This is a genomic window from Pseudomonas sp. R1-7 (assembly GCF_051132105.1).
Taxonomy (GTDB): domain Bacteria; phylum Pseudomonadota; class Gammaproteobacteria; order Pseudomonadales; family Pseudomonadaceae; genus Aquipseudomonas.
Window position 1 is genome coordinate 4,473,758 of record NZ_CP071661.1, and the last position, 226,869, is coordinate 4,700,626.

Sequence of the window (226,869 nt, forward strand, 5' to 3'; positions counted from 1 at the left end):
CCGAAGGCTTCGGCGAAGACACTTACCTGGTGTCGCGCATTGCCGGGGTGATGGTCAAGGCGTTCCAGGGCACCGGTGCCAACGCGGCCGACAGCATCATGGCCAGCGTCAAGCATTTCGCCCTGTACGGCGCCGTGGAAGGCGGCCGGGACTACAACACCGTGGACATGAGTCCGGTGAAAATGTACCAGGACTACCTGCCGCCCTATCGCGCCGCCATCGATGCCGGCGCGGGCGGGGTGATGGTCGCGCTCAACTCCATCAACGGCGTGCCGGCCACCGCCAACACTTGGCTGATGCACGACCTGTTGCGCAAGGAATGGGACTTCAAGGGCCTGGCCGTCAGCGACCATGGCGCGATTTTCGAACTGATCAAGCACGGCGTCGCCCGGGATGGCCGCGAAGCAGCCAAACTGGCGATCAAGGCCGGCATCGACATGAGCATGAACGACTCGCTCTATGGCAAGGAACTGCCGGGGCTGCTCAAGGCTGGCGAAATCGAGCAGAGCGACATCGACAATGCGGTGCGTGAAGTGCTGGCCGCCAAGTACGACATGGGCCTGTTCAAGGATCCGTACCTGCGAATCGGCAAGGCCGAGGATGACCCGGCCGACGTCTACGCCGACAGCCGCATGCACCGCGCCGATGCCCGCGACGTAGCGCGCCGCAGCCTGGTCCTGCTGGAGAACCGCAACCAGACTCTGCCGCTGAAGAAAACCGCGAAGATCGCCCTGGTCGGCCCGCTGGCCAAGGCGCCGATCGACATGATGGGCAGTTGGGCCGCCGCCGGGCGTCCGGCGCTGTCGGTCACCGTGTACGACGGCATGGCCCGCGCACTGGGCGACGAGTCGAAGCTGATCTACGCCCGCGGGGCCAATATCACCGGCGACAAGAAGGTCCTCGACTACTTGAACTTCCTTAACTTCGACGCCCCTGAAGTCGTGGACGACCCGCGTCCTGCCCAGGTATTGATCGATGAAGCGGTGAAAGCCGCCAAGGAAGCGGACGTGGTCGTGGCCGCCGTGGGCGAGTCCCGTGGCATGTCCCATGAATCGTCCAGCCGCACAGAGCTGAACATTCCCGCCAGCCAGCGCGAGCTGATCAAAGCCCTGAAGGCCACTGGCAAGCCGTTGGTGCTGGTATTGATGAACGGCCGTCCACTGTCGCTGCTGGAAGAAAAACAGCAGGCCGATGCGATCCTGGAAACCTGGTTCAGCGGCACCGAAGGCGGCAACGCCATCGCGGACGTGCTGTTCGGCGACTACAACCCGTCGGGCAAGCTGCCGATCACCTTCCCACGCTCGGTTGGCCAGATTCCTACCTACTACAACCACCTGAGCATCGGTCGGCCGTTCACGCCGGGCAAACCAGGCAACTACACCTCGCAGTACTTCGACGACATCACAGGCCCGTTGTACCCGTTCGGCTATGGCCTGAGCTACACGACGTTCAGCCTGTCGGACATGGCCCTGTCGTCCACCACGCTGAACAAGACCGGCAAACTCGACGCCAGCATCACGCTGGAAAACACCGGCGAGCGCGACGGCGAAACCGTGGTGCAGCTGTACATCCAAGACGTCACCGGCTCAATCATCCGTCCGGTGAAGGAGTTGAAAAACTTCCGCAAGGTGATGCTCAAGGCTGGCGAGAAGAAGGTCATCCACTTCGACATTACCGAAGACGACTTGAAGTTCTTCAACGCCCAGCTCAAGTACGCTGCGGAACCGGGCAAGTTCAACGTGCAGATCGGCCTGGATTCCCAGGAAGTGAAGCAGCAGAGTTTTGAGTTGCTCTGACTCCCAGGCAACACAAACCCATGTGGGAGCGAGCTTGCTCGCGATGCGTCAGATCAGTCACATTGATATCGACTGACACTCCGCCATCGCGAGCAAGCTCGCTCCCACAGTTGTAAATGGGTGTTCGAGCTAACCCCGCCGATCCAGCAAGTTCACCACCACCCGATCCACCAAGCCCCACAACCGCTGCTTGAACCGCTTCCACAGCGGCCGACGCTGCCAGGCGTCGAGGCTCACTTGCAGGCTCTGTTCAAAATCGCGCTCGAAACTGGCGGCCACGGCGCTGCTGAGCCTGGAATCGAGGGCTTCGAGGTTGGCTTCGAGGTTAAAGCGCAGGTTCCAGTGATCGAAATTGCACGAGCCGATACTGACCCAATCGTCCACCAGCACCATTTTCAGATGCAGGAAGCAGGGCTGGTATTCATAGATCTTCACCCCGGCCTTGAGCAGGCGCGGGTAGTAGCGATGGCCTGCGTATCGCACCGACGGATGATCGGTGCGCGGGCCCGTCAGCAGCAGCCGCACATCGATGCCCCGCGCCGCGGCCTTGCGCAGCGAGCGGCGCACGTTCCAGGTCGGCAGGAAATAGGGCGTGGCCATCCAGATGCGTTTCTGGCCGCTGTTCAACGCCCGTGACAGCGATTGCAGGATGTCGCGATGCTGGCGGGCGTCGGCATACGCCACCCGGCCCATGCCCTCGCCCACCGGCGGAACGCGGGGCAGGCGCGGCAAGCCGAAATTGGACGCCGGCTTCCAGGCGCGCCGGTGGCGATTGGCAAGCCACTGGCGATCGAACAGCAACTGCCAATCGAGTACCAGCGGGCCGACGATTTCCACCATCACTTCATGCCAGTCGCTGCGGTCGTCCAAAGGGTTCCAGAACTCGTCGGTGACTCCGGTGCCGCCCACCACCGCCAGGCGTTGGTCGACCAGCAGCAGCTTGCGGTGATCACGGTAGAGATTGCGTACCCAGCGGCGCCAACTCAGGCGGTTATAAAAGCGCAGCTCCACGCCTGCCTGTACCAGGCGATTGCGCAGGCCCAGGGTAAACGCCAGGCTGCCATAGTCATCGAACAGGCAGCGCACGCGAACACCGCGCTCAGCGGCCTGGACAAGGGCCTGGACCATCGCCTCGGCGCAGGCACCCGCTTCCACCAGGTACAACTCCAGCTCGACCTGTTCCTGGGCGCGGGCGATCTCCACCAGCATGCGCGGGAAAAACTGCGGGCCGTCGATCAACAGTTCGAAGCGATTGCCTTCGCGCCAGGGAAAGACCGGGCCGCTCATGTCAGCGCGCCGTGAAAATCAGCACCGCATTCACCGGTACCGACAAGCTGATGGTCGACAATCCGGCCAGGTTGCGCAGCTTTTCCAGGCCCGGCGCCAGATCGAAATCCGCCGCGTTGAGCACCACCGGCTCCAGGGTGACCACTTGGAAACGGCGCTCATCCAGGCGCGTCGCCAGCAGTTGCACGTTGTATTCGTGCTGCTTGCCGTGCAGGTCCACTGTCACCGGCAGGCGCAACTCCAGTTGCGCGCCGTTGGCCAGGTCCTGGATGGGTATCAAGTCGAGCTGCGCAGTGATGGTGGCTTCGGCAAACCGCTTGATCTCGAACAGCTCGGCGCGCATGCGCTCGTCCCGCAGGGGAATGCCGCTGTTGATGGATTCGAGCTCGACCTCCAGCCGTGCCAGGCCCTTGGGCTGGACTTGGCCGTGAAGCACCAGGAAACGCTGGACCTCGGAGACATTGCCGTTTTTGCTGCTGATGAAGGATAGCCGCGAGGATTCACCGTCCAGATACCAGTCGGCCTGGGCCGGCAGCGCGGCGCAAGCCAGGAGCAAGGTGGTGACGACGTGGGAGAAAGACCGCTTGAACATACAGACTCGGGGGTAGATAAACCTGTGGCGAACCTTAACCGGGCCGAGGGCGCTTGCAAACTGTCTGTTGCAACAACGATCAGGACACACAGGTTCTTGTGGCGAGGGGACTTATCCCCTCGCCACAAGGTTCGCGCCGTTTTCGGATTACTCCAACCGACACCCCTGCCGCTCTCCCATCCACCGCGCACTGTGGCTGCGCCCCAAGCCGTTGACGGTGATGCGTTTTGCTTCGACGGTCTCGAGCAAATCGCTGATCGGCACCGACTGCTTCACATAGCCGCGGCAATAGTCGACCGGTTGCAGCATGACATAGCGACACGAACAATATTCCTTCGCGGTATAGGCGCTGATGATGTCGGGAAACGCGCGCAACGCCACCCGTTCCAGCCAGACCCAACCGAACAGGCCGATGAGCGACAACGACATCAAGGCCAGCAACATTTTGCGCGTCATGGCTGCACCGTCCCGGCGAAGGCCGCCATGGCACGCTTGAGCAGCTCGTTGTGGCGGTAGCTGCCGTCGCGGTCATCGCCGTAGCGCACGATCACCAGCCTGGCGCTGGGGATGACATACAGCGCCTGGCCCCAATGGCCCAGGGCGGCGAACGTATCCGGCGGCGCGTCGGGCCACGGGCGGATCGTCGGATCGGCGCCGCGATTGAGCCACCAGTGCCCGCCAGGCACGGCTTCGTCCTGGCCGGCCTGGAACCGGGGGAAAGGCTCGCGGTTGAACGTCACCCAATCCTTGGGAACCAATTGCCGATCGCCCCAACGGCCATCGCGTTGCATCAACAGGCCGACACGTGCCAGGTCCCGCGCCCTCAGGTAAGCGTAGGATGATCCCACGAACGTGCCGCTGGCGTCGGTTTCCCAAGTGGCATTGCGGATCCCCAGGGGTTCGAACAGGGCCGTCCAGGGGTAATCGGGATAACGCGCCGCACCGACGATGTTTTTCAAGGTCGCCGCCAACAGAGTGCTGTCGCCGCTGGAATAACGGAACACCTGCCCAGGCGGGCTGAAGCTGTCGTGCCCGGCGGTGAATGCCGCCATGTCGTGGCGTCCGCGGGTGTAGAGCATCGCCACGACCGAGGAATTGAGCGGCGCGTATTCGTAGCCTTCTTGCCAGTCCAGGCCAGACGCCCAATGAAACAGATCAGCCAGGGTCATGTCCGGGTGTCGCTTCAACGGCGGATAGTACCGGGCTGCCGGATCATCCAGGGCAAAGCGTTTTTCACCGTAGGCCACGCCGAACACCGTCGCCAGCAGGCTTTTGCTGATGGACCAGGTCAGGTGCAGGGTCTGCGCGTCAGTCGGTCCGGCGTAGCGCTCGTAGACCAATCGACCGTCCTGGATAACCAGCAACGCGTCGGTGCGAATGCCTTGGCGGGTGACATCATCCCTGGGCGCAAAAGCGTATTGCTCCAACGCTTCGATGGACGGCCCGCTCGGAGCCTGGTCGGTCGGCCATTGTTCTCCTGGCCAGTCTTCGGCGCGGGCCGTCAGGGTCACCAGCAACAGCGGGAGCAATAACCAGCCTTTGGACATGCGCGGGGCTCGCAGGGATTAACCTGCAGAGCCTAGCCAGACTTGATGACAGTTTGAGTTTTTGGATGTTGCCCGGTGGGTCCGACGCCCGACGGGCTATCCCAACGCCTTGGCCAACCGCTTGGCCCGTGCCCCTGCGGCGATGTCCATCACCGCTTTGTCACGCGTCCACATCTCGCGCCATGGTGCAGGTCCATTGGCCAGGGCGTCGTTCAGTTCAGCATCGAGCCCTTGGAACTGGGCGAACAGGCCACCCAGCAGCACATGGGTGGCAGTGTTCGAAGGATTATGGCGGCTCGTCTCCGCGCACCCGGCGAGCAATGCCAGCAAGCGAAGTTGCAGCGCCTGGGGCCAGTCGCACTCTTGCCCGACGCCATACAACCAGGCGGTCATGGCACTGAGCACATGAAGGTCCTCCAAGGTACGGAACGGTTTGACGTAGGCATCCCAGCCGTCACCCGCCAGCAACTCGCACAACGCGCCATCCAGCAATACCCGGCCATGGCTGATATCCGGCATGAACGGCAGGGCCGGGAGCTTTTCCAGTGTCACCCCCGGCTCGCCTGCATACACCACCGCCAGGCTCAGCCGCGGCGGCTCATCGGGCGCCTCGCATCGGGCCGCGACCAGCAACCACTCGGCAGCATCGCCCGCGGTGACGAAGTCCTTGCGCCCGCTCAGCCGCAAATCGGCGAGTCGGGTCTGCATGTCCGCCGGGCGCAAACTGCGCTGCTCGGTGGCACACAACGCACCGAGGCTTTGCGGCGCACTTGGCCAAAGCGCTCGCAACGCCGCTTGATAGCCCACCAGAAACGCCAGCCCCGGCGTGGCCATCGACCGCGCCCCGACCACGGCCAACTCGAATGGCGTGACCGACCCCAGGCGCTGCATCAACGCAGCATGACCTTCCGCCAGATCCGCACAGGCAGGCAGCCGCTCGCTGCGTTCGATCAGGGTTTGCCAAGGCATCGGGGCCTCCTTCGTGGGCTGTCATATAAGCATCACCAAAGCTTCATGGCGATGACACCGGGGCTACATAGCCTGACTTTGCACAACATGGCTGCATAAAGAAAGTCGATTGGCTCAACCCAAGACGGGAGCACATCCCGCACGGAGATTCGCTATGACTCAGATCGCCCGCATCAGCGACACCGGCAATGAACGCCGCCTGCAAGCCGAACGCCTGATCGGCGCCCAGGCCTTGCAAGAAGCACAGGCCCTGCGCTTCAACGTCTTCAGCGGCGAGTTCAACGCCAAGCTCAAGGGCGCGGAGATGGGTCTGGACATGGATGACTATGATGTTCACTGCGCCCACATCGGCGTACGTGACTTGAACACCGGCCGCCTCGTGGCAACCACTCGCCTGCTCGATCACCAGGCCGCCAGCAGCCTGGGCCGGTTCTACAGCGAAGAAGAATTCAGCCTCCATGGCCTGGTCCATCTCCAGGGCCCGATCCTGGAAATCGGCCGTACCTGCGTCGACCCGGCCTACCGCAACGGCGGCACCATCGCGGTGCTCTGGGGCGAGCTGGCCGAAGTTCTCAACGAAGGCGGCTACAGCTACTTGATGGGTTGCGCGAGCATTCCGATGCAGGACGGTGGCATCCAGGCCCAGGCCATCATGCAGCGCCTGCGCGAGCGCTACCTGTGCACCGAACACCTGCAAGCCGTGCCGAAAAAGCCATTGCCGACCCTGGACGTACCGTCCAACGTCATCGCCGAAATGCCCCCGCTGCTCAAGGCCTACATGCGCCTGGGCGCGAAGATCTGCGGCGAGCCGTGCTGGGACGAAGATTTCCAGGTGGCCGACGTGTTCATCCTGCTCAAGCGCGACGAACTCTGCCCGCGCTACGCCCGTCACTTCAAGGCGGCGGTCTGATGAGCCGGTTGCGGGTGTACGCGCGAATCGCGCGAGTGCTGCTGGTCGTTACCCTGGGCCTGGCCATGGCCAGTGTGTTCGGGTTGCTTGAGCGCCTGGGACTCGCTCATTCGATGGTGCGCCGCCAGCGCTGGTCGCGGTTTTTCATGGCGCGGCTGACCAACGCCCTGCCCTTTCGCGTCACCGTCCACGGACAACTGCCGAAACAGCCGATGCTGTGGGTCAGCAATCACGTGTCCTGGACTGATATCCCGCTGCTGGGCATGCTCACGCCGCTGTCGTTCCTGTCCAAGGCCGAAGTGCGCACCTGGCCGGTGGCCGGATGGTTGGCGGCCAAGGCCGGCAGCCTGTTCATCCGTCGTGGCTCGGGCGACAGCCAGTTGATCCGCAAGCAAATGAGTCGTCATCTGGAGCAGGCCCATCCGCTGCTCATGTTCCCCGAAGGCACCACCACCGACGGCCGCACGCTGCGCACCTTCCACGGTCGCCTGTTGTCGGCGGCCATCGATGCCGATGTCGCATTGCAGCCGGTGGCAATCCGTTATCTGCGCAACGGCGAGCCCGATTCCCTGGCGCCGTTCATTGGCGATGACGATCTGCTGTCGCACCTGATGCGACTGTTCGCCAATGATCTTGGCGATGTGGAAATCCATTTGCTAAAACCCATCGCCTGCAACGGACAGGAGCGTGCGGCCCTGGCTTTCCAGGCACAGCAGGCCGTGCACAGAGCGCTGTTCGGCGAGATGCCCGAGAAGCAGCCAGTGCCGGTGCGTCCGGCGGCGATTGCGGCTTGATCCGTATCCGCATGGGTTTATGGTGTGGCTTGGTTCTGAGCAAAATCCTGGAGCTGAGGATAAAACAACCGAAAGTCTTCACTCAACGGTTCATAGAGCCTGACCAGCTCCTCCTCCGCCCCGGCCAGTTCCTCTGGCCGGGACAGGCGCCGCGAGATGCCGCGCAATACTTGCCCGATCACTTCGAACTCTCGATAAGACCCCAGCCAGTCATCAGCCGCCATGTAAGGTGCGATCTGCGCCAGGCGCCCGGGCAACTGCGGTTCGGCGGCCAGTGCCTGGTAGACGCGGGAGGTGAAATCCATCAGCGGTCCTTCGCCGTACAACGTCCAGTCCCGCGCCAGGCAATGGTCGAAAAACACGTCCAGGACGATTCCGGCATAACGCCGCCTGACCGTGGTAAAGCGCGACAAGGCGATGTCCACCAGCGGATGGCGATCGGTGTACATGTCGATGCGTCGATGCAGCGCAATCGCCGCTTCGATCTGCGGATTGAATTGCCCTTGCAGCGGCCCTTTGACGAAATCGCCATAAAGACTGCCGAGCAGTTGTTCCCGGCCAGGGCCGCCGAGGTGCAGGTGCGCGAGATAGTTCATGACAGGCAGCTTAGCACTGCCGCGTCCATATCGTTATAACCCGATATAGCGATTTGTGCGGTCGTCAGATCAAATACATATTGGTATATCGTGAAGCAACGATTTAAGGTTCGCCTCATCGCGATATAGCGTTATTCATGAGAGCTGCCCCCATGCCCCTCGACCTCGACGAAATAATAAAAGCCCTGGCACACCCAGTACGGCGAGACATCCTCAACTGGCTGAAGGACCCCAAGGTCCAGTTTCCCGAACAGTTGCACAACCACGAATTCGGTATCTGCGCCGGCCAGATCGACCAACGCTGCGGCCTGTCGCAGTCCACGGTTTCCGCGCACCTGGCGGTGTTGCAACGGGCCGGGTTGATCACCAGCCAGAAGGTCGGTCAATGGCACTTCTTCAAACGCAACGAGGAAGTGATCCAGCAGTTCCTCCAGCAAATGAGCCAAGAGCTCTGACTGACAAGGACTCGAAATGCCCCTTTCACTCTTGATCCTGGCGCTGAGCGCCTTTGCCATCGGCACGACAGAGTTCGTCATCATGGGCCTGCTGCCCGACGTGGCGGCGGACCTCGGCGTATCGATTCCTGGCGCTGGCTGGTTGGTGACCGGCTACGCCCTGGGCGTGGCGATCGGTGCGCCGTTCATGGCCCTGGCGACCGCGCGACTGCCGCGCAAGGCTGCGTTGGTAGCGTTGATGGGGATCTTCATCGTCGGCAACCTGCTCTGCGCCGTTGCCAGTGACTACAACGTGCTGATGTTTGCCCGAGTCGTCACCGCCCTCTGCCACGGTGCGTTCTTCGGCATCGGTTCGGTGGTGGCCGCCGGCCTGGTGGCGCCCAACAAGCGCGCCTCGGCCGTGGCCCTGATGTTCACCGGCCTGACCCTGGCCAACGTGCTTGGCGTACCGCTGGGCACCGCATTGGGCCAGCAAGCTGGCTGGCGTTCCACCTTCTGGGCCGTGACGATCATCGGCGTGATTGCCTTGATCGGCCTGATCCGCTTCCTGCCGGCCAAGCGCGACGAGGAAAAACTCGACATGCGTTCCGAGTTGGTGGCGCTCAAGGGCGCTGGCTTGTGGTTGTCGCTGAGCATGACCGCGCTGTTCTCCGCCTCCGTATTCACCTTGTTCACCTACGTCGCCCCGCTGCTGGGCGAAGTCACCGGAGTATCGCCCCGCGGCGTGACCTGGACCCTGGTGCTGATCGGCCTCGGCTTGACCCTGGGCAACATCATCGGCGGCAAGCTGGCTGACAAGAGCCTGGCGAACACGCTGATGGGCGTCTTCCTGACCATGGCCGTGGTGTCCACCGTACTGAGCTGGACCAGCGTCGCGCTGATCCCGACGGAAATTACCTTGTTCCTCTGGGCCACAGCCTGCTTCGCCGCCGTGCCGGCCTTGCAAGTCAACGTGGTGACCTTCGGCAAAGACGCGCCCAACCTGGTGTCCACCCTGAACATCGGTGCCTTCAACATTGGCAATGCCTTGGGCGCCTGGGTCGGCGGCACTGTCATCGACCATGGCCTGGGCCTGACCACCGTGCCCCTCGCCGCCGGCGCGCTGGCCGTTCTGGCACTGCTGGTGACCCTGATCACTTTCCGCCAGGGCGGCCATGCCGACCTGGCACCTGCCACTCTCTGACTTTTAATCCTTCACTTGCGAGGTTGTATTTCATGGCAACAATTTTCGACCCCATCAAACTCGGCGACATCGAGCTGAAGAACCGCATCATCATGGCCCCGCTCACCCGTTGCCGCGCCGACGCCGGACGCGTGCCCAACGCGTTGATGGCCGAGTACTACGTGCAACGCGCCTCCGCCGGCCTGATCCTCAGCGAAGCCACCTCCGTCACGCCGATGGGCGTGGGTTACCCGGACACTCCAGGCATCTGGTCCAACGACCAGGTACGCGGCTGGGCCAACGTGACCAAAGCGATCCACGGCGCCGGCGGCAAGATCTTCCTGCAACTCTGGCACGTGGGCCGGATCTCCCACCCGTCCTACCTGAACGGTGAGCTGCCGGTGGCACCGAGCGCTATCCAGCCCAAGGGCCACGTGAGCCTGGTTCGCCCATTGGCCGACTACCCGACGCCGCGCGCGCTGGAAACCGCTGAGATCGCCGATATCGTCGACGCCTACCGCGTCGGTGCCGAAAACGCAAAGGCGGCCGGTTTCGACGGCGTGGAAATCCACGGCGCCAACGGCTACCTGCTTGACCAGTTCCTGCAAAGCAGCACCAACCAGCGTACCGATCAATATGGCGGCTCCCTGGAGAACCGCGCCCGCCTGCTGCTGGAAGTGACCGACGCGGCCATCGAAGTCTGGGGCGCCGGCCGGGTTGGTGTGCATCTGGCACCCCGCGCCGACTCCCATGACATGGGCGACGAAAACCGCCTGGAAACCTTCAGCTACGTGGCTAGCGAGCTGGGTAAACGTGGCATCGCCTTTATCTGCTCCCGCGAGAAAGAAGGCGACGACAGCATCGGCCCACAACTCAAGCAAGCCTTCGGCGGCCCGTACATTGCCAACGAACGCTTTACCAAAGAGAGCGCCAATGCCTGGCTTGCCGAAGGCAAGGCTGACGCCGTGGCATTCGGCGTGCCGTTCATTGCCAACCCGGATTTGCCGGCACGCTTGAAAGCCGACGCGCCATTGAACGAGCCGCATCCGGAAACGTTCTATGGAAAAGGCCCGGTGGGTTATATCGATTACCCAGTACTTTAATAACCCGTTAAAACAACAAAGCCCTGACACTTTGGTCAGGGCTTTTTTATTTAGTTAAATATCCAGTCAAGCATTCGAGCTTTCCAGAATCCTTTGAATCTTCCATATTGATGCGGCACACACATCAACCGACCGAGTGTGCCCAACATTAATCATTTTATATTGAGACGGAACTCGACATGAATCCCGCTACGGAAAGCGCCCCTCAGGCAGACACAAGTCCTTTTGAGGAATTGCTGAAGAATTTCAATTACGCGCCTCTTGAGGTCCTGCGCGAATATGCAGCCTCTCTCGGCACGGACGATCACATGGAGTTGCTCAGGGCCCTGGCCATGCAGGCGCAAATGAAAGACGAAGTGGACAACAAGGTAGAGGTCTGGGAGAGAGAAAGCCTTCGCCGAAACAGAACCCGCCTTATTATAAGAATCAACAATTACACCCATCACGCCTTTGCAGCGCGCTCAGACAACCTCGACTTAAGTCTCGACGATCGAAACTTCATTGATCTTCGCCCCTGGGACTGCATGACCTTTAAAGTCGACTACACGTACGTTAGGGAATTGGGCAGCCACAGCAAAGATATTTATAAAAGCTTCATTAACTTCGGCGACAACGCACTGGGTTTCCGCTTCGACTTTGGCTTACGCGTCAATACGTCCTTTGGCTTCTTTTCGCCGACACTGACGCCCGTGCGAACAGCGAGGGCGATGGCCACTGGCACGACCCCGGTCAACTGTTCGACGCGCATCACTCATGCGCCGAATGAAGAGCCTTACCGTTTTACAGTGGAGCTCACTCTGACCTGAAGAAAACAGCCCCGCCAGCAGGCTTGGCGGGGCGCCGACCAGCCCGTTCGGGGCTGACAAGTCGACTTCGTTTCCTGAAGGAAACAAATTTCCTACAAAATTCGCCGTCGATTGCCTGTTAACCACGGCAGCGTCGGTTTATAACAGCACCCTTGCGCTCGGTATTGACACATACCGACGTAATTACGCATTTTGTTTCATTTGCGCAGGCTGGGGCTCAGGTGCAGCATGTCCAGCCCGATCTCCACCCACCGCGCGGCGTCATCCGCCAGGGCGAAGCTGTCGGGGGCCAGCAGCCACTGGTACAAAATGCCATCGATGTAGGCATGCATGGCAACTGCCGCCCGTTCGGGGTCCAGATCATCCGGCAACTGGCCGCGTTTCATCGCATTGCGCAACGACAGGGCAATGCGCACATTGCAGTCGAGGCTGACTTCGCGTCGCTGCTGGCGCAAGTCGCACATTTCATCGGTGAATTCGCACTTATGGAACAGGATCTCATTAATGCGGCGGGTTTTCGGGTCCAGGGCCACTTGCTGGAACAACCGGACCAACAGCTTGCGAATGCAGCCCAGCGGGTCAAGCTCCTCCTCACTTTCACTGGCACGAGCCAGCTCATCGAGCGGTTCGTGGAGGGTATCGAGCATCGCCTGGAGCAGGTCCGCCTTGTTGCTGAAATGCCAATAGATGGCCCCACGCGTTACACCGGCCAACGTCGCGATGTCGGCCAGGGTCGTACGCGCCACGCCACGCTCGAAAAAAGCCTTTTCGGCCGCTTCGAGGATCTGGCTGCGAGTCTCCTGGGCTTCCTCTTTGGTACGACGAACCATGGCAGTAAACACCTCAAATCAGGATGCGTAAGCAATGCGTAAGAGTCGGCAAGACAATCTGTAAGACAGCGTCTGTCAAAATGCATCCCCGATCCGCACCGGCCTTTGTCAGGCTTTTGTAAATTCGGATGGTACGCAATTTTGCTGTTTACAAACAACCGTGTACGTAAGTATATTTCTTAGCATCCTACTAATTGCTTATCTCGCTCTTTTTTCACCTTCCACTTTCGAGCGCGCCTGTTACGCGCCTGGACCCGAGGATTTCCATGCAATTCAAGCCAGCTGTTACCGCTCTGGTCACTGCCATCGCCCTGGCATCGCTGCTCAGCGGATGCAAAAAGGAAGAGGCTGCGCCTGCTGCTCCCCCTCCTCAGGTCGGCGTCGTAACCCTCAAGACCCAACCCTTTACCCTGACCTCCGAACTGCCGGGCCGCACCAGTGCGTTCCGCGTCGCCGAAGTGCGCCCGCAAGTCAACGGCATCATCCTCAAGCGCTTGTTCAAGGAAGGCGCCGACGTCAAGGCCGGCCAGCAGCTGTATCAGATCGACCCCGCCGTCTATGAGGCCAACCTCAAGAGCGCCGAGGCCAACCTGCGGTCCACCAAGTCGATTGCCGATCGCTACAAGCAACTGGTTGACGAACAGGCTGTGAGCCGCCAGGAGTACGACACCGCCGTGGCCAATCGCCTGGAGTCGGAAGCCAACCTGCAGACTGCACAGATCAACGTGCGCTACACCAAGGTCTATGCGCCGATCTCGGGTCGCATCGGCCGTTCTTCGGTGACCGAAGGCGCGCTCGTGAGCAACGGCCAGACCGATGCCATGGCGACCATCCAGCAACTGGACCCGATCTACGTCGACGTGACGCAGAGCTCCGTCGAGCTGCTGAACCTGCGTCGCGAACTGGAAAGCGGCCGCTTGCAGAAGGCCGGCGACAACGCCGCCACGGTCAAGCTGACCCTCGAAGACGGCAGTCAATATGCCCATGAGGGCACGCTGGAGTTTTCCGAAGTTTCGGTCGACCAGACCACCGGTTCCGTGACCCTGCGCGCCGTGTTCCCCAACCCTGACCACACCCTGCTGCCGGGCATGTTCGTCCACGCGCAATTGCAGGCTGGTGTGAACAGCGCGGCGATCCTGGCACCGCAACAAGGCGTGACCCGCGACCTCAAGGGCTCGCCGACCGCCATGGTCGTGGGCGCCGACAACAAAGTCGAACTGCGCCAGCTCAAGGCCAGCCGCACCGTCGGCAGCCAGTGGCTGATCGAAGACGGGCTCAAGGCCGGCGATCGCCTGATCACCGAAGGGTTGCAGTACGTACGGCCAGGGGTGGAAGTCAAAGCCACCGAAGCCACCAACGTTGGCGCAAAGAACCCGGCCCCCGCTCAGGCAGCTGACAAAGCCGCCGGCGGCAAAGGGGAGTAAACCATGTCGAAATTTTTTATCGACCGTCCGATTTTCGCCTGGGTGATCGCCCTGGTGATCATGCTGGTCGGCGCTCTATCGATCCTCAAATTGCCGATCAACCAGTACCCGAGCATCGCGCCGCCGGCCATTGCGATCCAGGTGACCTACCCGGGCGCGTCCGCGCAAACCGTGCAGGACACCGTGGTGCAGGTGATCGAGCAGCAGCTCAACGGCATCGACAACCTGCGTTATGTCTCCTCGGAAAGTAACTCCGACGGCAGCATGACCATCACCGCGACGTTCGAGCAAGGCACCAACTCCGATACCGCGCAGGTCCAGGTGCAGAACAAGCTGAACCTGGCCACACCGCTGTTGCCGCAGGAAGTGCAGCAACAGGGCATCCGCGTGACCAAGTCGGTGAGAAACTTCCTGATGGTGATCGGCGTGGTTTCGCGCGATGGCAGCATGACCCGCGAAGACCTGTCCAACTACATTGTGTCCAACATGCAGGACCCGATCTCGCGCACCAAGGGCGTCGGTGACTTCCAGGTCTTCGGTGCCCAATACGCAATGCGGATCTGGCTCGACCCGGCCAAGTTGAACAAATTCAACCTGACCCCGGTGGACGTGAGCACCGCCATTTCGGCGCAGAACGTCCAGGTCGCGTCCGGCCAGCTCGGCGGCCTGCCCGCCCTGCCCGGCCAGCAATTGAACGCCACCATCATCGGCAAGACCCGCCTGCAGACCGCCGAGCAGTTCAAGGCGATCCTGCTCAAGGTCAACCCGGACGGCTCGCAAGTGCGCGTCGGCGACGTCGCCGATGTGGCCCTGGGCGGTGAAAACTACAGCATCAACGCCCAGTTCAACGGCGCCCCGGCTTCCGGCCTGGCGGTGCGACTGGCGACCGGTGCCAACGCACTCGACACGGCCAAGGCCCTGCGCCAGACCGTCGACGATCTCAAGCCGTTCTTCCCGCAAGGCCTGGAAGTGGTTTTCCCGTACGACACCACGCCGGTGGTGAGCGAGTCGATCAAGGGCGTGATTGAAACCTTGATCGAAGCTGTCGCGCTGGTGTTCCTGGTGATGTTCCTGTTCCTGCAGAACTTCCGCGCCACCATCATCACCACGATGACGGTGCCGGTGGTCCTGCTGGGTACTTTCGGGATCCTGGCCGCGTTCGGCTTCAGCATCAACACCTTGACCATGTTCGGCATGGTGCTCGCCATCGGCTTGCTGGTGGACGACGCCATCGTCGTGGTGGAAAACGTCGAACGGGTCATGAGCGAGGAAGGCCTGTCGCCCAAGGAAGCCACCAAGAAATCCATGGGACAGATCCAGGGAGCCCTGGTGGGTATCGCCCTGGTGCTCTCTGCGGTGCTGCTGCCGATGGCGTTCTTCGGCGGCTCCACTGGTGTGATCTATAAACAGTTCTCCATCACCATCGTCTCGGCCATGGCCCTCTCGGTGCTGGTCGCGCTGATCTTCACCCCGGCCCTCTGCGCCACCATGCTCAAGGCGATTCCAAAAGGTGAGCACGGCACGCCAAAACGCGGTTTCTTCGGCTGGTTCAACCGCAACTTCGACCGTGGCGTGCGCAGCTACGAGCGTGGCGTGGGCAACATCCTCAAGCACAAGGCCCCGTACCTGCTGGCCTACTTGATCATTGTCGTGGGCATGGTCTGGCTGTTCACCCGCATCCCGACCGCGTTCCTGCCGGAAGAAGACCAGGGCGTGTTGTTTGCCCAGGTTCAGACACCGGCCGGCTCGAGTGCCGAGCGCACCCAGGTGGTCGTGGACAATATGCGTGAGTTTTTGCTGCGCCCGGGCAAGGACGGCGGTGAAGGTGACGGCGTGGCCTCGGTGTTCACCGTGACCGGCTTCAACTTCGCCGGTCGTGGCCAAAGCTCCGGCATGGCGTTCATCATGCTCAAGCCGTGGGACGAGCGAAACGCCGACAACACAGTGTTCAAGATTGCCGCCCGCGCCCAGCAGCACTTCTTCACCTTCCGCGACGCGATGGTGTTTGCCTTCGCTCCGCCAGCGGTGATGGAGCTGGGTAACGCCACCGGTTTCGACGTGTTCCTGCAGGACCGCGCCGGTATCGGTCACGACAAGCTGATGGAAGCGCGCAACCAGTTCCTGGGTATGGCTTCGCAAAGCAAAGTCCTCGCCCAGGTGCGTCCGAACGGCCTGAACGACGAACCACAGTATCAGTTGGACATCGATGACGAGAAGGCCAGCGCCCTGGGCATTACCCTTTCGGACATCAACAACACCCTGTCGATTGCCCTGGGCAGTAACTATGTGAACGACTTCATCGACCGGGGTCGGGTGAAACGCGTCTACGTTCAAGGCCAGCCGGATTCGCGGATGAGTCCCGAGGACTTGAACAAGTGGTACGTGCGCAACAGCGCCGGGACCATGGTGCCGTTCAGCGCCTTTGCCAAAGGCGAATGGACCTACGGTTCGCCGAAACTGGCCCGCTACAACGGCGTGGAGGCGATGGAAGTCCTGGGTGCCCCGGCGCCGGGTTATTCCACCGGTGAAGCCATGGCCGAAGTCGAGGCCATCGCCCAGAAGTTGCCGGCCGGTGTCGGCATCTCCTGGACAGGCCTGTCGTATGAGGAACGCCTGTCGGGTTCCCAGGCCCCTGCCCTGTACGCGCTCTCGCTGCTGATGGTATTCCTCTGCCTGGCGGCGCTGTATGAAAGCTGGTCGATCCCGATCGCGGTCATGCTCGTAGTGCCCCTAGGGATCATCGGGGCCCTGCTGGCGACCAGCCTGCGTGGTCTGTCCAACGACGTGTACTTCCAGGTGGGCTTGTTGACAACCATCGGCCTGGCGGCGAAAAACGCCATCCTGATCGTCGAGTTCGCCAAGGAACTCCATGAACAAGGCCGGACCCTGGCGGAAGCCGCCATCGAAGCCTGTAGGATGCGTCTGCGGCCGATCATCATGACGTCCCTGGCGTTCGTCCTCGGCGTCGTCCCGCTGGCGATTTCCACCGGCGCCGGCTCGGGCAGCCAGCACGCCATCGGTACCGGCGTGATTGGCGGTATGCTCACCGCAACCATCCTGGCAATCTTCTGGGTGCCCTTGTTCTTCGTGACCGTGTCGTCGTTGGGTCGTCGCAAAAATATCGACCAGGACGATACTCCTGAAACTTCCAAAGAGGCTGGCCAATGAGCAAGTCGCTACTCTCCCTGACCATCGCCGCCGTCGTGCTCAGCGGTTGCTCGCTGATCCCCGACTACCAGCGGCCCGAAGCGCCGGTCGCGGCGCAATATCCGCAAGGCCCGGCCTACGAGTCGGCCAATGCGCCCGGCCAGGCCGCCGCCGAGCAGGGCTGGAAGCAGTTTTTCCATGACCCTGCGCTGCAACAGCTGATCCAGGTCGCCCTGGAGAACAACCGCGACTTGCGCGTAGCCGCGTTGAACATCGACGCCTACGCCGCGCAATACCGCATCCAGCGCGCGGACCTGTTCCCGGCGGTCTCGGCCACCGGTTCCGGCAGCCGCCAGCGGGTGCCGGCACGGGCTTCGCAAACCGGTGAAGCGGCGATCAGCAGCTCCTACTCGGCAACACTGGGGATCAGCGCGTACGAGCTGGACCTGTTCGGTCGCGTCCGCAGCCTGAGCGAGCAAGCGTTGCAAAGCTACTTCGCCACCGAAGAAGCCCGCCGCAGCACCCAGATCAGCCTGGTGGCCAACGTCGCCAACGCTTACCTGACCTGGCAGGCCGACAAGGAACTGCTCAAGTTGACCCAGGAAACCCTGGGCACCTACGAGCAGAGCCTGAAGCTGACCTCCCGCAGCGCCGAAGTCGGCGTGGCCTCGGCCCTGGACCTGAGCCAGGCGCGTACGGCAGTAGAAAACGCCCGCGTGCAACTGGCCCGCTACACCCGCCAGGTGGCCCAGGATGAAAACAGCCTGACCCTGCTGCTGGGCACCGGCCTGCCGGCCAACCTGAGCACCCAACCGCTGAGCGATGACCTGCTTAGCGAAGTGCCGGCCGGCCTGCCGTCGGACCTGCTGCAACGTCGTCCGGACATCCTCCAGGCCGAACGCAACCTGCTCGCCGCCAACGCCAACATCGGCGCCGCGCGGGCCGCGTTCTTCCCGAGCATCAGCCTGACGGCCAACGCCGGCACCCTGAGCCCGGACCTGTCCGGCCTGTTCAAGGGCGGTTCGGGCACCTGGACCTTCGCGCCGCAAATCAACCTGCCGATCTTCAATGCCGGCAGCCTGCGGGCGAGCCTGGATTACGCCAAGATCCAGAAAGACATCAATGTCGCGCAGTACGAGAAATCGATTCAGACGGCGTTCCAGGAAGTCTCCGACGGCCTGGCCGCGCGCCAGACCTACAACGAACAGTTGCAGGCCCAGACCGACTTCGTCGCCGCCAACCAGGACTACTACCGCCTGGCCGAGCGTCGCTACCGCATCGGCGTCGACAGCAACCTGACCTTCCTCGATGCCCAGCGCCAGTTGTTCAGCGCGCAACAATCGCTGATCACCGACCGTCTTGCGCAACTGACCAGTGAGGTCAATCTGTACAAGGCACTGGGCGGTGGTTGGAATGCTGAGACGGGCAAGAACGAGCCGGTGGCGGAGAAAGCGCCGGAGACGAAGTTGTTCTGATTTGATGCGCTGAAAACACGAAGCCCACCGAAAGGTGGGCTTTTTGTTTGTGTGTGTTTAACAGCGACTGGGTTAACGCGGGTCGATGAGATCCAGCGCTCGATTGGCCAACAACTCACTCAAGTCAATCATTTGCGCCACGCCGAGCGCGACATGCCGCCGCGAGCCTTCCAGATCGAACGCCAGGTCGTTGACCATGGCACTGGCGGAGGCCAGGGTTTCGCTGAGGTTCGCCAGTAGACATTCGGTGTCGAGGGTATCGATGACAGTGAAAACTTGAGTTGAGGTTTTTGGCTTGGGATTAGGGTGGGTACATATCCATTTCTGCGGTAACGGCCGCTGGCGGTTCCGCCCTTACGGCGGCTCACTTTTTTTCAGACGCCAAAAAAAGTAAGCAAAAAAGGCTTCGCCCCACCACTCGGTGCCTCGCCTAGGCTCGGCATCCCCGCACTCCGGCCTTGCTCCGTGGGCCGCCGCGAAGGGCCATCCATGGCCCAGCGCGGCTACCTCGGCATCCATGCCGAGGTACCCACTGCACAAGACCTGCGTGCGGCCATCGTGGTTAACGGGGCGCCCCAGATCAAGATCAAGGTCAAGGTCAAGGTCAAGGTCAAAAGCCAAAGCCAAAGCCAAAGCCAGGCGGTCTGGGAGCCTGCCTGGTTTTGGTGAGGACCGCATTTCTCCTGTGGGAGCGAGCCTGCTCGCGAAGGCGGTGGCTCAGCCACATAGATCTGCAAGTGCCCTCTTGCTCTTGCTCTTGCTCTTGCTCTTGCTCTGCTTTTGATCTCGACGCCCCGTTAACCACGATGGCCGAACGCAGGCATTGTGGAGTGGGCATCCCGGCATGGATGCCGGGATAGCCGCGCTGGGCCATGGATGGCCCTTCGCGGCGGGCCCACGGAGCAATGCCGGAGTGAGGGAACACCTCGCCTAGGCGAGGTGCCGAGTGGTGGGGCAAGCCTTTTTTGCTTACTTTTTTTGGCGTCTGAAAAAAAGTGAGCCGCCGTAAGGGCGGAACCGCCAGCGGCCGTTACCGCAGAAATGGATATGTACCCAGCCAATAAAAGCAGGGCCGACCGTCAGGCCGCCTTCGCGAGCAGGCTCGCTCCCACAGGACCCTCATCCAGCCAACTAGTGCTTTTGCCGTTCGATAATCGCCCAAAACCCGCAAATCGCAATTGAATCAATCCCAGCCAGCCCGTCACCATCGCCCACACAAAACCAATAACAACAGGTTCGACGCCATGTTCATGCGCCCCGCTTCCGGCTGATACCCGGCCAACTTCCATAACCCGAACGCACCGTACCGCCACAGTCCAAGACTGCGGCAACGACCCGCTTCGTCCACAAAAAAAACAAGAGACAACGCCCATGAAGCCCACACAGCACCTGTTCCCCAGCCTCATCGCCGTCGCCCTGACCAGCACCGCCCTGCCCGTCCTGGCTGCGGAATCGGGATTCGTCGAGGACGCAAAGGCCACCCTGAACCTGCGTAACTTCTACATCAACCGCAACTTCACCAACCCGGACAATGCCCAAGGCAAAGCCGAAGAGTGGACCCAGAGTTTCATCCTCGACGCCAAGTCCGGCTTTACCCAAGGCACCGTCGGTTTCGGCCTGGACGTGCTGGGCATGTATGCGGTCAAGCTCGACGGCGGCCGTGGCACTGCGAACACTTCCTTGCTGCCGGTCCACGACGGTGGTCACCCGGCCGATGACTTCGGTCGCCTGGGCGTGGCCCTGAAGGCCAAGGTCTCCAAGACTGAACTGAAAGTCGGCGAGTGGATGCCGGTGCTGCCGATCCTGCGTTCCGACGACGGTCGTTCCCTGCCCCAGACCTTCCGTGGCGGCCAGGTGACCTCCACCGAGATCAACGGCCTGAGCCTCTACGGCGGCCAGTTCCGTGGCAACAGCCCGCGCAACGACGCGAGCATGGAAGACATGTCGATGAACGGCCGTGGTGCCTTCACCTCCGACCGTTTCAACTTCGGCGGCGGCGAATACGCCTTCAACGAAAAACGCACCCAGGTCGGCGTCTGGTACGCGGAACTGTCCGACATCTACCAGCAACAATACTTCAACCTGACCCACAGCCAACCCATGGGCGACTGGACCCTGGGCGCCAACCTTGGCTACTTCGTCGGCAAGGAAAACGGCAGCGCGTTGGCCGGCGACCTGGACAACAAAACCGCCTTCGCCATGCTCTCCGCCAAATACGGCGGCAACACCTTCTACGTCGGCCTGCAGAAAGTCGGCGGCGATGATGCCTGGATGCGCGTCAACGGCACCAGCGGCGGCACCCTGGCGAACGACAGCTACAACTCCAGCTACGACAACGCCAAGGAAAAATCCTGGCAAGTGCGCCACGACTTCAACTTCGCCGCCGTCGGCGTACCGGGCCTGACCCTGATGAACCGCTACATCAGCGGTGACAACGTGCATACCGCCACCGTCGATGACGGCAAGGAATGGGGTCGTGAGAGTGAGCTGGCCTACACCGTGCAGAGCGGTGTGCTGAAGAGCCTGAATGTGAAGTGGCGTAACTCGACGATGCGTCGGGACTTCAGCACCAATGAGTTCGATGAGAACCGGTTGATCGTCAGCTATCCGATCAGTTTGTTGTAAAGCTAAGGCGGTGGGCCAGTCGGCATTGATGCTGGCTCATCTATCGCTATCGCGAGCAAGCTCGCTCCCACAGGGGATTTGAGGTGTATACGATTCTGCGAACGACTCAAAAACCTGTGGGAGCGAGCTTGCTCGCGATGGCGTCATCACATTCAACATAACTGCAAGCTGACCCGCCGCTTTCGCAAGCAGGCTCGCTCCCACAAGGATTGGCGGTGGATCTCAAGCCCGCGACTCGACGCCCAGTTCATCCCAAACGGATTCGGCCAGATGGAAAGTGGCATTGGCCGCCGGAATGCCGCAGTAGATGGCGCTCTGCATGATCACTTCCTTGATCTCGCTGCGACTCACACCATTGTTGGCCGCAGCACGCAGGTGCAGCTTGAGTTCTTCATTGCGGTTCATGCCGATCAACATGGCAATAGTAATCAGACTGCGGGTGTGGCGCGGCAAGCCCGGACGCGTCCAGATATCGCCCCACGCGTGGCGGGTGATCATCTCCTGGAATTCACTGTTGAATTCGGTCAGGGCGTTGAGGCTGCGATCGACATGGGCATCGCCCAGCACGGCGCGACGCACTTGCATGCCTTCGTCGTAACGTTGTTTCTCGTCCACAAAAAAACTCCTCAGGCCCGGCCAGAATCAAGCAGGAAATCCAGCACCCGCGCGCTGAAAGCAGCGCCAGCCTGGACGTTGGACAGGTGCGCGGCATGGAACTCGGCGTACTCGGCGCCACTGACGCGCTCTTGGATAAAGTGCCCGCCCGACGGCGGCGTCACGGCATCTTCGGTGCCGGCGATCACCAGCAGCGGCACGCGAATCGATGACAACTGCTCGCGGAAATCGGCATCGCGCACGGCGGCACAGTTGGACGCGTAACCCTGAGGCGACGTCGCGGCGAGCATGTCGGTGATTTTCTTGGCCTTGTCCGGATGGGCCTCGGCAAAATCAGGCGTGAACCAACGGGCAATCGACGCATCACGCAAGGCCACCATCGCGGCCTTGCCATCGCGCAATACAGTTTCGATGCGCGGGTTCCACACCGATGGGTCGCCGATTTTGGCGGCGGTGTTGCACACCACCAATTTGTGCAGGCGCTCGCTGGCATTGATCCCCAGCCACTGGCCGATCAACCCGCCCATGGACAAGCCACAGAAATGCACCTTGTCGATATTCAACTGATCAAGCATCGCCAGCACATCGCGACCCAGTTGTTCGATGCTGTAGGGCCCCTCGGTCACCAGCGATTGACCGTGGCCGCGAGTGTCGAAACGCAGCACGCGAAAGTGTTCGCTGAAGGCCTCAACCTGCTCGTCCCACATGTGCAGATCGGTGCCCAGGGAGTTGGAGAGCACCAGCACTGGTGCATCTTCCGGCCCGTCCAATCGGTAGTTCAGATCGCCCTCGGCGAGTTTGACGAATCCCACAACAATCTCCTTTCAGGCGTTCAAGGCAAGGTGTTCGGCCACGGCCCGGGCGACCCAGGCCTGGGCTTGCCCGAGGTAATGGGCCGGGTCGAGCAGGCGGTCCAGCTCGGTCGCGGATAACTGTGCGGTGACTTGGGGTTCATCGCCGAGCACAGCGCGCAGATGTCGCTGTTCGGCCACGGCGCGCTTGCAGCATTGTTCGAGCAGATGATGCGCGGTGTCGCGCCCCACACGCTGCGCCAGGACGATGCTGACCGCTTCCGCCAGCACCAGCCCTTGGGTCAACTCCAGGTTGCGGGCCATGCGCGCGACATCCACTTCCAGCCCGTCGGCCAGCAGCCGCGCCTGTTGCAGCGCGCCCGATACCAGGCAGCAGATCTCCGGCAGGGTTTCCCATTCGGCGTGCCACAGGCCCAGGCTGCGTTCGTGTTCCTGAGGCATGGCGCTGAAGAGCGTGGACAACAAGCCAGGCACACGCGTCGCCGCGCCGATCAGCACGGCAGCGCCCACCGGGTTGCGCTTGTGGGGCATGGTGGACGAACCGCCCTTGCCCGGCGCGGCGGGTTCGAACGCTTCGCCCGTCTCGGTCTGCATCAACAGGCTGATGTCGCGCCCCAGCTTGCCCAGGCTGCCGGCGATCAGGCCCAGCACCGCGCCGAACTCCACCAGGCGATCGCGGTGGGTGTGCCACGGCTGTTCCGGCAGGTCCAACTGCAGCTCGGCGGCGAGCGCCTCGGCGACCGGCAACGCGTGTTCGCCCAAGGCCGCGAGCGTCCCGGAGGCGCCGCCGAACTGCAGCACCAGCAAGCGCGGCTTGAGTTCGCGCAAGCGCTGACGACTGCGAGTAACCGCCCCCAGCCAACCGGCGATCTTCATGCCCAGGGTCACCGGCGTGGCGTGTTGCAGCCAGGTGCGTCCGGCCAATGGCGTCGCGGCATAACGTTCGGCTTGTCGGGCCAGGGTGATAGCCAGTTGCGCCAGCTCATATTCGATCAAGCCCAACGCCTGGCGCAGTTGCAGGACCAGCCCGCTGTCCATCACATCCTGGCTGGTGGCGCCCAGGTGTACGTAACGCTCAGCCTCGGCGCTGTCGATGGCGATGCGCTTGCCCAACGCCTTGACCAGCGGGATCGCAGAATTACCGGCACTGGCAATCGCTTCGCTCAACGCTGAAAAATCGTACAACTGCGCACGGCAGGCGCGCTCGATCGGCGCCACGGCGTCCTGGGGAATCAACCCCACTCGCGCTTGGGCCCGGGCCAATGCGGACTCGACGTCCAGCATGGCCTGGACCCGTCCCGCATCGCAGAACACCTCGCGCATGTCGCGGGCGGTGAAGTAGGCATCGAACAGCTGATTGCCCGGTCGTTCGCTCATAAACAGTCCTTGGGAAAATGGATGCCTCAAAGATCATGGTGCAAATACGCTGGCTGCTTGGGCAGGCGCAGGCTGAACAGGAACGCCACCACCATCATCACCGTGACATACCAGTAAAAGGCGTTCTCCATGCCTTGGGCCTTCAGGCTCAAGGCAACGTATTCGGCCGAACCACCAAAAATCGCATTCGCGACCGCGTACGCCAACCCTACTCCCAGCGCGCGCACTTCAGGTGGAAACATTTCGGCTTTCACCAAGCCGCTGATGGAGGTGTAGAAACTGACGATCGCCAGTGCCAGCGTGATCAGGACAAATGCCAGGAACGGGCTGCTGATGCTTTTGAGCGTCAGCAGGATCGGCACCGTGCACAGCGCGCCCAGGCCACCGAACCAGAGCATGGAGTTACGCCGGCCGATCTTGTCCGCCAGCATGCCGAACAGCGGCTGCATGCACATATAGAGGAACAGCGCGCCGGTCATGATGTAACTGGCGGTCTTGGCGTGCAGGCCGGCGGTGTTCACCAGGTATTTCTGCATATAAGTGGTGAAGGTGTAGAAAATCAGCGAACCGCCGGCGGTGTAGCCGAGTACGGTGATGAACGCCGCCTTGTGGTCGCGAAACAGCGCCGCGATGCTGCCGGCGTCCTTGTTTTCGCGCATTTCCTTGCTGCTGGTTTCTTTCAGCGAGCGGCGCAGGAACAGGGAAATCAACGCCGCCACGGCGCCGACCACGAACGGAATCCGCCAGCCGTAGGCACGCAATTCGTCTTCGTTGAGAAACTGTTGCAGGACTACCACCAGCGACACCGCCAGCAATTGTCCGCCGATCAGCGTCACGTACTGGAACGAGGCGAAGAAACCGCGCTGGCCCTTGAGAGCGACTTCGCTCATGTAGGTGGCGGTAGTGCCGTACTCGCCGCCCACCGACAAACCTTGCAGCAAACGAGCGAGCAACAGCAGCACCGGCGCCCAGACGCCGATGTCGTTGTAGGTGGGCAGGCAGGCGATGAGCAACGAGCCGAAGCACATCATCAGCACCGATATCATCATCGAATTCTTGCGCCCGTGACGGTCCGCCACCCGGCCAAAAATCCAGCCGCCAATGGGCCGCATCAGGAACCCGGCGGCGAACACACCCGCGGTGTTGACCAGTTGCACGGTGGGGTTGTCCGACGGGAAGAACGCCGGCGCGAAATAGATTGCGCAGAACGCATAGACATAGAAGTCGAACCATTCGACCAGGTTGCCGGATGAGGCACCGACGATGGCGAAGATGCGTTTGCTGCGTTCCTCACCGGTGTAGTGGCTGATTGGGATGGTCATGGGTTATTCACTCGTTGGGGACTGACGACGTCTAGACACACTTCGTAACAGTCCCGTTCCACAAACAGTCTTTCAAGCAGTAGCGCCTGTACCGTCGCCATCGCGAGCAAGCTCGCTCCCACAGGGGTTACGTCATGCAAGCCCGGGCTGACCACCCGGTGTATCAGGCCGGTCGTGGTACCTGGGTTTGCGACTGCTTCGCAGCCGACCGGGAGCAAGCTCCCTCGCCACGGTTGGCTCACTTAGTAATCGAAGAACACCGTCTCGGCATCCGTGCCCTGCAGGATCACGTTCCACTGATACACGCCCGACGCATCCGGCTTGGCGATGATGGTGCCGCGGCGTTCCTCGGGCACGCAGGCCAGCAGCGGGTCAGCTTCGTTGGCCTGTTCACCGTCAAAGTAGATCCGCGTCAGCAAGTGCTTGACCAACCCGCGAGCGAACACCAGCACCACAAGGTGCGGCGCCTGAGTCGTACCGCCCAACCCCGGCACGGTGCCCGGCTTGATGGTGGTGAAGCGGAAGCGCCCTTCGGCATCCACCGGCACCCGGCCGAAGCCTTCGAAGTGAGGGTCCAGCGGTTTGTCCTGGTCATCCTCTGGATGGGCGTACTTGCCAGCGGCGTTGGCCTGCCAGACTTCCAGCATCGCGTCGTTGACGAACTGGCCATTGCCATCGACCACCTGCCCGGTGATCGCAACGCGCTGGCCGAGGGTCTGGGCGTTGGTCAGGTCTTCGCGGTTCAGCCAGGTCAGGCCGATGTGATAGTAAGGGCCGACGGTATGGGATGTAGTGGCGTTGAGCGTCATCTTATTTCTCCATCGGCGTGGCATCGCGGCCGCGCAAGACGATGTCCCAGCGATAACCGAGGGCGTAGTGAGGGACGGTTTTTTCCAGGTCGAAACGGGCGATCAGGCGTTCCTTGGCGCGAGTGTCCGGCACGCAGTTGTAGATCGGGTCGTATTCCAGCAACGGGTCGCCCGGGAAATACATTTGCGTCACCAGGCGCGTCAGAATACTCGGCCCGAACAGTGAGAAATGGATATGGGCCGGGCGCCAGGCGTTGTGGTGGTTGCCCCACGGATAGGCGCCGGGCTTGATGGTCTGGAACTGATACCAGCCATCGGCGTCGGTGACGGTGCGACCAGTGCCGGTGAAGTTCGGGTCCAGCGGCGCGTCATGGTTGTCGCGGTCATGGTTATAGCGACCGGCGGCGTTGGCCTGCCAGATTTCCACGAGAATGCCCGGCACCGGCTCTCCGTGCTCATCCAGCACGCGTCCGTGAATGATGATCCGCTCGCCGAGCGGCTCACCGGCATGCTGGGCGGTCAGGTCGTGGTCCTTTTCCTCTAGGCGATCAGCACCTACAGTCGGGCCGGTAATTTCCGACAGCGAATGGGGCAAATACACCAGCGGCTTCGACGGCGAGCGCAGGTTGGTGGACTGGTACGACGGATGCAGGTATTCCGGCTGGGTGCCCGCTTGCGGGCGACGGTAACCAGGCTTGTCAGTCATGAAGCATTCCTCGGTTTCTTATTAGTAGAACGACCGTCAGACGCGTTCGATCGCCAGCGCCAGACCTTGGCCGACGCCGACGCACATGGTCGCCAGGCCTTTCTTGCCGCCTGTTTTTTCCAGTTGATGCAGCGCCGTCATCACCAACCGCGCCCCGCTCATGCCCAGGGGATGGCCGAGGGCAATGGCGCCGCCGTTCGGGTTGACTTGCGGTGCATCGTCCGCCAGTCCCAGGTCCCGCAGCACCGCGAGGCCCTGGCTGGCAAACGCTTCATTAAGTTCGATCACATCAAAATCCGCCACCGCCAGGCCCAGACGTTCAGTGAGCTTGCGCACCGCCGGCACCGGGCCGATGCCCATCACCCGTGGCGCGACGCCGGCGCTGGCCATGCCCAGCACTTTGCCGCGCGGCGTCAGGCCATGTTTTTTCACCGCTTCGGCCGATGCCAGGATCAGTGCCGCCGCGCCATCGTTGACTCCCGAAGCGTTGCCGGCGGTGACAGTCTTGTCAGGGCCGTTGACCGGTTTGAGTTTGCTCAAGGTTTCCAGGCTGGTGTCGGCGCGAGGATGCTCGTCCTGCTCGACCACGGTTTCGCCTTTTTTAAGGGCGATGCGCACCGGCACGATTTCCTCGGCGAAGAAACCGCATGCCTGGGCCGCTGCCGCCCGTTGCTGGCTGCGCACGGCGAAAGCGTCCTGATCGGCACGGGAGACTGCGTAATCGTCGGCCACGTTATCCGCTGTCTGCGGCATCGCATCCACACCGTACTGGGCTTTCATCAAGGGGTTGATGAAACGCCAGCCGATGGTGGTGTCCTCCAGTTTCATGTTGCGGGAAAACGCCGCGTCGGCCTTGCCCATCACGAACGGCGCGCGGGACATCGATTCAACACCGCCGGCGATGGCCAGCTCCATCTCGCCGCTGGCGATGGCGCGAAACGCGGTGCCGATGGCGTCCATGCCCGAGGCGCAGAGGCGATTGACGGTCACGCCGGGAATGCTCTCCGGCAGGCCCGCCAACAGCAGCGCCATGCGCGCAACGTTGCGGTTGTCCTCGCCGGCCTGGTTGGCACAGCCGAGAAACACCTCGTCCACTGAGTTCCAATCTACTGATGGGTTGCGCTCCATCAGTGCCTTGATCGGCACCGCCGCCAAGTCATCGGCGCGCACGGCGGCCAAACCGCCACCAAACCGGCCGATGGGGGTTCGAATCGCATCACAGATATAAACGTCGCGCATCAGGCCTCTCCCGGTGTCTGGCCATGGGCCGCCGCGGTACGGGCTTCGAGGTCGCGCAATGCGCGCAGCTCCACCTCGGTCGGCTCGGCGGTGGTTTGCACCTGATCGGCGAAACGGATCGCCCACCCGGTGGCCGCAATGACTTGCTCGCGAGTGACGCCGGGATGCAGGGAGGTGACCACAAATTCATGGCTGCCGGCCTCCGGCTCCATGATGCACAAGTCAGTAATGATGCCGACCGGGCCGGCGCCCGGCAGGCCCAGACGCTTGCGCGAATCGCCGCCTTCGCCATGACCGACCGAGGTAATGAAATCCAGCTTGTCGACAAACGAACGCGCCGACTGCTTGAGGATGATCAGCACGCTCTTGGCGGATCCGGCAATCTCCGGCGCGCCACCGGCACCCGGCAAGCGCACTTTCGGCTGATGGTAATCGCCTACCACCGTGGTGTTGATGTTACCGAAACGGTCGACCTGGGCCGCGCCGAGGAAACCGACATCGATACGCCCGCCCTGCAACCAGTAGCGAAAAATCTCACCGGTCGGGACGACGGTATCGGCGGTTTCAGCCAGTTCACCGTCGCCGATGGACAGCGGCAGTAAGCTGGGCTTGGCACCGATCGGGCCGGACTCGTAGATGAGGACTACATCGGGTGACGAAGTCAGCCGCGCCAGGTTGGCCGCTTTCGACGGCAGACCGATGCCGACGAAGCACACGGCATTGTTCTTCAAGCGCCGCGCCGCGGCGACGGTCATCATTTCGTTGGTGGAGTAGCTCATGGTTTCACCTGCGAAGCGGCTGCCAATCGGGCCTGGAACTCACTGAAGTCCCGGGTACCGTGGATGTATTCGTTGATCCATGCGGTAAATGTCTCACGGTCCCGGGCGATAGGATCCCAGGCCTGGTAGAAACGGTTGTCACGTTCGGTGTAGCCGTGGGCGTAGGACGGATGAGCACCGCCGGGGACGTGGCACACGGCACTCAATGCCCAGGTCGGCAACACGCAGGCGTTCATCGGCGCGTTCAGGTCGTCGACGATTTCTTCCACGGTGACGATGCAACGCTTGGCAGCCAGGGCGGCTTCTTTCTGCACGCCGAGGATGCCCCACAACAGCACGTTGCCCTTGCGGTCGGCTTTCTGGGCGTGAATCACCGTAACGTCCGGACGCACCGAAGGCACGGCGGCCAATACTTCACCGGTGAAGGGACAGGTCACGCTCTTGATCAGCGGGTTGACCTTCGGCAGGTCGGAACCGGCGTAGGCTCGCAACACTGCGAACGGTAGGCCGGAGGCGCCGGCGACGTAGGCATTGGCCAGGTCGGCGTGGCTGTGCTCCTCGATTTCCAGCGGGTGCGGCCATTGTTTTTCCACTGCGTCACGCAACCGGTGCAACGAGCCCACACCCGGGTTGCCCCCCCAGGAAAAAATCAACTTGCGAGCACAACCGGCGCCAATCAATTGGTCATAGATCAGGTCGGGCGTCATGCGCACCAGGGTCAGGTCTTTCTTGCCCTGACGAATGATTTCATGACCCGCCGCTGTCGGGATCAGGTGGGTGAAGCCTTCGAGCGCGACGGTATCGCCGTCGTTGACGAATTGCTTCACCGCGTCGTGCAGCGAAAGGATTTCAGCCATGGGGCAGGCTCCCGTTTTCCAGTAGACCGACATGAAGAAGCAGCGCGAGATCAAGCGCCGGAGTGGCTGAAGATTAAGCTTCGGGAAGACGGCAAAACAATCCGATAATCGACACAGTGTGCGTTAATCGAACAGATTGTTGTTTGGCTATCTATTTACCCTGCCATCGAAAACACACGGGACCTGTGGCGAGGGAGCTTGCTCCCGCTGGGCTGCGTAGCAGCCCCAAAAAATCAGGGCCGCTTCGCGCCCCAGCGGGAGCAAGCTCCCTCGCCACGGGTGAAGACTCAGGCTCAGAAAAACTCAGGTCGCATCCGCATGGCTGACCATGCCCTTGATCACCACCGCCGCGGTCAGGTCGCAACGCGGTCAGGACCTGTTCGAAGTTCCACCCCAGCCCCAACAGCGTGGCACCCATCCAGGCGCCGAGGATGGCGCCGAAGCGGCCGATGCCCAGCATCCACGAAACACCCGTGGCCCGGCCCTGGGTCGGGTAGAAACGCGCCGCCAGGGACGGCATCGCCGACTGGGCGCCGTTGACACACATCCCCGCACCAGCACCAAGGTCGCTAGCAGGGTGATATTGCCCAGGCTCTGCCCTACCGCGTAGGCAAACACCCCGGCCATCAGGTAGAAAATGCCGATGACCTTGTGCGGATTGAACCGGTCCATCGCCCAGCCCACGCCAACGGCGCTAAGCACCCCACCGAACTGGAACAGCGCGCCAATGAACGCCGCCTGCTCCATGCTCGCGCCACTGTCGCGCATCAGGGTCGGCAACCAGCTGGTCAGAAGATAAACAATTACCAGGCCCATGAAATAGGTAAGCCACAGCAACAAAGTCCCCGCGCTGTAGGTGCCCGAGAAAATTACCGCCAACACATTGCGCGCCTTCACGGTTTTCTGTTCCGGCACGCTGAAGCTGGACGCTTGGGCGATGGTCGGCGGGTCAATCGGCGCCAAGGTCTTGCGGACTTTGTCGGTGCCACGGTTACGCACCACCAGGTAACGCGCCGATTCCGGCAACCAGAACAACAGCACGACTGCGAGCATCAACGGCAGGACGCCGCCAATCAGCAGCAAGCTGTGCCAGCCAAATGCCGGGATCAACTTGGCTGAGATGAAACCACCACCAGCCATGCCAAGGTTGAAGCCGCAGAACATGCTGGTCACCAGCAGGGATTTCTTGCGCTCGGGGGTGTATTCCGACAGTAACGTAGTGGCGTTCGGCATGCCGGCGCCCAACCCGAGGCCCGTCAGGAAACGCAGCACCAGCAGTTGGTCGACATTGGTGCTGTAGGCCGAGGCCAGGCTGAATGCGCCGAACAGGACGACGGCCCCGACCAGCACGACTTTGCGCCCAAAGCGATCGGCCAACGGGCCGGAACCCAATGCACCGAAGACCATGCCGATCAACGCGGCACTCATCACCGGCCCTAGGCTGGCCCGGTCGATACCCCAATCCTGGGACAGGGCCGGCGCGATGAAGCCCATGGCCGCGGTATCGAGACCGTCGAGGAAAACAATCAGGAAACAAAGAATGACCACGCGCCATTGATAGCGCGAGATCGGTTGAGCATTGATAAAGGACTGCACATCGAGGCAAGTGCCTACGGAAGTCTGGGGCTGGTTCATTTTATTTTTATTCCACGCAAGAAACGCCAGATGACGCTGCGCGACATTAATGAGGCCGGGCAAATACCGTCAATTCACCCCAGCCAAGTGTGTGCGTTTATCGAACAGGTTAAGAGAACAGTTGCGCGCTCAAATCGCGGCTCGCCCCCAGCAGGCCTGGCAGGAAGCGCTGTTCCAGCTCGTTGCGGCTGACCCGCCCGGCATGGGTGCTGACATTCAGCGCCGCGACCACTTGGCCCGACGCGTCATAGACCGGCACCGCGATCGAGCGCAGGCCCTGTTCCAATTCCTGATCGACGATGCACCAGCCTTGTTGACGAACCTGCTGCAAGCATTCAAGGAGCGCCTCGGGTGTATGCAGGGTCCGGCTGGTCTTGGCTTGCAGATCGGCATGGTCGAGGTAATCGCGCAGCGAAGCGTCATCCAGGGCCGCCAACAGGATCCTGCCCATGGACGTGCAGTAGGCCGGCAGCCGGCCGCCGACGGACAAGTCCACGGAAATCAATCGCTGGGTCGTCGCCGACCGGGCGATGTAGAGAATATCGTCGCCTTCGAGCGTGGCCATGTTGCAGGCTTCGTGCAACTGCTCGCTCATGCGATCCAGATAGGGCTGGGCAGACACGGCCAACGGTGTCGACGACAGATAGGCATGGCCCAGGGTCAGGACTTTGGGCAGCAATGAATAGGTACGTCCATCCGTGGTCGCATAACCGAGCTTGATCAATGTGTGCAGGCAACGGCGGACAGCGGCGCGGGGAATTTCCGTGCGATGGCTGATTTGAGCGATGGTCAGGTGCCGCTTGCGCTCCTGGAAAGCCTGGACCACGGCCAGCCCACGGGCGAGCGAGGTCATGAAATCCGGATCGCCCGTCATGGCCTGGATCCGCTTGGCCGGCGAGGCGACAATCGGCGGCGCGACTGACGTAAAGGCGTTGCGCAATTGGTCGTTCATGTCCGGTCCTCGGCAGATTGACGGCTATTACAAGCGGCTGCCCGGCCCACAGGCAAGGACTTGGCCACCAAGACCGTTCGATTATCGAACCGGCGACCGATAATCGCAATCCGCGCGAACGACCTGCGCCTTTCGATACCGTGCAAAACGCTCGCTCAGGTGAGAATAAAACAGCCTGGCGATTGAATTGGCAAACGTACGCCCAATATTGAACTTGTGGCACGTCTCGGAACTCTGTTGACACAACTAGTACATACAAACATTGGTTCACACAAGGCGACTGTTGTTTTAACTTTACCGATAGTGTTATTCAGGTGGACCGCTATAATGCGTTCAGTGACGGTGCGGCTAATCGGCCTGTCCTGTCCGCAGGCACTGCAGTTCTTTACTGTCGTGCCAGCAGCCGGTGCGTGAAGCACCCATGACCGCTTCCCCTGTATCGGCAATATCCCGAAGCCCTGATGCTACGTCAGCTGTCAGCTCTGGTGCCGTGGCCGTCTGCATGACCGCATGCAGTGCGTATCACCAGATTAATTTCAATTCATTAGGTAATACTGTGACGAAAGACGAACTGCGCGCGGAACTTGAGCGCCAGGAACAACGTTACAAGGAAGTCTACGGCGGGGAGATCACCACCTACGCCGCGCAACCCGAACCGGAACGCAAACCCTGGCGTAAACGCGCCACCGTCCAGGACCAGGCTTTCAGCCAGGAACTTCAAAAGATGGAAAAGGAACTCAAGGCCGAAGAAGGATGACCTCGCGCACTTGATGTTCTTGCCGACGGTATCCGGTCGCCACCCAGGCCGGATCCGCAAGCCAATGCCCGCCAAAAGCGGGTCGCCTTTATTGGCCAGCCATCGGTCGGGGAACTGGAAAGATCGCTCCTCCCTTCAGATTTTTTCCTATGCTGGCCCCGACTCGGGGCGAACCCGGCAACAGGGCTTTTAGCCTTGTAAACAAAGGCTTGCGGCTCCCAAACGGGACCCGGTCGGGACTGCCCCGGCCCGGGTCGCTTAGCAGAAGATTGTTACCGATTAGCAGGCAATGCATCGATTAGCGAGGTTTTCTGGCATAATCGCGCCCCCTTATGACCGGGTCAGAAAACCTTCATGATCGATTTATTCAGCGGACTGGATGCTTGGGTGCTCGTGAGCCTCTTGCTCGCCCTGGCTTTTGTCCTCGCCTTCGAGTTCATCAACGGCTTTCATGACACCGCTAACGCGGTTGCCACTGTTATCTACACCAAAGCCATGCCGCCTCACCTGGCGGTGTTCTTTTCCGGTGTGTTCAATTTCCTCGGTGTGTTGCTGGGTGGCGTAGGGGTGGCGTATGCCATCGTTCACTTGCTGCCCGTGGAACTGCTGATCAACGTGAACACCGGACACGGATTGGCCATGGTGTTCTCGCTGCTCGCGGCGGCTATCACCTGGAACCTGGGCACCTGGTACTTCGGTATCCCGGCGTCCAGCTCCCATACCCTGATCGGCTCGATCCTCGGCGTCGGCCTGGCCAACGCACTGATCAACGACATTCCGTTGCGCGATGGGGTGAATTGGCAGAAAGCGATCGATATCGGGGCGTCCCTGGTGTTCTCGCCCATGGCCGGCTTTCTGATCGCCGCCCTGGTGTTGATCAGCCTGAAATGGTGGCGCCCGCTGTCGAAGATGCACAAGACGCCGGAACAGCGTCGCAAGATCGACGACAAGAAACATCCGCCATTCTGGAATCGCCTGGTACTGGTGATTTCCGCCATGGCCGTCAGCTTCGTCCATGGCTCCAACGACGGCCAGAAAGGTATCGGCCTGATCATGCTGGTGTTGATCGGTATCGTGCCCGCACAGTTCGTTCTCGACCTGAACAGCACCACCTACCAGATCGAGCGGACGCGCGACGCGACCCTGCACTTGAGCCAGTTCTACAAGCGCAACAGCGAGTCCCTTGGCGAATTCCTGGCCTTGGGCAAGAGCGTCGAAGGCGACCTGCCGGAGAAATTCCGCTGCAACCCGCAACAGACCGAACCGACCATCAACGCGCTGCTCGACACGCTCAAAGGCGTTGCGGACTATCATTCGCTGCCGTCGGAAAGCCGTATCGAGGTGCGCCGCTACTTGCTCTGCCTGGATGACACGGCGAAGAAGGTCGGCAAGCTGCCGGGCTTGGCGGCTCGTGAAAAAGACGACCTGAACAAGCTGCGCAAGGACCTGACGGCGACTACCGAATACGCGCCGTTCTGGGTAATCCTGGCGGTCGCGTTGGCACTGGGCCTTGGCACAATGGTCGGTTGGAAACGCGTGGTCCTGACCATCGGCGAGAAGATCGGCAAGCAAGGCATGACCTACGCCCAAGGCATGTCGGCCCAGATCACCACCGCCTGCATGATTGGCGCGGCGAACATCTTCAGCCTGCCGGTTTCCACCACTCACGTACTGTCTTCCGGCGTGGCGGGCACCATGGTCGCGAACAAGAGCGGCCTGCAAGGCGGCACGGTCAAGACCATCCTCCTGGCCTGGGTGCTGACCTTGCCGGCGACGGTGGCGCTGTCGGCGGCGCTGTTCTGGCTGGCGTCCAAGGCCATCAGCGGCTGAGTCCTCGGCAGTAACTGAAAAAGGTGCGTTCCTTGCGGTTCGCACCTTTTTTATGCCCGGACACCAGACTAGTGCGGGAGCGAGCTTGCTCGCGATGGCGGTGGGTCAGTCAACATATCTATCTACAGACATACCGCTATCGCGAGCAAGCTCGCTCCCACAAATGGCTTTTGTGTGAAACAGGAAAATTTGCCCAAAAAAAAGGGCGACCGAAGTCGCCCAAAATGCCTTGCGTGCTCGTTGTCGCTGGAAAGACCTACGGCTTCTTGCGCTTGTGTGCATCTTTCCAGATGAATAATCCAAAACCTGCGAAGAACACGAACATGAGGCCGACCGTCAACACACCGGCAAACACCACATTATCGAAAAACATGACTGGCCTCCTGGTCTTGCCCCTGTTTCGTTGGAGCCAAGTTAACCAATCGGGCCTGGATGAAAATTGACCGGAGTCAATAACGCTCGCGACGGAGCGAAAAGGAGGGGGAATAACTGATCTGCATCAATGAATCGAGGGGGGCTCAGCGCTTTTTCGGTTTGTTCTTCGGTTTTTTCTTTGGCTTGCCCAGCGGCATGGCCTGCTCGAAAGCCTGGCGAACTTCATTGAGGCGTTTTTCATTAAGGTCGTGAACGCGCTTGGCGCGCTCGGCGCCGAGGTCAATCAGCTTGTCTTCTTGGCTCATGGTGTGTCGGCATCGTACGGTGAATTGCGAATGCGCCCATGATGCGGGCTGTAGCCGGCCTTGACCAGCCCGACCGTCTCGGCAGGCCTGGATCAGATCTGGATATCGACCCACAGGCCTTGGCGCGTCTCTCCTTCCACCAACGGTACGACCGGCACGGTGTTATCGGCGTTCAGCTCGGTGCCCGGCACCGCCAGGTGCTCCTCGGGATCTTCATCGGCTTCACGGCGGCGCCTTTCCCGATCCTGCCGGCGACGCTGTTCCTCGCGCAGCAACAATGCGGTTTCTTCAGGATCACGCTTCTGCAGGTCGATGGTGCTTTCGTTGGAGCTTTGCTGGACAGGGACCACGGGCGGAATATCCGGTCGCGGACGGATCGGATCCTGCTGCGCGGTAACGGGTACGGCGCTCAAAGGAAGCATGGGTGGCAACATAAAGGTCTCCTGTCTTCAGGTTGTCGGCTGTGGCGGGGACAGCTTGAACCGCTGGTCCGAAAGTTGTGACCCGGTTGGCATTCCGCCCTGACGGCCCACAAGCTTGTTTGATCGCGCACCCCGTTTAAGTTCCCTTGGCCAGGCTGACCGGGCCAGCCCGCATGAGGCCGGGATATGTGCGTAAATCCTTTGGTCTGGCGGCTCATTCCGTTAAGATAGCCGGCTTTTTCACGGCGGGAGTCAGGCAGCATGGCGCAGCAGTATCAACCGGGGCAACGCTGGATCAGTGACAGCGAAGCCGAGCTGGGTTTAGGCACCGTTCTGGCACAGGACGGCCGCTTGTTGACCGTGCTCTACCCGGCCACTGGCGACACGCGCCAGTACGCGCTACGGAATGCGCCCCTGACCCGCGTTCGGTTTTCGCCGGGCGACGTGATCACTCATTTCGAAGGCTGGAAAATGACCGTGCGCGAAGTCGACGACGTCGACGGATTGCTGGTCTACCACGGTCTCAATGGGCAGAACGAAGTCGTCACGCTACCGGAAACCCAGCTGTCGAACTTTATCCAGTTCCGCCTGGCCAGCGACCGCCTGTTTGCCGGCCAGATCGATCCACTGGCGTGGTTCTCCCTGCGGTACCACACGCTGGAACATACCAGCCGCCAGTTGCAGTCCCCGCTTTGGGGCCTGGGCGGCGTCCGCGCCCAGCCGATTGCACACCAACTGCACATCGCCCGAGAAGTCGCCGACCGCATCGCGCCACGCGTATTGCTAGCGGACGAAGTGGGCCTGGGCAAGACCATCGAAGCCGGCCTGATCATCCACCGCCAACTGCTTTCCGGGCGCGCCAGCCGCATCCTGATCCTGGTCCCGGAAAACCTCCAGCATCAATGGCTGGTGGAAATGCGCCGACGCTTCAACCTGCAGGTTGCGCTGTTCGACGAAGAACGTTTCATCGAAAGCGATGCCAGCAACCCGTTCGAAGACACCCAACTGGCGCTGGTGGCGCTGGAGTGGCTGGTGGACGACGAGAAGGCCCAGGACGCGCTGTTCGCCGCCGGCTGGGATTTGATGGTGGTCGACGAAGCCCATCACCTGGTCTGGCATGAAGACCATGTCAGCCCGCAATACGCCCTGGTCGAGCAACTTGCCGAAACCATTCCCGGCGTGCTGCTGCTGACCGCAACGCCGGAGCAATTGGGCCAGGACAGCCATTTCGCCCGCCTGCGCCTGCTGGACCCGAACCGCTTCCATGACCTGCAAGCCTTCCGCGCCGAAAGCGAGAACTATCGCCCGGTGGCCGAAGCCGTCCAGGAGCTGCTGGACAAAGGTCGCCTGTCGCCCGAAGCCCACCAGACCATCCATGGCTTCCTGGGCAACGAAGGCGAAGCGCTGCTGACCGCCGTCAATGATGGCGACATCGAAGCCAGCGCCCGCCTGGTTCGCGAATTGCTCGACCGCCATGGCACCGGCCGGGTGCTGTTCCGCAATACCCGCGCCGCCGTACAGGGCTTCCCGGAGCGCAAGCTGCACGCCTATCCGCTGCCGTGCCCGGACGAATACCTCGAACTGCCGCTGGGCGATCACGCCGAGCTGTACCCGGAAGTCAGCTTCCAGGCCCAGCCGGAGGCCAGCGAAGAAGAGCGCTGGTGGAAATTCGACCCGCGCGTCGAATGGCTGATCGACCAGCTGAAAATGCTCAAGCGCACCAAGGTCCTGGTGATCTGCGCCCACGCCGAAACCGCCATGGACCTGGAAGATGCCCTGCGCGTACGCTCCGGCATCCCGGCCACGGTGTTCCATGAAGGCATGAACATTCTGGAACGCGACCGCGCCGCCGCTTACTTCGCCGATGAAGAGTTCGGCGCGCAAGTATTGATCTGTTCGGAAATCGGCAGCGAAGGTCGCAACTTCCAGTTCGCTCATCACTTGGTCCTGTTCGATCTGCCGTCGCACCCGGACCTGCTGGAACAGCGGATCGGCCGCCTGGACCGTATCGGCCAGAAACACACAATCGAGCTGCACGTGCCCTACCTGGAAACCAGCCCGCAAGCGCGGCTGTTCCAGTGGTATCACGAAGCGCTGAATGCCTTCCTCAACACCTGCCCGACCGGCAATGCCTTGCAGCACCAGTTCGGCCCGCGCCTGCTGCCGTTGCTGGAAGAAGCCGACGATGGCGATTGGCAAGCGCTGATCGACGAGGCCCGCGCCGAACGCGAGCGCCTGGAAGCCGAACTGCACACCGGCCGTGACCGCCTGCTGGAGCTCAACTCCGGCGGCGCGGGTGAAGGCGATGCGCTGGTGGAAGCCATTCTCGAACAGGACGACCAGTTTGCCCTGCCGATCTACATGGAGACCTTGTTCGACGCCTTCGGCATCGACAGCGAGGACCACTCCGACAACGCGCTGATCCTCAAGCCGAGCGAGAAAATGCTCGACGCCAGTTTCCCACTGGGCGACGACGAAGGCGTGACGATCACCTACGACCGCAACCAGGCCTTGTCTCGCGAAGACATGCAGTTCATCACCTGGGAGCACCCGATGGTGCAAGGCGGCATGGACCTGGTGCTGTCCGGTTCCATGGGCAACACCGCCGTGGCACTGATCAAGAACAAGGCGCTCAAGCCCGGCACCGTGCTGCTGGAACTGCTCTATGTCAGCGAAGTGGTCGCCCCGCGCTCGCTCCAACTAGGCCGCTACTTGCCACCGGCCGCCCTGCGCTGCCTGCTGGACACCAACGGCAACGACCTGGCGGCCCGTGTCTCGTTCGAGACCCTGAACGACCAGCTCGAAAGCGTGCCCCGCGCCAGCGCCAACAAGTTCATCCAGGCCCAGCGTGACCAGCTCGCGCCGCGGATCAATGCCGGCGAAGAGAAGATCACCCCGCGCCATGCCGAGCGCGTAGCCGAGGCTCAACGTCGTCTTGCAGCTGATACCGAAGAAGAATTGGCGCGTTTGACCGCCCTGCAAGCGGTCAACCCTACCGTTCGGGATAGCGAGCTGGAGGCCTTGCGCCAGCAGCGTGAGCAAGGATTGGCGATGCTGGAGAAAGCGGCGTTGCGGTTGGAGGCGATTCGGGTATTGGTGGCGGGCTGATTTCAGCTGGTTTTTGGTTTCCCCTGTGAGAGCGAGCCTGCTCGCTCTCACAGAGGATTTTCAACAGCCACAAACCTTATATACACCGCGGCCCCTGTGGGAGAGGACTTCCCACGAAGGCTTGCCTTGGAAGCTCAAGGACTGTAATACCCCACCGCCACCAACAACCGCCCCGCCTTCTTCAAATACGCATGCTTGTTCTCAACCCTTCCCGTCACCGGATTCTTCCAGCGGTATTCGTACTCCCCCGTCTCCTGCTTGCCCATCATTCCCAGGATCGGCTCGCCCACCGGTTTCCCATCCGGGTCCTTGACCTTGGTGAAATCAGTATTGATCAGACGCAGGTTGGTGCCGTGCCCCACATAACGGCGAGTATCGAGATCGACGACAAAGACATACAGATCATCCTGAAGATAGCCGCCCTTGAGGGAATTGATCGCCGTCAGCGTGGCTTTCTCGTTCTTCGATAGGTCATCTGCGGCCTTGTCCAGCAGCGCCCTGGCCTGGTCGGCCGAAGCCCTGGGCAGATAGTAGCCGACCGCCAGGATCCGCTCGCCCACTCGTTGGAAATACACGTGCTTGCGCTCGACCTTGCCATCCGCCCAGTTGTGCCAGCGGTACTCCGCCTGCTGGATACCGCTGCCTTCAGGGATCTTCAGGGCGTCCTTGAAAGCCTTGCGCAAATCAGGCCCCAACACCTCGGAAACGTCTCGACCGATCAACGCGGACGATGGCCCGCCGCTGGCAAGCATCACCCCCTCGGTATCGACCACAAACACGTAGCGGTCCTCATCGACGAATTCGCCTTGGCGGCTGAACGCAGCAAACGCCTTGTCGCCATTGTCGTGGTAATAAGCCAGGGCCTTTTCGAGCAGCGTCCGGGCCGCCTGGCCGTCATCCGGCGTAGCAGCCTGGGCCGATGCTTGCATCAGCACCAGCATTGCGGCCAGCCAGGCCATCCTTCGAATAAACCCCATGGGCACGCCCTCGTTCTTGTTGGTGTTCCAAGAGCGTAGACGGCGCAGGGTAATGTTCGAGTATTCAGCGGACTGTTGCAGGACGCTGCGGTATCTGTGGGAGCGAGCGGGCTCGCACCCACAGGGTTCGTTACTGGGATCGGTTGCTCAGTTGCTGTTGCAGGTACTGGATCTGCGATTGCAGGGTGTTGATGTTGCGGGTGACCTGGCCACGGAAGGCATCGAACTCGGCGGTGTTGCCGGAACGGTTTTCCTGTTGGCTCTTGAGCACGACCATGTCTTGCTCCAGGCGGTCGATGGCCGAGTTGGAGGTGGCGCGTTTCAAGGCCGTGATGTCGGCACCGATGCTCTTGAGCTGGGCATCCAGGGCACCGCCCTCGCCTTGGTTCTTCAAGGCCGACACTTCAGCCGCCAACGCCTTGACCTGAGCCTGGAGTTCCTTGTTGGACGCTTGCAGCTGGGTGTTGGTGTTTTCCTGTTGCGAAGCCTGGGCAATCATCTTGGCCAGTTGCGTGTCCAGATCGGCGGACGGGCCGAACGCGCCTTGCAGCGCCTTATATTGCTCTTGCAGCTTGCCCTCGAATTGCCGGCTTTGCTCCTGCACCTTGTTTTCCAACTGTTTGATCTGCAGTTTCAAGGCTTCGCTGTCGCTCATGACGTTGGATTGTCCGGCGACCACCTTGCCGGAAATGTCCTGCAGGCGACCAGCCGCGTCCTCACTGATCCGGGCGAAGCTTTCCTGGGTGGCCACCAATTGTTGTTCCATCATGGAAATTTGCTGGAAACTCCACCATGCCAGGAAAGCCAGTGCGCAGAGCAAGGCGCCGACCAATGCCCACAGCGGCCCGGTGGTCGGCGCCTTGACCTTGGCCGCGGCGACGGGCGCCGGACGTGCCTGCACGTGGGGCTGGCGGTTGGTCATGAAGTCATCGTCATCGGGGATGTCCGCCCGCATCCGCAGGCTCGGTACATCGTCGAAGTCGTCGTTGGCATCGTTACGCGTGGGCATGGGTTCAACCTTTGGAAAATCGGTGGTGACTCGATGCGGCGAGTATAACCCCCTCGCCCGCCGCACCCATTGACCCCGAACCGGGCACTCGGTTCATGACGGGGCGATCAGCGGCCATTGTGGTTGCGCCACCAGGCGCAGAATTCATCGAGCGCCGCCCACAGGCTGACCTTCGGATCATAATCGAGATAATGCCGTGCACGACTGATATCCAGGGTGAAATGGGTGCTCATGACCTGCATGCCCAGGCGCGACAGCGTCGGTTCAGGCCGTCCGGGCCAGATCGCGCAAACCCCTTCGTTAAGGGCCGCGACGCTGTAGGCCAGTCCATAGGAGCGGTAACGCCTGACTTGCGGGAATTCCATCTGCCGCATCACATAGTTGACCACATCCCACAGCGGAACGGGCGCGCCGTTGCTGATGTTGTAGGCCTTGCCCAAGGCCGAATCGGTGGCAAGCAGGCTGCTGAGCAGTGCTTCGTTGAGGTTCTGTACGCTGGTGAAATCCACCTTGTTCAAGCCGTTGCCGACAATGGCCAGCCGCCCCTTGCGCTGCATTTCAAGCAGGCGCGGGAAGATGCTCATGTCGCCGGCGCCGGTGACGAATCGCGGGCGCAAGGCCAGTACTTCCAGCCCGAACTCCTGGGCGCCGAAGACTTTCTGCTCGGCCAGGTACTTGGTGGCGGCGTAGGGATGCTTGAAGCGTTTGGGTACCTGTTCTTCGGTCAGTCCAAAGTGGTCACGACCATCGAAATAGATGGAGGGCGATGACAGGTGCACCAGTCGCCGGACCTTCTGCTTGAGACAAGCCTCGACGATGTTTTCGGTGAGTTGGACATTGCCCTGGTGAAAGTCCTGGTAGCGTCCCCAGAGCCCCACCGAACCGGCGCAATGCACCACGGCGTCGATATCGCGGCACAGGTCGCGGGCGAGCATCGGGTCGCCCAGGTCGCCCTCGATGAACTCGGCGCCACGCGTCACCAGATGCCCGACGTTCTCGGCTCTGCGGCCATTGACCCGAACACTCAGGCCTTGCTCCAGGGCGAAACGCGCGAAGCGTCCGCCAATGAAGCCGCTTGCGCCGGTGACCAGAATTTTCATGAAGCGCTCCTAAACCAATTTCGAGCCGCAAGCCAAGAGCGGCAAGCCAGTTGCGATCAGCTCAACACTTGCAGCTTGCTGCTTGCCGCTGCGATCAGTTGTTCGGTCAACAAACCAAGCAACTGACCGCCATTGCGCCAATGATGCCAGTACAGCGGCACATCAATTGGCTTATCTGCCAGCAGTTCCACCAAATCGCCGCGTGCCAGTGCCTCGCGCACCTGCAGCTCGGGCACCAGGCCCCAGCCAAGCCCTGCCTCGATGAGGCGAATGAAACCTTCGGACGAAGGACATAAATGATGTTCGAAACCGCCTTCGACCCCGAGGGCAGCGAGGTATCGGTGCTGCAGAAAGTCATCCGGACCGAACACCAGGGCCGACGTGCGGGCCAGCAGATCGGCACGCACCCCCTCGGGGAAATGCCGAGCGATAAAGGCAGGGCTGGCAAGCGCCCGGTAGCGCATGGCCCCCAATAACACGCTGCGGGCACCGGCCACGGGGCGCTCGCTCGCGCAGAGGCAAGCGGCGACTTCTCCGGCGCGCATGCGCTTGAGGCCTACGGTCTGATCTTCCACCACCAAATCGAGCAACACATGCTGCTCGGCACAGAACTCCCCCACCGCACTGGCCCACCAGGTGGCCAGGCTGTCGGCGTTGAGTGCAATGCGCAGGCGCTCCGGAAGCCCTTCTTCGTCCAGGGCCGGCACCTGGCTCTGCAGGTCGCGTTCCAGCAACCGCACCTGCTGCACATGGTTGAGCAGGCGACGACCGATTTCGGTCGGCACCGGGGGCGTGGCACGCACGAGCACGGGCTGGCCGATTCGCGCTTCCAGCAACTTTATCCGCTGGGAGATGGCCGATTGCGACAATCCCAGTACCTGTGCGGCTCGCTCGAAGCCTGCTTGCTCGACGACGGCCGCGAGGGCAGAAAGCAGTTTGTAATCGAACATCAGTTTTCCTTATGGCCGATCAGCAAGATTGGTTTTTCTTATACATCCGCGCACCGGACAATGGCCAGCAATTGTGAACCATTGGAGTAACGACGCTATGTGGCAAAGCTATGTGAACGGCCTGCTGGTGGCCCTTGGATTGATCATGGCGATCGGCGCGCAGAACGCGTTCGTGGTCGCCCAGAGCCTGCGCCGCGAGCATCACTTGCCGGTGGCTGCGCTGTGCATCGCCTGCGATGCGCTGCTGGTCGCTGCCGGAGTATTCGGCCTGGCGACGCTGCTGGCCCAAAGCCCGTTGCTGCTTTCGATCGCTCGTTGGGGCGGCGCTGCGTTCCTGCTCTGGTACGGCAGCAAGGCGCTGCGTCGGGCCTGTTCGAGACAGAGCCTGCAGCGGGATGACAAGCAGGTCGCGCGGTCCTTGGGAACCGTGCTGCTGAGCGCGCTGGCGGTCACGCTGCTCAACCCGCACGTGTACCTCGACACGGTGCTGCTGATCGGCTCACTCGGCGCCCAGCAGAGCGTGCCTGGCGCCTATGTCGTGGGCGCGGCCAGTGCTTCGCTGTTGTGGTTTTCCACATTGGCCCTGGGTGCCGCGTGGCTCGCCCCCTGGCTGGCCCGACCCACGACCTGGCGTGTCCTGGACCTGCTGGTGGCGGTGATGATGTTCACGGTGGCGGCGCAACTGATCGTGTCGGGCTGATATTCCAAACCGCTCTGGAACCTCTATTCCACACAGTTGTTGCGTGGTTATGCCGCACCCCCGGTGCTATGATCCGACTCCTGCGCCGCAAAGAGTACAAACTCCCCGGCGCTAGTCTGGCCGCCCGTGATCGGCCTTGCGCTCACCGCAACTGACCTGATTAGGAGAATCACCATGGCTTTCGAATTGCCGCCGCTGCCGTACCCACACGACGCACTGGCGCCACACATCTCCAAAGAAACGCTGGAATACCACCACGACAAGCACCACAACACCTATGTCGTGAACCTGAACAACCTGGTGCCCGGCACCGAGTTCGAAGGCAAGACCCTGGAAGAAATCGTCAAGACTTCCTCGGGCGGTATCTTCAACAACGCCGCTCAGGTCTGGAACCACACCTTCTACTGGAACTGCCTGACGCCTAACGGCGGCGGCGCACCTACCGGCGCGCTGGCTGAGGCCATCAACGCAGCCTTCGGTTCGTTCGACAAGTTCAAGGAAGAATTCAGCAAAACCTCCATCGGCACCTTCGGTTCCGGCTGGGGCTGGCTGGTCAAGAAAGCTGACGGCTCCCTGGCCCTGGCGAGCACCATCGGCGCCGGCAACCCGCTGACCAGCGGCGACACCCCGCTGCTGACCTGCGACGTCTGGGAACATGCCTACTACATCGACTACCGCAACGTGCGTCCGAAATACGTCGAGGCGTTCTGGAACCTGGTCAACTGGAAGTTCGTAGCTGAGCAGTTCGAAGGCAAGACCTTCACTGCGTAAGTTGCGATGCCAATGAAAACGGCGCTTTTCCGTCATGGAAATGCGCCGTTTTTTTTGGCGGGTTTATTGCGCCCTTAAGGGCTTTGCCGTCGGCAAATGACCTCGCGTCTGAAAACCAACAAAAAAACTCGCCAAGCCTCAAGTTGCAGGCCTTTCCAACCGAAACAATGGTCGTAGAGTAATCACTCTGCAAACACCGTATAACGGCCAGGTTTCAGGCGAAATCCCTTGTGTTTGATTGTCCCTTTGACTGATATCACAGGATTGCCAATACTCATGGCAACTTGACGCTACCCGCACGGAACAAGGAATCCCTCTTTGAAGCTGGAACTCAAAAACAGCTTGTCGGTGAAGTTGCTCCGGGTCGTGCTCCTCTCGGCGTTGATCGTTGGCATGGTTTTGAGCTGCGCCCAGATCGTCTTCGACGCCTACAAAACCAATCGGGCCGTCGCCGAAGATGCCCAGCGCATCCTCGATATGTTCCGCGATCCGTCTACCCAGGCGGTCTACAGCCTCGACCGCGAGATGGGCATGCAGGTGATCGAAGGCCTGTTCCAGGACGAAGCCGTACGCATGGCGTCCATCGGGCACCCCCGCGAAACCATGCTCGCCGAAAAAACCCGGCCGCTGCAGCAGTCCGAAAGCCGCTGGCTCACCGATCTGATCCTGGGCCAGGAACGAACCTTCACCACACAATTGGTGGGCCGCGGGCCCTACAGCGAATATTACGGCGACCTGAGCATCACGCTGGACACCGCCACCTACGGCCAGGGTTTTATCGTCAGTTCGTTCATCATTTTCATTTCCGGAATGTTGCGAGCCCTGGCCATGGGCCTGGTGCTGTACCTGGTCTACCACTGGCTGCTGACCAAGCCGCTGTCGCGAATCATCCAGCACCTGACCGAAATAAACCCCGACCGCCCTAGCGCCCACAAGATTCCACAACTACGAGGTCACGAGCACAACGAACTGGGTCTGTGGATCAACACTGCCAACCAGTTGCTGGCCTCCATCGAGCGCAATACCCACCTGCGTCATGAAGCGGAAAACAGCCTGTTGCGCATGGCCCAGTACGACTTCCTGACCGGCCTGCCCAATCGCCAGCAACTGCAACAGCAACTGGACAAGATTCTGGTGGACGCCGGACGCCTGCAACGTCGCGTCGCGGTACTGTGCGTGGGGCTGGATGACTTCAAGAGCATCAACGAGCAGTTCAGCTACCAGACCGGTGACCAATTGCTGCTGGCCCTGGCCGATCGGCTGCGCGCCCACAGCGGACGCCTCGGCGCACTGGCGCGACTGGGGGGTGACCAGTTTGCGCTGGTCCAGGCCGATATCGAACAACCCTATGAGGCCGCAGAACTGGCCCAGAACATCCTCGATGACCTGGAAGCGCCGTTCGCGCTGGATGATCAGGAAATCCGCCTGCGGGCGACCATCGGTATCACTCTGTTTCCCGAAGATGGCGACAGCACTGAAAAGCTGCTGCAAAAAGCCGAGCAGACCATGACCCTGGCCAAGACCCGGTCGCGCAATCGCTACCAGTTCTACATCGCCAGCGTCGACAGCGAGATGCGCCGTCGTCGCGAGTTGGAAAAGGACCTGCGCGAAGCCCTGGCACGCGAGCAGTTCACCTTGGTGTACCAACCGCAAATCAGCTATCGCGACTTGCGCGTGGTGGGCACCGAGGCGTTGATTCGCTGGCACCATCCTGAGCATGGTTTGGTGCCGCCAGACCTGTTCATTCCCCTGGCCGAACAGAACGGCACCATCATCGCCATCGGCGAATGGGTACTGGACCAGGCCTGCAAACAGTTGCGCGACTGGCATGACCAGGGCTTCGTCGACCTGCGCATGGCGGTGAACCTGTCCACCGTGCAGTTGCACCACGCCGAACTGCCACGGGTGGTGAACAACTTCCTGCAGATGTACCGCTTGCCGCCGCGCAGCCTGGAACTGGAAGTTACCGAAACGGGCCTCATGGAAGATATAACCACCGCCGCCCAGCACTTGCTGAGCCTGCGCCGTTCGGGTGCGCTGATTGCCATCGATGACTTCGGCACCGGCTACTCGTCGCTGAGTTACCTCAAGAGCCTGCCGCTGGACAAGATCAAGATCGACAAGAGCTTCGTCCAGGACCTGCTCGATGATGAAGACGATGCAACCATCGTCCGCGCGATCATCCAGCTGGGCAAGAGCCTGGGAATGCAGGTTATTGCCGAAGGCGTCGAGACGATCGAGCAAGAGGCTTACATCATTTCCGAGGGTTGCCATGAAGGCCAGGGCTACTACTACAGCAAACCCCTGCCGGCGCGGGAGCTGGGCCTTTATCTGAAGCAGGCGGAGCGCATCAAGGCCTCCATCGTCTGATCCTATTGCAAACGCAACCCGACATTGCCTACCGATGCCGCCGAAAGGCGGCTACCTGCGTCATTAAATAAGAAATATTTACACCCACAACCCTTTACACATAATGCAAATCTTTCGCATTATGTCGCAGTTTTGCGCGACCTCGCGCCTGTCCCATTCATCACCGAAGCAGGATGTACGCCATGATTCGTATGCCTCTGGCTACCGCCAGTCTGTTGGCCATCGCTATTTCCCTCGCCGGTTGCGGCGAAGGCAAAGACAAGGCCGCCGCGCCGCAAGCGCCAACGCCGGCCGCCAGCACCGCTGCACCGGCGGCCCCCGCTGCCGCTGGCAAGATCGACGAAGCCGCCGCCAAGGCAGTTGTCGCGCATTACGCCGACATCGTCTATGCCGTCTACAGCGATGCCGAATCCACCGCGAAAACCCTGCAAACCGCCGTCGATGCCTTCCTGGCCAAACCGAACGCCGATACCCTGAAAGCCGCCAAGGCTGCCTGGGTCGCCGCGCGCGTACCTTACCTGCAGAGCGAAGTGTTCCGCTTCGGCAACACCATCATCGATGACTGGGAAGGTCAACTGAACGCATGGCCCCTGGACGAAGGCCTGATCGACTACGTCGATAAATCCTACGAGCACGCCTTGGGTAACCCGGGTGCCACCGCCAACATCATCGCCAATACCGAAGTCCAGGTCGGCGAAGACAAGGTCGACGTCAAGGACATCACCCCGGAAAAACTCGCCAGCCTGAACGAGCTGGGTGGTTCCGAGGCAAACGTTGCCACCGGCTATCACGCCATCGAATTCCTGCTGTGGGGCCAGGACCTCAACGGCACCGGCCCTGGCGCTGGCAATCGTCCGGCCTCCGACTACCTGGAAGGCGCAGGCGCCACTGGCGGCCACAACGACCGTCGTCGTGCCTACCTGAAGTCCGTCACCCAACTGCTGGTCAACGATCTGCAGGAAATGGTCGGCAACTGGAAGCCGAACGTGGCCGACAACTACCGCGCTACCCTGGAAGCCGAACCTGCCGAAAGCGGCCTGCGCAAGATGCTGTTCGGCATGGGCAGCCTGTCCCTGGGCGAACTGGCGGGCGAGCGCATGAAAGTCTCCCTGGAAGCCAACTCCCCGGAAGACGAACAGGATTGCTTCAGCGACAACACCCACAATTCGCACTTCTACGATGCCAAGGGTGTGCGTAACGTTTACCTGGGCGAATACACCCGCGTAGACGGCACCAAGCTGACCGGCGCCAGCCTGTCCTCCTTGGTGGCGAAAGCCGACCCGGCCGCCGACACCGCGCTCAAGGCCGACCTGGCCGATACCGAAGCCAAGATCCAGGTCATGGTCGATCACGCCAACAAGGGTGAGCACTACGACCAACTGATCGCCGCCGGCAACACCGCGGGCAACCAGATCGTACGCGACGCCATCGCCGCCCTGGTCAAGCAGACCGGTTCGATCGAACAGGCCGCCGGCAAGCTGGGTATCAGCGACCTGAACCCGGACAGTGCTGATCACGAGTTCTGATCAACGCCGGATCCGTCACCGTTAAACCTGTGGGAGCGAGCTTGCTCGCGATGGGGTCATCAGCCGACTGCAATGTTGCCTGACCTGACGCCATCGCGAGCAAGCTCGCTCCCACATTGGTTTTCGGTGGTCACTGCAACCCCGCAAGCCGCCCTTCGATAAACCGCCGTTCCGGCAACTGCTGCGTCAGTTCAAGCGCGCGTCGATACGCCGCCCTCGCCTCCTCCACCCGCCCCAATTGTCGACAAAACTCCGCCCGCGCCGAATGAGCCAGGTGGTAGTCGTCCAGATCGCCCCTGCCGAGTATCCCATCGACCAGGCTCAACCCAGCCTGCGGCCCGTCGCGCTTGGCGAGGGCGGCCGCGCGGTTGAGTTCGATGACCGGCGAAGGCAGCGCACGCAGCAGTACGTCGTAGAGGCCGACGATCTGCGGCCAGTCGGTTTCCTGCGCTGTCGGCGCTTCGGCGTGCACCGCGGCGATCGCCGCTTGCAGGCAATAAGGTCCGAACCGCCGGGTATTGAGCGCGGCCTCGACCATGGCGCAACCCTCGGCGATCATTGCCTGATCCCACAGCGAGCGGTCCTGCTCATCCAATAAAACCAGCTCACCGGCCATCGACGTTCGCGCTGGTCGCCGCGATTCGTGCAACAGCATCAATGCCAGCAACCCCATGACTTCGGCTTCCGGCAACAGCTCCATCAAGAGGCGCGCCAGGCGTATGGCTTCGCGGGTCAGGTCTTCGCGAATCAACTCGGTGCCCATCGACGCCGAGTACCCCTCGTTGAACACCAGGTAAATCACGCGCAGGACACTGTCGAGTCGCTCAGGCAATTCCGTGCGGGACGGCACCTGGTAGGGGATCTTCGCATCGCGGATCTTCGCCTTGGCCCGCACGATACGCTGGGCAATGGCCGCCGGCGCGGCAAGAAAGGCGTGGGCGATCTCCTCGGTGGTCAGGTCGCACACTTCACGCAGCGTCAGCGGCACCTGCGCGTCAGCCGCCAGGGCCGGGTGGCAACAGGTGAAAATCAGCCGCAGGCGGTCGTCCTCCACGTCTTCATCACTCCACTGGGCCTGCTCTAATTCCTCGAGCTGTGCAATCAACATCGGCTGCGACGCCGCGAAGCGCGCCCGCCGGCGCAGGCTGTCAATCGCCTTGAAGCGCCCGGCCGATACCAGCCAGGCCCGCGGGTTGTCCGGTACTCCGTCGCGCTGCCAGCGCTCGACCGCGATGAAGAAGGCCTCGTGCAGGGCTTCTTCAGCGAGGTCGAAATCCCCCAGCAGGCGAATCAAGGTTGCCAGGATTCGCCGCGAGTCCTGCCGGTAGACCTGCTCGACCCGTGCCTTGACCGCTTCGGCCGACATCAATCGGGCTGGCCTTGGCTTGACGGACCGTTGAATCGTGTGGAGGAAGCTGGCTCAAGATTCATGGAGGCAATCCCGTTGATGATCGTTGTTCAGACATTCAGTTGGCGTACCGGCCGGACCTCGACGCAGCCAACCCGGGCCGCCGGTATGTTGCCGGCGACCTGGATGGCTTCGTTCAGATCCTTGGCGTCGATCAGGTAGAAGCCCGCCAGTTGCTCCTTGGTTTCGGCGAACGGGCCGTCGGTAATCGACAGTTTGCCGCCACGCATGCGCACCGTGGTGGCGGTCTGCACCGACTCCAGGGCCTCGGCCGCGACCATCCGGCCGCTGCCCTGGATCGATTCGGCGTAGGCCATGCATTCGGCGTCCTCGGGACTGTCCGGCGAGTTATGCAGGACCTCTTCGTTGCTGTACACCAGGCATAAATACTTCATGGAAGACTCCGTGATCGGACTGATCGACAAGGATGGCAGAAGCGAACCGCAGCCGCTCAGGGCTGCAGGTCGAAAATCGCTGTCCCGGCCATCGGATCGAACGGCGCCGACCAATGCTCATGGACGATTTTCCACTGCCCGGCCGAACGCTTGTAGCAGGCCGTCACGCGCATCCAGCAGGCCTGTTCCTCGCCTTTTTCGTTGGTACCACCGCAATAGGCCAACCAATGAGCGAACGCAATGTCGTCAGCCGCGCTGATCTGCACTTGGTGAAAATCGAACTTGTGCGGGCCCGGGCACATTTCCATGCAGGCCTCCCAGTGAGCCTGGTAGGCGACCTTGCCCTTGAATTGCAGGGCTTGGATGGCGTCGAACGAGACAATGTCGTCGGCATACAGCGCCATGACCTTCTTCACGTCCTTGGCCATGACGGCTTGGCGATAAGTGTCGATCAGCGTCTGGATTTCGGTTTCCGCAGCTTGGGTATTCATGGTGATTCTCCGCATGTTTTTGTTAGAGACACCCTTTGTCGATTGGAGAAACGGCAAATCGACAGCTAAACAAAAATAATCCAAAGAAAAAATTTCGCTAGAATCCAAGGTCCATTCTGTCAGCAAACAACGGACGTTTTCGTGACCGCTCAGCTCGTACCTTATGAAGACCTGACCCCACTGCAACAGCAACAGGTCGAATCCATCGAAATCCACCCCGAACAAATCAAATTCTCCGGCGACATCCACGGTGCGCTACACACGTTGCTGTCCAAGCCCGGCCCAGGGGTCAAGGGTTTCGCGCTGTTGGCCGGCGAAGTGCCGGTCGCCTTCCTGCTGCTCAAGCGTCCGCCCGTGCTGCCGGCCTGGGCCGACGAACACAGCGCGACCCTGCACGCCTTGCAAGTCGACCATCGCGCCCAGGGCAAAGGCTACGGCAAGGCCTGCCTGCAAGCGCTACCCGCCGCGGCTCGCGCGGCGTGGCCGGAAATCAAGGGACTGGAGCTCTCGGTCGATGCGGACAACGACTCGGCCATCGGTCTTTATACCCGGCTGGGCTGGGTCGATAGCGGAGAGGCGTACAAGGGCCGCATCGGTTATGAACGGCGGATGGGCTTGGTGTTCCAGCCAGACGAATCTGCCGCCGGGGAGGCCTGAACCATGTTGACATCGATTGAACAACTGGAAGCCATCTACGGCCAGCCCCATGAACGGGCAGTACGCAAACAGATCCCTTTTCTCAACGAGGATTACCAGGCGATGGTCCGGGCCTCGCCAATGGTGGTCATCGGCTCGGCAGGGCCGGATGGCCTGGACAGTTCGCCCCGTGGCGACGCACCGGGTTTCGTGCAGATCCTCGACGAACACACCTTGGCGCTGCCCGACCGCCCGGGCAATAACCGCATCGACACCCTACGCAACGTTCTTCATGACCCGCGGGTGTCGCTGCTGTTCATCATCCCCGGGATCGGCGAGACGTTGCGAGTCAACGGCTGCGCGCGCATCAGCGCCGAACCCGAGCTGCTCGAGCGCTTCGCAGTCAATGGGAAGCTGCCTCGCACGGTATTGCTGGTCACGGTCGAAGCGGCATTTTTTCATTGCTCCAAGGCCATCGTGCGCTCGGAGCTGTGGAACCCGGAGCGCCACCTCGATCGCTCGGCAGTTCCTAGCGCCGGAGCGATCCACAAGCGTCTGAATGAGGGGTTCGATGCCGAGGCTTACGACCGCGAGACGCCTGCGCGGGTGCAGGCCAGTCTGTATTGAACAATCCTTTTCGCGCTTTAGAACGAATGGGTCAGGTCACTTTGGCTTGAGGGGTATCCAGATTTCCAGGCTGCCTTCGCGGGTCCGGGGGTTGAAATCTTCACTGTAGCGCTCGAACTCCGGTTCATCCGCCGCCTGATGGCCGGAGTTCGGCAGCCATTCTTTCCAAATGTATTGGAAGGTGTCCGGCAGTTCTTTCAAGTCTCCCTTGTGCTCGAACACCGCGTACGGCCCGGGCTGGATCTCGATCCAGCGGAATCGCTCCGGCAAGTCGTCGAGCCGGCTGATTTCCACGCCGGCGATGTATTCGAAACCACCCTTGCCGTCCGGGTTGCAACACACCCCGTAGGTCACTTCGTCTTTCTGTCCCGGCACCTTGCCGAGCCAAGGCAGGAACCTTTCCCAGAGCTGCGGGATGTCCTCGGCGGTGTCCTGGGTAAAACGCGCGCCGAAACCGGCGATGAGCTGAAAGCGTCCCTGCTCGAAGCGAGGCTCGGCTGCGTTGACGCGTTTTTGCGTTTCCATTACTTCAACACTCCGGAAAATTTGAAGTCGGGCTTGGCAGTATAGAAGCCAAACCGTATTTGCCAGGCCGTTTCGCTTGTCAAAGCACCGGCATGCCGGCGGCGTTTACTTTTCCGACAAACTCGTTGTAGCCAGAAACAATCACGTAGACCGCGAAATAACAGAAGATCGCTGCCGATGCCCGATAGGAGTAGCGCAGCAATTTATCGCCCAGCAATTTTCCACCCTGGGTCGCCGCCAGGCACAGCCCCGCGCTCCACAGCAGACCGGCGCTGAGGAATCCACCCAAGAACAACGCCGAACTGAGCACCGTGCCACCACCGGAGCGGGCAATCAGCGTCCCGCCCACCGCAGCAAACCAGAGGATGGCGCTGGGCGATGACATGGCGAGGAAAATCCCGCGGAAAAACTCCTGGCGCGGCGAGTTGCCTCGAGTTTCACCCGCCTCAGCCAGTACCGCGCTGTGATAGATCGCCGAATGAATCATCTTCGCGGCGAAATACAGGAGCAGCACCGAGCCACCGATCCACAACACCCAACGCACCGCTTCGTATTGCAACAAAACGGTCATTCCGGCCAACGCCAGGACTGCGTAGACCAAGTCTCCCACGCAGGTGCCAAGGCCCAAGGCGAAGCCCTGGAAATAGCCGCGTTGCATCGCCAGGGTGATCATCGCGATGTTGGCCACGCCAATGTCCAGGCACAGCGAAAGACTCAGCAGGAAACCGCTGGAAAATTCCATTATTCGTTCCATCAGGATTAGATATGCGTATTCAGCCGCCCGCAGGGTCCTTCGGTGGCCCTGCAGCCGGGGCGACAGTGTCGTCGAAAAATGTTCGGCGCGGCTACTGGACAATTTGACATCAGGCCGATTATCTTGCGCCGCAGGCCACCGCAGTGGCCAACGTCGCTCGGACGGTTCCGGGCGCTCACGTATCTCGAGGCAACAATGGCCGAACAAGGTTCGCCGCGCCGCTTTGCGCGCATCGATCGACTCCCCCCGTACGTATTCAATATCACTGCCGAGCTGAAGATGGCTGCGCGTCGGCGCGGCGAAGACATCATCGACTTGAGCATGGGTAACCCCGACGGCGCCACGCCCCCACACATCGTGGAGAAACTGGTCACCGTCGCCCAGCGTGAAGACACCCACGGCTACTCCACGTCCAAAGGCATCCCGCGCCTGCGCCGCGCCATTTCGCGCTGGTACAAGGACCGCTATGAAGTGGACATCGATCCGGAAAGCGAAGCCATCGTCACCATCGGTTCCAAGGAAGGCCTGGCGCACCTGATGCTGGCCACCCTGGACCAGGGCGACACGGTGCTGGTGCCCAACCCCAGCTATCCGATCCACATCTACGGCGCGGTGATTGCCGGCGCCCAGGTGCGTTCGGTGCCGCTGGTGCCTGGCGTGGATTTCTTCGACGAACTGGAGCGGGCCATTCGCGGCTCGATTCCCAAGCCGAAGATGATGATCCTGGGCTTTCCGTCCAACCCCACCGCCCAGTGCGTGGAGCTGGACTTCTTCGAACGGGTCATCGCCCTGGCCAAGCAGTACGACGTGCTGGTGATCCACGACCTGGCCTACGCCGACATCGTCTATGACGGCTGGAAAGCCCCGTCGATCATGCAAGTGCCGGGGGCAAAAGACATCGCGGTGGAGTTCTTCACCCTGTCCAAGAGCTACAACATGGCCGGCTGGCGCATCGGCTTCATGGTGGGCAACCCGGAATTGGTCAGCGCCCTGGCGCGGATCAAGAGCTACCACGACTACGGCACCTTCACCCCGTTGCAAGTGGCCGCCATCGCCGCCCTCGAAGGCGACCAGCAATGCGTGCGCGACATCGCCGAGCAGTACCGCCAACGCCGCAATGTGCTGGTCAAGGGCCTGCATGAGCTGGGCTGGATGGTGGAAAACCCAAAGGCGTCGATGTATGTCTGGGCGAAGATTCCCGAAGCCTATGCACACTTGGGTTCATTGGAATTTGCCAAGATGCTGCTGGCCGAGGCCAAGGTCTGCGTCTCGCCGGGGGTGGGGTTCGGGGAATATGGGGATGATCATGTGCGCTTTGCGCTGATCGAGAACCAGGACCGGATTCGTCAGGCGGTGCGGGGGATCCGTGGGATGTTTCGGGCGGATGGATTGGTAAGCAAACCTAACGCCTGACACGAAGGTGGGAGTTGGCTCCCACCTGGCTCTGCTGATCACCAAAAACCAATGTGGGAGCGAGCTTGCTCGCGATAGCGGCATAACAGTCAGCATCTCTGTCGACTATTACACCGCCATCGCGAGCAAGCTCGCTCCCACAGGTTTTAGATCACCAGCGACAACAGCAGGATGAAGATCAGCCCCACCACGGACAGGATGGTTTCCATCGCCGTCCAGGTTTTGAAGGTTTCGGCCACGGTCATGTTGAAGTACTGCTTGACCAGCCAGAAGCCTGCATCGTTTACGTGGGACAGGATCAACGAACCGGCACCGGTGGCCAGTACCAGCAGCTCACGGTTCACGCCCGGCATCATCCCGACGACAGGCACCACGATCCCGGCACCGGTAATGGTCGCCACGGTCGCCGAGCCTGTGGCAATGCGGATCACCGCAGCCACCAGCCATGCCAACAGGATCGGCGAAATCTGCGCGCTCACTGCCATATGGCCGATCACATCGCCCACGCCGCTGGTCACCAGCATCTGTTTGAAGCCACCGCCAGCGCCGATGATCAGAATGATCGCGGCGGTCGGTGCAAGGCTCGCGTCCAGCCATTTGAGCATTTGGTTGGAACCGATGCCCTGCTTGTAGCCAAAGGTGTACAGCGACAGCAGCAATGCCAGCAACAGTGCCGAGATCGGGTGCCCGATCATGTCCATCCAGACGCGGAACAGGTTGCCGTCCGGCAGCGCCACGTCAGCGAACGTCTTGAGCAGCATCAGGAACACTGGCGACAGCACGGTGATCAAGGTGATGCTGAAGCTTGGCAGCTCGGCGGAGTTCGTCTCGCGAGCCAGTTGGTCCACCAGTTCCTGGTTCGGATGGCCGGGGATGTGCTTGGCAATGAACGTACCGAAGATCGGGCCGGCGATGATGGCAGTCGGCAGCGCGACGATCAGGCCATAGAGAATGGTCTTGCCGATGTCGGCGCCGAAGATGCCGATCGCCAGCAGCGGACCCGGGTGCGGCGGCACCAGGCCATGGACTGCGGAAAGACCAGCCAGCAACGGGATACCGATCTTGATGATCGAAACGCCGGTGCGGCGCGCCACGATGAACACCAGCGGGATCAGCAGCACGAAGCCGATTTCGAAGAACAGCGGGATGCCCACCAGGAACGCGGCGAACATCATCGCCCACTGCACTTTTTCCTTGCCGAAGGCGCGGATCAGGGTCTGGGCGATCTGGTCGGCCCCGCCCGATTCGGCCATCATTTTGCCGAGCATCGTGCCCAGCGCCAGGATGATGCCGACAAAGCCCAGCACGCCACCGAAGCCGTCCTGGAACGCCTTGATGATGGTGCCGGTCGGCATGCCCGACGTCAGGCCGAGGAACGCGGCGGCGATGGTCAGTGCAATGAACGGGTGGAATTTGAACTTGGTAATGAGGACGATGAGTCCGATCACCGTGACCACTGCATCAAGCAGTAGGAACGTCTCGTGGGACATGCCGAACATGGGAGGTGTCTCCTGATTTGTTGTTGTTATTGAAGCAGTTATTAATGGGCCGTCGGGACAGCGCTATCTTTCTGACGCAAATTTTTTGAAACTCAGCTGGCGAGCTTCAAACCGTGGGCCAACCACCAGACGTAAGCCTGGCGGGCCAGTTCGTCGATACTGTGGCTGGACGCGTCCAGAGCCAGGGTCAGGGGCTCGCCGACAGGGGATTCAAGGGTGGCAAACTGGCTGTCGATCAGGGTCGACGGCATGAAATGGCCGGGACGGTGGGAAACGCGGTCGGCGGCCACTTCGGGGGTCAATTCAAGGAATACGAAACCCAGGCCCGGCAAGGCACTGCGCAGACGCTCGCGATAGCTGTGCTTGAGGGCCGAGCAGGTCAGCACCGGGCGTGCGCCCGTCGCGTCGACACGGCGCAACTCGTCGCTCAGGCTGTCGAGCCAGCCGGCACGGTCATCGTCGTTCAGGGGAATACCGGCGCTCATCTTCTGGATGTTGGCCGCAGGGTGGAACGTGTCGCCTTCAATGGCGGTGGCGCCGCTCAATTGGCACAGGGCCTGGCTGACGCAGGTTTTGCCGCAACCGGCGACGCCCATGATGACCAGGGCGGTGATTGGATTATTCATGTAACACCTCAGCGCGCAGACAGCGCTACCTTTGCCAGTTATGACACCGTAGCAAAAGCAGAAGTTGCCGACGCCTTCTTGTCATTTTTGTGGTTGCAGCATGTTCGTCCACGACACCAACGGTTGGAGGATCAGGCAACCCCCGTTCATGCATTTGCAGGCGCGTCGAGACAGCGCTACCTTAGTGCCTTGATTTTTGTTTGGCAAGCCGCCCTGATGACCGCCCCTAAAAACGATAAGAATACACGCACCACCGGTCGCCCCACGCTCAATGAAGTCGCACGCCTGGCCGGTGTCAGCCCCATCACCGCCTCCCGGGCCCTGCGCGGCGTCAGCACCGTGGCCATCGAACTGGTGGAGAAAGTCCGCTTGGCCGCCGTGGAGCTTAACTACGTCGTCAACCCCGCCGCCCGCGCCCTCGCCTCGGCCCAGAGCCATTCGGTGGTGGTGCTGGTGCCGTCGTTGTCCAACCTGCTGTTCATCGACACCCTGGAAGCCATCCATCGGGTCCTGCGGCCCAAGGGCTTCGAAGTGGTGATCGGCAACTACCACTACTCCCGGGACGAAGAAGAAAATCTGCTGCGCAACTATATGGCGTACCAGCCCCGCGGCTTGTTGCTGACCGGATTCGACCGTACCGAAAGCGCCCGGCGCATGATCGAGGCCAGCAACATTCCATGCGTGTACATGATGGAACTGGACCCTGGCGCCGGCCTCAACTGCGTGGGATTTTCCCAGCTCAAGGCCGGCGAGACCGCCGCCGAGCATTTGGTTTCCCGGGGTCGCAAGCGCCTGGCCTACATCGGCGCGCAACTGGACCAACGTACGTTGCTGCGCGGCGAAGGTTTTCGTCGAGCGCTGCAGAAGGCCGGGCTTTACGATCCTGATCTGGAAGTACTCACTCCTCGCCCGTCATCGGTGGGCCTGGGCGGCGAGTTGTTCCTGCAACTGCTGGCCAGCCATCCGGACGTCGACGCCATCTTCTTCGGCAACGACGACCTGGCCCACGGCGCCCTGCTCGAAGCGTTGCGCTGTGGCATCAAGATCCCCGAGCAGGTTTCGATCCTGGGCTTCAACGACTTGCCCGCCTCGGCTCATATGGTCCCGCGCTTGAGCAGCATCAGCACCCCGCGGGAAGCCATCGGCCGCCGCGCCGCCGAGCAAATGCTCACGCTGATGGCTGGCAATCGCATTGCCCAGCCAGTCGTGGACCTGGGTTTCGAACTCAAGGTTCGCGAAAGTACCTGAGGCTTGGCACGATGCGGTCGATCCCTGCCGACGAACGGCAAGGATTGGCCGCCTCCGCTGAAAGCAACTATGCCGCAGCCCTTGAAATACAGGGCGTTGCGGCGATGGCATGGGAAATGCTCTTGCCCATCGCTCAGCCATCACCTACAGGTACACATCATGTTGGTCAGTGCCAAACAGCAAGCGATGATCATGCCGCTCAGACGGTCGGACAGGGACCCTACCGCCGAAGCCGCCAGCGGCCTTCAGAGCGCCGCGCTACAGGCGCTGCGCGATAACCTCAATGGCGCCCAGGTCCAGGAGTCCGCGACGCAACAAGCCACACAACAGGTCAACGCAGCTACCGCCATCAGCGACAACGTAGACGAAGCCTTCGCCAAGACCCGTGTGCAGTTGCAGACGGTTGGCTCTTCAGCCCCTGAAGACATCAGCTCTGCCATGGCGCAGTTCAAGGACTACATGAGCAAGACGCCAGAAGAACGCCTGCGTGACAGCATTCTCGAAGAGATGGGCATCACCGAAGAGGAATACGAGGCGATGCCGCCCGAGAAGCAGCTGGCGGTCGGCGAGGAAATAGCCCAGCGCATGCAGGACAAGGCGGCGATGGCACAGGCTGAAAAAGCCCAGGAAAGCCGGTCGGATGAGAAAAACCCGGCCACGGATATGTTCCTCGCCTCGCTGTGAACCCGTCAGACAAGCGCCGGGAATTTCCCGGCGCATTGTGTGCTCCCCTATAATCCCCCGCTTTCATTCCTCACCGCATTTGCGCCATGTCCGAATTCCATTGCACACGTCTCGACGAGCCCCTGTGGCCATTGATGAACAAGTTCTACCGCGCCCATCAATCCTCGATGAAAGCCGTGCGCGACGCACAGCTGTGGGTGGCGCGGCGCGAGGAAATCGTCGCAGCACTGTGCCTGCGACCGGTTTCGGGTGGGCATTGGCTGACGGGGCTGTTTGTCGACCCGGCGTACCGCACGCAGGGTATCGCGGGGCGGTTGATCGCCGAAGCGGTGAAAGACCTGGACGCGCCGGTGTGGTTGTTTTGCCACCCCGATCTACGCGGTTTTTATGAGCGACACGGGTTCGTTTTCAATCCCGAACTGCCTTATGCGATGGCTGAACGCTTGAGTCGATATGCACGCAGCAAGCCGATGATCGCAATGGGATCGGTGCCCACACAGCTCTAAAGTGCTGTGCATCGATGTGGGAGCGGGCTGGTCAGGATCAGTTGTTAGCTATTCGTCAGCCCCAGGATCCAGATCCGGAAACATCACCTCGGTGAATCCGAACTTGCTGAAGTCGGTGATGCGCGACGGATACAAGCGGCCGATCAGGTGGTCGCATTCATGCTGGACCACCCGCGCATGAAAGCCCGAAGCGATGCGCACGATCGGCTCGCCCTTGGGGTCGAAACCTTCGTAGCGGATCTGCTGGTAGCGATCCACCGCGCCGCGCAAGCCTGGCACCGACAGGCAGCCTTCAAAGCCTTCCTCCATCAACGGACTCAGCGGCGTGATCAACGGGTTGATCAGGATTGTCTGCGGCACCGCCTCGGCATCGGGATAACGCTCGCTGTGCTCGAAGCCGAAGATCACCAGTTGCAGGTCTACACCGATCTGCGGCGCCGCCAGGCCGACGCCGCCGACGCTTTCCATGGTCTGGAACATGTCGTCGATCAACTGCCACAACTCGGGACTGTCGAACATTTCCGGCGGCACCGGCGGGGCGATGCGCAGCAGGCGTTCGTCGCCCATCTTAAGGATTTCGCGAATCATGGTCGGGCTTCGTCAGTGTGGGTGTGGTGGATGGAATGGTCGCGCCCAAGGCCCGACACATGCTGTTTTTCGTGCTCGCCGGGGTTCTTTTCGCCAGGATCCTTGCCTTCGGCGGACATGTGCTCGATCACTGCATTCATTTCCGCGCCGAGCAACAGCACGGCCGCCGAGATATAAAAGTACAGCAACAGCACGATGATTGCCCCGATACTGCCATACATGGCGTTGTAGTCGGCGAACGTCTTCACATAGAACGCGAAGCCCAGCGACGCGATGATCCACACCACAACGGCCAATACCGAGCCCGGCGTGATGAAGCGAAACTCCTGTTTGACGTCCGGCATCACGTAATAGATCAGCGCCACCGCCACCATCAGCAAAAACACGATGACCGGCCAGCGCGCAATCGTCCAGACGGTGACGATGAATTCCTCCAGCCCGATCTGCGCGGCAATCCAACCCATCACCTGCGGGCCCAGTACCATCAAGGCCGCGGCGGCCAGCAGCATGCCGGCAATGCCGACGGTGTAGAGAATCGACAGCGGAAAGCGCTTCCAGGCCGGGCGCCCCTCCACCACGTCGTAGGCAGCGTTCATCGCGCTCATCATCAATCGCACGCCGGCCGACGCGGTCCACAGCGCAATCACGATACCCACCGAGAGCAAGCCGCCCTTGGATTGCTGGAGCTGGTCGATCACCGGGTTGACTTGCTCCAGCGCCTGGGGCGGCAGCACCAGTTCCGATTGCAGGCGCAGCCAGGAGAAGAAATCCGGCAGGTGCAGGAAGCCGATCAGCGCAATCAGGAAAAGAATGAAGGGAAACAGCGAAAACAACATCTGGTAAGCCAGCGCGGAGGCATAGGTCGACATCTCGTCGTCGAGAAATTCGGTCACCGTGCGCATCATCACGCGATGCAGGGGCAAGCCTTTCATGGCCGGGAACATCATAAGCGTCTCCTTTCGCCGCAAGAAAGAGGAGTCCGTGGCGACTCAAGGGCCGTTTTCTACATCAAAGTAGCCGGTTTGGCGACTTTGGAACACTGTCAGCGTTTTTCAGCCGACGCAGAATTGACCGGCGATTCACGAGGCAAGTTTCATCGTTCGCACAGGCGGGGCTTTATGTTTGCCCGGCAACCGTCGAGAATGCCTCTCTATTCCGGCCTGGCCCGAAGCTCCATTCCCGTAGGAACGTTATGAAACTCGACAAAAAGCAGGCCATCGCCCGCAGGAACCAGCAACTGGGCGGCGCCGTCCTGGGTGTCAACAACTGCCACTTCAGCGAACTGAACCGCAACCGCAACATCTTCTGGTTCGACATTCCGGTGGCCCGCCTGGCCATCGGGCAGTACGAATGGATTCATCTGCTGTTGCACACACCGGCCACTGACGAGTTGTTGCACCTGAAGGTGCCAACCGTATTCCTGCGAGAAAAAATGGAAGGCCTGGAAGTGCGCAACCAGGGCAAACGCAAAGCCGCCCTGAGCCTGGAACTCAGTGCCGACAAGGATTCCTACCTGCAGGACATGCGGCCGGGTGGCACCAACCTGGATTTTGCGCAGTTTCGGTTGTAGCGCTACCACAATAAAAAGCCCCGCATCGCGGGGCTTTTTATTGGCAGCTGTCTCGTCCTGAATAAGGTTTACACCTTCTGACCTATCCTCAGGAGGAACCAATGGATTCAGGAAAAAAGCGCAGTCAGCGTGATTACACGCTGAGCTTTAAATTGGCGGTCGTCGATCAGGTTGAAAAGGGCGAACTGAGTTATAAAGAGGCTCAACGGCGTTATGGGATCCAGGGCCGGTCGACTGTGTTGGTGTGGTTACGCAAGCATGGACGGCAGGACTGGAGCCAAGGCGCCTCCATTCGTGCCCAGAGGAACCGACCGATGGCCGAGCCAAATTTGCCGCTGACACCAGAGCAGCGAATCAAGGAGCTGGAAGAAAAGCTGGCCCTTGCCAACCAGAAAGCCCAATTTTTTGAAGCTGTCGTTGACGTGCTGAAGAACGATTACGGTGTTTCTGTCGTAAAAAAGCGATCCGGCAAGTCCTCAGCCAAGGGCAAATAGAAGACCTGAGTGTTACCAGGGCTTGCCAGTTTCTGGGCATCTCACGGCAGGCGTATTACAAGCGCAATCGAGCTTACGACGCGCGAGCTAGCCACGCGCAAAAGGTGCTGGGGTTTGTGCTGGAGACACGCCTTGAAATGCCCCGGTTGGGCACCCGCAAGCTGCATGGCCTTATGAAATCCGAACCTGAACTGACGCAAACGGTAGGCCGAGATCGGTTGTTCGATATTTTGCGGGATCATCGACAACTGGTCCCACGCAAACGCGCTTATCACAAGACGACCGACAGTCATCATCGCTTCCATCGACATCCAAATCGGCTCAAGCCCGGCCCTGACCAGGTCACTGCCACCGGCCCGGAACAGGTCTGGGTGGCGGATATAACCTATTTACCGACCGAGCAAAGCGTCGCTTACGTAAGTCTGATCACTGATGCGTTCTCGCGCAAAATAGTCGGCCATCATGTGCATGAAAGCCTGCATACCGAGTCAGTCATCCTGGCGATGAGAAAAGCTCTTCGACACCGAAGAACCAATCAGCCGCTGGTACATCACTCCGATCGGGGCTCGCAATACTGCTCTGATCTCTATCAAAAGCTGCACGCCAAGCATGGCGTCATGTGTTCGATGACTGATGGCTACGACTGCTACCAAAATGCTCTAGCGGAACGAGTGAATGGGATTCTGAAAACAGAATTTCTTTTACACCGTCCCAAAGACCTTGCCCAAGCCAAGCGCATGGTTGAGGAATCGATAGAAATCTATAACCGTAAGCGACCTCATCTGGCCCTGAAATACAAAACGCCCGATGCGGTGCATCGGGCGTTTTGAGACTGAAACAGGTGTAAACCTATTTCAGGACTAGACAAGCTGTCTTACTTCTTCAGCCCCAACTTCCTCAGTTCTTCATCACGCAACTCGCGCCGCAGGATCTTGCCAACGTTGGTGGTCGGCAGTGCATCGCGGAACTCCACGGACTTGGGCACTTTGTAGCCGGTGACATTGGCGCGCATGTGTTCCATCACCTGCTCCTTGGTCAGCGTGACACCCGGACGCGCGACGATGAATATCTTGATCGCCTCGCCGGACTTCTCGTCCGGTACGCCGATGGCCGCGCATTGCAGCACGCCCGGCAGGGCCGCCAGCACGTCTTCCAACTCGTTGGGGTAAACGTTGAAGCCGGAGATCAGGATCATGTCTTTCTTGCGATCGACGATGCGCATGTAGCCATCCGGTTGGATCAGCGCGATGTCACCGGTCTTGAGCCAGCCTTCGCTGTCGAGGATCTCGTCGGTAGCATCCTGGCGCTGCCAGTAGCCCTTCATGACCTGAGGGCCTTTCACGCACAATTCGCCGATTTCACCCAAAGGCAGTTCTTCGCCCGCGTCGTTGATGACCTTGCACAAGGTCGACGGAACCGGGATGCCAATGGTGCCAATCTGAATGTTCTGGATCGGGTTGACGGTGGCCACCGGGCTGGTTTCGGTCATGCCGTAGCCCTCGCAGATCGGGCAACCGGTGACCGCTTTCCAACGCTCCGCCGCTGCCAGTTGCAGAGCCATGCCGCCAGACAGGGTGACCTTCAGCGCCGAGAAATCCAGCTTGCGGAAGGCTTCGTTGTTGCACAGCGCCACGAACAAGGTATTGAGGCCGACGAAGCCGCTGAATTTCCACTTCGACAGTTCCTTGACCATCGCCGACAAATCGCGCGGGTTGCTGATCAGGATGTTGTGGTTGCCGATCAACATCATCGCCATGCAATGAAAGGTGAAGGCATAGATGTGGTACAGCGGCAGCGGCGTGATCAGTACTTCGCAGCCTTCATTGAGATTGGACCCCATCAGGGCCTTGCACTGCAGCATGTTCGCCACCAGGTTGCGGTGGGTCAGCATCGCGCCCTTGGCTACGCCGGTGGTGCCGCCGGTGTATTGCAACACCGCCACGTCATCACTGGTCGGGCTGGCTTCGTTCACGGGCTGGCCGTGGCCTTTGCTCAGCACGTCGTTGAACTTGATGGCCTTGGGCAAATGATAAGCCGGGACCATCTTCTTGACGTACTTGATCACGCTGTTGATCAACAAGCGCTTGAGCGGCGGCAGCAAGTCGGCCACTTCGGTGACGATGACGTGCTTGACGCCAGTCTTGGGCACCACGCTTTCGGCCAGGTGCGCCATGTTTGCCAGGCACACCAGAGCCTTGGCGCCGGAGTCGTTGAATTGGTGCTCCATTTCCCGCGCGGTGTAGAGCGGGTTGGTATTGACCACGATCAGGCCGGCGCGGATGGCACCAAACACAGCCACTGGGTACTGGAGGACGTTGGGCAGCTGCACGGCGATTCGATCGCCCGGCTGCAAATCGGTATGCTGTTGCAGGTACGCCGCGAAGGCACCGGACAACTCGTAGAGTTCACCGTAGGTGATGGTCTTGCCGAGGTTGCTGAATGCCGGCTTGTCGGCGAAGCGTTGGCAGGATTGCTTCAGCACCGCCTGAATATTCGGATACTCATCTGGATTGATGTCGGCAGCAATCCCAGCTGGGTATTTATCCTTCCAAAAGTTTTCAATCATGGAAGCCCCACTCCTCAGCAACGCGAATTCTCACCGCATTTGATGCGATTATTATTGGTGTGTGTCTATTGGTGAATCTGGCTTGAATCAAGGCCGAGAAGTCACAAAAGCGCGCCGAGAGTAGCAGCTTTGCCAAGGGTCGCCTAGAGCCAAAAATGGCCCCTACAGTCATAAACTTGACTCAAGAACATTCAATGGTCATTTTTAGAGTAAAAATTCTAAGCCTTACCTAATTGACCCGAACACATAAAACATCTGTGGGAGCGAGCTTGCTCGCGATGGCGGTGAATCAGCCAACATTTCTGTTACTGACAGACCGCTATCGCGAGCAGGTTCGCTCCCACAGGGTTCCACTTCAACGCTCGAGCGTCAGGCGATATCGCGCAGTTCCCGGCGCAAGATCTTGCCCACTGGGGTCATCGGCAGTGATTCCCGCAGCACGATGTGCTTGGGAACCTTGTAGCCGGCGAAGTTCTCCTTGCAGTACGCCTTGAGTTCTTCAAGGCTGACCCCCGACTCACGGGCCACGACGAACAGTTTCACCGCCTCCCCCGAACGTTCGTCCGGCACGCCGATCACCGCGCAACTGGCGACTTTCGGATGGGCCATCACTACATCCTCGATTTCGTTCGGGTACACGTTGAAACCCGAGACGATGATCATGTCCTTCTTGCGGTCGACAATGCGCACGAACCCATCGGGATCGATCACCGCGACATCACCGGACTTGAACCAGCCTTCGCTGTCGAGCACTTCGGCGGTCGCTTCGGGCTTGTTCCAGTAGCCCTTCATGATCTGCGGCCCCTTGATGCACAGCTCGCCGCGCTCGCCCAACGGCAGCTCGACACCGTCGTCGCTGATGACTTTCATCAGCGTACCCGGTACCGGCAGCCCCACCGTGCCCAGGCGCGACTTGCCACCGTAAGGATTGGCGCTGGCCACGGGCGAGGTTTCGGTCAACCCGTAGCCCTCGGTAATACCGCAACCGGTCATCTGCTTCCAACGCTCCGCGGTGGCCTTGACCAGTGCGGTGCCGCCTGAGTTGGTGACCTTGAGGTTGGAGAAATCCAGCGTCTTGAAATCCGGATGGTCCATCAGCGCGACGAACAGCGTGTTCAGCCCCAGCAGCAGCGAAAACCGCCAATTCTTCAGTTCCTTGATAAAACCGCCGATGTCCCTGGGATTGGTGATCAGCACGTTGTGGTTGCCCGTGACCATCATGCACATGCAGTTCGCCGTGAAGGCATAGATGTGATACAGCGGCAGCGGTGCGATCATCACTTCCTGGCCCTCGCGTAACAACGGCTGGCCGTCGTCGCCGATCTGACCCAGGCAGGCGCGGGCCTGCTGCATGTTGGCCACCAGGTTGCGATGGGTCAGCATGGCACCTTTGGCCAAGCCGGTGGTGCCACCGGTGTATTGCAGCACGGCAATGTCGTCGAGGCCGACGCTCAGCGGCTTGATGCCCTGGCCTCGTCCCAGGCGCAAGGCACTCTTGAAGGAAATGGCCTGGGGCAGTGAATAGTCCGGGACCATCTTCTTGACCTTGCTCACCACCGTATTGACCAGCCAGCCCTTGGCGGTGGGCATCAGGTCGCCCATCTTCGCTTCGATCAGGTATTGCAGGTCGGTGTCGGGCAGCACTTCCTGGACTTTCTGCCCGAACAGGTTCATGTACACGAGCGCCCGGGCACCGGAGTCCTTGAACTGATGACGCATTTCCCGCGGGGTATAAAGCGGGTTGGTATTGACCACCACCAGCCCGGCGCGCAGGGCACCGAAGACCGCGATCGGGTATTGCAGGACGTTGGGCATCTGCACGGCGATACGATCGCCCGGCGCCAGGTCGGTATGGGCTTGCAGATAACCGGCAAAGGCCGCGCTGTAGCGCTCCAGCTCGGCATAGGTGAGCGTCACGCCCATGTTGCTGTAGGCCGGACGGTCGGCGAATTTCTTGCAGGAACGCTCGAACACCTCGACAACCGACTTGTAGGCACTCAGGTCAATGTCCGAGGGCACGCCGGCCGGGCGTTTGTCATTCCAGAAATCAGGCTGCATTGTTTTTGTCCTCTTTACCTGAACGTATCCGGGGACCGCTTGCGTATCGCTTGCACAGGCGGAGCTCATGGGACACTAGCAGCTATGGCCAATCAGGCAAATATGGCAACTTGCGTCATAGATTGTGTGAATCTTCCTGAATTGCCTTGGCCTGTTCAGGCGAGACGCAACGGATGCGCTATACAATGCAGCGACGCTGCGTCTGACTTTGTGCAAAGGAACCGCCATGATCCACCAAACGTTCTGGCTGACCGCGACCGATCACAGCCGCTTGTTCGTCAATCAGTGGCTACCCGAAACCGCCCCGCGGGCGGTGATCATGCTGGCCCACGGCATGGCCGAACACAGCGGCCGCTATGGGCGCCTGGCCCAGGCACTGTGCGATGAAGGCTACGGCGTCTACGCGCCGGATCTGCGCGGGCATGGCAAGACCGGCGAAGAAGCGATCCTCGGTCACTTTGCCGACCAGGACGGTTGGGCCAAGGTTGTCGGCGACCTGGCGAGCCTGAATCACCACATCGGCCAGCAACACCCAGAAACCCCCATCCTGCTGCTGGGCCACAGCATGGGCAGTTATATCGCCCAGGGATATTTGTTGCACCACAGCGCCAGCCTGCACGGGGCCATCCTCAGCGGTTCGAATTTCCAGCCCGTGGCGCTTTACCGCGCGGCGCGGCTGATCGCCCGTTTCGAACGACGGCGCCAGGGAGCCACAGGGCGCAGCGCGCTGATCGAGTGGCTGTCCTTCGGCAGCTTCAACAAAAGATTCAAACCCGTGCGAACGCCCTTTGACTGGCTCAGTCGCGACCCCGCGGAAGTGGACAAATACGTCCAGGACCCGCTGTGCGGCTTTCGTTGCACCAATCAACTGTGGGTCGACCTGCTCGGCGGGTTGCAGCAGATCAGCAAAGCGTCCACTCTCGCGCAGATCGATCCAGGCCTGCCGTTGCTGGTGATCGGCGGCGAATGTGATCCGGTGAACGAAGGCAAGCGTCTGAAAGATCTGGCCGATGCCCTGCGCGACGGCGGCAACCAGCATTTGCAGTTGACGATCTATCCGCAGGCCCGGCACGAGCTGTTCAACGAAACCAACCGCGATGAAGTCACCGCCGACGTGCTGGCCTGGATTGCCCAGGCCCTGAGCCTTCAGCGGCCGCCACGCAGCGAGTAGGTTTGCAGCGTTTTTTCTCTACACGTCACAGGATCCAGACATGACCCAGGTTACCAACATCCCTTACGAAGCCCTCGAAGTCGGCCAGACCGCCAACTACAGCAAGACCGTCGAAGAGCGCGACATCCAGCTGTTCGCCGCCATGTCCGGCGATCACAACCCGGTGCACCTGGACGCCGAGTTCGCCGCCGCCAGCATGTTCAAGGAGCGCATTGCCCACGGGATGTTCAGTGGCGCGCTGATCAGCGCGGCAGTGGCGTGCGAGTTGCCTGGGCCGGGCACTATCTACATCGGCCAGCAGATGAGCTTCCAGAAACCCGTGAAAATTGGCGATACCCTGACCGTACGCCTGGAGATCCTGGAGAAACTGCCGAAATTCCGCGTACGCATTGCGACCCGCGTATTCAATCAGCGCGATGAACTGGTGGTGGACGGCGAAGCGGAAATCCTCGCTCCGCGCAAGCAGCAGACCGTGACCTTGCCCGAGTTGCCGGCAATCACTGTCGGCTGATTGACGCGATCCAAAGTGGGTAGGATGTGGCAGTTATTGCTGCCCCTCTTGCACCTGCACACTCGCCGTCATGCCGGCACTCAGGCTCACGCCTTCCGGCACCTTGTCCAGCTTGATCCGCACCGGGATCCGCTGGGCCAGGCGCACCCAGTTGAAGGTCGGCTCGACCTCCGCCAGCAGTTGCGCATCGGGATTGGTGTTGCGGTCGGTGATGCCTCGGCTGATGCTTTCCACATGGCCTTCCAGCGCATGGCCGGCGCTCATCAGCCAGACCTTGACTGGATCGCCGACGCGAATCCTCGGCAGTTTGGTTTCTTCGAAGTAAGCCTGCACGTAGAACGTTGAATCATCGATCAACGCCATGACCGGTTGACCGGCGTTCACGTAGTTGCCTTCGGCCAGGCGCAGGTTGGTAATGTGACCACTACGTGGGGCCAGGACCTGGCTGCGGGCCAGGTTCAGCTCCGCAACCTTGGCCTCGGCCTGGGCCTCGCGCAGCTCGCCTCGGGCAATGCCCGCATTGATCTGGGCGTTTTCACGCAATTCCGCACTGATGGCCTGGGGCCCCAGGGCCGCCCGGCGGCTGGCTTCGTGTTCGCGCAGGCTCAATTGCTGCTGGCGCGTCTGGACCACTGCCCGAGCTTTCTCCACCGCGGCCTCGAAACGCTCGCGATCGATACTCAGCAAGAGATCCCCCGCCTTGACTGGCTGGTTGTCCACGGCCTTGAGTTCGCGCACCCAACCAGAAACGTCAGGGGCGATGACCACCACGTCGGCGCGGATGCGTGCATCCCGGGTCCAGGGTGTGAGCATGTAGTACTGCCACAAATGCAAGCCGGCGAAAATCGCCACGGCCACTACGCTCAGCGTGACGGCGACACGTACTGAAGTACGCATGTTCAACTCCTTATAACGGTCCGAGGACTCGGGTAATGACAGTCAGGACGCAGACATACAGGGCGCAGTCGAACAACGCTTCATGCCAGATCCAGCGCCCGGCCGGCACCAGGCTGAGCAACAGGCGCAGGCCCCCGGTCACCAACAAGGCCAGCACGACATAAATCAGGAACGGACTGAGCAGCACTCCGCCGATCGACCACTCACGCAAGCCCATGGCTATGTTTCCCTTCTGAAGATTCGTGCTGGCGGCACCAGGCGCGCCAGCTGTTCTGTAATTGCACCACGGCGCCTTGGGCCAGCTTCAGTGCGTCGCTTGGCGGCTGTTGCGAAAGTACCCGTAAGTACTCGTCGCTCGCCTGGGCCAATGCGTCGCCCTGGTCGCCGACGGGGCCGCGCTCCAGCACCCGCTCCAGCGTTTCGAAATAATGGCGCTGGGCTGGATTTTCCGGGACTTGGGCAACCGCCAGGCTCAAGCGCAGATGGAGCAATTCGTCGCCGATGTCCAGGCCCAGCAAACCATCGTCCCAACGACTGCGCGACGGCACCGGCAGCTCGGGATAGTGACGCGCCAGTTGCAGCAGACGATCGGCCATGCGCCCGCCGAACCAGCTCTCGGCACCTCGCAAACTGCGACGGGTCAAGCGCACCAAGTCATCCAGCGTTGCCGCCAGCAACCGACGGCTGTGCCAGGCCGGGTTGCGCAAAATCAACAGATTGAATGCCAACACCGCTGCGCCAACCCCGATCATCATGGCCTGGGCGTTATTGAAAAAAGTCGCAACGTCGTACTTCATGGCGTTGAGCGGCGAGACCAGCACCACGAAATGCAGACAGAACGAGGTGGCGGTCGCGTAGAGCGGCGGCTTGGCCATGCACAGCGCCCCTAGGAACAAAGGCACGCCCATGGCCATCCCGAGCATTGCGAAACTGCTCCATTGCGGCAGCAGGATTTCACCGATCACAAACGCAGTCGGAACCGCCAGAAGAATCCCTCGCAAGAAGCTCATGCCGATCTGCGCACCGTTTTCACGGCTGGCGAACAGGCTGCAGACCACGCACGTAAGCAGCAAAGCACCCGAAGCAGCCGGCCAGGCAGTCGCCAGCCAGAAACATGCTACCGCCAGGAACGCCAAGGCGCTGCGGGCGCCGAACACCATCGCCAGGGACAGGTCCCGATGGGGCGCCAGGGTGCGTGGAGGATCGGCCGCCGCCCTGCCCTCTTGCACCGCCGACAGCGCATCGCAAGCCGCCAGGGCGGTGTCGAGCAACAAGGCGAAACGTGCCAGGCAATAACTTTGCGCCGAGCTTAACCGGGGTTCGTGAGAGGCGTCCCAGACCCGCGGTCGCAGCGCCTGCAGTGTCGCGCTGTCAGCGTCGAGGGCTTGCTGTACCTCGTCCATCCACGGCTGCAGCGCTTCGGCCTCCTGGGGCTCAAGCTGTTTCCATTGCCGGCGTACGGAGCGGGAAAGGCGCAGCAGCATCAACAGCTTCTGGCTCAAGCCGCTGATGGCCCGGGCGCGCTGGCGCCCCAATCGGCCTTCGAACCAGGCATGTTCGCGCTGGGCGTCAACCGCGACGATCTTGCCGAGAATTTCGAGCAAGCCTTTGCGTGCCTGGGCATCGCCTGCCAAGGTGGCGCGGGCCGCCTGCATGCCGCTCTGCCAGGCGGCGCGGGCCTGATCCGCCAGTTGCCGTTCAACCCGCAACGGCCAGAGCAAGGCGCTGGTCAAGGTGGCGCAAGTAATGCCCAGGCTGATCTCGGTACAGCGCGCCACGGCCTGATCGAACACCCCAAGCGGATGGGAAATGGCCGGCAGGGCAATGATCGCCACGGTGTAGCCAGCCAGTACGAACGAATACGACCAGGCGCTGCGCAACAACGTCGAACACGCCGTGCATACGCCCAGCCACAACGCCAGCGCCAGCAAGAACAACCAGGGCGCCTGGGCGAACAAGCCCATGAACACCACCGACATGATCGTTCCCACCGCCGTCCCGACCAAGCGTGCCAAACCTTTCTGTACCACCATGCCGGACAACGGCTGGGCCACGATAAACGCCGTCATCAGCGCCCACGACGGCTGCTCCAATCCCCAGCGCAACGCCAGCCACAACGCCAGGCCACCACCGAGCACGGTCTTGATGGCGAACTGCACAGCGAGGCGATCAGGGGCGAACAGAGCCTGAAAGGTGATGGGCACGCGCAAAACTCTTCTTGGGATGACGTAACGATAGATCGTGGAGAAAGCGATGCAATTATTAGGTAGCTATCTATTGACGTCCAGCGTTGATTGTTGAGAGATCTGACAAACTCTCTTGCGGATTTGTGCTGATAGAAAGCGTTCCTCGCCTCGGATGACCCATAAAAAAACGCCAGGCAAGCTGGCGTTTTTTTCGTCATACGCAAATGTTAGCTGGCGCGCGCCTGGTTGCGCAGGGCCTTGACCTGGTCATGGTTGCGTTGCACACCGTGGAACTGGCGCTCCACCAGGTCGCGAATGCCCACCAGATTGTGTTTGTTGATCTTCTCGATGGCTTCCCGATAAGCCTTCAGCGCATGGTCTTCGCCGCGCTCGGCCTCGTTCAGCACCGCTTCTTCGTCCTTGCCAGTAAACATGGATTTCACATCGACCCAACGACGGTGCAGGTCACCGGCAACGCTGGTAGAGGTTTCCGGATCGCCCCCCAGGGAACGTACGGCGGCTTGCAGCTCGGCCGCAGCAGTAGCGCAGTCGGCGGCACGCTTGACGAACAGGGCCTTGAGTTCAGGGTGCTTGATGTCTTCAGCGCAGGTCTTGAATCCTTCCTGGCCATCCTTGCTGGTCTCGATCAGGTCATTCAAGACAGAGATGGATTCTTTGTTGATGTCAGTCATTTTTCAGTTCCTTTGCTTGGTGAATAAAAACCTGCAAGGAATATTGCATCGGCCATGCCAGCCCTCGACCCAACATAAAACACATACAAATCAATCAGTTATAAAATACCTCGATTTCTGTATCCGCGTTATTTGCATGATCTGTCATTTGGCCTGCATGCAGAATGCCTGTATTTTGCCGATGGTTTTCAACAAGATATTCACCCTATGAATCCGGAAAAGCTGGAACTGCTGGTCACCCGCCAGATGCCCTTCGGCAAGTACAAGGGCCGTATCCTTGCCGACCTGCCGGGCCAGTATCTGAATTGGTTCGCGCGGGAAGGTTTTCCCCACGGCGAATTGGGCGGCTTGCTGGCGTTGATGCAGGAAATCGACCACAACGGCCTGTCGGACCTGCTGGACCCGCTGCGAGCCAAACATGGCTTGCCCAAACCTCGCTACTGACGCTGCCTTTGACTGATTGAGCCCCGCCATGCCCGAAAATACGCTGCGCGCCCACGATGAAACCTTCTGGGAAACCTTTGTCGGTCGCTACGATGTCGACGCCGATGGGCCGCTCAATCTCGAAAACGGTTACTTCGGCCGGATGTCGCGTACGGTGGTGGAGGAATATCAACGCAATATCGAGCTGGTGAACCGCGGCAATTCGTTTTATGTGCGTCAACAATTCGACCAGGAGCATGGCGAAGCGATTCGCCGAGAGGTGGCGCAACTGATCCACGCCCCAGCGTCCACCGTGACACTGGCCAACAATGCGGTTGGCGCCCTGCAGACGCTGATTCGCAACTACAACAAGCTCAAGCCTGGCGACCAGGTATTGATCAGCGATGTGGAATACGAGTCGGTCAAGAGCGCGATGCGCTGGCTGGCCCGCCAGCGCGGCGCCGAGGTTGTCGAGCTGGTCCATCCGCACCCTGCCAGTTTCGACGCACTGGTGGGCACTTACCGAGAAGCCTTCATTCGTTATCCGCGCCTGAAGCTGATGGCGCTGACTTATGTGAACCATCTGACCGGCCTGGTGATGCCGGTCCAGGCGATAGCCGAGACGGCCCAGGAGTTCGGGGTCGATATTATTCTCGACGGTGCCCACGCCTTGGGCCAGATCGATTTCAATCTCCAGAAGCTCGGCATTGAGTTTGCCGGGTTCAACCTGCAGAAATGGCTGGGCGGCCCATTGGCCCTGGGCTTTCTCTATATCGCCCCACACCGGCTTGCCGACATCGACCCGGACATGGACGAGAGCCACTACCCGTCCACCGACATCCGCTCGCGCACGCCTCACAGTACGCCCAATATCCCGGCGTTGCTGACGCTGCCGCTGGTCTTCGAAGAGCACCGGGCACTGGGCGGAGCACCAGCCAAGGGCGCACGGCTCTGTTATCTGCGGGACTTGTGGGTAAGCGCGGTGCGAGACGTGCCGGGCATCGAGGTGATGACCCCGGACGACCGACGCCTCTATTGCGGCATCACGTCAATGCGTTTCACCAAGCAGGCCGACCAGCAAGCGATGGCTGATCGGCTGCTCGAAGAGCATGGGATTTTTACCGTGGTGCGCAAGACCAGCGTCGGCCTTTGCATTCGCATTACGCCGGGGTTGATTACCTTGGGCCGTGATATCGAGCGGTTGACTCAGGCGCTGATCCATCTGAGCCGTACCTAGGACCCTTGTGGCGAGGGAGCTTGCTCCCGCTGGGCTGCGCAGCAGCCCCCCTGAACCATCGCCTCGGTGTGTCAGGCCAATCTCGCTCGGGCTGATTGGGGCTGTTTCACAGCCCAGCGGGAGCAAGCTCCCTCGCCACGGGGATCTGCAGCGAAATAATAGGCAAAAAAAAACGGTGCGCCGACCAAGCGCACCGAAAAGCCGTAGAACACACAACGAAGTTCGGTCAGACGATCAGTCCAGCAGCGCCAGCGCCTCGGCGGTGCATTCCTGGATACGGGCCCAGTCGCCGTTCTTGATCCACTCCGGATCGAGCATCCAGCTGCCGCCCACGCACATCACGTTTTTCAACGCCATGTAACTCTTGATATTGGCCGGGCTCACGCCGCCGGTCGGGCAGAATTTCACTTCACCGAAGGGTCCGCCCAACGCCTTGATGGCCGCGACGCCACCGCTGACTTCCGCCGGGAACAACTTGAAGCGGCGATAGCCCAGGCCATAGCCTTCCATGATGCCCGAGGCATTGCTGATCCCCGGCAACAACGGGATCGGGCTCTGGACGCTGGCCTCCAGCAGGTCCCGGGTGATACCCGGCGTCACGATGAACTGCGAACCGGCAGCCTCGGCGGCGGCCAGCATGTGACGATCGAGGACCGTGCCAGCACCGGTCACCAGTTCCGGGCGCTGCTCGCGCAGGACCTGAATGGCCTTGAGGCCGTATTGCGAGCGCAAGGTCACTTCCAGTGCCGTCAGGCCACCAGCGGCCAAGGCATCGGCCAGCGGCAGGATGTCTTGTTCACGCGCAATGGTAATCACCGGCAGAATCCGCGCCTTGGCGCAGAGGCTGTCGATCAGCGTCACTTTGTCCGCCATGGAAACGGTCGAGGATGGGTTTTTCATAGCGGCTGATCCTTGGTTCATGGGCACCAGTAAATCTCTAACGTAGGTTGCAGAAACGCGCGGATCGGCATCTCGGCGACGTTGTCACCGGCCGTTGCAGCGTTCAGGGTGGTCAATTTCGATTGACCGGAAATCGACAGGACCTTGTGCGTGGCCGAAGCCAGCAAGGCACGGCTCATCGTCAGGCGTTGATGCGGCACCGTCGGCGCGAGCATCGGCCAGCAACGGCGGACGCCTTCTTTATCCAGGGCCTCAGCCAGGTTCGGGCTGTCGGGAAACAGCGAGGCGGTATGGCCGTCATCGCCCATGCCCAGTATCAACACGTCAATCGGCGGCAGCTCGGCGAGCAGGCGATCTGCCTGCTCGGCAGCGGCTTCCAGGTTGGCGCTGGCGCTGTAGAGGCTCAGGAACTGTGCCTTGGCCGCGGCCCCCTGGAGTAGATAACGCTTGAGCAGGCCGGCGTTGCTGTCGGCATGTTCAACCGGCACCCAACGCTCGTCGGCCAGGCTCACCACCACCTTCGACCAGTCCAGAGCTTCCTTCGCCAAATGCTGGAAAAACGCCACCGGGCTGCGACCGCCGGAGACCACCAGGGTCGCCGCGCCTTTGGCCTCGATCGCGGCGCGCAGTTGCTGCGCCACGCTCAGGGCCAGGCTTTGCGCCAACAGCACCGGATTCTTGAATTCCAGGGCGGTGACGCCCTGGGGCAGCTTCAATTCAGATATCGCCATACCATGACCTCCCATCCCGCGTGATCAGTGCAATGGAGCTCATCGGCCCCCATGACCCAGCGGCATACGGCTTGGGCGCATCACCGGACTTCTTCCAGCCGGCGATCAACTGGTCACACCACGTCCACGCGGCTTCGATTTCATCTTTACGAACAAACAGGTTCTGATTGCCGTTCATGACTTCCAGCAACAACCGCTCGTAGGCATCGGGAATCCGTGCGCTACGGTAGGTGTCGGAGAAGTTGAGTTGCAGCGGACCGCTGCGCAATTGCATGCCCTTGTCCAGGCCTTGCTCCTTGGTCATCACCCGCAAGGAAATCCCTTCGTCCGGTTGCAGGCGGATGATCAGCTTGTTGCTGATCTGCAGGCGCTGCTCGGGGGCGAAGATGTAGTGGGACGGTTCCTTGAAGTGGATCACGATCTGCGACAGCTTCTGCGGCATGCGCTTGCCGGTGCGCAGGTAGAACGGAACGCCGGCCCAGCGCCAGTTGCGGATATCGGCGCGCAAGGCAACGAACGTCTCGGTGTCGCTTTGGGTATTGGAATTCGGTTCTTCCAGGTAACCCGGCACGGCCTTGCCTTCGCTGTGGCCGGCGATGTACTGCCCGCGCACCACCTGGGTGGTCAGGCCTTCCGGACTGATCGGCGCCAAGGCCTTGAGCACCTTGACCTTCTCGTCACGGATGCTGTCGGCGGACAGGTCGGCCGGCGGGTCCATGGCGATCAGGCACAACAGCTGCAGCAGGTGATTCTGGATCATGTCGCGCAGTTGGCCAGCCTTGTCGAAATAGCCCCAACGGCCTTCGATCCCGACCTTTTCAGCCACGGTGATTTCCACGTGGGAGATGTAGTTCTGGTTCCACTGGGTTTCGAACAGGCTGTTGGCGAACCGCAGCGCGATGAGGTTCTGTACCGTTTCCTTGCCCAGGTAATGGTCGATGCGGTAAGTGCGGTTCTCGGGAAAGAACTGCGCCACGGCGTCGTTGACCTTGCGCGACGACTCGAGGTCCGAGCCGATGGGTTTTTCCAGCACGACACGAGTGTTTTCGCTGAGACCGACTTTCGCCAGGTTCTCGCAGATCGCGCCATAGACCGCCGCCGGAGTGGCGAAGTAGGCGATGACTTGTTGCTGGGTCAAGTCGACCTGCTCGGCAAGCGCGACGTAATCGTCCGCCTTGAGGAAATCCACGTGCAGGTAAGTCAACCGCGCCAGGAAGCGTTCGATCACGGTTTCGTCGAGGTCTTTATCGCCAACATAACGCCGCAGCTCGGTGCCGATGAACGCCAAATGCTGCTGTTCGCTGCCCGGTTCGCGGGCCAGCGCCAGGATTCGCGTGTCTTCGTGCAACAGGCCGGCGCCATCGAGCTGATAAAGGGCAGGAAACAGCTTGCGAAGCGCCAGGTCGCCCAGCGCGCCGAACAAGGCAAAAGTGCACGGTTCAACCGTAATCGAATGCATGATGTTTGTTCTTTTATCAAGTTAAGCTACAAATACCTTTTTTCAAGGTATCACTCAAGGAAAAATGTAGTAATAACCACAACATTTTTCGAAAATACCGATTCCGAGTGGTGGTCCGTCGGAGCCATCAGTAGGATAGGCCACCGCAAAGGGTCGTATCAAAGACCCGTCATCTCTAGGAATCTTGTATGGACCGCGTGCGAAATCTACTGGAGCAGATCCAGAGTCGCCTGGAAGACCTGAACAAGGCCGAACGCAAGGTGGCCGAGGTGATCCTGCTCAACCCCCAGCAGGCTACCCGCTTCAGCATTGCCGCCCTCGCCCAGGCGGCCTCGGTCAGTGAACCGACCGTCAATCGCTTTTGCCGCTCGTTCGGTGTCAGCGGTTACCCGGAACTCAAGTTGCAACTGGCCCAAAGCCTGGCCAGCGGCGCGGCTTATGTCAGCCGCGCTGTGGAAGCCGACGACAACCCCGAAGCCTATACCCAGAAAATCTTTGGCAGCGCCATTGCCTCATTGGACAGCGCCTGCCAGGCCCTTGATCCAAATTTGATCAGCCGCGCGGTGGATCTGCTGATCCAGGCCCGGCAGATCCACTTCTTCGGCCTCGGCGCCTCGGCGCCGGTAGCGTTGGATGCGCAGCACAAGTTTTTCCGCTTCAACCTGGCAGTGACCGCCCACGCCGACGTGCTGATGCAACGCATGATCGCTTCGGTGGCCCACACCGGCGAATTGTTCGTAATCATTTCCTACACCGGGCGCACCCGCGAACTCGTAGAGGTTGCGCGCATCGCCCGGGAGAACGGCGCATCGGTACTCGGCCTGACCGCCGAAGGTTCGCCACTGGCCAAGGCCAGTACCTTGAGCCTGAACATTCCGTTGCCAGAAGACACCGATATCTACATGCCGATGACTTCGCGGATCATCCAGCTCACCGTACTGGACGTGCTCGCCACCGGCATGACCCTGCGCCGCGGCGTGGACTTCCAGCCGCATCTGCGCAAGATCAAGGAAAGCCTGAATGCCAGCCGGTACCCGGTTGGGGATGAGTTCAACTGACCCCGTCCTGATCGTTCCCACGCTCTGTGCGGGAACGATCATCCAGAGCTAGGCCCCCGCCCGCGCCTGCAAACTCAAATGCGCTCGCTCCCCGGGCGCCAGGCATAGGCTTGCAGTACCGCCACTGGCCGCTTCGACGCAGACGAACTCGCTGACCTCATCCCAACTTACCCCCAACAGGGGCCGCGCACCGGGATGCCAAACCACCGTATCGGCGCTTTCTCCGGTGTCGATGCGCAGTTCGCGCTGCCAGGCGTGATCCTTGAGCTGCAATTCGCCGTCATGCTGGAACACCCTCTGACAGCCGCCCTCAACCCGCAACTCGCCCTCCTGCTGGCATGCCGCACGGCTCAACTGGTCGTAACCCTGAGCCCCTTCGAGCCCAGACAGCGCTACCTCACCAACGTCACCAATACGCCAATACGCATGCAAGGCCTGGCTCAACTGGCAAGGCAGGCTGTCCTGATGCTCGGTGCTCAAGCGCAACTCCATGCGCTCGCCCAGGTCGGCATGCAGATCCACTTGCCAGTCGCACAGCTGCAATTGCCAATGCAGGTGCACTCCCTCCTCGTCGCTGGCGCTGTCGAGCAATTTCCAATCGATCAGACGGGCCCAGCCATGGGACGGCCAGGCGTTTTCGCTCGGATGACGGCCATACCAAGGCCAGCACACCGGTACGCCGCCGCGTATCGCGCCGACCTGCGGCCACTTGGCCGCACACCACAACCAGGGTTTCTGGCCTCGCGGCTGGAAGTGCAGCAATTGCGCACCCTGGCGACTGAAAACCGCCTGGCACAGCGGATGGTCGATGACCAAGACGTCACGCTGCTGATAGCGCTCCCACGCAAACACCGGACGCTCGCGCAAGGATCTGAAGAAGCGTTGTAACGGATGCTCATGCATGGGCCGCAGTCCTGGAAATCATTCGATACTCAACTCTGTACGACATGTATTTTTAGGCGAGGGAGCTTGCTCCTTCGCCACAGGCTCTGCGCGCAACCAAACGCGCTTCCCAAAAAAAAGCGGACAGCCTTGGCCGTCCGCAAATATGCGCACATAGAGGAGAGCTTATCGCAACAGCGTTAGAACACCGACTGAATTTTCAGGCCGGCCACCAGCGCGTCATCCACTTCATCAACACCACCCGGGTGAGTGACGTATTGCAGGTTTGGACGCACGGTCAGCCAGTTGGTGACATGGAAGCCGTAGTTGATTTCGTAGTTGTACTCGGTGCTGCGCAGTGGCGAGAACAGCGGATCGTCGTAATCGGTCACGCCATTGGCAACGTTGGTCAGCTCGGCGTTTTTCTTCACGTCGTCGTTGACATGGATGCGCGAGAAGCCGATGCCGACATCGTCTTTTGGACGTGCATCGAACGGCCCCTTGTACACGAACATCAGCGACTGGTAGTTGTCGACGACGTTGGTTTCCTTGTCATGGAAGGTGGCGTTGGCTGCGATGTTCAGGCCACGCGAAGCGTCACCGTTATGCGTGGTGAGCTGCTGTTGCATGACGAACCAGTAGCCGTCCTTGCTGCTGTGGCTGCGATACGGGTCACCGGTGGTTGCAGCGTCGCCGCCGTTGTCGTCCTCACGGACGTCATCCGCCTTGGCCGTGCTCTTGTAGTAACCGACGCGGTATTCGCCTGGCAGGTTATTGAGTTTGGGCGACCAGACCAGCTCGACCGGAATCAGCGTACCCTCGGTCCCGCTGCCGCTGAGCTTGTAGCGGTTGTTGTTTTCCAGTTGGGAAGGGTTCTGGTTGTACGCACCGATCTGTGCATAGAGCTCAGGGGTGATGTTGTACTTGAACCGGATCGCCGCCTGCATGATTGGCCAGTTGTACCAGATGCCGGTGGCCCAGTTACCCGCTTGGGAACCGCAGAAGGCCAGGTTCTGGAAGTCGCAAGGGAAGGTGTTGAAGTCCTCGCCCACGCCGTAGTAACCGGCCTTCACGTCCAGCTTGCTGTCGAAGTACTTCTGCTTGATCCACAACTGGGTCAGGCGCGTGGTCTGGCCACGGCCCCAGACTTCCTGGGACGAACTGAGCGTGCCGGCACGTGGGTCACCGATACGGTCGTTGGAAATGTTGCGACCATCGCGGCGAGTGAACTGGATCTTGGCTTCGGTATCGTTCCAGCCAGCCAGTTTTTCCAGGTCGAGCGCTACACCCAGGCCAAACTGCTGGGACCAGCGCGCGGTCTTGTCATCGTTGTAGCCGCCATCGAGATTGGCACCCATCTCGCCGACGAAGTCAGCCTTGATGTCGATACCTTGCTCGATCAGCTTGGTCCGCTCACCGCCCCAGTCGCCCGTCATCCACTGCGAATCGGCGCTGAACGCCTCGGCAGCGTGTGCGCTACCGGCCAGCATCATCGCCGCAACGGCTGACAACTGGCAGATAAGCTGGGCATTGTTGTTCTTCTTCATCCCTACATCCTCGTCTTTATTGTTATTAACTGTTTTTATCTAACGCGGTTTACAACGATTGCGACGGGTGGTCCCCCACCCGCCGCATACCCCCTTTGGCGGGAACAAACTCACGCCCACCTGTGTTCATTAACGGCCTTTGAACTGCGCCACATTGGCAGGTCGGTCTTCAGCCTGCGGCTGCGCAGCTACACCCAAGCGCTCGCCGGACTTGGCGTCGAACAGCAGCACTTTCGCGGGATCGAATTGCAACGTCAGGGTTTCCCCCGGCTGCGGCGCCACGTCCGGCGCCAGGCGGCAGCAGACCTTGGTGTCGTTGAGGTTGACGAACACCAGGGTGTCCGGACCGGTGGGTTCGGTGACCTCGACTTCGGCGCGAATGGTCGGCATACCGTTAGGCTCATTGCCGGCCAGCACGATCTGCTCCGGGCGCAAACCAAGGATCACTTCGCGGTCCTCAAGACCAGCGTCCTGCATGCCCAACGGCAACTCGCAACGGGCCTGGCCGCTGTCGAGCAAGGCCAGCAGGCGACCGTCCTTGCGTTGCAGGCGCAACGGGATGAAGTTCATCGGCGGCGAACCGATGAAGCTCGCCACGAACAGGTTGGCAGGGTTGTTGTAGATGTCCTTCGGCGTGCCGAATTGCTGGATGATCCCGTCCTTCATCACCGCCACTTTGTCGCCCAGCGTCATCGCTTCGATCTGGTCGTGGGTGACGTAGACCGTGGTGGTCTTCAGGCGCTGGTGCATCAGTTTCATTTCGGTGCGCATCTCGACCCGCAGCTTGGCGTCGAGGTTGGACAGCGGTTCGTCGAAGAGGTAGATCTTCGGCCGCCGCGCCAGGGCCCGGCCCATCGCGACGCGCTGCTGCTGGCCACCGGAGAGCTGGCCTGGCTTGCGGTTGAGCAGGTGTTCGATCTGCAACAGCTTGGCGACACGCGCCACTTCTTCGTTGATGTCCGCCTGTTTCATCTTGCGGATCTTCAGGCCGAACTCGATGTTCTCGCGCACGCTCATGGTCGGGTACAGCGCGTAGGACTGGAACACCATGGCGATGTCACGATCCTTGGGGCTCATGCCGCTGACGTCCTGGTCGCCGATCATGATCGCGCCGCCGGTGATGGTCTCGAGACCGGCGATGCAGTTCATCAGGGTCGACTTGCCGCAGCCCGAAGGGCCGACCAGGATCAGGAATTCGCCTTCCTTGATCGACAATTGGATGTCTTTCAAGGTGTCGGGCAGGCCCGCGCCGTAGGTCTTGTTTACATTGCGAAGTTCAAGCGTAGCCATGATTACCCCTTGACCGCGCCAGCCGTTAGGCCGCGCACGAAATACTTGCCTGCGATCACATAGACCAGCAGGGTCGGCAGCCCGGCGATCATCGCCGCCGCCATATCCACGTTATATTCCTTGGCCCCGGTGCTGGTATTGACCAGGTTGTTCAGCGCCACCGTGATGGGCTGGGAGTCGCCGCTGGAAAACACCACGCCGAACAGGAAGTCGTTCCAGATCTGGGTGAACTGCCAGATCAGGCAGACCATGATGATCGGCGTCGACATCGGCAGGATGATCCGCCGGAAGATGGTGAAGAACCCGGCACCATCCAGGCGCGCAGCCTTCACCAACGCGTCGGGAATGCTCACGTAGTAGTTACGGAAGAACAGCGTGGTGAATGCCAGCCCGTAGACGACGTGGACGAACACCAGGCCGGTGGTGGTGCTGGCCAGGCCCATCTTGCCGAGGGTGAACGAGGCCGGCAGCAGCACGGTCTGGAACGGCAGGAAGCAACCGAACAGCAACAGGCCGAAGAACAACTGCGACCCACGGAAGCGCCACATCGACAGCACATAACCGTTCAACGCGCCGATGGCGGTGGAAATCAGCACGGCTGGCACGGTGATCTTGATCGAGTTCCAGAAGTAACCATTGACGGTCCCCCAGGCCTTGACCCAGCCGATGCCACTGACCACGGTCGGCCAGCTCAGCAGGTTGCCGGTGCTGATGTCTTCCGGCGTCTTGAAGCTGGTCAGCAGCATCACCACCAACGGCACCAGGTACAGCAGCACGGCGATGATCAGCACCGCGTAGATCGCGACGCGGCTCAGGCTGATGGAAGGTTTCGCAGCGAGACTAGTCATGACGCTTGGCCCTCAGCTCGGAATACAGGTAAGGCACGATGATCGCGAGGATCGCACCGAGCATCAGGATTGCACTGGCCGAGCCCATGCCCATCTGGCCGCGACTGAAGGTGAACGAGTACATGAACATGGCAGGCAGGTCGGAGGAGTACCCCGGACCACCGGCCGTCATGGCCGCTACCAGGTCGAAGCTCTTGATCGCGATGTGCGCCAGGATCATCACGGCACTGAAGAACACCGGACGCAGGCTCGGCAGCACCACTTTCCAGTAGATGCGCGGCATGCTCGCGCCATCGATCTGCGCGGCGCGGATGATCGACTGGTCCACCCCACGCAGGCCGGCCAGGAACATCGCCATGATGAAACCCGAGGCCTGCCATACGGCAGCGATCACCAGGCAATACACCACGCGATCAGGGTCGATCAGCCAGTCCAGGCGGAAGCCTTCCCAACCCCAGTCACGCAACAGTTTGTCCAGGCCCATGCCCGGGTTGAGCAGCCATTTCCAGGCGGTACCAGTGACGATCATCGAGAGCGCCATCGGGTACAGGTAAATGGTGCGAATGAAACCTTCGCGGCGAATACGCTGGTCGAGAAACACCGCCAGCAGCACGCCGATGACCAGGGTGATGCCAATGAACATTCCGCCGAAAACCGCGAGGTTCTTGCTGGCCACCCACCAGCGGTCGTTGTCCCACAGCCGTGCGTATTGCGCCAGGCCCGCCCATTTGTAGGTAGGCAGGAAAGTCGAAGTCGTGAACGACAGGACGAACGTCCACAGGATGTAGCCATAAAAGCCCACCAGGACGATGAACATGCTCGGCGCCAGCACCAGTTTTGGTAGCCAGCGCTGCAATGCATCGAACGGCGAGGCCTTGCTGAACACAGCAACAGAACTCATGGGGAAATCCAAAAACTAGGTTACAAGGGCCTCCCTTTGTGGGAGCGAGCAAGCTCTCCCACAAAGGGTCCGCAGCGCTGATTACTTCGCAGACTGAACCGCTGCGCCAAGCTTCTTGGCGGCGTCGGCCGGGTCGGCTTTCGGGTCGTTGATGTAGTTGGTCACCACGTCAAAGAACGCGCCTTGTACCGCCAGCGTGGTCGCCATGTTGTGCGCCATGCTCGGTTGCAGGCCGCCGTTCTTGGCGTCTGCAAGGAAGTCCTTGGCGGCAGTCTGGGCGCAGGAGTCGAAACCGTACTTGCCCATGTCGGCCAGCATGTCGTTGCGCACCGGGATCGAGCCCTTGTTGATGCTGAAGACCTTCTGGAAGTTCTCGCCCAGCACGACCTTGGCGATATCCTGCTGGCCCGCCGCAGTGCCTTCGTCTTTCTGCTTGAACACCGCCAGGGAATCGATGTTGTAGGTGAAGGCCTTTTCGGTGCCCGGGAACGCTACGCACTCGTAGTCCTTGCCGGCGACTTTCTTCGCCGCGGTCCACTCGCTCTTGGCCCAGTCACCCATGATCTGCATGCCGGCCTTGCCGTTGATGACCTTGGCCGCTTCCAGGTTCCAGTCCTGGCCCTTGCCATCGGGATCCATGTAGGTCGCGACTTTCTTCAGCTCGGTCAGTGCCTTGACCATTTCCGGACCGGTCAGCGCCTTGTTGTCCAGGTCGACCAGGGCTTTCTTGTAGCCTTCGGCACCCATGACCGAGAGCACCACCGCTTCGAACACGGTGCTGTCCTGCCATGGTTGGCCACCGTGGGCCAGGGGGATGAAGCCCGCTGCCTTGAGCTTGTCGCCGGCGGCGTAGAATTCTTCGAGGGTGGTCGGGTTCTTGGTGATGCCGGCTTTCTTGAAGACTTCCGGGTTGATCCACAGCCAGTTGACGCGGTGGATGTTCACCGGCACGGCGACGTAGTCACCTTCGTACTTCACGGTATCGGAGACTTTCTTGTCGAGCAGGCTGTCCCACTTCTCCGACTTGGCAACGTCCTTGAGGACGTCGCTGTCGAGCAGGCCGGTGGAGGCCCATTCCTGAATGTCCGGGCCCTTGATCTGGGCGACACCCGGTGGGTTGCCGGCCACGGCACGGCTCTTGAGTACGGTCATGGCGGTGGAGCCGCCACCGCCGGCGACAGCGCCGTCCTTCCAGGTAAAGCCGTCTTTTTCTACCTGGGCCTTCAGCACATCGACCGCGGCTTTTTCGCCACCCGACGTCCACCAGTGGACGACTTCCACGGAACCTTTCGATTCGGCGGCAAGGGTAGTGACAGGGAATGCTGCGACGGGAAGCAGGGAAGCAAGAGAAATGACAGTAGCGAGGCGAGAAATCGCATTCATCTAGAAGTACCTTTCTTGTTGTTATGCATGCAAGTCTGGTGCTTGCGCTGCATGGATTCTAATCAGGGGTTATCCCTTCGCAGGTAACGAAGGGACGCGGATATGTCACGACATGGTTACACAGGTGCAGGATCGGATAACCGCGCCAAGGCTGACGCCATGCTCGGCGCCAACGGCAGACGCGGAATCAACACCGCCTGCCAGGCGTGATAAAGATCAGGCTTGCCCGGCCAGATGTCGGCGCTGGGGCGGTTCTGCGGATCAAGCTCGTGGTGCCAGCTGCCATTGCAGCGGTCGATGAAATGTTTGTCACAAAATTCCCAGAAACGCCGGTACCACGCTTCGTATTGCGCCTCGTCGGTCCGTTTGAGCAAGGCGCTGGCCGCGGCTGCCGCTTCGGCATGCACCCAATGCAGGCGATGGCGGACCACGGCACGGTTGTCCCAGTCCAGGGTGTAGACAATGCCTGGCGCGCCATCGACGTCCCAACCATGGCGACAGTTCTGGTCGAAGAGTTTTTGCGCGTCCTGGGCCAGCCAGCCCGGGGTCAGCATGCCGATCTGCACGCGCGCGGCTTCAAGGTGCAGCAGCAGCCGCGCCCATTCGAAACCATGGCCGGGAGTGGTGCCGTAGGGACGAAACCCATCGGCCGGGTTGTCGTGGTTATATTCGCGCAACGGCTGCCAGTCACGGTCGAAATGCTCAACGACCATGTAATCGTTGGCGGCTGCATGGCCGTGGATCACCCGCTCGACGATACGCAGCGCGCGAACCAGCCAGCGCGGGTCGTCGGTGGCATCGGCCAGGGCAAGGAAGGCTTCGGTGGCGTGCATGTTGCTGTTGGCGCCGCGATAGGCTTCTTCTTCGCGCCAGTCGCGGTTGAAGGATTCGCGCATGGCGCCCTCCTCCTCGCACCAGAAATGTTCGTCGATGATCCGCACCGCTTCCTTGAGCAAGTCCTCGGCGCCAGGGCGCTGGGCCACGACCGCGGAGCTGGCGGCCAGGGCAACGAAAGCATGCAGGTAGGCGGCTTTGCCGGTCTCGTTTTCAGCCGGATTGGCGGTGGCAAACCAACCGCCATGCTCGGCGTCGCGCAGCGGCCCCATGAGGGCTTGCACGCCATGATCTACCAGTTCGGCAAACCCCGGCAGGCCCTGGATGTGGGCCATGGCGAAGCTGTGGGTCATGCGCGCGGTGTTCATGGTTTCGGCCCGGGCATTGGCCGGCAGGCGCCCCAGCTCGTCCAGGTTACCGAAACCGTCCGGCAGCTTCGAGGCCTTGGCGAACGCCAACAGCCGCAAGCCTTCGGCAGCGAGCCATTGCTGGTGGGCAGGAGCGTTCAGCCAACTGCTGAAGGCCGGTTGGAAGGTGTCCATCGAGATACCTTTTTTGTTGTTTTGACCCGGGGAGTCTAAACAACGGGAGGTGCGCGGCAGGTAACGAAAGGGACGAGTTATGTCACCGACTTGTGACATTGGGATGGGAGTATGTTGGACCTGCTCGCGATGAACGATAACGCGGTCCGACTAATCCACACTCCGAGGCAACTGCAACGTCACCCGCAACCCGCCCTCGCGCAGATTCTGCAGGCTGACTTCGCCACCATGGCTGTGGGCGATGTTGCGGGCGATGCCCAACCCCAAGCCGTAGCCTTGTTGTTGCCCGGCGAGCCGGAAGTGCGGCTCGAAGACCTGCTCCAGGCGCTGTTCCGGCACACCCGGCCCTTCATCGTCGACGTGCAGGATGAACGCCGTTTCATCGTCATCGATGTGCAGGTGCGCCCTTTGTCCGTATTTCAAAGCGTTGTCGATCAGGTTACCGATGCAGCGCTTGAGGGCCAACGGCTTGCCGGGATACGGCGCCAGCGCCCGGCCATCCTGGGTGACCCGGCCGTTGCCGTTGGGCGCGAGATAAGGTTCCACCAGGCAATCCAGTACATGGTTGAGGTCCACCGGCTCGATGTTTTCATGGATATCGGTGTCCTTGACGCATTGCAGCGCGCCCTTGACCAACAGCTCCAGCTCGTCGAGGTCTCGGCCGAACTTGGCCTGCAGGTTTTCATCCTCCAGCAGCTCGACCCGCAACCGCAGCCGAGTGATGGGCGTGCGCAAATCATGGGAGATCGCACTGAACAATTGGCTGCGCTCGGTCAGGTAGCGGCTGATGCGCTCGCGCATGGCGTTGAACGCCCGGCCCACTTCCACCACTTCACTGCCGCCGCCCTCGGCCACCGGCTGCACTTCAGCGCCGAGAGACATATCCCGCGCCGCCCGGGCCAGGCGCTTGAGTGGCCGGCTCTGCCAGTGCACCAGCAAGCCGATGAACAACAGCAACAAGCTGCTGGTGAGCACGATGAAGCCCACCTGCTGCTTGGGCAGGTCCTGTTCTTCGAGGCTGGTATAGGGTTCGGGCAGCAGCGAGGCGATGTACAGCCATTCACCTGGCGCCATCTGGATTTGCGTGACCAGCACCGGCGGGTTCACCGGCTCGAGCGTCAACGCGTAATGAGCCCATGAGCGTGGCAGCTCGTCGAGCTTGAGCCCGCCGTTGAAGATCCGCAGGTCCTCAGGGCTGACGAACTTGACGGAGATGTCGGCGTTACTGCCCAGGGAGCGCCGCAGCACATCGTCCACGGCTTGGAGCACCGCCAGTTTGCGCGGTGTCACGGGCAGCACGTCCATGCCCAGCGGTTTGTCATTGAGCGTGACGACGAACCGTGTGCCGCCCATGCTGCGCAACTGGTCCAGCACCAAGGGCCGGTATGCCACCGGCAGCGAGCGCAGGTAGCTGACGGTGGCGGTCATCGAATGGGCAAGGCTGCGGGCGCTGGTGACCAGGCCTTCGAGCTGGGTGGCGCGCAATTGCGAGACCCAGATCAGGCTGGACAATGTCTGGGCGAACAGCACGACCAGCAGGGTCAGCAACAGCATCCGCCCCAGCAACGAGCGCGGCACCGGCACCCGTCGGACAATCTTCCTGATCGCTTCAGTGACCATTGCTGGCAACCACACTGGCTGCCAACTGATAACCGCTGCCGCGCACCGTACGAATCAACCGCGGCGGCTTGTCCGTATCACGCAGGCGCTGGCGCAGGCGACTGACCGCCATGTCGACGATCCGGTCCAGGGGCATCAGTTCGCGCCCCCGCGTGGCGTTGCCGATGGTGTCGCGGTCGAGGATTTCCTGAGGGTGGTCGAGGAACAGCTTGAGCAGGGCAAAATCGGCGCCGGAGAGAATCACCTCTTCCCCGTCGGCGTGAAACAACCGATGACTGACCATGTCCAGCCGCCACTCATCGAAGGCCAGTACGTCGCCGCCTGGCCGCTCTTGGCCGAACTGCGCCCGACGCAGCAGCGCCTTGATGCGCGCCTGCAATTCACGCGGGCTGAACGGCTTGCCCAGGTAATCATCGGCACCCAGCTCCAGGCCGATGACCCGGTCGGCCTCGTCGGAACTGGCGGTGAGCATGATGATCGGCACATGGGCCTGGCGCGGGTGTTCGCGAACCCAGCGGCAAAGGCTGAAGCCGTCCTCGTCCGGCAACATCACATCGAGGATCACCAGGTCGCTCGGCGCCTCGTTCAAGGCCTGGCGAAACCCGGCGCCATCAGGCGTGGTGCGCACCTGGAAACCCGCACGGCTGAGGTAAGTGTCCAGCAGTTCGCGAATCTCCTGGTCGTCGTCGACCAACAAAATCGATTTGTTCACTGAACTCACGGGGCCTCGTCCTTGTTGTTTGGATTGGGGGCGATTATGCCTGATGGACGGGAACTACAAACACCACATAGCCCCTTGTGGGAGCGAGCGGGCTCACTCCCACAAGGGGGATGTATTTCATATTTCAAATTGCGGTCGACTGCTCCAACGCCACGCCCGCGCCCATCAGGCCGGAGTACGGCGCCGTCACCAACCAGACCGGAATGCCTTTGAAATAATCGCTCATGCAACCCTTGTCGGCGAAGGATTTGGCAAAGCCACTCTCAAGGAAGAAATCGGCAAACCGCGGGACTACGCCACCGACGATGTAGACACCGCCTCGCCCGCCCACCGTCAGCACATTGTTGCCGGCCACGCGCCCCAGCCATCGACAGAACTGCTCAAGCACTTCCAGGGCGATGGGGTCCCCAGCCAGGCCGGCGGCGGTGATGGATTCCGGAGTATCGAGCACCGGCTCATGGCCATCCACCGCGCAGATTGCCCGGTAGACACGGGGCAGGCCGCTGCCGCTCAAGGCGGTTTCGGCGCTGACGTGACCGATCTCGTTGTAGATGTGTTGCCAGAGCTGAGTCTCGCGCGGACTGCTCATCGGCAGGTCGACGTGGCCACCCTCACCCGGCAGTGCTGCGAAGCGACCTTCGCCCAGGTCCAGCAGCGTTCCGACACCCAGCCCGGTGCCCGGGCCGATCACCACCGCCGGACGCATTGGTTCCGGAGTGCCCTGGCAAACGACCCGGTATTCATCAGGACGCAAGCAGGTCATGCCCAGGGCCATGGCCGAGAAGTCGTTGACCAGCAACAGCTTCTCCACCTCCAATGTCTTGCAGAACGCCAGGTTGCTCAGTCGCCAATGGTTGTTGGTGAAGCGAAACTCATCACCGCTCACAGGGCCGGCCACCGACAGGCACACCGAGCCAATCGAACCCGGCGCCATGCCCATGCCGCTCAGGTACACCTTGATGGCCTCTTCCGGGCAGGCGTAATCCGCCGTCGCCAGCACCTGGATATTTTCCAGGTTATGGTTTTTCCACAGGGCGAAACGCGCATTGGTCCCACCGATGTCACCGACCAAAGCCAGTTTCAATTAAGCGTCTCCAGGGCAGAAGTGAAGGCGCTGGCGCCCTGCTCTGCCGAGCTGAAGGCCATGCGCATGAAACCGAACAGCTCGCGACCAGTGCCGATGTTGTTGCCCAACAGGCCCTTGGCCGGTTCGCGCGCGGCGAATTCCTCGGCGTCCACCTTCAATTCCAAGGTGCCTTCGACGCCATCGACGCGGATGATATCGCCCTCCTGCACCCGAGCCAACGCGCCGCCGACATAAGCTTCGGGGCTGACATGAATGGCCGCCGGGATTTTCCCCGAGGCGCCGGACATGCGCCCGTCGGTCACCAGCGCCACTTTGAAGCCGCGATCCTGCAGCACACCGAGGAACGGCGTCATCTTGTGCAGCTCGGGCATGCCGTTGGAACGCGGGCCCTGGAAGCGCATCACCGCGACAAAGTCTTTTTCCAACAGGCCGGCCTTGAACGCATCCGCCAGGTCCTGCTGATCCTGGAACACCATGGCCGGGGCTTCGACGATCTGGTTTTCCAAGGCCACGGCCGAAACCTTCATCACACCGCGACCGAGATTGCCTTCCATCACCCGCAACCCGCCTTCTGGCGAGAAGGCGCGGGCCACCGGACGCAGGATGTTTTCGTCGAGGCTTTCGATCGGGCCGTCACGCCATACCAGCTCGCCATCCTCGAGGAACGGCTCCTGGGTATAGCGGCTCAAACCGTGACCAAGCACGGTGTTGACGTTCTCGTGGAGCAGCCCGGCCTCCAGCAGTTCGCGGATCAGGAACGACATGCCGCCCGCCGCTTGGAAGTGGTTGATGTCGGCCTTGCCGTTCGGGTAGACGTGGCTCAGGGTCGGCACCACCTCGGAGAGGTCGGCCATGTCCTGCCAGGTCAACTGGATGCCCGCCGCCATGGCGATGGCCGGCATGTGCAGCGTGTGGTTGGTGGAGCCGCCGGTGGCGTGCAGCGCGACAATGGAGTTGACCAGCGAGCGCTCGTCGACGATTTCGCCGATGGGCATGAAGTTGCCGCTCTGCTTGGTCAGGCGCGTGACCTGGAACGCTGCCTCGCGGGTCAGGGCATCGCGCAGCGGCGTGTTCGGGTTGACGAACGAGGCGCCCGGCAAGTGCAGGCCCATCACTTCCATCAGCAACTGGTTGGTGTTGGCGGTGCCGTAGAAGGTGCAGGTGCCGGGGCTGTGGTAGGACTTCATCTCCGATTCCAGCAGCTCTTCGCGGGTGGCCTTGCCTTCAGCGTAGCGCTGGCGCACGTCGGCTTTTTCCTTGTTGGAAATGCCCGAGACCATCGGCCCGCCGGGCACGAAGATCGTCGGCAGATGACCGAAGCGCAGCGCGCCCATCATCAGGCCCGGGACGATCTTGTCGCAGATGCCGAGCATCAACGCGCCGTCGAACATGTTGTGGGACAACGCCACCGCCGTGGACAGTGCGATCACTTCACGGCTCGGCAAACTCAACTCCATCCCCGCCTCGCCCTGGGTCACGCCGTCGCACATCGCTGGCGTGCCACCGGCAAACTGGCCGACCGAGCCGATCTCGCGCAGGGCTTTCTTAATTTGTTCGGGGAAGGTTTCGTAGGGCTGGTGGGCCGAGAGCATGTCGTTATAGGACGACACGATAGCGATGTTGGCGGCGTTCATCATCCGCAGGTGATGCTTGTCTTCCGTGCCGCAACCGGCCACGCCATGGGCGAAGTTGGCGCACTGCAGCTTGCCGCGCATCGGGCCGTCGCTGGCTGCACCGCGGATCAGTGCAAGGTAAGCCTCGCGTGTAGCGCGACTGCGGGCGATAAGCCGTTCGGTGACCTCAAGTACGCGGGGATGCATGTGTAGAACTCCAGGCTAACGGGGTGTGGCGACCTGATTGTCTATGCTGATCAAAAGCCCGCTGCACGCTGTGCGAAAGGCGAGGCGACAAACGGTTTTTGACCAATCGGACCAGTTGATACAGGTCACTCGTTGTAGATAAAACAAAATATTGCCACTAAAAAGGCTTGTTTTCTATTTTTATGCGAATAATCTTGTAATTCCAACAACAAATCGACGGCGGCGCAGTTAATGACTCTTCGAATCGCAATCAATGGTTTTGGCCGCATCGGCCGCAACGTCCTCCGTGCACTGTATACCCAAGGCTATCGTCGCGACTTGCAGATCGTCGCCATCAACGACCTGGGCGACAGCGCGATCAATGCCCATCTGCTCAAGTTCGACACCGTGCATGGCACTTTCGATGCCGACGTCCAGCACGATCATGAAAGCCTGACGGTCAACGGCGACCGCATCGCCGTCAGCGCCATTCGCAACCCGGCCGAACTGCCCTGGGCCGCCGAGAAGATCGACGTGGTGTTCGAATGCACCGGCCTTTTCACCGACCGTGCCAAGGCTGCCGCGCACATCAGCGCAGGCGCCCGCAAGGTGATCATCTCGGCCCCGGCCAAGGGCGCCGATGCCACCGTCGTGTATGGCGTCAACCACGACATCCTGCGCCAGTCCCACCAGATCATCTCCAATGCGTCGTGCACCACCAACTGCCTGGCCCCGGTGGCCCAGGTGCTGCACCGCGAGCTAGGCATCGAAAGCGGCCTGATGACCACCATCCATGCCTACACCAACGACCAGAACCTGACCGACGTCTACCACAGCGACCCGTACCGTGCCCGTTCGGCCACCCAGAACATGATCCCGAGCAAGACCGGCGCCGCCGAAGCCGTGGGCCTGGTGCTGCCGGAACTGGCGGGCAAGCTGACCGGCATGGCCGTGCGTGTACCGGTGATCAATGTGTCGCTGGTGGACCTGACCGTGCAGCTCAAGCGCGAGGCGTCGGCCGATGAAGTCAACGCGCTGCTCAAGCAGGCCAGCCAGCACTCCAAGATCCTCGGCTACAACACCCTGCCGTTGGTCTCCAGCGATTTCAACCACAACCCGCTGTCGTCGATCTTCGACGCCAACCACACCAAGGCCAGCGGCAAGCTACTCAAGGTACTGGCCTGGTACGACAACGAGTGGGGCTTCTCCAACCGCATGCTGGATAACTGCCTGGCGTTGTGTAACGCGGAGTAACTCAGCTGAGCTTTGGTGGGAGCGGGCTTGCTCGCTCCCACAAGGTTTACCACAAGACCGATGAAATGAAGGCTTGACCCATTACGCAGATGATAAGCATTATCATCTACTCGAACCGGATCGGGCCCTACCGTGAGTCAATCGCGTTTTCATCACGTCTTTCTCGCCCAGCGTACCCCGCTGCTGCGCACCCTCGAGCGGATGGTCAACAACCCGAGCACCGCCGAAGACCTGTTGCAGGAGACCTACCTACGGGTCACCCGCGCCCTGAGCGAGCGCACCGTCGATCATCTCGAACCCTTTGTCTTCCAGACCGCCCGCAACCTGGCGCTGGACCATTTGCGCGCGCGGCGAATCCAGTCGCGAACCCTGGTCGACGACGTGCCGCAGGACGTCGTGAACAACGTGATCGCTCCCCAGAGCAGCGCCGAAGACGCCGCCCATGCCGAACGAATGCTCGAACGCCTCAACGTCAGCCTGCAATCCCTCAGCCCGCGCCAACGGCAGGTCTTTATTCTCAGTCGGCTGCATGGCCACAGTTACCAAGACATCGCGCAACGGTTGAACGTGTCCCTGAGCACCGTGCAAAAAGAACTGAAATTGATCATGGCTATTTGCGTGGGCGTGGCCGAACGCAACCCATGACGACAAGCCGGATGCCGGATGCAGGCTTGCCAGTTACCGCTTGCGGCTTGTAGCGTGTGTTTGCCGCCAATAATGAGAATCCACCGTGACGGACAACCATCGCCCACCTGAAGCCGCCGAGGCACAGGACACCGCCCACGCCATGGACCAGGCGCTGGACTGGTTGATCCTGCTCGACAGCCCCAGCGAGGAGCAACGCCGGCACTTCCAGGCCTGGCTGGCGGCCGATCCACGCCACGGCGAAGCGTTCGCCAGGGCGCAGGCGATCTGGAATGGCCCGCAGATTATCGAAAGCGCCCGGCAATTACGGGATCGGCCAAACGTCACCGCGCTGTCGCGCCTGCGCGCCCATTGGAAACCCCTGGCTACTGCTGCCGTGCTGGTGCTGGGCCTGTTCAATTTCAGCGACTTGCCGCTGCGCTTCCAGGCCGACCACCTGACCGTGGTCGGTGAGCGCCAGCGGCTGCAACTGGAAGACGGCTCCAAGGTCCTGCTTAACACCGATTCGGCCTTCTCCAGTTCATTCGACGAACATCGGCAAGTGGCCCGACTCTACAAAGGCGAAGCATTCTTCGAGGTGCCGGCCAGCCGTCACCTGCCGCTGGAGCTGGACGCCGGTCCGGTCACCGCCAGCGTCAGTGACACCTCGTTTGCCGTGCGCTACGTGGACGGCGTCGCGCAGGTCCAGGTGCAGCGCGGCGACATCGACCTGCGGGCCACCCGGTACGACACCCACGTACGGCTGTCAGCGGGCGAAAGCATCCGTATCGGCCCCAACGGCTTCGACCGCCCGGCGCGGCTCGATGCCGGAACGGAACTGGCCTGGGTCCAAGGTCGGCTGGTGTTCGAAAACCGGCCGCTGAGCCAGGTTCTGGCGGAGTTGCGACGCTACTACCCAGGCTGGATCATCAACACCAACGAACGGCTGGCCAACGTCGCGGTGACGGGCAACTACCGCCTCGACCAGCCGCTGGATGTGCTCCGTTCCCTGGCCCACATCACCTCCGCGCGGCTGCAGGAATTCCCGGCGTTGGTGATCTTGAACTAAATGAGAATTATTTTTACTCGATAGCCTTCGCTGGTTCGTCTCGTTATAGCCAATGCAATTGATTCGCATCTTCACGATGCCGATCTGCACCTATAACAGATGCGACACGGAGCGCTATCGATGTCCTCTCGCCTTACTTGCCGGTTCCTCGTACCTTCCTGCGCGCTGTCATTGCTGACCACCGCCATCCTGATGGCCGGCGCCGTGCCGGCTGCCCTTGCCGCCGGGCAACCGCCCGCCCACAACATGGGCGACTACACCTTCAATATCGCCCGGCAGCCCTTGGTCTCCGCGCTCAACGCATTCACGACGGTGACGGGCTGGCAAGTCGGCTTGCCGGCTGAACTGGCCGAAGGCATCGCCTCGCCGGGTGTGAACGGCTCGCTTTCGCCGGAAAAAGCCTTGGAGCGCCTGTTGGTGGGGACCGACTTGAGCTACCGCAAACTGAGCAGCAAAAACATCGTTCTGGAAAAACGCAGCGCCGGCACAGTGCTGGACTTGCAGCAGGTGACCATTAGCGCCACCCGCCAGGAACAGAACATCACCCGCGTACCGAGCACCGTTTCCATCCACGATCGCCAGGAACTCGATCGCAACAACGTCAACACCATCAAGGATCTGGTGCGCTACGAGCCCGGTGTCTCGGTGGGCGGCGCGGGCCAGCGCGGCGGCATCAGCGGCTACAACATCCGCGGCATCGACGGCAACCGGATCCTGACCCAGGTCGACGGCGTGGAAGTGCCGGGCGGTTTCTTCAATGGCCCCTATGCCAAGACCCAGCGCAACTACGTCGACCCGGAAATCATCAAGCGCGTGGAAATACTCCGTGGCCCGGCCTCGGTGCTGTACGGCAGCAATGCCATTGGTGGCGTCGTCAGTTACTTCACGCTCGATGCCGATGACATCATCAAGCCCGGCCAGGACGTCGGTGCACGCCTGAAGACTGGCTACAGCTCCGCCGATGAGAGCTGGCTCAAGTCCGCCACCGTCGCCGGTCGCAACGGGCCATTCGACGGCCTGCTGCATTACAGCCAGCGCGACGGCCATGAAATCGAATCCTATGGCAGCAACAATGGCACCGGCCTGGACCGCACCGCGGCCAACCCGGAAGCTGTGCGCGCCGACAATGTGCTGGCCAAACTCGGCTGGGACTACAGCGATGACGCACGCCTGAGCCTGGTGTACGAGAAGTACAAGGATGATCGCGACAGCGATCTGAAAAGCGCCTATGGCGGCCCCTACGCCAACGGCCAACCGGCCATTCCCGCCTCCATCCTGCCCGGCGGCATGTACCAGTGGCGCACCGGCAACGACACCATCACCCGCGAACGTTTCGGCCTGGAGCACAGCTTCGCCCTCGACAGCTTGCTGGCGGACAACATCAAGTGGAGCCTGAACCACCAGATCGCCAAGACCGACCAGAGCACCGCCGAGTTCTACTTCCCGATCACTCGTCGGGTACTGCGCACACGGGAAACGCTTTATGAAGAAAAGCAGTGGGTGTTCGACGCGCAGCTGGACAAGTCATTCAGCATTGCCGACACCGATCATGCGCTGACCTACGGCACCACGCTCAAGCAACAAAAAGTCACCGGCTCACGCAGCGGCAACGGCGTATGCCTGGCGGTCGGCGTGGGCTGCCCCACCGTCGGCGCCATCAGCACGCGGGACGTGCTGGCAAAAGCCAGTGACTTTCCCGACCCGACCATCAACACCTACAGCCTGTTCGCCCAGGACCAGATCAGTTGGGACAAATGGACCTTCACGCCAGCGCTGCGCTACGACTACACCCAACTCAAGCCACACCTGACCGAGGAATTCCTCAACACCGTAGACCCTACCGCCGGCGGTGAAGTCAGCGATGAAAACAAGACCTGGCATCGCGTCTCGCCCAAGTTTGGCCTGACTTATGCGCTGACTGACCAGTACACCTGGTACGGCCAATATGCCGAGGGCTTCCGCACACCGACCGCCAAGGCTTTGTACGGTCGTTTCGACAACCCAGGCGCGGGCTACAGCGTGGAACCCAATCCCGACCTGGAACCGGAAAAAAGCAAGAGCTACGAAACCGGCCTGCGTGGACGCTTCGACTCCGGCTCGTTCGACGTGGCGGTGTTCTACAACAAATACCGCGACTTCATCAACGAAGATGCCATTACCCCCGGTTCAAACCAGTTGACCTTCCAGAGCAACAACATCAAGCACGCGACCATCAAGGGCATTGAAGCCAAGGGCCGCCTGGACCTGGACGTGTTCAGCGCGCCACGGGGGCTCTACACCCAAGGCTCGGTGGCCTACCTCTATGGCCGCAACGATGACAGCGGCGAACCGCTCAACAGCGTCAACCCGCTGACCGGGGTGTTCGGCCTGGGCTACGACCAGGAGCAGTTCGGCACCTTGCTCAGCTGGACCCTGGTGAAGAAGAAAAACCGTGTCGACGACAGCAACTTCAACTCCCCCGACGGCGTCAGCAGCCAGTTCAAGACGCCGGGCTTCGGCATCCTCGACCTGAGCGGGTACTACAAGGTCACCGACGACGTCACCGTCAGCGGCGGCGTCTACAACCTCACCGACAAGAAATACTGGCTGTGGGACGACGTGCGCGGCTACGACAGCGTCGGCGAAGCGGCGGTGCTGAGCCCGGCCAACCTCGATCGCCTGACCGCGCCTGGGCGCAACTTCGCGGTCAATCTGATCTGGGATATCTGATCCAGCGTTCAGCCAAAACAATTATCTGTGGCGAGGGGATTTATCCCCTCGCCACAACTTCCACTCGAAGGAAATTTTTCATGACTACACAACGCCCCGTTTCCCGCTCCCAACGGCTGAACCAGATCACCCACGAGCCCCACAGCAGGCTCGACGCACTGGTCAAGGCCCATGCGCCATTCGAAACCCAGGCCAGCTACGCCCGCTTCGTTGTCGCCCAGTACCAGTTCCAGTCGGAACTGGTGGCGCTGTACAACGATGCGCAATTGACCGCGTTGATTGCCGATCTGCCCGCCCGCTGCCGCGCCGACGCAGCGAAGGCGGATCTCGCCGACCTGGACACCGAAGTCCCCGCGCCGGTGGCCGGTGCGGTGAACAATCCGACCCAGGCCGAAGCACTGGGCTGGCTGTTTGTCTCCGAAGGCTCCAAGCTCGGCGCCGCCTTCCTGATCAAGCGTGCCGTGGGCCTGGGACTGAGCGAAACCTTCGGTGCCCGCCACTTGGCAGAACCGACGGGCGGCCGTGCCGAAGGCTGGAAAACCTTCATCCGCACCCTGGATGGCCTGGCCTTCACCGAACAGCAGGAAGCCGAGGCGGACAAAGGCGCGCTGGCGGCTTTCAACCGGTTTACGGTGTTGCTGGAGCAAGCCTACGCGACCGAACTGGCCTGACTTCCACCATCCCAGCGGGAGCGAGCTTGCTCTCGCTGGGGCGCGTAGCGGCCGCCGACACTGGTTTGATCTATGCTCGCTCTCTGGTTCAGGAGGGCTTCTCAATGTCAGACCTACTCACGTCCATGCAAATCGCCATTGGCTTGCCCACGACACCGATCCCCTTCACCGGCGAAGGCGCCCTGCCCTCGGCCTTCGCCGTCACGGAACTGGCCAGCGCGAGCATAGGTGTGGCCGGTCAAGCGGTCGCCGAGCTTATCCATCAGCAAACCGGTCGCCTGCCGTCGCTGGAAGTCGACCGGCGCCTGGCCTCGTTCTGGTTTTCCACCTCCATTCGGCCCGTTGGCTGGAGCGTACCGCCCCTGTGGGATCCGGTGGCGGGCGACTACGCCACTGCCGACGGTTGGATCCGCCTGCACACCAACGCGCCGCATCACCGCCAGGCAGCGGAAAAGGTGCTCGGCGCCTGCACCGACCGCGCCGACATGGCCAGCAAAGTGATCCGTTGGAACAAGGCCGAACTGGAGCAAGCCGTGGTTGATGCCGGCGGTTGCGCCGCGCAGATGCGCTCCTGGCAGGCGTGGCAAATCCATCCGCAGGGCATGGCGGTCAATGCCGAGCCTCTCGTCCATTTGGATAACGCAGCACAAGGTTCGCCTGCGCCCTGGCTCGGCTCCGTTGCACAGCCCTTGGCGGGCATCAAGGTGCTGGACTTGACCCGCGTGCTGGCCGGCCCGATCGCCAGCCGCTTTCTCGCCGGCCTGGGCGCCGACGTGCTGCGCATCGACCCGCCGAGCTGGAACGAACCCGGCGTCGTACCCGAAGTCACCCTCGGTAAACGTTGCGCTCGCCTCGACTTGCATCAGCCCGCCGACCGCGCGGCGTTCGAGGCACTGCTCAAGGAAGCCGACATCCTGCTGCACGGCTATCGCGCCGATGCACTCGAACGCCTGGGCTACGGCGCCGCACAGCGCCGGCAACTGGCGCCCGGCCTGATCGATGTGTGCCTCAACGCCTACGGCTGGAGCGGCCCCTGGCAAGAGCGCCGCGGCTTCGACAGCCTGGTTCAGATGAGCTGTGGCATCGCCGAGGCCGGCATGGCCTGGAAACAGTCGGACAAACCGACTCCGCTGCCGGTCCAGGCGCTCGATCACAGCACCGGTTACTTGATGGCGGCCAGCGCAATTGTGCTGGTGAGTCGACGCTTAGCCACCGGTCATGGCGGCTCGGCACGCTTGTCGCTGGCGCGTACGGCGAAGCTGTTGATCGAGGGCGGCACCGGCAGCAAGGTTGCGTTGCGCCCCGAAGACGAGGCAGACCAGGGTCTGTTGGTGGAACAGACGCCTTGGGGGCCGGCGCATCGTTTGCAGGTGCCGCTGAAGATCACCGGCACGCCGCTGCAATGGGCGTTGCCGGCCGCCGAACTTGGGGCTCATCGGGCGCAGTGGTAATCCCCCGATCGCTATCGCGATAGCGGCGAACCAGACACCACGACACCCACGTCGAACAGTTATCTGACCTGGATCAGATGCCGGCCTTTCTAATCGACTTAGGCTGTTGACTCTCTTCCCCGCATGGGAGTCATGCAATGTCTGATACCCCCGGAAAACTTCGACTCGGCGCGCTGGTCGCGCTGGTAGTGGGCTCGATGATCGGCGGCGGGATCTTTTCCCTGCCGCAGAACATGGCCGCCAGCGCTGACGTCGGCGCCGTGTTGATCGGTTGGGCCATCACCGCCGTCGGCATGCTGACCCTGGCCTTCGTGTTCCAGACCCTGGCCAACCGCAAGCCCGACCTGGACGGCGGCGTGTACGCCTACGCCAAGGCCGGGTTCGGCGACTACATGGGCTTCTCATCGGCCTGGGGCTACTGGATCAGCGCCTGGCTGGGCAACGTCGGCTACTTCGTGTTGCTGTTCAGCACCCTGGGCTACTTCTTCCCGATCTTTGGCGAAGGCAACACCGTCGCCGCGGTGATCGGTGCCTCGGTGTTGTTGTGGGCGGTGCATTTCCTGGTGCTGCGTGGCATCAAGGAAGCGGCGTTCATCAACCTGGTGACCACGGTCGCCAAGGTCGTGCCGCTGCTGCTGTTCGTGCTGATCGCGGTGTTCGCGTTCAAGTTGGAGATCTTCACCGCTGACATCTGGGGCCTGAAAAATCCGGACCTGGGCAGCGTAATGGATCAGGTGCGCAACATGATGCTGGTCACCGTGTGGGTGTTCATCGGCATCGAGGGCGCGAGCATTTTCTCGGCCCGCGCCGAAAAACGCAGCGACGTCGGCAAGGCCACCGTCATCGGTTTCATCACCGTGCTGTTGTTCCTCGTGCTGGTGAACGTGCTGTCGCTGGGGATCATGACCCAGCCGGAACTGGCGAAGTTGCAGAACCCGTCCATGGCCGCCGTGCTGGAGCATGTGGTCGGTCACTGGGGCGCGGTGTTGATCAGCGTCGGCCTGATCATCTCGCTGCTCGGTGCCCTGCTGTCCTGGGTGCTGTTGTGCGCGGAGATCATGTTCGCCGCCGCCAAGGACCACACCATGCCGGAGTTCCTGCGGCGCGAGAACGCCAACCATGTGCCGGCCAATGCCCTGTGGCTGACCAACGCGATGGTTCAACTGTTCCTGGTCATCACGCTGTTTTCCGCCAGTACGTACCTGTCGCTGATCTACCTCGCCACCTCGATGATCCTGGTGCCTTACCTGTGGTCGGCGGCCTACGCAGTGTTGCTGGCGGTGCGCGGCGAGACCTACGAAGGCTTCGCGGCCGAGCGGCGCAAGGACCTGTTCATCGGCGCCGTCGCGCTGATCTATGCGGTTTGGCTGATCTATGCCGGCGGCGTCAAGTACCTGCTGCTCTCCGCCCTGCTCTATGCCCCCGGCGTGATTCTGTTCGCCAAAGCCAAGCTTGAACTGGGCAAACCGGTTTTCACCTCGATCGAGAAGTTGATTTTCGCTGCTGTGATCGTCGGAGCCCTGGTGGCGGCTTACGGCCTCTACGACGGCTTCCTGACCCTGTAACGCTGATGCATTTATCTGGAGGATTACGGTAATGACCACGGAAAAAGTGAAGTACGGCGTCCACTCCGAAGCTGGAAAATTGCGCAAAGTCATGGTCTGTTCACCCGGTCTGGCCCACCAGCGGCTGACGCCGAACAACTGCGACGAGCTGCTGTTCGACGACGTGCTGTGGGTCAACCAGGCCAAGCGCGACCACTTCGATTTTGTCACCAAGATGCGCGAACGCGGGATCGACGTCCTGGAGATGCACAACCTGCTGACTGACATCGTCGCCATCCCCGAAGCGCTGGACTGGATTCTGCAGCGCAAGATCACCGCCAACTCGGTGGGCCTGGGCCTGGTGCATGAAGTCGGCGCCTGGCTGCGCAGCCTGGAGCCGCGCAAGATCGCCGAATTCCTGATCGGCGGCGTCTCGGCCGATGACCTGCCGGACAGCTTCGGCGGCAAGACCATCCAGATGTTCCGCGACTTCCTCGGCCACTCCAGCTTCATCCTGCCGCCGTTGCCCAATACCCAGTTCACCCGCGACACCACGTGCTGGATCTACGGCGGCGTGACCCTGAACCCGATGTACTGGCCGGCGCGACGCCAGGAAACCCTGCTGACCACGGCCATCTACAAATTCCATCCGCAGTTCACCAATGCCGAATTCGAAATCTGGTACGGCGACCCGGACCACGACCACGGCAACGCCACCCTCGAAGGCGGCGACGTGATGCCGATCGGCAACGGCGTGGTGTTGATCGGCATGGGCGAGCGCTCGTCGCGCCAAGCCATCGGTCAGTTGGCGCTGAACCTGTTCAAGCACAACGCCGTGGAGCGCGTGATTGTCGCCGGCCTGCCGAAATCCCGCGCGGCCATGCACCTGGACACCGTGTTCAGCTTCTGCGACCGCGACCTGGTCACGGTTTTTCCGGAAGTCGTCAGCCAGATCGTGGCGTTTTCCCTGCGCCCGGACGAGAGCAAGCCCGGTGGCATCGACGTGCGCCGCGAGGAAGGCAGCTTTATCGACACCGTGGCCGCAGCGCTCAAGTTGCCGACGCTGCGCGTGGTGGAAACCGGCGGCAACAGCTTCGCCGCCGAGCGCGAGCAATGGGACGACGGCAACAACGTCGTGGCGGTGGAACCGGGCGTGGTCATCGGCTACGACCGCAACACCTACACCAATACCCTGCTGCGCAAGGCCGGCGTGGAAGTCATCACCATCAGCGCCAGCGAACTGGGCCGGGGCCGGGGCGGCGGCCATTGCATGACCTGCCCGATCATCCGCGACCCGATCGATTACTGACCTTCGAGCCTGGGCCGTTTTTATCGAGAACGGCCCAGCGGATAACCGACACCCAAGGAGATCCACCATGGCTTTCAACATGCGCAACCGCAGCCTGCTGAGCTTGATGCACCACACCAACCGCGAGCTGCACTTTTTGCTGGACCTGTCCCGCGACCTCAAGCGCGCCAAATACACCGGCACCGAGCAGCCGCACCTCAAGGGCAAGAACATCGCGTTGATCTTCGAGAAGACCTCGACCCGCACCCGCTGCGCCTTCGAAGTCGCGGCCCATGACCAGGGCGCGCACGTCACCTACATCGACCCGGTGTCGTCGCAGATCGGCCACAAGGAAAGCATGAAGGACACCGCCCGGGTCCTGGGACGGATGTTCGACGCCATCGAATACCGAGGCTTCGAACAGGAGATCGTCGAAGAGCTGGCCAAGTTCGCCGGGGTGCCGGTGTTCAACGGCCTGACCGCCGAATTCCACCCCACCCAAATGATCGCCGACACCCTGACCATGCGCGAGCACAGCGACAAGCCGCTGCATGACATCAGCTACGCGTACCTGGGCGATGCCCGCTACAACATGGGCAACTCGCTGCTGATGATCGGCGCCAAACTGGGCATGGACGTGCGCATCGGCGCGCCAAAAGCGCTGTGGCCGCACCAGGATTTCATCGACCAGTGCCAAGCCTTCGCCGCCGAAAGCGGCGCACGGATCACCATCACCGAAGACCCGCAGGAAGCGGTCAAGGGCGTGGACTTCATCCACACCGATATCTGGGTGTCCATGGGCGAGCCGGTGGAAGCCTGGGACGAGCGCATCGAGCAGTTGCTGCCCTACCAGGTCAATGCGCAGATGATGAAGGCTTCGGGCAACCCCCGGGTGAAATTCATGCACTGCCTGCCGGCGTTCCACAACAGCGAAACCAAGGTCGGCAAGGACATCGCCGCCCGCTATCCGAACCTGGCCAACGGCGTGGAAGTGACCGAGGAGGTTTTCGAATCCCCGGCCAACATTGCCTTCGAACAGGCGGAAAACCGCATGCACACCATCAAGGCAATCCTGGTGGCGGCGTTGGCGGATATTTAAATACCCGACGCGAAACACTGTGGGAGCGAGCTTGCTCGCTCCCACAGGGGACCGCATTGTTCGTTCCATTTTTGAAAGGACAGCACTATGCGCATCGTCGTCGCCCTGGGCGGTAACGCCCTCCTGCGTCGGGGTGAACCCATGACCGCAGACAATCAACGCAGCAACATCCGCACCGCCGCCGAACAGATCGCCAAGATCCACCCCGGCAATGAACTCGTCATCGCCCACGGCAACGGCCCGCAGGTCGGCCTGCTGTCGTTGCAGGCGGCGGCCTACACCTCGGTCACGCCGTACCCGCTGGACGTGCTCGGCGCCGAAACCGAAGGCATGATCGGCTACATCATCGAACAGGAACTGGGCAACCTCCTGGACTTCGAAGTGCCCTTCGCCACGCTCTTGACCCAGGTCGAAGTGGACGCCAACGACCCGGCGTTCCAAACCCCCACCAAGCCCATCGGCCCGGTCTACAGCCAGGAAGAAGCGCAAAGACTGGCCGCCGAAAAAGGCTGGGCCATCGCCCCGGACGGCGACAAGTTCCGGCGCGTGGTTGCCAGCCCCAGGCCCAAGCGCATCTTCGAGATCCGCCCGATCAAATGGCTGCTTGAAAAAGGCAGCATCGTGATCTGCGCCGGCGGTGGCGGCATTCCGACGATGTATGACGCCCACGGCAACCTGCAAGGCGTGGAAGCGGTGATCGACAAGGACCTGTGCTCGGCGCTGCTGGCCGAACAACTGGAAAGCGATCTGCTGGTCATCGCCACCGACGTCAACGCCGCGTTCATCGACTTCGGCAAGCCGACCCAGAAAGCCATCGCCCAGGCCCACCCCGACGACATGGAACGACTCGGCTTCGCCGCCGGGTCCATGGGGCCGAAGGTGCAAGCCGCCTGCGAATTCGCGCGCAACACCGGGAAGGTCGCGGTGATCGGGTCGTTGTCGGACATCGATGCTATCGTCCAAGGCACGGCGGGCACGCGTATCAGCACAGCGACGCCAGGAATTGTTTATAGGTAACGGGAAAACTTATACGGCAGGCGCGGTGTCTGCCGTTCTCCATGCCTTCAAAGGAGAGACGCTGATGGCCACGTTCCAACCCGGACACCTGCACATGGAGCGCCATGCGCTGAACAAGGATGATTTCAGCTACAACCTGTGCATCGACTACGAAATTGCACAGGATCCCAAGGAGGGAAAGGGCATGTCATTCCGCCTGCACGGTACGGTGGAAGACAAGAACGTGGACGAAACGTTTTTCCTGGCCAAGGACCAAGCCTTCGACTTCGCCCGCCATGCCACACGCATCGCCCAGCAATACGGCTTGCCCAAGGCCGCCAGCATCGGCTCGATGCACAAGTACTACGATGAGATGTTCGAAGACGTGCGCATGCAACTGGACGTCAAGCCGGGGGATCCGATGAAGCCCGAGCACCTGGAATAACTGGCTGGGAAATGCTGCCATTCCTGACATGAAATGAACCTGTGGCGAGGGAGCTCGCTCCCGCTCGGTTGCGCAGCGACCGCAAGAGCTTGGGGCCGCTGCGCGTCCCAGCGGGAGCAAGCTCCCTCGCCACAAGGAAACAGGGCTTGAGCCTTGAGGCCTGGCCCCAACAGGGGAATATCAGTGTTCTGAATATCGGGTTACACACAAAGCCTGCCTCGCTGGCAACCCGCCACAGCTGACCTATGCTGAAGGTAGTACCCCCGGGTATTCGTTCAGAGGTCATCGCCATGAACATCAAAACAAGAAGACGCCTCGCCATTTTCCTGACCTGCACTGCCACGCTCGCGCTGTATGGCACCGCGGCTTATCGGGTCGAGCAGGCCAGGCAATTGCCCCGAGACTACGCCAGTTGCAACTTCGAACGCTGCATACCGCACAACGCATCCCTGAACGCTCTGCGCTGAAGCGGCCTCAGTCGTCCTGCTGATCGGTCTTGAGCCGGTCGCGGAAGGCCTTTGGCGAAATGCCGACACGCCGGCGAAACAACCGGGTGAAGTTGGTCGGGTCGGAGAAACCGAGTATCTCGGAAATCTCAAAGATCGTCATGCCGGTATACGTCAGCAGTCGCTTGGCTTCCAACAACTGCCGCTCATGCATGATCTGCAATGCCGGTTGCCCCGCCAGTTCGCGACAGGTGCCGTTGAGGTGGGACACCGAAATGCCCAGGCGATGGGCCAAGTCTTCGACCTTGACGTGCTGGCGATAGGTTTCTTCCACCAGTTGGATATACCCGTTGAGGTATTCCCGCGCTCGTTGCGGGCGCTGGGTGGAGGTGCGCCGGCTCATCACTTGGCGACTGACCCAGACCATGATCACGCTGACCAGCGCGTGCATGAGCATTTCCCGGGCGGGTTGATGGCCGACGTACTCGGCCTGCAAGGCACTGAACAAACTGTTGAGGTAATCGACATTCTCCCCGGCCGGGTAGGCTTCGGCCTGGGCCAGGATGTTGACCGAATGGCCCAACTGCCCTTGCAGGTGCGTGACCAGCGGCGCCGCCAGGGTCACGACATAACCCTGCACATCCTCGGAAAACCGAAAACCATGGACCGACAGCGGCGGCAGGATCTGCACCGCCGGCTCATCGAGCCGGGTGCGCTGGCCTTCAATCTCCAGCTCTGCCTCGCCCTTGAAGACAAACAGCAACTGGCACAGGTCGGCGTGCCGATGGGGTTTGATTTCCCATTGGTGCTCGCTGCTGCGGCTGGAGATGGTTTCGCAGTGCAGCAGGTCCGGCGTGGGCCAATCCTGGCTTTCGCCATAGAGCTTGAACACCGGGATCGAAGGCAGCTCAGTTTTCTTCATAACGAGGATCGGCCTCGGGTTACGGGCGGTAATCGCACCGATTGGCAGAAAGTACAGGTTTCAGCGCAGTTTTCCCCTTCAATTGACAGGTCCGCAAGCGAAAAATGCACGCCAGGATTACTAAAAATAAACGTCGACCCTGGTCGCGTGCCTCTTGCGAGTCATAACAACAATGAAAACCCTCAAGACCCAAGTCGCCATTATCGGCGCCGGCCCCTCTGGGCTGCTGCTCGGCCAGTTATTGCACAACGCCGGGATCGACACCGTGATCCTCGAACGCCAGACGCCCGACTACGTGCTCAGCCGCATCCGCGCCGGTGTACTCGAACAGGGCATGGTCCAGCTGCTGCGCCAGGCCGGAGTCGGCCAGCGCATGGACACAGAGGGCCTGCCCCATGATGGCTTTGAACTGGTCCTCAACGGCCGCCGCGTGCACATTGATCTCAAAGGCCTGACCGGCGGGCAGAACGTCACGGTCTACGGCCAGACCGAAGTCACCCGCGACTTGATGGCGGCGCGCGAGGCATCCGGCGCTCGCACGCTGTATCAGGTCGACAATACCCAGCCCCACGACCTCGCGACCGATCACCCCTTCGTGACCTTCGAACACGCCGGCGAAACCTGGCGCCTGGACTGCGATTACGTCGCCGGCTGCGACGGTTTCCATGGTGTGGCGCGGCAATCGATCCCGGCGGAAAAACTCCAGGTCTTCGAACGCGTCTACCCGTTCGGTTGGCTCGGCATTCTCGCCGACACCCCACCCGTCCACGAAGAACTTGTGTACGCTCGCCACGAGCGGGGCTTTGCCCTGTGCAGCATGCGCTCACGGACTCGCACCCGTTATTACCTGCAAGTGCCCGCCGATGAACAAGTGTCCGACTGGCCGGACGAGCGTTTCTGGACCGAACTGAAAAACCGCTTGCCCGCCGATTTAGCCGAAGCGCTGGTGACCGGCCCCTCCATCGAAAAAAGCATCGCGCCGCTGCGCAGTTTCGTTGTCGAACCGATGCAATACGGACGGCTGTTCCTGGTGGGCGACGCCGCCCACATCGTCCCGCCGACCGGTGCCAAGGGGTTGAACCTGGCCGCCAGCGACGTCAGCACGTTGTTCAACATCTTGCTCAAGGTCTATCGCGACGGCCGCGTGGATCTGCTGGAACGCTATTCCGAAATCTGCCTGCGACGGGTCTGGAAAGCCGAACGATTTTCCTGGTGGATGACCTCGATGCTGCACCGCTTCGATGACGATGCGTTCAACCAGCGCATCAGCGAAGCGGAGCTGGAATACTTTGTCGACTCCGAGGCGGGCCGCAAAACCATCGCGGAAAACTACGTCGGCCTTCCTTACGAGGCTATCGAATAGGCGACTACCGATTTAAACTGCGGGCTTCGTCCCCTCGCCGTCTGGCGCGATGCCCGCAGGTCCTGCCTTGACTCAGCTCGATACGCCTCAAGCCCCGCAACCCGCCATCCGCAGCGTGCTGGTGGCGCTGATGCTGGCGATTTTCCTCGGTGCGCTGGACCAGACCATCGTCGCGGTCTCGATGCCGGCCATTTCCGCGCAGTTCAAGGACGTCAGCCTGCTGGCCTGGGTGATCTCCGGCTACATGGTCGCCATGACCGTGGCGGTGCCGATTTACGGCAAGTTGGGCGATTTGTATGGCCGGCGGCCGCTGATGCTGTTCGGCATGGGCCTGTTTACCCTCGCTTCGCTGTTCTGTGGCCTGGCCCAGAACATGGAGCAATTGGTGCTGGCGCGGATCATCCAGGGCATCGGCGCCGGGGGCATGATTTCGGTGAGCCAGGCGATCATCGGCGACATCATCCCGCCCCGCGAGCGCGGTCGCTACCAGGGTTATTTCAGCAGCATGTACGCAGTGGCCAGCGTCGCCGGACCGGTGCTGGGTGGCTACATGACCGAATACCTGTCGTGGCGCTGGGTGTTCTGGATCAACCTGCCGCTGGGCCTGGGCGCCTGGCTGGTAGCCCGGCGCGCCTTGGTGGGGCTGCCAGTACCGCAACGCACGCCGATCATCGACTACCTGGGCACCGTGTTGCTGATCACCGGCCTGACGTCGCTGTTGCTGGGCATTACCGAGATCGGCCAAGGCCACGCCTGGCACAGCCGCGACGTGCTTGGCCTGCTGGGTGGCGCCGTGCTTGTGCTGGGTTTCTTCGCCTGGCACGAACGCCGCGCCCGCGAGCCGTTGCTGCCCATGCACCTGTTCGTGAACCGCAGCGCGGTGCTGTGCTGGTGCACGGTGTTTTTCACCAGCTTCCAGGCGATTTCCCTGACGGTGCTGGTGCCGTTGCGCTTCCAGAGCGTGACCGGTGCCGGTGCCGACAGCGCGGCACTGCACTTGCTGCCGCTGGCGATGGGTTTGCCAACGGGGGCCTATTTTGCCGGCCGCCGGACCTCGGTCACCGGGCGCTACAAACCGATGATCCTCTGTGGCGCCCTGCTCTTTCCGTTCGCCATCCTCGGCATGGCCTTCACGCCGCCCGCTGCGTTCTGGCTGAGCAGCCTGTTCATGTTGCTCAGCGGCATCGCCTCCGGCATGCAATTTCCCACCTCGCTGGTGGGCTCGCAGAATGCGGTGGAGCAACGGGACATCGGCGTCGCCACCAGCACCACCAACCTGTTCCGCTCCCTGGGCGGGGCGGTGGGCGTGGCGCTGATGTCGGCGTTGCTGCTGGCGCTGCTGCAGGATTCGGGTTTCGCCCAGCTCGCCGGTTCGTCGGTGATGGGCGAAGGGCATTCCGGCAACGTGCTGCTCGACGGCCTCAACGCCGCACCGGGCGACGCACGGGATGCCTTGCGGGAAGAACTGCAGGCGACGTTCCGGCACTTGCTGATGATCAGCGCGGCGGTGTCATTGCTGGGGCTGGCGGCTGCCGTGGCGATGCCCGATCGCCTGTTGCGCGGGCGAGAAGAAAAGACTCGCTAGCCCGGACGACGCTGAACTCCCTCGCCACGAAAGCCCTTTTGCCAGCAGACTGACCTGGCGTTGTCAGGCCGTCGCCGCCACGCCACCCGGCTCCACGGTCACACTCATCCCCTCCTTCATCCGCTTGGCATCACGCACAAAGCAGCGAGACGCCAGGAACAGGAACACCATGGTCAGCAGCAGCGCCACCGGGATCAGGTACATTGCGTCATGCAGGCCGATGGCCTTGAACGCTTCGGTCATTTGCGGGGCGCCTGCGACCGCCATTGCCGTATGGGCGAAGTAGTCGGACAGGCCGCCCACCACCACCGGCCCCAGGCCGCCGCCGAGCAAATACAACCCGGCAAAATACAAGGCCATCGCCGTGGCGCGCAGGCGCGGCTCAACCACGTCCTGAATCGCGGTGTAGACGCAGGTATAGAAGTTATAGGCGAACAACCAACCGACGCTGAACACCGCCACGAACACACCAATCTCGATACGCCCGGCGTGTAGAGCCCACGCCGTGGTCACAGTGGAGATGGCCAGGCTGAACGCTGCAAACAGCAGGCGACCGTTGGGCACGCGCTGGTGGATCTTGTCCGCGACCCAGCCGCCAAGGGTCAGCCCGAACAGTCCGGTCACGCCCACCATGATGCCCGTGGCCACGGCCGCCTCGTGCAGCGGCATCCCGAAATAACGCTGCAGCATCGGCACCAGGAACGAGTTACAAGCATAGGTTGCAAAGTTGAAGCAGAGCCCCGCCAGCACCAGCCAGAGGAAGGTTGGAATCGCCAGCACTCGGCGAACCGGTTTATCGACCTTCTCCTGGGACACCTGCACGGTTTCCGCCGCGCCGCGCTTGGGCTCCTTGATGAAAAACATGAACACCGCCAGCACCAGCCCCGGCACCGCTGCAATGAAGAACGGTGCACGCCAACTGTCGAAAGCCTTGACCATCGCGCCAATGGTAAAAAATGCCAGCAGCAACCCAATCGGCAGCCCCAGCATGAAAATACCCATCGCCCGCGCCCGGCGGTGGGCCGGGAACAGGTCGCCAATCAATGAGTTGGCCGCCGGTGCATAACTCGCCTCACCAATGCCCACGCCCATGCGCACCACCAGGAATGCCCAGAAGCTGCCCACCAGGCCGTTCACCGCGGTCAGGCCGCTCCAGGCCGCCAGGCCCCAGCCCATCAACTTGCTGCGCGAGCCGGTATCGGCCATGCGTCCCAGCGGCAAGCCGGCAATGGCATAGACGATGGTGAACGCGGTGCCGATGATGCCGATCTGGAAGTCGCTCAGGCTCCATTCCATGCGGATCGGTTCGATGATGATCGCCGGGATGGTGCGGTCAAAGAAGTTGAACAGGTTGGCCAGGAACAGCAGGAACAGAATGCGCCAGGCATTCGCCGCTTGGGTCGAGTTCTGCATGGGTCCGTCTCTTTTTTATTGTTGGGCGAGGCATCCGAGCCCGGAGTCTGCAATCTAGACAGCGGGACGCAAGCTGTCTTCAATCATTCGCATGGCTGATACCGAACCATGGCGCAGGGCGTGTTTCATGACGTTGGTCAATTAGCTGTAACAATTGCCATCATTTTGCCTGTTCATGATTAAAGAACGCCGTGCGGTGGCCGATCCAACATGATCAGGAATAGATTCTCCCGAGCGCTGCTCAGGCTGCAGCCCTGAACGCTTGGGCCGACATTCGCGTCGCCGTCAAAGGACGCGAGTTCCCATTCGCGATGGTTCGACGCCCCAGATCGTCGATCCGACCAGTCCAGGCATACGGCGCACAATGACCTCCAAAAAAACAGCCACTGCGGTTTCCGATCTGACCCTGAGCCCAGCCGCCAACGGCCCTGAAACCTCGACGCTGTCGAGCAGCTCACGATCCTTGGCCACCCAGCAATACCTGTATTTCACCGAGACCAACACCGACCGCATCCTCGACAACCTCGACGGCCTGCGCGATGCCGTGTTCCCGCGCCCGCCGCATCTGGTGGACGACGAGAGCGAGCGTGGCCAACAGGAATTCCCTTCGGTGTGCCTGATCGGCCTGGGGCGCTGTGGGTCAAACATCGCCCTGGACGTCGCGGAGCTGGTCTACAACGCCCGCAAGTTCTACCTCAACGAATTCAACGCCGAAGACAAGAACTACGGTGACAAGGGCTATCGCCCGGCCCAGTGGATGCGCAACCTGCGCCTGGGCACCAGCAAGGCGAGCAAACCGGTGTTCCTGGTGGAACCGCTGGTCATGCTCGGCGACCTGGACAAGGACATCGCCGGGCGCATCCGCTTCTCGCGCAAGGGCGAGAAAAGCGGCTTCCTGCGTGACTACAGCAAGATGAAAATCATGGACCTGTCGGAAGTCCATGCCGGTGGCGCCGGTAACGCGCCGATCCTCGGCCAGTACCTGGCAAAGATCATCCTGAACAAAGACACCCAGCGTTTCTCCAGCCCCGACTGGAAAATGATCCACTCGTACCTGATCGACAGCTGCGGCATCAAGGCCAACCAATCGCGCCTGTACTTCTCGATCTTCAGCGCCGGCGGCGGTACCGGTTCGGGCATGGCCTCGGAGTTCGGCCTGGCCCAGCAGTACTCGTACATGAACAAGACGTTCGACACCAAGCCGATGGACGAGCATGACAGCAAGAGCGGCCATTCCTTCGTCTTCGAGCCGATCTTCACCAGCGGCATTTGCGTACTGCCGAATATTTCCGACCATCGCAGCGAAATGTCCGAGGCCTTGCACATCAACGCCGGACGCCTGCTGTGCAAATACCTCTCGGAAGAATGGGATTTCTCGTACAACTTCGCCAACGAAGACAGCAGCGAAGCCAGCGTGATGGGGCGTATCCGTCCCTGGAACGCGATGATGCTGATTTCCAACGACATCATGCGCTACGCCGAAGAAAGCGATGACGGCAACATCCAGAACATTGATGTCAATGCCATGGAGAAACATGCCAACCAGTACATCTCCCAGCAGATCTTCAACATCCTGACGGCCCAGGCGGTTACCACCGACTACGACCAGAACTACTTCCGCCGTGCCGGCATCGACATTGGCGAAACCATTCGCCTGGATGCCAACGACCTGTTCATGAGCCTGGCCGGCCCGGTGGCGATTGCCTACGCCGAGTCCGTCGTCCCGGAAACCCCGGCGCCGAGCGGCGACAAGTTCAAGGTGTTCGAGAAAGAGCCGCCGCGCCTGAACATCGACGACCTGTTCTTCCGTTCCATCGACCTGCCGCACTTCAACAAAGTCACCCAGGCCATCGAAGGCATCAGCCTGTTGCCCATCGAGTCCAAGCGCTACCGTGCCTCGTTGGAGCAGTACAAGAATTCCGGCTACGACGCAGCGGCCCTGCATGACCTGCACTTCTTCAAGAATTGCTCGTCGGTGGTATCGATCGTCTCGCTGCCGAAGGACTACAAGCTGTCCTACATGGACCTGAACCGGCTCAAGACCCACCTCAACAGCCTGTTCCCCAACACCACGCTCAAGCGCTACGCGCTGGTGATCGGCGCCTCGGCCAACCTGTCGCTGACCACCCTGATCGCCAAGAGCCCGTGCCTGTCGGACGACTTCCTGACCCTGATCGTGGCATTCATCAAGCGTTGTTTCGCCCGCACACCGTACCGCTTCGACGAGACGCTGGACAACTCGATCCTGGACTTCATCATCAACGAGGATTTCGATGAACAACGCATCGACGACCTGCTCAACGAATTCGAGAACCCGGCCAAGATCCTCGATACCAACTGGTACGCGATCAAGCCGATGTACGAGAAGAAGTATCGCGAGCTGATCAGCGACAAAGAGAAGTTCGTCTCGATCAACGACATCCGCCTGTCCCGGGATTGCGTGAAGAAGTCCATCAAGTACCTGCGCGAGATCTACCGTCACCGGATTGGCAAGACCAAGGTTATTTCGCTCAATAACCATACTGGCCGGACTTACTGAGGCTGGCTTGACTCCGTGTTGTCCCCAATCGCGAGCAAGCTCGCTCCCACAGGGCTTTGTAAACACAGGCCCGTTGTGAGAGCGAGCTTGCTCGCGATAGCGGACTTGAGTTCCTTCCCCTGAACAACATCCAGAAACAATTAAGCAGCCAAAAGGCTGCTCGATAAACTGTTCCCGTTACGTATACGTCACCCTGCCCTGTGGCGTTTCGCCACGGCGGTCTGTAATCACGCTACTCACCTACACACTTTCAACAAAGCGATTAGGCGAACCAAGTTGGTGCATCGATCAATTCGACGCCCTTTCCTGGATCATTATCCAAGGCGAAACCACCACGGCCCAGAGTTCTGGATCGCGCTCGAAAAAATCCAGCGCCCGCGTTTCAGACAGCTTGGCGACCTGCCCGGCGCCCAGCCAGGCGGCGACTTTGGTACCTTCGTCCTGGGCAACGGCTTCGGCTGCGGCGATCAGATCCAATGCCGGGTCGACCCACAATAGGGCACCCTTGGCAAAGAACGGCTCCAGCTCTTTCCAGGTGATAGATGCGGTTTCACCGAGCAATTTGGCATAGAGGGTGCTAGGTTCTTGATTCATGGGAGCTGTCCGGAAAAGAAATCGGCGCGAATGATAACGTCGGTGGTCTGGCAGAAAAACCCGGTTGCAATTGCAGCATCGATTGAAAAGCGCAGCAAAGCCAAGGATTGCCGATTTGACCGGACAAACCCCGCCGCGAATCTGTCTTTTTCTTTCAATAAAGCGACACCCTCAGGTTTTGCCCCCAAGCGCCAGCTTCCCTTGCCAACAATCGGCGCTCTACACTGTACCGGTACAGTTGCCGGGGGCATTTTCCGCGAGGATATCCAAGATATCTGACCCGGTTCTGCTGCTACGGCGCCAGGACTATAAAAACTACAACAGCATGAGTGGAGCACTATGACTAAGGCTACTAAGCAGATTTCCAAACTGTTTGCCGCTATGGTTCTGGCCGGGGTTGCCAGCCATTCGTTTGCCGCCGATACCATCAAGATCGGCATCGCCGGCCCGAAAACCGGCCCTGTAGCCCAATACGGCGACATGCAGTTCAGCGGTTCCAAGATGGCAATCGAGCAAATCAACGCCAAGGGCGGCGTCAACGGCAAGCAACTTGAAGCCGTTGAATACGACGACGCCTGCGATCCAAAACAAGCGGTCGCGGTCGCGAACAAAGTCGTCAACGACGGCGTCAAGTTCGTCATCGGCCACCTGTGCTCCAGCTCCACCCAGCCGGCTTCGGACATCTACGAGGACGAAGGCGTGATCATGATCACTCCAGCGGCCACCAGCCCGGACATCACCGCCCGTGGCTACAAGATGATCTTCCGCACCATCGGCCTGGACAGCGCCCAAGGCCCAGCGGCCGGCAACTACATCGCCGACCACGTCAAGCCGAAAGTCGTTGCGGTCCTGCACGACAAGCAGCAGTACGGTGAAGGCATCGCCAGCGCGGTGAAAGCCACCCTCGAGAAGAAAGGCACCAAGGTTGCCGTATTCGAAGGCGTAAACGCCGGCGACAAAGACTTCTCCTCGATGATCGCCAAGCTCAAGCAAGCCAACGTCGACTTCGTCTACTACGGCGGCTACCACCCGGAGCTGGGCCTGATCCTGCGTCAAGCCCAGGAAAAAGGCCTGAAAGCCAAGTTCATGGGTCCGGAAGGCGTGGGTAACGACTCCATCTCGCAAATCGCCAAGGAAGCTTCCGAAGGCCTGCTGGTGACCCTGCCGAAATCCTTCGACCAGGATCCAGCCAACGTCGCCCTGGCTGACGCGTTCAAGGCCAAGAAAGAAGACCCGAGCGGTCCGTTTGTATTCCCGTCCTACTCCGCTGTGCAAGTGATCGCCCAGGCCATTACTTCCACCAAGAGCGAAGACCCGGAAAAAGTGGCTGAAGCCATCCACGCCGGCACTTTCAAGACACCGACTGGTGACCTGAGCTTCGACAAGAACGGCGACCTGAAGGACTTCAAGTTCGTGGTTTACGAGTGGCATTTCGGCAAACCTAAAACCGAAGCTTCGCCTCAGTAAGGCCCTGCCTGACTGACTGCCAATAAAGCCCACGGCGTGCCGTGGGCTTTGTTTTGAATGTATTGGGCCGCGCTGGCGTGATCCGCCAGTCTCCCCACCTGAAAATCTCAAAACCGTCATCAGCGGTTCGCTGGCAAAACCCGTGTTCGAAGTGGATGAAGATCCACGGGCCCCGGGCGGGAAAATGACTCCACCAGTGAAATGCGTATCAGGTTTTTAGGAGCGCTGTAATGCCTGACATCTATCACTTCTTCCAGCAGCTGGTTAACGGCCTGACCGTTGGCAGCACGTATGCCCTGATCGCCATCGGCTATACGATGGTCTACGGCATCATTGGAATGATCAACTTCGCCCACGGCGAGGTCTACATGATCGGCTCCTACGTGGCGTTCATCGCCATCGCCGGGCTGGCCATGATGGGACTCGACAGTGTCCCGCTGTTGATGACCGCGGCTTTCATCGCGAGCATCGTGGTCACCAGTTCCTATGGCTACAGCATCGAACGGATCGCCTACCGCCCCCTGCGCGGCAGCAACCGTCTGATCCCGCTGATTTCCGCCATCGGCATGTCGATTTTCCTGCAGAACACGGTACTGCTTTCGCAAGACTCCAAGGACAAATCCATTCCCAACCTGATTCCGGGCAACTTCGCCATCGGGCCAGGCGGGGCACATGAAGTGCTGATTTCCTACATGCAAATCGTGGTGTTCGTGGTGACCCTGGTCGCCATGCTCGGCCTCACGCTGTTCATCTCCCGTTCCCGCCTGGGCCGCGCCTGCCGCGCCTGTGCCGAGGACATCAAGATGGCCAACCTGCTGGGCATCAACACCAACAACATCATCGCCCTGACCTTTGTCATCGGTGCGGCCCTGGCGGCCATCGCCGCGGTGCTGTTGAGCATGCAATACGGCGTGATCAACCCCAACGCCGGCTTCCTGGTCGGTCTGAAAGCCTTCACCGCCGCGGTACTGGGCGGCATCGGCAGCATCCCCGGCGCCATGCTCGGCGGGTTGGTGCTGGGCGTGGCGGAAGCCTTTGGCGCCGACATCTTCGGCGACCAGTACAAGGACGTCGTAGCGTTCGGCTTGTTGGTTCTGGTTCTGTTATTCCGGCCGACCGGCATCCTGGGCCGCCCGGAGGTTGAAAAAGTATGACTAGGCATCTCAAATCGGCGCTTTTCAGCGCCCTGCTGGTCTGGGCCGTGGCCTACCCGGTACTCGGTCTCAAACTGACCATCGTCGGCATCAACCTGGAAGTGCACGGCACCAGCCCGGCCATCCTCGCCACCATCGCCGTGTGCTCCGTGCTGATGTTCCTGCGTGTGCTGTTCAGCACCCAGATCAGCGCCGCATGGAAGGCATCGCCCGGCGTGCCGGTAATCCCGGCCAAGGCCAGCAACTTCCTGACCCTGCCATCGACCCAGCGCTGGATCGTCCTGGGCCTGGTCGTCGTGGCACTGGTGTGGCCGTTCTTCGGTTCGCGCGGCGCGGTGGACATCGCCACGCTGATCCTGATCTACGTGATGCTGGGCCTGGGCCTGAACATCGTCGTAGGCCTCGCCGGGCTGCTGGACCTGGGTTACGTCGGCTTCTACGCCGTCGGCGCCTACAGCTACGCGCTGCTGTCCCACTACTTCGGCCTGAGCTTCTGGATCTGCCTGCCGATCGCCGGGATGATGGCCGCCACCTTCGGTTTCCTGCTGGGTTTCCCGGTCCTGCGCTTGCGCGGCGACTACCTGGCGATCGTGACCCTGGGTTTTGGCGAGATCATCCGCCTGTTCCTGCGCAACCTGACCGACATCACCGGTGGCCCGAACGGCATCAGCAACATCGAGAAGCCAACGTTCTTCGGCCTGACCTTCGAGCGTAAAGCCGCCGAAGGCCTGCAGACCTTCCACGAGTACTTCGGCCTGCAATACAACTCGATCAACAAGGTGATCTTCCTCTACCTGGTTGCCCTGCTGCTGGCCCTGGCCGCGCTGTTCGTCATCAATCGCCTGCTGCGCATGCCGATCGGCCGCGCGTGGGAAGCGCTGCGTGAAGACGAGATCGCCTGCCGTGCCCTGGGACTCAACCCGACCGTGATCAAACTGTCGGCGTTTACCCTCGGCGCTGCGTTCGCCGGGTTTGCCGGTAGCTTCTTTGCCGCTCGCCAAGGCCTGGTAACGCCGGAGTCCTTCACCTTCATCGAGTCGGCGATCATTCTCGCCATCGTCGTGCTGGGCGGGATGGGCTCGCAGCTGGGCGTGATTCTCGCGGCTATCGTGATGATCCTGCTTCCCGAAATGATGCGTGAATTCAGTGAATACCGCATGTTGATGTTCGGCGCCTTGATGGTGCTGATGATGATCTGGCGTCCTCAAGGTCTGCTGCCTATGCAACGCCCCCACATGGAGCTGCGCAAATGAGCCGCGAGATCCTCAAGGTTGAAAATCTGAGCATGCGCTTCGGCGGCTTGCTGGCGGTCAACGGCGTGGCCCTGACCGTCAAAGAGAAACAAGTGGTTGCCTTGATCGGGCCCAACGGCGCGGGCAAGACCACGGTGTTCAACTGCCTGACCGGCTTCTACCAGCCCACCGGCGGCACCATCCTGCTGGACGGCGAGCCGATCCAGGGCCTGCCCGGTCATCACATCGCCCGCAAGGGCGTGGTGCGGACCTTCCAGAACGTACGGCTGTTCAAGGACATGACGGCGGTCGAAAACCTCTTGATCGCCCAGCACCGTCACTTGAACACCAACTTCTTAGCCGGCCTGTTCAAGACCCCGGCGTTCCGCAAGAGCGAACGCGAGGCCATGGAATACGCCGAGTACTGGCTGGACAAGGTCAACCTCACCGAGTTCGCCAACCGTACCGCCGGCACCCTGGCCTACGGTCAGCAACGTCGCCTGGAAATCGCCCGCTGCATGATGACCCGCCCGCGGATCCTCATGCTCGACGAACCGGCCGCCGGCCTGAACCCGAAGGAAACCGAAGACCTGAAGGCGCTGATCAGCGTGTTGCGCGAGGAGCACAACGTCACCGTGTTGCTGATCGAGCACGACATGAAGCTGGTCATGAGCATTTCCGACCACATCGTCGTGATCAACCAGGGCACGCCCTTGGCCGACGGCACGCCGGAACAGATCCGCGACAATCCTGAAGTGATCAAAGCCTATCTGGGGGAAGCGTAAATGCTGCAGTTCGAAAACGTTTCCACTTTCTACGGCAAGATCCAGGCGCTGCACAGCGTCAACGTCGAGGTCCGCCAGGGCGAAATCGTCACGCTGATCGGTGCCAATGGTGCCGGCAAGTCAACGTTGCTGATGACACTTTGCGGTTCGCCACAGGCCCACAGCGGCAGCATCCGCTACATGGGTGAGGAACTGGTGGGCCAGGACTCGGCGAAGATCATGCGCAAGAGCATTGCCGTGGTGCCTGAGGGTCGTCGGGTATTTGCCCGGTTGACCGTGGAAGAAAACCTCGCCATGGGCGGTTTTTTTACCGATAAGGGCGACTATCAGGAGCAGATGGACAAGGTCCTGCACCTTTTCCCTCGCCTGAAAGAGCGCTTTACCCAGCGCGGCGGCACCATGTCCGGTGGCGAACAGCAAATGCTCGCCATCGGCCGTGCGCTGATGAGCAAGCCCAAGCTGCTGCTGCTCGACGAGCCTTCCCTGGGCCTGGCGCCGATCATCATCCAGCAGATCTTCGACATCATCGAAGAACTGCGCAAGGATGGCGTGACGGTGTTCCTGGTGGAGCAGAACGCCAACCAGGCGCTGAAAATCGCTGACCGGGCGTACGTGCTGGAGAACGGTCACGTGGTGATGCAAGGCACCGGTGAGTCCCTGTTGACCGACCCGAAAGTGCGCGAGGCGTACCTGGGCGGTTGATTCTGCGTCCATGAAAAAAACGGCCTTCGGGCCGTTTTTTTTATCTGGATGCGCACGCTCCCTCGCCACTGAGTTATGCATGGGTCATTGCTAAAGCCGATCCAACGCCTCCCCGCTGCGCTTGAACCACTCCATCAGATAATCGGCCAGCACCTGCGTCCGCTTGGGCAACCCACCCTGATACGGGTGTACCAGGTACATCGGCATACGCCGGGTCTGATAATCGCGCAGCAGCCAGCACAGGCGTCCATCGGCCAATTCATCGTTGAGCAAGTAAGACGGCAAACGGGCGATGCCGGCGCCCGCCAAGGCGGCTTTCTTCAACAGGCTGTAGTGGTTGCTGGCAAACGGCCCGGACACTCGCACCCGGAGCAATTCGTGTTGCTGGTGATACAACCATTCTTCCCGGCCACTGTAGTGGCTGTTGAGCAGGCACTTGTGCTCCGCGAGGGCGTGGGGGCTCTCGGGCTCGCCGTAGCGTTCCAGGTAGGCAGGGCTGGCGCAGGTCATTTCATGCCAGGCCAGCAACGGGCGAGCCACCAATCGCTCATCGATCGCCGCATCGGAGCGGATCGCCAGGTCGAAGCCATCCCGGGCCAGGTCGCGGTAGCCGTTGTTGAGCTCCAGCTCGATCTGCACATCGGGGTAGCTGTGGGCAAACTCCGTAAGCAATCCCTCAAAGAACGTTTCGCCCAACGAAACCGGAACGGTCATGCGCACCGGCCCGGCAATATCGCCCTTCAGGCGCGCCAACGCCTGACGCGCCCTTTCCACCTGGACCAACAACGCCTGGGCCTGGGGCAGCAGCGCCGCACCCGCCGCCGTCAGGCTCAAGCGTCGAGTCGTACGCTGGAGCAGCAGCACCGAAAATCGCTCTTCCAGAAGACTGATGCGCTTGGAGAGTTGCCCCTTGCTGCATCCCAATTGCTGCGCCGCCAAGGTGAAACTTCCAGCCTCCACCAGCACGGCAAACGCTGCAAGGTCGTCAATTTCGCTCACTGGATTGTTTCCAATTGAAAACCAAAGGTTTCCTATTAGCACGCTTATCCCCAGGAAAATCCACTCTAGACTGCAACCTCGTTCAACCCCAATGAGGAACAGCCCATGAAAATCCTGTTGATCGGCGCCAACGGCACCATCGGTTCGGCCATCGATAACGAGTTATCGCCCCGCCACGACATCGTGCGCATCGGCCGCCACAGCGGTGACGTGCAGGTGGACATCAGCGACAGTGCCTCGATCCGCGCCATGTTCGAAAAAACCGGGCGCTTCGACGCACTGGTCTGTGCCGCGGGCAATGTCACCTTCGCGCCCTTGGGCGACATGACCGAGGACAGCTTCGCCCTCGGTTTGAAGGACAAACTGATGGGCCAGGTCAACCTGGTGCTGATCGGCCGTGAATTCGCCAATGACGGCGCATCCTTCACCCTCACCACCGGCGTGCTCAGCCACGACCCGATCAAGAGCGGCGCCTCGGCGGCGCTGGTGAACGGCGCCCTCGACAGTTTTGTGCGCGCGGCGGCGATCGAATTGCCACGCGGGCTTCGGGTCAACTCGGTGAGCCCTAACGTGTTGCTGGAAGCCATGGACAAATATGCGCCGTACTTCCGTGGCTACAAACCGGTTCCCGCAGCGGAAGTGGCATTGGCCTACGCCAAGAGTGTCGAAGGGCTGCAAACCGGCCGGACCTTTCACGTAGGCTGACAACCGCACGCACGCAGGCGCCCCGATTCAATCAGGGCGCCGAAGGTTCCAACAATGTGGGTATCAGCGAGGGGGCAATTTCACGTCGCACGCCTATCTCCATACCAGGGCCACTCAACACTGACTGCACGGTCGGTGTGGAAACCAGCACGCCGTTGATGAAAAAGCGCAAAGGGCGGTGAATTTCCTGGCGAGTGATGCGTGCCAGTCGGTCTTGGGCCTCCGGGCTAAGCGTGACCTGAAGCGCCAGGGCCTGCGGATTCGGGTCATTCGCCTGCTTGAGCCTCAGGTTCATCTCCGTGAAATCCGTCCCGGAAGAAAAATGGATGTCCGCCGCCAGACACTGCGAAGCTGCCATCATCCCTAACGCCGCAAAAAACCACTGTTGAATCTTCTTCATGACACCACCTGCAAACTGAAGCCTCAAGACTACGGTAGTCTTCCCGCGCCCTGATGCATGAAATGCTGCGCGATATTACCGAGCTGCCCCGAATGACCTGACAAGTCACATCCATGGGTTGTGATGAATGACAAGGCTGAGTAACGTGGCGGCACTTATCTGGAGACCCAAAGATGCGTGACGCTCGTTCCCTGTTGTTTGTCGCCCTCCTCCCGTTGTTCGCCGGCTGCCAATTGCTCGATGCCCCACGCCAGAGCGCGTCCCATGCCGGGCAGACGCGCATGCAAGGCGAGCTGACGGCGGCGGATGGCAAATTGGTGTTCCAGCCCTGCCAGGAACAGCGCCGTTACATCATCAATGACACCGGCGGCACCAGCGTCCTGCAACAAGCCGCCACCCTGGCGGATGATCGCGGCAAGCTGTTTGCCGATATGCGCGGTCGCATCGTTTCCAGCGCGGCTGCCGGCACCGACAGCCAGTTGGACGTCGAGCAGTTGTATCGCCTGGAGCGCTCGGGAACGGCTTGTGAAGATGCTGATTTCAAACGCGTGACCCTGCGCGCCGCGGGCCACGGCCCGGAATGGGCGCTCCAGGCCAGCGGCAAAGGCCTGGTACTGGACCGCGAAGGCCAGCCAACGCTGGCGGTGCCCTACGTCGAGGAGCAACTGGGCGATGGCCGCTTCAATCTCGGCACCGAGGCCAACGGCCAGAAAGTCGAGCTCTGGGTCACCCCGGCGCGCTGCGTCGACAGCGCCAGCGGCAGCGTGCAACACATGAGCGCCGAACTGCGGGTCAACGGCCAGGTCCAGCGCGGTTGTGCCTATTTCGGTGGAGCACGGGACGACTGACTCGTTGCACGTCTGTTTTAACCTCACGGAAAACAGGGAATGCAGCTTATAATCGCCGGTTTGAAGCACGCCCTGGCGCAGTTGTGCGCCCCGCGAACCGGATCCTGTCATGTTACGAATCACCGAACTCAAGCTGCCGATCGACCATCCCGAAGAAGACCTGCGTCCCGCCATCGTGCAACGCCTGGGCATCGCCAGCGATGACCTGCTCGACTTCACGTTGTTCAAGCGCAGCTACGACGCACGCAAGAAATCCTCCGAGCTGTGCTTCATCTACACCATCGACCTGACGGTGCGCGATGAAGCCAGCGTGCTGCGCAAGTTCGCCGATGACCGTAACGTCAACGAAGCGCCGGACACCAGTTACAAGGTGGTTGGCCAGGCACCGGCCGACCTGGGCGAACGACCGATCGTCGTCGGCTTCGGCCCGTGTGGCATTTTCGCCGCGATGTTGCTCGCGCAGATGGGCTTCAAGCCGATCATCCTCGAGCGCGGCCCGGAAGTGCGCCAGCGCACCAAGGACACGTGGGGCCTGTGGCGCAAAAGCGTGCTCAACCCTGAATCCAACGTGCAGTTCGGCGAGGGCGGCGCGGGGACATTCTCCGACGGCAAGCTCTATAGCCAGATCAAGGATCCGAAATTCCTCGGGCGCAAGGTCCTTCACGAGTTCGTCAAGGCCGGGGCGCCCGAGGAAATCCTCTACGTCAGCAAGCCGCACATCGGTACGTTCCGTCTGACAGGCGTCGTGGAAAACATGCGTGAGCAGATTCGTGCGCTGGGCGGCGAAGTGCGCTTCGGACAGCGGGTCACCGATGTGCTGATCGAGGATGGCCAACTGGTCGGCGTCGAGTTGGCCAGTGGTGAACAAATCCATTCCAGACACGTGATCCTCGCCTTGGGCCATAGCGCCCGGGACACGTTCCGCATGCTCCACAGCCGCGGCGTGTACATGGAAGCCAAGCCGTTCTCGGTGGGTTTCCGCATCGAACACCCGCAGTCGCTGATCGACAGCGCACGCCTGGGCAAATACGCCGGCCATCCGAAGCTCGGCGCCGCCGATTACAAACTGGTCCACCACGCCAAGAATGGCCGTTCCGTGTACAGCTTCTGCATGTGCCCGGGCGGCACTGTGGTGGCGGCCACTTCCGAGCCGAACCGCGTCGTGACCAACGGCATGAGCCAGTACTCACGCAACGAGCGCAATGCCAACTCCGGCATCGTTGTAGGCATCACCCCGGAAGTGGATTACCCGGGTGGTCCGCTGGCAGGGATCGAGTTGCAGGAGCGCCTGGAGTCCCACGCCTTCGTACTGGGCGGCAGCAACTATGAAGCCCCCGCGCAACTGGTGGGCGACTTCATCGCCGGCAAGCCGTCCACGGCGCTGGGCAGCGTCGAACCGTCCTACAAACCGGGGGTTGCCTTGGGCGACTTGGCCCTGGCCCTGCCGGATTTCGCCATCGAAGCCATCCGTGAAGCGTTGCCGGCGTTCGAGAAACAAATCCGCGGCTATTCACTGCACGATGCCGTGCTGACCGGCATCGAGACCCGCACTTCATCGCCGCTGCGCATCACTCGCAACGAAACGCTGCAGAGCCTGAATGTGAAGGGCCTGTTCCCGGCTGGCGAAGGCGCCGGTTACGCGGGCGGAATCCTGTCGGCGGGCGTGGATGGAATCCGCATTGCCGAAGCGGTGGCACGGGATATTCTCGGCGTCGAGGCCTGACCCCGGACCTGTGGGAGCGACCTTGCTCGCTCCCACAGGGGATCGCGGTGATTCAAATGTTGGCCCGCAACACATTCTCCGGCAGCGCTTCTCCGCGCTCCGCACACGCCGCCACGGCGCTGATCAATGCGTCCAATTCATATCCCTGCGCCTTGAGCCAAGCCGGATCGTAATAAGTCGTGGCGTAACGCTCCCCGCCGTCACACAGAATCGCCACGATCGACCCCGACTCACCGGTGTCCGCCATTCCCTTCGCGGCGATCAATGCGCCGATCAGGTTGGTGCCGCTGGACCCGCCGACCCGACGCCCCAGCCGCTGGGCCAGGTAATGCATAGCCGCGAGGGACAAGGCGTCGGGGACCTTGACCATCGCATCGATGACCTTGGGCAGGAACGACGCTTCGACCCGTGGACGACCGATGCCTTCGATCCGCGAGCCGCAATCCAGGCGCAGACTGGCGTCGCCACTGCGGTAGTAATCGAAAAAAACCGAGCGTTCGGCGTCGGCGCACAGCACACGGGTACAGTGTTGGCGATAACGTACGTAGCGTCCCAGGGTAGCAGTCGTGCCACCTGTTCCGGGGCTGGAAATCAGCCAGGCCGGTTCCGGGTGCTGCTCGAAACGCATCTGCTGGAAGATCGACTCGGCGATGTTGTTGTTGGCGCGCCAATCCGTGGCGCGCTCGGCGTAGGTGAATTGATCGATGAAATGGCCGTCATGCTCACGCGCCAGCCGTTCGGACTCGGCATAGATCTGCGTAGGATCGTCCACCAAGTGGCTCTGGCCGCCATAGAAGGCGATCTGTGCGATTTTTTCCCGAGAGGTGCTCGCGGGCATTACCGCAATGAAGGGCAGGCCCAGCAATCGGGCAAAGTATGCTTCGGAAATCGCCGTCGATCCGCTGGAGGCTTCGATCACCGGCGCACCGGGCTTGAGCCAGCCGTTGCACAGCGCATAGAGAAACAACGAGCGAGCCAATCGATGCTTGAGGCTCCCGGTGGGATGGCTGGATTCGTCCTTGAAGTACAGCTCTATGCCCGGCAGTCCCGGCAAGGGCAGCGGGATCAGGTGCGTATCGGCGCTGCGCTGGAAATCCGCTTCGATGATACGGATGGCTTCACGCGCCCATTGGCGGTGGTCGTTCATGGTGTTTTCTCGCTGGATCGGTACAACGCAGGCAGACCGATAGCCGCGAGGCACGATCTGGTTCGGAAATACGAGACGCAAGCTTAGGAAAAAACCGACATCCCGCACAGGTACAGCTAAGGTCCAATATGCCCGGCAACTGCCCGACTGCCTGGCGCAAGCGTTGTAACAGCATATAACAAAAAAGAATATAACTTTTGTTTTAACAACTAACAGTACGGGTTAGGGTAGCCCCATCTTTTGATTCGATGAATGGAGAGCAGTCTTGGCTCTACGTAGCTCTATGACACGTTTTTTCCAACTGGAAGCGGCAAGCGGCCTTCTCTTGATCGCTGCCGCGGTCCTGGCCCTGATCATCAACAATTCGCCGCTGGACTGGCTTTATAAGGGCTTGCTGGACACACCGGTGGTGGCTCAGGTCGGCGCCTTGAAGATCGCCAAGCCCCTGCTGCTGTGGATCAACGATGGCCTGATGGCGCTGTTCTTCCTGCTGATCGGCCTCGAGGTCAAGCGCGAGGTCCTCGACGGAGAACTGTCGAAGCCGTCGCAGATCGTCTTGCCGGGCGCAGCGGCGATCGGCGGCATGTTGGTTCCGGCGCTCATCTATTGGTTCCTCAACCGCGAGAACCCTGCCGCGCTGGCCGGCTGGGCGATCCCGACAGCGACCGATATTGCCTTTGCCCTCGGCGTGCTGGCCTTGCTGGGCAAGCGAGTGCCGGTGTCGCTCAAGCTGTTCCTGATGACCCTGGCAATCATCGATGACCTGGGCGCCATCGTCATCATTGCAATGTTCTACTCAGGCGACCTGTCGACGCTGTCGTTGGGCCTGGCTGCGGCCTGCATCGCGGCGCTGGTGGCCATGAACCGCATGGGCGTGGTAAAGCTCGGCCCCTACATGGTGATCGGGTTGATCCTGTGGGTGTGTGTACTCAAGAGCGGCGTCCACGCCACCCTGGCGGGCGTGACGCTGGCGTTCTGCATTCCACTGCGCACGAAAAACGCCGAAACGTCGCCGCTGCTGACACTCGAACATGCCCTTCATCCCTGGGTGGCCTACGGCATCCTGCCGCTGTTCGCCTTTGCCAACGCGGGTCTGTCCCTGAGCGGCTTGACCGTCGAGAGCTTCACCCATCATGTGCCGATGGGCATCGCGATCGGCCTGTTGCTGGGCAAGACCGTCGGCGTGTTCGGCCTGACTTGGCTGGCAGTGAAGATCGGCATCGCCAGCCTGCCCGCCGGGGCCAATTGGGGGCAAATACTGGGCGTGGCGATTCTTTGCGGGATCGGGTTTACGATGAGCCTGTTCGTGGGCTCCCTGGCGTTTGAGCCGGGCGTGAGTGAGTATGCGGGAATGGATCGGATGGGGATTCTTACCGGGTCGATCCTGGCGGCGGTGATTGGGTATGGGGTTACGGCGATGGCTAGTCGCAAGGCTGCTTTGATCGCTTCGTAATGGGGGTTGGATCCGTTGCTGCGGTGACGGCTGCTGGCGGTTCCGCCCTTACGGCGGCTCACTTTTTTTCAGACGCCAAAAAAAGTAAGCAAAAAAGGCTTCGCCCCACCACTCGGCACCTCGCCCAGGCTCGGTGTGCCCTCTCTCCGGCATTGCTCCGTGGGCCCGCCGCGAAGGGCCGTCCATGGCCCAGCGCGGCTATCCCGGCATCCATGCCGGGATGCCCACTGCGCAATGCCTGCGTTCGGCCAGCGTGGTTTAACGGGGCGCCTAGATCAAGATCAAGATCAAGATCAAGATCAAGATCAAGATCAAAAGCAGAGCGACAGCTCTGTGGTTGAGCCACTGCTATCGCGTGCAAGCTCGCTTCCATATCTGATCTTTAGCAGCACTTAGTGCGATACGCGACTCGTACCACCCACGGTGGAAATCCTCACCCGCTCGCCCACGCGGAACACCTCATTTTCTTGAACCTGCTGGACATAGGCACGCATGCTGCCGTCATCTTCGCGTACTGTGATTTCAACACCCTGTGTACGGGTCAGGCCTTCTTCGGTGGCTGAGCCGATCAAGCCGCCAGCCACTGCGCCGATCACGGCGGCGACGATGCTGCCACGGCCACCGCCGATGGCGCTGCCACCAACGCCGCCGACCACGGCACCCGCCGCACCGCCAATAGGGGTCTTGGTGCCTTCGATCTTGACCGGACGCAGGGATTCAATAGTGCCCATGCGAATCGTCTGGACGCGACGCGCTTCGTCACGGGAGTAGGAGTCACCGGTCAGGCTCGACTGGCAGCCAGTGAGCAACATCGCCATCGTGGAAAAGGAAGCAACCAGCAAAACAGACTTACGCATAGCATCAAACTCCAAAAGACAGGGATCCATTAAACTCTCCGGCTTGACGCCTGTCACGGCCCTGCCGGGATAAAATTGTTTTCATTCAGGTGGGATACAGGCGCACCCGAAAAATTCACCAAACCATAGCGCCGAAACCAAACATCAGCGTCACCGCACCAGGAATTTCCATGGATTACTTCATCATAGTCGCTACCACCCTAGCCGGTCTGTACTTCCACTGGTGGCTGTACGTACGTATCAAACGCTGGATGGACCGCGACCTGGCGCTTTCATTGGCCGGGCAGGATGAACAGAAAAAGCGCTATATGCTGGAGCAACTGGCCCGAGCCCGCGAACAGGGCGTCAAGCGACGGGACCTGCCGCAATGGCTCCAGGCCGCGGCGGCGGGTTATCCGGTCAAGGCGCCAGGCGCTCGCGAGTCCAATCCGCCCCTTGCAAGCGATAGTTGAGACGGTCGTGAAGGCGACTCGGGCGCCCCTGCCAGAACTCGATGCGCTCGGGCAGCAAGCGATAGCCACCCCAATGCTCGGGGCAATGGGGTTGGCTGTCGCTGAAACGCTGCTCGGTAGCCTTGAGCAAATCTTCCAGCTCGCCGCGCCCGGCAATTACCCGGCTCTGCGGTGACGCCCAGGCACCGAGGCGGCTGCCCAGCGGCCGGACCTGGTAGTACGCGTCCGACTCCTGCGCGGTGACTTTCACGACCTTGCCTTCGATGCGCACCTGGCGCTCCAGGGTCGGCCAGAAGAACGTCATGGCCGCGTACGGATTCGCCGCCAATTGCTGGCCCTTGGCACTGTCGTAGTTCGTAAAGAAGGTGAAGCCCTGGGCGTCCAGCCCCTTGAGCAGCAAGATCCGGCAATGAGGTCGACCGTCGGGATCCACTGTCGCCAGGGTCATGGCATTGGCTTCCACCGGGGCCTGTTCGGTTTTCACCGCGTCGGCGAACCATTGGTGGAACAGCGCGAACGGCTCGGCCGGGGCTTGCGCCTCGGCCAGGCCATCGCGGGTGTAGTCACGGCGCATATCAGCCAGCGTTTGGGTCATGGCGCGTTCCTTGTGATCAGCCAATCACTGTTTTTTGGAGGTGTCGGCGGCGGCGACTTTTTTCCCGTCGGCAGCGGCCTTGGCCGGTTCAGGTTTCTTCGCCGGCGTGGTCTTCTTGGCCGGGGCTTTTTTCGCCGGGGCCTTTGCAGGAGCCTTCTTGGCGGCGGCTTTCTTGGCAGCCGGGGCGGCGGCCTTTTTCGCCGCTGGAGCCGGCGCAGGTGCTGCGGGCTTGACGTCCTGGGCCGCCACCATGGTTACCGGTGCAGGGGCCGGCATGTTGTACTTGCTCAACAACGCGACCATGGTATTCGCCGGGGTAACCAGCAACTCGACTCGACGGTTCAAGGCTCGGCCCTCGACACTGTCGTTGGCCGCACGTGGCGCCACCGAGCCCATGCCGCGCAACATCAGGCGATCACGCTGCAAACCACTGAGCCGGAAAATCGCCGCGATGGACTGGGCGCGTTCCTGGCTGAGTTTCAGGTTGGCCGGCGCCGCGCCCGACGTATCGGCATGACCGAGGATCAACACTGCCGTTTTCGGATCGGCCTCGAGAATTTTTGCGACGCGGGTGAACGGACCGAGGGTCACCGGCAGCAGCATGGCCGGGCGGTCCGGGTTGAACGAGCCGTCCGCAGGGGCGGTGACCACCAGCACGTTATCGCGGCGCTCCAGTTCAAGCTTGCTGTCCTTGATGGCGGTGCGCAGCTTCGGCTCATAATCGTCGAGCCAGGCCTGGGTGACTTTCGGGTCGGGCATCGGCACGGCCTTGGCGGTTTCCTGCTTCTCGCCGCCGAACGGCCACCACCATTTGCCATTGCTCTCGGCTTGCGCCTTGGCAACGGTGGCCGGCGCCTTGGTTTCAGGCTTGGCCGCGGGTTTCACCTCGTCTTTCTTGACAACATCGGCCCCGTCATCGGAAGAGAACGGCCACCACCAGTGCGTCGCACCCTCGGCCTTGGCTTGCGGCGCCACCGCGGCGGGTTTCAAAGGGGCCTGCGGGGCCGCCTCCTTGGTCGCAACCTTGTCGGAGGAACCGAACGGCCACCAACCACTGCCGCCCTCGGCATCATTTTGTGGGTTTTGTGCGCAACCGGTAATAGCGAAGCACAGCGCCAGAGCGAGGGTTTTATTCGATGACATTGGATATCCACAAAAATGATCTGGAGTAAAAAACAAAGGCCATGTTCCGGCCGCATAAACAGACGCTTGGAAAGCGAAAAGAACACCTGGTTCCTGTACCCACTACCGTCAACGGCGTTTTATAGACAAGTGGCAAGCACCCGCGCAAGGTTCTGCGCACGCGGGTCCATCAAGACGTAGGGCCCGAGCGTGTTGGTCACGAAACCGAACGCAACGTCATGCTCAGGATCGGCAAAACCGATGGAGCCCCCTGCCCCGGGATGACCGAATGCCTGCGGCCCGAGGCCGTAGGTGGCGTTTGGCACATCCGGTTGATCCAACATGCAACCGAGGCCGAAACGGGTCTGGGTCAACAACGTCTTATCCTCGCCAAAACTGTGCTGGCGAGTCAGTTCGTCGAGCATTTCACCTTCCAGCAGACTGCCGTCCAGCAGGCCGGCGTAGAACCCGGCGAGACTGCGGGCGTTGCCATGGCCGTTCGCCGCCGGCTGCTGCATGCGCCGCCATTCTGGTTTGTTGGTGCTCGTCATGATTGATGGCGGGTTGGTGAAGGCCCGGGTGGTCATGGCCGTCGGTTCGCGCATCGTGACCTGCAACAGGCGCTGGGCCGCGGCATCACCGACATTGCCCTTGCCGCGCGCGATATGTGCCACGCGATGGAACTCTGCATCGGCCAGACCGACGTGGAAGTCCAGCCCCAGCGGTTTGGCAACCCGGGCCACGATGGACTCGCCCGGACCGCGGCCATCGGCCCTGCGCAACACTTCGCCGACCAACCAGCCGTACGTGATCGCGGCATAACCGTGGCCCTCGCCGGGCGTCCACCAAGGTGTTTCAGCGGCCAAGGCATCGACCATGGTTTGCCAGTCGTAAAGTGACGCGGGCGCCATCAATTCCCTCAGCGCCGGTAGGCCGGCCTGATGGCAGAGCAACTGGCGCAGGGTGACGGATTGCTTGCCCGCCGCCGCAAACTCAGGCCAGTAGCGAGCGACCGGCGCGTCCAGTTGCAACTTGCCTTCGGCCACCAGTTGCAAGGCGGTTACCGCAGTGAATGTCTTGGTGCAGGAAAACAGATTGGCGATAGTGTCGCTGTGCCAAGCTTCATGGCCATCCTTGTCGGCGGTGCCGGCCCAGAGATCGATGACCGTGCGGCCACCCACCTGGATACACAGCGCCGCGCCGCGCTCCTGGGGATTGTCGAACAACGCCGCGAACGCTTCACGCACCGCTTCGAATTGAAGTTCGTAATGGCCTTGAATTTGCACCCGCAACTCCCTTGAAACAAAGGCTTTTTCATCTGGCTGGCATTGTTTCAGCCATTGAGGCTTTTGGAAACCTTCGTGAGACGGTTGGTTAAACACTGTCTTCTGACGAGGGAGCTTGCTTCCTCGCCACGAAAGGCCCCTTCGCCAGGTGTATCAGGAGATCTCCCGCCGGAACGGTGGCAGCGCGTTAAGGATGGCCTTGCCATAACGTTGGGTCACCAGCCTGCGGTCGAGCAAGGTGATGGTCCCGCGGTCTTCCTCGGTACGCAGCAAGCGACCGCAGGCCTGGACCAGTTTCAGCGAGGCGTCCGGCACGGAGATTTCCATGAAAGGATTGCCGCCCCGGGCTTCGATCCATTCGGCGAGCGCCGCTTCAACCGGGTCGTCCGGGACCGAGAACGGTATTTTCGCGATCACCACGTGCTCGCAATAGGCACCGGGCAAGTCGACGCCTTCGGCAAAACTTGCCAGGCCAAAGAGCACGCTGGAGTCGCCGCCGTCCACCCGCGCCTTGTGCTTGTTCAGGGTCTCCTGCTTCGACAGGTTGCCCTGGATGAACACTTGCTTGCGCCAGTCACGGTCGAGGCCGTCGAATACGTCCTGCATCTGCTTGCGCGAGGAGAACAGCACGAGGGTGCCTCGCGAACCTTCCACCAGGTCCGGCAAGTCACGGATGATCGCGGCAGTATGGGCCGCGGCGTCCCGTGGGTCGGCCTTGAGGTCGGGGACTCGCAATACGCCGGCATCGGCATGGTGGAACGGGCTCGGGACCACGGCAGTCACGGCGATTTTCGGCAAGCCGGCGCGCATGCGGAAACGGTCGAACGTGCCCAGCGCAGTCAGCGTGGCGGACGTCACCAGCGCGCCGTAGGCCACGTTCCACAGGTTGCGCCGCAGCATGTCCGCCGCCAGGATCGGGCTGGCATTGACCTCGATATCGAACAGCGAACCACTTTCGGCCAAGGTCAGCCAACGCGCCATCGGCGGGTTATCTTCCGGGTCTTCGGTGGTAAAGGCCGTCCACAGCTCCCAGTTGCCCTGTGAGCGGGACAGCAGGCTGCCGAACAAGGGGTACCATTCCTCGGCCTGGTTGCTGGCGATGCCGATATTGACCTCGCCATCCATGCCTTCCTTGAGCAGATCGGTCAGGCGCGTGAACAGGTCGGTCAGGCGCGCGAAGCCCTTCTTGAGCTCGATGCCCATCTCGCGCATGTGCTCGGGAATCACCCCTCCGACAAACCGATGGCGTGGCCGCTCCCGACCCTCTACGTCTTCGCCAGGCTTGAAGTCAGCCACCTGCTCGCACGCGGTGAACATGAACTGCTGGTTCGTCTTGATTTCCCGCGCCAGCTCGGGCACCTGCTCGATGAACTTGCCCAGGTCACCTGGTAGCGGGTGCTGGGCCAGCAGCTTGGTGAGGTTTTTGGCGGTGCTTTCCAGCCAGTCGGCGGTGGAGCGCAGCCGGGTGTAATGGGCGAAATGGCCGATGGCCTTGTCCGGAAGGTGGTGGCCTTCGTCGAACACGTAGATCGTATCGCGCGGATCCGGCAGCACCGCACCGCCGCCCAGGGCCAAGTCGGCCAGGACCATGTCGTGGTTGGTGACGATCACATCGACCTTGCCCATGCCTTCGCGAGCCTTGTAGAAAGCACATTGGCCGAAGTTAGGGCAGTGACGGTTGGTGCACTGGCTGTGGTCCGTGGTCAGGCGCGACCAGTCGGCGTCTTCCAGCGCCGTGGACCAGCTGTCGCGGTCGCCGTCCCACTTATTGCCGGCCAGTTTCTCGATCATGCTGGTGAACAGTTTCTGGCTGGCCTCGTCGACCTCGATCTTGAAGCCTTCCTCTTCGAACAGCTGGGCCGTGGCGGTCTGGGCCTGGCCTTCCTGCAGCAGCATGTCGAGCTTGGACAGGCACAGGTAGCGCCCGCGGCCCTTGGCCAGCGCGAAGGTGAAGTTCAGCCCGCTGTTGCGCATCAGGTCGGGCAGGTCCTTGTAGACGATCTGCTCCTGCAGGGCGACGGTGGCCGTGGCGATCACCAGGCGCTTGCCGGCGGCCTTGGCACTGGGAATCGCCGCCAGGCTGTAGGCCACGGTCTTGCCGGTACCGGTGCCGGCCTCCACCGCCACTACGGCGGGCTCGCCACTGCGCCGGCCCTCGTCGTCGGTGTCGATGGCACCCAGGACTTTTGCCACTTCGGCAATCATCAGGCGCTGGCCATATCGCGGCTTGAGGCTCTTGGCTTCGAGAAAACGCGAATAGGCGCCCTGGATCGTGGTTTTGAGTTCGGTGCTGATCATGAATGGTCGGGCGCTAAAAACGCTGGATAAATTTTCAGTGGTTCGAATCGGCGGCTATCATACCCCGCTAATGAATCCTGCGCAGAACGGAGTGACCCGATGACACCCTTTGCCCTCGTCTACACCCTGCATTTACTGGCGGCCCTGATCTGGGTCGGCGGCATGTTTTTCGCCTGGATGGTCCTGCGCCCCGCCGCAATCACGGCGCTGGAGGGCCCTGCCCGGCTCAAGTTATGGGTAGAAGTGTTTCAGCGTTTTTTCGTCTGGGTCTGGGTGGCGGTCGTACTTTTGCCGATCAGCGGCGTGGGGCTGATCCACATGCGCTTCGCCGGCTTCGAAACCGCGCCACGTTATGTCCAGGTGATGATGGGGCTGTATATCGTGATGACGGCCCTGTTCATTCGCATCCAGGGCCTGCAACTGCCGGCATTGCGCGCCGCCGTGACGGCCCAGGATTGGCCGACGGGCGCGGCGATGCTGGGCAAGATTCGCCGATTGGTAGGTATCAATCTGTTGATCGGCTTGCTGGTGGTGGCGATCGGTGCGGCGCGGCCAATGTTTTAAACAACCCATTGGCCTCCCACAGGTCCGGTTCCTGTTTTATATCAGAACCGTTGCACCGTCACCGCGCCCGCCGCTCCGGCAGGCCCGGGCTGGCCATCGGCGCCAGGCCGACCGCTCTTGCCCCCGTCGGCGGTATAGACCAGGCATCCCTTGGCCTTCCCGCCTGCGCCGGGCTTGCCACCGTGCCCGGGCTTGCCGCCGGCGCCGCCGTCCACCATGACCTTGATCTGCTCATCGGGATAAGTGCGAGGCAATTCGAGCCGCACCAGCGCACCGGCGGCGCCCGGCTGGCCGTCGCCACCATTGCTGCCGTCGGCGCCGCGACCTGCCGAACCCCAGGTACACCCCGGGGCTTGCCCGTTGGCGCCGTCGAGCCCCACATAGCCTGGCGCACCGCTCCCGCCACGGGCATCCACTGACAGCAGCGGCGCGTTCAACACATTGAAGCGCAGGTTGAGATTACGCCCCGGCCGCGCCGCGTTCGTATAAGTGCCTGGCGCGCCGCGAGCGGTGATCTGGCTGCCTTCGTCCAGTTCTGCCTGGTTCACCTTCAGGTCCAATGCCTGTTGCGCCGGCACGATTGCAATACGCGCCTCGCGCCCCAGGCGCAGCTCAGCGATGGACAGTTGCGTTACGTTCGAAGGCACCAACAGCGTGCCGTAGTCGGCCACTTCCAAACGTTCCAGGGCCAGCGAACTGGTCGTGTTCGGCAAGCGCATCAATGAGTTGCTTTCTACCTGGACCACTTGGGCAGACGCCAACGGACAGACAAGTGCTGCGAGAAGACACAATTTACGCATGGGAAGCCTCTGGCGCGGTCGGAAGGGTTTGCAAGTGGAAGATGCCGAACAACAGCACTCGGAGGCGATCACGGCCCGGAGCGGGACGCCCGCGAAATTGTGCCCTGAACAACAACAACTCAAGCAAATGGACCGCCAACAGCAGTGCCCCGGCGAGGTTGACCAGGACGTGCAGCGGATGGACAAACGGGAAGAGCAGATTGACCAGCACTACCAGCCAGAACACCAGCGTCAGCAAGCGCCCCAGCCCCCAAAACACCTTCATAAGCCCCCCGGTCGACATTATTCTTTGCGTGAACAGTAACGGCTCGCGCAAAGGATAAGCCAGAGGGCCGGGCAAATTTAATTTAGCGAGCCGACCGCTCTGGCCCGTTGTAACAACGGTATCAGCGCTGGATATGCAGTTCGACCCGACGGTTCTGGGCGCGACCTTCATCGGTCTCGTTGTCCGCCACCGGTTCACTTTCGCCCTTGCCCTCACTGGTGACTTTTGCCGGCGCCAAGCCCTGGGTCAGCAGGTACTCCACGACGCTGCCGGCCCGGCGCTCGGAAAGCCTCTGGTTATAGGCGTCGGTGCCGACACCGTCGGTATGGCCGACCACGCGGATACTCGCGACGTTGGCGTGGCTCAACGTGTCCATCAATGCGTCGAGCTGGCTTCGAGCCGCCGGAGTGAGATCGGATTGATCGAACTCGAACAGCACCTTGCCGGCATCATTCAGGGTGATGACCTCACTGCCCGGCGTCTGCGGTTCGTCCGGCGGTGCGCTGGCGGGGTATTGCGGCAACGGGCAACCGTGGTGTTCAACGGGCGTGTTGGCCGGTGTGTCGGGGCAACGGTCGCGACGATCGAACACGCCATCGTCGTCTTCATCGCCATCCTGGGCGTAACAGATCAAGCCTCCGCCAAGCAGCCCCAACGCGGCGCCGCCAGCCGCCCAGCCAGTGCTTTCGATGGCGCCCAGCCCGCCGCCGACGAGCCCGCCGATCAGGCTGCAGATCGGCCAGGTACGTTGATTGAGTGGTGCACTGCCATCGCTGTGAGTGGCGCAACCGGACAACAAACTGCTCGCGAGCAGTACCGGCAAGCCAAGCTTGATGAGGACCTTCATGATGAATGCTCCTGTGTCACCGGCCCATACCGGTCACACAGGAGTAAAGACCCGCATCCGCGACTGTACAAGCCGCGGATGACGAGGGTTTCAGCGGTTTATCTTGATTTCGGTACGGCGGTTCATCGCCCGGCCATCAGCGGTTTTGTTGTCCGCCACCGGCTGGCTTTCCCCGGCGCCGGATACCGAGACGAAACTGGCGCGAGGCACGCCGCTGTCGATCAGGTACTGCACCACCGAATTGGCGCGTTTTTCCGACAGCTTCTGGTTGTAGGCATCGGTGCCGACGCTGTCGGTGTGGCCCGTCACACTCAGTTGCGCGGTGGAGGTTTCCTGCTTCAACCGGGTCGCAATGGTGTTCAACACTTCTTTATCAGTCGACGTCAGCGTGGCCTTGTTGAATTCGAAATGCACGTCACGCACGACGATGGTTTCCTCCTTGACCACCACCGGTTCCTCGGCCATTGGCGCCGGGGCGGGCGGTGGGCAACCGTCGGCGTCGACCTGCACGCCCTTCGGTGTGCCTGGGCATTTGTCGCGGCTGTCCGGAACACCGTCGCCGTCTTCATCGCCATCGCCATGCACCCAGCAGTAAGCCGCCGCCATGCCGCCCACGTACAAGGCGCCGCCGCCAGCCCAGGAAGTACTTTCGATGGCGCCTAACCCCGCACCGATTGCTCCCCCGACGGCCGCACAGGTCGGCCAGTCGGTTTTCTGCAAACCTGCGCAACCAGTCAACACGCTGGTTACCAGCACCAGGGGTAACGCTGTCCGAACTATGCTCATCGGGTTTTCTCCTTGAAGGATCGGCTTTTGCGCCGATTCAGGGGAGTAAAGACCCGACTGTCGATCTGCGCCAGCAGCTGGCCACATCCAGTTTGGGCCCGTGTTTGCGGCGTTTCGATGAGTTTTAATGACAACCGCTCTAGGCCGTGATCCCAGCGCACGCTATCGTGGCAGTTCTGATTGAGGAACTTCGATGACCGTTGCCATCTCTTCGCGTACACCCCAGCAAGCCCTGGCCGCCGTGCTTGACCGTTACGCCCCGCAAACGCTGCTGCTGATCGGCGCCGGCAGTTTCCCGGCCCTGGAGGCGTTCCAGCAGGCCCATCCCGGTACCGAAGTGGTCCACGCCGGCCCCGGCGCGCTACCGGCGGAGGTGGCGGCGCGGCGTTTCGACCTCGCCTTGGCGCTCGATTGCCTGGAGCATTTGCCCAAGCGCGACGGTCTGAACCTGTTGGGCGGCATCCGCAACCTCAACGCCAGCCGGATTGCGGTACTGGCCGACCTCAACGCCTGCGGCTGGCAAGAGACGGATTTTTTTTCCTTGGCCCTGCAAGCCAGCGAGCGGTTCCAGCGCGAGGAGCAGGTGTTGACCCTGTTTACCTACGACCTGCTTGAATACAAGCAAGTCCCCGACTGGCTCAACTCACGCTTCTGGGCTAACCCCGAAAATTTTGGAAAATATTGGTGGTAGCTGTGGATACAAGCCTGCATACGACCATTTGCCCTTGCGGCAGTGGCAACCCGTTGGACGCCTGCTGCGGCCGTTACCACGACGGCCATCCCGCGCCCTGCGCCGAAGCGTTGATGCGCTCGCGCTACAGCGCCTATGTGCTGGGCCTGGTGGATTACCTGGTCAGCACCACGCTGCCGGCACAGCAGGATGGCCTTGATCGCCGGTCGATCAGCGAATGGAGTGCCAGGAGCACCTGGCTGGGGCTGGAAGTGGAAAGCAGCGAAGTGTTCGGCGGCCAACCGGAACACGCCTTCGTCACGTTCACCGCACGCTGGCACGACGGCCAGGGAGAGCACAGCCACCGCGAACAGTCCTCGTTCGTGCAGAACGGCGGGCGTTGGTACTTCATCGACCCCACCGTGCCGGTCAAGATCGGCCGCAACGACGGTTGCCCCTGTGGCAGCGGGCATAAATTCAAAAAATGCTGCGCCGGATATTTCAATCGCTGATTTCGGAAACGTCCGACGCTCGTCCGCTGGCCGGGATACTAGACTGGGTTTAAACCAGAGGCACGGACATGACCCACACATCCCAATGGCTACGCGTCACTTGCCTGCTACTGTTCGTCGGGCTCAGCGGTTGCGCGTCCTGGCGAGGTGACGAAGGCCCTGAACCACAAGTTCACCTGGTCAAGGTCGAGGTGGTGCGGGCGCGCCTGGTGGAACAGAGGTTCATGCTGCACTTTCGCGTCGACAACCCCGGCGACAGCGATCTCACCGTGCGCGGCATGACCTACCGGGTCCATCTGGGCGATCTCTTGCTGACCGAAGGCGAGCATGAACACTGGTTCACAGTCGGCCCCGGACACAGCGGTTATTTCAAAGTGCCGGTTCGCACCAACCTGTGGCCGCAGGTACGAGAGGTGGTGAAGCTGCTGGAAAAACCCCGGGAGCAGATCCCCTATCGCCTGGAAGGTGAGCTGGAAACCGGTTTATTCATCGCCCACTACGTGCACCTGGAGCGCAATGGCGTGATAATCGCCGCCGATTTAATTGCGGAGTAACCCCGATGACCCAGCAACCCCACGTCCACGGCCCTGATTGCAACCATGATCATGACCATCACCACGATCATGATCACGGCCATGTCCACGGCCCGAACTGCGGCCACGCTCACCAGGAACCCGTGCGCAACGCCCTGAAGGACGTAGGCCGCAACGATCCTTGCCCTTGCGGCAACGGCAAGAAATTCAAGAAGTGCCACGGGGCTTGATGGCTCAAGGTTTTTTAGCCTGCTAGACCGTCATCGCGAGCAAGCTCGCTCCCACACCGTTACGGCGCGGACTTTGAGTCCATCCTGTGGGAGCGAGCTTGCTCGCGATGAGGCCACCCCATAGACCTCCCATCTATCAGCCCGCCTGCAAAATCTGCTTCACACTCCCCACCGTCGCGTATTCCCCGTGCAGATTCGCCAGGGACATCCCATGCACCTCGGCAGCCGAACGGGCATTGCCGAAGTAATCGGCCTTGTCGAAGGTGAAGCAGGCGTCCTCCGCCACCCAGGTGTCGAACCCAAGGTTACCGGCCGTGCGAGCGGTGGATTCCACCGAATTGTTCGTTGCAACGCCTACGATCACCAGTTGCCCGATTCCGGCACTGCGTAAATCAGCCTCCAGCGTCGTGCCGCAAAAGGCATCCGGCACCTGCTTCTCGACCAAGCGTTCCCCGGCCAATGGTGCGAACCGTGGCTGGACCTCCACGCCCGATTGCCCTGGCCAGAACACCGAGTCCGGTGAGCGGGACAAGTGATGGACGTGAATCACCGGCCGTGCCGTGTCTCGCCAGAAAACCAGCAGCTCCAGCATGCGCAGCTCTGCCTCGGGGTTGTTGCGAGGCCCAAGCCTGGGGTGGAGGATGCCTTTTTGCTGATCGATAAGGATCAGCGCTGCGTCGTTCTGTAGCTCCATGCCGGTTTCCCTTGCGCGGTCATTGAATGCCCACACTTGAGCATCACGCCCTGCCGTAGGCAAGTCTTCGAACAAAAACGAATATCGGCCTGCGGGCTTCGCCGCTGGCTTTCATCGGCAAATCGATAAATAACCCACCGCCCGCTTGCGCGCCCTTCTCCTGCTCACTAACGTAGCGCCTTTATTGGTGCCACCCCCTCCCGCAGGAGCTTTGCCATGGCCTCGCCAGCCTCTATTTCTTTCATTCCCAAGCTCGGCGTTGCCGCAGCAGTGGCCAGCGTGCTCGGCTTGAGCGGTTGCCAAGCCTGGAACACCCAGGACACTGTCCCGCCCACCACCGGCGTGCAACCGCTCAAGGGGCTGGCGCAGAATGTCTCGGTCCGGCGCAACGCCATGGGCATGCCGCTGATCGAAAGCAACAGTTTCCACGACGCCTTGTTCGCCCTCGGCTATGTCCACGCCAGCGATCGGATCACGCAGATGGCGACCCTGCGCCTGCTTGCCCAAGGCCGGCTGGCGGAAATGTCCGGTGCCGAACGGCTGGATATCGACCGTTACATGCGGGCGGTTAACCTGAAGAAAAGCGCCGACGAGCTGTACAAGGCGTCATCGCCACGCCTCAAGCGTTTCTTTGAAGTCTATGCCCGCGGCGTCAACGCCTACTTGTTCCGCTATCGGGACAAGTTGCCGGCGGACTTGGCGGCCACCGGCTATAAACCCGAATACTGGAAACCCGAAGACTCGGCGCTGCTGTTCTGCCTGCTGAATTTCAGCCAATCGGCCAACTTGCCGGAAGAAATCGCCACCCTGGTGCTGGCCCAGACCGTCACCAACGACAAACTGGCCTGGCTGAGCCCGTCCTACCCGGATGAGCCGCTGCCCGTGGCGGAAGCCGACAAGCTTCAGGGCGTCCGGCTCAATGGCCAGGTTCCCGGCCTGGACGACATCAGCAAGGCTGGCGCTCAGTTGGCCGACCTGAACCTGTTGGGCGCAGCGTTTTCGAGCAACTGGGCCATCGCCCCGCAACGCAGCCGCAACGGCAAGAGCCTGCTGGCCAGCGACAATCAAGGCCCGCTGGGCGTGCCGTCGCTCTGGAGCCCAGTGCAGATCCGCGCGCCCAAGTACCAGGCGGCCGGGCTTTCCGTGGCAGGGATTCCGATGATTCTCGCGGGCTTCAACGGCCACGTGGCGTGGAGCATGACCAGCGTCCTGGGCGACAACCAGGACCTGTTCCTGGAAAAAATCCGACGCCAGGGCAATGGCCTGTCCTACGAAGTCAATGGCAAATGGCAGCCGGCGACCGTACGCAACGAAACCTATTTCATCAAAGGTCAACGGTCCATTCGTGAAGCGGTGTACGAAACCCGCCACGGACCTTTGCTCAACAGCGCCCAGGGCCCGGCCATGGCCAACGGCCTGGGGCTGGCCTTGCAATTGCCGAGTTTCGCCGACGACAAGACCCTGGATGCGTTCTTCGATCTGTCGCGCTCGCAAAACGTCGAGAAAGCCTCGGATGCCAGCCGGGAGATCCGCGCCCTGGCGGTGAACATGGTGTTTGCCGACGCGCGCAATATCGGCTGGCAAGTGACCGGTCGTTACCCCAACCGCCGCGAAGGCGAAGGGCTGCTGCCATCGCCCGGCTGGGAGGGTCGCTATGACTGGGACGGTTATGCCGACCCGATGCTGCACCCCTACGACCAGGACCCGGCCCAAGGTTGGCTCGGCACCACCAACCAACGGGTCATTCCCCATGGCTACGGCATGCAATTATCTAACTCCTGGGCGGCGCCGGAGCGTGGCGAGCGCCTGGCCGAACTGGCCGGCGCCGGCAAGCACGACGCCCGCAGCCTGAGCGCCATGCAATATGACCAGACCACGACCTTCGCGGCCAAGCTCAAGAAAGTCCTCGAAGCCCCAGGCATGGCCCAGCCACTGAAACAGGCGATCGAGGCCCTGCCGGTGGCGGACCGGGCCAAGGCGCGCGAGGCGTACACCCGGCTGATGGCATTCGATGGCAGGCTCAGCCCAGTGTCCACCGACGCGGCGATCTACGAGCTGTTCCTGCAAGAAAGCATGAAACAGACGTTCCTCGACGAACTGGGCCCTGAAAGCAGCCCGGCATGGAAAGCGCTCGTAGCAAACGGCCAACGGTCCTATTCGGCCCAGTCCGATCACCTGCTCGGTCGCGAGGACAGCCCGTTCTGGGACGACGCGCGCACCCCGCAGAAAGAAGACAAGGCCGTGATCCTGGCTCGCAGCCTGGCAGCGGCCATCACTGTCGGCGAGAGCCAATTGGGCAGCGATCGCAGCGCCTGGCAGTGGGGCAAACTGCATCGCTACGAGTGGAAAAACAGCAATGGCCAGGTCGTACGCGGCCCGCTGGCGGCCGGCGGTGACGGCACCACGCTCAATGGCGCCGCGTTCGCGTGGGGCCAGGACTTCAACACAGCCCTGGCACCTGCCCTGCGCTTTATTGTCGATTTCAGCCAACCGGAGCCGTTGACGATCCAGGGCGGCGCCGGCCAATCGGGCAACCCGGCCAGCCCGAACTACCTCAATGGCATCGATCCGTGGATCAAGGCGCAATATCAAAGCCTGCCGTTGCAACCGCAGAACTTCGACCGGGCGTATGGCAAGACACGGTTGACGTTGGTGCCCGGTAAATAGACGGACACCTACCACCGTGGCGAGGGAGCTTGCTCCCGCTGGGTCGGTCCGACGCTTCGGGCGTAGCGGCCCCAATTTTCTGCGACTGCTGCGCAGTCGAGCGGGAGCAAGCTCCCTCGCCACGATGGTTCCAGCGCACTTTAAGTATCTCCCCAACAGGTCCAGGGTCAGCTCTGGCCGCCAAAACGATCGAACTTCTCCGCCCGCCCCCGCCTCTACCTGACAAGCCCATCGCCCCGGTGACCGCATGGATCTTGTCATTGCCCGCCCCGAAGGCCTGTACTGTCCGCCAGGAGATTTCTACATCGACCCGTGGCGCCCGGTGGAACGCTCGGTCATCACCCACGCCCACGGCGACCATGCCCGTGGCGGCAACCAGCACTACCTGGCCGCGTCACCCGGCGAAGGCATTCTCCGCTCGCGACTGGGCCAGGACATCAACCTGCAAACCCTGCCGTATGGCGAACCCTTGCAACATCACGGCGTGACCCTGAGCTTTCACCCCGCCGGCCATGTGCTGGGCTCGGCCCAGGTCAGGTTGGAATACGAGGGCGAAGTGTGGGTCGCCTCGGGGGACTATAAAGTCGAGCCCGACGGCACCTGCGCACCGTTCGAGCCGGTGAAATGCCATACGTTCATCACCGAATCCACCTTCGGCCTGCCGATCTATCGCTGGCAGCCACAGGCGCAGGTCTTCGAGGAAATCAACCAGTGGTGGCGAGGAAACATCGCCGCCGGCCGGGCCAGCGTGCTGTTCTGCTATTCCTTCGGCAAGGCCCAGCGGATTCTCCACGGCATCGATGCCGGCCTCGGGCCGATCCTCGCCCACGGTGCGGTGGAGCCGTTGAATCGGGTCTATCGCGAAGCAGGCATTCAACTGCCGCCAACCCTATACGCCGGCGACTTCAAAAAGAACGACCCGATCATGAGCCAGGCGCTAGTCATCGCCCCGCCCTCCGCCGGTGGCAGCAGTTGGATGCGTCGTTTCGGTGATTACAGCGACGCCTTCGCCAGTGGCTGGATGCGCTTGCGCGGCACGCGTCGGCGCCGCGGCGTCGATCGTGGGTTTGTACTTTCCGACCACGCCGACTGGCCCGGCCTGCTCTGGGCCATCGAACAGACCGGCGCCGAGCGGGTCATGGTCACCCACGGTTCGGTCGCCGTGCTGGTGCGCCATCTCTGCGAACAAGGCCTCGACGCCCAGGGTTTTACCACCGAGTACGGCGACGACGAAGAAGACCTCGCCCAGGCGCCCGTCAGTGGCAAGGAGGCTTCATGAAGGCTTTCGCCGAGCTCTACGCTGAACTGGACGCCACCACTTCCAGCAACGCCAAGCTTGCCGCCATGCGAGATTATTTCGGCAAGGCACCGCCGGAAGATGCCGCTTGGGCGGTGTATTTCCTTTCCGGTGGCCGTCCACGGCAGTTGGTACCGGTGAAGATCCTTCGGGAGCTGGCAGTCGGGGTGTCCGGGTTGTCGCTCTGGCTGTTCGAGGAAAGTTACCAGGCCGTGGGCGACCTGGCCGAGACCATTTCCCTGGTCTTGCCCGAATCGTCCTACAGCTCCGACGAAGGCCTGGCGCTGTGGATCGAAGAAAAACTGCTGCCCCTGCGCGGTGAATCGCCCGAAGTCCTGGCTGAACGGCTTCCGGCGCTGTGGGCGCAGCTCGACCGGCCGAGCCTGATGCTCTGCATCAAGCTCATCACCGGCAGTTTCCGCGTCGGCGTGTCCAAGCTGTTGGTAACCCGGGCCCTGGCGAGCATGGCCGGGCTGGACAGCAAACGGGTGGCCCAACGATTGGTGGGCTACACCGATCTGTCCCATCGCCCCACGGCGGCCAGCTACCTCAAGCTGATCGCCGTCGAGTCCGATGATGAACATGCCCAGCGCGGCGGCCAGCCCTATCCGTTTTTCCTGGCGCACGCCTTGTCGCAACCGGTGGAGCAATTCGACGCCCTGCTGGGGCCGGCCAGTGATTGGCAGGTGGAATGGAAATGGGACGGGATCCGCGCCCAGGTGATCAAGCGCGATGGCCACTTGTGGGTCTGGTCACGCGGCGAGGACCTGGTCACGGAACGATTCCCGGAATTGCATCCACTGGTCCAGGCGTTGCCCGACGGCACGGTAATCGATGGCGAAATCGTGGTCTGGAAAGCCCCGCAAGCGGCCACCGAGGACGCCTTCGACCCGCAGGCACCGCTGCAACCGGCGGTGCAACCCTTCGCTTTGTTGCAACAACGCATCGGCCGCAAGACCCTGGGCAAGAAAATCCTCGAAGACGCCCCCGTGGTGGTGATGGCCTATGACTTGCTGGAATGGCAAGGCGAGGACTGGCGCAGCCGGCCCCAGGCCGAGCGTCGCGAGCAGTTGGAAACACTGGTTGCCCGCTGCCACAGCCCGGTCCTGTTGCCGTCGCCCGTCGTGACCGGCCGGGACTGGCTCGACCTCGCCCGCCAGCGCGAAGCCTCCCGCAGCCTCGGCGTCGAAGGCATGATGCTCAAGGCGCGCGACGCGCTGTACGGCGTCGGTCGGACCAAGGACATGGGCGTGTGGTGGAAATGGAAAATCGATCCGTTCAGCGTCGATGCGGTGCTGATCTACGCCCAACGCGGCCATGGCCGACGCGCCAGCCTGTATAGCGACTACACCTTCGCAGTATGGGACAACCCACCGGGCAGTCGCGAACGCTCGCTGGTGCCTTTCGCCAAGGCCTATTCCGGGCTGACCGATGCAGAGATGCGCCAGGTCGACAGCATCGTGCGCAAGACCACCGTGGAAAAATTCGGCCCGGTGAGCAGCGTGACGCCAACCCTGGTGTTCGAACTGGGCTTCGAAGGCATCGCCCTGTCCAAGCGCCACAAGAGCGGCATCGCCGTGCGCTTCCCGCGGATGTTGCGCTGGCGCCAGGATAAAACCGTCGAAGAAGCCGACACCCTGGCAACGCTTCAGGACTTGCTGAAATAGCAACGCACGCTCCATCCCGGTGCGTTTTTTGATGTACGCTCACCCTCGCGCACCATCGCGTTCCGTCTCCTGCCGCCAGTGCTTTTAAAACACTTGTTCGGCACTATGGTTCGGAAATTGCTACCTTTATGCCGTCATACCGTTCAGACCTTCACCGGTAACAATCCAACGCGCCACAAGCGCTCAAATTGGTTTTAGGGACTCAATAATGAAAAAAGCACTGCTGACCCTTTCTGCACTGGCATTGTGCATGGCTGCTGGCGCTGCCACGGCCAAGGAATACAAGGAACTGCGTTTTGGTGTCGACCCGTCCTACGCGCCTTTCGAATCCAAGGCCGCCGACGGCAGCCTGGTCGGTTTCGACATCGACCTGGGCAACGCGATCTGCGAAGAACTGAAGGTTAAATGCAAATGGGTCGAGAGTGATTTCGACGGCATGATCCCGGGCCTCAAGGCCAATAAATTCGACGGCGTGATCTCGTCCATGACCGTGACCCCGGCCCGTGAAAAAGCCATCGACTTCACCAGCGAGCTGTTCTCCGGCCCAACGGCTTATGTATTCAAGGAAGGTTCGGGCCTGAGCGAAGACGTTGCCTCGCTCAAGGGCAAGACCGTCGGCTACGAACAAGGCACCATCCAGGAAGCGTACGCCAAGGCCGTGCTGGACAAGGCCGGCGTCAAGACCCAGGCCTACCAGAACCAGGACCAGGTCTACGCTGACCTGACCTCGGGCCGTCTCGATGCTGCGATCCAGGACATGCTCCAGGCTGAACTGGGCTTCCTGAAGTCGCCAAAAGGCGAAGGCTACGAAGTCAGCAAGCCAGTGGACAGCGAACTGCTGCCATCCAAGACCGCTATCGGTATCAAGAAAGGTAACAAAGAGCTGAAGGCACTTTTGGATAAAGGTATCAAAGCGTTACACGACGACGGCAAGTACGCCGAAATCCAGAAAAAACACTTTGGCGATCTGAATCTGTACAGCGGCAAATAATGTGCGGTGCCCACCCGGTTTCGGGTGGGCACTTTTTTTCTGCCAAAGGCACCTTCCATGTTCGAACAACTCCTACAAAATCTGGGGCTCTCGGCCTTCAGCCTGCAGGGCTTCGGCCCGCTGCTGATGCAAGGCACCTGGATGACGATCAAGCTTTCTGCCCTGTCCTTGCTGTTAAGCGTCTTGCTCGGCCTGCTGGGCGCCAGCGCCAAGCTGTCCAGCCTCAAGCTGCTGCGTGTTCCAGCCCAGCTCTACACCACGCTGATTCGCGGCGTGCCGGACCTGGTGCTGATGCTGCTGATTTTCTACAGCCTGCAAACCTGGCTGACATCCTTTACTGATTTCATGGAATGGGAATACATCGAGATCAACCCATTCGGCGCCGGGGTGATCACCCTTGGCTTCATTTATGGCGCTTATTTCACCGAAACCTTTCGCGGCGCGATCCTCGCGGTGCCTCGCGGGCAGGTCGAAGCGGCCACGGCCTATGGCCTCAAGCGTGGCCAGCGTTTCCGCTACGTGGTGTTCCCGCAAATGATGCGCTTTGCCCTGCCAGGCATTGGCAACAACTGGATGGTGATGCTCAAGGCCACCGCCCTGGTGTCGATCATCGGCCTGGCCGATCTGGTCAAGGCGGCCCAGGACGCGGGCAAGAGTACCTACCAGCTGTTCTACTTCCTCGTGCTCGCGGCGCTGATCTATCTGCTGATCACCAGCGCATCCAATGTCATCCTGCGCTGGCTTGAACGCCGCTACGCCGCTGGAGCCCGGGAGGCCGTGCGATGATCGAACTCCTGCAGGAATACTGGCGACCGTTTCTCTACAGCGACGGCGTCAACATCACCGGCCTGGCGATGACCCTGTGGCTGCTCAGCGCTTCGTTGCTGATCGGCTTCGTGGTGTCGATCCCGCTGTCCATCGCCCGGGTTTCACCCAAGTTCTACGTCCGCTGGCCCGTGCAGTTCTACACCTACCTGTTCCGTGGCACGCCGCTCTACATCCAACTGCTGATCTGCTACACCGGCATCTACAGCATCGAGGCCGTACGCGCCCAACCCCTGCTCGACAGTTTCTTTCGCGACGCGATGAACTGCACGATCCTGGCCTTCGCCTTGAACACCTGCGCCTACACCACGGAGATTTTCGCCGGGGCGATCCGCAGCATGAACCATGGCGAGGTCGAAGCGGCCAAGGCTTACGGCCTGACCGGCTGGAAACTCTACGCCTACGTGATCATGCCGTCGGCCCTGCGCCGGTCGTTGCCGTATTACAGCAACGAAGTGATCCTGATGCTGCACTCGACGACCGTGGCGTTCACCGCTACCGTTCCAGACGTGTTGAAAGTCGCGCGGGATGCCAACTCGGCCACGTTCCTGACGTTCCAGTCGTTCGGGATCGCCGCGTTGATCTACCTGACCGTCACGTTTGCACTGGTGGGCCTCTTCCGCCTCGCCGAGCGCCGCTGGCTGGCCTTTCTCGGGCCGACCCACTAAGGCTTCCGTTCCAGGACATACACGCAAATGCGCCACCAGATCCATGACCTGCTGGCCCCGCTGCCGGGGACAGCACGCAAGATCCACAGCTTTCACTTCGGCCCGGAAAAAGCCGATGGCAAGATCTATATCCAATCATCCCTGCACGCCGATGAGCTGCCCGGCATGCTCGTGGCCTGGCACCTCAAGCAGCGCCTGGCCGAACTCGAGGCGTCCGGCCATCTGCGGCACGAAATCGTGCTGGTGCCGGTCGCCAACCCCATCGGCCTTGAACAAGTGCTGATGGATGTGCCCCTGGGCCGCTACGAGTTGGAGAGTGGGCAGAATTTCAACCGCCGCTTCGTCGACCTGAGCGAAGAGATCGGCAACGAAATCGAAGGGCTGCTGACCGACGATCCGCAGCACAACCTGCTGCTGATCCGCACCAGCCTGCGCGACGCCCTGAATCGGCAGACCGCCAGTACGCAATTGCAATCCCAGCGCCTGGTCCTGCAGCGACTCGCCTGCGATGCCGACATGGTGCTCGACCTGCATTGCGATTTCGAAGCCGTGGCCCACCTCTACACCACGCCCGAAGCCTGGCCGAAGGTCGAGCCGCTGGCGCGTTATATCGGTGCCGAAGCCAGCCTGCTGGCGACCGATTCGGGCGGCCAGTCGTTCGACGAATGTTTCACGCTGCTCTGGTGGCAACTCAAGGAACGTTTTGGCGAGCGATTCGAGATTCCCCTGGGCAGCTTTTCGGTCACCGTCGAATTGCGTGGCCAGGGCGACGTCAACCATGGCTTGGCGAGCCTCGACTGCCAGGCACTGATCGAATACCTGATCCACTTCGGGGCCATCGACGGCGAACCGGTGCCGTTGCCCGACCTGCCCTACCCGGCCACGCCGTTGGCAGCCGTCGAACCGGTGGCGACGCCGGTCGGCGGGCTGCTGGTCTACAGCGCCCTGCCCGGCGAATACATGGAGGCGGGGCAACTGATCGCCGAGATCATCGACCCGGTCAACGACACCGTCACCCCCGTTCATTGCCGTAACGCCGGGCTGCTGTACGCCCGCTCGCTGCGCCGCATGGCCACCGCGGGCATGGTCATCGCCCATGTCGCCGGCACCGAGGCCTACCGCAGCGGTTACCTACTTTCGCCTTGAGGATGCATGCTCCATGTACAAATTGACCATTGAAGGCCTGCATAAAAGCTATGGCGAACATGAAGTGCTCAAGGGCGTTTCGCTCAAGGCCAAGACCGGCGACGTCATCAGCCTCATCGGCGCCAGCGGATCGGGCAAAAGCACCTTCCTGCGCTGCATCAACTTTCTGGAGCAGCCCAACGACGGCGCCATGAGCCTGGACGGCCAGTCGATCCAGATGATCAAGGATCATCATGGCATGCGCGTGGCCGACGCCGACGAGCTGCAACGCATCCGCACGCGCCTGGCGATGGTGTTCCAGCACTTCAACCTGTGGAGCCACATGACCGTGCTGGAGAACATCACCATGGCGCCACGCCGGGTGCTGGGCGTCAGCAAGCAGGAAGCCGATGACCGCGCCCGGCGCTACCTCGACAAGGTCGGCCTGCCGGCACGCGTCGCCGAGCAATACCCGGCGTTCCTCTCAGGCGGCCAGCAACAACGCGTGGCGATTGCCCGCGCATTGGCAATGGAGCCGGAGGTCATGCTGTTCGACGAGCCGACGTCGGCACTGGACCCGGAACTGGTGGGCGAGGTGCTGAAGGTGATCCAGGGCTTGGCCGAAGAGGGCCGGACCATGATCATGGTGACCCACGAAATGAGCTTCGCCCGCAAAGTGTCCAACCAAGTGCTGTTCCTGCACCAAGGCCTGGTGGAAGAAGAAGGCGCGCCGGAAGATGTGCTGGGCGATCCCAAGAGCGAGCGGCTCAAGCAGTTTCTCAGTGGCAACCTGAAGTAATCGCATCGCCACAAAAGCGCGCCTGCCACAACCAGTGTCATAAAACCTTTCATGTCCCGCCGTGGTCTCTGAAGAAGGACTTTCAGGGCGCACGCGGCAGGCATGGCGACATCCAACAATTTCGCAAAACAGTGGTTCGACGCCCGCGGCTGGAAGCCGTTCGCTTTTCAAAAACAGTTGTGGGCCGCGGTCAAGCGTGGCGAGTCGGGGCTGCTGCATGCCAGCACCGGCGCCGGCAAGACTTACGCCGTCTGGTTCGCCGCCCTCAATCGTTTCGCGCGCTCGATGCCGCCGCCGGATACACCGCGCAAACGCAAACCACCAGCCGAACCGTTGACGGTATTGTGGATTACCCCAATGCGCGCGTTGGCCGCCGACACCGCCAAAGCCCTCGAAGCGCCGCTCACGCCGCTGCACATCCCTTGGACCGTCGGCCTGCGCACCGGTGATACCAGCGCCAGCGAACGTGCCCGCCAAGGCCGGCGCCTGCCCACGGCGCTGATTACCACGCCTGAGAGCTTGACCCTGATGCTGGCCCGCGCCGACGCGCAAACCGCCGTTTCGACGTTGCGCATGGTCGTGGTGGATGAATGGCACGAACTGCTCGGCAACAAACGTGGCGTGCAACTGCAACTGGCCCTGGCTCGCTTGCGCCGCTGGCATCCCGAGCTGATTGTCTGGGGAGTCTCCGCGACGCTGGGCAACCAGGCCCACGCCGAACAGGTGTTGATCCCGCAAGGCAACGGCATCAGCGTACAGGGCGCCAACGCCAAGACCCTGCAAGTCGATACGCTATTGCCGCCGACCCTGGAACTTTTCCCCTGGGCCGGGCACATCGGCTTGAAAATGCTGCCCCAGGTCGTCGCCGAAATCGATATCAGCAGCAGTTGCCTGGTCTTCACCAATACCCGGGCGCAGTCGGAAATCTGGTATCAGGCGATCCTCGAGGCACGTCCGGATTGGGCCGGGCTGATCGCGCTGCATCACAGCTCGTTGTCCCGCGACACCCGGGACTGGGTCGAGCAGGCTCTCAAGGACGGCCAACTCAAAGCAGTCGTGTGCACGTCCAGCCTGGATCTGGGCGTGGATTTCCTACCGGTGGAACGCGTGCTGCAAATCGGTTCGGCCAAAGGCGTCGCACGATTGATGCAGCGGGCCGGACGCTCTGGCCACGCACCGGGCCGAACCTCTCGAATAACCCTGGTGCCGACCCACAGCCTGGAATTGATCGAGGCCGCCGCCGCGCAGGATGCCGTGGCGCAGCGACGCATCGAGCCCCGCGAATCGCCCCGCAAGCCCTTGGACGTCTTGGTCCAGCATCTGGTCAGCATGGCCTTGGGCGGCGGTTTCACGCCGGATGAATTATTCGACGAGGTGCGCGGCGCTTGGGCCTACCGCGACCTGAACCCTGCCGAATGGGCATGGGCCCTGGCGTTCGTGCGCCACGGCGGGCTGTCATTGACAGCCTACCCTGACTACCGGCGCGTCGAACCGGACGAACACGGTATCTGGCGCGTACCTGACGCCCGCCTGGCCCGACGCCACCGCATGAGCATCGGCACCATCGTCAGCGACGCCAGCCTGCAACTGAAATTCTGGAGCAAAGGCGGCGGTGGCAAGACCCTGGGCAGCGTGGAGGAAGGCTTTATCGCACGGCTGCGCCCCGGCGACGGGTTTCTGTTCGCTGGACGACTGCTCGAACTGGTCCGGGTCGAAGACATGACGGCGTATGTGCGGCGCAGCCAGGCGAAAAAAGCTGCCGTGCCACGCTGGAACGGCGGGCGCATGCCACTTTCCAGCGAACTCGCCGCCGCCGTCGTGGCGCGCCTGAGCGAGGCCGCCGCAGGTCATTTCGAAGGCCCGGAAATGCAAGCGGTGCAGCCGCTATTATCAACGCAACTGCGCTGGTCCGGGCTGCCCACGCAGGGTTCGTTGCTGGCCGAAGCGCTCAAGTCCCGGGAGGGCTGGCACCTGTTCCTGTATCCGTTCGCCGGACGCCAGGTGCATCTCGGGCTCGCCAGCCTGTTGGCCTGGCGCGTCAGTCAGCGACAACCGATAACGTTTTCCATCGCGGTCAATGACTACGGCCTGGAACTGCTCAGCGCCACCGAACTGGATTGGTCAGCGCACCTGAACCCGGCGCTCCTGCGTACCGACAACCTGCTGCCCGACGTTCTCGCCAGCCTGAATGCCGGAGAGCTGGCCCTTCGGCGCTTTCGCGAGATCGCCCGGATCGCCGGCCTGGTATTCGCCGGTTATCCCGGCGCGCCGAAGAGCACCCGGCAAGTCCAGGCCTCCAGCGGGTTGTTCTATCAAGTGTTCAAACAATATGACGTCGATAACCTGTTGCTGGCCCAGGCCGGCGAGGAAGTCCTGCGCGAAGAATTGGATATACGCCGCCTGGAGCAGACCTTGGAACGCCTCGATACGTTGAAGCTGGACCTGCATGTCATCAAGCGTCCTACCCCACTGGCCTTCCCGCTGCTGGTAGAGCGATTGCGCGAAAGCATGAGTTCGGAAAAGCTCGCCGATCGCATCCGCCGAATGGTCAGCGACCTGGAACGAACCGCTGATAAAGGAAATGCCTGATGCCTGCGCCCTACCCCGTCAACCTTGCCGGCGAAGAGCTTTGGCTGCTGCCAGAGAAAGCGCTGTATTGGCCAGCCCAGGAAACCTTGATGGTGGCCGACGCGCACTTCGGCAAGGCCGCAGCCTATCGCAGCCTCGGTCAACCGGTGCCCCACGGCACGACGGCGAGCAATATCGCCGTGCTGGATAGATTGCTGGCGAGCCTGCCGTGCCGACTGTTGATTTTCCTCGGGGATTTTCTTCACGGGCCAGGTTCCCATGCCCCTGGCACCTTGAAGGCACTGGCCGATTGGCGTGAAAAGCATCAACAACTGGCCATCACGCTCATACGCGGCAACCATGACAAACGTGCCGGCGATCCGCCGACGACAATGAATATCCGGGTCGTTCCGGAGCCGTTGCTGCTGGGCCCATTCGCCGTGCAACACGAGCCGACGCCGCATTCGAGCCGACACGTGTTGGCCGGCCACGTACACCCGGTCTATCACCTGACCGGCAAAGGCCGGCAACGGCTGCGCCTGCCGTGTTTCCGCCTGGGCAGCGATGCCAGCCTACTGCCAGCCTTCGGTGCATTCACCGGAGGCTACCGGGTCGAGCTGGACAACGACTGCAAGATATTCGTGGTCGGCGACAACGAAATATGGCCCGTCAGTTGAAGCACATTGGCGTCAACTGACGGGCCATATCTTGATCAGGCTACGGGCGCAGGAGGCGGCTCGTCGGGAAGCGTCGGTTCACCGGGCTCGGTGGGATCCGTTGGATTGGGGTCAGGATCGGGGTCACCCGGAATGCCGCCTGCCGCTTCAGCAGGATGGGCCAGCAGTGACCAGGCCAGGACGCCGATCTGATTGGGCTCAAGCCTTGCCAGTTCGGCACTGATTCGCGGATCGATCTTCATAGAGCTACTCCTGAGCGAAGGCCCATTGGGCTGACGCAAAAAAACGGGCAGTACACTTCATAGAGTGCCTGCCCGCCCAGGAATTCCAACAGCTCGTCAGAATCAGGTACGCGGCAATGTCACGCCGCGCTGGCCTTGGTATTTGCCGCCACGATCCTTGTAGGAGACTTCGCACTCCTCATCGGACTCAAGAAACAACATCTGCGCCACGCCTTCGTTGGCGTAGATCTTCGCCGGCAGGGTCGTTGTATTGGAAAATTCCAGGGTCACATGGCCTTCCCACTCCGGTTCCAGCGGCGTGACGTTGACGATGATGCCGCAGCGGGCGTAGGTGCTTTTACCCAGGCAGATGGTCAGCACGTTGCGCGGAATGCGGAAGTACTCGACGGTGCGGGCCAGGGCGAAGGAGTTCGGTGGAATGATGCAAACGTCGCTCTTGACGTCGACGAAGCTCTTTTCGTCGAAATTCTTCGGGTCGACGGTGGCCGAGTTGATGTTCGTGAATACCTTGAATTCATCGGCGCAGCGCACATCGTAGCCGTAGCTGGAAACACCGAAGGAAATCAGCCGGTCGGCGCCTTCGCCACGCATCTGGCGCTCTACGAAGGGCTCGATCATGCCGTGCTCTTGCGCCATGCGGCGAATCCACTTGTCCGATTTGATGCTCATGGCGGTTTCCTGAAATAGCGAGGTGGAAAAAAACTGTCCGGCATCTTACCGGGGCGCGGAGCGGGTTCAAAGTGCGAGACGCAAATCTCGGCGATCCACCTTGATTTCCGGGGCCCGGCAGCCAACGCGCGTGCCGTCAGTCATTAAAACCGAGAAACCTTCGCAAAGACCATTGGCACGTTCCGGAAAAAGGGTTAAGGTGGCGTCACTGTGCTGCTTGTGTCACTGAGAATCTCTACACGATATGTTGAATTTCGATCCAACCATCTACAAGAATTTTTCCTGCTCTTTGCACTCAGTCTCGGCCAGGGTTCTTCCTGAGTCGCAGTTATCTTTGTTCAAGGAGTTACACCATGTCTAATCGCCAAACCGGTACCGTTAAGTGGTTCAACGATGAAAAAGGCTTCGGCTTCATCACCCCACAATCCGGTGACGACCTGTTCGTTCACTTCAAAGCTATCCAATCCGACGGCTTCAAAAGCCTGAAAGAAGGCCAACAGGTTTCTTTCATCGCTACCCGCGGTCAGAAAGGCATGCAAGCTGAAGAAGTTCAAGTTATCTAACTTGTCCTTGCTTTAGTAAGAAGCCCCGCCCTTAAAAGCGGGGCTTTTTTGTGCCTGTCGATTTTTCAGTCGCAAAAAAAATCCTGTGGGAGCGAGCTTGCTCGCTCCCACAGGATTTAGTTGGTTAGCCTGGAATCACCAGGTCACGCCAAACCCGGCCGTGTAGCGCGTCTTGCTCAGGTCGCTGTCTTCCGTCCCTTCGATCACGTCCTTCTCGGCCTTGAGGTTGAGCGATGCCCAGTCGGTCACCTTGTAGCGCAACCCGACCTCGGCGTCATAGGCGTACTCGGCTACGCCGGACAATGGCTTGCCCACTTCGCCATTGGTGAACAACTCGACGCGCTTGCCGATCAGGTAGCGGTTGTAATCCCACTTCATCGCCACGGAATAGAAATTGTCCGTGCCGCCATCACGGTACTCGTAATCGGTGCGGTTGAGCAGCGACCCCAGGGAGAATGCACCCAGTTCATCGTCCCAGAACTGATAACCCGGACCGGTACCCACCACACGCTGGCGAGCGAGGTCTTCGACCTTGTCGCGCTTGTAGTTCAGACGACCTTGCCAGAACCATTTATCCGTCAGGAATCGGTCGAGGGAATATTCCAGCCGCCAATTGTCAGCCGACACCACATCGTCCTGGAATTCACGGTTGTATTCGCCCTCGGCGGTGTGCCGCCACCTGCCATGGCGCGCCGACGTCTTGAAGTCGATATCGTAATCGTCGGTATCGGCCTCCGCGCGCTGATAATCCAATGCGGCGTCGATATTGCCTTTCCAGACCAGATCTTCGACCACCGGCTTGGGCTTGAGAATCTGCTGGATACTCGCCAGCTCGACGGTCTTGGGGGCGTCACCGTTGGCCAAGGTCACCTTGCCATCCTCGGCCGCCTGCAACGCCTTGGCCTTTTCGCCAGTGTAGGCGTCCTGCTTGACCAGCAACTGCTGATCGCTTTCAAGGGTCTTGACCTGTTTCCAGTCGATAGGGACCGCGCCGGCGTAATCGGTCTGGATCAGCAACTTGCCGCCATCGAAAACGGTGATCTTGCCGCTGAGCTTGTCGCCGTTCTTCAACCAGACGGTATCGGCAAGCAAGGGCATGGAGGCGCTCGTAACAGCTAGGCACAGCAGGGTTCTGGACAACATAAGCGATAATGGGCTCAAGTTTTCGGTGAAAAGGCGGCATTATCCCCCGGGATGACACCTCAGGAACGACTGACCTGCTTATGGATGATGAGTTCATTTATCAACACGCTCTGTAGGAATTAATCTACAGACGGACACTTTCAGGAACCGTGCTTGTGACTGACACGCCTGCGGACACCGAGAACGCCGCCCATATCCGCCGCACCACGCTTTATCTGACCCTCGCGCAGGTGCCCGCCGGCAAGGTCGTGACGTATGGCCAGCTCGCCGAGATGGCCGGCCTGGGGCGCGCCGCGCGCTGGGTCGGACGCACCCTCAGCCAATTGCCGAACGACACCAAGCTGCCCTGGCATCGCGTGCTGGGTTCGGGTGGCCGGATCAGCCTGCCGGCGGGCAGCGCATCAGGGGACGAACAACGCGCACGCCTGCGCACGGAAGGGATCAGTATCCTGAACAATCGTGTTGATATTCAGCGCCATGGCTGGCGCCCGGTAGAGCACAGCGGTTAGAGTGCGCGCTTTGTTTTCGCAATTTTTGAGGCAGACTCCAGCCCATGCCCCGTAAAACCTGGCGCGCCGCCCTCGCCGCCTATGCCAGTCCTTCGACGCTCGTGCTGTTGCTGCTAGGCTTCGCCGCCGGCTTGCCGTACATGCTGGTGTTCTCCACGCTCTCGGTCTGGTTGCGCGAAGCCGGCGTGGCTCGCGAGACCATCGGTTACGCCAGCCTGATCGGCCTGGCGTACGCCTTCAAATGGGTCTGGTCGCCATTGCTGGACCAATGGCGCCTGCCATTGCTGGGTAAGCTGGGGCGTCGTCGGTCGTGGCTGGTGCTTTCACAGGGGCTGGTCATCCTGGGTTTGGTGGGCATGGGCTTCTGCGATCCGCAGAAGCACCTGTCCTGGCTGATCGCAATCGCCGTGATAGTGGCTTTCGCCTCCGCCACCCAGGACATCGCTGTCGATGCCTATCGATTGGAAATCGTCGACGACACCCGCCAGGCCGCGCTGGCCGCCAGCTACATGTCCGGCTATCGGATCGCCGCCCTGCTGGCAACCGCTGGTGCGCTGTTTTTCGCCGAAGGCTTCGGCTCCACCGGGTTCAGCTACAAGCATTCGGCATGGGCCGGCACGTACCTGCTGTTCGGCCTGTTGATGGTGCCAGCATTGCTGACCTCGCTGTTCATGCGCGAGCCACCCGTGCCACTGCGCACCCAGTTACAGGCCGGTCGCTATACCTTCGTCCATCAATTGGCGTCGGTCTTCGTCTTGATCGTGCTGCTGGTGTCGGTCCCGGCGATGTTCACCCAGCTCTATAACACCAACTTCGCCAGCGTGCTGTTCGAAGGCGTCAGCCTGCTCGACCTGCTGCTCGAAGATCGGGCCTTCCTGCGCGCCATTCTCTATATCATCCTGACGGCCGTATGCCTGTCCTCCATGGGCCGTCGCGGCCTGGCGCCCGTGCTGACGCCGGTCAACGACTTCATCCTGCGCTACCGCTGGCAGGCGCTGCTGCTGCTCGGCCTGATCGCCACCTACCGGATGTCCGACACGGTCATGGGCGTCATGGCCAACGTCTTCTACATCGACCAAGGGTTCACCAAGGATCAGATCGCCAGCGTCAGCAAGATCTTCGGATTGATCATGACGCTGGTGGGCGCCGGCATGGGCGGCCTGCTCATCGTGCGATTCGGCATCTTGCCGATCCTGTTCATTGGGGGCGTGTCTTCGGCAGCCACCAACATCCTGTTCTTGATGCTCACGGACATGGGCGCCGACCTGCAGATGCTGATTGTCACCATCTCCCTGGACAATTTCAGCTCGGGCCTGGCGACTTCGGCATTCGTCGCGTACCTGTCCAGCCTGACCAACCTGAAGTTTTCGGCCACGCAGTACGCCCTGCTCAGCTCGATCATGCTCCTGCTGCCGCGCTTGATCGGCGGTTACTCCGGGGTCATGGTGGAGAAGTTCGGCTACCACGACTTTTTCCTGATCACCGCCCTGCTTGGCGTTCCGACCCTGCTGTTGATCGCGCTGCACTGGTACCAGGAAAACCGCCGCCAGGGCTCGACGCCTGGATCGGAGTCGGAGCCGGAATCGCCGCCGACCCGGCCCGCCCAAGAGTCGTAGCCCCCAAAGTCGTAGGAAAACTCATCAGGTGCCGAAGAAACCGGCGCCTGGATCCGGCAACAGGCCACGCGCCTGTACGCCAGGGCATCTCGCCCGTACAATGCTGCGTCACTTCTCGTCATCAGCAACCGACAACGGCCAACCATGCGCACCAGTCAATTTTTGCTCGCCACACAGAAAGAAACGCCTTCCGACGCCGTCGTGATCAGCCATCAGCTGATGCTGCGTGCCGGCATGATCCGCAAACTCGCCTCGGGCCTGTACACCTGGCTGCCGATGGGCCTGCGGGTCATGCGCAAGGTCGAAGCCATCGTCCGCGAAGAAATGGACGCCGCCGGCTCTCTGGAAGTGTTGATGCCGAGCACCCAACCGGCCGAGTTGTGGCAGGAGTCGGGACGCTGGGAGGAATACGGTCCTGAGCTGCTGCGCATCAAGGACCGTCACGGTCGCGACTTCTGCGCGGGCCCGACCCACGAAGAAGTGATCACCGACCTGATGCGCAACGAGTTGAGCAGCTACAAACAGCTGCCGATCAACCTGTACCAGATCCAGACCAAGTTCCGTGACGAGATCCGTCCGCGCTTCGGTCTGATGCGCGGTCGCGAATTCATCATGAAGGATTCCTACTCGTTCCATGCCGACCTGGCGTCGCTGCAGGTCACCTATGACCGCATGCACCAGGCGTACTGCAACGTGTTCACCCGCCTGGGCCTGAAATTCCGTCCGGTTGAAGCGGACAACGGCTCCATCGGCGGTGCCGGTTCCCACGAATTCCACGTACTGGCCGAGTCCGGCGAAGACGACATCGTCTTCAGCAACGGCTCCGACTACGCCGCGAACATCGAAAAAGCCGAAGCCGTGCCACGGGAAACCTCCCGCGCTGCGCCGACCGAAGAAATGCGCCTGGTCGATACGCCAAACGCCAAGACCATTGCCCAATTGGTGGAAGGCTACAACCTGCCGATCGAACGCACCATCAAGACCCTGATCGTGCGCGCGGAAGAAGAAGGCAAGCTGATTGCGCTGATCGTCCGTGGCGACCATGAGCTGAACGAAATCAAGGCCGCCAACCAGCCTGGCGTCGCCAGCCCACTGGTCATGGCCACCGACGCCGAGCTGCGCGACGCCATTGGCGCCGGTGCAGGCTCCCTCGGCCCGCTGAACCTGCCGTTGCCGATCATCATCGACCGCTCGGTGGAGTTGATGAGCGACTTCGCCATCGGCGCCAACATCGATGACAAGCACTACTTCGGCGTGAACTGGGAACGCGACCTGCCGGTTCCAACCGTTGCGGACCTGCGTAACGTCGTGGCTGGCGATCCAAGCCCGGACGGCAAAGGCACCCTGGAAATCAAGCGCGGCATCGAAGTCGGCCACATTTTCCAGCTGGGCGACAAGTACAGCAAGGCGATGAAATGCGAAGTGCTGGGCGAGAACGGCAAGCCGGTCACCCTGCAGATGGGCTGCTACGGCATTGGCGTGTCCCGCGTGGTGGCGGCGGCCATCGAGCAGAACAACGACGAGAACGGGATCATCTGGAGCGACACACTCGCGCCGTTCCAGATCGCCCTGGTGCCGCTGCGCTATGAAACCGAACAAGTTCGCGAAGCGACCGACAAGCTCTACGCCGAACTGACAGCCGCCGGCTTCGAAGTGCTGCTGGACGACCGCGACAAGAAAACCAGCCCTGGCATCAAGTTCGCCGATATGGAGCTGATCGGTATCCCGCACCGGATCGTGGTCAGTGATCGCGGCCTGGCCGAAGGCAACCTGGAATACAAGAGCCGCACCGAAGCCGAGCCGCAAGCACTGCCGGTCGCCGACGTGCTCTCCTTCCTCCAGGCCCGTATCAGCCGCTGAGACCAGATAGAGACGTCATGTTCAAGCGAAACACCTTAGGCCTCGGGGGCGCCGCGCTGTGCGGCGCCCTGCTGGTCAGCGGCTGCGCCAACCAGATGTCGCAACGCAACGAGCACGAAGAACGGATCGAGCGCAAGCTGCTCGACCATAGCCTGCTGATCGATGTGGGCGAACCCAAGGTGCTCGACTTGCCGCAGCGCCGGGTTCGGATCAATGAGCAGAAGACTTTCGAAGTCACCGAATTCGAAGTCACCCGGCACTACGATCGCTACACGCCCTACCAGCCTTGGCGGGAGGTCTACGAGATTCCGCTGGGCGCGGTGGCGGTGGTCGCCGGTGTCGGCGCGAACGTGGTCAATGTGTTCGCCCTGGGCACCCTGCCTGACACCGCGACCCGCGACTGGATCAGCTACGGCTTCGCCGGCCTGAACCCGTTCATGAACGTACCCTCCAACGGCCGGGCGCAACAGAACCTGGCCGGTATCGATGAAGTCCAACGCGACAAGCGCACGGAGCACTCGAGCCTGCCCTGGAGCGAACGCCCGGTGCAGGTGAAGGCCGCTCGCCAGACGTTCGAAATGAGCACAGATCGCAACGGTGTGTTGCGCTTGAACCTGCTGGAAAGCCCGTTCGCCGAGCATGACCTGAGCCAGTTCGGCAAATTGCAGATCAGCGTGACGGATGCGCAGGACGAGGTGCACACCGATTCATCCCTGAGCGTCAGCAGCACGCTACGCAGCAAGCTGGTCGAAGCCCACGCACTGATCTATGACGACCTGGAAGATGACGAAGTGAGCCAGTGGGTTCACCGGGTCAAACGCCTGTCGGAACTGGGGCTTGAAGAAGAAGCCAGTGAGCTTGAACAAAGCCTGATCGAACTGACCCGCAACGATCCGGAATTGCAGACCGAGTTCCTGAAGGCGCTGACCAGGGACGGTGGACGGTTGGTGGCAGATCCTGGGGCGAGCTGACCTTGCCTGGGCGAGGGGATTGCTCCCCTTGCTCCCACGCGTGCTCAACGCTCGAACAACTCCAATTGCTCATACCCGCCCCGCAAATCCTCCAGCCGCACCCCTATACCCAATAACCGCACCGGCTTACCGCCACGATTGAATGCCTGGGTCAGCAGCAATTGATAGCTGCCCAAATCCCGCCCAGCCCCAGCCTGCTCCAACGTGGTCTGGGTGAAGTCATGGAATTTGACTTTGACGAACGGTTTGCCTGGGCGATAACTGCTGTCGATCCGCGCCATGCGCCCTCCGAGGGTTTGCATCAGCTCCGGCAACTTGTCGAGGCAGCTCTTCAGGTCGGGCAAATCCACGTCGTAGGTATTTTCCACACTGATGGACTGGCGACGGCTGTCGTTGTGCACCAGACGCTCATCGATCCCACGGGCAAGGCTCCAGAGTCGCTCGCCAAAACTGCCAAATTCGCGCACCAGCGCCAGCTTGTCCCACTCGCGCAAGTGCAGGCAATCGGTGATGCCGAGCCTATTCAGTTTGTCGGCGGTCACTTTGCCAACACCGTGGAGTTTGTTTACCGGCAATGCGGAAACGAAATCTTCCACCTGGTCAGGCGTAATGACGAACAAACCGTTGGGCTTCTTCCAGTCGCTCGCGATCTTGGCGAGAAACTTGTTCGGTGCAACGCCGGCAGACACAGTGATGTGGAGTTGATTGGACACGCGCCGGCGGATGTCCTGGGCGATACGCGTGGCGCTGCCGCCGAAATGCGCACTCGCGGAGACATCCAGATAAGCCTCGTCGAGCGACAGTGGCTCGATCAGGTCGGTGTAATCGCTGAAGATCGTGTGAATTTCCTTCGACGCCTCCCGGTAGGCATCCATCCTTGGCTTGACGATGGTCAGGTCAGGACAGAGTTTCAAAGCATGACCGGAAGACATGGCCGAGCGCACTCCATACGCCCGCGCCTCATAGTTGCAGGTTGCGATCACGCCACGGCGGTCCGCCGAGCCTCCGACCGCCAACGGCTTGCCGGCCAGCCGCGGATCATCGCGCATTTCGATAGCGGCATAGAAGCAGTCGCAGTCGACGTGGATGATTTTGCGTTGTGTCATAGAAAAGCGGCACACGGGATTGAATCGGGACGCCAGTATCTCATTCGAACCTGTATATAGCACCAGTACTTTGAAAGATCCTTCATTGAACCGGCAAAATCCCTACATGAATGGATTTTTTCAATCACCGGGGGCTGACCAATAGGGGCCAGCCCTTGCCGGGCGTGCGTCACAGCGCTGTCACATGGCCCCTGGCTAGGGCTAACCACTTGAAGCGGAACATGTTTTTTCCACACAGGGGTTGACAGTCTGCCGATCCTCTGTAGAATGCCGCCACACAGACGCGGGATGGAGCAGTCTGGTAGCTCGTCGGGCTCATAACCCGAAGGTCGTCGGTTCAAATCCGGCTCCCGCAACCAAACATCAAGAAAGGCTACTCGAAAGAGTGGCCTTTTTTGTGCACGCCTGTTTTGTCGGCCTCTGCCGAACCACGCCCCTGACGTCCGTGGTCCTCACTGAAGCTTGTAGGACAATTTCCTTTTGTTTTCGCGCATTTAGGCGAACCAGCCGTTTATTTCACCCGGCTCTCTATTAACGGTTGACACTCTGGCGTTCGCCTGTAGAATGCCGCCACACAGACGCGGGATGGAGCAGTCTGGTAGCTCGTCGGGCTCATAACCCGAAGGTCGTCGGTTCAAATCCGGCTCCCGCAACCAAACATCAAGAAAGGCTACTCGAAAGAGTGGCCTTTTTTGTGTGTGTCGAAAAAGCTCCATTACAAATATTTTGTAATTATTTTCTTCCGCAGGGATTGGTAACTTGGCCGGATACCCCCATCCTGTCGCGCATAGCTCAAGAGGTGATTGATGCGCGCCCACTCGTCTGACCCACAAGACACAGTTACTGCAACACAACCGATCAAGGCCGAGCGACTGCGCTGGATGGAGCGGATCAGCCAGTACCGCCAACCCATTGGCCTCGCTGTCACGTTGCTGTTGTTTGCAATCGCCTTGATTGCCTGCCGCCATCTCCTGAGCGAACTCGACCTCTACGCCCTGCACGACTCGATCCTCGATGTGCCCAGGCCGGCACTGCTCGGAGCCATCGCCGCGACCGTGGCCGGTTTCATCATCCTGCTGGGCTACGAATGGTCCGCCACCCGCTACGCAGGCGTGAAACTGCCACCGCAGACCTTGATCCTGGGCGGGTTCAGCGCCTTTGCCATTGGCAATGCCATCGGCCTTTCGCTGTTATCGGGCGGCTCGGTTCGCTATCGCCTGTACGCCCGCCATGGCTTGGGGGCGTCGGATGTCGCGCACATGACCTTGTTCGCCAGTTTGTCCCTGGGCTGCGCACTGCCGCCCTTGGCCGCCCTGGCGACGCTGAGCAATTTGCCCGCGGCGTCCGCCGCCTTGCATCTTCCAGCTACGTTGCTGGGGTCGATCGCTGTCGCGGTGCTTCTGCTTACCGGTGTACTGGCGGTGGGTATCTATCGTCGTCGCTTGCCGGAACAACCCTACCGCGACAGCCTGCTGGTCAAGGCCGGGCGCAGGACCCTGCGACTGCCGGGCCGACGCCTGACGTTGCTGCAGTTGGTCATTACTGCGCTGGATGTCGCCGCTGCCGCGACGGTGCTCTATCTGTTGCTGCCCGAAGCGCCACCGTTCGGCCCGTTCCTGCTGGTGTACTTGCTCGCGCTGGCCGCCGGTGTCCTCAGTCACGTGCCGGGCGGGGTCGGGGTATTCGAAGCGATCCTGCTGGCCGCGTTTGCCGATAAACTCGGAGCCGCGCCGCTGGCCGCCGCCCTCCTGCTGTATCGCCTGATCTACGTGCTGCTGCCGATGTTGGTGGCGTGCGTGCTTCTGCTGATCAATGAGGCGCAACGACTGTTCCAGACGCGCCAGTCCCTGCGGGCGGCGTCCGGTTTCGCGGCGCCGATCCTGGCGGTGTTGGTGTTCTTGTCGGGCGTGGTACTGCTGTTTTCCGGGGTGACGCCCGAGATCGACACGCGCCTGGAGCACATCGGCTTTCTGATTCCTCATCGACTGGTGGACGCCTCGCACTTTGGCGCCAGCCTGATTGGCGTGCTGTGTCTGTTGCTGGCCCAGGGCTTGCGCCGTCGTCTGTCCGCCGCCTGGATGCTCACCACCGTGCTGTTGCTGGTAGGCGCCCTGCTCTCGCTGCTCAAGGGTTTTGATTGGGAGGAAGCCACGCTGCTGACCCTGACGGCCGCCCTGCTCGCAATATTCCGGCGTTCGTTTTATCGACCCAGCCGCCTCACCGAGCTGCCGTTCTCGCCACTGTTCCTGATCGCCAGTCTTTGCGTCCTGGGCGCATCGATCTGGCTGCTGTTGTTTGCCTATCAAGACGTGCCCTACAGCCATCAACTGTGGTGGCAATTCACCTTGGATGCCGACGCCCCCCGGGGCCTGCGCTCGCTGTTGGGCGCCGCTGTGCTACTGGTGGTGGTATCGCTGACCTGGCTGCTGCGCACCGCGCGACCGGTGATTCACTTGCCCACGGCGCAAGAGCTGGAACGTGCCAAGGCCCTTCTCATGGCCTCTTCCCAACCCGACGGCGGCTTGGCCCTGACCGGCGATAAGGCGCTGCTGTTTCACCCCAACGACGAAGCGTTCCTGATGTATGCCCGTCGTGGCCGCAGTCTTGTCGCGCTGTACGACCCGATCGGGCCGAGCCAGCAACGGGCGGAAATGATCTGGCAGTTCCGTGACTTGTGCGACGTCTACCACGCCCGGCCAGTGTTCTATCAGGTCCGTGCCGAGAATCTGCCGTATTACATGGACATCGGCCTGACCGCGATCAAGTTGGGCGAAGAGGCGCGGGTCGACCTCAAGCGCTTCGATCTCGAAGCCAAGGGCAAGGAGATGAAGGACCTGCGCTACACCTGGAATCGCGGCACCCGCGACGGCCTGTCGCTGGAGATCCACGAGCCGGGCCAGGCGCCCATGGATGAGCTGAAAGTCATTTCCGATGCCTGGCTGACCGGCAAGAATGTGCGGGAAAAAGGCTTCTCCCTCGGGCGCTTCAGCGATGATTACCTCAAGCATTTCCGCATCGCGGTGATTCGCTTCGAAGGCCGGCCGGTGGCGTTCGCCAACCTGCTGGAAACCTATAGCCACGAACTGGCGAGCCTTGACCTCATGCGCGCCCACCCGGACGCGCCAAAGCTGACCATGGAATTCATGATGGTCGGCCTCATCCAGCATTACAAAAATCACGACTACGCTCGCTTCAGCCTCGGCATGGTCCCACTGTCGGGCCTGCAACCGCGGCGCGGTGCACCGCTGACCCAGCGCCTGGGTTCGATGGTGTTTCGCCGTGGCGAGCAGCTCTACAATTTCCAGGGGCTGCGCCGCTTCAAAGACAAATTCCAGCCTGACTGGGAACCTCGTTACATGGCCGTGCCCGCCGGACTTGATCCGCTGGTGGCGCTGGCCGATACCGCTGCCCTGATTGCAGGCGGCCTGACTGGATTGGTGAAACGCTGATGATGCAACGCTCGTGGCGATACGTAGTGGCCGCCCTGCTGGTGCTGGCTGTGATTCTCGGCGGCGGCTACTGGTATTGGAACCGCCCTGCCCCGCAACCGACCCTGGAACAACTGGAACCCGCCGACGGCGTACCGATGACCCGCGTCGTTCCCGGTTCCAAGCCCCGTGCCCAGGTACTGGTGGCGGTCAATGAAGACCAGAAGCTCAGCGACACCCAATTGACGACCCTCAGCCGCAGCGGCTCGGCAGAAATAGTCCAGGTGATCCTGCCCAAGGACTGCATGTTGCAGGGCCGCGCCCTGCAGGCCGGCCTGAGGGAGCTGCATGGCCCGGCCACGCTGGTCAGCGGCATCGGCCCCGGCGCCGTACTGGCCTGGCGCTGGCTGGCCGAGCAGAAGGACGACAAGGCCCGGGCCGTCTCGGTGGACCTGGCCCTGGAAAAGCCCGGCTGCACGCACCTGCTGCCCAAGAGCGCCGCCCACGGTCGTTGGCTGGTCGCCTGGAACGATAACCCCGACGACACCAGCGCCGGGTTCGTTCGCGATCAATCCAATGCCGAAACCAGCATCAGCGACTACGACATCAACCTCCCGCAAGTGCTGAACAACGAACTGCGCAAGATTTTGGTAGGTGCCGACAAGGGCAAGGGCGGCCTGAGCATCCCGGTGGTGGAAGTGCCCGCCAGCCAGGCCCGGGATACCGTGACCCTGTTCCTTTCCGGCGACGGTGGCTGGCGCGACCTGGACCGCGACGTGGCCGATGAAATGGCCAAGGTCGGCTATCCGGTCGTCGGGATCGACACCCTGCGCTACTATTGGCAGCACAAAAGTCCCGAACAGAGCGCCGCCGACCTGACCGAGCTGATGCAGCACTACCGCCAGATCTGGGGCACCAAGCGCTTTATCCTGACCGGCTATTCCTTCGGCGCCGATGTGCTGCCGGCGATCTACAACCGCCTGCCGGCGACAGAGCAACAGCGGGTCGATGCAATCATCCTGCTCGCCTTCGCCCGCACCGGCAGCTTCGAAATCGAAGTCGAGGGCTGGCTCGGCAACGCCGGCACCGAAGCGGCCACCGGTCCGGAAATGGCCAAGCTGCCTGCCGAGAAGGTGGTGTGCATCTACGGTGCCGAAGAGGCCAACGAAAGCGGCTGCACTGACAAGACCGCCGTGGGAGAAGTCATCAAGTTGCCTGGCGGCCACCACTTCGATGAAAACTACCCGGCCCTGGCCAAGCGGTTGATAGGCGAGATCGACAAGCGCCAGAACAAACCTGCCGTGCAGTAAGCAGGGATAAGCCTGGCGAAAGCCCCCATCGCCGCACGGCAATGGGGGCTTTTTTTGTTTTCCTGGTACTACATCTCGACCTGTGTCCCCAGCTCAATCACCCGATTCAACGGCAGATTGAAGAAACGCAGGTTGCCGTTGGCATTCTTCAACATGAAGGCGAACAACGACTCACGCCAACGAGCCATGCCTTCGAGCTTGGAGGCGATGACGGTCTCGCGACTGAGGAAATAGGTAGTGCGCATCGGACTGAAATCCAGGTCGTCCAAATGGCACAGCTTGAGCGCCTCGGGCACGTCCGGCTCGTCGGTGAAGCCGAAGTGCAGAATCACGCGGAAGAATCCGTCGCCGTAGGCATCGACCTCGAAGCGTCGCTGCGCTGGCACGCGGGGGATGTCTTCGTATACCACCGTCAGCAACACCACCTGTTCATGCAGCACTTGGTTGTGCAACAGGTTGTGCAGCAGCGCGTGAGGCACGGCGTCCGAGCGTGCAGTCAGGAACACGGCAGTGCCCTTGACTCGATGGGGAGGCTGGACACGGATGCTGCTAATGAATATTGGCAGAGGCAACGCCCCCTCATCCAATCGATCCACCAGCAATTCCTTGCCACGCTTCCAGGTTGTCATCAGAACGAACAGCACAATCCCAGCCAGTACCGGGAACGCACCGCCCTGCACGATTTTCGGTACGTTGGCGGCAAAGAACAGGCTGTCCACCAGTAAAAAACCTGCCAACAGCGGCACCGTCAACAGGGGCGGCCATTTCCACAGCAGCAACGCCACCGCCGACACCAGAATACTGGTAATCAGCATGGTTCCGGTCACCGCCACGCCATAGGCCGACGCCAAGGCTCCGGACGACTCGAAACCGAGCACCAATAGGATCACACCGACCATCAACGCCCAGTTCACCGCGCCAATGTAGATCTGCCCTTGCTCGGCACTGGAGGTGTGCTGGATATGCATGCGCGGGATATACCCCAACTGGATGGCCTGTCGGGTCAGGGAGAATGCGCCGGAAATCACCGCTTGCGAGGCGATGACGGTGGCGAGAGTCGAGAGCACGACCAGCGGTACCAAGGCCCAGTCCGGCGCCAACAGATAGAATGGATTGCGCGCGGCCTCCGGATTTTCCAACAACAAAGCGCCCTGGCCGAAATAATTGAGCACCAATCCCGGCAGCACGAGGGCGAACCAGGCCCGAGCGATGGGTTTGCGCCCGAAGTGGCCCATGTCCGCGTACAACGCTTCAGCGCCGGTCAGCGCCAATACCACTGCGCCCAGGATGGCGACGCCTACGCCCGGATGAACCATAAAAAAGCGCACGCCCCAGGCAGGGTTCAGGGCATTGAGTACTTCGGGATGTTGCGCGATGCCATGGATGCCCAACCCTCCGAGCACCACGAACCACAGCACCATGACCGGCCCGAACAGTTTGCCGATCCGGTCGGTACCATGTTTCTGGATCAGAAAAAGCCCCACCAGGATCACCAGCGACATGGGCACGACCCAGTGTTCCAGGCCATCGAAGGCCACCTCCAACCCCTCTACTGCCGACAGGACAGAAATGGCCGGGGTGATCATGCTGTCACCATAAAACAGCGAGGCACCGACCAACCCGAGAATAACCAACGCCGTGCGTAACCTGGGATAGGAGACGGATGCCCGACGGGCCAGCGCCGTCAGCGACATGATGCCGCCCTCGCCCTGGTTGTCCGCACGCAGGATGAACAGCACGTATTTGATCGAGACCACCCAGACCAGCGACCAGAAAATCAGCGCAAGGATCCCGAACACGCCGTCATGGTTGACCTGCACCCCATACTGGCCGGAAAACACTTCCTTAATGGTGTACAACGGGCTCGTGCCGATATCGCCATAAACCACCCCCGCAGCCGCGACCAGCATGCTCAGCGGCTTGGCTGCCGAATGCTCGGCACCCGCCGCCTGACTACTTGCATGACCCATCCAACACTCCTGATTTTCCAGACCTGCCTTCTTGAAATAAGCCGTACGCTTTGTGAAACAGCATGGGCGGTTTTACGCTTTGTTACAGACATTTTGTTGACTGTAACAATCGCCAGAAGGCAAAGGCGCGAAGCATAGCGCAGCACTCGTCGCATTTCCCGGTATAAAGCTGGTCAAGTGCGACGACCACGGATAGAATTGCGCACTTTTTGATCAGAGGCGCGCCAGGCGCCCTGTCTCGACAAGAGACGATCCCCCTTACACCGAGGTTAGACATGTCCACCACTACCGCGCCAGCCAATCCCAAGGTTGGCTTCGTATCCCTGGGTTGCCCGAAAGCGCTGGTCGACTCCGAGCGCATCCTGACCCAGCTGCGCATGGAAGGTTATGACGTTGTGTCCACTTACCAGGACGCCGACGTGGTGGTGGTCAACACCTGCGGCTTTATCGATTCGGCCAAGGCTGAATCCCTTGAAGTGATCGGTGAAGCCATCAAGGAAAACGGCAAGGTCATCGTCACCGGTTGCATGGGCGTGGAAGAAGGCAATATCCGCGACGTGCACCCGAGCGTGTTGTCCGTGACCGGGCCGCAGCAGTACGAGCAAGTGGTCAACGCCGTGCACGAAGTCGTGCCACCACGCCAGGACCACAACCCGCTGATCGACCTGGTGCCGCCGCAAGGCATCAAGCTGACCCCGCGCCACTATGCCTACCTGAAGATTTCCGAAGGCTGCAACCATAGCTGCAGCTTCTGCATCATCCCCTCTATGCGCGGCAAACTGGTGAGCCGCCCGGTCGGCGATGTGCTCGACGAGGCCCAGCGCCTGGTCAAGGCCGGCGTCAAGGAACTGTTGGTGATTTCCCAGGACACCAGCGCCTACGGCGTCGACGTGAAATACCGCACCGGCTTCTGGAACGGCGCGCCGGTGAAAACCCGCATGACCGAGCTGTGCGAAGCCCTCAGCACCCTCGGCGTCTGGGTCCGCCTGCATTACGTCTACCCGTACCCGCATGTCGACGAACTGATCCCGCTGATGGCGGCTGGCAAGATCCTGCCGTACCTTGACATCCCGTTCCAGCACGCCAGCCCGAAAGTCCTCAAGGCCATGAAACGCCCGGCCTTCGAAGACAAGACCCTGGCGCGCATCAAGAACTGGCGCGAAATCTGCCCGGACCTGATCATCCGCTCCACCTTCATCGTCGGCTTCCCCGGCGAAACCGAAGAAGACTTCCAGTACCTGCTGGACTGGCTGACCGAAGCCCAGCTCGACCGTGTCGGCTGCTTCCAGTACTCGCCCGTCGAAGGCGCACCGGCCAATGACCTGAACCTGGATGTGGTGCCGGACGACGTCAAGCAGGACCGTTGGGAGCGCTTCATGGCGCACCAGCAGGCCATCAGCTCGGCGCGCCTGCAGATGCGCATCGGCCGCGAAATCGAAGTGCTGGTGGACGAAGTCGACGAACAAGGCGCCGTGGGTCGCTGCTTCTTCGACGCTCCGGAAATCGACGGCAACGTATTCATCGACAACGGCAGCAATCTCAAGCCGGGCGACAAGGTCTGGTGCAAGGTTACCGACGCCGATGAGTATGATTTGTGGGCTGAGCAGATCGGCTGATCTGCCGCCTCAAAGATTCACCGCTGGTTGTTCCAACAGCAAAAAATTGAAAGCCCCGCTCTTGCAACAAGATGCGGGGCTTTTTTACGGCTATCGTATGCAGACATGAAAACTCCACCACAAGGAACAGGCGGACATGCGCCAGCATTCGGTCATCTGCACACCGAAACCGAGCGATTATCAGGAATTGACCCGCGTCTGGGAGGCATCGGTACGGGCCACCCACGATTTCCTGCCCAACAGCTATATCGAGCTGCTGAAAAACCTCGTGCTCACGCGTTACCTGGACGCGGTGATGCTCATCTGCACCCGGGATTCACGACAGCGCATCACGGGCTTCGCCGGGGTCGCGGCCGGCAAGATCGAAATGCTGTTCATCGACCCCGAGCATCGCGGCCAAGGCCTGGGCAAACAATTGCTGCGCTATGCCATCGAACACTTGAACGCCGATGAGCTGGACGTCAATGAACAGAACCCTCAGGCCCTCGGCTTCTACCTCAAGCAAGGGTTCGAAGTCGTCGGTCGTTCGGCCAAGGATGGCATGGACCAGCCCTACCCGCTGCTGCACATGCGTTACAAGCAGCCCGACCTGAAGGCTGGGCGCGGCTAAAAACGGCATGAGGCAAATGGACCCGCGATTAACCGGCGCCAGACAGGTACAATGCCCACCCCTTTTTGTTACGGCCCCGTCATGACTGACCCGATTCGTCTCTCCAAGCGTCTCATCGAACTCGTCGGCTGCTCCCGTCGGGAGGCTGAGCTGTTCATCGAGGGCGGCTGGGTCACCGTGGACGGCGAAGTCATCGATGAACCGCAGTTCAAGGTCACCACCCAAAAGGTCGAACTCGACCCCGAAGCAAAGGCCACCGCGCCGGAGCCAGTGACCATCCTGATGAACGTCCCGGCGGGCATGGATGTCGACACGGCCATGGCAACCCTGGGACCGCAGACCTTGAGCGAAGAACATCGCTTCGGCAAGCGTCCGCTCAAGGGCCACTTCCTGCGCCTGACCGCCAGCGCCGATTTGCAGGCCGGCGCCAGCGGGCTCCTGGTGTTTACCCAAGACTGGAAAATCCTGCGCAAGCTTACGGCCGACGCGGCCAAGATCGAGCAGGAATACGTAGTTGAAGTCGAGGGCGAGATGGTCGCCCACGGCCTCAATCGCTTGAACCACGGGCTGACTTACAAAGGCAAGGAGTTGCCGGCGGTCAAGGCCAGCTGGCAAAACGAAAACCGCCTGCGCTTCGCCATGAAAAACCCGCAACCGGGCGTGATCGCGCTGTTTTGCCAAGCCGTCGGCCTCAAGGTCGTCGCCATCCGCCGCATCCGCATCGGCGGCGTGTCCATCGGCAAAGTGCCCCTGGGCCAGTGGCGCTACCTGTCTGCCAAAGAGAAATTCTAATTTTCCGGCGCCGCAACGAACCGGCGCGCCCACTGCCGATTCATCAGGATTACACACATGATTCACAACGACGTACTGCGCAGCGTGCGCTACATGCTGGATATCAGCGACAAGAAAGTCATCGAGATCATCAAGCTGGGCGGCCTGGACGTCACCTTGGCGGACCTGGCCGGCTACCTCAAGAAAGACGAGGAAGAAGGCTTCGTGTTCTGCCCCGACCTGGTCATGGCCCACTTTCTCGATGGCCTGGTGATCTTCAAGCGCGGCAAGGATGAAAGCCGTCCACCGCAGCCGATCGAAGTGCCGGTCACCAACAACATCATCCTGAAAAAACTGCGCGTGGCCTTCGAACTGAAGGAAGACGACATGCACGCGATCCTCAAGGCGGCCGAGTTTCCGGTGTCCAAGCCGGAACTGAGCGCGCTGTTTCGCAAGTTTGGCCATACCAACTACCGGCCGTGCGGCGATCAGTTGCTGCGCAATTTCCTCAAGGGCCTGACGCTGCGCGTTCGCGGCTGAAAACCCCGATGATCTACAATGTTTCCCCTATCGGCGTCGTCCGCTCCTGCTTCAAGGAGAAGTTCGCCATTCCGCGCCAACCGCAACTGGCCCCGGCCGCGCGCGGGGTGCTGGAACTGGTCGCGCCGTTCGATCAAGGGGATGCGGTGCAGGGCCTGGAGCAGGTCAGCCATGTCTGGTTGCTGTTCCTCTTCCACCAGGCCCTGGAAGACAAGCCGCGGTTGAAAGTGCGACCGCCGCGCCTGGGCGGCAACAAATCGATGGGCGTATTCGCCACTCGCGCCACCCACCGTCCCAACGGCATCGGCCAATCGGTGGTGAAGCTGGAACGGGTCGAAGCCGGTCGCTTGTGGATATCGGGAATCGATCTGCTGGACGGCACGCCCGTATTGGATATCAAGCCCTACGTGCCCTACGCCGACATCATCAGCTCAGCCTCCAACAGCATCGCCAGCGCCGCGCCTGACTTGATTCCGGTGCAATGGACGGACACCGCCCTGCTCCAAGCGCGCGACCATGCCGTGCGCCTCGAAGAGCCCTTGGTGGAGCTGATCGAACAATGCCTGGCCCAAGACCCACGCCCGGCGTATCAGGTTCCTACAGCTGAAAGGGAATACGGTGCGCAGTTCTGGGATCTGGATGTCCGTTGGCACTATCCGAAGCCGGGATTGATTCGGGTGTTGGAAGTCGTTCCAGCGATTAAATAAAACGCCGGAACGAAAAAGCCCGCGCGGCCTTCATCAGGCGGCGCGGGCTTTTTTATGGCGCAACGGGTGTCAGTCGCTCCAAATACAGCTTACTTTTCTACAAACGCCCGCTCGATCAGGTAATCACCCGGCTCGCGCATGCGCGGCGAAACGGTCAGGCCGAAGCTGTTGAGCACTTCGCTGGTCTCGTCGAGCATGCTTGGGCTGCCGCACAGCATGGCGCGGTCGTCCTGCGGGTTGATCGGTGGCAGGCCGATGTCGCGGAACAGCTTGCCGCTGCGCATCAGGTCGGTGAGGCGGCCTTCGTTCTCGAACGGCTCGCGGGTCACGGTCGGGTAGTAGATCAGCTTGTCACGCAGCGCTTCGCCGAAGAACTCGTTCTGTGGCAAGTGTTCGGTGATGAATTCGCGATAGGCGACTTCATTGACGTAACGCACGCCGTGGCACAGGATCACCTTTTCGAAGCGCTCATAGGTTTCCGGATCCTGGATGACGCTCATGAACGGCGCCAGGCCGGTACCGGTGCTGAGCAGGTACAAATGCTTGCCAGGCTTGAGGTCGTCCAGCACCAGCGTGCCGGTAGGCTTCTTGCTGATGATGATCTCGTCGCCTTCCTTCAGATGCTGCAACTGGGAAGTCAACGGACCGTCGGGAACCTTGATGCTGAAGAATTCGAGATGCTCTTCCCAGTTCGGGCTGGCAATCGAATAAGCGCGCATAAGCGGGCGGCCGTTGGGCTGTTGCAGGCCGATCATCACGAACTGACCGTTCTCGAAGCGCAGGCCCGGATCGCGGGTGCACTTGAAGCTGAACAGAGTGTCGTTCCAGTGATGAACACTGAGGACACGCTCGTGGTTCATGTTGCTCATGTACGGGGGACTCCTGGAAATGATGCCTGCGCCGGTAATCTGCGCAATTGCATCGCATTCTAATGGCGGCGACAATATCTGTTAAATGGATTATTAAGATAAGGGTTATCGGTTATATCGATATGCGATTTACTCTACGTCAACTTCAAGTCTTCGTCGCCGTCGCCCAGCAGGAAAGCGTGTCCCGTGCCGCGGGCCTGCTCAATCTGTCGCAGTCGGCCGCCAGCACCTCCATCACCGAATTGGAGCGCCAATCCAGCTGCCAACTGTTCGACCGCGCCGGCAAGCGCCTGAGTCTCAACGCCCTGGGCAAGCAGCTGCTACCACAAGCGGTGGCGCTCCTGGACCAGGCCAAGGAGATCGAAGACTTGCTCAACGGCAAGTCCGGCTTCGGTTCGCTGGCGGTTGGCGCCACGCTGACCATTGGCAATTACCTGGCGACCCTGCTGATCGGCGGCTTCATGCAACGTCATCCTGAAAGCCAGGTGAAGCTGCACGTACAAAACACTGCCAATATCGTGCACCAGGTTGCCCATTATGAAATTGATCTGGGTCTAATCGAAGGCGATTGCAGCCATCCAGACATCGAGGTACAGAGCTGGGTCGAAGACGAGTTGGTGGTGTTCTGCGCGCCCCAGCATCCATTGGCCAAGCGTGGACAGGCGACCATGGAGGAGTTGACCCACGAGGCCTGGATCCTCCGTGAACAGGGCTCCGGTACGCGACTGACCTTCGACCAAGCCATGCGCCACCACCGCAGCGCGCTGAACATTCGCCTGGAGCTGGAACACACCGAAGCGATCAAGCGCGCCGTGGAATCAGGCCTGGGGATTGGCTGCATCTCGCGCCTGGCCTTGCGTGACGCTTTCCGCCGCGGCAGCCTCGTGGCCGTGGAAACCCCGGACATGGACCTGGCGCGGCAGTTCTACTTCATCTGGCACAAACAGAAATACCAGACCTCGGCCATGCGTGAATTTCTCGATCTCTGCCGGGCATTCACCGCGGGGGTCCAGCGCAGCGACGAGATCGTCCTGCCTGCCATCGCCTGAAATTCAGAGCAGTACCAAACCCCAGACCAAGGCAATCATCGTCAGGGCGACGAACTGGGCGGCGCTGCCCATGTCCTTGGCGTTCTTCGACAACGGGTGCCGCTCGAGGGAAATGCGGTCGATGGCCGCCTCCACCGCCGAGTTGAGCAACTCCACGATCAAGGCCAGCAGGCACACCGCGATCAACAGCGCCTGCTCGACGCGACTGACATTCAGGAAAAACGACAAAGGGATCAGGATAACGTTGAGCAGGACCAACTGACGGAACGCCGCCTCGCCGACAAAAGCTGCACGCAGCCCGTCCAGGGAATAGCCGGAGGCATTGAGGATGCGTTTCAGGCCGGTTTGGCCTTTGAAAGGTGACATAGAGTGGGCAACTGATCGAAAGGAGTGAAGAAGCTACTGTAAACGCAGTCAAAAAAGCGTGAATTCAGGCGCTATGATTGGGGCGATATTGACTCAAGTTGTTGCAACAACAAGGCGGCCTGGGTCCGGGTGCGCACGTTCAATTTCCGAAAGATCGCCGTCACGTGAGCCTTGATGGTCGCCTCCGACACATTCAGTTCATATGCGATCTGCTTGTTCAACAGTCCCTCGCACACCATGGTCAGCACCCTGAACTGCTGCGGCGTCAGGCTGGCCAGGCCTTCGCTGGCGGCCTTGGCTTCCTCGGACACGCTCACCGCTTCGAACGCCTGCGGCGGCCAGGAAACATCGCCATCGAGGACGGCCTTCACTGCCTGTTGAATCATTTCGAGGGAGCTGGATTTGGGGATGAACCCGCTGGCACCGAATTCGCGGGCCTTGACCATCACCGAGGCCTCTTCTTGGGCCGAGACCATCACCACTGGAATCTGCGGGTACTGTCCACGCAACAGCACCAGCCCTGAAAACCCATACGCGCCGGGCATGTTCAGATCGAGCAGAACCAGGTCCCAATCGGCCTTTTCCGCCAACCGGGCTTCCAATTCCGCGATGCTGGCCACCTCCGTCAACCGGACATCTGAACCAAGGCCCAGGGTCACCGCCTGATGCAACGCACTGCGAAAAAGCGGATGGTCATCGGCAATCAGGATTTCGTATGTGGCCATTTTTCAAATGATCCTGTTTTTAAGGCAGGCCCGATGCATTCGCGCCTCGCCATATAACTCAAGATACCGCCATTCAGCGCTATCCACAGGGGCACGTTCAACGCCAATCACAGCGTCTTAAACTCCAGCCCGCACCCTGGTCGGCGCCAAGCATGCCCAGCGAAGCCGGGGTGGTCAAGCAGCACGGCCACCGCTGTATCCAGTATGGGCCACTATTAGGCCAACACCTTTTGAGCCGAGCGGACAAAGGGCAGTAATTCGGCATGGGCTGGCGTCGACACATCCACCTCCTGCTGGCGCTTGGCGCCCAGGTAATGCTGGCTGAACACATCGAAATAGGCGTCCAGCGCCGACGCCGCGTCGCTATCCCCCGCCAATTCCAGGCACAGCGCCGCAACCTCAGCGGTGCACAGATGCTCACTGCGGGTCGAGCGCCGCAAGCGATAGCGAGACAGCTTGTCGGGCAGCAGGCTCAAGATGGGCAACCGATCAAAATAGGGACTCTTGCGGAACATCTTCCGCGCTTCGGTCCAAGTGGCATCCAGCAGGATGAACAAGGGACGCTTGCCCTGGGCGAGGTCAACCGTGTGCGTAACCCGCGACGGCTCGACATATTCCCCGGGGAACACCAGGTACGGTTGCCATTGCGGGTCATTCAACAACGCCAGCAGTTGCTCATCGACGTCGGTACGCGACCAGATGAAGGCATGGTTCTCCCGCACTACATCGGCAATCAGCCAACCCGTGTTGCTCGGCTTGAAGACTTCTTTATTGGTCATGATCAGGCAAACGCCGGAGCGAGTCTCGACACTCGGGCGCCAGGCGCACAGGCAATGACTTTCGATCACCCGACACGCGCCGCAACGGGGAGCGCGCCACCCTCGGGCCTGGAGCGGCTTGATGCCTTCATCGACGCGCTGGTCGCGCAAACGGGCTACGGCGTTGGAAACAAGGCTCATCGCGGGCAACACCCACAGACAGGAAAACTCGACACGAACAACACTCGGCAGGGCAAAGAAGGCCGGCAGTCTACCAGAGCGGGTAAACCTGTACCCTCCAACCCGGCTTCCCTATAATCGCCGCCACTGAACGCACAGTCACGTGACCGGTCGAACCACCAGTTACTGAACCAGGAGAGTTTCATGCTGCGCCTTATCGTTCCAACCGTTGCCGTTCTGCTGGCGACGTCCATCAGCGCTCAGGCTGCCTCGCTGAAAGAACTCGAGCTGAACAAGATGCTGCAGAACGTTGCTAAGGAAAGCAGCGTAGGCACGCCGCGGGCGATCAACGAAGATATTCTCGACCAGGGTTACACCGTCGAAGGCACCGAACTGATCAACCATCTCAGCGTGCAAAGCAGCCATGCCCAGAAAATGCGCGCGGATCCGAAGGCGGTCTATTTCCAGCTGGGCTCCACAGTGTGCACCAACCCGGGTTTCCGCAAGTTGATGGCCAAAGGCGCGACCATGCGCTACGAGTTCACCGAAGTGAAGACCAACCGCCCGGTGGCCACCGAACGCTTCCAGGAATCGGATTGCCCGAAACCGGCCAAGACCAAGAAATAATCACCCCGTGCGTGCGCGCCGCTGCTCTTCGTCGGCGCGCAGTTCCGCCACCAGCGCCTGCAAATAGCGTGAGCGCCATTCCCGGCCTTCCAGCCGACGGCAACATTCCTCTTCCAGGCTGACCCGATTGGCTTGAGCCGCTTCCAACAGCATCAGGTACAACTGCCCGTCGAGTTCCAGCGTTACCCTGGTCATCTCTCCTGCCTCCCTGCCCAACAATGCTTCATTTCATCGCGCGGACGCCCAGCCCTGGACGTCGAATTGCGTTGGCACGCCTGTTATTGAGTAAATCAGAGCGGTACGCACCCCGTCGGCGACCTGACGAGCGGTACGGTATCCGACATCAGCGCTGAACCCATCGCGAGCGACCGCTGACGGCAGGATTACAGTGAAAGTTGCAAACCTTCACATTCGAGCGCCATGATCTGGACTGCGAAGATCAACGCGAAAGGCTAGATTAAAGGTATCGTTTTTCTACTGGGCAGAAAGAGGCTGCCCTCTCCAATACGCGACGTGTAACTGTTTTTCATCCAAGGGAAACAGCAGGACCCGTTGGATGGCTTGGCCGCCTTGCAGCAAATTGCGTCGAGCCAGGTTAATGCCCGGGCACGCGCCCGGACTGACAACGGCACAGGACGTGTCGTGGCCCTGACGAATCTCTCGTTGGAGCCGGGGGTTCTGTTCAGAAGGAGAAGCTGAATGCCGTACAAACCGAATGACCTGCTCAGCCGTCATTTTGAGAACCATGGCCACGACCTCACCCGCAAGGTCGAAGAGCAACTCAACCTGGTGTCACCCAACAGCCCCAACCTCCCTATCTACCGCGACATGATCCTGACCGTGCTGCGCATGGCCCAGGAAGATCACAATCGCTGGAATGCCAAGATCACGCTCCAGGCCCTGCGGGAACTGGAACACGCCTTTCGCACGCTGGAACAATTCAAGGGTCGCCGCAAGGTCACGGTCTTTGGCTCGGCCCGAACGCCCATCGAGCATCCGTTGTATGGTCTGGCACGCGAACTGGGCGCGGCGCTGGCTCGTTCGGACATGATGGTGATCACTGGCGCGGGCGGCGGCATCATGGCTGCGGCCCATGAAGGCGCTGGCCGGGAACATAGCCTGGGATTCAACATCACCCTGCCCTTCGAACAGCATGCGAACCCGACCGTCGAGGGCACGCAGAACCTGCTGCCGTTCCACTTCTTCTTCACTCGCAAGCTATTCTTCGTCAAGGAAGCCGATGCCTTGGTGCTCTGCCCGGGTGGTTTCGGAACCCTTGACGAAGCATTGGAGGTCCTGACGCTGGTGCAGACGGGCAAAAGCCCATTGGTGCCGGTGGTGCTATTGGACGTGCCCGGAGGCAAGTTCTGGCAAGGCGCGCTGGATTTCATCCGCGAACAGTTGGAGGAGAACCGCTACATCCTGCCGACCGACATGAAGTTGATGCGCCTGGTGTACAGCGCTGAGGACGCCGTGGAGGAAATCAACCAGTTCTACCGCAACTTCCATTCCAGTCGCTGGCTCAAACATCAGTTCGTGATTCGAATGAATCATCAACTCAGCGAACAGGCGCTACAGCAGATGCAGGTCCAATTTGCTGACCTCTGCCTGAATGACTGCTTCCATCAACATGCCTACAGCGGCGAGGAGCCGGAAGAAGTGCCTTTCAGCCATCTGACGCGATTGGCATTTACGTTCAATGCCCGAGACCATGGCCGTCTAAGGGAGTTGGTCGACTATATCAACCTCCCGGACAACTGGGCGCAACCCGCCACCAAGGCCCACCCCCTTACTTGGGAGCCGATCAAGGTGACATGAGCCCATAAAAAAAGGCCCGCTATTGAAATAGCGGGCCGTTTTTTTGGCTAGTCGTCCAAGCTGCGACCACTGAACAAGCGATTGATCATTTCCATGGAGTAGCCTCGATACACCAGGAAACGGCCTTGCTTGGCTCGCTCCCGCGCGTCGATAGGCAGATGCCCCGAGAACTTGCGGCGCCACGTGTCGGTTAACTGTTCCTGCCAATCGATACCGCTTTCGCGCAAGGCAAGCTCGATGTCCGCTCTCTGCAAGCCACGCTGGCCAAGTTCCTCGCGAATCCGCATCGGACCATAGCCGGAGCGGGCGCGATAAGAAACAAAGCTCTCGAGGTATCGCGCTTCCGACAAAAGCCCCTCTTCCGTCAAACGGTCAAGGGCGGTGTCGATCAACTCATCAGGAGCGCCGCGCTGACGCAGCTTACGCGTCAGCTCGACTCGACCGTGCTCGCGCCTGGCGAGCAGGTCCATTGCGGTTCGCCGCACCGCGACGAGGGTATCGAGTACGGCGGTCATCGGATCGATCAGATGTCGGCGTCAGCCAGGTCGTCAGCCGTCTCGCGATTAGCCACGGACTTGACGTCTGCAACCGGGCTCAACAGTTTGTCCCGCAGTTGCTTCTCGAGGGCAGCCGCAACTTCTGGATTGTCCGCCAGGAACTTGGCCGAGTTGGCCTTGCCCTGACCGATCTTGGTACCGTTGTAGGCATACCAGGCGCCGGACTTCTCGACGAAACCGTGCAGCACACCCAGGTCGATCATCTCGCCGTTGAGGTAGATGCCCTTGCCGTACAGGATCTGGAATTCAGCCTGACGGAACGGCGATGCCACCTTGTTCTTCACGACCTTGACGCGGGTTTCGCTGCCGACAACCTCATCACCTTCTTTCACCGCGCCAGTGCGGCGGATGTCGAGGCGAACCGAGGCGTAGAACTTCAACGCGTTACCACCGGTGGTGGTTTCAGGGCTGCCGAACATCACGCCGATTTTCATGCGGATCTGGTTGATGAAGATAACCAGGCAGTTGGCATTCTTGATGTTACCGGTGATCTTGCGCAGGGCCTGGGACATCAGGCGAGCCTGGAGGCCCACGTGCATGTCGCCCATTTCACCTTCGATTTCAGCCTTCGGCACCAATGCCGCCACGGAGTCGACGATGATCACGTCAACCGCGTTGGAACGCACCAGCATGTCGGTGATTTCCAGGGCCTGCTCGCCGGTGTCCGGCTGGGAAACCAGCAGGTCGTCGACGTTGACGCCCAGCTTGCCGGCGTATTCCGGGTCCAGGGCGTGTTCAGCGTCGACGAAGGCGCAGGTCGCGCCGGCTTTTTGGGCCTGGGCGATCACGGACAGGGTCAGCGTGGTTTTACCGGAGGATTCAGGACCGTAGATTTCAACAATACGACCTTTTGGCAAGCCGCCGATGCCAAGCGCGATGTCCAGGCCCAGGGAGCCGGTGGAGATGGAAGGAATAGCCTGGCGGTCCTGATCGCCCATACGCATTACGGCACCCTTGCCGAATTGACGTTCGATCTGACCCAAGGCCGCAGCCAAGGCTTTCTTCTTGTTGTCGTCCATTAAAGTCCTCACGTAATCAATAAGGCCTGACGGCCAACACCTGTATAAGTAGCCAGTATTATTCCACAGCGATCGGGGATCGCCTACCCCTGATTTGAGATTTCTGCGGCGGCATGTTGTAACAGCCCGTCTAGCGCGGCCTTCACCGTTTGTCGCCGGACCTCGTCGCGGTTGCCCGGAAAGAATTTCCGCTCGCTGTACACCGCCTCGCCAACGCCCCAGGCGAGCCACACGGTGCCCACCGGCTTGCTCGGCGAGCCCCCGTCCGGCCCGGCCACGCCGCTGACCGCCACGGCAAAGCGCGCCAGGCTTTGCCGCTGGGCGCCCCGCACCATGGCCTCCACCACCTCGCGACTGACCGCGCCGACTTTTTCGAACAATTCGTCGGGCACACCCAACTGCTGGGTTTTCTGGCGATTGGAATACGTGACGTAACCGGCCTCGAACCAGGCCGAGCTCCCAGGAATCCGCGTGATGGCCTCGGCGATGCCGCCGCCGGTACAGGATTCGGCGGTGGTAACGTGGGCGTTGAGCACCTGCAAGCGCCTGCCCAGTTCAGCGGCCAGTTCGGTAATGTCATCCATGATGCGCTCCTGATTCGACACGAATGGGGCCTACCGTACACGAGCATTCGAAGCATGCAAGGCCAGGCGGATCACTGGCGTAACGCCCGGACGTAGGCCTGGCAGGCCTGCAAGGCGATCAATCCGCGGTCGCCCTCGTCGGTGATGGCGATAATTCGTTGAGCATGCGCCGGGTCAAGTCGGGCTCGTGGGGCGCCATGATCCACGCCGCCGGTGCGGGGGGCGGCAGGCACTGCACAACCGGCGGCAACATCGTCGGCGTCGAGGAGGACTGACAGCCGGACATCGGCAGTAGCAAGGCGATCGCGCAGGCGATCCTGGTCACGTTGGGCATCGCTCAGGGCTCGGTAGTGGGTTTGTTCGCTGCTGGAGAGTTGTTCTTCCAGGGCCAGGCGTTTGTCCTGCTCGGCCTTTTGCTGCATCGCGGCCGCCTGGGTGATTTGGTCCAGGGTTTCGGACTGGGCCTGTGCGAGCCGGGCCAGTTGCTGAGCGTAACGCCAGTCCTGGACCCGCCACGCAAGCAGCGCCGGAACGCCAGCCAGCAGCGCGAGCAACACAACAACGCCCACGGCACGTGACGAAAAAGACATCAGGCCGAAGGTTGGCATAACACCGCCCTCGCCCGCGCCCAGAGTTGCAGGCGATCCTCCAAGCCGTTCAAGCCGCCGTTGATACGGCGGGTGATGCTGTTGAACTGGTCACGGTCGGCCAGTTCGTTCAAGCCGTTCTGCTCCCAGAACCAGGCGGCGGATTCGGTGGCCCATTGCGGTTGTTCCAAAAGTTCGGGCAACACCAGCAAGCGTTCATCACCGAACAACCCCTGACTGCAACGCAGGTAATTATCGCGCCCGGTAATCTGGATCAATCCCCGACCGCGATACCGCTGGCCGTCACCGTCGGCCTCGGGCGAGTTGCCCAGGCGAACGGCCAAGGTTCCGGTGTCGTATTTGCTCAGGTATTGCTCACCGCCCAGCTCGCGCACATAGCGCAATTGCCCGGACTCATGACCAACCTGGGCCAGGAATGCGGCCATGCGCTTGAGTGTGTCGATGCGATGGCGCGACATGGCGGTGTTCAACGCAGGAACAAAAACGCCCGCTTGGGCGCGGGCGTTGGGCATGATGTTGATGAGTTGCTGTTGGGTAAGGTCCATGTTCAGGTCATCGCAGGTACATGATCAAAGCTGTCCGGCCAGCCAGGACGGCGCGACCGGACGATATTCAATGGTTGGAAAATGCTCATTCTGGGGCCAGTCCCTCAGCGCCCGGCGATAAGCCTGGAGCTGCGTGTACTGCGTCTGATCCAGCGTCGTACCGCCACCGTCGTCCATTTCGTCGCGATCCCTTGCGATGAGGCGGTCGGTTGCGGTGAGCTGGGCGTTACGCCACGCATATTCATTTTCCGAAGCCTGGGCCCGTGTCAGAGCGGGTGGATCAACGAGAACGGGATAACCATTGTCGGGGTTGGCCGAAACACGCTTGGGCGAGATGGCGAGTTGCTGAAGCAGCGACAGCCAGTAGGCCCGAGGGATTTCGATGACATCGTCGGGAATATCGGAAACATTGATCCCCGGAACATACGCTCCGCAAGTGCTTGGACTGAACAACAAAGTGAATTCATTCATTCAATAACCCTTCGCAAAATAGGTAACGCCCCATCCCGCAGCGACGTGCCCAGAATAGTCTCGGACTTTCAGGCGCACGCCTTGGCGGGTGGCGGTTCCACCTACCATAATCACCATGGCTCCATCACCACCTACATGGTTCGCCACAACCGAAACAAAAGCATTGGGGAATGAGATCGGGAACGTAACGAACACTTCTCCGTTGGCGTCGGTTGTACCGTAACCCCACTGATCGATGTTTCCGCTCGCGTATTTCTGATAACCCGGATTGCCCAACTGGCCTGAAAACAATGAGGTATATTTCAGAAGAACGGTGCCGCCTATCAACCGCCATTGATTGTCCAGCTTGACGAATTCTGCCGTTTCACCACGGCCCAACTCGATGGGGCCGAGCGCTGAGGACGAGGGCCCTAGCGTATCGGTAGGCGAGGCTGCCAATACGTTCACAACGGCCCCTACGTTAATCAATGTAAGTGTCGCCCCATGCAGGACTCCCGCTGTACCGGGCAGCGTGACGTTGATTGTTGTAGTGCCGGCAAAACTGACCGCTCCGCCAACATGGGCTTGTGTCAACGCCGTGCTGGTTGCGTATACGGAAAAGCCGGAATATTGAACACCGCTGCGCTTTACAAACTCTGTGGTGGCCACGGATCTGTCGTTATCAAACTGAGGAGCAGTGGTGAATAATCCGCTGCTACGCAAAGCCGTCAACAACTGGTTATTCAGTTGTTCCGACGGCGCTATTCCTGCGGCTTGAATGACACTTAGCAATTCTTGCGTCACACCATTGCCCCAACTGGCGGGAATCAAGGAGCCTGGCGTACCCGCCAAGGGATCCTCATCCACGAACCTGCCGTTAGACAAACCCGCACTGGGTATACTTTTTGGGTAATCCAACTTTTTTCTCCAGATTGGCCAGCGGCGAAACGAAGGCGATGTGAAGCCTCGCCTGTTGATTCATTCAGCAGCGGCACGGGAATTTAGATTTTTAGGATGGGCTGCCGTGGCTTGATTAAGCAGCAGACTCAGGCATGACCGGCCAGTTGATATCGGTTGGGAAACCGGCTTGGTGCTGGATACGATTCAACTCGACGCTGTAGAGCTTCCACTCCATCAGTTCCAGTTGCTCCTGATCGCTGGCATCGCCGATGTCTTCGGCGTATTGAAACGGAGCAACTTTCTGAACGGCCTCACGCAGCAACTTGTCTCGTTTTGCTAAGGCTTCGCGCTTGAGGTCAGCCAGTTGAAACGTCTCATCAAATATCCAGCCGTTATCGCGCCAGACATAATAGTTTCCCGGGTAGAGTTCGCTCGTATAAGTCCCCGGCAGATCTCCAAATTCAGTCCATTGCAGTGGAGCACCGTTGTCCTTGCGATATACCGTACCGCGCCAGTCCACCATCTCTCTCGGAACGCCATTCACCATGACCCATGAATGATGTTCTTGGGCGGGAGGTAGTTCGAAGGAAAGTTGAATGCCATTACCGGGGATTTGAACGCCCATCCCGGGGGTCACGAAAAGGTCTACCGGCCCCGATAGGACACCGGTGTCGTCAAACAGGTAGATAAACATAGTCACCTCAGATCAGCTTGATTCGGGCGGGATAGGCGATATTCCTGGGGCGGGTTTCAGTGCTGAAACTCCCGATATTGCCGACAATCTCTGGACTGGAAAAGAACAGTGGATTGGGATAAGTCGTACCGACTACCCCTGTTGCAGGAGCAGCATTGACATCGCGGGTGACGTCCCAAGACGCGTCGGCGATAGCAGGACCAGGGCGATTGGCACTACCCGAGCTGGTGGGCAAATAATGATTGTGGCTTTCAAGGGCATACATCTGCCTGCTGCCCGCGGAACGGTCGATATCCACGCCTCGGGCTTCGTCCAAAACGCGCAAGAACTCGCCGCGAATATCCGGAATCCGAAACGTTGTAGCCCCATCACCGCTCGTCCACGCGCCTTCATTTCCCGCCCTGCTGGCTTCGTTCACTAACGCACCGGACAGTTGCGCGTGATCCCACAACCACGGCCATTCGCTACGCGCCAACAGGTTTCCGTTGAGCACCGCATACCCACCAGGTATGACTTGGCGTGTGCTCTCGAAAGAAACGCGCCCAAGCGCCGTCGCATCAAACCGGCCCACCGGCCACCAGACTCCGGTTTCATCACTGCGCAGATGCCACCAGTCGCCACTCCCCATCAACACCAGGAAGGGATAGCCGCTGGCCGCCAGGTGGGTATGAAATCGGATCCGGTCGGTACCGGAAGCGCGCACGGTCAGGCGGTTACCACTGTTATCCACCCGGCGCACGATTACATCACGCACACCGAGCGTTGCATTAGCGGCGGGTAGGGTTACGGTGCTCGCACCCGCGGCGGCATCGATCAGCACCAGCCCCAACTCGTCGGCGGCCAATGTCTTTGAAGCGGTAAGCCGAGTGACGACGGAACGCATCGGACTATTGCGCCCGAGGATGGTTTGCAGCGCCTTGATCAACTGGCCGTTGTCCGCTTCGGACGGCGTCATGCCGGCCGAGAAGATCACGCCCAGGATTTCCTGGGTGACACTGTTCCCCCATACCGCTGGAATCAGAGACCCGGGTGTGCCCGCCAGCGGATTTTCATCCACGAACCGACCGTTCACCAGCCCGACGCTGGGAACACTTTTGGGATAATCCATGTTTATTTTCTCTCTATGAGACAGGGCTCAAGCCTGAAGAGGTAGCGCTTGGAGGGTCGCGATCACATCATCAGCGACTTGGGCCGCAAGATCGGCCTTGCCCTTGGCCATGTGCGCACGAATCTGTGCCTTGGCCTTGAGGCGCAACTCGCGAAGCGCCACCAGGTTCGCTTCGAATTCGGCGGCCTTGGCGAGGATCTGATCCGCTGCCTGCCTGGCTGTGCGGCCCTTGACGACCCAAGCGAAAACCGACAACGGCACCGCTTTTTTCGGGTAGCCCTGGTCCTTGAATGCCTGCGCCTCGAGGGCGGCTTGTTGATACTCCAGGGCACGTAGCGGATCACCGGCCAACGTGCGACGAGCGCTGTCGGCAGCGGCATCGACCCTGGTGCACAGGCGTTCGGCTTCCTGGCGCAACTGCTCGGCAGCATTCTCTTCGGTCAGCACCCAGGTATCGTCCACCCAGATATGAGCGGCGGAAGGTGCAGGCGGACGAAGTCCCTCTTCGTACTGGTGCAGCTCTTGAATGACTTTCATCGGATCAGCTCCCAGGACAGGTGGACATTGACTGCGTTGGTAAAATTGATGCCGATGCCGAGGCTGTAATCGGTTAACGCCTGGTGCTCTTTGATTCCCATGCTCAATAGCAATTCGTCGCTCTCGGCATTGGTTGCGCCCAGTGTGTGCTCGGCCTGGTATGACTGCCAAAGCGAACGCAGTTGCGTATGGTCAAAACTGGCCGTGACCGTGGAAACTGTCACATCGTTGACAACGTTACTGGAGAACAAAATGCACGTTCCCAATATCGCAGCTTCGGGATTTGCCCATCCCACTGCATTGTTGGAAGGAGTTGTCGCAGCGGGCGTGAGGCACGTGTAGTTGCCTCCAATCCACCCGGTTTTAACAAAAATTAGCGAGGTCACAGTGTTCGAAACAGGCGTCGGATTACCCGCCACAAGCCGTGCCGCACGCGCATGTGGATCAAGCGGCAGATACACCACACCAGTGCCGTTAACCGTTTGGGTCCAGTTCAACCGCGCACGGTTATAGATCGTACGAATCGTCGGCAACGAGCCCGGCGCCCCGGTCATCACCCAGGCCAGGCACATATCCAGCGGCGTGGACGCAAACCCGCCACCGGACGCACCGTTGACAGTGCCCTTCATGGACTCCGGTGCCGGGTCATACAGACTTCCACGCTGCATATAGAACGTCAGCGCATCACCGATCACCTGCGCCCTCAGAAAATAGCTGGCGCTGGGCAACAAATCGGCGCTGCTCCAGGCCGTCGTCACGAACGTTCGTGATCGGCCCAAGCGCCCGCTCACCACCTCTTGCCCGATGCTGATGTACACGCCCGCCGGAATCGAGACACGCCCGCCACTGGTCGACAGCGCCATTGGAGTGACCGCCAAACGGGCATCGGCGGTGGCAATCGTTGGCAGCTGCAACGCTGCGATCGGCAGCGCCAGATCCTGGTTCCAGCCCTTGGCGGTCACCGACTGGATCGCCGCGAGCAACTGATCATTCTTGGTTTCATCCGGCGTCAGATCTCCCGCCTTGATGACGTTCACGATCTCCTGCGTCACTCCATTTCCCCAATTCGCCGGAATCAGCGACCCCGGCGTCCCGGTCAACGGGTTCTCATCGACGAACTTCCCATTCACCAACCCGGCGCTGGGCACACTTTTTGGATAATCCATCCCTCTACTCCTTAGTCATAATTGATGTGGACCTTGGTATGCGCCGGCGCACTGCGGTGGATCAGGCACTCCAAGGCCGAGCCTGGGTTGACGCCAAACCGTTCGCCCCAATAGCTGGCGCCAAAGCGACGGCCCAGCAGCAGCCGGCCACCGGTGTTGAGGGTCCACATGAATTGCGCCTGCCAGGTGCCGAAGTGCGCCTCGCCGAAACGGGCGCGGCCCATGCGCGGCGCCTTGAGTTCGGTGATCGTTGCGTTGGGGTAACCCTGGCTCTTGGCGATTTCCACGTAATAGGCAATGGCCTGACTGCCCACCGCCAACAACCGCCGACGCACCGCCAGGCGACGATCGTCATACAGCGGCGTAGCACCCAGGCACGGGTCGGGCAGATTCATCACCCGCTCCCAATCCGGCACCAGCTCACTCACGCCCGCCGGATCCATCTCGTTAAGCAAGTCGGCGGCACGGGCGTCGAGGCGGGCCAGTTCCTGGGCGATGCCTTGCAGCACTTCGTCCAGTTCCGGCACGCGCTCGGGGTCCCACGCCGGGCCGCTGGGCAGCAGGCTACGCAGTTGGGCCTGGTATTGTTCGGCGGTTCTTATGCCAGCCATGTGCAGCCTCCGAACGTCAGCAGCTGATTGCTGGCGGCGGCGACGTCGGCCACCGGCGCGCTGAGTTTGTGGTCGGTTTCGCCGGTGGCGCTGCTGATGGCTTCGGCGATATGACTCAGCAACAGCGTTTCACCGAGGCCGGCTTCGCGGTTATGCAAGTCGCGCAGTTGGGCTTCGATGGCGGCCCGCACGGCGCTGGTGTCCGGCGTGATGCGCAGTTTGTAGTTCACCGGTACTTGCGTCGGCGCCAGCACATGGAGCTCGGCGGTCACCGGACGCAAGGGCTCGATGTAGGCCCGCACTTCTTCCAATTGCTCGGCGTTGGGGATCGGTTGCGGATCGTCGTCGCGCATCACGAACAGGCCGACGGTGCCCGGCCCCAGATAGCTGCCACGACACCACGCACGGGTGATGCCCGGGCATTCCAGGGCCCAGGTTTCATAATCCTGGGCCGAACCGCCATGGGGAATGACGCGATAGGAACGGATCACCCTGGCCCGCAGGGATTCAAGACTTTCCCGGGCGACACCGCCGGTCAACCCTGGCGCCAGGATGGTGAAGCTGCTGCCGATGCCCAGCAACGGCTGTACGGGCGTCAGCACCAGGCCGGCATCGGCATTGCCCACGCTTCCGGCGTCCAGCGCCGCGATGTCGGCGGTGTTCAGCCCATTGCTGGTGGTGCGGGCAGTGGTCACTTTATAGGTACGGCCATCGTTCGATTGCAGCAGCGTGTCGACGTCCAGCACTCTGCCTGCCGTAGCGGTGAAGCTGACACTGCCCGTGGCCACCTGGGCGGCCTTGCGCGCCTGGTTCAGGCGCAAGGCGGCGATGCGCTCCAGAGTGGATTCATCAGCCTTGTCCGGCAGGATCTGCTCGGCGATCCAATCCAGGTAGCCATACAGGCCATAGGCGGCGCCGCCAAGGGTGCGGGCCAGCACTTGGGCATCGGACTGGCGCAGCGAATCGCTGGCCAGGTCGCTTTGGGCGCGCTTGATCAGCACCGGCAGCGAAGGGGTTTCAAACGGCATAGGTCACCTGCCAACTGTGGTCGGGATTGATATCCAGGCGCTCGCCATCGGCCAGGGTCAGGACCGTGCGCAGGTTCAGGCGCTGGGCGTCGAGGCGTTCGCTGATGATGTCGATGGCGCTGCAATGGCCGTCATCGATCAGCCATTGCAGGGCTTCGCGGGCATAAAATTCGGCGTCGAGCTGGGTCTGGCGAGTCAGCTTGACCCGGCGCAACAGCCACAGGCGCGAGCCTATGCGGTCGTCGGCCACGGTAGGAAAGGTGTCGCCCCACCAGCCGAAACGCTCCTCGTCATCGATGGCATCGTCGTCAGCGGCACGGCGCCAAGTGAACAGGCTGATCAGCACCGAGCGGGTCAGCGCGGCGTGAAGGTTCTGGCTGATGAACATCATTGGCCTCCCGCCGGCGCGCCGGTCTGGCCGTTGCCGGCCTGTACGCCGACATGCACGTGTTTGATCTGGCTGATGCCGCCGGCGATCTGGTCGCCCTGGGAGACAATCTTGCCGGTGTGGTTGATGACCGGGCTGTCGATGTTCACCGCGCTGCTGGCGCGGATGTTCAGCGTTGCGGTCTCGATGTCGATGACACGGCCGCGCTTGAAGTGGAGCTTGTCGCCTTCATCGGTGTAGAGCGCCACCTCGCCGGGGGCCAAGGCCTGAAGACGAAAGCGGCGGTCGGCGACCACCAGGACCACGGCATGGGAGCGATCACCTCCCAGGAACGTGGCAATACCTTCGGCGCCGGCCAGCGGGTTGCTGGTGAAACCGTAGGGCTCGAAGTGCTCCATGTCGTCGTTCACTTCGCCGGCGGTGAGGCGCATTTGCAGCGATTGCAACTTGGTGGCCGAATGGGCGAGCACGACAGTGCCGCGCGCCAGGAGGCGGGTCAGTAGGCTCATTGGGTTTTCCTTCGGATCGGGTTAACAGACCCTGAACATTGTGGGAGCGGTGGTGAGCTGGCATCGGCGCCAGGCTCAGGGTTTTGGTGGCACCGGATTCGCGTCAAAGGTGTGTGGCGGCGCGACTTGCAAGGTGGTGACGGAGCCTTGTGCCGACAACGAATAAGTCACTTTGGAAATCAGCATGTCACTGTCGAACCCCAGCACCGGGTCGATCACCCGCACCAAGGTGTTGTGCCGCCACAAGTCGCCATTGGCCTGGCGCCAGCCTTGCACGCGATAGGTGGTGGTCAGGGCCCTGCCGCTGCGGATGGCGCTTTCCCAATCGGCCCGTTGCTGGGCAAGTTCGAAGGTCAATTGCGCTGCTTCGCTGATCACCGTGACCCGCTTGCGCTTGAAGCCCAGATCGGTGGCGGTGCCCGCGACCTCACTCACCGCCGCCCCGCTCTGCTGGTCGTTGCCCTTGTGCTGGCCGATGACTCGGTATTCGGAGAACACCTGGCTGTAATCCATCGGTGCATTACCCGCCAGGATGTTCTTGCCCAACTCCAACACATCACTGGCCCGCCCGCCGCTGCCGGGCTTGGCCAACAGCACACGACCTTGGGCATCGTCGGTGGAGAACACGCGAAACAACGTCAGCAATCGGTCGATGGACTGAAAGACCGTTTCCCCCGGCACGATGCTGTGTTCGCTCAACCGCGCGGTTTCGGGGATTTCACTGATCACTCCCACGCCATATTGCGCCGCCAGGGCCTGGACGATGCTCAGCAGCGTTTGCCCGCGCCATTGGGTCGGGCGGTTGATGGCCGCGCAGTCCACCAGATCCTGGGTCTTGGAACCGCCTTCAATGGTCAGGCTGATCTGCCGGCCGTCATAGCTGATCGGTGCCTTGAACACATAGCCGCTGAGCACCAGGTCGGCACCGATGCGCACCTGGCATTCATCGCCCGGACGAATCGGCACCGCTTGGGTCTGCCCCGGCCATTGCCAGGTAATGTCGAGTTTGAAGGTGCGGAACTGGCGCTCCAGGTCCGCGCTGATTTCCACGCTTTTCCAGCCGCCGTAATCCAGCCCGCCGACGGTCAGCGAGACAGCGTTGTCGAGCTCATCCATGGCTTATTCCCCCGATACTTTCAAATCGTTGGGCGGCAGGAAACCAGGATGGGCGACGCCGTTACGCTGGGTCACTTCAGTCACTCGGGTGGCATCGGCGAATTGCTGGTACGCCACCACCAACGCCGGCAGGCTTTGCTTGAACGACAGGTTGATCAGCCTCACGCCCGAAGACGCCACCGCCGTCAGGTGCGCGGCCATCTGTTGACGCAGGTTGTTCATCGCCTGGTAGTGCTCCGGATCAGCCTTGAGGGAGGCCTGCCAGATCGCGTCGTTCAGAGCATCGCGCAGGGCTAGCACATCGTCGGCGACCGGCACGTCCCGGCGCTGGACCGGTTGCACGGCCTGTTGCGCCACTGAAGGCGTGGCGCCCAACTTGACCGCAGGCGCCGCCACCGGCATCGCCGCAATCCATTGCGCGGCCTGCACCAGCAAGGTGTCCTGCACCAGGTCGGCGACGGCCTGGGCCGCCGCCGTGGTGTCCTTGCCGGTGGTGAGTTTGGGCGCGTCGGCCTTGCGAATGGCCTCCACCTGTTGCGACACGCTGGCAATCACGCCGCGATAGCCGTCACGGGCAAAGTCCTTCAGCTCGCGGATGTCGCCCAGCAACCCCTTGAACTCGGCGACCACTTCCTTGGGCAATTCTTTCACCGCCTTGACCAGATCGCTGAGCTGCCGATAAGTCTCGACCAACGGCTTGAGCTCCTGCTCGATCACGCCGTAGATGTCCTTGAGGCTGTTGCGCAGGTCAGCGATGCCGATCCGCGCGGCCTTGATCAAGCTCATGGCGTCTTCGAAGCGCCGTACGGCCGCCCCCAGAAAGCTGTCAGCCGAGACCAGCAGCAGTTTCTGGCTGTTGACCGTGGCCGAGGGGAATTGCAGCGGTTGGTCGGGGTAGAACTTCAGGTTGAACGTCACCAGCCCGCCGTCCTGGCGGGTCTGGGTCATGTCGCATTCACCGACCTTGACTTGCAGGCGCCCCAGCCACGGGTGCACCAATTCGCCGCTGCCCTGCTCCAACGCCTTGAGCAGCTTGTCGCGCTGCTCCAGGCAATCGGGGCCGACGATGAACGCGGTCAGCTCATGAATCTTCGCCTGCTGCCCAAGCCCCTCGAAAAACGGTTGGTCGCGCTGTGGATATTCATGCAGTTGGCCTTTGTGGCCGACCGGGGTTTTCGCCTGGTCGACCCAGAACCCGACGCCACGAAACGACGCCGGCAACAAACGATCACGCCAGCTCATTGGAGCCTCCTGTGGAAAGTGAGCGATAGCCGATGCGCGAACTCACCGCCAGGGCCGGTTGATTGGTCTGCGCAGGGTCGACGCGCAGCCCGGTCGGCGCGTTTTCGAAGCGCACGGTCAAGCCGCCTTCGAGTTGCGTGCGGTTGTTGGCGGCGCTCTGTTGCACCAGGTTGCTGGAGGTTTGCGGCAACGCCCCAGGCGCCAATGACGCTTTCGCCGGAGCCAGGCTCGAAGGCTGGTCCTTTGCCCCGCCAAAAAACGCCGGCGCCAGCTCACCCTTGCCTTCGGCATTGGTGGCGCGCTGCGCCTCGGTCAGTCCTTCGACCTTACCGGTGAATGTCGTGATCATTTCGCCAAAGCCGCCGTTGAAAAACGCTTTGATCGGCGCGATCACCGCCTGCAACTCGTTCCACCATCGGCTGAACCACTCGCCCACCGGTCCCCACTGCCGAGTCAGGCCTTCGATGGGCGACCAGTCGAACAGGCCGCTGAACACCGCCAGCATGATCGACACTTGGTTGCGAATGCCTTCCCAGATCCCGGCGAAGACTTCGCCGATCGTGCCCCAGTTGGCCATGATCAGTCCCAGCGGCGTCCAATCGAACAGGCCTTTGAGGGCGTCCATCACCGGCACGGTCAAAGCCTTGAGCAGATCCCAGATCGCCGCGAACAAACCGGTCAGCGGCGCCCAGTTGGCAACGATCAAACCCAAGGGTGACCAGGCGAACAGCGTCTGCATGAAACCGATGACCGGCGTTGCCGCCGCCACGACTACATTCCAGAGCGCGCCGAAAAAACTGCTGATCGGCCCCCAATTGCTGATCACCTGCCCCATCGGGGTGTAGGCGAACATCGTCTTGAAGAACTCGACCATCGGCAGCACGATCGGCGCAAGCCGCTGCCAGAGACCGGCAAAAAACGCCGAGATCGGCGTCCAGTGGGCAATGATCATCCCTGCCGCCAAGGCGATGCCCATGGCAATCAAGGTGATGGGGTTCATCTTCATGGCCAGGCTGACCACTTCCATGGCCTGGCTCGCGCCGCTGACCGCAGTCTGCATCGCATTGAACGCGACGACGCCCGTCGCCAGGCCCTGGACCAGTTGCGGGTTGTCCTGCAGCACCTGGGCCACGCTGCTGACCATCGGCTGCAAAGCGACCGCCACCGTGTTGACCGCGGGCCCCAGCGCCGACCCGAATTGCACCGACACGTTGCTGATGGAAGTCTTCAATCCGTCCAGGCTCAGTGCCGCCACACGAGGCGCTTCAGGCGCCTGCAGGGCGCTGGCCGCCGCGTTCACCGCTCCGACTTCGCCCTTGAAGGCCAGCGCCGACTTGAGTCCGTCCATGAACGGTTGGGCCAGGCCGCCGCTGGGCAGCAGCGCGGAAATGTCCAGGCTTCCCAAGCCCGTGGCATCGAGGTTCTGCTTGAAACTCGCGACCTTCGCACGAAGGCTCGCGAGCTTGGGTGACAGCTCGTCGATGCCCGTCAGCAGCACTGCTTTTTTCTCTACCTTTTCTGTGTCTGCCATCACTGCACCTGCTGCATCGCATTGATCCGTTGCGCGTGCTCCAAGGATTCACGGAGCACGTCCAGTGGCCTGGCCATCATCTGTTCGGGGTCAACCTTCCAGAACCAGGCCAGGTCATAGGCGGCGGCGATCAGGTCGCCGATGGTTGCGACGCCGCACTCATGAAAAAACTCGCGACGGCCCAGCTCAAGGCATTGAGGTCAGCCAGGTCCAACTGGTTGACCGACGACGGAGGGATGCCGGCGCACACCGCGATGTATTTGGCCGCGACATCCATATCCAGGCTCACCTCCTCGCTCTTGTCGATCTTGTAGGGCAGCGCCTTGATCGCCCGGACTTCCTGCACCGTCGGACGGCGCAGGGTCAGCTCGCTCAACGGCTCGCCGTGGGCCTCGATGGCCACCCGCAAGGTCACGATGTCAGTCATTGCCAGGTCCCCTTGATGCCTTCGAATTTCAGCTCGATGGTGGCGTCATCGCCCTTGGACACCGGCTCCTCCACCAGGTAGGCGCCGGCCAGCACGTAGACCTTGCCGTTGTTGAATTCGCAAGTGACGGTCATGTCGGTGCCGGCTACCAGTTGCTTGAGCGGGAAGTCCGCGGTGTGCAGCGCCGTCACCTTGAACGACGGGGCGACGTCGGTTTCCTTGTAGAAACCCGGTACGACGGTTTCGCGTTTGGTGAACATCAGCGGCGCTTCGCAGCCGCCATTGATGGTCAGTTGAGCGCCGTCCACTTTGACGTAGCAGGTGCCCGCAATCAGTTGACCCATGGTGTTTCTCCCTTCAAATAAAAAGCCCACGCGAGGTGGGCTGAATCAAGCAATCGAGCATCACTGTCAGGCAGCGGTGTCGTATTGCAGACGGAATTGGTTGAGCAGCGCGAACACGCGCAGGCCGTTGATGTAATCCGGCGGGAACAGCACATTGATCCGGCTCGGGTCCTGGCTGTCGCGCTCGACGATCAGGTGCTCGGCGAACAGCTCGGCGTTTTCCACGTGGCCTTCCAGTTCGAGCTTGGCGTATTGCGCGATCAGCTCACCGCGGATGGTGCTCGGGGTCACGATGGGCTGGCCGGCGCCGAAACGGGTGCCGTCGGAGGCCAGTTTGTGGCGACCGTACTTGCTGGTGATCACGCTTTGCAGGCGGCGGACGATGAACGCCGATTGGTGCATGGTTTCACTGTCCAGGTAGGAGTTGTCAGCCTGGCCGAAAGCATTTTTCTGGTACGTGGTGATGGAACGCTGGATGCGAACGTAGCCCCCTTCGTAATAGGCCGTGGCGATGCCGTAGTTAAGCAGCGACTGACGCTCGGTCAGGGTAAAACGCTCGCTGGCCGGCGCCGGGTCCAGGCCTGGCAGGCTGCCGCTTTGGGTTGGACGGCTGGCGTCGGCAGAGATGAATACCGCGGTGCGAGCCGCCAAGGCAGCGGCCTGGACCCAGAACGGTTGCGGTACGCCCAGCTCCAGCGCCTGGATGGTCATGTGCTGGTCGTTGCGCGCCTGACCGGCGGCCACCAGGGTGCCGAGGGTGCCGCGCTTGGCACTGTAGACATGGCCGAACAACTGCTTGGCCCACGACCAGCGACCGGTGCTGTCGTCCATGACCGCTTGCCAGGTATTGAGGCTCGCTACATCGGACCAGGGCATGGCGATGAATTCGAAAGGCTCGTCGCCCAGCGCCGCAACGGCAGCGGTCTGGTCCGGCACACCGGCGCCGCCGGTCATCGCGGTGATGGTGGTGGTCAGCCCCGCCGGGGTGTCTTCGCCATTGCTCTTGCCCAGGCGATTGAATTGCAGGCTGATGTCGTTGCCGCTGTCGCCGGTCCATTTGGCGCTGAGGGTCACGACGCCTTCGGCGGCCGCGGCGGTCACCGGCAGATCGGCGGCGGCGTTGATTTTCAACGCCAGCGCAGTGGCGGCCTGGGCTGCCGTGGCGCCGTTGACGATGGCGGCCTGGACGCGCACACCGCCAACGTACAGGTTGAGCACGCCGCTTTGCGTCGCGGCACCGGTCAGGGTCAGCACGCCCTTGGCGATGGAACCCTCGACGTTGTGCAGCGGCAGGCACCAGATTTCCCCGAGCGGGTCGGTCTTGCGCCAGGTGTCGTACATCGAGGCGAGCATCGAGCCCTGCCCGCCGATGCTCTTGGCCAGCGCAACGCTGGACACCAGCACCAGCTTGCCGACCTCGGCCGGCGCAACGTTGTCGTTGACCTGGGCGACGATCAACCGGCGCATGGCCGACGACGCACTATTGGCGGCCGAGTTGTCCATTTCGGCGTAGAACAGCGGAACACGAATGTCCGCGGGAATGTTGCTGAATCCGATCGCCATTACTTGGCTCCCTGTGGTTTCGCCGCTTTCACGGCTTTGGTAGTGATATCGCCATCGGCCAGACGTCGACGCCACCAGGCGTTGTCGGGCACTTCACGGCCTTCGAGGGGCAACAGATCGCCCGCTTCCGGGTCCGGTACGGCACGGCCCGGGGCCGGCAGCACGGTGATGCGTTTGCTCATGGGGTTACGTCTCCAGAGAAAGTCAGTTCCACGCGCCCGTCAGGGCCGGGACGTTTCAGGTTGGGGTCCGCCGGGTCGATGGCATCGACCCGCACGGTGGCCCCGGTAAAGGACGACAAGCCGTCCAGTTCACGCTCGATCCAGCTTTCGGCAGGCTGGCTCGCCAGATTGCGGCCCAGCTGGAACTCGGCGAAAAAGCGCAGCCGGTACGACACACGGCTGCTGTTGATGGAAACCAGTTCACTGCCGTCGTATTCGATGCCGCTGTACTCGGCGCCCGGCTTGAATCCCACCAGCGCGCGCCACAGTTCGGCCCGCAGGTCGTGCAACAGATCCAGCGCTTTTGTCGTGTCAGTGGCATCAAGCACCAGCACGGCATCGAAGCGGTCGCGTACCGCTTGCAGCGTGACGTTTTGCGCCGTGTTCTTGCCGGCGATGTCGGCGGTGGGCAGGACATAGGCGCAGGGGGGCTGCAGCGGGGTCTCGGCTTGCAGCGTGGCGAGGTCGAAGCCTGCGGCCACGCGATGGGCGAGCGTGGGGCATTGCTCACGCAACTGCGTGAGGATCGGGGTGATCTTCATGGAGAATTCCAGTTGTAGAGAAGGTGCAGTCGAGGAAGACCTGTGGGAGCGAGCTTGCTCGCGATGGCGGTGGGTCAGGCAGCAGAGATGTTGAATGCGATACCGCTATCGCGAGCAAGCTCGCTCCCACAGGGGTGGCGGGGTCAGGCCTTGGTATCCAGACGGGTTGCATGAATCAAACAGCGATAGTTTTTTTCCGGTCGCCGCTGGCGGTGACCTTGTCGATCGACCAGCGACCGCGCATGAAATGCGCCTGCGTTGACCTGGACATTGCTCGAAAACAAAAAAACCAGCTAATGCCGAGGCTTAAAAATTCATAACCATGCGCCCTTGAGTTCAGGGGCGCACGGCTTCTACTGCGAGAAACAACCTAGAAGGTTGCCATCACCACCTACAGCACATCCCAACTGATTCTGGCCTCGCCACTGTTTCCGCCTGAAACCCACAAGCCGTAGCCAGGAGGTAACAGGATAGGGAATGGGTTCAATACAGGGATTGACCCCGCCTGCATGACAACCGGGAAAGAGGCTTCGCCGATCCACTCGGGTTTCACTTTACCAGTGAAAACCTTTGCGGAAAGGAGGACCACCGCGCTGACCACCACACCATTAGCGTTGATGGCCGGATTGACGATCTGCTGATAGTTGCCCGCATACGAATACGCGAAGTTTGCACCAACTTTTACTGGTTCCATTTTTTCACCTATTGAGTCGAATGATTGTTCGCGGAAGACTCCGCAGTCATGTCGCTCAAAGGCGATCGCTCGGGGCTCGCGGCCCTCAATGATTCAACCTCCAGCACCGGGAACATCTGATCTGGAGCTGGGTGTACTCGCCCATGCGGGCCAGTAGTCTGTTGCACTTTCCATATGCAATCTTTAAGCATCTGCAAAAACACACGCAGGTCCGTGATATCGATTCACGGCTGGTCGGGAGGAACGTCCCGTGGAGGGACTTCGCACACGCCGATCCGCTTGGCGACCCAGCGCTCGTAAAGACCGATGGCCACGTCGGCACCGGCCATGGCGGTCAGGCAACCCAGGGCGCAGGCGCTCCAGATCGACATGCCGAGGGCATACAAAAGCATGGTTGCCGATACGCCGCAGACCACGCAGGCACCGGAGCGCAGAACCACGCGGCGCAGCAACGGCCAGCCACGGGCGCCCTCCTTGTCGGCGCGCCACATCTCGCCGGACACCCCGCCCACCAGGGCGAGCACGATGACCAGCCAGATCGGCATGTCCAGCAACGCTTGTTGCTCGTTTGTCATGTCACGCCTCCTGGGGGTGATTGATGAAAAAGGTGTGTTGGGTTCAAACGATGTCTCTTGAGGTAGGCATTCCAAAAAGCCCGGGGTGAACCAGGCTTTTCAGTAATGCGGTCCTTCGCCTTCCCTGGCCGATGGCCTGAAGGAAGTTGATCTTTCGGCGCGACTGGCGCGGTACGGATCCATTCAAATTGTTCCTCCGGCCGCGGTCCCTGCCCGCCGGATAACTGCTTCTGGTGCTTTACGCTGCACACCCGGGTCAGTTGCCAACCCTCTGAACCGTTAAGGCCGGTTCATCGCTGCCTGTTGGTGGAACTAAAGAGCTTTGTTGCCAGCCGCTTTGTCGAGTGGCTTGGACACAGAATATGCATGGATGCATATACAGTCAATGCGTAAATGCATTTATTTATGCGCAACGAATGCACACATGCATGAAAGCCCTATAAATCCAGGGTCGTGAGTTTTCAGGAGGCGAAAAAAAACCCGCACGGCGGCGGGTTTTATCTGACAGCGATGGGGCTAGCGGGCGTACATGCCCCACCAGAAGACGTGACCGAGGATGACGATCTGCTCGTCCTGCATTTCCTGGAACGTGTAGTCCTCATCCGGGTGCTCATCGCGGTTGAAGCTGCGCAGGCGGATGCCGGTGGGCAGGCGATAAAGCTGCTTTACTCGCAGTTGGCCGTTGTGATTGATGGCGTAGAGGTCACCGTCGACGATGTCGCCGATCCCGCATTTGCCCGCGTTCACCCCAACCGTGGCACCGTCGCGCAGCACCGGCAACATGCTGTTGCCGCGCACCGTCACGCATTTGGCCTGGTCGAACTGCACACCATTGTGGCGTAGGCTGCGCTTGCCGAACCGCAGGCTGGAGCGCTCGCTCTCCTCGATGACGAATCTTCCTGATCCAGCAGCCAATTCAACCTCACGCAGAAAAGGGACCGACACCTCGTCTTCTTCGACAGGTGTTTCGTCGTCCCACAGGCTTATGTCCTTGAGTTCGGAATGCGGCTCGTCGCGGCGGGCATTGCCGACGGGCACAACGTCCGCGCGCCCGCGCAACTGGTCGGTGCTCACGGCAAAATACTCGGCGATCTTCGAGATGTGTTTATCCGAAGGGTCGACAATCTTGCCGCTGAGTATCCGCGAGAGGGTGGACTGAGGCACGCCGGTACGCCGGTGAAGCTCCGTGGGGGAGATCCCGTGCTGATCGAGCAATGCTCTTAATACGGTAGAAACGTTGCGTTTTTGCATAACGCGCATAATGCTTGTTCTTTTGGCGGAAGACAAATGCTGTTTTGCATAAATAGGCAACTTCCGCCTTTTACACTCGCCACGGAATTCGTCCTACACGCCCTTGGGAAAAGGCTCCAAACCCGTCCTTCAAATGCGCAACACAAGGCTACGCCAACTTGCGCCTCTGCCTACAACTACGCCAGAATCCGCCGGCTTGTGCGCCTTGGATCCCATCGGTACTTTTGATCTCGTCACTGCCCATCAGTGATCGGGTTTAGTAGCCCGGCATTCCAAGAGACGCACATGGCTTCATTCAGCAAGGTAATTCTTACCGACGCTCAATGGCAGCTGTGCGCAGGGCGCCCTCGGGCGCGCCGGTTTCTTGGATCCCCGGTCTACTAACCTGCGTACAGCTGCCGCCCATCTCGTTTAGTAGCGGATTGGTAGTGGCTCCAACTCAAGGATCCAAGACTATGACGAAGCCAACTCCGAATCCCCCTAAAGAACACATCTCCCGCACCCAATCGGCCAACGCCAAGAAACTCGACGACGCGGCCACCCGCGCCCTGGACTACTACCTCAAGCCGAAAACCGACAAAGAAACCTCAGAATCACTCGATACACTCTACGTCATCGCTCCCAACATCGACGCCGAATGCCTGCTCGCCAACCTCAGCGAAACCCTGGCCTCGGCCAACGCCATGGTCAGCGACCTGGCATTCGACCTGAAGGGCTCGCGACGGAATATCGCGCTGGGGGTTCAACAGATGATCGAGCTGAGCCAGTTATTGGCGAATCGGGCGTTGGATGTGGTTGAACCGAGGTAGGCATCCATGATGCAAGCCGAGACCGAAGAGCAGCCCGGGTAATCACTGTGGAAGCGAGCTTGCTCGCGATAGCGGTAGTCCAGTGACAACTAAGTTGTATTGGCTGCCGTCATCGCGAGCAAGCTCGCCCACATTGGATCGGGGTACAGCCGGAGAGACGGGCCGGCTGTCAGGCCGCCTTCGCGAGCAAGCCCGCTCCCACAGGGGAACCGCGGTCCCATCAAGAATCAGGTCGGCTATTAGGCCGCCTCGGTTTTGTTTTTGATCTGGGGCGCCCCATTAACCACGCTGGCTGAACGAAGGTATTGCGCAGTGGGCAACCCTGCATGGATGCCGGGTTAGCCGCGCTGGGCCATGGATGGCCCTTCGCGGCGGCCCACGGAGCAATGCCTTCGTTCAGGCATGCCGAGCCTAGGCGAGGCACCGAGTGGTGGGGCAAAAGCGTTTTGGTTACTTTTGCGCTCTTCAAAAGTAACCCGCCGTCCGGGCGGAACCATAAGCAGCCGTTACCGCAGCAACGGATATACACCCAATCCCATATCCACCCAGCCCCAAAAACCACTCACGCCTGGGTCCCCCCCGACCACCCATGTTAACCTTGCGCCCATCGCGGAAAAGCCGGGCCAATGCCCCTCCTTTTGCCCCACACCTTTCAACGAGCTTCCCTGACACCCATGAATACCGCCGTGAACGACCTGTCCTCCCACACGCCGATGATGCAGCAATACTGGCGCTTGAAGAACCAGCACCCAGATCAGCTGATGTTCTACCGCATGGGCGACTTCTACGAAATCTTCTACGAAGATGCAAAGAAGGCCGCCAAGCTGCTGGACATCACCCTGACGGCGCGTGGGCAATCGGCGGGCATGGCGATTCCGATGTGTGGGATTCCTTACCACGCGGCGGAAGGTTACCTGGCGAAGCTGGTCAAGCTGGGCGAGTCCGTGGTGATTTGCGAGCAAGTCGGCGACCCGGCCACCAGCAAAGGCCCAGTGGAACGACAAGTCGTGCGGATCATCACCCCGGGTACGGTCAGTGACGAAGCCTTGCTGGATGAACGCCGGGACAACCTGATCGCCGCGGTCCTGGGCGACGAGCGTCTGTTCGGCCTGGCAGTACTGGACATCACCAGCGGCAATTTCTCGGTGCTGGAAATCAAGGGCTGGGAAAACCTGCTGGCGGAGCTGGAGCGGGTCAATCCGGTAGAGCTGCTGATTCCCGATGACTGGCCCAAAGACCTGCCTGCGGAAAAACGCCGTGGCGTACGTCGTCGGGCACCGTGGGATTTCGAGCGTGACTCGGCGCTGAAAAGTCTCTGCCAGCAGTTTTCCACCCAAGACCTGAAGGGCTTCGGTTGCGAGAACCTGACCCTGGCCATCGGCGCGGCCGGCTGCCTGCTGGCCTATGCCAAGGAAACCCAGCGCACCGCCCTGCCCCATTTGCGCAGCCTGCGTCACGAACGCCTGGATGACACGGTGGTGCTGGACGGCGCGAGCCGCCGTAACCTGGAGCTGGACACCAACCTGGCCGGCGGACGCGACAACACCCTGCAATCAGTGGTCGATCGCTGCCAGACCGCCATGGGCAGCCGCCTGCTGACCCGCTGGCTGAACCGTCCGCTGCGGGACCTGACGGTACTGACAGCGCGCCAATCATCCATTACCTGCCTGCTGGACCGTTATCGCTTCGAGCAGTTGCAACCGCAGCTCAAGGAAATCGGCGATATCGAGCGGATCCTCGCCCGTATCGGCTTGCGCAACGCCCGTCCCCGCGACTTGGCTCGCCTGCGCGATGCTCTAGGCGCGTTGCCTGAGTTGCAGGTGGCGATGACCGACCTCGAAGCGCCGCACCTGCAGCAACTGGCGCGCACCACCAGCACCTACCCGGAATTGGCTGCGCTGCTGGAAAGAGCCATCATCGACAATCCGCCGGCAGTGATTCGTGACGGTGGTGTGTTGAAAACCGGCTACGACGCCGAACTCGACGAACTGCAATCGCTGAGCGAGAACGCCGGCCAGTTCCTGATCGACCTTGAAGCCCGGGAAAAAGCTCGTACCGGCCTGGCCAACCTCAAGGTCGGCTACAACCGCATCCACGGTTACTTTATCGAACTGCCGAGCAAGCAGGCCGAGCAAGCCCCGGCCGATTACATTCGCCGCCAGACCCTCAAGGGTGCCGAGCGTTTCATCACTCCGGAGCTCAAGGCGTTCGAAGACAAGGCGCTGTCCGCCAAGAGCCGCGCCCTGGCCCGGGAGAAGATGCTCTACGAAGCGCTGCTCGAAGACCTGATCAGCCAATTGCCGCCGTTGCAGGACACCGCCGGTGCCCTGGCGGAACTGGATGTGCTGAGCAACCTGGCCGAACGCGCGCTGAACCTGGACCTTAACTGCCCGCGCTTCGTCAGCGAGCCGTGCATGCGCATCAGCCAGGGTCGCCACCCGGTGGTCGAGCAAGTCCTGACCACGCCGTTCGTGGCCAACGACCTTAGCCTGGACGACAACACTCGCATGCTGGTAATCACCGGTCCGAACATGGGCGGTAAATCCACCTACATGCGCCAGACCGCGTTGATCGTGCTGCTGGCCCACATCGGCAGCTTCGTCCCGGCGGCCAGTTGCGAATTGTCCCTGGTGGACCGAATCTTCACCCGGATCGGCTCCAGCGATGACCTGGCCGGTGGACGTTCGACGTTCATGGTGGAAATGAGCGAAACCGCGAATATCCTGCACAACGCCACCGAACGCAGCCTGGTGCTGATGGACGAAGTAGGTCGCGGCACCAGCACGTTCGACGGCTTGTCCCTGGCCTGGGCTGCGGCAGAACGTCTCGCCCAGTTGCGAGCCTACACACTGTTCGCTACGCACTACTTCGAATTGACCGTGCTGCCGGAGAGCCAACCGCTGGTGGCCAACGTTCACCTCAACGCCACCGAACACAACGAACGCATTGTGTTCCTGCACCATGTGTTGCCCGGCCCGGCCAGCCAGAGCTATGGCCTGGCAGTGGCGCAGCTGGCCGGCGTGCCAAGCGACGTCATCACCCGCGCCCGCGAGCACCTGAGCCGCCTGGAAACCACCAGCCTGCCCCACGAAGCGCCGCGCCCGACCAAGGGCAAACCGGCCGCGCCGCAGCAAAGCGACCTGTTCGCCAGCCTGCCGCACCCGGTACTGGACGAACTGGCCAAGCTCGATCTGGATGACCTGACCCCTCGTCGGGCGCTGGATTTACTCTATACATTGAAGACACGGATCTAACACACAGCCTTTCAAGCTGTTAGAATCGCGCGCGGTTTGGGATGCTGCTGCCTATTAGCCTGGGTTTGCAGACTATCGCTCCCAAACCCCGCGACCCCCACCGTGAAGGGGCTTCGCCGCAGCCGCCTGAGGAGAAATTAGAAATGACCTTCGTCGTCACCGACAACTGCATCAAGTGCAAGTACACCGACTGCGTAGAAGTGTGTCCGGTGGACTGCTTTTACGAAGGCCCGAATTTCCTGGTCATTCACCCAGACGAGTGCATCGACTGCGCCCTGTGTGAACCGGAATGCCCGGCGAATGCCATTTTCTCGGAAGACGAAGTGCCAGCCGGCATGGAGAACTTCATCGAGCTGAACGCTGAACTGGCGGACATCTGGCCGAACATCACCGAGAAGAAAGACGCCCTGCCGGATGCTGAAGAGTGGGATGGCAAGCCAGGCAAGATTGCAGACCTCGAGCGCTGATCTTTCCTGCGTCACCAAAAGGCCCCTTGCGGGCCTTTTTGCTGCCTGGAACCAAATCGCAGGCAAAAAAAGGGGCGGTTTGACCCGCCCACATTTTTTCCCTAATCCCTTTAATCCTTTTCATCGTCCTGATGAATCGCATCCTGCGATGTCCTTCCGTTCCCATCGTCCTTGACGGGTGTGTCTGTCCGTCGACACAGGGTTGATATTAGTGTTTTCTCGATTCAGCGCAATGGGGCCAAGACGAGTGCCCAGCCCTGTAACGGTCTATTCATAAAGAATAAATCCCTTTAAGAACAATGCCTTGAGTATTTTTCGACGTCTTTATGAGTCAACTGTCCCATCGAAGGAAACCCGATAGCTTACGTAACACTAGGCAAAGGCTTACAAACTGAAACTACAAAAATGGGTAGGACCGAAAGATCACAATCCAGAAACGCAAAAGCCCCGAACCAGTCGGGGCTTTCTCTGCTGCGCTTGTTGAGCGTTATTGAAACAGCGACTCGCTCGACAGGCCATTCTTCTCCAGGATTTCGCGCAGACGCTTGAGGCCTTCGACCTGGATCTGCCTGACCCGCTCCCGAGTCAGACCAATCTCCAGGCCCACATCTTCCAGCGTGCTGCTTTCATGACCGCGCAAGCCGAAGCGGCGAATCACCACTTCCCGTTGCTTGTCGGTCAGTTCCGAGAGCCATTGGTCGATGCTTTGGGACAGGTCATCGTCCTGCAGCAATTCGCACGGGTCGGTGGGTCTATCGTCCGTGAGGGTATCGAGCAACGTCTTGTCCGAGTCAGGCCCCAGGGAAACGTCCACCGAGGAAACCCGCTCGTTGAGCCCAAGCATGCGCTTGACCTCGCCCACCGGTTTTTCCAATAGGTTGGCGATTTCTTCAGGCGAAGGTTCGTGGTCGAGTTTCTGGGTCAACTCTCGGGCGGCCCGCAGGTAGACGTTCAGCTCCTTGACCACATGAATCGGCAGCCGGATGGTCCGGGTCTGATTCATGATTGCCCGTTCGATGGTCTGGCGGATCCACCAGGTCGCATAGGTCGAGAAACGGAAACCGCGCTCGGGGTCGAATTTCTCGACAGCGCGAATCAGGCCCAGGTTGCCCTCTTCGATCAGGTCCAACAGCGAAAGCCCACGATTGACGTAACGTCGGGCGATTTTCACCACCAGGCGCAGGTTGCTTTCAATCATGCGTTTTCGACCAGCCGGGTCGCCACTTTGCGACAGGCGCGCAAAATGCACTTCTTCCTCTGGGGAGAGCAGCGGCGAGAAACCGATTTCGTTGAGGTACAGCTGAGTGGCGTCCAGCGCCCGGGTGTAATCGATGTACTTATGTTGTTTAAGTGAAGCGGAGTGTTTGGATTTGGCACGAACGGAAGGTGGAGTCGCCCCTTCATCATTCGACATCGAATCCATAGCGATGCCGGCCTCCATAAGGAGAACCTCATCGTCGATGTCAAACTCCGGCACTTCTTTACTGAGAGCCATTGTTATAGTCCTTTGGTGAGTTCGACCTCAAGCTCGAGCGACGCCTTTATCCTTGGCAACGCTGGAGCCTGTTCCCTCTACGTGACGGAACAGGCTGACATGCAAATCAACGACGTGGCAGGAATTGCAGCGGATCTACAGGCTTACCTTGTCGGCGAATCTCAAAATGCAGTTTCACCCGGTCTGTACCCGTCGATCCCATTTCGGCAATTGTCTGCCCGACCTTGACCTGCTGCCCCTCCCGAACCAACAGCCTGCGGTTGTGACCGTAGGCACTGACGTAGGTATCGCTGTGTTTGATGATCACGAGTTCGCCGTAGCCCCTCAAACCACTCCCGGCGTACACAACCGTGCCATCAGACGCGGCAAAAACAGGCTGTCCCAAATCCCCGGCGATATCAATTCCTTTATTCAAACTACCGTTTGAAGAGAATTTTCCAATGAGAACGCCATTAGAAGGCCATCCCCAGCCAGTCGGGGCGGGGCCTGCCGGAGGCATCGGAGCGGGCGCGGGCTTGTTCGCGACGGACGGTATAGGCGCCGTGGCGGGACCGACCGGACGACGGATAACCGTGGTTTTACTCGAGGACGAAGGCGTCGAGCCCGACTGCGTGACGACCGCCGTAGGCGTTGAACTGCTGCGACCGTCAAAGCGAATTGTCTGACCTGGGTGGATCGTATATGGCGAAGGAATATTGTTCCGAGCCGCGAGGGCTTTGTAGTCCCAGCCGTAGCGAAAAGCGATGGAAAACAGCGTATCGCCGCGACGGACTACATACTGGCCGGTCGTTACGGTAGGCCGTTGCGGTGTCGCGTTGTTGCGATCGACCACCCGGACGTTACCCGAAGGCGTACTGGAACAACCGACCAGCAAGGTACTCAAGAGAAGGCCAGTCACCAGGCGCTTTAAGCTCGTGATACCCATACGCTGCGCAATGACTGTGAGACTCACCCGCCGCTCCCTTTGTGGTGGCTGAAGAAATTCGAAACTGCCTGTCCAGGCAGATATGTTGCCCTGTGGGTGACCGACATCCTGCTTCTATAAAGGAAGCGCAAAGGACGCTCGCACACGTTTGCTCGACGCTGTTTAACGTTATTTGGCAAACCGGCGCCCGACCGACAGGTGCTGCCGTAAGACACGGTCCGCGTCTTGGAATTCAGCACTGATCATAAATGCTCAGGCCAACGGCCCATTGAGCAACGGCACAAAACGAACCGCCCCAAGGACGTGCCGTGAAAAACCGTGTTCTTCGCGCACGATCAACATCAGTTGCTGGACTTCGCCCGCGCCGACCGGGATGACCAAGCGCCCGCCAGGCGCGAGCTGATCCAGCAAAGCCTGCGGTACATCAGTAGCAACAGCCGTGACAATGATGCCATTGTAAGGCGCCAGCGCCGGCCAACCTTCCCAACCGTCTCCCCAGCGAAATACCACGTTGCGCAGGTTCAGTTCCACGAGGCGTTCCTTGGCGCGATCCTGCAACACCTTGATCCGCTCCACGGAAAAAACCCGCTCGACCAACTGCGACAACACCGCCGTCTGATAGCCCGATCCCGTGCCGATCTCCAGCACCTTGTCCAGCGGCCCCGCCTCCAGCAGCAACTCGCTCATGCGGGCCACCATATAAGGCTGGGAAATGGTCTGGTTATGGCCGATCGGCAACGCAGTATCTTCATAGGCCCGATGGGCCAGGGCCTCATCGACGAACAGATGCCTTGGCGTGCGACGAATCACTTCCAACACCTGGGCGTTGGACAGCCCTTCCTCGTAGAGCCGCTGTATCAACCGTTCCCGGGTACGCTGGGAGGTCATGCCGATTCCTCGGCGCAGCATATCGTCTTGTTCGCGAGCCATCAGTGCAGCCCCTCCAGCCAGCCCTCAAGATGTCGAAAGGCATCATTGAAGGTGCGATCGAGCTGCAACGGCGTGATCGAGACATAGCCTTGCATCACGGCATGGAAATCCGTACCCGGCCCGCCATCTTCGGCGTCGCCAGCAGCGGCGATCCAGTAGCCGGCCTTGCCGCGCGGGTCGACGACATGCATCGGTTTGGCGGCGCGGGCACGATGGCCCAGGCGAGTGAGCTGGATGCCACGGATATGATCAAGTGGCAAATTCGGGATGTTCACGTTCAGCACCGTGCGCGGCGGCAGGTCCAGTTCACCATGGGCTTCTACCAGCTTGCGGGCAAAGTAGGCGGCGGTTGGCAAGTTGTCGACCTGCCGTGAAACAAACGAAAAGGCAAAGGACGTCTTGTTCAGGAAACGGCCTTCCAAGGCTGCGGCGACCGTGCCCGAATACAGCACGTCGTCGCCCAGGTTGGCGCCCAGGTTTATACCCGAGACCACCATGTCCGGCTCGCGCTCAAGCAAACCATTGAGGCCCAGGTGCACGCAATCGGTGGGTGTACCGTTGAGGCTGATGAAACCGTTGTCCAGGTAGCAAGGGTGCAGCGGACGATCGATCGTCAGCGAACTGCTGGCGCCGCTCTTGTCCTGGTCCGGGGCAATCACCACGCACTCGGCAAAATCCGCCAGCGCAACATATAGCGCGGCAAGACCGGGTGCTGTCACCCCGTCGTCGTTAGAGATCAGAATACGCATGGGCTGTCCGTCTGCCCTGCTGGCACCAGATCGACGAGTTCGCGCACCAAGACAGTGGCGAAACATCCGGCCGGCAGGACGAATTCCAATTGCAGAATGTCAGGCTCGGGATAATGCCACGACAGCCCGCCAATGGGCAGTCGCAGGATGCGACGTTCGTGATTCATTCCCGCGTTTATCAACCAGTCGCGCAGATCCGCTTCGCCTTGGGCAACGGCCTGCTCCAATTCGAAGACCACGCCGGCGGCGGGCGAAGGTCCCTCGCCCCATTGGGGGCCGGTCGGATGCAGATCAAGAATCGCCAGGCGCGGATCGCTGCACTCAGCCTCCCCGGCCGGGAAGAAACTCCGGCTGTCGGTAAAGGCCAGCAGGTCACCCACCTGGGCACGTTGCCAGGTACCGTCGGCCACCCTGGCCGCCAACACTTTGTTGAACAGGAAACTGCGCGCCGTGGACAGGAGGCGCGAGCGCACGTTGCGCTGCTCCGGCAAGGCCTTGCGCGCCGCCCATGCGCGGGCGTCGACTATGTTGCCACCGTCATGGCCGAAGCGCTGGGCACCAAAATAGTTGGGGATGCCCTGGCGGATGATCTGTTGAAGGCGCGCTTCGATCGCCGTCACGTCGCCCTTGAATTGGGTAAGGCGCAAGGTAAAGCCGTTGGCAGAATGCGCGCCGCGCTGCAGCTTGCGCTTGTGGCGGGCGGTCTTGAGGATCTTCAGCGTGTCGTTCTCTGCCGCCGACAGGTCCGGATCGGCCTTGCCCGGCAATTGGACGCTGAACCACTGGCGGGTCAGGGCCTGGCGATCCTTGAGCCCGGCATAGCTGACGGTGCGCAACGGCACGCCGGCGGCCTTGGCGATTCGCCGGGCGGCCTCCTCGGTGTTCAAGCCACGTTTCTCAACCCAGATCCACAAGTGCTCACCATCGCCGGTCAACGGGATATCAAGCACTTCATCGACTTGGAAATCTTCAGCGCTGGCCTTGAGTACCGCACTGCCCAACGACTCACCGTAGGCCCGTGGCCCCAACAATTCCAGTTCGGTCATGGGCGCAGCAACAAGGCAACGGAATGGACGGCGATGCCCTCTTCGCGACCGACGAAGCCCAGCTTCTCGGTGGTGGTGGCTTTCACGTTCACTTGGTCCAGCTCAACTTGAAGATCCTCGGCGATCACTTGGCGCATCGCTTCGATGTGCGGCGCCATCTTGGGAGCCTGGGCGACAATGGTGTTATCGACATTGCCGATTTTCCAGCCCTTGGCGTGGATCAGCGACACCACATGGCGTAGCAGCACGCGGCTGTCGGCGCCCTTGAATTGCGGGTCTGTGTCGGGGAAGTGCTTGCCGATGTCACCCAGGGCAGCCGCGCCGAGCAGTGCATCGCTCAAGGCGTGCAGCAGGACATCACCGTCAGAATGCGCGAGCAGCCCGAAGCCGTGTGCGATCCGCACGCCGCCCAGAGTAATGAAGTCGCCTTCAGCGAAACGGTGAACATCGTAGCCGTGGCCAATACGCATAAAAAAACGCCCCGATTTTTGTCAGGGCGTGATTCTACCTGCATTAGGCGTTTAGAGCGCGTGCATGATGTTGCAAGTGATCATCGATGAAGCTGGCGATGAAGAAGTAGCTGTGGTCATAGCCCGGTTGCAAGCGCAGTTCCAGCGGGTGGCCGACAGTCTTGGCCGCCTGTTGCAGGGCATCGGGCTTGAGCTGGTTGGCCAGGAAATCATCTCGATCCCCTTGATCCACCAGCAGTGGCAGCCGCTCATGCGCCTCGGCAATCAGCGCACAGGCATCCCATTCCCGCCACTTCGAGCGATCTTCCCCCAAATAACGGGAGAAAGCCTTCTGGCCCCAAGGGCAATCCATCGGATTGTTGATCGGCGAAAACGCTGACACCGAACGGTAACGCCCCGGGTTGCGCAAGGCGCAGACCAGCGCGCCATGGCCGCCCATGGAATGACCGCTGATGCCGCGTTTATCCGAAGCCGGGAAATGCGCTTCGACCAACGCCGGCAGTTCCTGCACGACATAGTCATGCATCCGATAGTGCCGCGCCCAGGGTTCCTGCGTGGCGTTCAGATAGAACCCTGCCCCGAGGCCGAAGTCCCACGCACCATCCGGATCGCCCGGCACATCGGCGCCACGGGGACTGGTGTCCGGCGCGACGATGATCAGGCCCAGCTCCGCGGCCATGCGCTGGGCACCGGCCTTTTGCATGAAGTTCTCGTCGGTGCAGGTCAATCCGGACAACCAATACAGCACCGGCAACTTGCCGCCCTGCTCGGCTTGCGGAGGCAGGTACACGGCAAACACCATGTCACAACCGAGCATTTCGGAACGGTGCCGGTAACGCTTGTGCCAGCCGCCGAAGCTTTTCTGGCAGGAGATGTTTTCCAGACTCATGACCGACCTCAGAAATGAATTACGGTACGGATGCTCTTGCCTTCGTGCATCAGGTCGAACGCCTTGTTGATATCTTCCAGGCCCATGGTGTGGGTGATGAAGGTATCCAGCGGAATCTCGCCCTTCTCGGCCATGTCGACGTAGCTTGGCAACTCGCTGCGACCGCGCACGCCACCAAACGCCGAACCGCGCCAGACGCGCCCGGTCACCAGTTGGAATGGACGGGTGGCGATTTCCTGGCCGGCACCGGCCACGCCGATGATCACCGACTCGCCCCAACCCTTGTGGCAGCACTCCAGCGCGGCACGCATCAACTGCACGTTGCCGATGCACTCGAAGGAAAAGTCCACGCCGCCGTCCGTCATGTCCACGATGACTTCCTGGATCGGACGGTCGAAGTCTTTCGGGTTGACGCAATCGGTGGCGCCCAGTTGCTTGGCGATTTCGAACTTGGCCGGGTTGATGTCGATGGCGATGATGCGCGCGGCCTTGGCCTTCACGGCGCCGATCACCGCGGACAGGCCGATGCCGCCCAAGCCGAAGATCGCCACGGTGTCACCCGGCTTGACCTTGGCGGTGTTGAGCACCGCACCGATGCCAGTGGTGACGCCACAGCCCAGCAGGCAGACTTTTTCCAGCGGCGCTTCTTTCTGGATCTTCGCGACGGAAATTTCCGGCAGCACGGTGTATTCAGAGAATGTCGAGGTGCCCATGTAGTGGAAAATCGTCTCGCCCTTGTAGGAAAAGCGCGAAGTACCGTCCGGCATCAGGCCTTTGCCCTGGGTGGCGCGAATGGCCTGACAGAGGTTGGTCTTGCCCGACTTACAGAATTTGCACTGTCCGCACTCCGGCGTGTACAGCGGGATCACATGGTCACCCACGGCCACCGAGGTCACGCCTTCACCGATGGCTTCGACAATGGCGCCGCCCTCATGGCCCAGGATCGACGGGAAGATCCCTTCCGGGTCGGCGCCCGACAGGGTGTAGGCGTCGGTGTGGCAGACACCGGAGGCCACCACGCGCAACAACACTTCGCCCGCCTTGGGCATGGCCACGTCGACTTCAACGATTTCCAGGGGTTTCTTGGCCTCGAAGGCAACGGCAGCGCGCGACTTGATCATCCGGATTCTCCAGCAAATAAATACAAGACTGGGAGTGTAATCCTCCGCTGGAAAATGAATAATCCAGGCAAAAGCAAAACATTATTGCTGCACAGGGATAATCGACTTATGTCTGATAACCGCTGGGAAGGCATCGACGAGTTTGTCGCCGTGGCCGAATGCAACCAATTCACTGCCGCCGCTGAACGTCTTGGGGTTTCGTCTTCCCATATCAGTCGACAAGTCGTACGGCTGGAAGAGCGTCTGCAGACACGCCTGCTGTACCGCAGTACCCGCCGGGTGACCCTGACTGAAGCCGGACAAACCTTTTTGCAGCACTGCCAGCGCCTGCAGGACGGACGCGAGGAAGCCTTGCGAGCCGTTGGCGACTTGACCAGCGAACCCAAGGGCATGCTGCGCATGACCTGCGCGGTGGCTTATGGCGAACGGTTTATCGTGCCGTTGGTGACCCGTTTCATGGGCCTCTACCCGCAATTGCGGGTCGACATCGAACTGAGCAATCGCCCGTTGGACCTGGTCCATGAAGGCCTGGACCTGGCAATTCGCCTGGGCCGATTGCAGGACTCGCGCTTGGTGGCTACGCGCCTTGCGCCCAGACGCATGTATTTGTGCGCTTCACCCTCTTATCTGGAACGCTACGGCCGGCCCCACAGTGTGTCGGAACTGAGCCGCCACAACTGCCTGATCGGCAGCTCAGACATGTGGCAACTGGAGCAGAACGGGCGGGAATTTTCCCAACGAGTACAGGGAAACTGGCGCTGCAACAGTGGACAAGCGGTGCTCGATGCGGCACTGCAAGGGGTGGGTTTGTGCCAGTTGCCGGACTATTACGTGCTCGGACATTTGCACAGCGGTGCGTTGATCTCGCTGCTGGAGGCTCATCAGCCGCCGAATACAGCGGTGTGGGCGTTGTACCCGCAGCAGCGACACCTGTCGCCGAAAGTGCGCAAGTTGGTGGATTATCTGAAGGAAGGGTTGGCTGAGCGGCCGGAGTATCGGGGTTAGGCCAGTTTCTGTCCGGTGTTTATTTGGTGCCTGCATGATCGCCTTCGCGAGCAAGCTCGCTCCCACATTGGCCCTGTGTCTGGCCACACTCTTGTGATCAACATAGACCTATTGTAGGAGCGGGCTTGCTCGCGAAGGGCGCTACGCGGTGTCGAACAGATATAGGAATTTATTAGCGCCGATTCGCCCACCGCTGGCGCAACCACTCCAGATCTTCCGGCCGGGTGACCTTGATGTTGTCCGCTCGCCCTTCGATCAGCCTAGGCGCCTGCCCCGCCCATTCCATGGCGGACGCTTCGTCGGTAATTACCGCATCCGCCACCAGGCTGTCGGCCAGGGCCCGGTGCAAGGCACCGAGACGGAACATTTGCGGCGTATAGGCTTGCCAGATCACGCTGCGGTCAACGGTCTCCAGTACGCGACCGTGCTTGTCGGCGCGCTTGAGGGTGTCACGCGCGGGGACAGCCAACAGGCCGCCGACCGCATCGTTCGCCAACTCATGGAGCAGGTTATCGAGATCGTCCCGGGCCAGGTTCGGCCGGGCGGCGTCGTGCACCAGCACCCAATCGAAATCATCGGCGCCCTGCTCGTGAAGGTGCAGCAACGCATTGAGCACCGAACCCGAACGCTGCTCGCCGCCATCCACGCGGTGGATACGCGGGTCGCTGGCGCAGGCCAGGGTCGGCCAATAGGGATCGTCGGGTGCAACGCTGACCACCACGCCCTTGACGGTCGGGTGATCGAGGAAACAGCCAAGGCTGTGTTCGAGAATTGTGCGTCCGCCCAGTTGCAGGTATTGCTTGGGGCGGTCGGCAGCCATACGGGCGCCAACGCCCGCGGCAGGAATGACAGCCCAGAAGGCCGGCAGACGAATACTCATTGGGCCAACTGGTAGAGGGTTTCGCCCTCCTTGACCATGCCCAACTCATGGCGAGCCCGCTCTTCGACGGTCTCCATGCCTTTCTTCAGTTCCATCACTTCGGCGTCCATTACCCGATTACGCTCGAGCAATGCCTCGTTTTCGGCGTGCTGGTCGGCAATCTGCTGAGTCAGCTCGGCCACTTGCGCCAGGCTGCCATTGCCCACCCACAGGCGGTACTGCAGGCCGGCCAGCAACAAGAGCAAGACGAGAAACAACCAATTGGGACTGCGCATCGAATATCAGGTATCCAGTGAAAAAAGACCGCCATGCCAAACTTTGAAGCGTCTGATAGCACGAAGCCTGGAAAACCCAGGCTTGTGCTTGATAAGGCATCAGATTAGAGGCAAAACCACCATGTTGGCGACCTTTGCGACGCAATCCGCTGTCTTTTTACCATTTACCGCTTAACCGCGAAACTCGGCGCGACCGTTGTACTTGGCCTTGCCGTTCAACTGCTCTTCGATACGCAGCAGTTGGTTGTACTTGGAAACGCGGTCGGAGCGGCACAGCGAACCGGTCTTGATCTGGCCCGCCGCAGTGCCCACGGCCAGGTCGGCAATGGTCGAGTCTTCGGTTTCACCGGAACGGTGGGAGATCACGGCGGTGTAGCCGGCAGCCTTGGCCATCTGGATGGCTTCCAGGGTTTCGGTCAGGGTGCCGATCTGGTTGAACTTGATCAGGATCGAGTTAGCGATCTTCTTGTCGATGCCTTCTTTCAGGATCTTGGTGTTGGTCACGAACAGGTCGTCGCCCACCAGCTGGGTTTTCTCGCCGATCTTGTCGGTGAGGATTTTCCAGCCAGCCCAGTCGGACTCATCCAGGCCGTCTTCGATGGAGATGATCGGGTAGCGTTCGGTCAGGCCCTTGAGGTAGTCGGCAAAACCTTCGGCAGTGAACACCTGGCCTTCGCCGGACAGGTTGTATTTGCCGTCTTCGAAGAACTCACTGGCGGCGCAGTCCAGGGCCAGGGTCACGTCGGTGCCCAGCTTGTAGCCAGCGTTGGCCACGGCTTCGGAGATCACTTTCAGTGCATCTTCGTTGGACGCCAGGTTCGGTGCGAAACCGCCTTCGTCACCAACAGCGGTGCTCAGGCCACGAGCCTTCAGCACGGCCTTGAGGTGATGGAAAATCTCGGTGCCCATGCGCAGGCCTTCGGAGAAGGTCTTGGCGCCAACCGGCTGCACCATGAATTCCTGGATGTCGACGTTGTTATCGGCATGCTCGCCACCGTTGATGATGTTCATCATTGGCACCGGCATCGAGTAAACGCCCGGGGTACCGTTGAGGTTGGCGATGTGCGCGTAAAGCGGCAGGTCCTGGTCCTGGGCTGCGGCCTTGGCAGCGGCCAGGGACACGGCGAGGATCGCATTGGCGCCCAGGGTGGCTTTGTTTTCGGTACCGTCGAGCTTGATCATGGCCTGGTCGAGGGCCTTCTGGTCGGCAGGGTCCTTGCCCAGCAACAGGTCACGGATAGGACCGTTGATGTTGGCGACGGCTTTCAGCACGCCCTTGCCCAGGTAGCGGCTCTTGTCGCCATCACGCAGCTCCAGCGCTTCGCGCGAGCCAGTGGAAGCACCGGACGGCGCGCAGGCGCTGCCGATGATGCCGTTGTCGAGAAGCACGTCCGCTTCGACAGTGGGGTTGCCACGGGAGTCGAGAACTTCACGACCTTTGATGTCGACGATTTTTGCCATTGTTGTAAACACTCCAAAGTTGACGAAAACGACGCAGCGAGAGGAAATCTTTTACCGTCGGCGGGGATCGAGCAGCGGGCAGGCTCGCCGACGATAACGCCCGGCCCGCAGGCCAGAGCGTTTATCGAGCGGTACTTTACCGGAGAAAACCGCGTTACGCGGTTTCTATCGTCGGAAAACCCTTGACCAGCTCATCCAGCGACTTGAGCTGAGACAGGAAAGGTTCCAGCTTGTTCAAGCGCAAGGCACAAGGCCCGTCGCACTTGGCGTTGTCAGGGTCAGGGTGGGCTTCAAGGAACAGGCCTGCAAGGGACTGGCTCATGCCGGCCTTGGCCAGGTCGGTCACTTGGGCGCGACGACCGCCGGCGGAGTCGGAACGACCGCCGGGCATCTGCAGCGCGTGGGTCACGTCGAAGAACACCGGGTATTCGAACTGCTTCATGATGCCGAAGCCGAGCATGTCCACCACCAGGTTGTTGTAGCCGAAGCTCGAACCACGTTCGCAGAGGATCAACTGGTCATTGCCGGCCTCTTCGCACTTGCTCAGGATGTGTTTCATTTCCTGGGGCGCGAGGAACTGGGCTTTCTTGATGTTGATCACCGCGCCGGTCTTGGCCATCGCGACCACGAGGTCGGTCTGGCGCGACAGGAAGGCCGGCAACTGGATGATGTCGCAGACTTCGGCGACGACCGCGGCCTGGTCAGGCTCGTGGACGTCGGTGATGATCGGCACGCCGAAGGCTTGCTTGATGTCCTGGAAAATCCGCATCCCCTCTTCCAGGCCCGGGCCACGGTAAGAGGTCACCGACGAACGGTTGGCCTTGTCGAAGCTGGCCTTGAAGACATAAGGGATACCCAGTTTCTGGGTCACCTTCACGTATTCCTCGCAGACCTGCATCGCCATGTCGCGGCTTTCCAGCACGTTCATGCCGCCGAACAGCACCATGGGCTTGTCGTTGGCAATCTCGATGTCGCCGACGCGAATGATCTTCTGGGCCATCGTTTTATGCCTTTTTCTGGTGTTGGGCCAAAGCGGCTTTCACGAAACCACTGAACAACGGGTGGCCATCGCGCGGTGTCGAGGTGAACTCCGGGTGGAACTGGCAGGCAACGAACCATGGATGGTCAGCAGCCTCGACCACTTCGACCAGCGCACCGTCACCGGAGCGGCCGGAAATCTTCAGGCCGGCTTCGATCAGCTGTGGCAGCAGGTTGTTGTTCACTTCGTAGCGGTGGCGATGACGCTCGACAATCACGTCCTTGGCATAGCAGTCGTGCACCTTGGAGCCGGCTTCGAGCAGGCATTCCTGGGCACCGAGGCGCATGGTGCCGCCCAGGTCCGAGCTCTCGGTACGCACTTCAACGGCGCCGGTGGCATCTTCCCATTCGGTGATCAGGCCGACGACCGGATGACCGCTGGCGCGATCGAATTCGGTGGAGTTGGCGTCTTTCCACCCCATCACGTTACGGGCGAACTCGATGACCGCCACTTGCATGCCCAGGCAGATGCCCAGGTATGGCACCTTGTTTTCGCGAGCGTATTGCACCGCGGTGATCTTGCCTTCCACGCCGCGCAGGCCAAAGCCGCCCGGTACGAGGATCGCGTCGGCGCCTTCAAGCAGCCCGGTGCCCTGGTTCTCGATGTCTTCGGAATCGATGTAGCGCAGGTTGACCTTGGTGCGGTTGCTGATACCGGCATGACTCATCGCTTCGATCAGCGACTTGTAGGCGTCCAGCAGTTCCATGTACTTGCCGACCATCGCGATGGTGACTTCGTGCTCGGGGTTCAGCTTGGCATCGACCACGGCGTCCCACTCGGACAGGTCGGCGCTCGCGCATTGCAGGCCGAAGCGCTCGACGACGAAGTCATCGAGGCCCTGGGAGTGCAGGATGCCCGGGATCTTGTAGATGGTGTCGGCGTCTTCCAGGCCGATGACCGCACGTTCTTCCACGTTGGTGAACTGGGCGATCTTGCGACGCGAAGAGATATCGATCGGGTGATCGGAGCGGCAGATCAGCACGTCCGGCTGCAGGCCGATGGAACGCAGTTCCTTGACCGAGTGCTGGGTCGGCTTGGTCTTGGTTTCGCCAGCGGTGGCGATGTACGGCACCAGGGTCAGGTGCATCAGCATCGCGCGCTTGGCGCCGATTTCGAAACGCAACTGGCGGATGGCTTCGAGGAACGGCTGGGATTCGATATCGCCCACGGTGCCGCCAATCTCGACCATCGCGACGTCGGCATCGCCGGCACCCTTGATGATGCGGCGCTTGATTTCGTCGGTGATGTGCGGGATGACCTGGATGGTCGCGCCCAGGTAGTCACCACGACGCTCTTTGCGCAGCACGTGCTCGTAGACACGGCCGGTGGTGAAGTTGTTGTTCTGGGTCATGGTCGTGCGGATGAACCGCTCGTAGTGGCCCAGGTCCAGGTCGGTCTCGGCGCCGTCGTGGGTGACGAACACTTCACCGTGCTGGAACGGGCTCATGGTGCCCGGGTCGACGTTGATGTACGGGTCCAGCTTGAGCATGGTGACCTTAAGTCCCCGCGCCTCCAGGATGGCCGCCAATGAAGCCGAGGCAATGCCTTTCCCCAATGAAGAAACAACACCGCCCGTGACGAATATGTAGCGCGTCATGAAAAACCCTAGAAGTCTGCGTTAAAGCGGTCCGAGCCGCCGGGGAAAGCGAAGGAAGGCCGAAGCCCCCGATCACCTGCATTAATCACAGTGCACCTTTCAAAAAAACCGCCGCGTCGGGACAGACCGGAGGTGGAATCACCGGTACGTTGCTCGCTACACATTTTTTGGAATCGCCCAGCAAAGACTGCTTGGTAATCGGCAACTCCTGCAATTCAGGCGAATCCACAGAAGTTGTATCAAGAAGGGAGCGTAGTCTACCGGAAAGCCCCTTTCAGCTCAAACCCAGATCTTGGCTTTCATGGCTGCCAAATCAGTTGCCAGCTGCCATCAGCGTCCCGATCGATCATCGGGAGGTTGGCAATCCCCAGCAATTGCTCGCCCCGATACAGCAAAGGCAATCGAGCACGAACGAACGCCGGCACGCCGTTTTCGTTGAGCAAACGCTTGAGGTCCCGGTGCCCGCGCCCCGGTAATTCCATGACCTCGCCGCCCTGGCGATACCGGATGCAAAGCGCTCCCGCGGGGGCTTCGCCGCGAAGGATCACCTGGCCATTGCCTGGCAGTGGCAACACCTGATCAACCCGGGGCCATCCAACGGGGCCGGAAACCGGCTGCAACCAGTGGTCGGATAACCACCAGATGCGTCCGCCGGTCCGGTGTATTTCCCCATCGGCGAGACGCCAGACGGGATGGCCATCTTCCCTGGCATCACGCAGCGAGTCCCAACCCGCCCAATGGTCACTGTCGGGAAACCTCGTCAAAGGCGCCAGCCAATGGCTCAGCGCATTGCGCTGGCGGGCAGGAGACAAGGCCCGCAAAGGCGCCAGTTCAAGCGACCGTAGCCCGAGCCAATCAAAAGCGCTGGCGGTCAGGGCGCGTTCCAAATCGATCTGCGCCAGCTCATCCAGCAAGCCTTGCGCCTCGCTCAAGTGCGCGGCGCTGCGGGCGAGGGTCAGCGACGCTTGGGGCCACTGCTCGGCCAGAACCGGAAAGACCCGCTGGCGCAGGAAATTGCGGGCGTATCGATGATCATCATTGGAGGGGTCATGAACCCAGCTCAAGCCATGCCGACTGGCATAAGCCTCCAACTCCGCCCGGGACACATCCAACAATGGCCGCAGCAGATGCCCCTGCCCCAAGGGGCGCTGCCTCGGCATCGCCGACAAACCGCGTACCCCTGCCCCACGCAGCAAACGAAACAACAGGGTTTCGGCCTGATCGTCGCGGTGCTGGGCAGTGAGCAGCACGTCGTTCTCTTGTGTCGCGGCAATGAAAACCGCGTAGCGCGCGTCCCGGGCGGCGCGCTCGACGCTGGCGCCGGGCCGGACCTCTACGCTAACCACTCGCAGCGGCACCCCAATAGCCTCGCAGACCTTACGACAATGTTCCGGCCACGCGTCGGCCACGGCCTGGAGGCCATGATGAACGTGGATTGCGCTTATCGGCGGCAGGGATTGGTTTTCGGCCAGGGAAACGAGCAGGTGCAGCAGGACAGTGGAGTCGAGGCCGCCGGAGAAGGCGATTCGCCAGTGGGCGGCGTTGCGCCAGGGGAGTAGCTGTGTGAGGAGCCGGGTTGGCAGATCAATCCTGGGCTGATTCATGGAAACGGGCCTTCACACAATCAAATGTGGGAGCGAGCTTGCTCGCGATGGCGGCGTATCAGTCAACTTGTTGGTTGAATGTTAAACCGTTATCGCGAGCAAGCTCGCTCCCACACAAGGTACAGCGTTCGAATCAGAGACCGTAGCTCATCAACCGCTCATAACGACGGGCCAGCAGCGCGTCGTTGTCGAACTTCTTGAGCATCGACAACTGCGAGCTCAGCTCGGCGCGGATCAGCGCTGCGGCGGCGGCCGGGTCGCGATGGGCGCCGCCCACAGGCTCGTTGATCACTTTATCAACAATACCCAGGCCCTTGAGGCGCTCGGCGGTGATGCCCATGGCTTCAGCGGCATCCGGTGCCTTCTCGGCGGTTTTCCACAGGATCGAGGCGCAGCCTTCCGGCGAGATCACCGCGTAGGTGGAATATTGCAGCATGTTCAACTGGTCGCAGACACCAATGGCCAACGCACCGCCGGAACCGCCTTCGCCAATCACGGTAGCGATGATCGGGGTCTTCAGGCGCGCCATGACTCGCAGGTTCCAGGCAATCGCTTCGCTCTGGTTGCGCTCTTCGGCGTCGATGCCCGGGTAGGCGCCCGGGGTGTCGATGAAGGTCAGGATCGGCATCTTGAAGCGTTCGGCCATTTCCATCAGGCGGCAAGCCTTGCGGTAGCCTTCCGGACGCGGCATGCCGAAGTTGCGGCGCACTTTTTCGCGCACTTCGCGGCCCTTCTGGTGACCGATCACCATCACCGGCTGGTCGTCCAGGCGGGCAACGCCGCCAACGATCGCGGCGTCATCGGAGAAGTGACGGTCGCCGTGAAGCTCATCGAACTCGGTGAAGATGTGTTCAATGTAGTCCAGGGTGTAGGGGCGACGCGGATGACGCGCCAGACGCGCGATCTGCCAACTGGTCAGCTTGCCGAAGATATCTTCGGTCAGCGTGCGGCTCTTGTCCTGCAGCCGAGAGATTTCATCGCCGATATTCAGCGAATTGTCGTTACCGACCAAGCGCAACTCTTCGATCTTGGCTTGAAGGTCGGCGATCGGCTGTTCGAAATCTAGAAAATTCGGGTTCATAGGCGTCCGTCTTGGGTCGACGTCCAAGAGAGCTTGGGCCGGCCGGTTGTCTATTCGCGCCCTACCTTAAGGGAGAGGCGCGTTCAGGTCGAGATTAAAAATTCGAGTCGAGGTCAGGGGCGCTCCGGATACGGGAGTGGCCCCTGGCCGTCAACGGTATTGGAGGAAGACGTTGTCTTTGCCGAACTGGTCACGCAAGGCTTGAATCAACGCATCCGCCGGGTCGATCCGCCACCCCTCGCCGAACTGCAGCACGGCCTTGGCGTCGGGGCGCACATACTCCATGGTGATTGGGCACGCACCGCGATGGCGCTTGAACAACTCGCCCAGCCAGCGTAGCTGATCACCCTTGAGGTCCTGGGTCTGCAACTTCAGGCGCAGGCTCTCGGCCAGGTTGGTGCGGGCATCTTCCATGCTCATCACACGCTTGACCCGCAGCCGCAGGCCACCGGAGAAGTCATCGTTGCTGACCTCGCCTTCCACCACCACCATCGCGTCGGTCTGCAACAACGACTGCGCCGAATGGAACGCATCGGCGAACAATGACGCCTCGATGCGCCCGGAGCGATCGTCGAGGGTGATGAAGCCCATCTTGTCGCCCTTTTTGTTCTTCATCACCCGCAGCGCGATGATCATGCCGGCGACGGTCTGCGTGTCGCGCGCGGGCTTGAGGTCGATGATGCGCTGACGGGCGAAACGGCGAATCTCGCCTTCGTATTCGTCGATCGGGTGACCGGTCAGGTAGAGGCCCAGGGTGTCTTTTTCACCCTTGAGGCGTTCCTTGAGGGTCAGTTCCTTGGCCTTGCGATGGTTGCCGTAGACATCGGCATCTTCCTCGACGAACAGCCCGCCAAACAGGTCGGCGTGGCCACTGTCGTGGGTACGAGCGGTCTGTTCGGCCGCCTTGATCGCTTCTTCCATCGCCGCCAGCAACACCGCGCGATTGCGGTCGATGTTGGCCTGATAGGCCTTGGGCTCATCGTGAAAATAAGGCCCCAGACGGTCCAGCGCGCCACTGCGGATCAAACCGTCGAGGGTGCGCTTGTTGATACGCTTTAGGTCGACCCGGGCGCAGAAATCGAACAGATCCTTGAAGGGCCCGTCCTGGCGCGCCTCGGTGATGGCCTCCACCGGGCCTTCGCCCACGCCCTTGATCGCGCCGAGGCCATAAATGATGCGGCCTTCGTCGTTCACCGTGAACTTGAACTCCGAAGCGTTCACGTCCGGCGCGTCGAGGCGCAGCTTCATGGTCCGCACTTCTTCGATCAAGGTCACGACCTTGTCGGTGTTGTGCATATCCGCCGACAGTACAGCCGCCATGAACGGCGCCGGGTAATGCGCTTTCAGCCACGCGGTCTGGTACGACACCAGGCCATAGGCGGCGGAGTGGGATTTGTTGAAGCCGTAGCCGGCGAATTTTTCCACCAGGTCGAAGATGTTGCCCGCCAGGTCCGCATCGATGCCGTTGTTCGCGCAACCTTCGATGAAACCGCCGCGCTGCTTGGCCATCTCCTCGGGCTTTTTCTTACCCATGGCTCGACGCAGCATGTCCGCGCCGCCGAGGGTGTAACCGGCCATCACCTGGGCGATTTGCATCACCTGTTCCTGGTACAGGATGATGCCGTAGGTCGGGGCCAGTACCGGCTTCAAGCCCTCGTACTGGTAATCGGGATGCGGATACGCGAGCTCGGCGCGGCCGTGCTTACGGTTGATGAAGTCATCCACCATGCCCGATTGCAGCGGGCCCGGACGGAACAGTGCCACCAGTGCAATCAAGTCTTCCAGGCAGTCGGGCTTGAGCTTCTTGATCAGCTCCTTCATGCCCCGGGATTCAAGCTGGAATACCGCCGTGGTCTCGGCTTTTTGCAGCAGGCTGTAGGTCGGCTTGTCATCCAGCGGGATGAAGGCAATGTCCAGTGGTTCTTCGCCGACCTTGGCCCGGTCGCGGTTGATGGTCTTCAACGCCCAATCGATGATCGTCAGGGTCCGCAGGCCGAGGAAGTCGAACTTCACCAGGCCCGCCGCCTCGACGTCATCCTTGTCGAACTGGGTGACCAGCCCGTCGCCTTCTTCATCGCAATAGATCGGCGAGAAGTCAGTGAGCTTGGTCGGTGCGATCACCACGCCACCGGCGTGCTTGCCGACGTTACGCACCACACCTTCGAGCTTGCGTGCCATCTCCCAGATTTCGGCAGCCTCTTCATCGACCTTGATGAAGTCCCGCAGGATTTCTTCCTGCTCGTAGGCCTTCTCCAGGGTCATGCCGACTTCGAACGGGATCATCTTCGACAGACGATCCGCCAGGCCGTAGGACTTGCCCTGCACCCGCGCCACGTCGCGCACCACAGCCTTGGCCGCCATCGAACCGAAAGTAATGATCTGGCTCACCGCGTTACGACCGTACTTCTCGGCCACGTAGTCGATCACCCGGTCGCGACCATCCATGCAGAAGTCGACGTCGAAGTCGGGCATGGAAACCCGCTCGGGGTTGAGGAAACGTTCGAACAGCAGGTCATATTCCAGCGGGTCGAGGTCGGTGATCTTCTGCACGTAGGCCACCAGCGACCCGGCGCCCGACCCACGGCCAGGGCCTACCGGTACGCCGTTGCTCTTGGCCCACTGGATGAAGTCCATCACGATCAGGAAGTAACCGGGAAAGCCCATCTGGATGATGATATCCAGCTCGAAATTCAGCCGATCGACATAGACCTGGCGCTTGGCTTCGTAATCTTCGGTGGTGTCCTTGGGAAGCAGGACGCTGAGGCGCTCTTCGAGGCCGTCGAACGACACCTTGCGGAAATACTCATCGATGGTCATGCCATCGGGAATCGGGAAGTTGGGCAGGAAGTGCTTGCCCAGTTTTACTTCGATGTTGCAGCGCTTGGCGATCTCGACGGTGTTTTCCAGCGCCTCGGGCAGGTCGCTGAACAGCTCCGCCATTTCCTCGGCGCTCTTGAGGTATTGCTGGTCGCTGTAGTTTTTCGGTCGACGCGGGTCGTCGAGGGCCCGGCCCTCACCGATGCAGACGCGACTTTCGTGGGCTTCGAAATCTTCCTGCTTGATGAACCGCACGTCGTTGGTCGCCACCAGCGGCGCACCGAGCTTGTCGGCCAGGGCCACGGCGGCGTGCAGGTGCTCTTCGTCATTAGGGCGATTGGTGCGTTGGACCTCGATGTAGAAGCGATCCGGGAACACGGCCATCCAGTCGTGGGCCAGTTGCTCGGCTTCTTCGGTATTGCCACTGAGCAGGGCCTGGCCGATTTCACCTTCCTTGGCCGCCGACAGCATGATCAATCCTTCGCTGGCCTCGGCCACCCACTCGCGCTCGATGATGATCGAACCGTTGCGCTGGCCGTCGATAAAGCCTCGGGAAATCAGCTCGGTAAGGTTGCGGTAGCCAACGGCGTTCATCACCAACAGGCTGATCCGGCTCAGCGGCGCGTCGGGGTCCTTGTTCGAAAGCCATAGGTCGGCACCGCAGATCGGCTTGATCCCGGCGCCCATGGCGTTCTTGTAGAACTTGACCAGCGAGCACATGTTGTTCTGGTCGGTAACGGCCACGGCAGGCATGTTCATGCCCACCAGCGTCTTGACCAGGGGCTTGATCCGCACCAGACCGTCGACCAGGGAGTATTCAGTGTGCAGGCGTAGATGAACGAATGAAGCCGGCATAGTGATCCTGCGTTAAGTCATGAAAACAACAAGGCCCGGATTGTACCGGGCCTTGGGTAAAACATCAGCCATGCGCGGTCAGCTTTCGACCAAGCCATCCCGCGCTTCATAGGCCAGCCGAACCGGGGCAAACGAACGCCGATGGATGGGCGTCGGCCCAAGGCGCGCCAGGGCTTCCAGATGGACGGGCGTCGGGTAGCCTTTGTGGTTGCCGATGCCATAGCCCGGGTAGATCAATTCGAACGCGGCCATTTCCCGGTCACGGCTGACCTTGGCCAGGATCGAGGCCGCCGCGATGGCCGGCACCTTGCCGTCGCCCTGGATGACCGCTTCGGCGCGCATCGACAGTTTCGGACAACGATTGCCGTCGATCATCGCCAGCTTCGGCGTGATATGCAGCCCCTGCACCGCACGCTGCATGGCGAGCATGGTGGCGTGCAGGATATTGAGCTCATCGATTTCTTCGACTTCGGCCCGGGCGATGCACCAGCTCAGGGCCTTCTCGCAGATTTCTTCGTAGAGTTTCTCGCGACGGGCTTCGGTGAGTTTCTTGGAATCATCGAGGCCGAGGATCGGCCGTTTCGGATCGAGAATCACCGCCGCCGTCACCACGGCGCCGCACAAAGGCCCGCGCCCTACTTCATCGACACCGGCCACCAGCTCTTCCACTTCGGCAACCAGGTTGAAATCCAGGCCCATCTGTAGCTTTACGTTGCTCATGGTTTTGCGCCGATCAGGGTCAGTACTGCATCGGCGGCCTGATTGGAGGCATCGCGACGCAAGGTACGGTGGATTTCGTCAAAGCCCCGAGTCTGTTCCGTGCCTCCGTCGATCAAGGGCGACAGCGTGTTGGCCAAAGCGTCGGCGGTCGCGTCATCTTGCAGCAGCTCGGGGACCAGCAGGCGCTGGGCCAGCAGATTGGGCAAGGAAACGTAAGGGCTCTTGACCATGCGCTTGAGAATCCAGAACGTCAGCGGCGCCAGGCGATAGGCAACCACCATCGGGCGTTTGAACAGCAACGCCTCAAGGGTAGCAGTGCCGGACGCAATCAACACGGCGTCACAGGCCGCCAGCGCATCATGGGAACGACCATCGAGCAACGTCACTGGCAAATCGCGACCGACCAGCAGGGCTTCAAGCTGGACGCGACGCTGCGCACTGGCACACGGCAGGACAAACCGTACACCGGGGCGCATCGCCCTCAGGCGCTCGGCGGCGTCAAAAAACAGGCCGCCCAAGCGACTCACTTCGCCGCCCCGGCTGCCGGGCATCAATGCCACCAGCGGCCCTTCCGGCAGGCCAAGCGCCTGGCGCGCCGCTTCGCGATCGGCTTCCAGGGGAATGGTATCGGCCAGGGTGTGCCCGACAAACCGCACCGGTACGCCTTTTTCTTCGTAGAAGCGGGCTTCGAATGGCAACAGCGTCAGCATCAAGTCGCAACCCTCGCGGATCTTCAGCACCCGCTTCTGCCGCCAGGCCCAGACCGACGGGCTGACGTAATGCACGGTCTTGATACCGGCCTGGCGCAACTTGAGTTCGATATTGAGGGTGAAATCCGGCGCATCGATGCCGATGAACACGTCCGGTTTTTCGTCAATCAGCGTCTGGATCAGCTTCTTGCGACGAGCGAGCAGCTCGCGCAGTCGCCCGAGCACCTCCACCAGGCCCATGACCGACAGGCGCTCCATCGGGAAATAGGATTCCATCCCTTCGGCTTGCATCAATGGCCCGCCGACCCCAATGAACTCGACTGCAGGATGCTGCGCCTTGAGCGCGCGCATCAAGCCAGCACCCAGGATGTCACCGGAAGCTTCCCCCGCCACCAGCGCAATACGCAGATTGGCCATGGTCAGCGAGTAATGCCGCGGGTCGAAGACTGGATCGAGTCACGGAATATCGCGACTTCCGGGAACTGCGAGGACGCTTCGGCCAGCTCGGCGAGCGCCTGCTCGACTGTCAGGCCTTGGCGGTAGACAACTTTGTAGGCGCGACGCAGCGCCGTGATCGCCTCTTCACTGAAACCACGACGACGCATGCCTTCGAAATTCATGCTGCGGGCTTCGGCCGGGTTACCGAACACGGTGACATAGGCCGGGACATCCTTGCCGATGGCGGTGCCCATGCCGGAGAAACTGTGGGCGCCGATATGGCAATACTGGTGGACAAGGGTAAAACCGGACAGGATCGCCCAGTCATCCACGTGCACGTGGCCGGCCAGCGCCGTGTTGTTGACCAGTATGCAATGGTTGCCAATGACGCTGTCGTGACCGATGTGGGCATAGGCCATGATCAGGTTGTGGTCGCCCAGCGTCGTTTCGGAACGGTCCTGGACAGTGCCACGGTGAATCGTCACGCCTTCGCGGATCACGTTGTGATCGCCGATCACCAGGCGGGTTTCTTCACCTTTGTACTTGAGATCGGGCGTGTCCTCGCCAACCGATGAAAACTGGTAGATGCGATTGTGCCTACCGATCCGGGTCGGACCCTTGAGAATTACGTGGGGACCGATCACGGTGCCCTCGCCGATTTCCACACCTGCGCCGACGATCGACCATGGGCCAACCTCGACATCGGCGGCCAGCACGGCCGTCGGATCGATGATTGCGCGAGGGTCAATCAAACTCATAGCTTGCGTTCCGCGCAGATGATTTCAGCGGAGCAGACCGGCTTGCCATCGACCGAAGCCTGGCATTCGAACTTCCAGATCTGACGCTTGCAGCTGATGAACTTGGCCTCGAGGATCAACTGGTCGCCCGGGGTCACCGGCTGGCGGAAGCGCAGCTTGTCGGAGCCGACGAAGTAGTAAAGCGTGCCGTCGGCAGGCTTCACGTCGAGCATTTTGAAACCAAGGATCCCGGCAGCCTGAGCCATCGCTTCGATGATCAACACGCCCGGCATGATTGGATGCGCGGGGAAGTGGCCATTGAAGAACGGTTCGTTGATGCTGACATTCTTGTAGGCGCGAATGCGCTTGCCTTCAACATCCAGGTCCACGACCCGATCCACCAGCAGGAACGGGTAACGGTGAGGCAGGTATTCGCGAATCTCGTTGATGTCCATCATTTCGGGGGGAAGCCTATGTAAAGATTGGGAGCGCACGATTGACGCGCACCCCGCTAGCAAATCAAGGAGGCCAAGGCCTAGCGGCTGTGCACACTTGATATGGAAATGGTATCAGCCATCTGATGAAGCATTACCGCCAGGGGTCACGTCCCCTACACGCTTTTCCACCTGCTTGAGGCGCCGCGCGATGTCGTCGAGCTGGCGGATACGCGCCGCGCTCTTGCGCCACTCGGCAGCCGGTTGCATGGCTGTGCCGGAAGAATAGGCACCCGGCTCGGTAATCGAGTGGGTCACCATGGTCATCCCGGTCAGGAATACGTTGTCACAAATATCGATATGACCCACCAGGCCCACGCCGCCGGCGAGCATGCAATGCTTGCCGATTCTGGTACTGCCGGAAATACCGACACAGGCAGCCATGGCGGTGTGGTCACCGACCTGGACGTTGTGGGCGATCTGGATCTGGTTGTCGAGCTTGACGCCATTGCCGATGACGGTATCGGCCAACGCGCCACGGTCGATGGCCGTATTGACGCCGATCTCCACGTCGTCGCCAATGCTCACGCCGCCGATCTGGGCGATCTTCTGCCAGACGCCTTTCTCATTGGCGAAACCGAACCCTTCACCGCCCAACACCGCGCCGGACTGAATCACCACCCGCTTGCCGATGCGCACATCGTGATACAGGGTGACCCGCGGCGCCAGCCAACCGCCCTCGCCGATCTCGCTGCGCGCACCGATGAAGCAGTGGGCG

At 61.1% G+C, this 226,869-nt stretch carries 216 protein-coding genes, 2 tRNA genes and 6 pseudogenes (2 of these 224 only partly in view); 94 read left to right on the top strand and 130 right to left on the bottom strand.

The window, feature by feature from the left end:
* Positions 1 to 1,796: the 3' portion of a beta-glucosidase BglX gene (gene bglX, locus J3P79_RS19950; protein ID WP_434605302.1), read on the top strand. The gene continues 496 nt to the left of window position 1, outside the view; the window shows 1,796 of its 2,292 coding nt (coding positions 497-2,292); its start codon lies off the left edge, out of view; its stop codon occupies positions 1,794 to 1,796.
* 129 nt (positions 1,797 to 1,925) lie between these two features.
* Here the strand turns inward: bglX and J3P79_RS19955 are convergent, their stop codons facing one another.
* The 5 genes from J3P79_RS19955 to J3P79_RS19975 form a co-directional block, all read right to left on the bottom strand.
* On the bottom strand, positions 1,926 to 3,083 hold the full coding sequence (locus tag J3P79_RS19955) for a phospholipase D-like domain-containing protein (protein ID WP_434605303.1): 1,158 nt from the start codon (positions 3,081 to 3,083) through the stop codon (positions 1,926 to 1,928).
* Position 3,084: 1 nt separating this feature from the next.
* Positions 3,085 to 3,675, bottom strand: a complete 591-nt coding sequence (locus tag J3P79_RS19960) for a YceI family protein (RefSeq protein ID WP_325918280.1) — start codon at positions 3,673 to 3,675, stop codon at positions 3,085 to 3,087.
* Positions 3,676 to 3,822: 147 nt separating this feature from the next.
* A complete protein-coding gene (locus J3P79_RS19965; protein WP_434605304.1) occupies positions 3,823 to 4,131 on the bottom strand; it encodes an amidase in 309 nt (102 codons plus the stop codon).
* Complete coding sequence (locus tag J3P79_RS19970; protein ID WP_434605305.1) at positions 4,128 to 5,222, bottom strand: serine hydrolase domain-containing protein; 1,095 nt, start codon at positions 5,220 to 5,222, stop codon at positions 4,128 to 4,130. Before J3P79_RS19970 ends, J3P79_RS19965 begins: the two co-directional genes overlap by 4 nt.
* 96 nt (positions 5,223 to 5,318) lie before the next feature.
* Positions 5,319 to 6,191, bottom strand: a complete 873-nt coding sequence (locus tag J3P79_RS19975) for an acyl-CoA dehydrogenase (RefSeq protein ID WP_434605306.1) — start codon at positions 6,189 to 6,191, stop codon at positions 5,319 to 5,321.
* Positions 6,192 to 6,345: 154 nt separating this feature from the next.
* Here J3P79_RS19975 and olsB point away from each other — a divergent pair, with 154 nt between their 5' ends.
* On the top strand, positions 6,346 to 7,101 hold the full coding sequence (gene olsB, locus J3P79_RS19980) for an L-ornithine N(alpha)-acyltransferase (protein WP_434605307.1): 756 nt from the start codon (positions 6,346 to 6,348) through the stop codon (positions 7,099 to 7,101).
* Positions 7,101 to 7,895, top strand: coding sequence for a lysophospholipid acyltransferase family protein (locus J3P79_RS19985; RefSeq protein ID WP_434605308.1), 795 nt, complete (start codon positions 7,101 to 7,103; stop codon positions 7,893 to 7,895). Before olsB ends, J3P79_RS19985 begins: the two co-directional genes overlap by 1 nt.
* A 17-nt stretch (positions 7,896 to 7,912) precedes the next feature.
* Here the strand turns inward: J3P79_RS19985 and J3P79_RS19990 are convergent, their stop codons facing one another.
* Positions 7,913 to 8,491, bottom strand: a complete 579-nt coding sequence (locus J3P79_RS19990) for an ACP phosphodiesterase (RefSeq protein ID WP_434605309.1) — start codon at positions 8,489 to 8,491, stop codon at positions 7,913 to 7,915.
* Between the two features lie 152 nt (positions 8,492 to 8,643).
* Here J3P79_RS19990 and J3P79_RS19995 point away from each other — a divergent pair, with 152 nt between their 5' ends.
* The 4 genes from J3P79_RS19995 (at position 8,644) to J3P79_RS20010 (ending at position 12,017) form a co-directional block, all read left to right on the top strand.
* Positions 8,644 to 8,946, top strand: coding sequence for an ArsR/SmtB family transcription factor (locus J3P79_RS19995; RefSeq protein WP_434605310.1), 303 nt, complete (start codon positions 8,644 to 8,646; stop codon positions 8,944 to 8,946).
* Positions 8,947 to 8,962: 16 nt separating this feature from the next.
* Complete coding sequence (locus J3P79_RS20000) at positions 8,963 to 10,129, top strand: MFS transporter (protein WP_434605311.1); 1,167 nt, start codon at positions 8,963 to 8,965, stop codon at positions 10,127 to 10,129.
* A 32-nt stretch (positions 10,130 to 10,161) separates the two neighbouring features.
* Positions 10,162 to 11,211 (top strand): alkene reductase, encoded by a 1,050-nt coding sequence (locus J3P79_RS20005; RefSeq protein ID WP_434605312.1) that lies wholly within the window; start codon positions 10,162 to 10,164, stop codon positions 11,209 to 11,211.
* A gap of 179 nt (positions 11,212 to 11,390) precedes the next feature.
* A complete protein-coding gene (locus J3P79_RS20010; RefSeq protein ID WP_434605313.1) occupies positions 11,391 to 12,017 on the top strand; it encodes a hypothetical protein in 627 nt (208 codons plus the stop codon).
* Between the two features lie 197 nt (positions 12,018 to 12,214).
* Here J3P79_RS20010 and J3P79_RS20015 read toward each other — a convergent pair whose 3' ends face one another.
* On the bottom strand, positions 12,215 to 12,847 hold the full coding sequence (locus J3P79_RS20015; protein ID WP_434605314.1) for a TetR family transcriptional regulator: 633 nt from the start codon (positions 12,845 to 12,847) through the stop codon (positions 12,215 to 12,217).
* 266 nt (positions 12,848 to 13,113) lie between these two features.
* Here J3P79_RS20015 and J3P79_RS20020 point away from each other — a divergent pair, with 266 nt between their 5' ends.
* The 3 genes from J3P79_RS20020 to adeC are packed head-to-tail and all read left to right on the top strand — an operon-like array spanning position 13,114 to position 18,893.
* Positions 13,114 to 14,271: an efflux RND transporter periplasmic adaptor subunit gene (locus tag J3P79_RS20020; protein ID WP_434605315.1), complete on the top strand. Its 1,158-nt coding sequence runs from the start codon at positions 13,114 to 13,116 to the stop codon at positions 14,269 to 14,271.
* A gap of 3 nt (positions 14,272 to 14,274) precedes the next feature.
* Positions 14,275 to 17,439 (top strand): efflux RND transporter permease subunit EmhB, encoded by a 3,165-nt coding sequence (gene emhB, locus J3P79_RS20025; RefSeq protein WP_434605316.1) that lies wholly within the window; start codon positions 14,275 to 14,277, stop codon positions 17,437 to 17,439.
* Complete coding sequence (adeC, locus tag J3P79_RS20030; RefSeq protein WP_434605317.1) at positions 17,436 to 18,893, top strand: AdeC/AdeK/OprM family multidrug efflux complex outer membrane factor; 1,458 nt, start codon at positions 17,436 to 17,438, stop codon at positions 18,891 to 18,893. Before emhB ends, adeC begins: the two co-directional genes overlap by 4 nt.
* A 72-nt stretch (positions 18,894 to 18,965) precedes the next feature.
* Here the strand turns inward: adeC and J3P79_RS20035 are convergent.
* Positions 18,966 to 19,205: pseudogene (locus J3P79_RS20035) on the bottom strand (DUF6124 family protein); the annotation flags it as partial.
* 177 nt (positions 19,206 to 19,382) lie between these two features.
* Between J3P79_RS20035 and J3P79_RS20040 the strand changes: the two are divergent.
* Together J3P79_RS20040 and J3P79_RS20045 are read left to right on the top strand one after the other, a co-directional pair.
* Positions 19,383 to 19,481, top strand: a pseudogene (locus tag J3P79_RS20040) (nucleoid-structuring protein H-NS); the annotation flags it as partial.
* A 783-nt stretch (positions 19,482 to 20,264) separates the two neighbouring features.
* Complete coding sequence (locus J3P79_RS20045; protein WP_434605318.1) at positions 20,265 to 21,518, top strand: OprD family porin; 1,254 nt, start codon at positions 20,265 to 20,267, stop codon at positions 21,516 to 21,518.
* Positions 21,519 to 21,740: 222 nt separating this feature from the next.
* Here the strand turns inward: J3P79_RS20045 and pcaC are convergent, their stop codons facing one another.
* The 11 genes and pseudogenes from pcaC to pcaR all read right to left on the bottom strand — a co-directional run bounded on the left by pcaC (position 21,741) and on the right by pcaR (position 32,621).
* Positions 21,741 to 22,133 carry a 4-carboxymuconolactone decarboxylase gene (gene pcaC, locus J3P79_RS20050; RefSeq protein ID WP_014336968.1) on the bottom strand — a complete coding sequence of 131 codons (393 nt, stop codon included), beginning with the start codon at positions 22,131 to 22,133 and terminating at the stop codon, positions 21,741 to 21,743.
* An 11-nt stretch (positions 22,134 to 22,144) separates the two neighbouring features.
* The gene (gene pcaD / locus J3P79_RS20055; RefSeq protein WP_434605319.1) at positions 22,145 to 22,945 is read right to left on the bottom strand and encodes a 3-oxoadipate enol-lactonase; all 801 of its coding nucleotides are present in this window, start codon (positions 22,943 to 22,945) and stop codon (positions 22,145 to 22,147) included.
* Between the two features lie 12 nt (positions 22,946 to 22,957).
* Positions 22,958 to 24,322 (bottom strand): 3-carboxy-cis,cis-muconate cycloisomerase, encoded by a 1,365-nt coding sequence (locus tag J3P79_RS20060; RefSeq protein ID WP_434605320.1) that lies wholly within the window; start codon positions 24,320 to 24,322, stop codon positions 22,958 to 22,960.
* 26 nt (positions 24,323 to 24,348) lie between these two features.
* On the bottom strand, positions 24,349 to 25,644 hold the full coding sequence (locus tag J3P79_RS20065) for an MFS family transporter (protein ID WP_434605321.1): 1,296 nt from the start codon (positions 25,642 to 25,644) through the stop codon (positions 24,349 to 24,351).
* 242 nt (positions 25,645 to 25,886) lie between these two features.
* Complete coding sequence (gene pcaG / locus J3P79_RS20070; protein WP_434605322.1) at positions 25,887 to 26,453, bottom strand: protocatechuate 3,4-dioxygenase subunit alpha; 567 nt, start codon at positions 26,451 to 26,453, stop codon at positions 25,887 to 25,889.
* A gap of 1 nt (position 26,454) precedes the next feature.
* The gene (gene pcaH, locus J3P79_RS20075) at positions 26,455 to 27,159 is read right to left on the bottom strand and encodes a protocatechuate 3,4-dioxygenase subunit beta (protein ID WP_434605323.1); all 705 of its coding nucleotides are present in this window, start codon (positions 27,157 to 27,159) and stop codon (positions 26,455 to 26,457) included.
* A 36-nt stretch (positions 27,160 to 27,195) separates the two neighbouring features.
* Positions 27,196 to 28,401, bottom strand: a complete 1,206-nt coding sequence (gene pcaF, locus J3P79_RS20080) for a 3-oxoadipyl-CoA thiolase (protein WP_434611557.1) — start codon at positions 28,399 to 28,401, stop codon at positions 27,196 to 27,198.
* Positions 28,398 to 29,177 carry a CoA-transferase subunit beta gene (locus J3P79_RS20085; RefSeq protein ID WP_434605324.1) on the bottom strand — a complete coding sequence of 260 codons (780 nt, stop codon included), beginning with the start codon at positions 29,175 to 29,177 and terminating at the stop codon, positions 28,398 to 28,400. Before J3P79_RS20085 ends, pcaF begins: the two co-directional genes overlap by 4 nt.
* Entirely contained in the window at positions 29,174 to 30,034 is an 861-nt protein-coding gene (locus J3P79_RS20090; protein ID WP_186730795.1) for a CoA transferase subunit A, read from the bottom strand. Before J3P79_RS20090 ends, J3P79_RS20085 begins: the two co-directional genes overlap by 4 nt.
* 303 nt (positions 30,035 to 30,337) lie before the next feature.
* A pseudogene (locus J3P79_RS20095) lies at positions 30,338 to 31,669 on the bottom strand (MFS transporter).
* 109 nt (positions 31,670 to 31,778) lie between these two features.
* Positions 31,779 to 32,621, bottom strand: a complete 843-nt coding sequence (gene pcaR, locus J3P79_RS20100; protein ID WP_039593822.1) for a pca regulon transcriptional regulator PcaR — start codon at positions 32,619 to 32,621, stop codon at positions 31,779 to 31,781.
* Between the two features lie 556 nt (positions 32,622 to 33,177).
* Here pcaR and J3P79_RS20105 point away from each other — a divergent pair.
* Positions 33,178 to 33,378 carry a hypothetical protein gene (locus J3P79_RS20105; RefSeq protein WP_434605326.1) on the top strand — a complete coding sequence of 67 codons (201 nt, stop codon included), beginning with the start codon at positions 33,178 to 33,180 and terminating at the stop codon, positions 33,376 to 33,378.
* A 354-nt stretch (positions 33,379 to 33,732) separates the two neighbouring features.
* On the top strand, positions 33,733 to 35,208 hold the full coding sequence (locus J3P79_RS20110) for an inorganic phosphate transporter (protein WP_434605327.1): 1,476 nt from the start codon (positions 33,733 to 33,735) through the stop codon (positions 35,206 to 35,208).
* Positions 35,209 to 35,464: 256 nt separating this feature from the next.
* Here the strand turns inward: J3P79_RS20110 and ccoM are convergent, their stop codons facing one another.
* The 3 genes from ccoM to J3P79_RS20125 all read right to left on the bottom strand — a co-directional run bounded on the left by ccoM (position 35,465) and on the right by J3P79_RS20125 (position 36,322).
* Positions 35,465 to 35,581 carry a cytochrome c oxidase subunit CcoM gene (ccoM, locus tag J3P79_RS20115; RefSeq protein ID WP_025212288.1) on the bottom strand — a complete coding sequence of 39 codons (117 nt, stop codon included), beginning with the start codon at positions 35,579 to 35,581 and terminating at the stop codon, positions 35,465 to 35,467.
* A 145-nt stretch (positions 35,582 to 35,726) separates the two neighbouring features.
* Positions 35,727 to 35,888 carry a hypothetical protein gene (locus tag J3P79_RS20120; protein WP_305496283.1) on the bottom strand — a complete coding sequence of 54 codons (162 nt, stop codon included), beginning with the start codon at positions 35,886 to 35,888 and terminating at the stop codon, positions 35,727 to 35,729.
* A gap of 92 nt (positions 35,889 to 35,980) precedes the next feature.
* The gene (locus tag J3P79_RS20125; RefSeq protein WP_434605328.1) at positions 35,981 to 36,322 is read right to left on the bottom strand and encodes an aspartate-semialdehyde dehydrogenase; all 342 of its coding nucleotides are present in this window, start codon (positions 36,320 to 36,322) and stop codon (positions 35,981 to 35,983) included.
* A 249-nt stretch (positions 36,323 to 36,571) separates the two neighbouring features.
* On the opposite strand from J3P79_RS20125, the gene rapA reads away from it, so the two are divergent.
* Positions 36,572 to 39,418 carry an RNA polymerase-associated protein RapA gene (rapA, locus tag J3P79_RS20130; protein ID WP_434605329.1) on the top strand — a complete coding sequence of 949 codons (2,847 nt, stop codon included), beginning with the start codon at positions 36,572 to 36,574 and terminating at the stop codon, positions 39,416 to 39,418.
* A gap of 134 nt (positions 39,419 to 39,552) precedes the next feature.
* On the opposite strand, the gene J3P79_RS20135 is transcribed toward rapA, so the two are convergent.
* The 4 genes from J3P79_RS20135 to J3P79_RS20150 all read right to left on the bottom strand — a co-directional run bounded on the left by J3P79_RS20135 (position 39,553) and on the right by J3P79_RS20150 (position 43,454).
* On the bottom strand, positions 39,553 to 40,395 hold the full coding sequence (locus tag J3P79_RS20135) for a cache domain-containing protein (protein ID WP_434605330.1): 843 nt from the start codon (positions 40,393 to 40,395) through the stop codon (positions 39,553 to 39,555).
* Positions 40,396 to 40,525: 130 nt separating this feature from the next.
* Positions 40,526 to 41,404, bottom strand: coding sequence for an ATPase (locus tag J3P79_RS20140; protein ID WP_434605331.1), 879 nt, complete (start codon positions 41,402 to 41,404; stop codon positions 40,526 to 40,528).
* A gap of 107 nt (positions 41,405 to 41,511) precedes the next feature.
* Positions 41,512 to 42,504: an NAD-dependent epimerase/dehydratase family protein gene (locus tag J3P79_RS20145; RefSeq protein WP_434605332.1), complete on the bottom strand. Its 993-nt coding sequence runs from the start codon at positions 42,502 to 42,504 to the stop codon at positions 41,512 to 41,514.
* A gap of 56 nt (positions 42,505 to 42,560) precedes the next feature.
* Positions 42,561 to 43,454: a LysR family transcriptional regulator ArgP gene (locus tag J3P79_RS20150; protein WP_434605333.1), complete on the bottom strand. Its 894-nt coding sequence runs from the start codon at positions 43,452 to 43,454 to the stop codon at positions 42,561 to 42,563.
* A gap of 97 nt (positions 43,455 to 43,551) precedes the next feature.
* Here J3P79_RS20150 and J3P79_RS20155 point away from each other — a divergent pair, with 97 nt between their 5' ends.
* The 4 genes from J3P79_RS20155 to J3P79_RS20170 all read left to right on the top strand — a co-directional run bounded on the left by J3P79_RS20155 (position 43,552) and on the right by J3P79_RS20170 (position 48,821).
* A complete protein-coding gene (locus tag J3P79_RS20155; RefSeq protein WP_434605334.1) occupies positions 43,552 to 44,154 on the top strand; it encodes a LysE/ArgO family amino acid transporter in 603 nt (200 codons plus the stop codon).
* 174 nt (positions 44,155 to 44,328) lie between these two features.
* Positions 44,329 to 44,925, top strand: a complete 597-nt coding sequence (locus J3P79_RS20160) for a superoxide dismutase (RefSeq protein ID WP_039593812.1) — start codon at positions 44,329 to 44,331, stop codon at positions 44,923 to 44,925.
* A 318-nt stretch (positions 44,926 to 45,243) separates the two neighbouring features.
* Positions 45,244 to 47,295: a putative bifunctional diguanylate cyclase/phosphodiesterase gene (locus J3P79_RS20165; protein WP_434605335.1), complete on the top strand. Its 2,052-nt coding sequence runs from the start codon at positions 45,244 to 45,246 to the stop codon at positions 47,293 to 47,295.
* A gap of 182 nt (positions 47,296 to 47,477) precedes the next feature.
* Positions 47,478 to 48,821: an imelysin family protein gene (locus tag J3P79_RS20170; protein WP_039593811.1), complete on the top strand. Its 1,344-nt coding sequence runs from the start codon at positions 47,478 to 47,480 to the stop codon at positions 48,819 to 48,821.
* A gap of 130 nt (positions 48,822 to 48,951) precedes the next feature.
* On the opposite strand, the gene J3P79_RS20175 is transcribed toward J3P79_RS20170, so the two are convergent.
* The 3 genes from J3P79_RS20175 to J3P79_RS20185 all read right to left on the bottom strand — a co-directional run bounded on the left by J3P79_RS20175 (position 48,952) and on the right by J3P79_RS20185 (position 51,115).
* A complete protein-coding gene (locus J3P79_RS20175; RefSeq protein ID WP_434605336.1) occupies positions 48,952 to 50,187 on the bottom strand; it encodes an RNA polymerase sigma factor in 1,236 nt (411 codons plus the stop codon).
* 92 nt (positions 50,188 to 50,279) lie between these two features.
* Positions 50,280 to 50,624, bottom strand: a complete 345-nt coding sequence (locus J3P79_RS20180; RefSeq protein WP_434605337.1) for a YciI family protein — start codon at positions 50,622 to 50,624, stop codon at positions 50,280 to 50,282.
* Between the two features lie 56 nt (positions 50,625 to 50,680).
* Positions 50,681 to 51,115, bottom strand: a complete 435-nt coding sequence (locus tag J3P79_RS20185) for a YybH family protein (RefSeq protein ID WP_039593808.1) — start codon at positions 51,113 to 51,115, stop codon at positions 50,681 to 50,683.
* A gap of 141 nt (positions 51,116 to 51,256) precedes the next feature.
* Between J3P79_RS20185 and J3P79_RS20190 the strand changes: the two genes are divergently transcribed.
* A complete protein-coding gene (locus J3P79_RS20190; protein ID WP_434605338.1) occupies positions 51,257 to 51,772 on the top strand; it encodes a GNAT family N-acetyltransferase in 516 nt (171 codons plus the stop codon).
* A 3-nt stretch (positions 51,773 to 51,775) separates the two neighbouring features.
* Positions 51,776 to 52,378 (top strand): pyridoxamine 5'-phosphate oxidase family protein, encoded by a 603-nt coding sequence (locus J3P79_RS20195; RefSeq protein WP_434605339.1) that lies wholly within the window; start codon positions 51,776 to 51,778, stop codon positions 52,376 to 52,378.
* A 36-nt stretch (positions 52,379 to 52,414) separates the two neighbouring features.
* Here J3P79_RS20195 and J3P79_RS20200 read toward each other — a convergent pair whose 3' ends face one another.
* Positions 52,415 to 52,903 (bottom strand): GyrI-like domain-containing protein, encoded by a 489-nt coding sequence (locus J3P79_RS20200; protein ID WP_434605340.1) that lies wholly within the window; start codon positions 52,901 to 52,903, stop codon positions 52,415 to 52,417.
* A 79-nt stretch (positions 52,904 to 52,982) separates the two neighbouring features.
* Entirely contained in the window at positions 52,983 to 53,645 is a 663-nt protein-coding gene (locus tag J3P79_RS20205) for a LysE family translocator (protein ID WP_434605341.1), read from the bottom strand.
* A 207-nt stretch (positions 53,646 to 53,852) separates the two neighbouring features.
* Here J3P79_RS20205 and alaC point away from each other — a divergent pair, with 207 nt between their 5' ends.
* On the top strand, positions 53,853 to 55,070 hold the full coding sequence (alaC, locus tag J3P79_RS20210; RefSeq protein ID WP_434605342.1) for an alanine transaminase: 1,218 nt from the start codon (positions 53,853 to 53,855) through the stop codon (positions 55,068 to 55,070).
* 146 nt (positions 55,071 to 55,216) lie between these two features.
* Here alaC and J3P79_RS20215 read toward each other — a convergent pair whose 3' ends face one another.
* Both J3P79_RS20215 and J3P79_RS20220 read right to left on the bottom strand, forming a co-directional pair.
* Positions 55,217 to 56,569, bottom strand: a complete 1,353-nt coding sequence (locus tag J3P79_RS20215) for a GntP family permease (RefSeq protein ID WP_434605343.1) — start codon at positions 56,567 to 56,569, stop codon at positions 55,217 to 55,219.
* A gap of 92 nt (positions 56,570 to 56,661) precedes the next feature.
* Positions 56,662 to 57,195 carry a gluconokinase gene (locus tag J3P79_RS20220; protein ID WP_434605344.1) on the bottom strand — a complete coding sequence of 178 codons (534 nt, stop codon included), beginning with the start codon at positions 57,193 to 57,195 and terminating at the stop codon, positions 56,662 to 56,664.
* Between the two features lie 216 nt (positions 57,196 to 57,411).
* On the opposite strand from J3P79_RS20220, the gene J3P79_RS20225 reads away from it, so the two are divergent.
* From J3P79_RS20225 to J3P79_RS20235, 3 genes are all read left to right on the top strand, one after another.
* Positions 57,412 to 58,443: a LacI family DNA-binding transcriptional regulator gene (locus J3P79_RS20225; RefSeq protein WP_434605345.1), complete on the top strand. Its 1,032-nt coding sequence runs from the start codon at positions 57,412 to 57,414 to the stop codon at positions 58,441 to 58,443.
* Positions 58,444 to 58,602: 159 nt separating this feature from the next.
* Positions 58,603 to 59,127, top strand: coding sequence for a hypothetical protein (locus tag J3P79_RS20230; RefSeq protein ID WP_434605346.1), 525 nt, complete (start codon positions 58,603 to 58,605; stop codon positions 59,125 to 59,127).
* An 86-nt stretch (positions 59,128 to 59,213) separates the two neighbouring features.
* Positions 59,214 to 59,633 carry a GNAT family N-acetyltransferase gene (locus J3P79_RS20235; protein ID WP_434605347.1) on the top strand — a complete coding sequence of 140 codons (420 nt, stop codon included), beginning with the start codon at positions 59,214 to 59,216 and terminating at the stop codon, positions 59,631 to 59,633.
* Positions 59,634 to 59,681: 48 nt separating this feature from the next.
* Here the strand turns inward: J3P79_RS20235 and def are convergent, their stop codons facing one another.
* The gene (gene def / locus J3P79_RS20240; RefSeq protein WP_434605348.1) at positions 59,682 to 60,221 is read right to left on the bottom strand and encodes a peptide deformylase; all 540 of its coding nucleotides are present in this window, start codon (positions 60,219 to 60,221) and stop codon (positions 59,682 to 59,684) included.
* Positions 60,218 to 61,168, bottom strand: a complete 951-nt coding sequence (locus J3P79_RS20245) for a YihY/virulence factor BrkB family protein (RefSeq protein WP_434605349.1) — start codon at positions 61,166 to 61,168, stop codon at positions 60,218 to 60,220. The genes def and J3P79_RS20245 overlap by 4 nt, the downstream gene beginning before the upstream one ends.
* A 245-nt stretch (positions 61,169 to 61,413) precedes the next feature.
* Here J3P79_RS20245 and J3P79_RS20250 point away from each other — a divergent pair, with 245 nt between their 5' ends.
* Entirely contained in the window at positions 61,414 to 61,791 is a 378-nt protein-coding gene (locus tag J3P79_RS20250) for a hypothetical protein (RefSeq protein WP_039593796.1), read from the top strand.
* A gap of 101 nt (positions 61,792 to 61,892) precedes the next feature.
* A protein-coding gene (locus J3P79_RS20255) for an IS3 family transposase (protein WP_434604220.1) occupies positions 61,893 to 63,115 on the top strand; the annotation gives its coding sequence in 2 pieces (ribosomal slippage) (positions 61,893 to 62,244 and positions 62,244 to 63,115; 1,224 coding nt in all).
* Positions 63,116 to 63,159: 44 nt separating this feature from the next.
* Here J3P79_RS20255 and fadD1 read toward each other — a convergent pair.
* Entirely contained in the window at positions 63,160 to 64,851 is a 1,692-nt protein-coding gene (gene fadD1, locus J3P79_RS20260; RefSeq protein ID WP_434605350.1) for a long-chain-fatty-acid--CoA ligase FadD1, read from the bottom strand.
* Between the two features lie 369 nt (positions 64,852 to 65,220).
* Positions 65,221 to 66,909 (bottom strand): long-chain-fatty-acid--CoA ligase FadD2, encoded by a 1,689-nt coding sequence (fadD2, locus tag J3P79_RS20265; RefSeq protein WP_039593794.1) that lies wholly within the window; start codon positions 66,907 to 66,909, stop codon positions 65,221 to 65,223.
* A gap of 226 nt (positions 66,910 to 67,135) precedes the next feature.
* Here fadD2 and J3P79_RS20270 point away from each other — a divergent pair, with 226 nt between their 5' ends.
* Complete coding sequence (locus tag J3P79_RS20270) at positions 67,136 to 68,080, top strand: lysophospholipase (protein ID WP_434605351.1); 945 nt, start codon at positions 67,136 to 67,138, stop codon at positions 68,078 to 68,080.
* A gap of 40 nt (positions 68,081 to 68,120) precedes the next feature.
* Positions 68,121 to 68,591 carry a MaoC family dehydratase gene (locus tag J3P79_RS20275; protein WP_434605352.1) on the top strand — a complete coding sequence of 157 codons (471 nt, stop codon included), beginning with the start codon at positions 68,121 to 68,123 and terminating at the stop codon, positions 68,589 to 68,591.
* Between the two features lie 33 nt (positions 68,592 to 68,624).
* Here J3P79_RS20275 and J3P79_RS20280 read toward each other — a convergent pair whose 3' ends face one another.
* The 4 genes from J3P79_RS20280 to J3P79_RS20295 all read right to left on the bottom strand — a co-directional run bounded on the left by J3P79_RS20280 (position 68,625) and on the right by J3P79_RS20295 (position 72,366).
* The gene (locus J3P79_RS20280; protein WP_434605353.1) at positions 68,625 to 69,488 is read right to left on the bottom strand and encodes an efflux RND transporter periplasmic adaptor subunit; all 864 of its coding nucleotides are present in this window, start codon (positions 69,486 to 69,488) and stop codon (positions 68,625 to 68,627) included.
* Positions 69,489 to 69,498: 10 nt separating this feature from the next.
* Positions 69,499 to 69,705 carry a DUF1656 domain-containing protein gene (locus tag J3P79_RS20285; protein WP_039593791.1) on the bottom strand — a complete coding sequence of 69 codons (207 nt, stop codon included), beginning with the start codon at positions 69,703 to 69,705 and terminating at the stop codon, positions 69,499 to 69,501.
* The gene (locus J3P79_RS20290; protein ID WP_434605355.1) at positions 69,692 to 71,692 is read right to left on the bottom strand and encodes an FUSC family protein; all 2,001 of its coding nucleotides are present in this window, start codon (positions 71,690 to 71,692) and stop codon (positions 69,692 to 69,694) included. Before J3P79_RS20290 ends, J3P79_RS20285 begins: the two co-directional genes overlap by 14 nt.
* 209 nt (positions 71,693 to 71,901) lie before the next feature.
* Entirely contained in the window at positions 71,902 to 72,366 is a 465-nt protein-coding gene (locus J3P79_RS20295; RefSeq protein ID WP_434605356.1) for a ferritin-like domain-containing protein, read from the bottom strand.
* A gap of 207 nt (positions 72,367 to 72,573) precedes the next feature.
* Here J3P79_RS20295 and J3P79_RS20300 point away from each other — a divergent pair, with 207 nt between their 5' ends.
* Positions 72,574 to 72,810 (top strand): DUF3820 family protein, encoded by a 237-nt coding sequence (locus tag J3P79_RS20300; RefSeq protein WP_434605357.1) that lies wholly within the window; start codon positions 72,574 to 72,576, stop codon positions 72,808 to 72,810.
* A gap of 28 nt (positions 72,811 to 72,838) precedes the next feature.
* Positions 72,839 to 74,026, top strand: a complete 1,188-nt coding sequence (locus J3P79_RS20305) for an aminotransferase class V-fold PLP-dependent enzyme (RefSeq protein WP_434605358.1) — start codon at positions 72,839 to 72,841, stop codon at positions 74,024 to 74,026.
* Positions 74,027 to 74,260: 234 nt separating this feature from the next.
* Here the strand turns inward: J3P79_RS20305 and J3P79_RS20310 are convergent, their stop codons facing one another.
* From J3P79_RS20310 to zwf, 3 genes are read right to left on the bottom strand one after another with little or no spacing between them, the layout of a single operon-like run.
* Positions 74,261 to 74,926 (bottom strand): bifunctional 4-hydroxy-2-oxoglutarate aldolase/2-dehydro-3-deoxy-phosphogluconate aldolase, encoded by a 666-nt coding sequence (locus tag J3P79_RS20310; RefSeq protein WP_039593787.1) that lies wholly within the window; start codon positions 74,924 to 74,926, stop codon positions 74,261 to 74,263.
* A 17-nt stretch (positions 74,927 to 74,943) separates the two neighbouring features.
* Positions 74,944 to 75,657 carry a 6-phosphogluconolactonase gene (gene pgl, locus J3P79_RS20315; RefSeq protein WP_434605359.1) on the bottom strand — a complete coding sequence of 238 codons (714 nt, stop codon included), beginning with the start codon at positions 75,655 to 75,657 and terminating at the stop codon, positions 74,944 to 74,946.
* On the bottom strand, positions 75,644 to 77,116 hold the full coding sequence (gene zwf / locus J3P79_RS20320) for a glucose-6-phosphate dehydrogenase (RefSeq protein WP_434605360.1): 1,473 nt from the start codon (positions 77,114 to 77,116) through the stop codon (positions 75,644 to 75,646). The genes pgl and zwf overlap by 14 nt, the downstream gene beginning before the upstream one ends.
* A 197-nt stretch (positions 77,117 to 77,313) precedes the next feature.
* Here zwf and J3P79_RS20325 point away from each other — a divergent pair, with 197 nt between their 5' ends.
* Positions 77,314 to 78,174: a MurR/RpiR family transcriptional regulator gene (locus J3P79_RS20325; protein ID WP_181289374.1), complete on the top strand. Its 861-nt coding sequence runs from the start codon at positions 77,314 to 77,316 to the stop codon at positions 78,172 to 78,174.
* 48 nt (positions 78,175 to 78,222) lie between these two features.
* Here J3P79_RS20325 and J3P79_RS20330 read toward each other — a convergent pair whose 3' ends face one another.
* The 11 genes from J3P79_RS20330 to edd form a co-directional block, all read right to left on the bottom strand.
* Positions 78,223 to 79,077: a D-hexose-6-phosphate mutarotase gene (locus J3P79_RS20330; protein ID WP_434605361.1), complete on the bottom strand. Its 855-nt coding sequence runs from the start codon at positions 79,075 to 79,077 to the stop codon at positions 78,223 to 78,225.
* Between the two features lie 179 nt (positions 79,078 to 79,256).
* On the bottom strand, positions 79,257 to 80,603 hold the full coding sequence (locus tag J3P79_RS20335; protein ID WP_434605362.1) for a carbohydrate porin: 1,347 nt from the start codon (positions 80,601 to 80,603) through the stop codon (positions 79,257 to 79,259).
* Positions 80,604 to 80,732: 129 nt separating this feature from the next.
* A complete protein-coding gene (locus tag J3P79_RS20340) occupies positions 80,733 to 81,893 on the bottom strand; it encodes an ABC transporter ATP-binding protein (protein WP_434605363.1) in 1,161 nt (386 codons plus the stop codon).
* Between the two features lie 2 nt (positions 81,894 to 81,895).
* Positions 81,896 to 82,741 carry a carbohydrate ABC transporter permease gene (locus tag J3P79_RS20345; protein WP_434605364.1) on the bottom strand — a complete coding sequence of 282 codons (846 nt, stop codon included), beginning with the start codon at positions 82,739 to 82,741 and terminating at the stop codon, positions 81,896 to 81,898.
* Positions 82,734 to 83,642 carry a carbohydrate ABC transporter permease gene (locus J3P79_RS20350; protein ID WP_030139360.1) on the bottom strand — a complete coding sequence of 303 codons (909 nt, stop codon included), beginning with the start codon at positions 83,640 to 83,642 and terminating at the stop codon, positions 82,734 to 82,736. Before J3P79_RS20350 ends, J3P79_RS20345 begins: the two co-directional genes overlap by 8 nt.
* 81 nt (positions 83,643 to 83,723) lie before the next feature.
* On the bottom strand, positions 83,724 to 85,025 hold the full coding sequence (locus J3P79_RS20355) for an ABC transporter substrate-binding protein (RefSeq protein ID WP_434605365.1): 1,302 nt from the start codon (positions 85,023 to 85,025) through the stop codon (positions 83,724 to 83,726).
* A 116-nt stretch (positions 85,026 to 85,141) separates the two neighbouring features.
* The gene (locus J3P79_RS20360) at positions 85,142 to 86,401 is read right to left on the bottom strand and encodes an AGE family epimerase/isomerase (protein WP_434605366.1); all 1,260 of its coding nucleotides are present in this window, start codon (positions 86,399 to 86,401) and stop codon (positions 85,142 to 85,144) included.
* A gap of 150 nt (positions 86,402 to 86,551) precedes the next feature.
* Positions 86,552 to 88,021 carry an ATP-binding protein gene (locus tag J3P79_RS20365; RefSeq protein WP_434605367.1) on the bottom strand — a complete coding sequence of 490 codons (1,470 nt, stop codon included), beginning with the start codon at positions 88,019 to 88,021 and terminating at the stop codon, positions 86,552 to 86,554.
* The gene (locus tag J3P79_RS20370; protein WP_039593777.1) at positions 88,011 to 88,742 is read right to left on the bottom strand and encodes a response regulator; all 732 of its coding nucleotides are present in this window, start codon (positions 88,740 to 88,742) and stop codon (positions 88,011 to 88,013) included. Before J3P79_RS20370 ends, J3P79_RS20365 begins: the two co-directional genes overlap by 11 nt.
* A gap of 124 nt (positions 88,743 to 88,866) precedes the next feature.
* Positions 88,867 to 89,826 (bottom strand): glucokinase, encoded by a 960-nt coding sequence (locus tag J3P79_RS20375; RefSeq protein WP_434605368.1) that lies wholly within the window; start codon positions 89,824 to 89,826, stop codon positions 88,867 to 88,869.
* A complete protein-coding gene (edd, locus tag J3P79_RS20380; protein WP_434605369.1) occupies positions 89,823 to 91,649 on the bottom strand; it encodes a phosphogluconate dehydratase in 1,827 nt (608 codons plus the stop codon). Before edd ends, J3P79_RS20375 begins: the two co-directional genes overlap by 4 nt.
* Positions 91,650 to 91,880: 231 nt before the next feature.
* Between edd and gap the strand changes: the two genes are divergently transcribed.
* From gap to J3P79_RS20440, 12 genes are all read left to right on the top strand, one after another.
* Positions 91,881 to 92,882, top strand: coding sequence for a type I glyceraldehyde-3-phosphate dehydrogenase (gene gap, locus J3P79_RS20385; RefSeq protein WP_305496333.1), 1,002 nt, complete (start codon positions 91,881 to 91,883; stop codon positions 92,880 to 92,882).
* Between the two features lie 132 nt (positions 92,883 to 93,014).
* A complete protein-coding gene (locus J3P79_RS20390; protein ID WP_434605370.1) occupies positions 93,015 to 93,527 on the top strand; it encodes an RNA polymerase sigma factor in 513 nt (170 codons plus the stop codon).
* Positions 93,528 to 93,612: 85 nt separating this feature from the next.
* Positions 93,613 to 94,575, top strand: coding sequence for a FecR family protein (locus J3P79_RS20395; RefSeq protein ID WP_434605371.1), 963 nt, complete (start codon positions 93,613 to 93,615; stop codon positions 94,573 to 94,575).
* Positions 94,576 to 94,695: 120 nt separating this feature from the next.
* Positions 94,696 to 97,284, top strand: coding sequence for a TonB-dependent receptor (locus J3P79_RS20400; protein WP_434605372.1), 2,589 nt, complete (start codon positions 94,696 to 94,698; stop codon positions 97,282 to 97,284).
* Between the two features lie 80 nt (positions 97,285 to 97,364).
* Positions 97,365 to 97,955, top strand: coding sequence for a biliverdin-producing heme oxygenase (locus J3P79_RS20405; RefSeq protein ID WP_434605373.1), 591 nt, complete (start codon positions 97,365 to 97,367; stop codon positions 97,953 to 97,955).
* Between the two features lie 104 nt (positions 97,956 to 98,059).
* Positions 98,060 to 99,406 (top strand): CoA transferase, encoded by a 1,347-nt coding sequence (locus J3P79_RS20410; RefSeq protein ID WP_434605374.1) that lies wholly within the window; start codon positions 98,060 to 98,062, stop codon positions 99,404 to 99,406.
* Positions 99,407 to 99,543: 137 nt separating this feature from the next.
* Positions 99,544 to 100,971, top strand: a complete 1,428-nt coding sequence (gene arcD, locus J3P79_RS20415) for an arginine-ornithine antiporter (RefSeq protein WP_434605375.1) — start codon at positions 99,544 to 99,546, stop codon at positions 100,969 to 100,971.
* Between the two features lie 31 nt (positions 100,972 to 101,002).
* Positions 101,003 to 102,259, top strand: a complete 1,257-nt coding sequence (gene arcA / locus J3P79_RS20420) for an arginine deiminase (RefSeq protein WP_434605376.1) — start codon at positions 101,003 to 101,005, stop codon at positions 102,257 to 102,259.
* A 67-nt stretch (positions 102,260 to 102,326) separates the two neighbouring features.
* Entirely contained in the window at positions 102,327 to 103,337 is a 1,011-nt protein-coding gene (locus tag J3P79_RS20425) for an ornithine carbamoyltransferase (RefSeq protein WP_181289317.1), read from the top strand.
* An 87-nt stretch (positions 103,338 to 103,424) separates the two neighbouring features.
* Positions 103,425 to 104,354 (top strand): carbamate kinase, encoded by a 930-nt coding sequence (gene arcC, locus J3P79_RS20430; RefSeq protein ID WP_434605377.1) that lies wholly within the window; start codon positions 103,425 to 103,427, stop codon positions 104,352 to 104,354.
* A 64-nt stretch (positions 104,355 to 104,418) separates the two neighbouring features.
* The gene (locus J3P79_RS20435; RefSeq protein ID WP_434605379.1) at positions 104,419 to 104,778 is read left to right on the top strand and encodes a DUF5064 family protein; all 360 of its coding nucleotides are present in this window, start codon (positions 104,419 to 104,421) and stop codon (positions 104,776 to 104,778) included.
* Between the two features lie 290 nt (positions 104,779 to 105,068).
* Complete coding sequence (locus J3P79_RS20440; protein WP_196304748.1) at positions 105,069 to 105,245, top strand: hypothetical protein; 177 nt, start codon at positions 105,069 to 105,071, stop codon at positions 105,243 to 105,245.
* Positions 105,246 to 105,252: 7 nt separating this feature from the next.
* Here the strand turns inward: J3P79_RS20440 and J3P79_RS20445 are convergent, their stop codons facing one another.
* The gene (locus tag J3P79_RS20445; protein WP_434605380.1) at positions 105,253 to 106,146 is read right to left on the bottom strand and encodes a helix-turn-helix domain-containing protein; all 894 of its coding nucleotides are present in this window, start codon (positions 106,144 to 106,146) and stop codon (positions 105,253 to 105,255) included.
* A 172-nt stretch (positions 106,147 to 106,318) separates the two neighbouring features.
* On the opposite strand from J3P79_RS20445, the gene pobA reads away from it, so the two are divergent.
* Together pobA and J3P79_RS20455 are read left to right on the top strand one after the other, a co-directional pair.
* On the top strand, positions 106,319 to 107,509 hold the full coding sequence (gene pobA / locus J3P79_RS20450; RefSeq protein WP_434605382.1) for a 4-hydroxybenzoate 3-monooxygenase: 1,191 nt from the start codon (positions 106,319 to 106,321) through the stop codon (positions 107,507 to 107,509).
* A gap of 49 nt (positions 107,510 to 107,558) precedes the next feature.
* Entirely contained in the window at positions 107,559 to 109,094 is a 1,536-nt protein-coding gene (locus J3P79_RS20455) for an MDR family MFS transporter (protein WP_434605384.1), read from the top strand.
* 63 nt (positions 109,095 to 109,157) lie between these two features.
* Here the strand turns inward: J3P79_RS20455 and J3P79_RS20460 are convergent, their stop codons facing one another.
* Positions 109,158 to 110,507 (bottom strand): spinster family MFS transporter, encoded by a 1,350-nt coding sequence (locus J3P79_RS20460; protein WP_434605385.1) that lies wholly within the window; start codon positions 110,505 to 110,507, stop codon positions 109,158 to 109,160.
* Between the two features lie 364 nt (positions 110,508 to 110,871).
* On the opposite strand from J3P79_RS20460, the gene J3P79_RS20465 reads away from it, so the two are divergent.
* Positions 110,872 to 113,046, top strand: coding sequence for a hypothetical protein (locus tag J3P79_RS20465; RefSeq protein WP_434605386.1), 2,175 nt, complete (start codon positions 110,872 to 110,874; stop codon positions 113,044 to 113,046).
* A 288-nt stretch (positions 113,047 to 113,334) separates the two neighbouring features.
* Here J3P79_RS20465 and J3P79_RS20470 read toward each other — a convergent pair whose 3' ends face one another.
* Complete coding sequence (locus J3P79_RS20470) at positions 113,335 to 113,640, bottom strand: DUF2288 domain-containing protein (protein WP_434605387.1); 306 nt, start codon at positions 113,638 to 113,640, stop codon at positions 113,335 to 113,337.
* 30 nt (positions 113,641 to 113,670) lie between these two features.
* On the opposite strand from J3P79_RS20470, the gene J3P79_RS20475 reads away from it, so the two are divergent.
* The 6 genes from J3P79_RS20475 (at position 113,671) to J3P79_RS20500 (ending at position 118,980) form a co-directional block, all read left to right on the top strand.
* Positions 113,671 to 113,919, top strand: a complete 249-nt coding sequence (locus J3P79_RS20475) for a hypothetical protein (RefSeq protein ID WP_196304747.1) — start codon at positions 113,671 to 113,673, stop codon at positions 113,917 to 113,919.
* A 60-nt stretch (positions 113,920 to 113,979) separates the two neighbouring features.
* Positions 113,980 to 115,107 carry a branched-chain amino acid ABC transporter substrate-binding protein gene (locus J3P79_RS20480; RefSeq protein ID WP_434605388.1) on the top strand — a complete coding sequence of 376 codons (1,128 nt, stop codon included), beginning with the start codon at positions 113,980 to 113,982 and terminating at the stop codon, positions 115,105 to 115,107.
* Positions 115,108 to 115,337: 230 nt separating this feature from the next.
* The gene (gene livH / locus J3P79_RS20485; RefSeq protein WP_014336891.1) at positions 115,338 to 116,261 is read left to right on the top strand and encodes a high-affinity branched-chain amino acid ABC transporter permease LivH; all 924 of its coding nucleotides are present in this window, start codon (positions 115,338 to 115,340) and stop codon (positions 116,259 to 116,261) included.
* Complete coding sequence (locus J3P79_RS20490) at positions 116,258 to 117,514, top strand: high-affinity branched-chain amino acid ABC transporter permease LivM (protein ID WP_434605389.1); 1,257 nt, start codon at positions 116,258 to 116,260, stop codon at positions 117,512 to 117,514. The genes livH and J3P79_RS20490 overlap by 4 nt, the downstream gene beginning before the upstream one ends.
* A complete protein-coding gene (gene livG / locus J3P79_RS20495) occupies positions 117,511 to 118,278 on the top strand; it encodes a high-affinity branched-chain amino acid ABC transporter ATP-binding protein LivG (protein WP_434605390.1) in 768 nt (255 codons plus the stop codon). The genes J3P79_RS20490 and livG overlap by 4 nt, the downstream gene beginning before the upstream one ends.
* Positions 118,279 to 118,980 carry an ABC transporter ATP-binding protein gene (locus J3P79_RS20500; RefSeq protein WP_434605391.1) on the top strand — a complete coding sequence of 234 codons (702 nt, stop codon included), beginning with the start codon at positions 118,279 to 118,281 and terminating at the stop codon, positions 118,978 to 118,980.
* Positions 118,981 to 119,070: 90 nt separating this feature from the next.
* On the opposite strand, the gene J3P79_RS20505 is transcribed toward J3P79_RS20500, so the two are convergent.
* Positions 119,071 to 119,979, bottom strand: coding sequence for a LysR family transcriptional regulator (locus J3P79_RS20505; protein WP_434605392.1), 909 nt, complete (start codon positions 119,977 to 119,979; stop codon positions 119,071 to 119,073).
* 105 nt (positions 119,980 to 120,084) lie between these two features.
* Here J3P79_RS20505 and J3P79_RS20510 point away from each other — a divergent pair, with 105 nt between their 5' ends.
* On the top strand, positions 120,085 to 120,684 hold the full coding sequence (locus J3P79_RS20510; RefSeq protein ID WP_434605393.1) for a short chain dehydrogenase: 600 nt from the start codon (positions 120,085 to 120,087) through the stop codon (positions 120,682 to 120,684).
* Between the two features lie 31 nt (positions 120,685 to 120,715).
* Here the strand turns inward: J3P79_RS20510 and J3P79_RS20515 are convergent, their stop codons facing one another.
* Positions 120,716 to 121,084, bottom strand: coding sequence for a SecDF P1 head subdomain-containing protein (locus tag J3P79_RS20515; protein ID WP_434605394.1), 369 nt, complete (start codon positions 121,082 to 121,084; stop codon positions 120,716 to 120,718).
* Positions 121,085 to 121,257: 173 nt separating this feature from the next.
* Here J3P79_RS20515 and J3P79_RS20520 point away from each other — a divergent pair, with 173 nt between their 5' ends.
* Complete coding sequence (locus J3P79_RS20520; RefSeq protein WP_434605395.1) at positions 121,258 to 121,932, top strand: COG3650 family protein; 675 nt, start codon at positions 121,258 to 121,260, stop codon at positions 121,930 to 121,932.
* Positions 121,933 to 122,041: 109 nt separating this feature from the next.
* On the top strand, positions 122,042 to 123,655 hold the full coding sequence (locus tag J3P79_RS20525) for an NAD(P)/FAD-dependent oxidoreductase (protein WP_434605396.1): 1,614 nt from the start codon (positions 122,042 to 122,044) through the stop codon (positions 123,653 to 123,655).
* A 52-nt stretch (positions 123,656 to 123,707) separates the two neighbouring features.
* On the opposite strand, the gene J3P79_RS20530 is transcribed toward J3P79_RS20525, so the two are convergent.
* Positions 123,708 to 124,802, bottom strand: coding sequence for a PLP-dependent cysteine synthase family protein (locus J3P79_RS20530; RefSeq protein WP_434605397.1), 1,095 nt, complete (start codon positions 124,800 to 124,802; stop codon positions 123,708 to 123,710).
* A 265-nt stretch (positions 124,803 to 125,067) separates the two neighbouring features.
* On the opposite strand from J3P79_RS20530, the gene nhaA reads away from it, so the two are divergent.
* The gene (gene nhaA, locus J3P79_RS20535; RefSeq protein ID WP_434605398.1) at positions 125,068 to 126,255 is read left to right on the top strand and encodes a Na+/H+ antiporter NhaA; all 1,188 of its coding nucleotides are present in this window, start codon (positions 125,068 to 125,070) and stop codon (positions 126,253 to 126,255) included.
* A 392-nt stretch (positions 126,256 to 126,647) separates the two neighbouring features.
* On the opposite strand, the gene J3P79_RS20540 is transcribed toward nhaA, so the two are convergent.
* A complete protein-coding gene (locus tag J3P79_RS20540) occupies positions 126,648 to 127,112 on the bottom strand; it encodes a glycine zipper 2TM domain-containing protein (RefSeq protein ID WP_024776354.1) in 465 nt (154 codons plus the stop codon).
* Positions 127,113 to 127,282: 170 nt separating this feature from the next.
* Between J3P79_RS20540 and J3P79_RS20545 the strand changes: the two genes are divergently transcribed.
* Entirely contained in the window at positions 127,283 to 127,564 is a 282-nt protein-coding gene (locus J3P79_RS20545) for a hypothetical protein (protein WP_434605399.1), read from the top strand.
* Here the strand turns inward: J3P79_RS20545 and pdxH are convergent.
* From pdxH to dinG, 4 genes are all read right to left on the bottom strand, one after another.
* A complete protein-coding gene (gene pdxH / locus J3P79_RS20550; protein ID WP_045155243.1) occupies positions 127,512 to 128,159 on the bottom strand; it encodes a pyridoxamine 5'-phosphate oxidase in 648 nt (215 codons plus the stop codon). The two genes, J3P79_RS20545 and pdxH, sit on opposite strands and share 53 nt — an antisense overlap.
* A gap of 24 nt (positions 128,160 to 128,183) precedes the next feature.
* Positions 128,184 to 129,302, bottom strand: coding sequence for an OmpA family protein (locus J3P79_RS20555; protein ID WP_434605400.1), 1,119 nt, complete (start codon positions 129,300 to 129,302; stop codon positions 128,184 to 128,186).
* A 119-nt stretch (positions 129,303 to 129,421) separates the two neighbouring features.
* Positions 129,422 to 130,567, bottom strand: coding sequence for a serine hydrolase domain-containing protein (locus J3P79_RS20560; protein ID WP_434605401.1), 1,146 nt, complete (start codon positions 130,565 to 130,567; stop codon positions 129,422 to 129,424).
* Between the two features lie 153 nt (positions 130,568 to 130,720).
* Positions 130,721 to 132,865 (bottom strand): ATP-dependent DNA helicase DinG, encoded by a 2,145-nt coding sequence (dinG, locus tag J3P79_RS20565; RefSeq protein ID WP_434605403.1) that lies wholly within the window; start codon positions 132,863 to 132,865, stop codon positions 130,721 to 130,723.
* Between the two features lie 99 nt (positions 132,866 to 132,964).
* On the opposite strand from dinG, the gene J3P79_RS20570 reads away from it, so the two are divergent.
* The gene (locus J3P79_RS20570) at positions 132,965 to 133,429 is read left to right on the top strand and encodes a CopD family protein (protein ID WP_434605404.1); all 465 of its coding nucleotides are present in this window, start codon (positions 132,965 to 132,967) and stop codon (positions 133,427 to 133,429) included.
* Between the two features lie 41 nt (positions 133,430 to 133,470).
* Here the strand turns inward: J3P79_RS20570 and J3P79_RS20575 are convergent, their stop codons facing one another.
* The 4 genes from J3P79_RS20575 to J3P79_RS20590 form a co-directional block, all read right to left on the bottom strand.
* A complete protein-coding gene (locus J3P79_RS20575; protein ID WP_434605405.1) occupies positions 133,471 to 134,229 on the bottom strand; it encodes a collagen-like protein in 759 nt (252 codons plus the stop codon).
* Positions 134,222 to 134,494, bottom strand: a complete 273-nt coding sequence (locus J3P79_RS20580) for a DUF1145 domain-containing protein (RefSeq protein WP_434605406.1) — start codon at positions 134,492 to 134,494, stop codon at positions 134,222 to 134,224. Before J3P79_RS20580 ends, J3P79_RS20575 begins: the two co-directional genes overlap by 8 nt.
* Positions 134,495 to 134,615: 121 nt before the next feature.
* Positions 134,616 to 135,341 carry an OmpA family protein gene (locus J3P79_RS20585; RefSeq protein ID WP_434605407.1) on the bottom strand — a complete coding sequence of 242 codons (726 nt, stop codon included), beginning with the start codon at positions 135,339 to 135,341 and terminating at the stop codon, positions 134,616 to 134,618.
* Between the two features lie 90 nt (positions 135,342 to 135,431).
* Positions 135,432 to 136,127 carry an OmpA family protein gene (locus J3P79_RS20590; protein WP_434605408.1) on the bottom strand — a complete coding sequence of 232 codons (696 nt, stop codon included), beginning with the start codon at positions 136,125 to 136,127 and terminating at the stop codon, positions 135,432 to 135,434.
* A 193-nt stretch (positions 136,128 to 136,320) separates the two neighbouring features.
* Between J3P79_RS20590 and J3P79_RS20595 the strand changes: the two genes are divergently transcribed.
* The 4 genes from J3P79_RS20595 to J3P79_RS20610 all read left to right on the top strand — a co-directional run bounded on the left by J3P79_RS20595 (position 136,321) and on the right by J3P79_RS20610 (position 138,072).
* The gene (locus J3P79_RS20595; protein WP_434605409.1) at positions 136,321 to 136,818 is read left to right on the top strand and encodes a DUF6231 family protein; all 498 of its coding nucleotides are present in this window, start codon (positions 136,321 to 136,323) and stop codon (positions 136,816 to 136,818) included.
* 14 nt (positions 136,819 to 136,832) lie between these two features.
* Positions 136,833 to 137,309: a YchJ family protein gene (locus tag J3P79_RS20600; protein WP_434611560.1), complete on the top strand. Its 477-nt coding sequence runs from the start codon at positions 136,833 to 136,835 to the stop codon at positions 137,307 to 137,309.
* 68 nt (positions 137,310 to 137,377) lie between these two features.
* Positions 137,378 to 137,863 (top strand): LEA type 2 family protein, encoded by a 486-nt coding sequence (locus J3P79_RS20605; RefSeq protein ID WP_434605410.1) that lies wholly within the window; start codon positions 137,378 to 137,380, stop codon positions 137,861 to 137,863.
* 5 nt (positions 137,864 to 137,868) lie between these two features.
* Complete coding sequence (locus tag J3P79_RS20610) at positions 137,869 to 138,072, top strand: SEC-C metal-binding domain-containing protein (protein ID WP_003198420.1); 204 nt, start codon at positions 137,869 to 137,871, stop codon at positions 138,070 to 138,072.
* 136 nt (positions 138,073 to 138,208) lie between these two features.
* Here the strand turns inward: J3P79_RS20610 and J3P79_RS20615 are convergent, their stop codons facing one another.
* Positions 138,209 to 138,766 carry a cysteine hydrolase family protein gene (locus tag J3P79_RS20615; RefSeq protein ID WP_434605411.1) on the bottom strand — a complete coding sequence of 186 codons (558 nt, stop codon included), beginning with the start codon at positions 138,764 to 138,766 and terminating at the stop codon, positions 138,209 to 138,211.
* A gap of 216 nt (positions 138,767 to 138,982) precedes the next feature.
* Between J3P79_RS20615 and J3P79_RS20620 the strand changes: the two genes are divergently transcribed.
* The 10 genes from J3P79_RS20620 to pdeM all read left to right on the top strand — a co-directional run bounded on the left by J3P79_RS20620 (position 138,983) and on the right by pdeM (position 152,050).
* Entirely contained in the window at positions 138,983 to 141,433 is a 2,451-nt protein-coding gene (locus J3P79_RS20620; protein WP_434605412.1) for a penicillin acylase family protein, read from the top strand.
* Between the two features lie 247 nt (positions 141,434 to 141,680).
* Positions 141,681 to 142,712: a ligase-associated DNA damage response exonuclease gene (locus J3P79_RS20625; protein ID WP_434605413.1), complete on the top strand. Its 1,032-nt coding sequence runs from the start codon at positions 141,681 to 141,683 to the stop codon at positions 142,710 to 142,712.
* Positions 142,709 to 144,397, top strand: coding sequence for an ATP-dependent DNA ligase (locus J3P79_RS20630; protein WP_434605414.1), 1,689 nt, complete (start codon positions 142,709 to 142,711; stop codon positions 144,395 to 144,397). Before J3P79_RS20625 ends, J3P79_RS20630 begins: the two co-directional genes overlap by 4 nt.
* 208 nt (positions 144,398 to 144,605) lie before the next feature.
* Positions 144,606 to 145,388, top strand: a complete 783-nt coding sequence (locus J3P79_RS20635) for a transporter substrate-binding domain-containing protein (protein WP_434605416.1) — start codon at positions 144,606 to 144,608, stop codon at positions 145,386 to 145,388.
* Positions 145,389 to 145,445: 57 nt separating this feature from the next.
* The gene (locus tag J3P79_RS20640; protein ID WP_434605417.1) at positions 145,446 to 146,174 is read left to right on the top strand and encodes an ABC transporter permease; all 729 of its coding nucleotides are present in this window, start codon (positions 145,446 to 145,448) and stop codon (positions 146,172 to 146,174) included.
* A complete protein-coding gene (locus J3P79_RS20645; RefSeq protein ID WP_434605419.1) occupies positions 146,171 to 146,881 on the top strand; it encodes an ABC transporter permease in 711 nt (236 codons plus the stop codon). Before J3P79_RS20640 ends, J3P79_RS20645 begins: the two co-directional genes overlap by 4 nt.
* 27 nt (positions 146,882 to 146,908) lie before the next feature.
* On the top strand, positions 146,909 to 148,027 hold the full coding sequence (locus J3P79_RS20650) for a succinylglutamate desuccinylase/aspartoacylase family protein (RefSeq protein WP_434605420.1): 1,119 nt from the start codon (positions 146,909 to 146,911) through the stop codon (positions 148,025 to 148,027).
* A 13-nt stretch (positions 148,028 to 148,040) separates the two neighbouring features.
* The gene (locus J3P79_RS20655; protein ID WP_434605422.1) at positions 148,041 to 148,805 is read left to right on the top strand and encodes an ABC transporter ATP-binding protein; all 765 of its coding nucleotides are present in this window, start codon (positions 148,041 to 148,043) and stop codon (positions 148,803 to 148,805) included.
* Between the two features lie 102 nt (positions 148,806 to 148,907).
* Positions 148,908 to 151,394, top strand: coding sequence for a ligase-associated DNA damage response DEXH box helicase (locus tag J3P79_RS20660; protein WP_434605423.1), 2,487 nt, complete (start codon positions 148,908 to 148,910; stop codon positions 151,392 to 151,394).
* Positions 151,394 to 152,050: a ligase-associated DNA damage response endonuclease PdeM gene (gene pdeM / locus J3P79_RS20665; RefSeq protein ID WP_434605424.1), complete on the top strand. Its 657-nt coding sequence runs from the start codon at positions 151,394 to 151,396 to the stop codon at positions 152,048 to 152,050. Before J3P79_RS20660 ends, pdeM begins: the two co-directional genes overlap by 1 nt.
* A 35-nt stretch (positions 152,051 to 152,085) precedes the next feature.
* Here the strand turns inward: pdeM and J3P79_RS20670 are convergent, their stop codons facing one another.
* On the bottom strand, positions 152,086 to 152,292 hold the full coding sequence (locus J3P79_RS20670; protein WP_039594500.1) for a hypothetical protein: 207 nt from the start codon (positions 152,290 to 152,292) through the stop codon (positions 152,086 to 152,088).
* 102 nt (positions 152,293 to 152,394) lie between these two features.
* The gene (gene dcd / locus J3P79_RS20675) at positions 152,395 to 152,961 is read right to left on the bottom strand and encodes a dCTP deaminase (RefSeq protein WP_003184751.1); all 567 of its coding nucleotides are present in this window, start codon (positions 152,959 to 152,961) and stop codon (positions 152,395 to 152,397) included.
* Positions 152,962 to 153,314: 353 nt separating this feature from the next.
* On the opposite strand from dcd, the gene J3P79_RS20680 reads away from it, so the two are divergent.
* Positions 153,315 to 153,524, top strand: coding sequence for a cold-shock protein (locus tag J3P79_RS20680; RefSeq protein ID WP_002554837.1), 210 nt, complete (start codon positions 153,315 to 153,317; stop codon positions 153,522 to 153,524).
* A 135-nt stretch (positions 153,525 to 153,659) separates the two neighbouring features.
* On the opposite strand, the gene J3P79_RS20685 is transcribed toward J3P79_RS20680, so the two are convergent.
* Positions 153,660 to 154,667 carry a DUF481 domain-containing protein gene (locus tag J3P79_RS20685; protein ID WP_434605426.1) on the bottom strand — a complete coding sequence of 336 codons (1,008 nt, stop codon included), beginning with the start codon at positions 154,665 to 154,667 and terminating at the stop codon, positions 153,660 to 153,662.
* Positions 154,668 to 154,816: 149 nt separating this feature from the next.
* Here J3P79_RS20685 and J3P79_RS20690 point away from each other — a divergent pair, with 149 nt between their 5' ends.
* The 4 genes from J3P79_RS20690 to J3P79_RS20705 all read left to right on the top strand — a co-directional run bounded on the left by J3P79_RS20690 (position 154,817) and on the right by J3P79_RS20705 (position 159,623).
* Positions 154,817 to 155,176 carry an MGMT family protein gene (locus tag J3P79_RS20690; RefSeq protein ID WP_434605427.1) on the top strand — a complete coding sequence of 120 codons (360 nt, stop codon included), beginning with the start codon at positions 154,817 to 154,819 and terminating at the stop codon, positions 155,174 to 155,176.
* A gap of 44 nt (positions 155,177 to 155,220) precedes the next feature.
* Entirely contained in the window at positions 155,221 to 156,792 is a 1,572-nt protein-coding gene (locus tag J3P79_RS20695; RefSeq protein ID WP_434605429.1) for an AmpG family muropeptide MFS transporter, read from the top strand.
* Between the two features lie 144 nt (positions 156,793 to 156,936).
* Positions 156,937 to 158,652 (top strand): proline--tRNA ligase, encoded by a 1,716-nt coding sequence (locus J3P79_RS20700; RefSeq protein WP_434605430.1) that lies wholly within the window; start codon positions 156,937 to 156,939, stop codon positions 158,650 to 158,652.
* 17 nt (positions 158,653 to 158,669) lie between these two features.
* Positions 158,670 to 159,623: a hypothetical protein gene (locus J3P79_RS20705; RefSeq protein ID WP_434605431.1), complete on the top strand. Its 954-nt coding sequence runs from the start codon at positions 158,670 to 158,672 to the stop codon at positions 159,621 to 159,623.
* Between the two features lie 44 nt (positions 159,624 to 159,667).
* Here J3P79_RS20705 and dinB read toward each other — a convergent pair whose 3' ends face one another.
* Positions 159,668 to 160,729 carry a DNA polymerase IV gene (gene dinB, locus J3P79_RS20710; protein ID WP_434605432.1) on the bottom strand — a complete coding sequence of 354 codons (1,062 nt, stop codon included), beginning with the start codon at positions 160,727 to 160,729 and terminating at the stop codon, positions 159,668 to 159,670.
* Positions 160,730 to 161,011: 282 nt separating this feature from the next.
* Between dinB and J3P79_RS20715 the strand changes: the two genes are divergently transcribed.
* From J3P79_RS20715 to J3P79_RS20730, 4 genes are all read left to right on the top strand, one after another.
* Positions 161,012 to 161,088: transfer RNA gene (locus J3P79_RS20715), tRNA-Met, on the top strand.
* 220 nt (positions 161,089 to 161,308) lie between these two features.
* A tRNA-Met gene (locus tag J3P79_RS20720) sits at positions 161,309 to 161,385 on the top strand.
* Between the two features lie 225 nt (positions 161,386 to 161,610).
* Positions 161,611 to 164,178 carry a bifunctional lysylphosphatidylglycerol flippase/synthetase MprF gene (gene mprF / locus J3P79_RS20725; protein WP_434611563.1) on the top strand — a complete coding sequence of 856 codons (2,568 nt, stop codon included), beginning with the start codon at positions 161,611 to 161,613 and terminating at the stop codon, positions 164,176 to 164,178.
* Complete coding sequence (locus tag J3P79_RS20730) at positions 164,178 to 165,467, top strand: virulence factor family protein (RefSeq protein ID WP_434605433.1); 1,290 nt, start codon at positions 164,178 to 164,180, stop codon at positions 165,465 to 165,467. The genes mprF and J3P79_RS20730 overlap by 1 nt, the downstream gene beginning before the upstream one ends.
* 68 nt (positions 165,468 to 165,535) lie before the next feature.
* On the opposite strand, the gene J3P79_RS20735 is transcribed toward J3P79_RS20730, so the two are convergent.
* Positions 165,536 to 167,377, bottom strand: coding sequence for a potassium transporter Kup (locus tag J3P79_RS20735; RefSeq protein ID WP_434611566.1), 1,842 nt, complete (start codon positions 167,375 to 167,377; stop codon positions 165,536 to 165,538).
* 335 nt (positions 167,378 to 167,712) lie between these two features.
* On the opposite strand from J3P79_RS20735, the gene rimO reads away from it, so the two are divergent.
* From rimO to tsaA, 5 genes are all read left to right on the top strand, one after another.
* A complete protein-coding gene (rimO, locus tag J3P79_RS20740) occupies positions 167,713 to 169,053 on the top strand; it encodes a 30S ribosomal protein S12 methylthiotransferase RimO (protein WP_030139428.1) in 1,341 nt (446 codons plus the stop codon).
* A gap of 136 nt (positions 169,054 to 169,189) precedes the next feature.
* Positions 169,190 to 169,663 (top strand): GNAT family N-acetyltransferase, encoded by a 474-nt coding sequence (locus J3P79_RS20745; RefSeq protein WP_434605434.1) that lies wholly within the window; start codon positions 169,190 to 169,192, stop codon positions 169,661 to 169,663.
* A gap of 81 nt (positions 169,664 to 169,744) precedes the next feature.
* Entirely contained in the window at positions 169,745 to 170,455 is a 711-nt protein-coding gene (locus tag J3P79_RS20750) for an rRNA pseudouridine synthase (protein ID WP_039594359.1), read from the top strand.
* A gap of 57 nt (positions 170,456 to 170,512) precedes the next feature.
* Positions 170,513 to 170,974, top strand: coding sequence for a DUF1456 family protein (locus tag J3P79_RS20755; protein WP_039594358.1), 462 nt, complete (start codon positions 170,513 to 170,515; stop codon positions 170,972 to 170,974).
* Positions 170,975 to 170,982: 8 nt separating this feature from the next.
* Positions 170,983 to 171,681: a tRNA (N6-threonylcarbamoyladenosine(37)-N6)-methyltransferase TrmO gene (gene tsaA / locus J3P79_RS20760; RefSeq protein WP_434605436.1), complete on the top strand. Its 699-nt coding sequence runs from the start codon at positions 170,983 to 170,985 to the stop codon at positions 171,679 to 171,681.
* 89 nt (positions 171,682 to 171,770) lie between these two features.
* Here the strand turns inward: tsaA and fpr are convergent, their stop codons facing one another.
* Complete coding sequence (gene fpr / locus J3P79_RS20765) at positions 171,771 to 172,550, bottom strand: ferredoxin-NADP reductase (protein ID WP_003184787.1); 780 nt, start codon at positions 172,548 to 172,550, stop codon at positions 171,771 to 171,773.
* 122 nt (positions 172,551 to 172,672) lie between these two features.
* Here fpr and J3P79_RS20770 point away from each other — a divergent pair, with 122 nt between their 5' ends.
* Entirely contained in the window at positions 172,673 to 173,599 is a 927-nt protein-coding gene (locus J3P79_RS20770) for a LysR family transcriptional regulator (protein ID WP_039594356.1), read from the top strand.
* A gap of 3 nt (positions 173,600 to 173,602) precedes the next feature.
* On the opposite strand, the gene J3P79_RS20775 is transcribed toward J3P79_RS20770, so the two are convergent.
* From J3P79_RS20775 to J3P79_RS20785, 3 genes are all read right to left on the bottom strand, one after another.
* Positions 173,603 to 173,965 (bottom strand): diacylglycerol kinase, encoded by a 363-nt coding sequence (locus J3P79_RS20775; RefSeq protein ID WP_434605437.1) that lies wholly within the window; start codon positions 173,963 to 173,965, stop codon positions 173,603 to 173,605.
* Between the two features lie 71 nt (positions 173,966 to 174,036).
* A complete protein-coding gene (gene erdR, locus J3P79_RS20780; protein ID WP_434605438.1) occupies positions 174,037 to 174,690 on the bottom strand; it encodes a response regulator transcription factor ErdR in 654 nt (217 codons plus the stop codon).
* Between the two features lie 215 nt (positions 174,691 to 174,905).
* Positions 174,906 to 175,649, bottom strand: a complete 744-nt coding sequence (locus tag J3P79_RS20785; protein ID WP_434605439.1) for a tRNA-uridine aminocarboxypropyltransferase — start codon at positions 175,647 to 175,649, stop codon at positions 174,906 to 174,908.
* A 183-nt stretch (positions 175,650 to 175,832) separates the two neighbouring features.
* Here J3P79_RS20785 and J3P79_RS20790 point away from each other — a divergent pair, with 183 nt between their 5' ends.
* Entirely contained in the window at positions 175,833 to 176,255 is a 423-nt protein-coding gene (locus J3P79_RS20790; RefSeq protein ID WP_039594352.1) for a quorum-sensing-regulated virulence factor family protein, read from the top strand.
* Here J3P79_RS20790 and J3P79_RS20795 read toward each other — a convergent pair whose 3' ends face one another.
* Positions 176,256 to 176,450 carry a hypothetical protein gene (locus J3P79_RS20795; RefSeq protein ID WP_039594351.1) on the bottom strand — a complete coding sequence of 65 codons (195 nt, stop codon included), beginning with the start codon at positions 176,448 to 176,450 and terminating at the stop codon, positions 176,256 to 176,258.
* Between the two features lie 504 nt (positions 176,451 to 176,954).
* On the opposite strand from J3P79_RS20795, the gene J3P79_RS20800 reads away from it, so the two are divergent.
* Complete coding sequence (locus J3P79_RS20800) at positions 176,955 to 178,073, top strand: TIGR00730 family Rossman fold protein (protein ID WP_434605440.1); 1,119 nt, start codon at positions 176,955 to 176,957, stop codon at positions 178,071 to 178,073.
* A gap of 47 nt (positions 178,074 to 178,120) precedes the next feature.
* Here J3P79_RS20800 and recX read toward each other — a convergent pair whose 3' ends face one another.
* The 28 genes and pseudogenes from recX to J3P79_RS20940 form a co-directional block, all read right to left on the bottom strand.
* Complete coding sequence (recX, locus tag J3P79_RS20805; RefSeq protein WP_434605441.1) at positions 178,121 to 178,588, bottom strand: recombination regulator RecX; 468 nt, start codon at positions 178,586 to 178,588, stop codon at positions 178,121 to 178,123.
* A gap of 8 nt (positions 178,589 to 178,596) precedes the next feature.
* Positions 178,597 to 179,649: a recombinase RecA gene (gene recA / locus J3P79_RS20810; RefSeq protein ID WP_003198351.1), complete on the bottom strand. Its 1,053-nt coding sequence runs from the start codon at positions 179,647 to 179,649 to the stop codon at positions 178,597 to 178,599.
* Between the two features lie 83 nt (positions 179,650 to 179,732).
* Entirely contained in the window at positions 179,733 to 180,233 is a 501-nt protein-coding gene (locus tag J3P79_RS20815) for a CinA family protein (protein ID WP_434605443.1), read from the bottom strand.
* 71 nt (positions 180,234 to 180,304) lie between these two features.
* Positions 180,305 to 180,841: a lysis protein gene (locus tag J3P79_RS20820; protein ID WP_434605445.1), complete on the bottom strand. Its 537-nt coding sequence runs from the start codon at positions 180,839 to 180,841 to the stop codon at positions 180,305 to 180,307.
* Positions 180,823 to 181,386 carry a glycoside hydrolase family 19 protein gene (locus tag J3P79_RS20825; protein ID WP_434605446.1) on the bottom strand — a complete coding sequence of 188 codons (564 nt, stop codon included), beginning with the start codon at positions 181,384 to 181,386 and terminating at the stop codon, positions 180,823 to 180,825. Before J3P79_RS20825 ends, J3P79_RS20820 begins: the two co-directional genes overlap by 19 nt.
* A gap of 24 nt (positions 181,387 to 181,410) precedes the next feature.
* A complete protein-coding gene (locus J3P79_RS20830; protein WP_434605447.1) occupies positions 181,411 to 181,857 on the bottom strand; it encodes a phage tail assembly chaperone in 447 nt (148 codons plus the stop codon).
* Positions 181,858 to 182,754: a gp53-like domain-containing protein gene (locus tag J3P79_RS20835; protein WP_434605448.1), complete on the bottom strand. Its 897-nt coding sequence runs from the start codon at positions 182,752 to 182,754 to the stop codon at positions 181,858 to 181,860. It abuts the gene before it with no gap.
* Positions 182,755 to 182,869: 115 nt separating this feature from the next.
* On the bottom strand, positions 182,870 to 183,430 hold the full coding sequence (locus tag J3P79_RS20840) for a tail fiber assembly protein (RefSeq protein ID WP_434605449.1): 561 nt from the start codon (positions 183,428 to 183,430) through the stop codon (positions 182,870 to 182,872).
* Between the two features lie 7 nt (positions 183,431 to 183,437).
* Positions 183,438 to 184,538 (bottom strand): phage tail protein, encoded by a 1,101-nt coding sequence (locus J3P79_RS20845; RefSeq protein ID WP_434605450.1) that lies wholly within the window; start codon positions 184,536 to 184,538, stop codon positions 183,438 to 183,440.
* Positions 184,539 to 184,565: 27 nt separating this feature from the next.
* Positions 184,566 to 185,075, bottom strand: coding sequence for a phage tail protein (locus J3P79_RS20850; RefSeq protein ID WP_434605451.1), 510 nt, complete (start codon positions 185,073 to 185,075; stop codon positions 184,566 to 184,568).
* The gene (locus J3P79_RS20855) at positions 185,072 to 186,241 is read right to left on the bottom strand and encodes a phage tail protein (protein WP_434605452.1); all 1,170 of its coding nucleotides are present in this window, start codon (positions 186,239 to 186,241) and stop codon (positions 185,072 to 185,074) included. Before J3P79_RS20855 ends, J3P79_RS20850 begins: the two co-directional genes overlap by 4 nt.
* 11 nt (positions 186,242 to 186,252) lie before the next feature.
* The gene (locus tag J3P79_RS20860; protein WP_024617650.1) at positions 186,253 to 186,852 is read right to left on the bottom strand and encodes a YmfQ family protein; all 600 of its coding nucleotides are present in this window, start codon (positions 186,850 to 186,852) and stop codon (positions 186,253 to 186,255) included.
* On the bottom strand, positions 186,840 to 187,880 hold the full coding sequence (locus J3P79_RS20865; RefSeq protein ID WP_434605453.1) for a baseplate J/gp47 family protein: 1,041 nt from the start codon (positions 187,878 to 187,880) through the stop codon (positions 186,840 to 186,842). The genes J3P79_RS20860 and J3P79_RS20865 overlap by 13 nt, the downstream gene beginning before the upstream one ends.
* The gene (locus J3P79_RS20870) at positions 187,870 to 188,268 is read right to left on the bottom strand and encodes a phage GP46 family protein (protein WP_434605454.1); all 399 of its coding nucleotides are present in this window, start codon (positions 188,266 to 188,268) and stop codon (positions 187,870 to 187,872) included. The genes J3P79_RS20865 and J3P79_RS20870 overlap by 11 nt, the downstream gene beginning before the upstream one ends.
* Positions 188,268 to 188,777, bottom strand: a complete 510-nt coding sequence (locus tag J3P79_RS20875) for a phage baseplate assembly protein V (RefSeq protein ID WP_192262300.1) — start codon at positions 188,775 to 188,777, stop codon at positions 188,268 to 188,270. Before J3P79_RS20875 ends, J3P79_RS20870 begins: the two co-directional genes overlap by 1 nt.
* A 75-nt stretch (positions 188,778 to 188,852) precedes the next feature.
* On the bottom strand, positions 188,853 to 189,893 hold the full coding sequence (locus tag J3P79_RS20880) for a phage baseplate assembly protein (RefSeq protein ID WP_434605455.1): 1,041 nt from the start codon (positions 189,891 to 189,893) through the stop codon (positions 188,853 to 188,855).
* Between the two features lie 3 nt (positions 189,894 to 189,896).
* Positions 189,897 to 191,135 carry a DNA circularization protein gene (locus tag J3P79_RS20885; RefSeq protein WP_434605456.1) on the bottom strand — a complete coding sequence of 413 codons (1,239 nt, stop codon included), beginning with the start codon at positions 191,133 to 191,135 and terminating at the stop codon, positions 189,897 to 189,899.
* Entirely contained in the window at positions 191,122 to 192,666 is a 1,545-nt protein-coding gene (locus J3P79_RS20890) for a phage tail protein (RefSeq protein WP_434605457.1), read from the bottom strand. The genes J3P79_RS20885 and J3P79_RS20890 overlap by 14 nt, the downstream gene beginning before the upstream one ends.
* 130 nt (positions 192,667 to 192,796) lie before the next feature.
* Positions 192,797 to 193,093, bottom strand: coding sequence for a phage tail assembly protein (locus tag J3P79_RS20895; protein WP_434605458.1), 297 nt, complete (start codon positions 193,091 to 193,093; stop codon positions 192,797 to 192,799).
* Positions 193,090 to 193,437: a phage tail tube protein gene (locus J3P79_RS20900; RefSeq protein ID WP_214915547.1), complete on the bottom strand. Its 348-nt coding sequence runs from the start codon at positions 193,435 to 193,437 to the stop codon at positions 193,090 to 193,092. Before J3P79_RS20900 ends, J3P79_RS20895 begins: the two co-directional genes overlap by 4 nt.
* 66 nt (positions 193,438 to 193,503) lie before the next feature.
* On the bottom strand, positions 193,504 to 195,000 hold the full coding sequence (locus tag J3P79_RS20905) for a phage tail sheath subtilisin-like domain-containing protein (protein WP_434605459.1): 1,497 nt from the start codon (positions 194,998 to 195,000) through the stop codon (positions 193,504 to 193,506).
* Positions 195,000 to 195,182 (bottom strand): DUF2635 domain-containing protein, encoded by a 183-nt coding sequence (locus tag J3P79_RS20910; RefSeq protein ID WP_003198311.1) that lies wholly within the window; start codon positions 195,180 to 195,182, stop codon positions 195,000 to 195,002. The genes J3P79_RS20905 and J3P79_RS20910 overlap by 1 nt, the downstream gene beginning before the upstream one ends.
* A complete protein-coding gene (locus tag J3P79_RS20915; RefSeq protein WP_434605460.1) occupies positions 195,179 to 195,763 on the bottom strand; it encodes a phage tail terminator protein in 585 nt (194 codons plus the stop codon). The genes J3P79_RS20910 and J3P79_RS20915 overlap by 4 nt, the downstream gene beginning before the upstream one ends.
* 143 nt (positions 195,764 to 195,906) lie before the next feature.
* Positions 195,907 to 196,022: pseudogene (locus J3P79_RS20920) on the bottom strand (phage late control D family protein); the annotation flags it as partial.
* Positions 196,023 to 196,154: 132 nt separating this feature from the next.
* On the bottom strand, positions 196,155 to 196,457 hold the full coding sequence (locus tag J3P79_RS20925; RefSeq protein ID WP_434605461.1) for a hypothetical protein: 303 nt from the start codon (positions 196,455 to 196,457) through the stop codon (positions 196,155 to 196,157).
* An 8-nt stretch (positions 196,458 to 196,465) separates the two neighbouring features.
* Positions 196,466 to 196,648 (bottom strand): annotated as a pseudogene (locus J3P79_RS20930) (Com family DNA-binding transcriptional regulator).
* Positions 196,649 to 196,681: 33 nt separating this feature from the next.
* Entirely contained in the window at positions 196,682 to 197,032 is a 351-nt protein-coding gene (locus J3P79_RS20935) for a phage holin family protein (protein WP_123342521.1), read from the bottom strand.
* A 516-nt stretch (positions 197,033 to 197,548) separates the two neighbouring features.
* Positions 197,549 to 198,283, bottom strand: a complete 735-nt coding sequence (locus tag J3P79_RS20940; protein ID WP_028237204.1) for a LexA family transcriptional regulator — start codon at positions 198,281 to 198,283, stop codon at positions 197,549 to 197,551.
* 455 nt (positions 198,284 to 198,738) lie between these two features.
* On the opposite strand from J3P79_RS20940, the gene J3P79_RS20945 reads away from it, so the two are divergent.
* The 3 genes from J3P79_RS20945 to fdxA all read left to right on the top strand — a co-directional run bounded on the left by J3P79_RS20945 (position 198,739) and on the right by fdxA (position 202,813).
* A complete protein-coding gene (locus J3P79_RS20945) occupies positions 198,739 to 199,092 on the top strand; it encodes a DUF6124 family protein (RefSeq protein ID WP_434605462.1) in 354 nt (117 codons plus the stop codon).
* 686 nt (positions 199,093 to 199,778) lie between these two features.
* Positions 199,779 to 202,346, top strand: a complete 2,568-nt coding sequence (mutS, locus tag J3P79_RS20950) for a DNA mismatch repair protein MutS (protein WP_434611569.1) — start codon at positions 199,779 to 199,781, stop codon at positions 202,344 to 202,346.
* Positions 202,347 to 202,489: 143 nt separating this feature from the next.
* On the top strand, positions 202,490 to 202,813 hold the full coding sequence (gene fdxA / locus J3P79_RS20955) for a ferredoxin FdxA (RefSeq protein ID WP_003184854.1): 324 nt from the start codon (positions 202,490 to 202,492) through the stop codon (positions 202,811 to 202,813).
* A gap of 487 nt (positions 202,814 to 203,300) precedes the next feature.
* On the opposite strand, the gene rpoS is transcribed toward fdxA, so the two are convergent.
* From rpoS to J3P79_RS20995, 8 genes are all read right to left on the bottom strand, one after another.
* Positions 203,301 to 204,308, bottom strand: coding sequence for an RNA polymerase sigma factor RpoS (gene rpoS / locus J3P79_RS20960; protein WP_003184855.1), 1,008 nt, complete (start codon positions 204,306 to 204,308; stop codon positions 203,301 to 203,303).
* A gap of 106 nt (positions 204,309 to 204,414) precedes the next feature.
* A complete protein-coding gene (locus J3P79_RS20965) occupies positions 204,415 to 205,260 on the bottom strand; it encodes a peptidoglycan DD-metalloendopeptidase family protein (RefSeq protein WP_434605463.1) in 846 nt (281 codons plus the stop codon).
* Positions 205,261 to 205,485: 225 nt separating this feature from the next.
* The gene (locus tag J3P79_RS20970; protein ID WP_161796107.1) at positions 205,486 to 206,121 is read right to left on the bottom strand and encodes a protein-L-isoaspartate(D-aspartate) O-methyltransferase; all 636 of its coding nucleotides are present in this window, start codon (positions 206,119 to 206,121) and stop codon (positions 205,486 to 205,488) included.
* Between the two features lie 41 nt (positions 206,122 to 206,162).
* On the bottom strand, positions 206,163 to 206,912 hold the full coding sequence (gene surE / locus J3P79_RS20975) for a 5'/3'-nucleotidase SurE (RefSeq protein ID WP_039591962.1): 750 nt from the start codon (positions 206,910 to 206,912) through the stop codon (positions 206,163 to 206,165).
* The gene (gene truD / locus J3P79_RS20980; protein WP_434605465.1) at positions 206,900 to 207,958 is read right to left on the bottom strand and encodes a tRNA pseudouridine(13) synthase TruD; all 1,059 of its coding nucleotides are present in this window, start codon (positions 207,956 to 207,958) and stop codon (positions 206,900 to 206,902) included. Before truD ends, surE begins: the two co-directional genes overlap by 13 nt.
* On the bottom strand, positions 207,955 to 208,428 hold the full coding sequence (gene ispF / locus J3P79_RS20985) for a 2-C-methyl-D-erythritol 2,4-cyclodiphosphate synthase (protein ID WP_045155191.1): 474 nt from the start codon (positions 208,426 to 208,428) through the stop codon (positions 207,955 to 207,957). The genes truD and ispF overlap by 4 nt, the downstream gene beginning before the upstream one ends.
* Positions 208,429 to 208,471: 43 nt before the next feature.
* Positions 208,472 to 209,317 (bottom strand): S-formylglutathione hydrolase, encoded by an 846-nt coding sequence (gene fghA, locus J3P79_RS20990; RefSeq protein ID WP_434605467.1) that lies wholly within the window; start codon positions 209,315 to 209,317, stop codon positions 208,472 to 208,474.
* Between the two features lie 8 nt (positions 209,318 to 209,325).
* Complete coding sequence (locus tag J3P79_RS20995; RefSeq protein WP_039591966.1) at positions 209,326 to 210,438, bottom strand: S-(hydroxymethyl)glutathione dehydrogenase/class III alcohol dehydrogenase; 1,113 nt, start codon at positions 210,436 to 210,438, stop codon at positions 209,326 to 209,328.
* A 108-nt stretch (positions 210,439 to 210,546) separates the two neighbouring features.
* Between J3P79_RS20995 and J3P79_RS21000 the strand changes: the two genes are divergently transcribed.
* Positions 210,547 to 211,443, top strand: a complete 897-nt coding sequence (locus J3P79_RS21000) for a LysR substrate-binding domain-containing protein (RefSeq protein WP_434605468.1) — start codon at positions 210,547 to 210,549, stop codon at positions 211,441 to 211,443.
* 172 nt (positions 211,444 to 211,615) lie between these two features.
* Here the strand turns inward: J3P79_RS21000 and ispD are convergent, their stop codons facing one another.
* The 13 genes and pseudogenes from ispD to lpxD form a co-directional block, all read right to left on the bottom strand.
* Complete coding sequence (gene ispD / locus J3P79_RS21005; protein WP_434605469.1) at positions 211,616 to 212,323, bottom strand: 2-C-methyl-D-erythritol 4-phosphate cytidylyltransferase; 708 nt, start codon at positions 212,321 to 212,323, stop codon at positions 211,616 to 211,618.
* A complete protein-coding gene (gene ftsB / locus J3P79_RS21010; RefSeq protein WP_030139474.1) occupies positions 212,320 to 212,598 on the bottom strand; it encodes a cell division protein FtsB in 279 nt (92 codons plus the stop codon). Before ftsB ends, ispD begins: the two co-directional genes overlap by 4 nt.
* Before the next feature lie 171 nt (positions 212,599 to 212,769).
* Positions 212,770 to 214,059 (bottom strand): phosphopyruvate hydratase, encoded by a 1,290-nt coding sequence (gene eno, locus J3P79_RS21015; protein WP_045155188.1) that lies wholly within the window; start codon positions 214,057 to 214,059, stop codon positions 212,770 to 212,772.
* Positions 214,060 to 214,213: 154 nt separating this feature from the next.
* Positions 214,214 to 215,059: a 3-deoxy-8-phosphooctulonate synthase gene (gene kdsA, locus J3P79_RS21020; protein WP_030139476.1), complete on the bottom strand. Its 846-nt coding sequence runs from the start codon at positions 215,057 to 215,059 to the stop codon at positions 214,214 to 214,216.
* A gap of 4 nt (positions 215,060 to 215,063) precedes the next feature.
* Positions 215,064 to 216,695, bottom strand: a complete 1,632-nt coding sequence (locus J3P79_RS21025; protein ID WP_030139477.1) for a CTP synthase — start codon at positions 216,693 to 216,695, stop codon at positions 215,064 to 215,066.
* A gap of 274 nt (positions 216,696 to 216,969) precedes the next feature.
* Positions 216,970 to 218,299: pseudogene (gene tilS / locus J3P79_RS21030) on the bottom strand (tRNA lysidine(34) synthetase TilS).
* A 133-nt stretch (positions 218,300 to 218,432) separates the two neighbouring features.
* Positions 218,433 to 219,380: an acetyl-CoA carboxylase carboxyltransferase subunit alpha gene (locus tag J3P79_RS21035; RefSeq protein ID WP_434605470.1), complete on the bottom strand. Its 948-nt coding sequence runs from the start codon at positions 219,378 to 219,380 to the stop codon at positions 218,433 to 218,435.
* 150 nt (positions 219,381 to 219,530) lie between these two features.
* Entirely contained in the window at positions 219,531 to 223,052 is a 3,522-nt protein-coding gene (gene dnaE / locus J3P79_RS21040; protein WP_434605472.1) for a DNA polymerase III subunit alpha, read from the bottom strand.
* Between the two features lie 78 nt (positions 223,053 to 223,130).
* The gene (gene rnhB, locus J3P79_RS21045; protein WP_434605474.1) at positions 223,131 to 223,772 is read right to left on the bottom strand and encodes a ribonuclease HII; all 642 of its coding nucleotides are present in this window, start codon (positions 223,770 to 223,772) and stop codon (positions 223,131 to 223,133) included.
* Entirely contained in the window at positions 223,769 to 224,899 is a 1,131-nt protein-coding gene (gene lpxB / locus J3P79_RS21050) for a lipid-A-disaccharide synthase (protein WP_434605475.1), read from the bottom strand. The genes rnhB and lpxB overlap by 4 nt, the downstream gene beginning before the upstream one ends.
* Positions 224,900 to 224,901: 2 nt before the next feature.
* Entirely contained in the window at positions 224,902 to 225,678 is a 777-nt protein-coding gene (gene lpxA, locus J3P79_RS21055) for an acyl-ACP--UDP-N-acetylglucosamine O-acyltransferase (RefSeq protein ID WP_434605476.1), read from the bottom strand.
* Positions 225,675 to 226,115, bottom strand: coding sequence for a 3-hydroxyacyl-ACP dehydratase FabZ (gene fabZ, locus J3P79_RS21060; RefSeq protein WP_003184897.1), 441 nt, complete (start codon positions 226,113 to 226,115; stop codon positions 225,675 to 225,677). The genes lpxA and fabZ overlap by 4 nt, the downstream gene beginning before the upstream one ends.
* A 111-nt stretch (positions 226,116 to 226,226) precedes the next feature.
* On the bottom strand, positions 226,227 to 226,869 hold the 3' portion of the coding sequence (gene lpxD, locus J3P79_RS21065) for a UDP-3-O-(3-hydroxymyristoyl)glucosamine N-acyltransferase (protein WP_434605477.1). 413 nt of this gene lie beyond the right edge of the window; only the last 643 of its 1,056 coding nucleotides appear in the window; the start codon falls outside the window, past its right edge — the gene reads right to left on this strand; the stop codon is at positions 226,227 to 226,229.

Bases quoted from the DNA above. Each gene is read 5' to 3' on its own strand.
- J3P79_RS20695 (WP_434605429.1), top strand. From the start codon at position 155,221: ATGCCCCGTAAAACCTGGCGCGCCGCCCTCGCCGCCTATGCCAGTCCT.
- J3P79_RS20270 (WP_434605351.1), top strand. From the start codon at position 67,136: ATGATCCACCAAACGTTCTGGCTGACCGCGACCGATCACAGCCGCTTG.
- J3P79_RS20440 (WP_196304748.1), top strand. From the start codon at position 105,069: ATGAACATCAAAACAAGAAGACGCCTCGCCATTTTCCTGACCTGCACT.
- livH (WP_014336891.1), top strand. From the start codon at position 115,338: ATGCCTGACATCTATCACTTCTTCCAGCAGCTGGTTAACGGCCTGACC.
- J3P79_RS20915 (WP_434605460.1), bottom strand. From the start codon at position 195,763: ATGAAGATCACCCCGATCCTCACGCAGTTGCGTGAGCAATGCCCCACG.
- J3P79_RS20580 (WP_434605406.1), bottom strand. From the start codon at position 134,494: ATGAAGGTGTTTTGGGGGCTGGGGCGCTTGCTGACGCTGGTGTTCTGG.
- zwf (WP_434605360.1), bottom strand. From the start codon at position 77,116: ATGCATTCGATTACGGTTGAACCGTGCACTTTTGCCTTGTTCGGCGCG.
- J3P79_RS20620 (WP_434605412.1), top strand. From the start codon at position 138,983: ATGGCCTCGCCAGCCTCTATTTCTTTCATTCCCAAGCTCGGCGTTGCC.
- adeC (WP_434605317.1), top strand. From the start codon at position 17,436: ATGAGCAAGTCGCTACTCTCCCTGACCATCGCCGCCGTCGTGCTCAGC.
- J3P79_RS19990 (WP_434605309.1), bottom strand. From the start codon at position 8,491: ATGAACTATCTCGCGCACCTGCACCTCGGCGGCCCTGGCCGGGAACAA.
- edd (WP_434605369.1), bottom strand. From the start codon at position 91,649: ATGCATCCCCGCGTACTTGAGGTCACCGAACGGCTTATCGCCCGCAGT.
- J3P79_RS20800 (WP_434605440.1), top strand. From the start codon at position 176,955: ATGCCGTACAAACCGAATGACCTGCTCAGCCGTCATTTTGAGAACCAT.
- J3P79_RS20300 (WP_434605357.1), top strand. From the start codon at position 72,574: ATGAATCCGGAAAAGCTGGAACTGCTGGTCACCCGCCAGATGCCCTTC.
- J3P79_RS20000 (WP_434605311.1), top strand. From the start codon at position 8,963: ATGCCCCTTTCACTCTTGATCCTGGCGCTGAGCGCCTTTGCCATCGGC.
- J3P79_RS20005 (WP_434605312.1), top strand. From the start codon at position 10,162: ATGGCAACAATTTTCGACCCCATCAAACTCGGCGACATCGAGCTGAAG.
- J3P79_RS20280 (WP_434605353.1), bottom strand. From the start codon at position 69,488: ATGCGTACTTCAGTACGTGTCGCCGTCACGCTGAGCGTAGTGGCCGTG.
- J3P79_RS20195 (WP_434605339.1), top strand. From the start codon at position 51,776: ATGTTGACATCGATTGAACAACTGGAAGCCATCTACGGCCAGCCCCAT.
- J3P79_RS20425 (WP_181289317.1), top strand. From the start codon at position 102,327: ATGGCTTTCAACATGCGCAACCGCAGCCTGCTGAGCTTGATGCACCAC.
- J3P79_RS20880 (WP_434605455.1), bottom strand. From the start codon at position 189,893: ATGGATGAGCTCGACAACGCTGTCTCGCTGACCGTCGGCGGGCTGGAT.
- J3P79_RS20520 (WP_434605395.1), top strand. From the start codon at position 121,258: ATGCGTGACGCTCGTTCCCTGTTGTTTGTCGCCCTCCTCCCGTTGTTC.
- J3P79_RS20655 (WP_434605422.1), top strand. From the start codon at position 148,041: ATGTACAAATTGACCATTGAAGGCCTGCATAAAAGCTATGGCGAACAT.
- J3P79_RS20170 (WP_039593811.1), top strand. From the start codon at position 47,478: ATGATTCGTATGCCTCTGGCTACCGCCAGTCTGTTGGCCATCGCTATT.
- lpxB (WP_434605475.1), bottom strand. From the start codon at position 224,899: ATGGCCAATCTGCGTATTGCGCTGGTGGCGGGGGAAGCTTCCGGTGAC.
- olsB (WP_434605307.1), top strand. From the start codon at position 6,346: ATGACTCAGATCGCCCGCATCAGCGACACCGGCAATGAACGCCGCCTG.
- J3P79_RS20225 (WP_434605345.1), top strand. From the start codon at position 57,412: ATGACCGCCCCTAAAAACGATAAGAATACACGCACCACCGGTCGCCCC.
- kdsA (WP_030139476.1), bottom strand. From the start codon at position 215,059: ATGGCCCAGAAGATCATTCGCGTCGGCGACATCGAGATTGCCAACGAC.
- pdxH (WP_045155243.1), bottom strand. From the start codon at position 128,159: ATGACCCAAACGCTGGCTGATATGCGCCGTGACTACACCCGCGATGGC.
- J3P79_RS20445 (WP_434605380.1), bottom strand. From the start codon at position 106,146: ATGAAGAAAACTGAGCTGCCTTCGATCCCGGTGTTCAAGCTCTATGGC.
- J3P79_RS20365 (WP_434605367.1), bottom strand. From the start codon at position 88,021: ATGGTCACTGAAGCGATCAGGAAGATTGTCCGACGGGTGCCGGTGCCG.
- ccoM (WP_025212288.1), bottom strand. From the start codon at position 35,581: ATGTTTTTCGATAATGTGGTGTTTGCCGGTGTGTTGACGGTCGGCCTC.
- J3P79_RS20875 (WP_192262300.1), bottom strand. From the start codon at position 188,777: ATGAGCCTACTGACCCGCCTCCTGGCGCGCGGCACTGTCGTGCTCGCC.
- J3P79_RS20285 (WP_039593791.1), bottom strand. From the start codon at position 69,705: ATGGGCTTGCGTGAGTGGTCGATCGGCGGAGTGCTGCTCAGTCCGTTC.
- arcC (WP_434605377.1), top strand. From the start codon at position 103,425: ATGCGCATCGTCGTCGCCCTGGGCGGTAACGCCCTCCTGCGTCGGGGT.
- J3P79_RS20840 (WP_434605449.1), bottom strand. From the start codon at position 183,430: ATGTTTATCTACCTGTTTGACGACACCGGTGTCCTATCGGGGCCGGTA.
- J3P79_RS20910 (WP_003198311.1), bottom strand. From the start codon at position 195,182: ATGAGCAAACGCATCACCGTGCTGCCGGCCCCGGGCCGTGCCGTACCG.
- mprF (WP_434611563.1), top strand. From the start codon at position 161,611: ATGGAGCGGATCAGCCAGTACCGCCAACCCATTGGCCTCGCTGTCACG.
- J3P79_RS20755 (WP_039594358.1), top strand. From the start codon at position 170,513: ATGATTCACAACGACGTACTGCGCAGCGTGCGCTACATGCTGGATATC.
- pdeM (WP_434605424.1), top strand. From the start codon at position 151,394: ATGCCTGCGCCCTACCCCGTCAACCTTGCCGGCGAAGAGCTTTGGCTG.
- J3P79_RS20555 (WP_434605400.1), bottom strand. From the start codon at position 129,302: ATGTCATCGAATAAAACCCTCGCTCTGGCGCTGTGCTTCGCTATTACC.
- J3P79_RS20585 (WP_434605407.1), bottom strand. From the start codon at position 135,341: ATGAAGGTCCTCATCAAGCTTGGCTTGCCGGTACTGCTCGCGAGCAGT.
- J3P79_RS19960 (WP_325918280.1), bottom strand. From the start codon at position 3,675: ATGTTCAAGCGGTCTTTCTCCCACGTCGTCACCACCTTGCTCCTGGCT.
- erdR (WP_434605438.1), bottom strand. From the start codon at position 174,690: ATGGCCACATACGAAATCCTGATTGCCGATGACCATCCGCTTTTTCGC.
- J3P79_RS20870 (WP_434605454.1), bottom strand. From the start codon at position 188,268: ATGTTCATCAGCCAGAACCTTCACGCCGCGCTGACCCGCTCGGTGCTG.
- J3P79_RS20245 (WP_434605349.1), bottom strand. From the start codon at position 61,168: ATGATGTTCCCGGCCATGAAAGGCTTGCCCCTGCATCGCGTGATGATG.
- J3P79_RS20830 (WP_434605447.1), bottom strand. From the start codon at position 181,857: ATGAATGAATTCACTTTGTTGTTCAGTCCAAGCACTTGCGGAGCGTAT.
- J3P79_RS20525 (WP_434605396.1), top strand. From the start codon at position 122,042: ATGTTACGAATCACCGAACTCAAGCTGCCGATCGACCATCCCGAAGAA.
- J3P79_RS20895 (WP_434605458.1), bottom strand. From the start codon at position 193,093: ATGACTGACATCGTGACCTTGCGGGTGGCCATCGAGGCCCACGGCGAG.
- J3P79_RS20705 (WP_434605431.1), top strand. From the start codon at position 158,670: ATGTTCAAGCGAAACACCTTAGGCCTCGGGGGCGCCGCGCTGTGCGGC.
- livG (WP_434605390.1), top strand. From the start codon at position 117,511: ATGAGCCGCGAGATCCTCAAGGTTGAAAATCTGAGCATGCGCTTCGGC.
- fghA (WP_434605467.1), bottom strand. From the start codon at position 209,317: ATGAGTCTGGAAAACATCTCCTGCCAGAAAAGCTTCGGCGGCTGGCAC.
- dnaE (WP_434605472.1), bottom strand. From the start codon at position 223,052: ATGCCGGCTTCATTCGTTCATCTACGCCTGCACACTGAATACTCCCTG.
- dinG (WP_434605403.1), bottom strand. From the start codon at position 132,865: ATGATCAGCACCGAACTCAAAACCACGATCCAGGGCGCCTATTCGCGT.
- pobA (WP_434605382.1), top strand. From the start codon at position 106,319: ATGAAAACCCTCAAGACCCAAGTCGCCATTATCGGCGCCGGCCCCTCT.
- J3P79_RS20855 (WP_434605452.1), bottom strand. From the start codon at position 186,241: ATGGATTATCCAAAAAGTGTGCCCAGCGCCGGGTTGGTGAATGGGAAG.
- tsaA (WP_434605436.1), top strand. From the start codon at position 170,983: ATGATCTACAATGTTTCCCCTATCGGCGTCGTCCGCTCCTGCTTCAAG.
- J3P79_RS20940 (WP_028237204.1), bottom strand. From the start codon at position 198,283: ATGCAAAAACGCAACGTTTCTACCGTATTAAGAGCATTGCTCGATCAG.
- J3P79_RS20345 (WP_434605364.1), bottom strand. From the start codon at position 82,741: ATGACTAGTCTCGCTGCGAAACCTTCCATCAGCCTGAGCCGCGTCGCG.
- J3P79_RS20540 (WP_024776354.1), bottom strand. From the start codon at position 127,112: ATGCGTAAGTCTGTTTTGCTGGTTGCTTCCTTTTCCACGATGGCGATG.
- J3P79_RS20795 (WP_039594351.1), bottom strand. From the start codon at position 176,450: ATGACCAGGGTAACGCTGGAACTCGACGGGCAGTTGTACCTGATGCTG.
- J3P79_RS20350 (WP_030139360.1), bottom strand. From the start codon at position 83,642: ATGAGTTCTGTTGCTGTGTTCAGCAAGGCCTCGCCGTTCGATGCATTG.
- J3P79_RS20900 (WP_214915547.1), bottom strand. From the start codon at position 193,437: ATGGGTCAACTGATTGCGGGCACCTGCTACGTCAAAGTGGACGGCGCT.
- J3P79_RS20275 (WP_434605352.1), top strand. From the start codon at position 68,121: ATGACCCAGGTTACCAACATCCCTTACGAAGCCCTCGAAGTCGGCCAG.
- J3P79_RS20045 (WP_434605318.1), top strand. From the start codon at position 20,265: ATGAAGCCCACACAGCACCTGTTCCCCAGCCTCATCGCCGTCGCCCTG.
- J3P79_RS20340 (WP_434605363.1), bottom strand. From the start codon at position 81,893: ATGGCTACGCTTGAACTTCGCAATGTAAACAAGACCTACGGCGCGGGC.
- J3P79_RS20575 (WP_434605405.1), bottom strand. From the start codon at position 134,229: ATGCGTAAATTGTGTCTTCTCGCAGCACTTGTCTGTCCGTTGGCGTCT.
- J3P79_RS20220 (WP_434605344.1), bottom strand. From the start codon at position 57,195: ATGAATAATCCAATCACCGCCCTGGTCATCATGGGCGTCGCCGGTTGC.
- J3P79_RS20215 (WP_434605343.1), bottom strand. From the start codon at position 56,569: ATGTTCGGCATGTCCCACGAGACGTTCCTACTGCTTGATGCAGTGGTC.
- fdxA (WP_003184854.1), top strand. From the start codon at position 202,490: ATGACCTTCGTCGTCACCGACAACTGCATCAAGTGCAAGTACACCGAC.
- J3P79_RS20640 (WP_434605417.1), top strand. From the start codon at position 145,446: ATGTTCGAACAACTCCTACAAAATCTGGGGCTCTCGGCCTTCAGCCTG.
- J3P79_RS20085 (WP_434605324.1), bottom strand. From the start codon at position 29,177: ATGAGCTACTCCACCAACGAAATGATGACCGTCGCCGCGGCGCGGCGC.
- J3P79_RS20020 (WP_434605315.1), top strand. From the start codon at position 13,114: ATGCAATTCAAGCCAGCTGTTACCGCTCTGGTCACTGCCATCGCCCTG.
- J3P79_RS20145 (WP_434605332.1), bottom strand. From the start codon at position 42,504: ATGAAAATTCTGGTCACCGGCGCAAGCGGCTTCATTGGCGGACGCTTC.
- pgl (WP_434605359.1), bottom strand. From the start codon at position 75,657: ATGGCGATATCTGAATTGAAGCTGCCCCAGGGCGTCACCGCCCTGGAA.
- J3P79_RS20200 (WP_434605340.1), bottom strand. From the start codon at position 52,903: ATGGAAACGCAAAAACGCGTCAACGCAGCCGAGCCTCGCTTCGAGCAG.
- lpxA (WP_434605476.1), bottom strand. From the start codon at position 225,678: ATGAGTTTGATTGACCCTCGCGCAATCATCGATCCGACGGCCGTGCTG.
- J3P79_RS20645 (WP_434605419.1), top strand. From the start codon at position 146,171: ATGATCGAACTCCTGCAGGAATACTGGCGACCGTTTCTCTACAGCGAC.
- J3P79_RS21035 (WP_434605470.1), bottom strand. From the start codon at position 219,380: ATGAACCCGAATTTTCTAGATTTCGAACAGCCGATCGCCGACCTTCAA.
- J3P79_RS20335 (WP_434605362.1), bottom strand. From the start codon at position 80,603: ATGAAGAAGAACAACAATGCCCAGCTTATCTGCCAGTTGTCAGCCGTT.
- J3P79_RS20925 (WP_434605461.1), bottom strand. From the start codon at position 196,457: ATGGAACCAGTAAAAGTTGGTGCAAACTTCGCGTATTCGTATGCGGGC.
- J3P79_RS20745 (WP_434605434.1), top strand. From the start codon at position 169,190: ATGCGCCAGCATTCGGTCATCTGCACACCGAAACCGAGCGATTATCAG.
- J3P79_RS20125 (WP_434605328.1), bottom strand. From the start codon at position 36,322: ATGTTGCCACCCATGCTTCCTTTGAGCGCCGTACCCGTTACCGCGCAG.
- J3P79_RS20790 (WP_039594352.1), top strand. From the start codon at position 175,833: ATGCTGCGCCTTATCGTTCCAACCGTTGCCGTTCTGCTGGCGACGTCC.
- J3P79_RS20650 (WP_434605420.1), top strand. From the start codon at position 146,909: ATGCGCCACCAGATCCATGACCTGCTGGCCCCGCTGCCGGGGACAGCA.
- J3P79_RS20355 (WP_434605365.1), bottom strand. From the start codon at position 85,025: ATGAATGCGATTTCTCGCCTCGCTACTGTCATTTCTCTTGCTTCCCTG.
- fadD2 (WP_039593794.1), bottom strand. From the start codon at position 66,909: ATGCAGCCTGATTTCTGGAATGACAAACGCCCGGCCGGCGTGCCCTCG.
- J3P79_RS20060 (WP_434605320.1), bottom strand. From the start codon at position 24,322: ATGAGCGAACGACCGGGCAATCAGCTGTTCGATGCCTACTTCACCGCC.
- recX (WP_434605441.1), bottom strand. From the start codon at position 178,588: ATGACCGCCGTACTCGATACCCTCGTCGCGGTGCGGCGAACCGCAATG.
- J3P79_RS20175 (WP_434605336.1), bottom strand. From the start codon at position 50,187: ATGTCGGCCGAAGCGGTCAAGGCACGGGTCGAGCAGGTCTACCGGCAG.
- J3P79_RS20090 (WP_186730795.1), bottom strand. From the start codon at position 30,034: ATGGCTGAAATCCTTTCGCTGCACGACGCGGTGAAGCAATTCGTCAAC.
- J3P79_RS20410 (WP_434605374.1), top strand. From the start codon at position 98,060: ATGTCAGACCTACTCACGTCCATGCAAATCGCCATTGGCTTGCCCACG.
- J3P79_RS20455 (WP_434605384.1), top strand. From the start codon at position 107,559: ATGCCCGCAGGTCCTGCCTTGACTCAGCTCGATACGCCTCAAGCCCCG.
- J3P79_RS20635 (WP_434605416.1), top strand. From the start codon at position 144,606: ATGAAAAAAGCACTGCTGACCCTTTCTGCACTGGCATTGTGCATGGCT.
- J3P79_RS20660 (WP_434605423.1), top strand. From the start codon at position 148,908: ATGGCGACATCCAACAATTTCGCAAAACAGTGGTTCGACGCCCGCGGC.
- J3P79_RS21025 (WP_030139477.1), bottom strand. From the start codon at position 216,695: ATGACGCGCTACATATTCGTCACGGGCGGTGTTGTTTCTTCATTGGGG.
- ispF (WP_045155191.1), bottom strand. From the start codon at position 208,428: ATGCGTATTGGCCACGGCTACGATGTTCACCGTTTCGCTGAAGGCGAC.
- gap (WP_305496333.1), top strand. From the start codon at position 91,881: ATGACTCTTCGAATCGCAATCAATGGTTTTGGCCGCATCGGCCGCAAC.
- J3P79_RS20465 (WP_434605386.1), top strand. From the start codon at position 110,872: ATGACCTCCAAAAAAACAGCCACTGCGGTTTCCGATCTGACCCTGAGC.
- truD (WP_434605465.1), bottom strand. From the start codon at position 207,958: ATGACCGAACTGGAATTGTTGGGGCCACGGGCCTACGGTGAGTCGTTG.
- J3P79_RS19970 (WP_434605305.1), bottom strand. From the start codon at position 5,222: ATGTCCAAAGGCTGGTTATTGCTCCCGCTGTTGCTGGTGACCCTGACG.
- J3P79_RS20670 (WP_039594500.1), bottom strand. From the start codon at position 152,292: ATGAAGATCGATCCGCGAATCAGTGCCGAACTGGCAAGGCTTGAGCCC.
- J3P79_RS20685 (WP_434605426.1), bottom strand. From the start codon at position 154,667: ATGTTGTCCAGAACCCTGCTGTGCCTAGCTGTTACGAGCGCCTCCATG.
- J3P79_RS20435 (WP_434605379.1), top strand. From the start codon at position 104,419: ATGGCCACGTTCCAACCCGGACACCTGCACATGGAGCGCCATGCGCTG.
- J3P79_RS20230 (WP_434605346.1), top strand. From the start codon at position 58,603: ATGTTGGTCAGTGCCAAACAGCAAGCGATGATCATGCCGCTCAGACGG.
- J3P79_RS20890 (WP_434605457.1), bottom strand. From the start codon at position 192,666: ATGGCAGACACAGAAAAGGTAGAGAAAAAAGCAGTGCTGCTGACGGGC.
- J3P79_RS20460 (WP_434605385.1), bottom strand. From the start codon at position 110,507: ATGCAGAACTCGACCCAAGCGGCGAATGCCTGGCGCATTCTGTTCCTG.
- J3P79_RS20815 (WP_434605443.1), bottom strand. From the start codon at position 180,233: ATGGATGACATTACCGAACTGGCCGCTGAACTGGGCAGGCGCTTGCAG.
- arcA (WP_434605376.1), top strand. From the start codon at position 101,003: ATGACCACGGAAAAAGTGAAGTACGGCGTCCACTCCGAAGCTGGAAAA.
- J3P79_RS20295 (WP_434605356.1), bottom strand. From the start codon at position 72,366: ATGACTGACATCAACAAAGAATCCATCTCTGTCTTGAATGACCTGATC.
- J3P79_RS20680 (WP_002554837.1), top strand. From the start codon at position 153,315: ATGTCTAATCGCCAAACCGGTACCGTTAAGTGGTTCAACGATGAAAAA.
- J3P79_RS20015 (WP_434605314.1), bottom strand. From the start codon at position 12,847: ATGGTTCGTCGTACCAAAGAGGAAGCCCAGGAGACTCGCAGCCAGATC.
- arcD (WP_434605375.1), top strand. From the start codon at position 99,544: ATGTCTGATACCCCCGGAAAACTTCGACTCGGCGCGCTGGTCGCGCTG.
- J3P79_RS20730 (WP_434605433.1), top strand. From the start codon at position 164,178: ATGATGCAACGCTCGTGGCGATACGTAGTGGCCGCCCTGCTGGTGCTG.
- alaC (WP_434605342.1), top strand. From the start codon at position 53,853: ATGGCCGAACAAGGTTCGCCGCGCCGCTTTGCGCGCATCGATCGACTC.
- ftsB (WP_030139474.1), bottom strand. From the start codon at position 212,598: ATGCGCAGTCCCAATTGGTTGTTTCTCGTCTTGCTCTTGTTGCTGGCC.
- J3P79_RS20150 (WP_434605333.1), bottom strand. From the start codon at position 43,454: ATGTTCGATTACAAACTGCTTTCTGCCCTCGCGGCCGTCGTCGAGCAA.
- J3P79_RS20235 (WP_434605347.1), top strand. From the start codon at position 59,214: ATGTCCGAATTCCATTGCACACGTCTCGACGAGCCCCTGTGGCCATTG.
- J3P79_RS19985 (WP_434605308.1), top strand. From the start codon at position 7,101: ATGAGCCGGTTGCGGGTGTACGCGCGAATCGCGCGAGTGCTGCTGGTC.
- J3P79_RS20595 (WP_434605409.1), top strand. From the start codon at position 136,321: ATGACCGTTGCCATCTCTTCGCGTACACCCCAGCAAGCCCTGGCCGCC.
- eno (WP_045155188.1), bottom strand. From the start codon at position 214,059: ATGGCAAAAATCGTCGACATCAAAGGTCGTGAAGTTCTCGACTCCCGT.
- J3P79_RS20785 (WP_434605439.1), bottom strand. From the start codon at position 175,649: ATGAGCCTTGTTTCCAACGCCGTAGCCCGTTTGCGCGACCAGCGCGTC.
- surE (WP_039591962.1), bottom strand. From the start codon at position 206,912: ATGCGTATTCTGATCTCTAACGACGACGGGGTGACAGCACCCGGTCTT.
- J3P79_RS20510 (WP_434605393.1), top strand. From the start codon at position 120,085: ATGAAAATCCTGTTGATCGGCGCCAACGGCACCATCGGTTCGGCCATC.
- J3P79_RS20625 (WP_434605413.1), top strand. From the start codon at position 141,681: ATGGATCTTGTCATTGCCCGCCCCGAAGGCCTGTACTGTCCGCCAGGA.
- J3P79_RS20110 (WP_434605327.1), top strand. From the start codon at position 33,733: ATGATCGATTTATTCAGCGGACTGGATGCTTGGGTGCTCGTGAGCCTC.
- rimO (WP_030139428.1), top strand. From the start codon at position 167,713: ATGTCCACCACTACCGCGCCAGCCAATCCCAAGGTTGGCTTCGTATCC.
- J3P79_RS20905 (WP_434605459.1), bottom strand. From the start codon at position 195,000: ATGGCGATCGGATTCAGCAACATTCCCGCGGACATTCGTGTTCCGCTG.
- pcaR (WP_039593822.1), bottom strand. From the start codon at position 32,621: ATGAACGACCAATTGCGCAACGCCTTTACGTCAGTCGCGCCGCCGATT.
- J3P79_RS20185 (WP_039593808.1), bottom strand. From the start codon at position 51,115: ATGAATACCCAAGCTGCGGAAACCGAAATCCAGACGCTGATCGACACT.
- J3P79_RS20995 (WP_039591966.1), bottom strand. From the start codon at position 210,438: ATGATCAAGTCGCGCGCTGCCGTTGCCTTCGAGGCCAAGAAACCCCTG.
- J3P79_RS20330 (WP_434605361.1), bottom strand. From the start codon at position 79,077: ATGCATGAGCATCCGTTACAACGCTTCTTCAGATCCTTGCGCGAGCGT.
- J3P79_RS20845 (WP_434605450.1), bottom strand. From the start codon at position 184,538: ATGGATTATCCCAAAAGTGTTCCCAGCGTCGGGCTGGTGAACGGTCGG.
- J3P79_RS20935 (WP_123342521.1), bottom strand. From the start codon at position 197,032: ATGACAAACGAGCAACAAGCGTTGCTGGACATGCCGATCTGGCTGGTC.
- J3P79_RS20010 (WP_434605313.1), top strand. From the start codon at position 11,391: ATGAATCCCGCTACGGAAAGCGCCCCTCAGGCAGACACAAGTCCTTTT.
- emhB (WP_434605316.1), top strand. From the start codon at position 14,275: ATGTCGAAATTTTTTATCGACCGTCCGATTTTCGCCTGGGTGATCGCC.
- J3P79_RS20630 (WP_434605414.1), top strand. From the start codon at position 142,709: ATGAAGGCTTTCGCCGAGCTCTACGCTGAACTGGACGCCACCACTTCC.
- fabZ (WP_003184897.1), bottom strand. From the start codon at position 226,115: ATGATGGACATCAACGAGATTCGCGAATACCTGCCTCACCGTTACCCG.
- J3P79_RS20480 (WP_434605388.1), top strand. From the start codon at position 113,980: ATGACTAAGGCTACTAAGCAGATTTCCAAACTGTTTGCCGCTATGGTT.
- J3P79_RS20945 (WP_434605462.1), top strand. From the start codon at position 198,739: ATGACGAAGCCAACTCCGAATCCCCCTAAAGAACACATCTCCCGCACC.
- J3P79_RS20500 (WP_434605391.1), top strand. From the start codon at position 118,279: ATGCTGCAGTTCGAAAACGTTTCCACTTTCTACGGCAAGATCCAGGCG.
- fpr (WP_003184787.1), bottom strand. From the start codon at position 172,550: ATGAGCAACATGAACCACGAGCGTGTCCTCAGTGTTCATCACTGGAAC.
- J3P79_RS19975 (WP_434605306.1), bottom strand. From the start codon at position 6,191: ATGCCTTGGCAAACCCTGATCGAACGCAGCGAGCGGCTGCCTGCCTGT.
- J3P79_RS20205 (WP_434605341.1), bottom strand. From the start codon at position 53,645: ATGGAATTTTCCAGCGGTTTCCTGCTGAGTCTTTCGCTGTGCCTGGAC.
- J3P79_RS19955 (WP_434605303.1), bottom strand. From the start codon at position 3,083: ATGAGCGGCCCGGTCTTTCCCTGGCGCGAAGGCAATCGCTTCGAACTG.
- J3P79_RS20530 (WP_434605397.1), bottom strand. From the start codon at position 124,802: ATGAACGACCACCGCCAATGGGCGCGTGAAGCCATCCGTATCATCGAA.
- recA (WP_003198351.1), bottom strand. From the start codon at position 179,649: ATGGACGACAACAAGAAGAAAGCCTTGGCTGCGGCCTTGGGTCAGATC.
- J3P79_RS20590 (WP_434605408.1), bottom strand. From the start codon at position 136,127: ATGAGCATAGTTCGGACAGCGTTACCCCTGGTGCTGGTAACCAGCGTG.
- J3P79_RS20570 (WP_434605404.1), top strand. From the start codon at position 132,965: ATGACACCCTTTGCCCTCGTCTACACCCTGCATTTACTGGCGGCCCTG.
- J3P79_RS20120 (WP_305496283.1), bottom strand. From the start codon at position 35,888: ATGAGCCAAGAAGACAAGCTGATTGACCTCGGCGCCGAGCGCGCCAAG.
- rnhB (WP_434605474.1), bottom strand. From the start codon at position 223,772: ATGAGCAACGTAAAGCTACAGATGGGCCTGGATTTCAACCTGGTTGCC.
- J3P79_RS20700 (WP_434605430.1), top strand. From the start codon at position 156,937: ATGCGCACCAGTCAATTTTTGCTCGCCACACAGAAAGAAACGCCTTCC.
- J3P79_RS20820 (WP_434605445.1), bottom strand. From the start codon at position 180,841: ATGCCAACCTTCGGCCTGATGTCTTTTTCGTCACGTGCCGTGGGCGTT.
- J3P79_RS20475 (WP_196304747.1), top strand. From the start codon at position 113,671: ATGATAACGTCGGTGGTCTGGCAGAAAAACCCGGTTGCAATTGCAGCA.
- J3P79_RS20775 (WP_434605437.1), bottom strand. From the start codon at position 173,965: ATGTCACCTTTCAAAGGCCAAACCGGCCTGAAACGCATCCTCAATGCC.
- dcd (WP_003184751.1), bottom strand. From the start codon at position 152,961: ATGAGCATCAAATCGGACAAGTGGATTCGCCGCATGGCGCAAGAGCAC.
- J3P79_RS19965 (WP_434605304.1), bottom strand. From the start codon at position 4,131: ATGACGCGCAAAATGTTGCTGGCCTTGATGTCGTTGTCGCTCATCGGC.
- J3P79_RS21000 (WP_434605468.1), top strand. From the start codon at position 210,547: ATGTCTGATAACCGCTGGGAAGGCATCGACGAGTTTGTCGCCGTGGCC.
- J3P79_RS20825 (WP_434605446.1), bottom strand. From the start codon at position 181,386: ATGGACCTTACCCAACAGCAACTCATCAACATCATGCCCAACGCCCGC.
- J3P79_RS20405 (WP_434605373.1), top strand. From the start codon at position 97,365: ATGACTACACAACGCCCCGTTTCCCGCTCCCAACGGCTGAACCAGATC.
- J3P79_RS20310 (WP_039593787.1), bottom strand. From the start codon at position 74,926: ATGAAAAACCCATCCTCGACCGTTTCCATGGCGGACAAAGTGACGCTG.
- J3P79_RS20735 (WP_434611566.1), bottom strand. From the start codon at position 167,377: ATGCTGGTCGCGGCTGCGGGGGTGGTTTATGGCGATATCGGCACGAGC.
- J3P79_RS20610 (WP_003198420.1), top strand. From the start codon at position 137,869: ATGACCCAGCAACCCCACGTCCACGGCCCTGATTGCAACCATGATCAT.
- def (WP_434605348.1), bottom strand. From the start codon at position 60,221: ATGATTCGCGAAATCCTTAAGATGGGCGACGAACGCCTGCTGCGCATC.
- J3P79_RS20545 (WP_434605399.1), top strand. From the start codon at position 127,283: ATGGATTACTTCATCATAGTCGCTACCACCCTAGCCGGTCTGTACTTC.
- J3P79_RS19995 (WP_434605310.1), top strand. From the start codon at position 8,644: ATGCCCCTCGACCTCGACGAAATAATAAAAGCCCTGGCACACCCAGTA.
- rapA (WP_434605329.1), top strand. From the start codon at position 36,572: ATGGCGCAGCAGTATCAACCGGGGCAACGCTGGATCAGTGACAGCGAA.
- J3P79_RS20850 (WP_434605451.1), bottom strand. From the start codon at position 185,075: ATGAAAGTCATTCAAGAGCTGCACCAGTACGAAGAGGGACTTCGTCCG.
- J3P79_RS20970 (WP_161796107.1), bottom strand. From the start codon at position 206,121: ATGACCTCCCAGCGTACCCGGGAACGGTTGATACAGCGGCTCTACGAG.
- J3P79_RS20885 (WP_434605456.1), bottom strand. From the start codon at position 191,135: ATGAGCTGGCGTGATCGTTTGTTGCCGGCGTCGTTTCGTGGCGTCGGG.
- ispD (WP_434605469.1), bottom strand. From the start codon at position 212,323: ATGAGTATTCGTCTGCCGGCCTTCTGGGCTGTCATTCCTGCCGCGGGC.
- fadD1 (WP_434605350.1), bottom strand. From the start codon at position 64,851: ATGATTGAAAACTTTTGGAAGGATAAATACCCAGCTGGGATTGCTGCC.
- J3P79_RS20135 (WP_434605330.1), bottom strand. From the start codon at position 40,395: ATGGGGTTTATTCGAAGGATGGCCTGGCTGGCCGCAATGCTGGTGCTG.
- J3P79_RS20515 (WP_434605394.1), bottom strand. From the start codon at position 121,084: ATGAAGAAGATTCAACAGTGGTTTTTTGCGGCGTTAGGGATGATGGCA.
- J3P79_RS20470 (WP_434605387.1), bottom strand. From the start codon at position 113,640: ATGAATCAAGAACCTAGCACCCTCTATGCCAAATTGCTCGGTGAAACC.
- J3P79_RS20770 (WP_039594356.1), top strand. From the start codon at position 172,673: ATGCGATTTACTCTACGTCAACTTCAAGTCTTCGTCGCCGTCGCCCAG.
- J3P79_RS20160 (WP_039593812.1), top strand. From the start codon at position 44,329: ATGGCTTTCGAATTGCCGCCGCTGCCGTACCCACACGACGCACTGGCG.
- J3P79_RS20305 (WP_434605358.1), top strand. From the start codon at position 72,839: ATGCCCGAAAATACGCTGCGCGCCCACGATGAAACCTTCTGGGAAACC.
- J3P79_RS20155 (WP_434605334.1), top strand. From the start codon at position 43,552: ATGTGGCAAAGCTATGTGAACGGCCTGCTGGTGGCCCTTGGATTGATC.
- J3P79_RS20140 (WP_434605331.1), bottom strand. From the start codon at position 41,404: ATGCCCACGCGTAACGATGCCAACGACGACTTCGACGATGTACCGAGC.
- J3P79_RS20490 (WP_434605389.1), top strand. From the start codon at position 116,258: ATGACTAGGCATCTCAAATCGGCGCTTTTCAGCGCCCTGCTGGTCTGG.
- rpoS (WP_003184855.1), bottom strand. From the start codon at position 204,308: ATGGCTCTCAGTAAAGAAGTGCCGGAGTTTGACATCGACGATGAGGTT.
- pcaH (WP_434605323.1), bottom strand. From the start codon at position 27,159: ATGACTGACAAGCCTGGTTACCGTCGCCCGCAAGCGGGCACCCAGCCG.
- J3P79_RS20065 (WP_434605321.1), bottom strand. From the start codon at position 25,644: ATGACCATCCCAATCAGCCACTACACCGGTGAGGAACGCAGCAAACGC.
- J3P79_RS20360 (WP_434605366.1), bottom strand. From the start codon at position 86,401: ATGGACACCTTCCAACCGGCCTTCAGCAGTTGGCTGAACGCTCCTGCC.
- dinB (WP_434605432.1), bottom strand. From the start codon at position 160,729: ATGACACAACGCAAAATCATCCACGTCGACTGCGACTGCTTCTATGCC.
- J3P79_RS20860 (WP_024617650.1), bottom strand. From the start codon at position 186,852: ATGGCTGGCATAAGAACCGCCGAACAATACCAGGCCCAACTGCGTAGC.
- pcaG (WP_434605322.1), bottom strand. From the start codon at position 26,453: ATGACGCTCAACGCCACTACATCCCATACCGTCGGCCCTTACTATCAC.
- J3P79_RS20615 (WP_434605411.1), bottom strand. From the start codon at position 138,766: ATGGAGCTACAGAACGACGCAGCGCTGATCCTTATCGATCAGCAAAAA.
- J3P79_RS20865 (WP_434605453.1), bottom strand. From the start codon at position 187,880: ATGCCGTTTGAAACCCCTTCGCTGCCGGTGCTGATCAAGCGCGCCCAA.
- J3P79_RS20750 (WP_039594359.1), top strand. From the start codon at position 169,745: ATGACTGACCCGATTCGTCTCTCCAAGCGTCTCATCGAACTCGTCGGC.
- J3P79_RS20250 (WP_039593796.1), top strand. From the start codon at position 61,414: ATGAAACTCGACAAAAAGCAGGCCATCGCCCGCAGGAACCAGCAACTG.
- J3P79_RS20400 (WP_434605372.1), top strand. From the start codon at position 94,696: ATGTCCTCTCGCCTTACTTGCCGGTTCCTCGTACCTTCCTGCGCGCTG.
- J3P79_RS20605 (WP_434605410.1), top strand. From the start codon at position 137,378: ATGACCCACACATCCCAATGGCTACGCGTCACTTGCCTGCTACTGTTC.
- J3P79_RS20180 (WP_434605337.1), bottom strand. From the start codon at position 50,624: ATGAAGTATTTATGCCTGGTGTACAGCAACGAAGAGGTCCTGCATAAC.